The organism is Mycolicibacter sp. MU0083, from assembly GCF_963378075.1.
Lineage (GTDB): Bacteria > Actinomycetota > Actinomycetes > Mycobacteriales > Mycobacteriaceae > Mycobacterium > Mycobacterium kokjensenii.
The window spans coordinates 2858068-3086296 of sequence record NZ_OY726394.1 but is presented as its reverse complement, the minus strand read 5'-3'; the positions used below and the strand labels follow the sequence as shown (position 1 = coordinate 3086296).

The window sequence follows — 228229 nt, the reverse complement described above, 5'->3', positions numbered from 1 at the left end:
GGCCGGTGCCGGCCGTGCGGGTCACGGGCCGCGATCACCGCGCCGCTGTCCAGGTCGGCCACCAGCCACGCCTCCGCGGAGATGTCACCGGGCACCGGCGGGGTGCCGGGGGCCACCACGATTCCGCAGCCGGACAGTGCCTCGCCGCCGACCGGGGTCGCCGGCACCGGCAGCGGCAGCGGCGGATCACCGGCCTCGGGTACCTCGGAGGCGTCGACGGCGGGCGGAGTGCTGACCTTGTAGGGGCAGCCGACCGTTCCGGCATTGAGTTCGGGGACGGGATCTGCCGTCGCCAGCGGGGCGGCGGTGGCGAGAAAACCCACCGCCACCAGGGCTGAGACCGAGCGCACGAAAGACATCGTGTGTGCAGGGTAGGTCACCGACGGGCCGGGACGCGGGAGCCACGCTGTGGCTGGTGGGGTGGAAGTTACCGCCAGCGAGGGAGCCTATAGGCCCAGGATCAGCCCCAGTCCCCGTTCGATCTCTCGCATGGTTTCGGGTTGCAGCGTGCCGAGGCGTTCCAGCAGACGACTGCGTGCCACCGCACGTACGCCGCGACAGATGGCGACGCTGGTGGTGTCGACGCCCTCGCCCGGTGTCACGCGCGGCCGAAGCGGGGTGTGGGCCCGGGAACTCGAGACCGGCACCATGACCACGAGTTCGTCCTCGACACCGGTGAGGATGTCGTCGACGGAGATGACCACCGCCGGACGATGTTTGCCGGGCTCGCCGCTGCGGCCGGAGCCCAGGGCCACCAGCCAGAGGTCTCCGCGGCGTGGCGCCGGCTTGGGGACCGCTCGGTGCTCAGTCAAGGCCGTCGCCGACGGTGGATTCCCAGTCGTGGCTCTCGTCGTCGGCGGTGTTCTGGGCAGCTTCGGCGCGGGTGGCGTCGCGTTCGGCCTGGAAGGCGGCCGCCCGTTCGGCGTCGGCGGCCAGTTCCGACAGGAGAACGGCCATCGAGACACCCCGCTCGCGTGCCTGGGCGGCCAATCGGTCCCGGGTCCGCACCGGCACTCGGATGGTAGTAGTGGGTGTAGACATAATTTGTAGTCTAATCAAGCGCTAGCTATCGGGGCAGCTCGAAATACGCCAGACCCGGCCCGGAGATGCGGCCCATCCACAGCCGGCCCGCGGACTCGACCACACCGGTGGCCAGGCCGAACGCGGGATGTTCGGTACGGAACTGGGACAGCACCCGCCCGTCGTCGGCGTCGAAGCCCACCACCCACACCACCGATGTCGGTTCGGGCAGCCAGCGGTAGGGCAGCAGCCGCCACAACAGTCGCCGCAGCACCGGGGCCCGCGGGCTCAACCAGTCCACCAGCGCATTGCGATCGGAGACCATCGCCACCCAGATCCGGCCGTCGGGTCCGGTGGAGATGTTGTCCGGGTGTCCGGGCAACTCCTCGACCAGCGCCGTGATCGATCCCGCCCGCGGCCCGGTCAGCCAATACTTGGACAACCGGCGCCCGGTGCTCTCGGCGAACACCACCGCCGACTCGTCGGCGGTCAACGTCACGCCGTTGGCGAAGTGCAGACCGTCGGCCAGCACCTGCACGGTGCCGTCGGGGCTCAGCCGCAACAGCGACCCGCTGCCGAGCGCCTCGATCACCGACCCCTTGTAGTGCTCGTAGTGAAACCGGCTGGTGGATTCGGTGAAATAGACCGACCCGTCGGCGGCCTCGACGGCGTTGGAGCAGAACCGCAGCGGTTGTCCGGCCACGTCGCTCACCAGGGTCTGCAACTTCCCGGTGGCCGGGTCGTAGCGCAGCAGGCCACGGTGACTGTCGCAGATCAGCAGCGCGCCGTCGCCGGTGAAGGCCAATCCGAGTGGCCGGCCACCGGTGTCGGTCATCACCCGCGGGTTCGCGCCGTCGGGATCGACCCGGATGATCCGGCCGTCCTCGACGCCGGTCCAGATGGCGCCGTCCGCGGCGACGACGACGTCCTCGGGGGCGCGCCCGGGTACGTCGACGACGGTCAGCGCCGGAGTGGGGTCGGGATCGGGCAGCGGCCGGGACCCGGGAGGCTGCCAGCGGACCGGGGCGATGGGTGGCTTGGGCATGGCTGCCATTGTGTCCGACCGGCGGCACCCGATACAGGCTTAGGCTGGGGCGATGACGGCGGCGGTGGAGGACTTCGAGGCGTTGCGGCCGCATCTGCTGGCGGTGGCCTACCGGCTCACCGGGGTCTTCGCCGACGCCGAGGACATCGTGCAGGACGCCTGGATGCGCTTCGCCGCCGCCGAGCGTGATCAGATTCGCGACCCGCGGGCCTGGCTGACCACGGTGGTCAGCCGGCTCGGTCTGGACCGGCTGCGGTCGGCGGCGCGGCGCCGCGAGTCCTATGTCGGGGAGTGGCTGCCCGAGCCGGTGGTGACCGGGTTCGACGACGACCCGCTGGCCGCGGTGGTGGCCGGTGAGGACGCCCGGTACGCCGCGATGGTGGTGCTGGAGCGGCTGACTCCCGATCAGCGGGTGGCCTTCGTGCTGCACGACGGGTTCGCGGTGCCGTTCGGTGAAGTGGCCGCGGTGCTCGACACCACCGAGGCGGCCGCCCGCCAGTTGGCGTCGCGGGCCCGCAAGGCCGTCGCCGCCGATCCCGCACCCCACCCCGATCCGGGCCACGACGAGGCCGTCGGCGCCCTGATGGCGGCGATGGCGACCGGGGATCTGGCCGCGGTGGTGGCGCTGCTGCATCCCGACGTCACCTTCACCGGTGACTCGAACCGCCGGGCGCCGACCGCCGCGCGGGTCATCGTCGGCCCGCAGAAGGTGGCGCGGTTCCTGCTCGGCCTGGCGCGACGCTACGGCCCGGTGCTGGTGACCACCAACCGGCCGGCGTTGGTCAACGGCGACCTCGGCGCCTATACCCCCGGCGCACCCGAGGCCGACGGCTATCCCGCGCTGCTGCCGCGGGTCACCGCGATGAGCGTGCGCGACGGACTGGTGGTGGCGATCTGGGACATCGCCAACCCGGACAAGTTCACCGGCTCACCGCTGCGGTCCGGCTAAGCCCACGGCACCCGGCAGGCGTCGCCGGAGCTGAAGCCCTGCTCGGTGATGCCCAGCGCCGAGTACATCCGGGCCCGCATGTTCTCGATCCCGATCTGGTAGGTCAGTTCGACGACGCCGTCGTCACCGAAGCGGCGCCGCAGATCGGCGACCTGCTCGTCGGTGACGCGGTGCGGGTCGGTGGTGACCGCGTCGGCGTAGTCGATCGCGGCCCGCTCGTCGTCGGTGAAGCGCGGCGAGGTCGCATAGTCGTCGATCTCGGTGAGGCGCTCGACGTCCAGGCCCTCCAGTCGCGACAGCATGGCGCCGAAGTCCACGCACCAGGAGCAGCCGATGGTGCGCGCGGTCCAGAACACCGCCAGGTCGCGTACCCCGGCGGGCAGCGTGCGCGACGCCGACTGCACCAGGCCCTCGTGCACGGCGGTGGCCATCAGCAGGCGCGGATGGTGGGCGATCACGGTGAACGGTTCGGGGACCTCACCGAAGCGCCGCCTGGTGTAGCGGTACATGGTCCGCACCAGCGGGTTGGCCTCGGCGGGGGACAGCGGTTCGATACGTGTGGAAGTAGTCATACCCGTTAGACGAACCGGGCCGCCGACTCGTGACGGCTTTTTAGTTTTTGCGCGAGCGAGCGTGTCTGCTCGGCGACACGCCGCGCTGGCCGTACAACCGTGCACGCTCGCAGCACCGGAGCGGGCGCGCCTCAGATCAGGAACGGAACCAGCGCCTTGCGGTCGGTCGGGTAGTCGACGAACTTCTCCTGGTACCACTTGTGGGTGCCCAGGGCGCGGGGGATCAGGTTGCCGGCGGTGATCAGCAGGATGGCGACCCCGGGCAGCGCCCAGGTCAGGATCGCGAAGCCCGCCCACGCCGTCATCTCGCCCAGATAGGCGGGGCTGGTGACGAACCGGTAGCCGCCGCCGAACGGAATCTTGTACTCCGCGCCGCCCGGGTTGTTCTTGTCGCGCAGGTTGCGCACGATCGACTCGGAGTTCACGATCAGCGCGAACCCGCACAGGTAGACCGCCAGGCCGATCAGGAACCGCGGGTCGGTCAGCCACTCGGTGCCGTGGTAGAGGCCGAAGTAGTCGTGGCTGAACAGGGCGCCGTTGAGGAAGCCGTGCATGGAGGTGACGAGCATGCCCATCACCACCACCGAGATGTTGAACGTGCTGCGCTTGCCGGGCACCTGGCGGATGGCCAGCGGGAAGAACCAGCCGCGGTTGGCGTAGTGCAGCGCCCAGATCCCGGCCAGCACCAGCGATGTCGGCTCGAAACGGTGCGGCCCGCACAGGTAGGCCGCCAGGAACACCACCGTCGCCGGGATCTCCATCAGCCACCAGCCGAACTTCGGATTGAGGTTCAGGCCGAGCTTGGTCGTCGAGAACCGGCCGTAGGAGCTCTGCCCGAAGAACCCGCCGATGATCACGAATGCCGCGAAGGCGAATGCCGCGGTCAGGACGGTGTCGAAAACGGTGTCGCCGGTGTACCAGTGCATCCCAGAGTCCTATCACGACGCTGCCGAGCAGACACCGAAGCCCCCATCGCCTGGCGCGAATGTGGGCTTCGGTGACTGCTTGCGGGCACAACCGCGCAGAAGATCAGCGGGCGAACATCAGGGCCCGCTTCACCTCCTGGATCGCCTTGGTGATCTCGATGCCACGCGGGCAGGCATCGGTGCAGTTGAACGTGGTGCGGCAACGCCACACCCCGTCGACCTCGTTGAGGATGTCCAGACGCTCCGCGGCACCCTCGTCACGGCTGTCGAAGATGAACCGGTGGGCGTTGACGATCGCGGCCGGACCGAAGTAGGCGCCCTCGCTCCAGTACACCGGGCAGCTCGTGGTGCAGATGGCGCACAGGATGCACTTGGTGGTGTCGTCGTAGCGGTGCCGGTCGCTCTGGCTCTGGATGTATTCCTTGGTGGGATGGTTGCCGGAGGTGATCAGGTACGGCTTGATCGCCTTGTAGGCGTCCAGGAACGGTTCCATGTCGACGATGAGGTCTTTTTCCACCGGCAGGCCGCGCAGCGGCTCGATGGTCAGCGTGACCTCCTTGCCCGGCTTCTTGGGCAGCACGTCGCGCATCAGCAGCTTGCAGGCCAGCTTGTTGTTGCCGTTGACCCGCACACCGTCGGAACCGCACACACCGTGCGCGCAGGATCGGCGGAACGTCAGCGAGCCGTCCAGGTAGCTCTTGACGTAGATCAGCAGGTTCAGCAGCCGGTCGCTGGGCAGTGCCGGCACCCGGAAGCTCTGCCAGCCGCCGGTGGCCGCGTACTGGTCGGGGTTGTCCGGGTTGTACCGGGCGATCTTGAGGGTGACCATGTGCGCGCCCTCGGGGACCGGGGGCAGTGGCGGGTCACCGGCGGGGGCGTTGTCGACCAGCGCCGCCGGGGCCGTGCTCGACGGCCCAGGCGAGCAGCAACCGCCCTCGGACGAGCAGCAACCCGAGTCAGCTGAGGAGGACATCAGTACTTCCGTTCCTTCGGTTCGTAGCGGGTCTGCACCACCGGCTTGTAGTCCAGCCGGATCTCGGAGATCAGGTCGGTGCCCTGCTTGTAGGCCATGGTGTGGCGCATGTAGTTGGCGTCGTCCCGGTTGGGGTAGTCCTCGCGGGCGTGACCGCCACGGGATTCCTTGCGGTTGAGGGCACCGAGCACGGTGACCTCGGCCAGTTCCAGCAGGAAGCCGAGTTCGATCGCCTCGAGCAGGTCGGAGTTGAAACGCTTGCCCTTGTCGTGCACGGTGATGCGGGCGTAGCGCTCCTTGAGCGCGTGGATGTCGCTCAGCGCCTGCTTGAGGGTCTTCTCGGTGCGGAACACCGCGGCGTTGTTGTCCATCGACTGCTGCAGGGCGCCGCGGATGTCGGCGACGCGCTCGTTGCCGTGCTCGGACAGGATGTCCGACACCCAGTCGGTCACCATGCCGGCCGGGTTCTCCGGCATCTCGACGAACTCGTGCGAGTTGGCGTATTCGGCCGCGGCGATACCGGCCCGCCGGCCGAACACGTTGATGTCCAGCAGCGAGTTGGTGCCCAACCGGTTGGCGCCGTGCACCGACACGCAGGCGCACTCGCCGGCGGCGAACAGGCCCGGCACGGTGTTGGTGTTGTCGCGCAGCACCTGCCCGGTGTTGGTGGTCGGGATGCCGCCCATCGCGTAGTGGCAGGTCGGGTAGACGGGCACCAGTTCCTTGACCGGGTCCACGCCCAGGTAGGTGCGGGCGAACTCGGTGATGTCGGGCAGCTTCTCCTCGAGCACTTCCTCGCCGAGGTGCCGCACGTCGATGTAGACGTAGTCCTTGTTCGGTCCGGCGCCGCGGCCCTCGAGCACCTCGAGCACCATGGAACGGGCCACGATGTCACGTGGGGCCAGGTCGACGATCGTCGGGGCGTAGCGCTCCATGAACCGTTCGCCGTCGGCGTTGAGCAACCGGCCGCCCTCGCCGCGCACGGCTTCGGAGATCAGGATGCCCAGGCCGGCCAGGCCGGTCGGGTGGAACTGGTGGAATTCCATGTCCTCCAGCGGCAGGCCCTTGCGGAACACCACGCCCATGCCGTCACCGGTCAGGGTGTGGGCGTTGGAGGTCGTCTTGAACATCCGGCCCGACCCGCCGGTGGCGAACACGATCGCCTTGGCGTGGAAGACGTGGATGTCACCGGTGGACAGCTCGTAGGCCACCACGCCGGTGGCGACCGGACCGCTCGGGGTCTCGGTGAGCACCAGGTCCAGCACGTAGAACTCGTTGAAGAACTCCACGCCGTGCTTGACGCAGTTTTGGTACAGGGTCTGCAGGATCATGTGGCCGGTGCGGTCCGCGGCGTAGCAGGCGCGGCGCACCGGGGCCTTGCCGTGGTCGCGGGTGTGCCCGCCGAACCGGCGCTGGTCGATCCGGCCTTCCGGGGTCCGGGAGAACGGCATACCCATGTTCTCCAGGTCCAGCACCGCGTCGATGGCCTCCTTGGCCATGATCTCCACGGCGTCCTGGTCGGCCAGGTAGTCGCCGCCCTTGACGGTGTCGAAGGCGTGCCACTCCCAGTTGTCGTCTTCGACGTTGGCCAGTGCCGCGCACATGCCGCCCTGCGCCGCGCCGGTGTGGCTGCGGGTCGGGTAGAGCTTGGTCAGCACCGCGGTGCGAGCCCGCGGGGCCGCCTCGACGGCCGCGCGCATCCCGGCGCCGCCGGCACCGACGATCACCACGTCGTATCGATGTTCTTGAATCACCGCGATATCACCCGTTCGCTACCGAATTTGCCGTCAAATTGTCGCGTCGAAGCTCAGCAGCACGTAGCTGCCCAGCATCAGTGTGAAGATCACCGACACCACCAGCAGCGTCGTCAGCCAGAACCGGCTGCGGGCGGTGCGGGTGTAGTCGCCGATGATCGTGCGCAGGCCGTTGGCGCCGTGCAGTTCGGCCAGCCACAGCAGGCACAGATCCCAGATCTGCCAGTAGGGGTGGTGCCAGCGCTGCGCCACGTAGTTGAAGTCGATGCGGTACACGCCGTCTTCCATCATCAGCATGACGAACAGGTGCCCGAGCACCAGGAAGATCAGTACGGCGCCGGAGAACCGCATGAACATCCAGGTGTACTTCTCGAAGTTGGGCATCCCGTTGTGCCGCTGCGGGGCGCGGGGGTCGCCGAGGCCGGCGGGCCGGTCCCGGTCGGTGGCGATGATCGGGGCGATCGGGCCCCGGCTGCCTTGGACGTTAGGTGTGGTCATAGAAATCGCTCCGCCATGTGCATGCCGATCCGAACCAGCACCGGAACCATCACCACCAGCCAGATGGCGCCGACGGCCACCAGCATCTGGCGCTGGTAGCGGGTGCCCTGCCACCAGAAGTCGATCAGGATCAACCGGACGCCGTTGAGGCCGTGGAACAGCACGGCCGCCACCAGGCCCAGTTCCATCAGACCCACCAGCGGGGTCTTGTAGGTGCCGATCACCTGGTCGTAGGCCTGCGGGCTCACCCGCATCAGGGCCGTGTCGAGGACGTGCACGAACAGGAAGAAGAAAATGGCCGCCCCGGTGATCCGGTGCAGCGCGAACGCCCACATTCCCGGATCGCCCTTGTACAGACTCTGCCGCCGGTTTCGCGGCGCATTCGTCCGCGTTCCCGGCGTCGCCGAATCGGCGGATGTCGCCGTCATCAACGCCTCCAAATTTTCTGCAGCAGCCCGCTGCGCCCGGCTTTGCCGTGCGTGCGGTCTTCCCGCAACGCCGTCGCTATCAATAAACCTCGGCTTGGACTCTAAACCCATCCACAGGTCCGAAACGACCGCAGATATGTTACCGGCGGGTAGTCGAGGGCTGACGCTACGCTGATTTTCGGCCGCCGACGACGGATCGATGAGGAGATGCGATGCGTTCAGACCGACAGAACATTCGTTGAATGTCCTCAGAAATTGATTGGGATGAGTTGCGGCGCAACGCAATAGAGGCGGCCGCCAATGCCTACGCGCCGTATTCACGGCTGCGGGTCGGGGCCGCCGGTCTGACTGCCGACGGCCGGACCGTCACGGGCTGCAATGTGGAAAATGTCTCATATGGCCTGACCCTGTGTGCGGAGTGTGCGGTGGTCTGCGGCCTGTATTCCGGCGGCGGCGGACGGCTGGTGGCGCTGTCGTGTGGTAATGCCGCCGGGGAACTGCTGATGCCGTGCGGACGCTGCCGGCAGCTGCTGTTCGAACACGGCGGCGCCGAGCTGCTCATCGATCACCCGGCGGGCGCGCGGCGGTTGGCCGAATTGCTGCCCGACGCGTTCGGTCCCGAGGCGCTGCCGTGAGCGAGTCGTTCGACGCGCCGACGCTGATCATCGCCAAGCGCGACGGCCACCGGCTGCCCGACGCCGGCATCGACTGGCTGATCGAGGCCTACACCGCGGGCCGGGTCGCCGAGGAGCAGATGTCGGCCCTGCTGATGGCGATCTATCTGCGCGGCATGGACGCCGCCGAAACGGTGCGCTGGACGGCGGCGATGATCGACTCCGGGGAGCGCTTCGACTTCTCCGGGCTGCGCCGCGACGGCGCACCGCTGACGACCGTCGATAAACACTCCACCGGCGGCGTCGGCGACAAGATCACGTTGCCGCTGGTGGCCGTCGTCGCGGCCTGCGGTGCCGCGGTGCCCAGCGCCTCGGGGCGCGGCCTGGGCCATACCGGCGGCACGCTGGACAAGCTGGAATCGATCGCAGGGTTCGACGTGACGATCTCCGGTGCCCGGCTCGCCGAGCAGCTGAGCACGGTCGGTGCGGCGGTGTTCGCGGCCGGGCAGCTGGCGCCGGCCGACGCCAAGCTCTACGCGCTGCGCGACATCACCGGCACGGTCGACTCGCTGCCACTGATCGCCAGCTCGGTGATGAGCAAGAAACTCGCCGAGGGGACGCAAGGCCTGGTCCTCGACGTCAAGGTCGGTACCGGCGCGTTCATGAAGGACCTCGACGACGCCCGCGAACTGGCCGCCCGGATGATCGCGCTCGGCACCGCTCACGGGGTTCCGACCCGGGCGCTGCTCACCGACATGAGCACGCCGTTGGGCTGCACCGTCGGCAACGCGATCGAGGTCGCCGAATCGCTCGACGTGCTGGCCGGCGGCGGACCGGCCGACGTGGTGGACCTGACGGTGCGGCTGGCCGCCGAGATGCTGGCGTTGGCCGGCATCGACGGCATCGATCCCGCGCAGACCCTGCGCGACGGCACCGCGATGGACCGGTTCACCGCGATGGTCGCCGCCCAGGGCGGTGACCTGGGCGTGCCGTTGCCGATGGGCGCATGCACCGAGACCCTGACCGCGGATCGCGGCGGCATCATGGGCGACATCGACGCGATGGCGGTGGCCCAGGCGGCCTGGCGCCTCGGCGCTGGCCGAGCCAAGCCGGGGGAGCGGGTGCAGCACGGGGCCGGGGTGCGGATTCACCGCCGGCCGGGCGAGCCGGTGGCCGCCGGCCAGACCCTGTTCACCCTCTACACCGACACAGCGGAGCGGCTGGCGCCCGCGCTGGCCGAACTCGACGGCGGCTTCGGCGTCGCCGACACACCGCCGGTCCCGCGCCCCCTGATCATCGAGGCAAGCCCATGATGAAGCCATGAGCACACCGGTCAACCGGGAGACCATCCGTGCGGTCCCCAAAGCCCTGCTGCACGATCACCTCGACGGGGGGCTCCGCCCGGCCACCGTCGTCGACATCGCCGGACAGGTCGGCTACGACGGCCTGCCCGCCACCGATCCCGAGGAGCTGGCCACCTGGTTTCGGACCCGCTCGCACAGCGGCTCGCTGGAGCGCTATCTGGAACCGTTCAGCCACACCGTGGCGGTCATGCAGACCCCCGAGGCGCTGTATCGCGTCGCGGCCGAATGCGTGGCGGATCTGGCCGCCGACACCGTGGTCTACGCCGAGGTGCGGTTCGCGCCGGAACTGCACATCGAAGGCGGCCTGTCCTTCGACGAGGTCACCGACGCGGTGCTGGCCGGATTCGCCGCCGGGGAACGCGAGGCCGCCGCGGCCGGCCGGCCCATCGTGGTGCGCTGCCTGGTCACCGCGATGCGCCATGCCGCGCTGTCGCGGGAGATCGCCGAGTTGGCCATCCGGTTCCGTGACAAGGGAGTGGTCGGTTTCGACATCGCCGGCGCCGAAGCCGGCTACCCGCCCAGCCGGCACCTGGACGCATTCGAATACATGCGAGACCACAACGCCCGGTTCACCATCCACGCCGGCGAGGCGTTCGGGCTGCCGTCGATCCACGAGGCGATCGCGTTCTGCGGCGCCGACCGGCTCGGGCACGGGGTGCGGATCACCGACGACATCACCGTCGGCGACGACGGGACCGTGCGGTTGGGCCGGCTGGCCGCGATCCTGCGCGACAAGCGGGTGCCGCTGGAGCTGTGCCCGAGCTCGAACGTGCAGACCGGTGCCGTCGGCAGCATCGCCGAGCACCCGTTCGACCTGCTGGCCCGGGCCCGGCTGCGGGTGACGGTCAACACCGACAACCGGCTGATGAGCGACACCACCATGACCGATGAGATGGCGGTGCTGGCCGAGACGTTCGACTACGGCTGGGCCGATCTGCAGCGGTTCACCGTCAACGCGATGAAATCGGCGTTCATCCCGTTCGATCAGCGGGTGGAGATCATCGAAGAGGTGATCAAACCGCGTTATGCGGCGCTGATCGGCTGACAACCCGCCCCCGGAACGGCGAAAGCCGGGCGATCGCGGTTGCGATCGCCCGGCTTCCGGAGGGAGGTCAGTGCTCGGTGACGGTGGCCTCGGTGTCGCCGTCCTTCCAGGTGATGATGCCGTGCTCGAAGGTGCTCTGCTTGGCACCGTCGGCGTTGGTGGTCTCGTCGCTGGTCGGGTAGCCGAGCTTGCCCTGCGAGCCGCCCAGCTCGTTCCACTTGTCGCGGATCTTGCCCCACACCACGTACGAACGGGTGGTGTGGACGATGACACCGCCGTCGAACTGCTGGTAGGTGCCGCCGTCGGGGTTCTTCTGCTCAGCGGCGATCGGCTCGCCCAGGTCCTGCTTGGCGGTGGCGTCCAGCGAGTCCAGCTTGGCCAGGATGGCGCCGGAGACGGTGTACTCCTTGCCGTCCTCACCGGTCATCACCGTGGAGCTGGCGGCGCCTTCCTCGTCGGGGGCGGTGACCGCCGACGAGATCGCCGAGCTGGCCGAAGACGCAACCGAGCTGGCCTGCGAGGCAACCGAGCTGGCCGAGCTGAGGGCGTCGTTGGTCTTCTCCTTGGCTTCGCCGCTGCAACCCGTGCCGATAAGTGCGACCCCCAAAACTGCGGCGGATACTGCTGCGGCCCGCTGTGTTGCCTTGCGCATGTGTAGTCCTTTCGAATTGGAAGGGCCCCGCAAACAACACGGACCGGCCCGAGTGCTATCGCGCCAGATGTTATCCGGGATTTGGCGCACGCGGCAATGAAATCGGGCAAATAATGGCCGCAATTCCGGTGAATTTCCGCGGTACCGACCACGTCGGACGCGGTGCTGTTCCGCCGGTCTACATGGGCGGACGGACGGTGCGAGGGGTGGAAGACGCTATTCGCGCCGAAGCCGCGACTGCACGAACTGCTCGAGCTGTTCCCATTCCTTGACCACCGGAGCGTACGGGCGCTGCGGCTCGGAAACCGACTCCCGATCCAGCACGTAGCTGACCATCCGGCCCAGCGGGCGGTCCGGTTGCAGCGCATCGGCGACCACGCCGTCCTCGGCGTAGGTGCCCACGTCCTGCAGGAACTCCACGGCCAGTTCCAGCTGCTCACGGTCCACCGCGGTGGGCCCGTCGGTGAGGTCGTCGGTCATCCCGGACAGCACGTAGACGTTGTCGTCGGTGATGTCGATCGACAGCGAACCGTCGTTGGCGGCGGTCCGGATGTCGTCGTAGGTGCTCAGGTCGGACAGGTCGTGGTCGTGTTCGTCGGCCAGATAGCGGGCCAGCGCCCGTTCGGAACCGAACACGCTGATCCGGCCGTTGCGGCCCAGGAACACCGGGTTGTCGCCGAGGTAGCAGCGCAGGGTGAAGAACGTCCCGTTGTCGGTGATGATGCGGATCGGGTCGATGCCCACCTTGGCCCAGAAGTTGGCGTCACCGCCGAGAACGACCCGGTCGCCCGCGGCGCGCTCGCCGGCGGCGGCGACGGCGGTCTCGTCATCGCCCGCGGCGTCGGCGCCGTCGGTGTCCTCGGCGATGGGCTCCGGTTCGGCGGGTGCCGGTCCGGCGAGCTCGTCGGCGGCCCGCGACACCGCCGCGGCGTCGACCTCGGGGGTGGTGACGATCTCTTCGATCGCGGCCAGCGCGCTGCTCCAGCTACGGCCGATGATCTGCGCGATCGCCTCCCAGCGCTTGCGGCCGGCCCGGCCGGTGAAGTTGTCCACACCGCCGGTCAGCCAGCCCAGGTTGGGGTTGCCGTTGAAGAATTTCGTCACCGCCGGCAGGTCGCACACCGACCCGATCGCCGAGACGATCTCCAGCGCGCGGGCCAGCGCGTCGACGGACGTCGCGGTGGGCTTCTGCAGCAGCAGTTCCTCGACCGCGATCAGGTCGTAGCGGTCGTCGGGGGCCGGGTCGAGCCGGTGGGCGTTGGCCTCGACCAGCCGCGCCCAGCTGGGGTGATCGGCCAGGTCGTTGTCGGTGCTGCTCCGGACGAATGCGGCCAGTTCGGCGGCGGACTCGAAGGCGTAGAGGTCGTCGTCCTTGCCCAGGAACGCCTGCCACTCGTCACCGGAGTCACGCCAACTCGGTGCCCACAGGGTGTAGCGGTCGCCCGCGGTCAACTCGAGGCGGATCGGAACGAGGTCAGCTGCCATGGCGCACAGAATAACGGCGGTCGTCCGCGGCCCGGCTCAAGGGCGTCGATAGCCCGGCGGTTCGGCGCGTGCCCGGGGCGGCGAAGTCCGGCGAACGGCGTCGTGCGGTGCGCGAGGCACTCCAATTTGACAACGGTTGTTATCTGAAAGAAAGTCGACACTGAATTTCGCCTAATAGATTAATGTGACCCTGTCAGGCGGAGGCAAAAATTAGCCGGAGGAATTTCGGTACGGCCGAGGAGGTCTGCGATGGGGATCAAGCGAATGCATCCGTTGGGGGCGGGATTGTCGGCCGTGCTGATCGCTGCCGCGTCGCCGCTGATTCCCGCGGCCGCAGTACCGGCGGAGAAACTGCTCACCGCGGTCGGCCGCGATCTGGCGCTGCTGGGCAGCGAGAGCTGGATCATGACCGGCACCGGTACCGCCGACCCGACGATCGGTGACTACATGGACCTGGTGCGGGACTACTACCTGCAACCGGCCACCCCGTGGTTCCCCGGCCAGACGACCTACCCGGGCTATGAGCTCAACGGGCTGGTCACCCCGGAACAGTTCTGCCCGATCGTCTGCCAGCCGCTGCCGGTGCCGCAGGTGGACTTCGGCGAGTCGCTGGCGCAGGGGCTGGCCAACCTGCAGGCCGCGATCCTGCCGCAGCTGGAAGCAGGCGACGACGTCACGGTGTTCGGCTTCTCCCAGAGCTCGGTGATCGCCACCCTGGCCATGCACGACCTGCTCGCCGGGGATCCGAGCGGCGACAGTCTTGGTTTCGACCCGGACAACCTGCACTTCGTGCTGATCGGCGCGCCGAACAACCCGATCAGCGGCATCCTGACCCGACTGCACTTCCCGGACGGATTCGACGGGGACATGCAACGCATCCCGTTCCTGAACATCCCGATGGGCATCGAGTCGACTCCGACCGGCCCGTTCACCACCGACGTCTACGCCACCGAGTACGACGGCTGGGCGGTGTTCCCGCAGGACCCCACCAACCTGCTGGCCGTCATCAACGCCCTGATGGGGATCGGCGCGGTGCACAACTCCTACTTCCAGGACAACCTCGCCAACGTCATCGAGCTCGGCTCGATCGGCAACACCGACTACTACATGCTGCCCGAGCAGCTGCCCATCCTCGGACCCGTCTACGGCCTGGGCGACTTCGGCAAGGTCCTCGGCGACGCCCTGACCCCGCTGCTCAAGCTCTACATCGACTGGTCCTACGGCAACCCCGGAGCCCCCGACGCCGGCATCAGCGTCGACGGCGTCGACCCGATCGGGGCCGCCGGGGCCTGGGCGGTCACCGCGACCGGCCAACTGTCCCACGACACCGATGCCGCCGGATTCCTGCTCCGGATGGACCCCCTGCAGATGCTGGCCGGGCTGCAGTACGCCGCCGTGCACACCCTCGTCGACCCGATCAACGACCTGCTCGGCTTCGCCGGCCAGGACCCGTTGTCCCAGGATTTCGTCGACGCGCTGCTGACCGGCTATCACTTCACGCTCGACATCGACCAGATGCTGCTCACCGGGTGGCACGACCTGGCGACCGAGTGGGACCTGCTCGACGTGCTCGGGCCCGACGCCGTCTTCAACGGCGCGCCGCTGCTGTCCGCGCAGCCGCTGCTGGACCTGATCGGGGTCGGCTTCAGCCTCGCCGGCTACCTCGACTCCTGACCGATGCGCCGCACGCACCCCCTGGGTGCCCTCCTGCTCGCGGTATCGGTGCTGACGGTCGGGCCCGGCACGGCAGCCGCCGACGACGGCTGGATCATGGGGCCGACCAGCATCCCCGACCCCAGCGTCGGTGACTACCTCGACGACGTGACGGTCCGGTACCTGCCGTCCGCCGTGCCGTGGTTCCCCGGTCAGCCGATGTTTCCCGACCATCATTTCCAGGGTTTGGTCACCCCCGAGCAGTTCTGCCCGCTGGTCTGCCTGCCCCCGCCCAATCCCTATCTGACGTTCGCCGAGTCGGTGGCCCGCGGCGTGGAGATCCTGCACGCCGCGCTGGCCCCGCAACTGAGCGACGGTTCGAGCGTCACGGTGTTCGGCTACTCGCAGAGCGCCACCATCTCCACCCAGGAGATGATCGACCTGCTGGCCGCCGGGCCGGGCTCCGGTTACGACCTCGACGCCCTGCACTTCGTGCTGGTCGGCAACCCCAGCAACCCGCTCGGCGGCGTTCTGACCCGCTTCCCGGCCTATCCGCTGTGGGGCGACCAGCCGGTGCACCTGCCGTTCCTGGGCATCCCGTTGAGCATCGGGCCGACCCCGACCAGCGGGTTCGACACCGACATCTACACCGGCGCCTACGACGGCCTGGCCAACTTTCCGCAGGACCCCGCCAACCTGCTCGCCATGGTCAACGCCCTGATCGGGACCGCGACGGTGCATTTCTCCTACGCCGACTTCGACAACCTGGCCGACACCGTCGACCTGGGCCGCATCGGTGACACCGACTTCTACCTGATTCCCCAGCCGCTGCCGCTGCTGTGGCCGCTGTACCAACTCGGCGACGTCGGCAAGGTCATCGCCGACGCCCTGGCGCCGATGCTGACCCTGATCGTCGACTGGGGCTACGGCAACCCGGGCAACCCGTTCGTCGGGATCAACGGCACCGATGCCGTGGGGCCGTGGGCGGTCACCGCGAGCGGGGAATTGGCCGACGGTTCCGATGTGGCCGGATTCGTGCTGCGGATGGATCCCCTGCAGATGTTCGCCGGCCTGCAGTACGCCGCCGTGCACACCGTCGTCGACCCGGTCAACGACCTACTGGGGTTCGCCGGATGGGATCCGTTGCCGACCGATCTGGTCGACGTGCTGCTGACCGGTTACCGGCTCACCAACGCGGTGGACGCCTATCTGCTGGACGCCTGGCAGCAGGTGGCCGAGTCACTGGACGTCGCCGCGTGGCTGGGACCCGACGCGGTGTTCAACGGCGAACCGCTGATCTCGCTGGCGCCGGTGCTGGAGACCGGCGCGGTGTTCTTCGAGATCCTCAACGCACTGGGTGCATGACTAGGGTTCCGGGCATGAACGTGCGCATCGTCGACCATCCGCTGGCCGCGGCACGGTTGACCACGCTGCGCGACCGGTGCAGCGACAACGCGGTGTTCCGGGCGGCCCTGCGCGATCTGACCTGGATGCTGGTCTACGAGGCCACCCGCGAAGCACCCCGCGAAGCCGTACCGGTGCGCACCCCGCTGACCGACACCGTCGGCGCGCGACTGGCGGCACCGCCGCTGCTGGTGCCGGTGCTGCGCGCCGGACTGGGCATGGTCGAGGCCGCACACAGCCTGATCCCCGAAGCGCAGGTCGGCTTCGTCGGCGTGGCACGCGACGAGACCTCTCACCAGCCGGTCCCGTATCTGGCGTCGCTGCCGGCCGATCTGAGCGGCCGGCCGGTGCTGGTGCTCGATCCGATGCTGGCCACCGGTGGCTCGCTGGTGCACACCCTGGGACTGCTTATCGACCGCGGCGCCGCCGACATCACCGTGCTGTGTGTGGTGGCCGCACCGGAAGGTGTTGCGGCACTGACGAAGGCCGCGCCGGAAGTCCGGTTGATCACCGCCGCCGTCGACGACGGCCTGGACGCGGACGCCTATATCGTGCCGGGCCTCGGCGACGCCGGGGACCGCCAATTCGGGCCGCGCTGAGCTACCAGGCGCGGACCGCATCGGCCAGCGCCGCACAGACCGCGACGGCCTGCGCGCGGTCCGCGGCGAGGTCGCCCTCGGGTGGCCGGGCGACCTCGAGATAGCACTTGAGTTTCGGTTCGGTTCCCGACGGCCGCACCACCACCCGTACCGTCGTGCCGTCGCGCTCGCCGGTGAATTCGCAGGCATCGGTGGCCGGTCCGTCCCGGTGCAGCAGGTCGGTGACGGTGACCGCGAATCCGGCCAGCGCACTCGGCGGGTCGCTGCGAAGCCGCGCCATCACCGCGGCCGCCTCGGCGGGGTCGGCGACCCGCCGGGTCACCGCATCGGTGACGTGGACACCGTGCCGGCGGGCCAGATCGTCCAGCGCGGCGGGCACCGAACCGCCTTTCGCCCGCAACGCCGCCACCAGATCACAGGCCAGCACCGCCGCGCTGATGCCGTCCTTGTCGCGCACCGCATCCGGGTTCACGCAGTAGCCGATCGCCTCCTCGTAGGCGTAGACCAGCGTGGCTCCGGGGCTCCCGTCGTCGGCACGCGCCAACCACTTGAATCCGGTCAACGTCTCCACATGGCGTGCCCCGTAACGCCGCGCGATGCGCGCCAGCATCCGCGACGACACCACACTGCTGGCCACCACCGCGCCGGACGCCCGACCGGCCGGCAGCTGCGACAACAGATAATCGCCCAGCAGCCAACCTGTTTCGTTGCCGGTGAGCATCCGCCACCCCGCGGTGCCGCGGACGCCGACGGCGCACCGGTCGGCATCGGGGTCCAAGGCGATCGCCACGTCGGCGTCGACCTCGGCGGCCAACGCCAACAACGCATCGGTGGCGCCGGGCTCCTCCGGATTGGGGAAGGCCACCGTGGGGAAGTCCGGGTCCGGATCGAATTGACCGGCCACGGTGTGGATGTCGGTGAACCCCGCCGAACGCAGTGCCTCGAGCGCAGTCTTGCCACCGACCCCGTGCAGCGGGGTCAGCGCCACCGTGACCCGGCCGCGATTCCGCCGCACCGCGGCCGCCTGCGCCACGTAACGGGCCACCAGTTCGGTGCCGGCCGGGGCGACCGGGCGCCGGGCGATCGCGTCGGCCGGGGGAGCCTCGGCCATCGCCGCCTCGATCTCGGTGTCGGTCGGCGACACGATCTGTATCCCGCCGTCGAAGTACACCTTGTAACCGTTGTCGGCCGCCGGGTTGTGTGAGGCGGTGATCTGGATGCCGGCGGCGGCACCGAGATGGCGCACTGCGAACGCCAGCACCGGCGTCGGCAGCGGTTCGGGAAGCGCCACCACCGAAAAGCCTGCGGCGCAGAGCACTTCCGCGGTGGCCTTGGCGAATTCCGCCGAACCGTGCCGCGCGTCGCGACCGACCACCACCGTGGAGCCCGGGCGCCGGTGTGCCGACAGCACCCGGGCCACCGCCCAGCTGGCCCGCAGTACCACCGCCAGATTCATCGCGTCGGGCCCGCCCCGCACCGGCCCGCGCAGCCCGGCGGTGCCGAACCGCAGCGGTGCGGCGAAACGGGCGGCCAACTCGGCGGGGCTGCACGCACGGAGTTCTGCGGCGGTCACCGGGTCCGGGTCGTGGGCGATCCACTGCTCGGGGTTCACAGCGTCGATTGTGGCAAGCGGTGTGTCCGGAAGCGCGCACCACGCGCTACCATTCTGGCGTTTCTGCCGGGTCTGACGATGGAGTGCCGGTGAGTCGCTCGACAATCGTGCCGGTTGCCGTCGTGGCGGCCATCGCGGCCGTGGTGCACGGAGTGTTCGCGCTGCGGTACGGCTGGCATCCCGACGAGTTCTACTACGTGGTCTGCGGTCAGCACCCGGCGTGGGGATACTTCGACCATCCGCCGCTGGTGCCACTGCTGGCGCGGGTCGCCGCCCTCGGTGGTCTGGCCGGCCTCCGGGTACTGGCGATCGCGATACACCTGGGCTGCATCGTGCTGGCGGCGGTGCTGGCCGCGGAGTTCGGCGGCCGGCGGGTCGCCCAGACGATCAGTGCCGCCGCGGTCGCGGCCAGCCCGCTGTTCATGGGTGCGGCCATGTTCTTCGGGACGACCGTCGTCGACCAGCTGATCTGGATCGCGGTGCTGGTGTTGGTGGCGCGGGCGCTGCGGAAGGCGACCGTGGTGGCGTGGCTGCCGGCCGGCGTGGTCGCCGGCATCGGCCTGGAGGCCAAACAGACCGTGGTGCTGCTGCTCGTCGGCATCGCGGTGGGCCTGGTGGTGTTTCGGCGCGACGCGTTGCGCGGCGCAGGCCCGTGGCTGGCCGGGCTGGTGGCGGTCGCCATGGCCGTGCCGAACCTGATCTGGAACGCCCAGCACGACTGGCCGAACATGACCTTCGCGCACGCGATGTCGGTGCGGATGGGCGGACCCTGGGGGTCGTTGACCCAGCTGCCGTTGCTGTTGCTGTTGTACGCCGGGCCGCTGCTGGTGCTGCTGTGGGCGATCGGGGCCGGCTGGCTGGCGTCGGACGAACGCCGCGAACACCGCTGGATCCTGGTGGTTCCGGTGGTGGTGCTGGTGCTGTGCGTGGCCACCGGCGGGCGTTGCTACTACGCGGGTCCGGTGCTGGCCGCGCTCTTCGCCGCCGGTGCGGTCCGTATCGAAGGCGGGGACCCCGACCGGCGGCCGTGGGGGTGGGCGACCGCGCTGGTGGCGTCGTTCCTGGGTGCGGTCGTGTTCTGCCTACCGGTGCTGCCCCCGGCGACCGCCACCGCACTGCGCAAGGTCAACCCCGTCCCGATGGAGACCTACGGCTGGCAGCAGTTCGTCGATCAGGTGGCCGACGCGGCGTCGACGCTGCCCGACGGGGCGCCGATCTTCACCAGCAACTACGGCGAAGCCTCGGCACTGCGGATTCTCGGGCCGGCCGCCGGGATCGACCGCCCGGTGGTCAGCGGCGACAGCAACTACGCCCAGTGGGGGCCACCGGACGACGACGCCGACACCGTGTTGTGCGTCGGGCGATTCCCGGTCCGGCTGTTCAACCAATACTGGAAACAGGTCGACTACGTGGCATCGATCAGGTTCCCCAGCGGTGTACGGACCGGGGAGAGCGGCGCCAGGATCTATCGGTGCACCGAACCGCGGGGCAGTTGGGCGGCGATGTGGCCGCGGATGCGGCACAGCTCGGGCGTCGGCTACTGAGCGGGGACGGGTAGCCGCGCGATCACCTCGGCCAGCAGGGCGCCCATCCGGCCCGCGGACTCCCGGCCGGCGGCCAGCACCTCGGCGTGACTGAGCGGCTCTCCGGTGATCCCGGCGGCCAGATTGGTCACCAGGGACACGCCCAGCACCTGGGCTCCGGCCGCCCGCGCCGCGATCGCCTCGTGCACCGTCGACATGCCCACCAGGTCGGCGCCGAGCGTGCGCAGCATCCTGATCTCGGCGGGGGTCTCGTACTGCGGTCCGGGCATGCCCGCGTAGACGCCCTCGGCCAGGCTCGGGTCCACCTGCAGGGCCAGGGCGCGCAGCGACGGGGTGTAGGCGTCGACCATGTCGACGAAGTGCGCGCCCTGCAGCGGGGAGCGCCCGGTCATGTTCAGATGATCGCTGATCAGCACCGGCTGGCCTACCTCGTAGCCGGCCCGCAGTCCACCGGCGGCGTTGGTCAACACCACGGTGGTGGCCCCGGCGGCCACCGCCATGCGGACCGGCCGCACCACGTCGTCGAGCGGATGACCCTCGTAGGCGTGGATCCGCCCGACCAGCACCAGCACCCGGTGCGCACCGATCTGCATCGACACCAGTTCGCCGGTGTGGCCCGCCGCGGTCGGCGTACTGAAGCCGGGCAGGTCCGCCATCGGCATGGTGGCCGTTGCCGTGCCGAGGGCGGCCACCGCCGGCGCCCAACCCGAACCCAGCACGATCGCCACGTCGTGGTTGCCGACGCCGGTGCGCCGGGCCACCGCCGCCGCGGCCTGTGTTGCCAGCGGTACCGTCACAGGCACTGAGTTTAATCGTGCGCCGCAATGGGATACTGCGTGAATGTCTGCAGCGTCCGTGTCCACCGCCGTCGAGGCGTGGCTGGCCGGCCACGCCGACGAATTGGTGGCCTGGCGACGCCATCTGCACCGGCACCCGGAGCTGAGCCGACAAGAGTTCGCCACCACCCAGTTCGTCGCCGAACGCCTCGCCGGTGCCGGCCTCAACCCCAAGGTGCTGCCCACCGGAACCGGGCTGACCTGTGATTTCGGGCCGGAGGACGGTCCCCGTATCGCGCTGCGCGCCGATATCGACGCGTTGCCGATGACCGAGCAGACCGGCGCCCCGTACGCCTCGCTGGTGCCGGGTGTGACGCACGCCTGCGGTCACGACGCGCACACCTCGATCCTGCTGGGCGCCGCGCTGGCGCTGGCGTCCGCCCCGGAATTGCCGGTGGGGGTCCGGTTGGTGTTCCAGGCCGCCGAGGAGCTGATGCCCGGCGGTGCGATCGACGCCATCTCGGCGGGGGTGCTCAGCGGGGTCAGCCGGATCTTCGCGCTGCACTGCGACCCGCGGCTGGAGGTCGGCCGGGTGGCCACCATCGCCGGGCCGATCACGTCGGCGGCCGACACCATCGAGATCACCGTCTCCGGCCCGGGCGGCCACACCTCCCGGCCGCATCTGACCGCGGATCTGGTCTACGGGTTGGGCACATTGATCACCGGGCTGCCCGCGGTGCTGTCCCGGCGCATCGACCCGCGCAACAGCACGGTGATGGTCTGGGGGGCGGTCAATTCCGGTGCCGCCGCCAACGCCATCCCGCAGGCCGGCCGGCTGGCCGGCACGGTGCGCACCGCCAACCGGGACACCTGGCTGGCGATGCAGGGCATCGTCGAGGACGCCGTCGCATCCCTGTTGGCGCCGTTGAACATTCAGCACACGCTGTACTACCACCGCGGTGTCCCGCCGGTGGTCAACGAAGAGGTGTCGACGCAACTGTTGACGCATGCGATCGAGGCCATCGGGCCCGACGTGCTCGCGGCGACCCAGCAATCCGGTGGGGGAGAAGACTTCTCCTGGTATCTGGAGCAGGTGCCCGGTGCGATGGCCCGGCTCGGGGTGTGGTCGGGCGACGGCCCGCAATTGGATCTGCACCAGCCGACGTTCGATCTCGACGAGCGGGCCCTGGCGGTGGGTGTGCAGGTGATGGCCGGCCTAGTAGAGCAGGCCGGCCTGCTCTAGGCCCCTCTCCCTCTCACCCCGCTGCCCACTCCGTGACCGTGCGTGTCTGTACGCCAACACGCCGTAAATTCCGTACAACTGTGCACCCTCACGCCGGCAGGACTGTGCACAATTCGGGCTTTGTCCACAGTTCGCGGCGGTCCGCGCCGCCGGTGTACACCGCCGCAGCGGCCGGACGCCGACGATCGCCGGCATGGATTCTCGATTGCGTGACCTACTCGACCGGCAGGGCGGAGTGGCGACGTCCGGCCAAGTGCTGACCGTCATCACTCGCCGCGGCCTGGAAGCAGAGCTGAAACATGGCCCACTGCAGAAGATTTGGTATGGAATCTACGGTCACGGCAAAGCGAGTGATGAACTGCTGCTGCGCGGACTGGACCTGGCCACCGGAACCGACGTCGCCATCTGCCTGGGAACCGCCGCGGCCGCCTACGGGTTCGACACCGAGGAACCCGCGGATCTGCACGTTCTCAACCCGCCCGATCAACAACTGCGATCGGCGGACGGATTGGTGGTGCACCGCCGCGAGGGCGCACCGATAAGCGAGGTCGCCGGCCGGCCGGCCACCGCCCCGGAATGGACCGCGATCGAGGTGGCCCGCGCGCTGCGTCGACCACGGGCGCTGGCAACGCTGGACGCCGCACTGCGCAGTGGCACCTGTTCGCGCGCCGGTTTGCAGCGCGCCGCCCTCCGGCAGGCGGGCCGCCGCGGCATCGTGGCCGTCCGCGATCTGCTGCCGCTGGCCGACCCACTGGCGGATTCTGCGATGGAAAGCGAATCGCGGCTGATGATGATCGACGCCGGGCTGCCGCGCCCGGTCCTGCAGTACAGGTTGCGGGATCGCGCCAACCGGCTATGGCGCCTGGACTTCGCCTGGCCGGAGTTGCGGGTCGCCGTCGAATACGACGGCCTCGACTGGCACGAGGGCCCGACCGCGTTCGTCTACGAACGGCAGCGGCGCGCGGCATTGGAGGAGATGGGCTGGGTGGTGATCCCGATCATCGTCGACGACGTTCGCCGCCGGCCGAACCAGACCATCCGCCGCATCGAGACGCACCTGGCGCGTGCCGCGGCCTGACCGGTCAAATCACCGGCCCGTGAGCGTGCGCAGTTGTACGGATTTTGCGGCGTGTCGCGGTGCAGACGCGCACGCTCGCGGCAAAAACGGGCTAACTCCCGGGGCCGATATTGCGCGCCGGGCGGGTCTGCAGATCGCGCACGTATTCCTCTGGGGCGCCGGCGATCTGGGCCGCTTCGGCCACCACACCGAGGTACCGGGCCGAGGGCAGCCCACGCTCCCAGGCGTCCACCACGTACAGCCACGCCAGCACCGGCGCCGGCTCACGATCGACCGGGTCCGAGCTGATCCCGTCCACCCGGTCCACCCGCAGCCGGATCTTCTTGTGGACGCCGAACTCCGAGCCCTCCCAGCTGTCCATGTTCTTCTCGTCCTCGGGGGTGACGTCGTAGAGCACGACGAACACCTTCGAGTCCGGGTCTTCGACCACGGTTGCCAGGGCGCCCTCCCAGCCGATGTCCTCGCCGGCGAACGTCAGCCGCCATCCGTGCAGCCAGCCGGTGCCGGTCATCGGGGAATGCGGCGCCCGTTGCAGCATCTGTTCGGGATGCATGTTTGACCCGTAGGCGGCGTAGAGCGGCACGGCAGAAATCTTAAACGCCGCGACCCGGATAGGTTAGTCGCTGTGACTTCTCCCTCGACACGGATCGTGATCGTCGGCGGCGGGCCGGCCGGTTACGAGGCGGCACTGGTCGCGGCGGCCAAAGGACCCGATGCGGTATCGGTCACGGTGGTCGACGCCGACGGCATCGGCGGGGCCTGCGTGCTGTGGGACTGCGTCCCGTCCAAAACCTTCATCGCCTCGTCCGGGGTGCGTACCGAACTGCGGCGCGCGCCTCACCTGGGTTTCGACATCGACGTCACCGACGCCGAGATCGAGCTGGATCGGATCCACGAACGGGTGAAGTCGCTGGCCGTCGCGCAGTCCGACGACGTCCGGACCCAGCTGCTCAACTCCGGTGTGGAGGTCATCGCCGGCCGCGGCGAGCTGATCGACCCCGAACCCGGCCGAATACACCATCGGATCCGGGTCACCGCGCACGGGCACGATGCGCAACGCGTCCTCGACGCCGACGTGGTCCTGATCGCCACCGGCGCCAGCCCCCGCACCCTGCCCGGCGCCGAACCCGACGGCGAACGGATCCTGACCTGGCGGCAGCTCTACGACCTGCACACCCTGCCCGACCACCTGGTGGTGGTGGGTTCCGGGGTCACCGGCGCGGAGTTCGTCAACGCCTATACCGAACTCGGCGTCAAGGTGACGGTGGTGGCCAGCCGCGACCGGGTGCTGCCGCACGAGGACCCCGACGCCGCCCGGGTGCTGGAGAGCGTGTTCGCCGAACGCGGCGTCACCCTGGTCAAGAACGCCCGCGCCGCCTCGGTGACCCGCGAGGGTGACGGCGTGCTGGTGACGATGGCCGACGGCCGCACCGTGACCGGTAGCCATGCGCTGATGACCGTCGGCTCGGTGCCCAACACCTCCGGGCTGGGCCTGGAGCGGGTCGGGATCGCCCTCGGGCCGGGCGGTTACGTGCCGGTGGACCGGGTCTCGCGGACGCCGGTACCGGGTATCTATGCCGCCGGTGACTGCACCGGGCTGTTGCCGCTGGCCTCGGTCGCGGCGATGCAGGGCCGGATCGCGATGTATCACGCGCTGGGGGAGGCCGTGGCCCCGATCCGGTTGCGCACGGTCGCCGCGGCGGTGTTCACCCATCCCGAGATCGCCGCGGTCGGGGTGCCGCAGTCGCAGATCGACGACGGCACGGTGCCCGCCCGCACCGTGATGCTGCCGCTGCAGACCAACGCCCGCGCCAAGATGAGCCGGATGCGCTACGGGTTCCTCAAGCTGTTCTGCCGGCCGGCGACCGGAACCGTGATCGGTGGCGTGGTGGTGTCTCCGATCGCCTCGGAGCTGATCCTGCCGATCGCGCTGGCGGTGCAGAACCGGATCACCGTGACCGACCTGGCGCAGACGCTGGCGGTGTATCCGTCGTTGTCGGGGTCGTTGACCGAGGCCGCGCGGCGGCTGATGACGCACGACGACCTGGACTGATTCGACGCTAAGGCGAGCGTCACAGTCGAGGCGATCGGGCGGCCACGTAGCCTGACACACGTGAGCACGCTGGGACCTGACCAACGAGCAGAGGCCTGGGAACGTCTGGGCGACGAGCAGTTCGACGTAGTGGTGATCGGCGGTGGGGTGGTGGGCGCCGGAAGCGCGCTCGACGCCGCCACCCGCGGCCTCAAGGTGGCCCTGGTCGAGGCGCGAGACTTCGCCGCCGGGACGTCGAGCCGAAGCTCGAAGATGTTCCACGGTGGACTGCGCTATCTCGAGCAGTTGGAGTTCGGCCTGGTGCGCGAGGCGCTGCACGAACGCGAACTGTCGCTGACGACGCTGGCGCCGCACCTGGTCAAGCCGCTGCCGTTTCTGTACCCGCTGACCCGGCGGTGGTGGGAGCGGCCGTATGTGGCCAGCGGAATTTTCCTCTACGACCAGTTGGGTGGGGCGAAATCGGTTCCCGCGCAACGGCATCTGACTCGCGCCGGTGCGCTGCGGCTGAGCCCCGGGCTCAAGCGCAGTGCGCTGATCGGCGGCATCCGCTACTTCGACACCGTCGTCGACGACGCCCGGCACACCCTGACCGTGGTGCGCACCGCGGCGCACTACGGCGCGGTGGTCCGAAGCTCGACGCAGGTGGTCGCGCTGCTGCGCGAAGGCGACCGGGTGACCGGGGTGCGGGTCCGCGATTCCGAGGACGGCCGGACCACCGAGGTCCGCGGTCATGTCGTGGTCAACGCCACCGGGGTGTGGACCGACGAGATCCAGGCGCTGTCGCGTCAGCGCGGCCGGTTCCACGTGCGGGCCTCCAAGGGCGTGCACATCGTGGTGCCGCGGGACCGGATCGTCAGCGAGGCGGCGATCATCCTGCGGACCGAGAAGTCGGTGCTGTTCGTCATCCCGTGGGGCACGCACTGGATCATCGGCACCACCGACACCGACTGGAATCTGGACCTGGCGCATCCGGCGGCCACCAAGGCCGATATCGACTACATCCTGACCCACGTCAACACCGCGTTGGCCACTCCGCTGACCCACGCCGACATCGAGGGCGTCTACGCGGGCCTGCGCCCGCTGCTGGCCGGGGAGAACGACGACACCTCCAAGCTTTCGCGGGAGCACGCCGTGGCCGTCCCGTCGCCGGGGCTGGTGGCCATCGCCGGCGGCAAGTACACGACCTACCGGGTGATGGGCGCCGATGCCATCGACGCGGCCGCCGAGTACGTCCCGACGCGGGTGGCGCCCTCGATCACCGAGAAGGTGCCGCTGGTGGGTGCGGACGGTTACTTTGCCCTGGTCAACCAGGCCGAGCACGTCGGGGCCGAGCAGGGGCTGCATCCCTACCGGGTGCGGCATCTGTTGGACCGCTACGGTTCGCTGATCCACGATGTGCTGGCGCTGGCCGACGGGCAACCCGACCTGTTGGATCCGATCGCCGAGGCACCCACCTACCTGAAGGTGGAGGTCGCCTATGCGGCCCTCGCCGAGGGGGCGCTGCATCTCGAGGACGTTCTGGCCCGGCGGACCCGGATCGCCATCGAATACGCGCACCGCGGTGTCAACTGTGCGCAGGAGGTCGCCGAGGTGATGGCCGCGGCGCTCGGCTGGGACGACGCCGCCGTTGCGGCGGAGGTGGCCAACTACGCCGCGCGGGTGGAGGCGGAGATCCTCTCGCAGGAACAGCCCGACGACGAGTCGGCGGACGCGCTGCGGGCGAGTGCGCCCGAAGCCCGGGCCGAGATTCTGGAGCCGATTCCGCTTACCTGAACCGAGATTCATTACCGCGGGTATGTTCGGGGAAATGTTTCCGTACATTTAGGCTGATATCAGCATTTACATGAGATTGACACATATTTCCAACAAGGTTACTTTCTGCCCATGAGCTGGATCACAAGGGGGATCCGGGTGTGGGGAAGGTGTGATTCATGTCGGGTGGGATCGGGGGGCGCTCGCGCGCGCATTTGACGAAGGGTGGCGTGCTGGCCGCGGCGACGGTCGTCGCCGGAGTCGGGGTGCTCGGCGTCGCGGCTCCGGGGCCGCAACTGCCCGTCGCATCGGCTGCGGTGGTGCAGGGCGACGGGGGCGGTGTGGCGCTGGCGGCCTACCCGACGTTTACCGAGAGCCTGCAGAGTCTGCTCGACGTGATGCAGCTGGGCACCGTCAACGACGTGCTTGCCCTGCTAGGGGCGGTGCCGGGTGATCCCGACACGGTTTTCAGTGTCGGGTCGACTGTCGGCCAACTGCTGCAGGCCCTGAATCCCGACGGGATGACTCTCGGGCAGATCTTCGGCATGTTCGGGATTCCGTTGGGTGACCCGCTGTACAGCACCAATGGTGAGTCGCTGCTGGGCAGCAGCACCTTCAGCATCGGCGGCCAGGTCGTGGACAACCCGTTCGTGTTCAACGCCCCGCCGTCGTTTTACACGACGGTCTGGCACGATGACGGTCCCGACAACCTGTACTCCAGCATCAACGGGACGCCACTGGGCAACGTCGACCTCGGTCAGCTGGTGGACCTGCTGTTGGGCGGAGCCGGCCAGGGCGACGAACACTCGCTTGCCGACCTGGTCGACCAGTTGGGCTTCGACCTCAACCAGGCACTCCCGTCCTTCGGTGGCCTGACCGACCTGTTCGGCTGGCTGTCGGGTCTTAACACGTACGGGGACGCGCTGGGAGAGCTCGCGAACATGCTCAGCAACTACAACGTTGTGGAAAACGACTGCAATCTCCTCGGTATTTGCGGTAACACCTTCACCCCCCAGGCGCTGACTATCAACAGTTCGTTGAACGATTGGCTCAGTGGGCTGCTGCAGGTGGCGACAACCGACGTCACCAAGATGGTCCACTCGATGACGGGGGGGATCTTTCCCAGCGAGGTCGTAAACCCCACGGTCGTTGCGAACTCCGGCACCACGCTCGGCGAGTACCTGCAGACGGTGCCGTGGGGTACCACCGCCAACACGTTCCTGGGTGGACAGAGCCTGGCGGACCTGCTGGGCATAGATGACCCGAACATGACCTGGAGCGCTTACCTGAGCAGCATGCTCTTCGGCGGAATCTTCTTCCATCCCGGGACGGAAAGCCTGGGCTCGGAGACGCTCGGTGACATGCTGCTGGGCTTCCTGCCGGGCGGCGGCAGCGGATTCGACCTCGAAGGCGGTGACGCAGATGTCACCGACTTGCTGGTGGCGCTCGGATTCTTGATGCCCTGACCCGCGAATTTCTCATCGCACCCCGGCCTGTTATTCGGGCCGGGGTGTTTTACATTCGGCATACCAAATGTGCGATAAGCGCACATTGTGCTGTTCTATAGGCGTTTCCGAAGTGAAAATCGGTACCCGACGCCGGGTGCCGAAAAATAGTTGAAGTATTTTACGAGTGGCATTTCATACGATTTGCCTGTTAATTCTGCAAGTTAGTGAAACCTATAATGCTCAGGATCTGATCAGGTAGTCAATGGGGCCGAGATGTCGGGAAAGGGTTGAGTTTCATGATGCGGATGGGGCGGGTTGGGTGAAGCTCGTCGGCAAAAAGGCTTCTAGCAGCACTGATGTGGGATCGAATGTCGGCCTGTCGACTTCCTGTATGCGCATCAAATATTTTCTAAAAAAAGGATCATCGAAATGATTGACACATGGCTGAGCGTATCTTAAGTTAACCACGATGCTTTATCGCGTCGTCGTAATGTTCGATCCCAGAAGGGGGACTGGTTCATGTCTAGTTTGTCCATTGTTGCCGCGCCAACGGGGCCGCGCGGATTTGTCGCCAAGGCCGGTGCATTGGCGGCCGGCACCGCTTTCGCCGGTGCAACGCTATTCGGTGGCGCAATCGTCACGCCGGGTATTGCGCCCAGCTACAGTGCCTCGGTGCAGCACGACTACGTGCTGACTGCCGACGGTGAAAGTGCGTTCCCGACCTTCACCGAGAGCCTGCAGAGCCTGTTCAACGTGCTCGGCTTCGGCACCATGGGTGACGTCCTGGGCGTATTCGGAGAGGGCATCGGCACCGGCTCAAGCCTGGCCGACCTGCTGACGCTGCTCAACCCGGACAACGTCTCGCTGGACAAACTGACGATCGGGCTGCTCTCCGCCGACTTCGGCAGCCTGCTCGACGAGGTTCAACTGCCCGGTGGACCGGACGGAGCACTCATCTCGCTCGGTGACATCCCGATCGACAATCTGATCGGTCAGTTCATCGGCGGCGCCGGTGCCGGCACCGAACTGGGCACCCTGCTGGGCTACTTCGGGCTCGAAGACTATGCCGGCCTGCTCAACCTGAGCTTCCTCGGTATCCCGCTGACCGCGGACACCTCGCTGGCCGACTTGCTCAACGAGATGCTGGGGATCGGACCGAACACCTCGATCAACGACCTGCTCGAGGCCAGTGACATGCAGGACGCCACCATCGCCAGCCTGCTCGGCATCACCCCGGAGCAGCTCGCCGGCGGTTGGGACGACTACATCAGCTCGATGGTCGTCGGCGGCTCGCTCAGCGACCCGGACGGCACCGGCACCCTCGGCGAAGAGACGCTGGGCGCGCTGCTGACCGGCCTGTTGCCGGTCGGCTCCACCGACACGGTAGGCGACGGCACCCTGCTGACCGACTTCCTGGGCGACCTGGGGATCTGGGAGATGCTCGGTATCAGCTGAGCGGGGTAACGACCCCGCTTCCATAAACCACATCGGCCACAACCCCCGACGGTTGTGGCCGATGTGTGTTCGGTGCATCTGGGAGCCGTGGCCCGGCATGCACCGGTGACCTGGCGGTATGCCGGGCTTCCCCGGTACCGTAGGCGCTATGCCCGCTCAGACGTTCCGCACTGAACTGCGGGCAGCGCCGTTGCCGGCCGACAAGGACCTCCGGCCGCGGGGCACCAACGGTTACACCACCTCATGGGGCAACAACGCGCACGGGAAACTCGCCGGCTGCCCGCCGGCGCGCCGCTGAACCGCTGCGTCGTTCATCTTCGGGGCCAAAGATCGCTGCCCCGGCTCACTCGAATCAAAGGTTCTCCCTTGACTTCTGGCCGCACGCCGCTTTTCGGCCGTGAAACACCGACTGAATCGCGCCGGCTCACCGATGTGCTCCGCAACGAGACCGTCGGTGGTGCGCTGCTGCTCGTCGCAGCGGCCGTCGCGATCGGATGGGCCAATTCGCCCTGGGCGGAAGGCTACTACCGACTCGGGTCGGCCACCGTGGGTCCGCAAAGCTGGCACCTGAACCTGTCGCTGGCACAGTGGTCGGCCGACGGCTTGCTGGCCATCTTCTTTTTCGTGGTCGGCCTCGAACTCAAACACGAGGTACGCGCCGGCGACCTCCGCGATCCGCGTCGGGCGGCACTGCCGGTCGTCGCCGCGGTCGGTGGAATGGTCATGCCCGCCGTGATATTCGTCGCAGTCAACGCCCACACCGGCGGTGGGGCACTGCGCGGCTGGGCCATCCCCACCGCCACCGACATCGCGTTCGCCCTCGCCGTCTTGGCGGTGATCGCCTCGCATCTGCCGTCGGCGTTGCGCACCTTCCTGCTGACCCTGGCGGTGGTCGACGATCTCTTGGCGGTCACCGTGATCGCGGTGTTCTACTCCGACGATCTCGACATCGCCATGCTCGCGCTGGCCGTTGTCCCGCTGGTGCTGTTCGCGGTGGCGAGTCGCCGTCTCGGCAACGTCGCGGTCCTGCTGCCGCTGGCGGCCGCGACCTGGTATCTGGTCCACCAATCCGGTGTGCACGCCACCATCGCCGGTGTCCTGCTCGGCCTCGTCGTCCCCGTCCACGTCGCCGGCAAACCGGTGACGACGCCGCGGCGACTGGACGCCCAGACCGTCGAGCGCCGCATTCATCCGTTGTCCGCCGGCGTGGCCGTCCCGGTGTTCGCGTTCTTCGCCGCCGGGATGACCATCGGGGGCCTCGACGGCCTGTTCGCCACACTCCGTGACCCGGTCGCGATCGGTATCGGGCTGGGGTTGGTAGCCGGCAAAGCCATCGGCATCACCGGCGCAGCGGCCTTGACCGCGGCCGTGACCCGCGCCGAACTCGATGCATCGCTGAAGTGGATCGACGTGGTGGCCGTGGCCCTGCTCGGCGGGATCGGATTCACCGTCGCCCTGCTGATCGGGCATCTGGCGTACGCCGATCTCGCCCGCCAGGAACACGTCAAGTTGGGTGTGCTGGCCGGTACGTTGACCTCCGCGCTGCTGGCATCGGTGCTGCTGAAGGCCCGCGACCGCAGCTATGCCCGCAGCGCCGCCGGACCACCGGCATGACGCGCCGCCGCCCGGCCCCGTTGCCGGTGCGCGACGGCCTGGGGCCGGCCCGACTGCGCCTGCACGGCGGCCCGGTGGCCGCGGAGCTGCGTGCCCGCTTCGGTGAGGCAGTCGCCGCGAAGGTGGCGGCCGGCGAGGTGGTGACCGCCGATGGGTCCGCAGTCGACGACGCCACGGTGCTGCCGGCCGGAACCCACGTCTTCCTGTACCGGGAGCTGCCCGACGAGGTGCCGGTGCCCTTCGACATCCCGGTGCTGCACCGCGATGCGGACCTGGTCGTGGTGGACAAACCGCACTTCCTGGCGACCATGCCGCGCGGCCGGCACGTGGCACAGACCGCGCTGGTGCGGCTGCGGCGAGAACTGGACCTGCCCGAACTCAGCCCGGCGCACCGACTCGACCGCCTCACCGCGGGCGTCCTGCTGTTCACCACCCGCCGCGAGCTCCGCGGGCGCTACCAGACCCTGTTCGCGCGCGGCGCCGTGCGCAAGCACTACCTGGCACGGTCTTCGGCCGAACCCGACGGGACGTTTCCGCGACGGATACGCAACAGGATCGTCAAGGAGCGCGGCTGCCTGCAGGCTCGGGAAGTGCCCGGCGAGCCCAACGCCGAGACGTTGATCGAGGCGCTCGGCGGTGGGCTCTACCGGCTCACACCGAGCACCGGACGCACCCACCAGCTGCGGGTGCACCTGGCCTCGATCGGTCTGCCCATCGACGGCGACCCGCTCTACCCCCGGGTCGTCGACGTCGCCGCGGACGACTTCTCCCGGCCGCTGCAACTGTTGGCGCAGCGCCTGGAGTTCGACGACCCGATCACCGGGCAGCCACGGTGTTTCGTCAGCGATCGTGCGCTCGACCATCCACCGGGACCGCTGCCCCGGTTTGGGTAGCGGCTGGGCCGGGTACAGGACTGCACGACCACAGCAGAGGGGAGTCTGAACCCGATGAACACGCACAGCAGGATGACGATCGCGGTGCTGGGCAGTGCCATGGCGCTGGTGGCGGCCGGATGCAGCAGCACCGCCGACGAGGAAGCGCCGACCACAACGACCACGACCAATACGACGACGACCATGACCACCACCGACGTTGCTCCTGAACCGGTGCCCGGTGGACCCGCACCCGAGAACCCGGGTGAGCCGGGGGGCCCGACCGGCGGCGGCGGTCCCGGCGGCGGCGAAGGCTCGATTCCCGGCGGCCCGACCGGCGGCGGCGGCCCGGGCGGTGGCGGGGGCGAGATCCCCGGTGGCCCGACCGGTGGCGGCGGTCCGGGCGGTGGCGGCGGGTCGATTCCCGGTGGTCCGACCGGCGGCGGTGGCCCCGGTGGGGGCGGCGGGTCGATTCCCGGTGGTCCGACCGGCTGGGGTGGTCCGGGCGGTGGCGGCGGCTGCCTGCCGGGCGTGGGCTGCGGCGGATGGCCGTGATCGGTCGGTGACCGCGACGGCACCGCGGCGTCAACCCGGGATCAGCGCTGACAGACCGGACACCAGAACCGGATTCGCTCCGCGTTGCGGTCCGAGACGACCGGGCTGCCGCAGCGACGGCAGGGTGATCCCGCACGGCCGTACACCCACAGCCGTCGACCGGGACGGGTGTCGCCGGTGGTGCAGCGGTTCCAACGCAGGCGATTCGCCCACAGCATCTCGCGTGCCCGTGCCACCAGTCGTTCTGGATCGGGCAGATCACCCACCGGAGTCTGCGGCAATCTCCCCACCACGAAACACAGTTCGTTGCAGTAGACGTTGCCGATACCGGCCACTACGGACTGGTCCAGCAGAGCAGCGGCCAGCGGACGGCCCGGATCGGTGAGCAGGTTGGCCGCCGCGACACCCGGGTCCCAATCATCGCCCAGCAGGTCCGGACCCAGGTGCGCGACCACCGCCGCGTCGTCACCGCGTTTGAGCACCTCCAGCGTGCCCAAGTCGCTCCCGGTCGCACGAACGGGTCCGGCCTCCAAGATGATCCGCGTCCGGTGATCGACGGGACGACGGCCGATCCGCCAGCTGCCCTCCATCTTCAGATGCGAGTGGATGCTGGCCGATCCGACCCGGATGAACAGATGCTTGCCGCGGCTGATCACCTCGTCGACCCGCCGGCCGGACAGATCGACCTCGGCGTAACGCGGAACCCGGATGTCGCAGCGGGTCAGGGTCTTTCCCATCAAGGCATCCGACAGCACGGCCGCGGTATGAAAGACGGTGTCGCCCTCGGGCATCAGCGCATCCGCAATCCGCGTGGCGTGCGCGAGAACCCGGCGTCGGACAGGGCCGCCACCGTCGGCGAGTCACCGGACTGCAGCACCGCCACCCCGTCGATCCGTTCGATCAAGAACCCGTCGATTCGCCGGTCGGAGATCAGCCCGGTCAACGCAGCGGCCGCGGCATGCTGCGCCGCGGCGGAATCGGTGAAGCTCAGCAGTGACCGCCCGCCGCGCTCGACGAACCACACCAGTTCGCCGTCGACCAGCACCACCAACGCGCCGGCCTTGCGTCCCGGTCGCGCCTGACCGGGATGTGCCGGCCAGTTCAGCGCCGCCCCATACGGATTCGCCGGGTCGGCGGCGGCCAGTGCCACCGCGCGATAGTCGGGGCTGCTGGGATCCACCCCGTCGAGATAACCCCGAAGCCGGTCCACCGTAGCGGACATCGCGAACTGTGCCGCGCCGAGCGACTCGATGAAATAGCCGCGCTGGCAACGCCCGGCATGCTCGAACGCCGACAACACCTTGTACACACCGGCGAAGGCCCCGGGCACCGACTCGGCCGCGACGGCGCCGCGGGTCAGCACCCCGTGACGGTGCAGCAACAACTCGGCGGTGTGGTGCGCCCGCAGGGTGGCATCCGGCTCCGGTGCGGGCAACGCCGACCAACGCCCGGCCACCGTGGGGTCCGCGGCCCGGGCGGTGGCCTGTGCGACATGAAAACGACTCAGCCGAGGGGGGCGGGTGCTGCGGTGCGCGGGCCGGGAACGCCGCGTCCCCGCCAACACCGCGCGCACCGGTGCGAACGTGTCACCGGTAACCCAGCCCGCCCAGATCAACTCCCACAGTGCGGCTTTGAGCTCCGCTTCGCCCACATCGCCGCCCAGCTGGCGGAAGAAATACGCGCCCCCACCGGCCAGGGCGTCCAGGATCGCCCGGTGGGCGGGGCCGAACTCGACCGTGGCCCCCGGCGCCAACGTCAGCGTCGCCGAATCGGCCAGGTGAAAGCTGATCCATCCGTCGGCGGCCGGGGCGCTGCCGGCGGGCGCCCCCGCCCCCGACCACAACACCTCCCCGGAGGCCAGCAACTCATCGAGCATGGCCGGCGCGTAGTCGGCGACTCGCTGCCCGAAGATCAACGGCTCGACCGCCGACGCCGGCAACGGCACGCCCGCGAGCTGTGCGATCACCTCGGCCAGTCCGTCGACGCCGGATGCCGCAGCCACACCGGGCGAACCGACCTGCTGCCAGGCCGGCAGGAATCGTCCGTAGGCGGCCGTCGACACCGGCTCGATCGCGGAGCGCAGCGCGGCCAGCGACCGGCGACGCAGGATGCGCAGCACCTCGGTGTCGCACCACTGTTCGCCGGGAGAGTCCGGGAAATCGGTGAACTCACCTCGCACCACCCGCCCGTCGGCCGCCAGCCGGCCCAGCGTGTCCGCGGCCACCCGCACGCCCAGACCGAACCGGTCGGCGGCCTGACCGGTGGTGAACGGCCCCCGCGCTCGGGCGAACCGCCCCAACAGCTCACCGAGCGGATCGGTGACCGGCTCGGTGAAGCCCGCGGGAATGCCGGGCGGGACCGCCACCCCGAGCCCGTCGCGCAGCCGCCCGATGTCCTCGATCGCCACCCACCAGTGCCGTCCGGCGAATGCCACCGACAGCACCCGCCGGGCGGCCCGCAGGTGTTCCAGCCATCCGCCGACGGCGTCCTCCGACGCGTCGGCGCGGGCGGTGATCTCCTCGGCGGTCAGCGGCCCGAGCAACCGCAGCAGATCCGCGACCCCTTCGGCGTCGCGGGCGGCCCGCTCGGCGGTCAGGTGTTGCAGTTGCGCGGTGACCGTGGCGATCACCTCGACATCGAGCAGCTCGCGCAGTTCGACCCGGCCCAACAGTTGCGCCAGCAGGGTGGGATCCAGCGACAGCGCCGCGGCGCGGCGCTCGGCCAGCGGGGTGTCGCCCTCGTAGATGAACGCCCCCACATAACCGAACAGCAACGACGCCGCGAACGGTGACGGCGTGGCCGTCTCGACTTCGACCAGCCGTACCCGGCGCTGCGCGATGCGGGCCATCAACGCCGTCAGGGCGGGCACGTCGTAGACGTCCTGCAGGCATTCGCGCACCGTTTCCAGCACGATCGGGAAGGCCGGGTACTTCCGTGCCACGTCGAGCAACTGGGCGGCCCGCTGGCGTTGCTGCCACAGCGGTGTGCGCCGGCCGGGATGCCGGCGCGGCAACAGCAGGGCCCGCGCCGCGCACTCCCGGAACCGGGAGGCGAACAGGGCCGACCCGCCGACTTCGTCGGTGACCACCGCGGCGATCTCGTCGGCGTCGAACACGAACAATTCCCCGAAAGCCGGCGGCGCCCCCAGCGCCCCGGCGGCGTCGGACTCCAGGTCGCTATCGGGCAGCCGGACCACGATCCCGTCGTCGGATGCCGTCGGCTTCTCGTCGATGCCGTAACGCTCGCGTAGCCGCCGGCCCACCGCCAGCGCCAGTGGCCCGTTGACCCGCAGCCCATAGGGGGAATGCAGTACCACCCGCCAGTCGCCGAGTTCGTCGCGGAACCGCTCGACCACCAGTGTGGTGTCGGTGGGGACAGCCCCGGTCGCGGTGCGCTGATCGTCGAGCAGCCGGTGCAGGTTCTCCACCGCGTAGTCGTCGAAACCCAATCCGGTGCAGCGCTTCTCGAACGATTCGCGGTCCAGTGCGGCCAGTTCTCCGGTGAACGCGCCCAGCGCAGCGCCGAGTTCGGCGGGACGCCCGACCCCGTCGCCGTGCCAGAACGGGAGGCGCCCGGGCTGCCCGGGAGCCGGTACCACCAGCACCCGGTCATGGGTGATCTCGGTGATGCGCCAACTGCTGGCGCCCAGCGAGATTACGTCACCGGGCCGTGATTCGTAGACCATCTCCTCGTCGAGTTCGCCGACCCGAGAGGGCTTCTCGACGCCCGCCAGATACACCGTGAACAGCCCGCGGTCGGGGATGGCCCCACCGGAGGTGATCGCCAGTCGCTGTGCCCCCGGGCGTCCGGTCAGGGTGCCACGGTCTCGGTCGTAGACCAGCCGGGGGCGTAGCTCGGCGAACTCGGTCGACGGATATTTTCCCGACAGCAGATCCAGGGTCGCCTCGAACACCTCCCGCGACAAGGTGGCGAACGGGGCACTGCGGCGCACGGTGTCGAACCACTCCTCGGCGTCCAGCGGTGCCAGCGCGGCAGCGGCCACCGTCTGCTGGGCCAGGATGTCCAGTGGGTTGGCCGGCACCGTCAGGGATTCGATCTGGCCGGCCAGCATCTGCTGGACCGCGACGGCGCACCCGATCAGGTCCGTGCGGTGTTTGGGTATCAAGACCCCCGCCGATACCTCGCCGACCTGATGGCCGGCCCGGCCGATGCGCTGGAGCCCACTGGCCACCGACGGCGGTGCTTCGATCTGGATGACCAGATCGACGGCGCCCATGTCGATGCCGAGCTCCAGGCTCGACGTCGCGACCACCGCCCGAAGCCGCCCGCTTTTGAGGTCCTCCTCGACGTCGGCGCGGGTCTGCAGCGACACCGACCCGTGGTGTGCACGGGCCAGCGGTACCGCGGGATCCGCGGTGTCGGTGCCGCGTTCGGCGTGGATCTCGTTGAGCCGCGCGGTCAGGCGTTCGGCGAGCCGCCGCGAATTGGCGAACACGATCGACGACCGGTGCGCCTCGATGAGATCGACGACGCGTTCCTCGACCTCCGGCCACACTGAGCCCTCGGCGGGGCTGGCCATGTCGGGAACCGGCACCTGCACCGTCAGTTCGAAGGTCTTGGCCGCCGGGGGAGCCACCACGGTGGTCGGGGACTGCCCGGATAGGAACCGCGCGACCTCTTCGGCGGGACGCACGGTGGCACTGAGTCCGATGCGCTGGGCGGGCCGGGACAGCATCGCGTCGAGGCGCTCCAACGACAACGCCAGGTGAGCGCCGCGCTTGGTGGCGGCCACCGCGTGCACCTCGTCGACGATCACCGTGCGGATGCCGGTCAACGTTTCGGCGGCCGCCGAGGTCAGCATGAGAAACAGCGACTCCGGGGTGGTGATCAGAATGTCGGGAGGTCTGGCGACCAGTTCGCGTCGCCGTGCCGGGGAGGTGTCACCCGACCGCACACCGACGGTGATGTCGGGGGCCGGCAGGCCGCGATGGGCGGCCAGCCGCGACATCCCGGCCAACGGCGTCCGCAGGTTGCGTTCGACGTCGACGGCCAGCGCCTTCAGCGGCGAGATGTAGAGCACTCGGGTTCCGCTGCCGGGGTCGGCGGCCAGGCGGTCGAGCGCCCACAGGAAGGCCGCCAGCGTCTTGCCGGAACCGGTGGGCGCGACGACCAGGGTGTTGTGCCCGTCGGCGATCGCCGCCCAGGCCTGCGCCTGGGCCGGGGTGGGGGCGGTGAACGTTCCGGTGAACCAGTCCCGGGCCAGCGCCGAGAAGCGCGCCAGCGAATCCGGGGACGCTTGCTGGTTCGGGCTCACCTAGCCATCGTGCCAATTTCCGGGCGCCGGTGTGCGCCGAGGCGACGGGCCGGGACGGTTTGGCGCGGTCGAGGCCGGGTATCCCCGAACAGCACGTGCGCTCGGAGGCCGTTGCCCGGTGACGAGCGCAGGACGGAGAGGTCGATATGTCGGATGTGGTGAGGCGGTGCGCAGTAGGGGTGTGCGCCGCATTGGTGTTGGTCGCCGGACAGGCGGCGGCGTCGGCGGACCCTGCTGTCGACACGAACTGCAGTTATGACCAGGTCGTAGCGGCCATGCGGGCACAATCGCCGGGTGTCGCGGCGCAATTCGACGCCACTCCCGCCGCACAGGCGTGGTTGCAGAATTACATCGCGGCGCCGCCGGCGCAGCGTCGACAGATGATCGACCAGGTGCAGGGGACCCCCGATGCCGGGCCCTACACCGCGTTGTTCGGTCCGCTGGCAAGCATCTGCGGGGACTACTGACCGCACTTCGGGCCGCTCAGACGGTGTCGATGTCGGGATCGGTCTCAGTTGGCCAGAGCCCACTGTGCGTCCGGTGCGGCCGGAGTCATGTAGCCCACGCCGCGAACGGTGTCGACGATCGATTCGTGGTCGGGGCCGAGCTTGGCGCGCAACCGCTGCACGTGGACGTCGACTTTGCGACGGCTGCCCGTTCCACCCCAGATATCGCGCAACAACCGGGTTCGGGTGAATGCTTGTCCCGGGTGCCGCACCAGGTGATTGAGGAGCCTGAACTCGGTGAGCGTCAGATCCAGATCCCGGCCGGACAGTGATGCGGTGTAGCTGTCGGTCTGGATGACCAGATCACCGAACTGCACGGCATGGTGGGTGAACTGGTTTCGCCGCCGTAGCGCCATCCGCAGCCGCGCGTTCGCCTCCGCCGGGCCTGCGGTCGCGATCAGCACGTCGTCGACGTGCCAATCGAGTCCTACCGCCGCGAAGTCGTCGGCGGTCACCACCGCCAGTAGAGCCGCGGCGGGTGCCCAGGCACCGACTCGGCGGCAGCTCTCGCGAGCGGCCGACCGATCCGTGGTGCCGTCGACCAGAACACATTGTGGACCTTGACAATCGGTGGACGACGCAATGGACAGGGGGCCGCGGGTCAGGGAGTTGCCGAAGGCGACCAGCGACGACATCGACCCGGCGAACCCGTCACGGTCGGTCAGTAGCAGGATCTTCATCTCCGGTCTCCAACTCCTGGATTCGTTACGCGTCAGGGATTTTGGTACCCAAAGTGGCGCGGGGGTAACCCTGTCCGCAGTGACGAGAGGCCCGACCCGCCGGGGCGGATCGGGCCTGCTCCCGCCAGGCTATTGGTGGGATTGCTCGCGCGCTTCGGCCGCCTTCGCTCCGGCCCGAGCCGCGTCGGCTTCGGCCTGGTGCTTGGCGGCATCTCGCTGGGCTTCGCCTTTGTCTTGCTGTGCCCGGCCTTCGCGAACCATTTCGTCGTTTCCGGTCACGGCTCCGAGCACTTCCTTCGCCTTGCCCTTGACGCCCTCCACGGCGCCCCGCACGCCGTCTTCGGTGGCGCTGTTGTCGTCAGACATCGAGTCCTCCCTTCGTGACGGTGGCCGGCCCGCGCGGTCTGCGAGCCGCCACGACCACCAGGCTTCCCGGAGGCGCATACGTTCAAACGTGAATCACCGTGGCAGGGTGTCGATCTGCGCGCTCCGTCGGCGGCATGAGGCATCCCCGAGATCGCCTGTTACATCCCTGTGAACATCCTGCGGAACAGGCGGATAATCGGAACTATCGGCATACGATAGTTTCCGGTCGCGGACAGGCTTCGTGTCATATCGCTGGACTGTCCGGAACGGCTCAGACGATCGCTGTTCACAAGGAGGACAGGCAATGGGAGACACCTTTCACGACCCCGTCGATCACGTGCGGACCACCCGACCGCACGCGGGCCGCGCGATGATCGACGTTCTGGGATGGCCGGGTTACTCCCTGCTTGTGGTGGGGATGGTGGCGGGCATCGCCTGCCTCGCCGCGTTCGGCACCGGCAACCAGCGCCAGGGTATGGAGGTCGCAGCCGTTGCGGTGGTCGCCACGATCTTGGGTGCGGTGTGGCTGCGGTTCGAGCATCTACGGATCTGCCGGGTCAACAACGAGTGGCACCTGGCGCATCGCGAGGCGCAGCGGAACTCTTCCATGAGTTGAGCCAGGGGCGGAGCGGCCCGGCCGTGTTGCGGTCGGGCCGCTTTGTGTCTACCGGAGCGAACTCGAGGGTTGAGATGCTCGACGACCGGGTACAGAAATTGTCATGACTGGTCTTCGTGCGGGCGCTGGCGTTCGGGTGGTCGGCGTGCGATGGTGACGGCGTCGGTTGACGGCGGAATGTGCGAAGGTGACCAGGCGAGGGTGGTGGGCAGTCGATTGACAGGCAGCAGTAGTCTCGGTCCGATTTCGCCGGGAGGCTTCATGACCGACATTCACAGTGACCGAGCTCAGCAGGCCTGTAGCGAACGGGCCGTCGAGTTACGGGTCGCCCCCAGATTGGAAAGTCTGGCGGTGGTGCGGATGTTGGTCGGCGCGATCGCCACCTACGAGGACCTCGATGTCGACACGGTTGCCGATCTGCGGTTGGCGATCGACGAACTCTGTACCCAGCTGATCCGCAGCGCCGCGCCCGGCGCGATGCTCACCGTCGTCGTCGATCCGCGCGATGACGACGTGTCGGTCCGGGCGTCGGCGCCCGGGTCCGGGGCCGAGGTGCTGACTCCGGGCAGTTTCAGTTGGCATGTGCTCACCGCGCTGGTCGATGACGTACAGACGTTCCACCAGGGCAACGACTCCGATGGCGCGGTTCCGGTGTTCGGGGCCACCCTGATCAGTCGGCGGGCGGACGCCTAGAGGTGGCTTCGCGTACCGCCGGCGGCTCGCGGTCCGGATCCGAGTACGCCGATGTCGGCGACTTGTTTCGTGAACTCGCCCAATACGAGCCCGGCAGCGCGGCGTTCCGTGACCGCAAAGACCGGATCGTGGAACGGTGCCTGCCGCTGGCCGACCACATCGCGCGCCGGTTCGAGGGCCGCGGCGAGTCGCGGGACGATCTGGTCCAGGTAGCGCGGGTGGGCCTGGTGAATGCGGTCACCCGGTTCGACGTCGAGACCGGCTCGGACTTCGTCTCGTTCGCGGTCCCGACCATCATGGGCGAGGTCCGCCGCCACTTCCGCGATAACAGTTGGTCGGTCAAGGTGCCCCGCCGGCTCAAGGAGCTGCACCTCCGCTTGGGAGTGGCCACCGCGGAACTGTCGCAACGGCTGGGGCGGGCCCCCAGTGCGTCGGAGCTGGCGGCGGAACTGGAGTTGAGTCGCGACGAGGTGGTCGAAGGATTGGTGGCGGGCAGCTCCTATAACACCCTGTCGATCGACGGAGGTGGCAACTCCGCCGAGGACGACGCTCGGTCGATCGCCGATACCCTCGGCGATGTCGATGCCCGGATGGACCGCATCGAGGACCGAGAGGCGTTGCGGCCCCTGCTGGAGGCCCTCCCAGAGCGGGAACGCACCGTGCTGGTGTTGCGGTTCTTCGAATCGATGACCCAGACCCAGATCGCCGAACGGGTCGGCATCTCACAGATGCACGTATCGCGACTGTTGGCGAAGTCACTGGCGAAGCTACGCGACCAGCTGCAGTAGACCGGAATCTTGAGGCGCGGACCGGCGAAACACGTTTGCATCGGGATGTCGGCGGGTAGCCGGGCGGTGATCTCACGACACGACGGAGGCGACCCGGATGCGGGCAGTCACATGGCAGGGCAAGCGCACGGTTCGGGTCGATACCGTCCCGGACCCGGTGATCGAAAAGCCGACCGACGCGGTCATCGAAGTGACGACCACCAACATCTGCGGCTCTGATCTGCATCTCTACGAGGTGCTCGGCGCGTTCATGGACCCCGGCGACATCTTGGGCCATGAGCCGATCGGCGTCGTGGTCGAGGTCGGTCGAGAACTGAGCAACCTCAGACCCGGCGATCGGGTGGTGATTCCGTTCCAGATCGCCTGCGGGCACTGCAGCCTGTGTCGCCAAGGCCTGCCGACCCAGTGCGACACCACCCGGGTGCGCGCGCAGGACACCGGCGCTGCACTGTTCGGCTATTCCAAGCTCTACGGTCAGGTTCCGGGCGCGCAGGCACAGTATCTGCGTGTGCCCCAGGCTCACTACACCCACATCAAAGTGCCGGAGGGGCCGCCTGATTCGCGGTTCGTGTATCTGTCCGATGTGCTGCCGACCGCAATGCAGGCGGTTGACTACGCTGCAATTCCAGACGGTGGGTCGGTGACCGTGCTGGGGCTCGGGCCGATCGGTGACATGGCGGCCCGGATCGCCGCCCATCAGGGTGCCCGCGTGATCGGCGTCGATCTGGTGCCAGAGCGGCTGGGCCGGTTGGCCAGGCGGGGGATCGAGACCATCGACTCAAGTGAGGAATCCGATTTCGGTGAGGTGATTCGCGATCGAACCGACGGCCGCGGAACGGATGCGGTGATCGACGCAGTCGGCATGGAGGCACATGGTTCCGGCGGGGCCTGGGCGGTACAGCAAGTCAGCTCGCTACTTCCGGACGCCGTGGCCGGACCCTTGATCAGCAACGCCGGAATCGACCGGCTCGCCGCGTTGTACGCCGCGATCGATATCGTGCGTCGCGGGGGCACGGTGTCGATTATCGGTGTCTACGGCGGCAAACTGGACCCGCTGCCGATGTTCACCCTGTTCGACAAGCAGATCACGCTGCGGATGGGGCAGGCCAACGTCAAGCCACGCGTCGATCGGCTGATGCCGCTGCTGACCGATGACGACCCGCTGGGGGTCGATACGTTCGCTACCCACGAGCTGCCGTTGGAACAGGCGCCGGAGGCCTACCAGATGTTTCAGCAGAAACGTGATGGCGCGGTGAAGATCTCGCTCAAGCCATAGTCCCATCGGTGCCGGGCCGGGTCAGTAGGTGCGCGGCCTCGAATAGCAGTGCGTGCGCGAAGGCCTGTGGCAGGTTGCCGCGCAGTTGCCGCTGACCTACGTCGTATTCCTCGGTGAGCAACCCGGGCGGGCCGCATGCGGTGCGACCGCGTTCGAACCATTGCAGCGCCCGAAGCGCTTCGCCCTGCTGGTGGTCTGCGAGTGCCAACACGAAGCTGCACAACAGGAATGCGCCCTCGGCGACGCCGAGGCCGCGCTGGTCGACCCGGTAGCGGTAGACGAAGCCGTCTTGGGTCAGATCACGACGCACCGCGGTCAGCGTGGTACGGGTGCGGGCGTCGTCGGCCGGGACGGCTCCGCGAAGTCCGGGCAGCAGCAGCGCCGCATCGACTCCCGGGTCGTCGGGTGCACGTTGCCACCGCCCGTCGCGGTGTAGGCAGTCCGAACCGGTGTCGCTGACCAGCTTGTCGGCCAGATGCTGCCAGCGTGCACCCTGGGCCGGCGGGGCCACACCGGCGATTCGGCGCAGTCCCGCCGCACACATCAGCCGGGAATGTGCCCAGCGTCGGTTGTCGAGTTCCCAGATGCCGGCGTCCGGTTTGGTGCAACGCTTTTCGATCGCATCCACCAGGGTGTGCACCGCACCCCAATGCGTGCTGTCCAACCGATCCCATTGACCGGCAGCGGCCAGTAGCAGTAGTGCCTCACCGAAGGTGTCCAACTGGAACTGTTCACCGACCCAGTTGCCCGCCTTGGCCCGGGCGCCGGGATAGCCGGGCAGCGGCAGATCGCGCTCCGAGGGTGGTCGGGTGGCATCGACGCAGTATGCCGGCCGCAGATCGGGGCCGTCGGTGAGCACCCGCTCGGTGACGAACCGGACGGCGTCATCGAGCAGCGGATGGGGTCCGGCGGCGGCGACCGCCTGCCCCGCATAGCACTGGTCGCGAATCCAGCAGTAGCGGTAGTCGTAGTTGCGGCCCGCTTTGGCCCGCTCCGGTAGTGACATCGTCGCTGCCGCGACCATCCCGCCACCGGAGCTGGTCAGGCCGCGTAGTACCGCGTAGGACAGTTGTGCATCGGTATCGGCCAAGGTGCCGGTGAACTCCGGCACCGCGTGCCGCCAGGCGCTTTCGGTGCCGGACCAGGCTCGTGCCGCGTCGGTGGGCCGGCCAGGCAGATCGCGGTCGGACAACTCCAGCACCAGATCGTGGTCACGTCCCGGGACGACGTCGATCACCGTGCACAACGAACCGTCGACGGCGCGACGGGCATCGGCGGCGCCGGTCCACCGGAATCGGTGCGGCCCCGATCGGCCGGTCCAACTCCCGCCTTCGCAGGACAATCCCGACATGGCGGTCTCGCCGAAGTCGGCGCGGACGTCGAGCACGACGCGCATCCGCATGGGCCGGTCGATCGCCCGGATACGGCGCAGCACCACCGCGGTGTGGGTGTCGCCGGGGAAGGCCAGCCCTTCTCGGCACTCGACGATCCCGTCGGTGGTGACCCAGCGGGAGCGCCAGATCAGCGATCGCTCCTCGTATCGGCCGCCCCACACGTAGCGCAGTTCCGGGGTGACGGCATAGACCCCCGCGCCGCCTAGCAGCGAACTGAAGACTGCCGGACTGTCCCAGCGTGGTAGGCACATCCAGCAGAAGTCGCCGTGCGGTCCGACCACGACCCCGCGTTCACCGTCGGCGATCAGCGCATACTGGCGCAGCACCTGCGGACCGAATCGCTCCAGCAGTGCTGGTCCCTCGTCCATGCCGGGGTGCATACCCCGTGCCGGGGGCGGGTAGTCACCGATTCATGAACCTGCCCGGCGAGGCGTCCGTGCCCGTGGACTCGGTGGACGTCGCCACCTACTCGTTTCCCACCGACGCGCCGGAATCCGATGGCACCGCAAGCTGGGATTCCACCACGATGGTGTTGGTGAGCGCGGGCGCAGCGGGACAGGTGGGCACCGGCTACACCTACGCCGGTACGGCGGCCGCCACGGTGGTACGTGACGAACTGTCGCCGCTGGTCGTCGGTGGCGACGCCTTGGCGCCGCCGGCCCGCTGGGCCGACATGGTTTGTGCGGTACGCAATCTGGGCCGGCCCGGAGTAGTCGCCGAGGCGATCGCCGCCGTCGACGTCGCGCTGTGGGACCTGCGGGCACGCCTGCTGGACGAGCCGCTGGTCATCGCGTTGGGAGCGGTGCACGACGTCGTCCCGATCTATGGCAGCGGGGGCTTCACCTCCTATGACGACGAAGCGTTGTGTGGCCAGCTCGCCGGATGGGTCGAAGAGGGCATCGGCCGCGTCAAGATGAAAGTCGGTCGCGATCCCGCCGTCGACGGCGCCCGGGTGGCGGCGGCACGCTGCGCCATCGGCGCCGACGCCGAGTTGTTCGTCGACGCCAACGGCGCTTACCGGCGCAAGCAGGCACTGGGCTGGGCGCAGCGGTTCACCCACCAGGGGGTGACCTGGTTCGAAGAACCGGTCAGCTCCGACGATCTCGAGGGCTTGCGTCTGTTACGGGACCGCAGCCCGGCCGGGATGGAAGTCGCTGCCGGCGAGTACGGCTACGACGTGCCCTATTTCCAGCGGATGCTCGACGCCGGCGCCGTCGACTGTCCGCAGGCCGACGTCACCCGGTGCCTGGGTATCACCGGAGTGCTCAAGGTGGGTGCGCTCTGCGATGCCCGCGGCCTGGATCTGTCGTTGCATTGCGCGCCGCAGATCAGTGCGCACGTCGGTGCCGCGCTGTGGCATCTTCGCCACCTGGAGTACTTCCACGATCATGTCCGGATCGAGCGGATGGCTTTCGATGGTGTTCTGTTGCCGCAGCCCGGTGGTGTGTTGCGTCCCGACCGCAGCGCGACCGGCCACGGCCTGACGGTCAAATCGGCTGATCTGGAATGCTTTCGGGTGGCGTAAGGCGCTCAACGACGAAGTCCGCCGCTTGCGCTGTCATACCGTTGGCCGCGTACGCCCCGTGCGCGGCACCGTCGGCGCCGGCGGAGCAGACCGGGTCGCCGAGAGCACACAGGTCGATGGTCTTGGCGGCGTAGCTCGACCCGATCTCCGCCGGCGGCGCCCCGATGGAGTCCAAGAACGCTGCCGACGGTCGGCCCAGCAATGCCACGGCGGCGACGTGTCCGGCGACTTCAGGCGCCAGGGGCGCTCCGAACCGGGTGGCGGTCGTCGGCTCGGTGACATAGCCGATGAGGGCAGCACCGCGTGAGTATCCGGCGAGGACAAGCCGGGTGCCCGCGCAGTCGGCGGCCATGTCGCGGATGTGGGTGGCGGCGTCGGCGACCCCTGCGGCCGAGGGGCCGAACTCGGGTACCGCGGGAAAGTCGACCGGATAAACGGCCACGGTACGGCCCCAGGTGCGCCACCGGAGGGCATCGATGAACTGCTGACCCATCCAGCCGACGCCGGGCGGTTCTCCGGTGCCCCGGGCGAAGACCACCTCGACGTCGGGGCATCCGATGGCGACGGCGTCGCCGGCGGCCGGCGAGCACAGCAGAATGCAGCCACCCAAGACTACGGCGGTGAGAATCCGAGTAATCACAGCACTTCGTCCGATACCCATTGCGATCCGGGGACAAACCGTGGTTTAGCTCGGCCGAAAACGGCAAGCCTACGTCGGTACCGTCACCGACGGTACGCAAGCTGAAGGGGAGAAACCAATGATCACAACTTCTTTGGCCAGGCTTGCCGCCGGCAGTGGCATGGCACTGGCCTTGGCGGCTGGTGCCGGGCCGGCGAACGCCGTTCCGGACCAGCCCGGCCCGACTCCTCCGCCGAGCCAACCGGGCCAACCGGGCAAACCAAGCCAATGGTCGCAGAATCCAGCGGTGAACACGACGTGCAGCTATGCCCAGGTGGTGGCGGCTATGAGCGCGCAATCACCGGAGACCGCAGCACAATTCAATGCGACACCCATGGCGCAGTCATTCCTGCAGAACTTCCTCGCCTCGCCACCGCCGCAGCGCGAGCAGCTGCTCGAGCAGGCTCAGGGTGTACCGGAGGCGGCTCAGTTCGTCACCCTGGTCGGGCCCATCGCCAAGACCTGCGACAAGTACTGAGCGGTGACCACCCCCTGCCCGCACCGTTTGCTCACTTCCGGCGGCCCCAGCGGAGATGGCAGAGCCCCGGCGGTCCAGGGTGTTGCGTCACAGCGTGGGGGAACTGTTGAACTGCCCGTTCTGTCCGGACATGTGGGTGGCCACTTGGCCTACGCGAAAACCCAACAGATGACCCAGCAACGATGATCGGAGACGCCCCGATGCCGAAGCAATCGACGGCCACGGCCCTGGCCGGTCGCCTGACCGAAGCCCTGGAGCACTCGGACATCCTGGATCGGCCGGCCCAGATTCTCGCCGCGCGGGTGCGCCGGCTGACCGGGCAGGGCAAGTTCAAAGACCTCATCAGCGGAACCAGCCTGGGACACCCGGCTCACCCGCCGCTGACCGATCTCGTCATCGGCGCGTTCGTCTCGGCGTCGCTGTTGGATCTGCTCGCGCCGAGGGCCGGCGCGGATATGGCAAACCGCCTGACAGCGGTCGGCATCGCCGCGTACGCACCGACCGCAATCACCGGGATCAGTGACTGGGCGGACACCGAACTGTCCGATGAACCATCCCGACGGGTCGGGCTGGTGCACGCCGCCGCCAATTCGAGTGCCCTGTTGATGTACGGCGCATCGTTGATGAACCGCCGTCGGGGCCGGCGGCTGCGCGCGGTGCTGTTGAGCCTCGGTGGCACCGCCACCCTGGGTCTCGGGGGCTACCTCGGTGGTCACTTGGCGTACACCCGGGGTGTCGGTGTCAACCAGAACGCGTTCGATCCCGGGCCGGATGGCTGGACTTCGGTGCTCGACAGCACCGAACTGACGGACGGCCGATTGCACGCAGTCGATGCCGACGGCACTCCGGTGCTGCTGGTTCGCTACGCCGGCCGGGTGTGGGCCATCCACGACCGGTGTGGACATCGCGGCTGCCCGTTGAGCAACGGGGAGCTCGACGGCACTGTGGTGACCTGTGCGTGCCACGGCTCGCGCTTCGACATGTGCGACGGCACGCTGCTGCGCGGGCCGGCCACCGGGAACCAGCCGGCGATGCGCTGCCGCGAGGTCGACGGCCGCATCGAAGTGCGCAGGCTAGATCTGCGATGACCGGTGTCGCCTTCGACCTGCCGCGGAGGGCGGGCTGCGCTACATCGCGTCGTTTGTTCGGCCAGGCGCCCGGGTATGCGGATCGGTATCGGGGAGCACCACCACAGCACGGAAAGGAGAAGTCGTGTCTGGATCGCTGGAAGGACGACGAGTCGCATTCCTGGTGGCGCCGGAGGGCGTCGAACAAGTCGAGCTGACCGAACCCTGGCGTGCAGTTACCGAAGCCGGCGCACGTCCGGCGCTGGTCTCGACGGCGGCCGGCCCGGTCCAAGCCTTCAACCACCTGGACCGCGGCGACCGATTCGATGTGGATCGGCAAGTGGGCGACACCTCGGCGGACGACTTCGACGCGCTGGTCCTGCCCGGCGGAGTAGCCAACCCGGACCAGCTGCGCACCGAGGAACGCGCGGTGTCGTTCGCCCGGGAGTTCTTCGACGCGGGTAAGCCCGTCGCCGTCATCTGCCATGGCCCGTGGACACTGGTGGAAGCCGGAGTCGTTACCGGCAGGCGGATCACGTCGTGGCCGAGCCTGCGCACCGACATCGTGAACGCGGGCGGCGATTGGGTCGATGAGGAGTTGGTGCGCTGCGATTGCCGACCTTCGGTCTTGCTGTCGAGCCGCAAACCCGATGACCTGCCGGCCTTCTGCGATGCGCTGGTGGAGGAGCTCGCCGCGCACCGGGCGACGTTGTGATGGCAGAGCCGATGCCGGTTGCGATGGAGACCGACAACCGTCGTGCGCGACTCTGGGTCAATTGGGCTGCCGCTCTGTTGACCGCGGCGGGGGCGGCGTTGGTCATGGTGTTTGCGATGGGCGCGGTGATGAGCACCGCGGCTTGCAGCACCGCCGAGTGCCCCGACCTCGGGCCCAGCGGAACGGCGTTCGGAGTGCTGTACTACGGCGCACCGGCGATCTCCGCGTTGACCATCCTGGCCTCGTTCTTCACGGCGGGCCGGCGGCGCGGACTCTTGGTTCCGGTGGCCGGTTGGTTGCTGTTGTCGCTCGACCTGTTGGCGCTGTACCTCGCTTTTCAGCGTTGAACACCCGGCGTGCCGGGGCGCTACGACAACAGCACTTGCGGGGCAAGTTCTTTGAGCATGGTTTCGGTCCAGTTCAGCTGCCGCAGCGTTGCGGGGTGGCAGTGCTCCACCAACTCCAGCAACTCACTGTCTCGGGCGGCACGTGCGCCCTGCGCCAGCACCACCCAGTCGACGGAGACCGCGGCGGCGTGCAGATACAGGCTGCGCAGGTCGGCCAGTAGCAGCATTCCCGGTTCGGACCGCCGACCGAGCGCCACACTGATCCCTTCCGGGAACGACGACCGGTACCGCCCGATCCGTTTGAGCGACGGCGCCCGGCGCAAGCCGTGGCTTCGCCCCGCCTGCGCGAGACGACGAACGTGATCGTCAGACCAATCCGCGAGATCTGTGCACAGGTGGAAGACCTCGTGATCGGCCTTATGCCGCCTCGCTACCCGGCGGAACCGGCCGGCTAGCGAGGCCTCGGAGCGCCGCAGTTCACGCAGTGGCAGATCGAGTCTCATCGTCCGGACCGGTCCTGATCTGCGCTTCGGCAGATGCGCACCACCGCCGTCTTGAACATGGGTTGTTTGGAGACCGGATCCCAATCGGTGATCGTGAGTTCATTGGCCGCCCGGTGGTGGCCCGTATCGTCGGTGTCCCAGTAGCCGTAGTGAAACGGCAGAAACGCGACGCCGTCGCGGATTCCACCCACTCGCGCCCGGGCCTCAACACTGCCACGGGCCGAGCGGATCTCGGTGAGGTCGCCATCGCCGATCCCGCGACGCTCGGCATCGCCGACCGACAGCTCCACCCACACCTGCGGTGCCGCTGCGTTGAGTTCGGGGGCGCGCGCGGTTTTGGTGCGGGTGTGGAACTGATAGACGGTGCGGCCGGTCGTCAGCCATAACTGCTCGTCGTCGGTGGGTCGCTCATGCGGCGCGGAATAGCCGGCGGCGCGCAACATCGCTTTGCCGTCGGGGTTGGCGGCACCGTATTCGGCGGCCTCGACCGCGGCGCCGGTGCGAAGATCCTTGCCGTAGCTTTCGCAGTAGGAAGGGGCACTGAAGAACTCGCCGTCACCGTACAGCCGTTCGGTGCCGTCGGGGCTCTCGGCGTTGCACGGCCATTGAATCCCGCTGCCACCGCGCAGCTTTGCATAGCTCAGCCCGGTGTAATCGCAGGGGCGTCCGGCGCTGCAGCGCTGCCAAGCCGCGAACGCCGACTCGGAATCCTTCCAGGAGATCAACGGCAGGCCGTCGCGATCACGAAAGTCCATCCGCTCGGCATAGTCACAGAAGATCTCCAGATCCGAGCGGGCCTGGCCGGGAGGTTCGACGGCCTTCTCGGACAGGTGAACCGTACGGTCGGCATTGGTGAAGGTTCCGGTCTTCTCGCCCCACGCGGCGGCGGGCAGCACGACGTCGGCGAGCTGAGCGGTCTCGGTCGCGAAGATGTCCTGCACCACGACAAACAGCCGGTGTTGCCCCAGGATGTCGCGGATGCGACGCAACTCCGGAAGCGACACCGCAGGATTGGTGGCACTGATCCAGAGCATCCGCAGACTGCCCTGCTCGGCGAAACGCAGCATCTGCATGACGTGCGTGGGCTCGGAGTAGTGCGGAATCCGGGCGGAATCGACGTTCCACAGCTGGGCCAATTCGGTTACGTGCTCGTCGTTGCGCCAGTTGCGAAACGCCGGCAGGCCGCCGTTGGCGCCGCACTCCCGGGTGTTCTGCGCGGTGGGCTGTCCGTTCATCTGCAGAACACCGGCACCGGGGCGACCCAGCATGCCGCGAATGAGGTTGAGGTTGTTGACCTGAGTCGCCGCCGCAGTCGCCTGGTGGGATTGATAGAAGCCCTGCAGCACCGTCGACAGCAGACGCTGGGCCTGCCCGAGAATCTCGGCGGCGCGCCGAAGATCCCGAGCCGGGACGTCACAGATCTGTGCCACGTGTTCCGGCGGATAATCTGCAACGCAGGCCGCCAACTCGTCGAATCCGACGGTGTAGGCGTCGATGTAGTCGTGGTCCACCCAGTCGTTCGCGATCACCTCGTGCAGCAGGCCGTTCATCAATGCCAGATTGGTACCGGGAACCGGTGCCAGATGCACCGTCGCCGCTTTGGCGACCTCGGTTTCGCGAGGGTCGACGCAGAGGATCTGCGGTGCGTCGGCCCCGGCCAGGCGGTCCAGCATGCGTGACCACAACACGGTCTGGGTCTCTGCGACGTTGTGTCCGTAGAGCGCGATCACGTCCGCGTGATCGACGTCGGTGTAGGAACCGGGCTGGCCGTCGCAACCGAAGGATTCCTTGAGCGCCCACTCGGCGGTGGCGGTGCACAGTCGCGTGTTGCCGTCCATGTGATTGGTGCCCAGTCCGCCGTGACCGATCACGGACAGCGTGTAGTACTCCTCCAACAGCAGTTGGCCGCTGGTGTAGAAGCCGATCGCACTCGGACCGAAATCACGAAGCAGCGCCTGGGTTCTCGACACGATCCGATTCATCGCGGTGTCCCAGTCGGATTCGACCAGCCCGTCGTGGTCGCGTACCAGCGGTACCGTCAGCCGATCGGGTGAGTTGTTCGCCTGCCAGCCGAACAGATCCTTGGGGTCCACCCGCCCTTGGTTGACCCGGTCGATGCGGCGGCCGCGCACACCGACGATCCGGCCGTCATGGCTGGCGATGTCGATGCCGTCGCCGTTGGAGTGCAGCACCGCCGCGGATTGCGTCCACTGCACTTCTTCGGGGTGCATGCCGTCGGTGAGTTCGGCATCCACCCGGTCGGGCCAGCGCTGCCCGGCGGCGTAGGGAGTGCGCGCACCCCAGGGCTGCGCGATGCGATCTGTCATGACACCGGGTTACCCGCTGCGCCACCTGGGTATGCCGTGCCGTTATGGATCAGAGCCGAGCGCCGGTGCTGGAAGCCTTGGCCGATTACCGTCGCGAAGACCGGTACGGTTTCAGCCCGCCGGGGCACCGCCGGGGACGTGGCGCAGACGAGTCGGTACTCGAGGTGCTGGGCGCCGATCTGTTCGGCGCCGATGTCCTGGCGCGCGGTGGCTTGGACGACTGGGTCGCACGCGGAGGGTTTCTGACCGACGCCGAGCAGTTGATGGCCGACGCGGTGGGGGCTTCGACGACATTCTTCTCCACCTGCGGCAGTTCGCTCTCCGTTCGAGCGGCGATGATGGCGGTCGCCGGAGGGGCCGGCGGCGGGCTGCTGCTGCCGCGCGACGCCCACAAGTCTGTGGTGGGTGGGCTCATCTTCTCCGGGATTCGGCCGCGTTGGATCGTCCCGCGCTGGGACGCTGAACGGCACCTGTGCCATCCGCCGTCACCGGAGCGGGTCGCCAGAGCCTGGGAGGAGAATCCCGACGCCGCGGGTGCGCTGGTGGTCAGTCCGTCGCCGTACGGCACCTGTGCGGACCTGGCCGCCATCGCCGACATCTGTCATCAGCGCGGCAAACCGCTGATCGTGGACGAGGCCTGGGGTGCGCACCTGCCCTTCCACGAGGATCTACCGACCTGGGCGATGGACGCCGGCGCAGACGTCTGCGTGGTCAGCGTGCACAAGATGGGAGCGGGATTCGAGCAGGGCTCGGTCTACCACATCCAGGGCGACCTCATCGACCGGGAGCGACTGACGGCGTGCGCCGATCTGTTGATGACCACCAGTCCCAGCGTGCCGATCTATGCAGCACTGGATGGCTGGCGCCGCCAGATGGTGCAGCACGGGCATGAACTGTTGGGGGCCGCGTGCGCGTTGGCGCGCGACGTGCGCGGACGCATCGATGAGATCGCGGGAGTCGAAGTGCTCGAGCAGGCGCTGCTCGGTGCGGAGGCCTCCCACGACCTGGACCGACTGCAGGTCCTGGTCGATGTGTCGGCCACCGGGACGTCGGGCTATCAGACCCGGGACTGGCTACGCGAACAGCGGGGCCTGGACGTGGGGTTGGCAGATCACCGGCGAATCCTGATCACTCTGTCCTTCGCCGACGATCACCGCACCGCCGGCCGACTTCTGGATGGGCTCTGCGAATGGCGCGACGCCGCAACCTCTTTCGAACGACCGCCTGAGATCCGTCTGCCTTCGCCGCAGGAGTTGCAGCTGGAATCGGTGCAGTTGCCTCGGGATGCCTTCTTCGGCCCTACCGAGATGGTCGCGGCGTCGCGTGCCGGCGGACGTATCGCCGCCGAGCAGATCACGCCGTATCCACCGGGCGTGCCGGCGGTGGTGCCCGGCGAGCGCCTCAACGCGGCTGTCATCGACTACCTGCGGTCCGGACTGGCCGCTGGGATGGCGTTGCCCGATGCCGCGGACTCGTCACTCGAACACATCCGGGTGGTGGCGTGAAGCCCCCGGGAGGTTTTGCCCCCGGCCCATCCGGGTAGCCCAGAACCATGGCACAGACGACATTGCACAACCGGGCGGACGTGGTCGACTTTCTCACCGAACAACACCAGCGCAGCAAAGCGCTGTTCGATGAGACGCTGTTGGCCGCCGGTACCGAGCGTGAGGAGTCGTTCGTCCGGCTGCGCCGCCTGCTGGCCGTGCACGAGACCGCCGAAGAGGCGATCGTGCATCCGCGGGCCGCGCACGAACTCGACAACGGCCGTACGGTGATCGACGCGCGGCTGATCGAGGAAAAGCACGCCAAGACGGCCTTGGGCGAGTTGGAGAACGTCGACGTCGATTCGGAATTCTTCACCGAGCGACTTCGGGAGCTTCGCGATGATGTTGCGGAGCACGCCGACCGCGAAGAACACGACGAATTCGCGTATCTACAAGCCGAACTCGGTGATTCCGAACTGCAGCTACTGGAAAGGGCGGTCAGACTGGCCGAGGCTATCGCACCGACTCGGCCGCACGCCGGGATTGAGGGCGCACTGGCGAACGCCTTCGTCGGTCCGTTCGCCTCGATGGTGGACCGGGCTCACGACGCCATCTTGGGCTACGACTCATGATCGGACTCGGGTTGCTGGTGTTGATCTTGGGTCTGGTGTTGGACATCTATGTGCTGTGGGCGATCGGAATCGTCCTGCTGGTCGTCGGCGCCGTGCTCTGGTTGTTGGGGGCGGTAGGCCGGCCGGTCGGCGGCCGACGCCACTGGTATTGATCGCGGTGCTCCAACGTCCGATGTCCCCCGCACGGGACTTGGGGAAACTCCGCCGCACTCAATATGGCTGGCCGGTCGGCCCGAGGCCCGTGGGGTAGCGCGCTGGCCGGCCGCAGACATCGCCGCCGCAGATGGCGGCGCGATCAGATCCGGGTCGCCGACCCTGAGCAGGTCCGGCGATCCATTGGTGGCACCGCCATCGGCAACTTCATGGAGTGGTACGACTTCGGCGTCTACGGATACCTGGCCACCACTATCGCGCGGGTGTTCTACCCGGGCTCCGGAGCCGGCAGCCTGATCGGAGCCTTCGCCACCATGGCCGCCGCGTTCGCGGTGCGCCCGGTCGGGGGATTGATCTTCGGCACCCTCGGCGACCGGATCGGCCGTAAGCGCGTACTGGTCACCACGCTGCTGCTGATGACGGTCGGCACCACCGCCACCGGGCTGCTTCCCGGCTACCGTGCCATCGGCATCGCGGCGCCGATTCTGCTGGTAGCGACTCGCATGGTGCAGGGTTTCTCCGCGGGCGGCGAGTATGTCGGGGCGATGGTCTACGTGGGCGAACAGGCGCCGGACAACAAACGAGTCATGTTGGCCGGATTTCTGCCCCTGAGCTCACAGGCCGGCTATGTGGCCGCGGGTGCGCTGGTCACCGTAATGCAGGCCCGGCTGAGCGAGGAGGCGATGCTCAGTTGGGGATGGCGGGTTCCGTTGTTGCTCAGTGCGCCACTGGGGCTGACCGCGCTCTACTTGCGGCTGCGTATGAAGGAGTCACCTGTCTATGAACAGGCGGGCGGTGCTCGGGGTGCCGCCGAAGACTCCGCCGCCACGCAGCTGCGGCGTACCGCCAGGCAGTGGAGGCCCCTACTGCTCTGTGTCGCATTGGTTTTGGCCTACAACGTCACCGACTACCTGCTCACCGGGTTTCTGCCCGCCTATCTGCAGACAGCCACGCAGATTCCGCACACCGTCGGCCTGCTGGTGATCGTGGCGACGCTGGTGGTATTGATGGCTGCGGTGGTACCCCTTGCCCGGCTTTCCGACCGCATTGGTGTCAAGCCGGTTTTGTACGCGGGATGCGCCATGTTGCTGGTGGTTTCGGTACCGGCGTTGAGCCTGGCCCACACCGCCCAAGGCTATCCGGTGGTCTTCGCGGGGGTGCTGCTGATCGGCCTGATGTTGCTGTGCTTCGACGCCACCTTGCCGGCAACGCTGCCCGCACTGTTCCCCACGCCGGTGCGCTACGGCGCGTTGGCGATCGGCTTCAACGTGTCGGTGTCTGCGTTCGGTGGGACTACGCCGCTCATCGCCGAGGCACTGGTCTCGAGTACCGGCAACCCGGTGGCGCCGGCATACCTGCTGATGGCAGCCGGCGCCATCGGCGCCATAGCGGTCGTATTCACCCCTGAAGTCGCCGGTAGGAGACTGCCGGGATCAGGGCCGGCGGTGGAGAGCGAAGCGCGGGCACGCGAACTCTCCGACGGATAGTGGAGCTAAAGGACCTGCTGGGCCGGCCGTAACCCCTGCACTGCTCCCAGGGCAACCGCCACCGACGGTGCCGTCGGCACGGTATTGGCGGGGTCGCAGATTCGCAAGAGCCGAGCGACCGCGACGCCCGACACCGTGGTGCAGTAGATCATGGCCTGGGCGCATCGCTCGGTGATGGTCTTCAACGCTGAAAAGCCCGCGGTTCCCATGAATTCCAGTTCATTGAGGTCAAGGACCAGCCATTCGCAGTAGTCCGCGCAGCGTTGCACGTAGTCGGTGAGCTGCTCGGCGTTGGACGCGTCGAGTTCACCCGCGACGCTGATCACGGCACCGGAGCGCCCCCAGCGCGTGACGGAGCGAGCGGTGCGGCTTGCCCAGGTATCGGACGGGGGGAGACTGTCTATTCGGGTCGTCGGCGATATCGCCCCGACGGCTTTCAAAGCTGGCATTGGATGACTCCATCAGTCGAAACTCGTACTGTGGGATCGCGTCGATGCGAGTTACACCTTCACGGATGAGATGCAGGGAGTGGGCCTCCCTGGCTAGCGTGGGTGACGCGTCTTCCGGGTGGCTGTGAACTCAACCTTTCTACGAACCTACGCCGATCCACGTGGCTCTGCAACGATTCGGTAACGGCGCCTTCACGGCGGCGGCTGAATCGTTCGTGCCGCAGCGCGTTTGACGGATGCTTTCCACGGTTGCAGCCCCGTGGCTTGAGGGAGCGGCCGACTACGGTGTTTCCGCCGTCCGACTGGCGGCGATAGCAGCGAAACGGTTGCCCCGTGCGGCGGATGGTAGGACGATGTACCCATCACCCGTAGGTGCAGGGGCGGAGCGAAGGCATGACGTTGGCGGGCCGCGACGACATGATGCGCGATGTAGCGGATCTGGTGCGCACCCTGAATCGGCGGTCGCATACGGATTCCGACGGTGCACTCGATGAGATGGTCGCTAACCTGCTGGCGCATATGACCTGTGCGCAACACGCCGGCGTAACGCTCGCCACCTCGGAGGGCGATGTTCAAACGTTATCTGCCACAGACTCATACCCGGTCGTGCTGGACGATATCCAGCGGCGCCACCGAGAAGGGCCGTGTCTGGCCGCGGCGTGGAAGCATCACGTCGTACGGTTGGACGACGTTGACTCCGAGGACCGCTGGCCATCCTATTGCCGGGAGGTCTCCGCTACGACACCGATCCGATCCATACTGGCGTTCGAGATATTCACCGGCGAGGGGACTACCGGCGCCCTGAACTTCTACGCTCACACCGCCGGGGCATTCGACGACGACGCGGTGGAGCTGGGTTTGACGCTGGCCACCCACGCCGCGCTTGCGTGGCACATGGTTCGTCGCGACGAGCAGTTCCGAAGCGCGTTGGCCTCTCGCGACGTGATCGGTCAGGCCAAAGGGATGCTCATGGAGAGGTTCGACATCGACGCACTGCAAGCCTTCGAACTGCTCAAGCACTTGTCCCAATCCTCGAATGTTCCGCTGGCAGAGGTCGCCCAGGAACTGGTGAGCAGTGGTCGCCGCGGCAAGTGATCCAGTACCGACGATCCGACTCCGGACGTGGCCCTAAGACACGGTCAAAAGTGTGTGGTCCAGATCGGACAACACGTCGCTGGGCAATCTGCCGGTGAAAGCAGCCAGGAAACGGGCCGCCAGATCGCGCACCTTGATGTTGGTCTCCTGCGAACGCCACACCAGGATGTCGAACGCCCGCTCGGCTGAGATCCCGTACGCGACCATCAGTACGCCCTTGGCCTGTTCGATCACCGCACGCGACTGCGCGACCTCGGAGACTCCGGCACTGATGTCGGCTTGCAGCACATCACTGACGTCGACGTAGAAACCTGCGGTGCCGAGCGCGCAGCCCTCGTCGTCGAGCATGCGGTCGCCGACCACGATCACCCAGTGGACTTGACCGGAGGTGTCGACGATCCGGTGTCGGCTGCTGAACGGTTCGCCCTCGACCACTCGCTTCAGGACCTCTGCCACCTGGGCACGGTCTTCGGGGTGTTTGTGCTGGAGCAGCAGTTCGGTACTCGGCACGACCGCATCCGGTTCATAGCCATGCATCCGGGCTACCGTGTCGGACCATTCCCAACGTCGATCGGCGAGCCAGTACCGGAACCGTCCGACGCGTTGCGGCTCACCCAAGACGGCCAGATCTGCGTCGGGGTGATCATCGGCATTGCCGCCCACGGGCATCGGAGAGGGGATGTCGACACCAGTCAACGCGCACCCGCTTTCTCGTACTTGACCGACAGTATGAGGTGACTCCAGAGCCGGCGGACGATGCCGCGGTCTGGAATCGCAGGAGGGTTGCACGGACGGTCCCGACCGGCGCTGTCTGCTGAACGCCCGAGCTTGCGTAACTATCCACAATTCCGGCGCACCACGCAACCAGATCGGTTTTTATGTCGCTGTTCCTGGGTACGCGATCGACACCGCGGTGTCGGTTCCAGCAAAGTGGACCGATCCACGGGTTCCTGAACTCGACGAGAGGGGTACGACGTGAAGTTCTCCAAGACTGCCGCCAAGACGGCCGTAGGTGCAGCGGGTATCGCCGCGTTCGGCGTTCTCTCCGCGGCCGCCGCTCACGCGGATCCGGCGATTCGGCCGTTCGGCGCCACCGAGCAACTCGACGACGGGGCGATGGCCACGTCCTACACCGTGAGCAACCTGGGCCCGGCAAACATCGTCATTCCCGGCTACCAGCCTCAGGGCACGCTGTACCAAGCTGACGTGACGGCGCGCGCCGACCGGGGCACCGTGACGCCCCTGGTCGCCGACTTCAACGCCAGGGCCGCGGACAGCAAGACATATCGGGTGATCAATACGGTGCCCACTCCCGGCGGCATCAATCCGGAACCGATCGTTCAGGGTCAGCAGGCCAGCGGCAAGGTGTACTTCGATGTCACCGGCGCACCCCCCGACGGGGTGGTCTACAACGACGGAGTTCAGGACGTGCTGATCTGGTCCAGCAAAGCCTGACTGTGAACCGAGTGTGGCCCGGTCCTCGGACCGGGCCACACCCGTGTCCCGCCCATGGCCGACGCCGGCACGCGGCTGGGCGCGACCGGCGGTTCGAGGCTTACCCGCGTGTGTCGACGGCGTCGGAGTGGCCGGCACCGCTATTGCCGGAGGTGGCACACCGCCGGTGGATCCCGCCGTTTGAGCAAACCGGTGGCGGGTAACCGTGTCCGTGTCGAAGGGAGCAACTAATGCCGAAAACCGCGGACTTCATCCTCGATAGGCTCCGTCAGTGGGGGGTGCACCGGATTTTCGGCTATCCCGGTGACGGGATTCTGTCGATGATCGGCGCCTTGGACCGAGCCGGGGGAGACCCCGAGCTCATCCAGCCGCGCCACGAAGAGATGGCGGCGTTCATGGCCACCGGCCACGCGAAGTTCACCGGCGAACTGGGCTGCTGCCTCGCCACTTCGGGCGGAGGCGCGATCCACCTGCTCAACGGGCTCTATGACGCCAAACTCGACCATCAGCCGGTGGTCGCGATCGTCGGTCAGCAGAAGCGGATGTCGCTGGGAGCGGCCTTCCAGCAGGAGATCGATCCGAACTCGCTGTACAAGGACGTCTCGTCGGACTTCGTCCAGACCTGCATGGCACCGGCTCAGGCCCGCCATCTGGTGGACCGGGCCTGCAAGGTGGCGCTGACGAACCGAACGGTGGCCACCATCATCCTTCCCGAGGACGTCGCCGAGGAGGAAGCGGTCACCTCGCCACCGCGGCAACACGGCGCGGTCTTCAGCAGTGTCGGATGGACCAAACCGCGGATGGTTCCACCGCTGACCGAACTGCGCAAAGCCGCCGAGATCCTCAACGAGGGCGAGAAGGTCGCGATCCTGGTCGGCGCGGGAGCCGCCGACGCCGCCGACGAAGTGGTCGAGGCCGCCGACCTGCTCGGCGCGGGGGTGGCCAAGACGTCGCTGGGGCGCGCGGCGCTACCGGACGAATTGCCCTATGTGACCGGACCCATCGGCCTGCTGGGTTCGACGGCCAGCGAAGCGATGATGTCGGGCGCCGACACCCTGTTCATGATCGGCACCAGCTTTCCCTACGCAGAGTGGCTGCCCGAGGAAGGGCAGGCCCGAGGAGTGGAGATCAACCATGACGGCCGGATGATCGGGGTGCGGTACCCGGTGCAGGCCAACCTGATCGGCGACTCCAAGGACACACTTGCCGAACTGATTCCGCTGCTCAGCCGAAAGAAAGACCGGTCTTGGCGGCGAAAGATCGAGAGCGAAGTCGAAACCTGGTGGCGGGTGCTCGACGACCGGGCACACGACAAGGCCAGCCCGCTCAACCCCGAACTGGTGGTGCACGAACTCTCCAAACGTCTGCCCGACGACGCCGTCGTCACCACCGATGCGGGATCGGTCGCCAACTGGTGGGCGCGGCACCTGCGGCTGCGACGCGGTATGGCGGCCTCCCTGGCCGGGAACCTCGCGACCATGGGACCGGGGACCCCGTATGCGATCAGCGCCAAACTCGCCCGACCCGATCGGCCGGTGATCGCCGTCGTCGGTGATGGGGTCTTCCAGATGAACGGCATGGCCGAGATGATCACGGTCAAGCGTTATCACGACCGGTTGTCCGACGGACCGTTGATCTTCTGCGTCTTCAACAACCAGGACCTCAATCAGGTGACCTGGGAGCAGCGGGCGATGGGCGGTGAGCCCAAATTCGAAGATTCGCAGATGATCCCGGACGTGCCCTACGCCGAATTCGCCCGACTACTCGGGCTGACCGGGATTCGGTGCGACAGTCCGGACACGATCGGTCAAGCCTGGGATGAGGCGCTGGCAGCACCCGGGCCGGTGGTGCTCGAAGTGGTCGTCGATCCGGGTGTTCCTCCGGTCCCGCCGCACATCGAGACGATGATCGCCAAGAACACGGCCAAGGCGATGCTCAAAGACCCGGACCGGGTCGCTGTGGTCACCAAGGGCGCCAAGCAGAAGATGCACGAGTTCACCGAATCGGCCAGACAATCGGTGCGCGGTATCCGTAGCAAGAACGGCGGGTAGACGCCGATGACCGTAGGTGTGCCCTACCCGTTGCGCCGTCGGCCGCCGTATCTGGACGGTGTCTATGCCCCCCAAGAAGATTCGGATCTGCTTATCGAGGCAATGGACGAGTCCGGCCTGGTGCCCGGGGCCAGGGTGCTGGACCTGTGCACCGGGAGCGGTGTGGCGGCGATCGCGGCGGCCGAGTTGGGCGCGGACAGTGTCACCGCGTTCGATATCTGCCCGCGTGCGGTGCACTGCGCTCGGCAGAATGCGCGGGCAGCCGGCGTGGACGTGACGGTCAGGCAGGGCCCCTGGAGCGGTGCGCTGCGTTACGCCCCGTTCGACCTCGTCGTAGCCAATCCGCCCTATGTGCCCTCGCCGCCCGACGTCGGCCCGGTTGCCGCGGCAGACGGTCCGGAGCAGTCGTGGAACGGGGGCATCGACGGACGGATCGTGCTCGACCCCCTTTGCCGAGCGGCACCGGCATTGCTGCGCAGCGGTGGTGCGCTGCTGCTCGTGCAATCCGCTCTCGCCGACGTCGTACGCTCCGTGCAGACGTTGCGTGGATCGGGTTTGTCGGTCGAGATCGCCGCCAGCCGGCACATCCCGTTCGGGCCGGTCCTCACCGCGCACGCCGCTTGGCTGGAACAGACCGGCCGGGTGGCGGCCGGTTGCCGGGTGGAACAGCTGGTGGTCATCCGGGCGGACAAGCCGTGACCGAGCAGCGACCACGGGTGGTGCAGCCGGTCCGCAACGGCCCGGTCCTGGTCGCCGGGCCGGTGCGGATCGAAACCCCCGACGGTGTCGTGGAATCGGATCGTTTCATGGTGGCGATCTGTGCGTGCGGCCGCAGCCGCAACTACCCGCTGTGCGATACCAGCCATCGGCGACGGGACGCGCCGCATCGCCGTGCCGACGCGGATCCCGGGGGAGATACATAGCGCGGGGCGAGCGCCTCGACGGGCGTCGCCACGGCGTTGAGCGTCATGACCCCTTCTGTTTCGGGGTTCGTGCTCTGCCCGAGGCCGAGCGCTTTGCGCGTTCGGCGACGAGCAGGGCATAGTCCGATTTCAGCCGACTGTTGTCGGACCGCAGCCGGGTGTTGTCGGATTCCAGCCTGTTGTTGTCAGACACCAGTCGGGCGTTGCGGGCTTCGAGGTCGAGGATCTCCCCGATGCCGGCCACGTTGATGCCGATATTCACCAGTTCCGTGATCCGCCGCAGTCGGGCGATGTCGTCATCGCTGTAGCGGCGCGTACCGCCCGCGGTACGCGCCGGGGTCAGCAGACCGCGGCTCTCGTAGAGGCGCAAGGTCTGCGGACCGATACCGGACAACTCGGCGGCCACCGAGATGCCGTACACCCCAAGCCCTGCACGGGCACTCATCTCTTCCATCACAGCATTGCTTCCGTTGGTCGTCGGACATCCACTCCGTCTCTCTTGCACGAAACTACCATCGGTGCTATATAAAAATCTATGACAGCGGACATAGATGATCTGCTGCATACCTAGGAGGTGGAGATGATGTTGATGCGTACCGACCCGTTCCGTGATCTCGACCGCTGGACACAACAGGTGTTCGGCACCGCGGCGCGGCCGGCGGTGATGCCGATGGACGCCTGGCGCGACGGCGACCAGTTCATCGTCGAGTTCGACCTGCCCGGGGTGGCCGAAGAATCGCTGAACCTCGATGTCGAACGCAATGTGCTGACCGTCCACGCCGAACGCCCGGGACTGGATCACAACCGCGAGATGGTGTCGGCCGAACGGCCGCGGGGCGTCTTCAGTCGCCAGCTTTTCCTCGGCGACAACCTTGACGCCGAACAGATCCAGGCCAGCTACCAAGACGGCGTGTTGCGACTGTCCATCCCGGTCGCCGAGAAGGCGAAACCGCGCCGCATCAAGGTGGCCAGCGGACACGGCGAACGCGCCATCAACGCCTGATTGCAAGGGGCCGGGCGTCGGCCTGCTGCGCGGTGAGGGAGGCGAGCAGATGATCGCCGACCCGATCCTCGGGCACCGCACCGCGGCGCCCACCGAAACGCCCGTCGCCCGGCCCCGCACCTCACGGCCCGGCACCACCGGCCCAGACCCCTCAGCGGTGACTGTGGAAGGGAGGTGATGTTCTACGGACGCCAGTCGACGGTGACTCGCGGGTCGCACCCCTCGCTTCGGACACGTGAGTGTGTCGGAGCGGAGCGGAACCTGCGCGCGCACCGCGCGATGTCACCGTGAAGGTACGACGGGTACCGCTGCCGCCAACTGTTCTCCCCGGCAGCGGTACCCGTCGGCCCGTCAGGAATCGGGCGTCGCCGCCTTCGGAGCTACAGATGCGATGGCGCCTAGTACCAATAGCGTCGGCCTGCGAATGGACGACCGAGCGCACCCAGAATCCACAGTGCCGCTCCGACAACCAGCAGGATGATTCCGACCGTCCACAATATGTTGATTTTGAAGATGAGCGCCAGAACAAGCAGGATCACGCCGAGGGCAATCATCACTAATCCCTTCTCTCACACAATCAATACGGCCGCACCCGACGACGACGGCTGCGGTAAACGGCAATCGGATATGACCGGGTTGATCCCGAAGTAATTCAGCGGGCCGGCCAAGGTCGTGACCGCGATGGTCCCGGCATTCGCGCAACTGGTGCGACCATCCTGGAAATAGCCGCGCTGTGATGCGGCGAAAACTCCGATCAGCAACCACAGCAGCACAATGGTGCCGACAAAGCCACCGATTCGCATCTGTCCTCCATTCGCCGGTATCCGGATCAGTTCCCATTTCAGTCGTTGCCGAAACCTGTTGCGGCACCGGCGGCACTGATGTTTGGCGCCGCCGGCAGTCGGGTACTGCCGGGAATCGGTGGAACATCGGTGAACGGAGCGCGTGATGATGTTGCTGGGAACTCTTGAGTCGAACGAACAGCCAGGTAGTCACGCGGAGTGGATCGGCGAAGCAGAGGACATCATCGACCGGATTTTGCGCAACGTCGCTCATGGTCGGTTCGAGAGGTCGTTATCGGCGCTGACCGCATGCGCCGCGGCGGTGACGACCGCCGAGATATATCTCGAGCACTACAAGGCCGGTTTCGGCAGTAAATGGATGTGGAGTCCGGTGCTCGTCACGCCGCCGGTGGTGGTCGCCGGAATCGGTGGCGTGTTCTCCCGCCGGTGGGCAAAGCGCTGGCTGCCGCTGGCCGCCGCGGTGTATGCGACCAACGGCCTGCTGGGTGAGTACCTGCACGCTCGCGGGGTGGCGCGCAAGCCGGGCGGCTGGCGAATGGCCTCCTACAACGTTCCGATGGGGCCACCGATCGCGGCGCCCGGCCTGATGGCCATGGTCGGCGGGATGGGCCTGCTGGCGGCGGTGCTGCGCCGCGAACGGTGAGGGACCGGCGCGCCATGGCCGACACGTCCCGTCCCGACCACCTGCCCAACCTACGGGCCGATCGTCAACCTCCGCACCCGTCCTGGCTGCCCCGGCAACGACGCGGAATCACACCGCAGATGATCGGGCGCTATCCGGAATTCGACGTGCTGGCGACGCAGGACAGCTGGGACGACGCCACCCGGAAGGTCGTATTGGCCCGGCTGGAGCCGCCGGGACCGTTGCGGTTCTTCACCGGAGCCGAGGAACCGACCTTGCGCGCGTTCTGTGACATCGTGCTTGCGCAGGACGAAGAGCCGCGGGTTCCGGTGGCCGCGTTCGTCGACGCCAAACTGGCCGACGGCCAACTCGACGGATACCAGTACGCCGACATGCCGGACGATCGGGACACCTGGCGCCAGGTGTTGCGGGGCCTTGACGAGGCCGCCGGGCAGCGTTGCGGAAAGGCATCGTTCGCAGCTGCCGCGATCCCCACTCAGCTGGCGCTGGTCGACCAGTTCTCCCGGGGGCGGCTGCAGGGCGGCACCTGGTCGGAGCTGAACGTGCGCCGCGCATGGTCGGTGTGCATGCGGATGACCCTGACGGCGTTCTATTCGCATCCCTGGGCCTGGAACGAAATCGGGTTCGGAGGTCCGGCCTACCCGCGTGGCTACATGCGGCTGGGCGGACCGAGCGGGCCGGCGGCGGTGCGCGAGCCCTTTGAAAGCCGCGGTGCCATCGACACGGATCCGGTGGAACTGATGCACGACGAGGATTCGTAGTGGGAGATTTCTGGCGCGGCCTACTCAAGGGATCGCTGGGACCGCCCGACAACGATTCGCGATTCCTGCTGGACGTGCGGTCACGTCAGTTGCCCGGTGAGCAGACGATGCGGCGGTATGGGACCGGCGACGTTGTGGACTTGGTGATCGTCGGTGCCGGCGCCGGGGGATCGGTGCTGGCGCAGCGCCTGGCGCGAGCGGGTTGGCGGGTAGTGATCATCGAAGCGGGTCCGTTCTGGCATCCCGACAGCGACTGGGTCTCCGACGAGGCGGGCGCGCACCCGCTGTACTGGACGCAGAAGCGCATCATCGGCGGAGACGATCCGATCGAATTGGGCAAGAACAACTCCGGTCGCGGTGTCGGTGGCTCGATGGTCCATTACGCCGGGTACTGTCCCCGATTCCACCCCAGCGACCTGCGTACGCGCAGCCTCGACGGTGTCGGGCAAGACTGGCCGATCGACTACGAGGACCTCCGCCGCCACTATGAGGTGCTCGAGGCCGAATTGCCGGTTGCAGGCCAGAACTGGCCATGGGGCCTTCCGCACCGCTACCCGTCCTCGCCGCACCCGATCTCGGCGGCCGCATCGAAGTTGTGGCAGGGCGCTCGGAATCTGGGGATCGAGATGCGGGTAGGCCCGGTGGGAATCGTCAACGGCACCTTTGGAAACCGGCCGCACTGCATCTACCGCGGCTATTGTCTACAGGGCTGCAAAGTCAATGCCAAGGCCAGCCCCTATGTCACCCACCTGCCCGATGCACTGGAACACGGCGTGGAGATCCGGGCGGACTGCATGGCCACCCGTATCGAGATCGACGCCGCCGGGTCGGCGCGCGGCGTCGCCTACCACGACAGCAGCGGCACCGAGCACCTGCAGCGTGCCACCGTGGTCGCGGTCGCCGGTTACTCGATAGAAACGCCGCGGCTACTGCTCAATTCGACCAGCAGGCGGTTCCCGCACGGCGTGGGAAACGACACCGACCAGGTGGGTCGTTACGTCATGGTCCAAGGGGCCGCCCAGACCGCCGGTCGATGGCCGGAGGAACTGCGGATGTACAAGGCACCACCGCCGCAGGTGACCAGCGAGCAGTACTACGAAACCGACCCCACCCGTGGCTTCGCCCGCGGGTTCTCCATCCAGACGGTCTCGCCGCTGCCGATCGGCTGGGCCGAGCACGTCCTCGCCGACGGGCACTGGGGCAGGGCGATGCGCGAATACATGCGTGACTACAACCACTGGAGCACAATCGGCGTGCTCAACGAACTGCTGCCGCTGCCGGCCAATCGGGTCACGTTGGCAGACGAGACCGACTCATACGGCATCCCGGTCGCCCGATTGGACTACACCCGCTGTGACAACGACAAGGCGAACATGGCGTACTCGACCCGGGTGATCACCGACATCCTGCACGCGGCCGGCGCGCAGGATGTTCTGACCATCCAGCGCTACGCCCACCTGATCGGCGGCGCCCGGATGGGCACCACACCGGAGAACTCCGTCGTGGACGCCGACCATCGAGTGTGGGGGGTACCCAACCTGTACATCTCCGACGGCTCGGTCTGTCCGACTCAGGGTGCGGCCAATCCGGCACTCACCATCATGGCGCTGGCCTCCCGGCTCGCCGAGCGGATGGCAAGGAAGCGACTCGTACAGAAGGGAATTCAGTCATGACAAAAACAGTCGTTGTCACCGGGGCCAGTGCCGGAGTCGGCCGAGCCGTCGCACAGCTCTACGGCGGACGCGGCGCAAAGGTGGCGCTGCTCGCTCGCGGCGAAGCGGGGCTGCGCGGCGCGGCCCGCGATGTCGAAGAGGCTGGGGGCACTGCACTGGCCATTCCCACCGATGTCGCCGACTACGACGCCGTCGCCGCTGCGGCTGACCGTGTCGAAGCCGAGCTCGGCCCGATCGACACCTGGGTCAATGTCGCCTTTGCCTCGGTGTTCGCGCCGTTCACCGAGATCAGACCTGCGGAGTTCAAGCGGGTCACCGAGGTCTGCTACCTCGGCTTCGTCTACGGCACCATGGTGAGCTTGGCAAGGATGAAGCCCCGCGGCCACGGGACCGTGGTGCAGGTCGGCTCGGCGTTGGGAGAGCGATCGATCCCGCTGCAATCGGCGTATTGCGGCGCGAAACACGCCATCAACGGTTTCACCGAAGCGGTCCGCTGCGAGCTGCTCCACGACAACTCCGAGGTGAACATCACGATCGTTCAGCTGCCGGCGGTCAGTACGCCGCAGTTCTCCTGGGTGTTGTCGCGGCTGCCCCGCCACCCGCGGCCGGTGCCACCGATCTACCAGCCGCAGTTGGTCGCCCGCGCCGTGCTGCGTGCCGCCGACCATCCTCGGCACAAACAGTACTGGGTGGGGGACAGCACGGTCGCGACGCTGCTCGCCCAGCGACTCGCCGCGCCGTTGCTGGACCGCTACCTGGCGCGTACCGGCTACGACTCGCAGCAGACCGGCGAACCTGTGGGTGCCGACCGACCGCACAACCTTTGGCGGCCCCTCGATCAGCAGACCGGCAGCGACCGCGGTGCGAGCGGTGCATTCGAGGACTCCACGCACGCACACAGCCCGCAGATCTGGGCGGCCCGGCATTCCGGAGCGGTCCTAGGGACAGCCGGCGCCCTCGGACTGGCCGGTGCCGCCGCGCTGGTCGCGCGACTCCGCAGCTGACTACGACATGCGGTATCGAGCGCCTCTCCAGCGTCTACCCCTGGGCAGGGGTTTGAGCACAGGGCGCCACGGCTAACCGTCCCCACTATGGATTCAACCGCGGCAGGTCCCGGGATCGTCGTCGGGATCGACGGAACCCCGGGCTCAAGGAGCGCGGTGCGGTGGGGGGCCCGCGAGGCGGAGCGACGTGCGTTGCCGCTCACGCTGGTACACGCGGCGTCAACCCAGTTGAACGCTCTGGTGGCCCGCTGGGTGGTGTTCGGCCAACACGAGTTACCGCACGTGCGCGTGCAGCGGATCGTCGATGACGCCATCGGTGTGGTCACGCAAGGCGCGCGAAGCGGGCCGCCCGTACCGGTGAACACCAAAGTGACGTTCACCGACCCCGTTCAGACGCTGGCTGACCTGTCCCGGCAGGCGGAGTTGGTAGTCGTGGGCTCCAGTGTCGGGAAACGGTTGCGCCACGCGGTGTTCGGTACTGTCGGCTCGGCATTGGCGGCACGCTGCCAGTGCTCGTTGGCGGTAATCCCCGCTGACAAACGGCGCACACCACACGGCCCGACATCGGTCGACCCGACGGGCTGGTGACGCTTGCGGACGCCCTGGGACACGCGTGAGTGATTGCCGACGGGATTGTCGATCCGCCGCAATGGGTAACCCACCGGAAAAGGCAGTCACGGATCGGAGGTCTCATGCCCAAGACGACGAAGAGCGGCACCGTCAAGCGCGGGGAGTTGCCCAGCACCTTGCAGCGTTCCGGCGCGAAGGCCCAACGCACCTTCGCCAAGGCGCACGACGCCGCCGTGCAGGAGTACGGCAGTGAGCAGCGCGCGCACCGGGTGGCATACGCGGCGCTCAAGCACAGTTTTGAGAAGGTCGGAGACCACTGGGAACCGAAGAAGAAGCGCGGCCCCTCCGACCAGCGGGCCGAGGCCGGGGGAATCGACAACAACCGGCCGTCCGCCGAGGGCGTCGATGCCAACGCCAGCAAGAAGCATCTGCTGGACGTGGCCCGTCGTCTCGACATTCATGGGCGCTCGACGATGCGGAAAGCCGAACTGATCAACGCCATCAAGAAGCACAACCGCCGCGTCCGTGGCCGTTGAAACCGATGTCACCCAAGCCGTTGCTCGTCGGCCAATGCCGCGATCGGCGTCGCAGCCAGGTTGGCCAATAGATCTTCGGCATCGTCGAAAACAGCGGTCGCCCCGGCTGTTTCCAATTCTTCCCGAGGTACCCCGCCGCTGAGCACGCAGACACAGTCGACGCCGGCGCGCACCGCTGCCCGGGCGTCCCAGACCGCGTCGCCGACGAAGACCGCACGACGGGCCGACGCCCCGACGCGGTCCAGCGCAATACCGATGATGTCCGGATTCGGCTTGGCGACCTCGACGTCGGCCGACGATGTGACCGCGGTGACCAGATCGTCGCAGTCGAGCACGTCGCGCAGCACCGCCAACTCCGCGTCGGGCGCGGACGTCGCCAACACCACCGGGAGTCCCAGGGCACTCACCCGCTCCAACAACCGGCGGGCTCCCGGCAGCGGCGACAGCAGCGCAGCGGAGCGCAGGTAGTAGCGCGAATGCAACTCCTTGAGGCGCCGACGGACGTCGTCGGGTGCGTCGTCGGAGAGCAGGCGCACCAACTCGGACCCGTCCATCCCGATGGCTCGATGGATGCGCCACGAGTCGACCGGGATATCCAGTTCGGCGAAGGCACAACGCCAGGAGTGCACGTGTACGTAGTTGGAGTCGACCAGCGTGCCGTCGACGTCGAACAACACCGCTGCTTGGGAGCTCACGATTCCCCTTCCTCGACTGCGACTGTCGCGGTCGTTTGCCGATGTCCCGACCGGGATACCCGTATGAACGAGTTCCCAATTCACAAGGAGAGGACAACCGGTGGCTACCGACGACCGTGATGCCAAGCAGCGACAACTCGACGAGCACCGGTTCGACCGGCAGTCGGGCTATCTGACGACCCAGCAGGGGATCCGTGTCGACCACACCGACGATGCGCTGACGGTAGGTGAGCGTGGCCCGACACTGTTGGAGGACTTCCACGCCCGCGAGAAGCTCACGCACTTCGACCATGAGCGAATCCCCGAGCGGGTTGTGCATGCGCGCGGTGCGGGTGCCTACGGGTATTTCGAGCCGTACGACGACTGGCTTGCGGAGTACACCGCCGCACGCTTTCTGACTACGCCGGGCACCAAGACTCCGGTCTTCGTGAGGTTCTCCACGGTTGCGGGCTCACGCGGGTCTGCGGACACGGTGCGCGACGTCCGCGGATTCGCTACGAAGTTCTACACCGACCAGGGCAACTACGACCTGGTCGGCAACAACTTCCCGGTGTTCTTCATTCAGGACGGGATCAAGTTCCCCGACTTCGTGCATGCGGTGAAACCCGAGCCGGACAACGAGATTCCGCAGGCGCAATCCGCCCACGACACACTGTGGGACTTTGTGGCGCTGCAACCGGAGACACTGCACGCCATCATGTGGCTGATGTCGGACCGCGCATTGCCCCGCAGCTATCGGATGATGTCCGGATTCGGAGTGCACACCTTCCGTTTCGTCAACGCCGCCGGCGACGGCACCTTCGTGAAGTTCCACTGGAAGCCGAAGCTCGGCGTGCATTCGCTGATCTGGGACGAATGCCAGAAGGTGGCAGGCAAAGACCCCGACTTCAATCGCCGCGATCTGTGGGACGCCATCGAGTCCGGTCACTTCCCGGAATGGGAACTCGGGGTCCAGCTGGTGCCCGAGTCCGACGAGACGGAATTCGATTTCGATCTCCTCGATGCGACGAAACTCATTCCCGAAGAACGGGTTCCGATTCGCCCGGTGGGTTCGATGGTGCTGAACCGAAACCCGGAGAACTTCTTCGCCGAAACCGAACAGGTGGCGTTCTGTACCGCCAATGTGGTGCCGGGAATCGACTTCACCAATGATCCGCTGCTGCAGCTCCGCAACTTCTCCTACCTGGACACCCAGCTGATCCGACTCGGTGGCCCGAACTTCGCCCAGCTGCCGATCAATCGGCCGGTGGCTCCGGTGCGCACCAATCAGCACGACGGCTATGGACAGCAGGCGATTCCGGTCGGCAAGACCAGCTACCACAAGAATTCCCTGGGCGGCGGATGCCCGGCCGTGGCGGATTCGGAGGTGTTCCGGCACTACACCCAACAGGTGGACGGCGGGAAGATCCGCAAGCGTGCGGCCGGCTTCGAGAACCATTACAGCCAGGCGCGGATGTTCTACCAGAGCATGACCGAAGTCGAAGCCAAGCATATCGTCGCTGCCTATGCTTTTGAACTGGGGAAATGTGAAACCGTCGAGATCCGGCAGCGGGTGGTCGAGCAACTCAACCTGATCGATCACGGCCTGGCACGCGATGTTGCCGAGCAACTGGGGCTCATCGCGCCCGACGAGCAGCCCCTCGATGAGACGGGGGTGTCCCCGGCGCTCTCGCAGCTGAACCAGATCGACACGAGTCCGGGGATCGAGACCCGCAAGATCGCGGTGTTGGCCGCCGACGGCGTCGACGTGGTGGGTGTCGAGCGGTTCGTTGCTGCGATGCGCGACCGCGGTGCCGTCGCCGAAGTGCTGGCGCCGATCGCCGGCGGTGAACTCGTCGGCGGCTCCGGCGGGACGCTCGGCGTCGATCGGGCCGTGACGACCGTGGCATCGGTGCTCTACGACGCGGTGATCGTGCCGTGCGGTCCGGACGCCGTCCACACGCTGACCGGCGACGGCTATGCGATGCACTTCGTCACCGAGGCCTACAAACACCTCAAGGTGATCGGGGCCTTCGGGGCGGGGCTGGGACTGCTGCCCGAGGCCGGGATCCCCGACCGACTCGCCGACGACGGTACGGTCACCGTCTCAACCGGGGTGGTGACGACGTCGGCGGCTGCCGAAGACTTGAACGAGGACTTCTTCGACGCCTTCGCCGCCGAACTGGCCGGGCACCGCGTCTGGGCACGCAATGCCGACACGGTGCCCGCCTGAGGCCACCTTCGGAATCGTCAGGGCACGAGGCGCAGCGGTCGCCCGGACCGCTGCACCTCGGCCAATGCGGACGAGAGCGATGCCGCCAGCGGCAGCTGAGCATGCGGATCGCAGATCCGCAACAGGGTTCGCACCGCCGGACTCGGGACCACCATCAGGTCGGTCCGCGTCCGTGCACACTGGGCGCTGATCGATTTGAGCGCTGAAAAGCCCTCGGTCCCAATGAAGGTCAGTTCGGACAAGTCCAGAACCAACCATTCGCCGCTGCCGGCGGAGTGCTTTGCGCAGTCGGCGAATCGGCCGGCGTTGGCGGCGTCGATCTCGCCGTGGGCGGACAACACAGCGCCCGATCGGCCCCAATGCGCCATGAAGGTGGCGGTGTGACTGCGCCACACCTGGGTGGCTTCGCTGGCGGGGGCGGTGAAGGCGATCTCGGTAATCTTGCTGCTAGTCATGTTCGGCTCCATCAGGCGACGAATCGTGCTGTTGGATGACGTCAGCGAAATCTCCCGGTCAACACTGACTCGGTGACGTTCCGCTGCGGCTGTGAGCTCAACCGGAGAATCCAGACGTTACCGAACCGGATCTTGATTGGCAAAGGAAACGTCGACAATTTCTGTAAAACCCAGCGAAACCTTAAGTGTCACAGCGTCAGTAATGTCGATTGGCCCGCTGACCAGGTGGTTGTCAGGAGATTCGCGAGACGGCTCTCCACAGCATCGAATGCGCGCATCCCGAACATCACGTCGCGCTCCAAATCGGGATAACAGTCGACCAGATCAGCCACCACGTCTCGGCGCACCACCTGCTCGTGCACCGCATCGGCCTCGACGTGCTCGGCGTAGAACGCCACGCACGGCTCGGGGGCGGCCAGTCGCCGCAGGGCGGCGACCACGCGGGCCGACCCGGGCGGGGAGGTGATCTCGGTAGCGGCGAAATGGCCGATCGCCGCCGCCCGCCAGCGGCGATGCAAGCCGAACAGGGACATCAGGTTGACCACGGCCAATGCCTCGGCGGGGACCGCGTCGAGATAGGCCAGATAGCGGGGATCCAGCCCAGCGGCAGCCAGCAGATCGGCGAAGAGCCGCTGGTGTAGCCGCTGCCCGCGCCCGGCGCCGTACTCGTCGAACTCGATCGCCACGAACGATGCTTTGGCCTGCCCGGTCAGCCGCGGGATGACCCAGGCATGCGGGTCGCCTTCCTTGAGGTGATACAGCGAGCGGTGCACGAAGTATTCCTGGACCTGTTCCCAGCTGCCGCGGTCACGTAGATACCAGGTGATCCCGTTTCCGTGTGCGGGCTCCGTTGCTGCAGAATCCATTTCGTCGTACACCGTGGCGTCCGGCGGTATCGGTCCCACGTCAGCACGGACACCGTCGAGGAAGGCGTGCTCCAGCTGCGCCCGCAACTCCAACAATGTGGCGTCCCATTCCCAGTCCGGATCCACACCGGAGAATCCGCGGTAGTGCAACTCGTAACAGAGGTACAGGGTCAGCTGCAGGTCGCGGCCGTAGGGCTCGGCGGGAACCGGCCCCAGCGCGCCGCTCGATCCCGCCGGACCCTGCAGTACCTCGATGACTCGTTCCGACAGGGCGCCGCAGGCAAGCGGTAGCCGAGGTTCGATCGTGGTAACGGGCACACTCACGGATACCCTGCGGCGGCACCCGGTCAAACGGCCATCTCGTTTCGCGAACCGGCGGTTGGGTACTCCGGCCACATGACGCGCATCGGCTACACCCTGATGACCGAGCAGAACGGGCCCGCGGAGTTGGTGGAGTACGCCGTGGCGGCCGAAGAACACGGCTTCGACTTCGCGGTGTGCAGTGATCACTTCTCCCCGTGGCTGGCCTCGCAAGGGCACGCTCCCAACGCCTGGGCCCTGCTGGGGGCGGTGGCCCATGCGACCGAGCGGCTGGGTTTGTACAGCTTCGTGACCTGCCCGAGCATGCGTTACCACCCAGCGGTGGTGGCCCAGCAGGCGGCCACCGTGCAGATCCTCGCCGAGGGGCGGTTCACCCTGGGACTGGGAAGCGGTGAGAACCTCAACGAACACATCGTCACCGGCGCGGGCTGGCCGAACGTGCGACACCGGCAAGGCATGCTCGCCGAGGCGATCAAGATCATTCGCGAGCTGTTGACGGGCGAGACGGTCGATCACGAAGGCGACTACTTCCAGGTCGCGCAGGCGCGACTGTGGGATCTTCCGGAGGTCCCGGTGGCGCTTGCCGTCGCCATGTCCGGCCCCAACGGCGTGGAGCGCTTCGCCGCCGCCGCCGATCACCTGATCGCCGTGCAACCCGATGCCGACCTGGTCGCGCATTGGCATGCGGCCCGGACCGCGGCCGGCCTGCCCGGCGATGGCAGAGTCATCGGTCAACTACCGGTGTGCTGGGACCCCGACCGGGAGACGGCCGTGGCACGCGCCCACCGGCAGTTCCGCTGGTTCGGCGGTGGCTGGGCGGTGAACTCCGAACTACCCACCCCCGCGGCGTTCGCAGCCGCCACCCGTTACGTGCGGCCGAGCGACGTCGCCGAGGGTATTCCGTGCGGACCGGACCCGGAGCCCATCCTGGCCGCGGTGAACCGCTACCGCGACGCCGGGTTCACCGATATCGCGCTGATCCAGGTCGGCGGTGAGACCCAGGACGCCTTCCTCGCAGAAGCCGCGGAACCGCTGCTGAGCGCGCTGCGCGCCGACGGGTAAGGGTTTGGCCATCCGCGGCCGCGGGTACGCGCACCCCATGAGTGACAGTGACGAGGGGATCGACCGGCGTCGTACGACTCGACCGCGAGCCGGGCTGGTGTTCAAAGACCGCCGCGAGTTCCCGGGCCTGCTCATGCTCATGATGGCCGCGCTGGCCCTGGTGGGCTTCCTCAGCGCCGTCGTGCAGCACAACGCCGCATGGACCCTGGGGTGGGGGATCGCGGTGCTAATCCTGGCGATCGGCGGGGTGGCCTGGGTCTTCGTCGGGCGACGCCGGACCACCGACCACGCCGGTGCGCATCGGAGCCAGACCTAACGCGGCGGCGGCGAACCGGGACACCGCCTGGGCCCCGGTCTCGGCCGCGTCGCGGTGGCCGGCGCGATGGCGGGTGCCGACCCGGCCGTCGCGGGGATCCAACGTGACCTCGGCCAGCAATTCACCGGTGGTCGGCTCACAGACCGCCCAGCGGTAGCAGGTGTCCTCCGCCCACCCCGACTCGGCCGCGGCGACGTAGCCCGGGTCGGTCTCGCCGAGATCGGCCAGAGTCACCCGGTCGTCCATACGATCGTCGGCCCGTGGTATCCGCAGATACCACGGGCCGGCGTTGATCTCGACAGGCTGAATGTCGGCTACTTGATCTCGCAGAGCACGGTGCCCTGCGTGATGGCCGAGCCGGCCTCGGCCGACAGGCCGGTGATGACACCGTCCTTGTGGGCGGTGACCGGGTTCTCCATCTTCATGGCCTCCAGGACGACGACCAGGTCACCCGCGGCGACCTCCTGGCCCTCCTCGACGGCCACCTTGACCACGGTGCCCTGCATGGGCGCGGTGACCGCGTCACCGGACGCCGCCGCGCCGCCGTGGGCGCCACGCTTGCGGGCCTTGGGCTTCTTGCGGATGGCACCTGCGGCGCCGCCGCCACCGGCGCCGCCGATCGCCAGGTCGCCCGGCAGCGACACCTCGAGACGGCGTCCACCGACCTCGACGACCACCTTCTGCCGCGGCGCGGCGTCCTCTTCATCGAGCGGCTCGCCACCGGTGAACGGCTCGATGGTGTTGTCGAACTCGGTCTCGATCCAGCGGGTGTGGACGGTGAAGCCGTTCTCGTCGCCGATGAAGGCGGGGTCGGACACCACGGCCCGGTGGAACGGGATGACCGTGGCCAGTCCCTCGACGGTGAACTCGTCGAGGGCCCGGCGGGCACGCTCGAGCGCCTCGGTGCGGTTGGCGCCGGTGACGATCAGCTTGGCCAGCATCGAGTCGAACTGGCCGCCGATCACCGAACCGGTCTCCACACCGGAGTCCATCCGGACGCCCGGGCCGGTCGGCGGGTCGAAGCGGGTGACCGGGCCGGGGGCGGGCAGGAAGCCGCGGCCGGCGTCCTCACCGTTGATGCGGAACTCGAAGGAGTGCCCGCGGGGCGTCGGGTCCTCGGTGATGTCGAGGGCCTCGCCGTTGGCGATCCGGAACTGCTGACGGACCAGGTCGATGCCCGAGGTCTCCTCGGTGACCGGGTGTTCCACCTGCAGACGGGTGTTGACCTCCAGGAAGCTGATCAGGCCGTCCTGGCCGACCAGGTACTCCACGGTGCCGGCGCCGTAGTAACCGGCCTCCTTGCAGATCCGCTTGGCGGACTCGTGGATCTCGGTGCGCTGCGCGTCGGTGAGGAAGGGCGCCGGGGCCTCTTCGACCAGCTTCTGGAAGCGGCGCTGCAGCGAGCAGTCGCGGGTGCCCGCGACGACGACGTTGCCGTGCTGGTCGGCGATGACCTGGGCCTCGACGTGGCGGGGCTTGTCCAGGTAGCGCTCCACGAAGCACTCGCCGCGACCGAAGGCCGCGATCGCCTCACGGGTGGCCGACTCGAACAGCTCGGGGATCTCCTCGATGGTGCGCGCCACCTTCATGCCGCGACCGCCACCGCCGAAGGCGGCCTTGATCGCGACCGGGACACCGTGCTCCTTGGCGAACGCCACCACCTCGTCGGCGTCCTTGACCGGGTCCGGGGTACCGGGCACCAGGGGAGCGTCGGCGCGGGCGGCGATGTGCCGTGCGGTGACCTTGTCGCCGAGGTCGCGGATCGACTGCGGGCTCGGCCCGATCCAGATCAGTCCGGCGTCGATCACCGCCTGGGCGAAGTCGGCGTTCTCGGAGAGGAAGCCGTAGCCGGGGTGGATGGCGTTGGCGCCGGACTGGGCCGCGGCGTCGAGGATCTTCTCGAACACCAGGTAGGACTCGGCCGAGGTCTGGCCGCCCAGCGCGAATGCCTCGTCGGCGAGCCGCACGTGCGGAGCGTCGGCGTCGGGTTCGGCGTACACGGCCACGCTGGCCAATCCGGCGTCGCGCGCGGCGCGGATCACCCGGACTGCGATCTCCCCGCGGTTGGCGACGAGCACCTTGGAGATCTTCGAGCTGGCATGGTTCGCCACTTGCCCTCCTGATGGCATATCTAAGAAATGTCTTTAAGAACCTAGCTGCACAGCAGTGTAAAGCGCCACCGCCGAACCTGTTCCAGGTGCCCCTTACGCGGCGCGTAAATGCCGCTTGATCCGGGTCAACATGGCCGACATCCCGCGTAGCCGCAGTGGGCTGATCAGCTCGGCCAGGCCCAGTCGCGACGCGAAATCCTCCGGCACCGCCAAGATGACCTCGGCGGGTTGGCCGTCCAGGCCGACGGCCCAGATCGAGGCGAAACCGCGCGTCGTGGGTGCCTCCGGCGGGGCGCTGAAATACAACCGCACTTGCTGCGGGTCGGCGGCATCGACGTGCAGGAACAGCGGCGACTGGCACTCCGGCACCGGTTCCATGGCCGACTCGGTCAGCTCGTCGGGCAGTTCGGGCAGTTCGTCGGCGAACTCCAGCAACAGCCTGAGCTTGTCCTGGCCCTCGACCTCGGCGAAGTCGGCGACCACCTGCGCCAGCCCCTCCGGCAGGCTCATCAGCCGGCCGGGGTCGCGGGGAGTTGGCCCGGTTCCGAACCCGCGACGATGGGCACCCGCACGGTGTTGCCCCACTCTGTCCAGGAGCCGTCGTAGTTGCGGACGCCGTCCATGCCGAGCAGGTGGGTCAGGACGAACCAGGTGTGGCTGGATCGTTCCCCGATGCGGCAGTAGGCGATCGGTGCGTCGTCGGGCTTGAGGAAGCCGTAGAGCTGTTCCAGTTCCTCGCGCTTGCGGAACCGGCCGGCGTCGTCGGCGGCCTTGCTCCAGGGCACCGATACCGCGGTGGGGATGTGGCCGCCGCGCAGCACACCCTCTTCCGGGTACTCCGGCATGTGGGTGCGCTCGCCGGTGTACTCCTGGGGAGACCGGACGTCGATCAGCGGTACTCGGCCGATGCTGGCCAGCACGTCGTCCTTGTAGGCCCGGATGGGGGCGTCGTGGCGTTCGACGACCGGGTAGCCGCTCGTGGTCTTCGACGGCACCTCCAGGGTCGTCTCACGGCCCGAGGACACCCACAGGTCACGCCCGCCGTCGAGCAGTCGCACGTCGGGGTGGCCGAACAGGGTGAACACCCACAGCGCGTAGGCCGCCCACCAGTTGGACTTGTCGCCGTAGATCACCACGGTGTCGTCGCGGGAGATGCCCTTGCGGTTCATCAGGTCCGCGAACTGCTCACCGCTGATGTAGTCGCGGACCGGGGCGTCGTTGAGGTCGGTGACCCAGTCGATCTTCACCGCGGTCGGGATATGGCCGATGTCGTAGAGCAGAACGTCCTCATCGGATTCGACGACGACGAGACCGGCGGCCCCCAGATTGCCCGCGAGCCAGTCGGCCGTGACCAACCGTTCGGGGTGGGCATAGGACTGCAGGGCGGGGCTGGAATCGGCTGGCACTGGCACGATGCCGAGCGTACCGGGAGATACCGACTGTGCCACTCCCCGTCGTGGATCCCGGTGTCGGCGGGCGGTGCGGGCCCGGCGTCAGTGCACGGGGTTGGCCGCCCACAGGGCCGCGACGGACAGCCCGGCCGAACGCAGCAGCCGGCGCAGCAGCGGCAGGCTGATCCCGATGACACTGGACGGATCGCCGTCCACCCCGTCGACGAACCAGCCGCCCAAACCGTCGAGGGTGAACCCGCCGGCCACCCGCAGGGGCTCGCCGCTGGCCAGGTAGGCCTCCAGGTCGTCCTCGGTGGGATCGCCGAAACGTACTGTGGTGACCACGTTTTCGGTGACCTGGTGAGTGATCTGGTTATCGCGCAACCGGATCAGGCTGTGGCCGGTGTGTAGCCGACCGGAATCACCGGCCATCGCGCGCCAGCGGGCGCGGGCCTCGTCGACGCTGGCCGGCTTGCCCTGCAGTTCCCCGCCGATATAGAGCATCGAATCGCAGCCGATCACAATGCAATCGGCGGCCACCGGCGATGGCAGCACGGTCGCCACCTGTTGCGCTTTGGCGGCGGCCAGCGCGCCGGTCACCTCGTCGGGGCCCGCCGTGGCGGGCAGGCCGGCCATCAGCGCGTCCTCGTCGACGCCGGAGACCACCACCAACGGGTCGAGTCCGGCGCCGCGCAGCACGGCCAACCGGCCCGAGGACGCCGAGCCGAGAACCAGTCTCGTCACCGGCGCCTCACCGGCGCATGTGGGTGCGCTCCAGCAGGGTGATCCGCTGCCAGCTGAACAACGGAATCCGCAGTTTGTCGACCGGATGGCCCCACATGTTGCGGTCCCCGGAGCCGGTCTCGGCCGCGCCGCCGCCCGCGGTGCCCAGCACCGCGACCAGCGCCGCGATCTCGGCGTCGGTGGGGTTGCCGCGCAGCACCTTGATGTGCGGCTCGGCGATGGTCGGAGTCGTCTCGGCCGTGGTTGCCTCGTTCTCGTCGCTCACAGGGGGATGTTCCCGTGCTTCTTGGGCAGCGGCTGGACGATCTTGCGTTCCAGCAGTCGCAGCGATGTCGCGATGTAGCCGCGGGTGTGCGACGGCGGGATCACCGCGTCGACGTAGCCCCGCTCGGCGGCCACGTACGGGTTCACCAGGGTGTCCTCGTACTCCTGCTGCAGCTGCAGGCGCAGCGCGTCGACGTCGTCGCCGTTCTTCGCGGCCTCGTTGAGCTGGGAACGGTAGACGAACCCGACCGCGCCGGAGGCGCCCATCACCGCGATCTGGGCGGTCGGCCACGCCACGTTGACGTCGGCGCCCATCTCCTTGGAGCCCATCACGCAGTACGCGCCGCCGTAGGCCTTACGGGTGATCACGGTGATCTTGGCGACGGTGGCCTCACCGTAGGCGTAGAGCAGCTTGGCGCCGCGCCGGATGATGCCGTTGTACTCCTGCTCGGTGCCGGGCAGGAAGCCGGGCACGTCGACCAGCAGCACGATCGGGATGTTGAAGCAGTCGCAGGTCCGGATGAACCGGGCGGCCTTCTCCGAGGCGTTGATGTCCAGGCAACCGGCGAACTGGGTCGGCTGGTTGGCCACGATCCCGACGGTGCGGCCCTCGATCCGGCCGAAGCCGACGATGATGTTCTGGGCGTAGCCGGCCTGCACTTCCAGGAACTCGTCGTCGTCGAGGATCCGGGTGATGACCTCGTGCATGTCGTAGGGCTGGTTCGGCGAGTCCGGGATCAGCGTGTCGAGTTCGAGGTCCTCGGGCGTGAGATTGTCCTCGATGGAACCCTCGGGCGCGGCCACCGGGAAGTGCGGCGGGTCGGCGTAGTTGTTGGGGGGCAGGTAACTCAGCAGGTCGCGGACGTAGTCCAGCGCGTCCTGCTCACCGGAGGCGACGTAGTGCGCGGTGCCGGACTTGCCCATGTGGGTATGCGCCCCGCCCAGTTCCTCCTGGGTGACCTCCTCGCCGGTGACGGTCTTGATCACGTCCGGGCCGGTGATGAACATCTGGGAGGTCTGGTCGACCATCACGATGAAGTCGGTAAGCGCGGGGGAGTAGACGTGCCCGCCGGCGGCGGCACCCATGATCAGCGAGATCTGCGGGATCACCCCGGAGGCCAGGATGTTGTTGTGGAAGATCTTGCTGTACAGGCCCAGCGAGACCACGCCCTCCTGGATGCGGGCACCGGCGCCGTCGTTGATCCCGATCAGCGGCCGGCCGGTCTTCATGGCCAGTTCCTGAACCTTGACGATCTTCTCGCCGTAGACCTCGCCGAGGCTGCCGCCGAACACGGTGGCGTCCTGGCTGAAGATGCAGACCTCGCGGCCGTCGATGGTGCCGTAGCCGGTCACCACACCGTCGCCCAGCGGACGCTTGTCGGCCAGGCCGAAGTTGGTGCTGCGGTGCTTGGCCAGTGCGTCGAGTTCGACGAACGAACCCTCGTCGAGCAGCGCGTAGACCCGTTCCCGAGCGGTCAGCTTGCCCTTGGCATGCACCTTCTCCACGGCGGCCTCGCCGACCGGGTGCAGGGTTTCCTCGGCCCGACGCTTCAGGTCGGCGAGCTTGCCCGCGGTGGTGTGGATGTCGACGACATGGTCGGCTTGCGCCTCTACGGCTGACTCACCGGGGTGCTCAGTAACACTGGTCATAAGAAACGATCTTAATCGCGGGCCGTTCGATCGCCCGACCGGACCCGGCTACCGGAAACCTACTCGCCGGTAGGGCGCCGCTACCTGCGCGCCGCCGGCTCCAACCGGATCACCACGGCCTTCGACACCGGCGTGTTCGACCTGGCCGCGGTGTGGTCCAGCGGTACCAGCGGATTGGTCTCCGGGTAGTAGGCCGCCGCGTTGCCGACCGGGGTGGAATACGCCACCACCAGGAAATCCTTGGCGTACCGCTCCTGCAGTTCGCCGTCCTCGCCGCGCCACTCCGACACCAGGTCGACGCGGTCGCCGTCGCGCAGGCCCAGCGCCTCGATGTCGGTGGGGTTGACGAACACCACCCGACGGCCGCCCTTGATGCCGCGGTAGCGGTCGTCGAGTCCGTAGATCGTGGTGTTGTACTGGTCGTGGCTGCGCAGCGTCTGCAGCACCAGGCGACCGGGTGGCGTCGGTACCCATTCCAGCGGATTGACGGCGAAGTTGGCCCGGCCGGTGTGGGTGGGGAACTCACGGGAATCCCGCGGCGGGTGGGGAAGTAGGAAGCCGTCGGGCCGGCGGACCCGGACGTTGTAATCGGCGCAGCCGGGAACCACGTCGGCGATCGCATCCCGAATGCTGTCGTAGTCGTCGGAGAACCGTTCCCACGGCACCGGGTGATCGGGACCGAGCGTGCGGCGCGCCACGTCGCAGACGATCTGCACTTCGCTGCGCACCATATCGCTCGGCGGCTGCAGGCGGCCCCGAGACAGATGCACCATGGACATCGAATCCTCAACCGACACAACCTCTTTGCGGCCATTTCGAATGTCGCGATCGGTGCGCCCCAAGGCCGGAAGAATCAGTGCGGTGGTGCCGTGGACGACATGGCTGCGGTTCAGTTTGGTCGACACCTGCACCGTCAGCGCACAACGGCGCAACGCGGCCTCGGTGACCTCGGTGTCCGGTGTCGCCGAGGCGAAGTTGCCGCCCATCGCCATGAACATCCGGACCCGGCCGTCACGCATCGCCCGGATCGCGGCGACCGTGTCATACCCGTGTTCCCGCGGGGTCTCGATGCCGAACCGGCGATCCAGTGCCGACAGGAAGGACTCGGGCATCTTCTCGTAGATCCCCATCGTGCGGTCGCCCTGCACGTTGGAGTGCCCCCGCACCGGGCACACGCCCGCACCCGGTTTGCCGATCATGCCGCGCAGCAGCAGCACATTGGTGGCCTCGCCGATGGTGGCGACCGCATGACTGTGCTGGGTCAGGCCCATGGCCCAACACAGCACCGTGCGCTGCGAGGTCCGCAACAACTCCGCGACACGCACCAATTGGGCGTGCTCGATCCCGGTCGCGGCCGACACGACGTCGAAATCGACTGCGCGCGTTCGCCGCTGGTACTCGTCGAACCCGGCGCAGTGCGCCTCGATGAAGGCACGGTCCACCACGGTGCCCGGATCGCGGTCCTCGGCCTCCAACAGCAACCGGCCCAGCCCGGCGAACAACGCCATGTCGCCGCCCAAGCGGATCTGCACGAACTCGTCGGCGATCGACACACCGCGGCCCACCACACCGTGCAGCTTCTGCGGATCCTTGAAACGGATCAACCCGGCTTCGGGGAGCGGGTTGATCGCCACCACCCGTGCCCCGTTGGCCTTGGCCTTCTCCAACACCGACAGCATGCGCGGGTGGTTGGTGCCCGGATTCTGGCCGGCGATCAGGATCAGATCCGCGTGCTCGATGTCCTCGACGGTCACCGAGCCCTTGCCGATCCCGATCGATTCGGTCAGTGCGGTACCCGACGACTCGTGGCACATGTTGCTGCAGTCGGGCAGGTTGTTGGTGCCGAAGCTGCGCACCATCAACTGATAGGCGAACGCGGCCTCGTTACTGGTGCGCCCGGAGGTGTAGAACACCGCCTCGTCGGGACTGCCCAGCGACCGGAGTTCATCGGCGATCAGCCGATAGGCGTCGTCCCAGTCGATCGGGCGGTAGTGGTCGTCGCCGGGCCGCAGCACCATCGGGTGGGTCAGCCGGCCCTGCTGTGACAACCAGTACTCCGGTTTGCCCGACAGTTCGGTGACCGAGTGCCGGGCGAAGAACTCGGGGCCGATGACGCGACTGGTCGCCTCCTCGGCGACGGCTTTCGCGCCGTTCTCGCAGAACTCCGCGATTTTGCGGCCGCCCTGCTCCTCGGGCCAGGCACAGCCGGGGCAGTCGAAGCCGTGCCGCTGGTTCAGCCGGGCCCACGCGGCACCGGTCCGCAGCAGGCCCATCTGGGCCAGGCTGCGTTGCAGCGATACCCACACCGCGCGGACGCCCGCCGCTTCGGCTTTGGGCGGCACGACGGTCACGTCGTGCTCGTCGTAGTCGCAGGCGACGTCTTTACCGGTAGCGCGGAATCGGGCCATGATGATGCCAACCTAGATCGTGTGGTGGCTCTTCGGAAGCCCGTACCGCCCGTAAGCTGGCGATCATGGACACCCCCGCGCTCGACGTGGCCGGGCTTCGCGCCCGACTGATCGGTCCGCACGGCTGGCGCGCAGTAGATGTGGTCGCCGAAACCGGATCCACCAACGCCGATCTGTTGGCGCGCGCCGCAGCCGGCGAGGACATCGACGGGGCGGTGCTGTTGGCCGAGCACCAGACGGCGGGGCGCGGCCGGCACGGGCGGCGCTGGGAGGCCCCGGCGCGCAGCCAGCTTTCGCTGTCGGTGGGAATCGCGGCCGATGACGTACCGACCTCGGGATGGGGCTGGCTGACCCTGGCCACCGGCGTCGCCGTGGCGGACGCGATCGCCGAGGTGTCGGGTCTGCGGGTCGGCCTGAAATGGCCCAACGACGTCATCGTCGACGATGGGAAGCTGGCGGGCATCCTGGCCGAGGTCGCCGCCCCCAAACAGCAGATCGTGGTCGGACTCGGCCTGAACGTGACCATGACCGCCGAACAGGCCCCGGATCCGGCGGCGGTGTCACTGGCGATGCTCGGCGCCGCGGTGCTCGACCGAAACGTCTGGGCGGAGACGGTGCTTCGGAACCTGGCGCAGCGGGTCTCGGCCTGGCGTGCCGCGGGCGGGGCCGACGCCGCACTGGTGGCCGACTACCGGCGACACAGTTGCACCCTGGGTGTGCAGGTGCGGGCCGAGATCCCCGGTGACCGGCGGGTGGAGGGCCATGCGGAGTCCATCGACGAGATGGGCCGGCTGGTCATCGCCACCGGTGACGGGCCGGTCACCGTCTCGGCCGGCGACGTGACCCGGCTGCGGCCCACCGGGTAGGACGTCCCGTGGCATACCCGGAGAGCGTGCTCGCCGACGACGAACAGGTGGTGGTGCATCGGCACCCGCACGTCAAGCGATTGATCGTCCCGGTGCTGGTGCTGTTCTCCGCGACCGCGTGCGCGGCCTTCGCCTGCGGGATCGTCAATCCCCGGGCCTGGGATCCCACCGCCAAGAACGTGGTCTTCGGGGTGGTCTGGGCGATCTGGGCCGTGGTGGTGGGGTGGCTGACGCTCTGGCCGTTCCTGGGGTGGTTGACGACGCACTTCGTGGTCACCGACCGGCGGGTGATGTTCCGGCACGGTCTGCTGACCCGCAGCGGCCTCGACATCGCGCTGAGCCGGATCAACAGCGTCGAGTTCGTGCACGGGTTCATCGACCGGATGCTGCGGACCGGCACGCTGATCATCGAATCGGCGTCACAGGAACCGTTGGAGTTCTACGACGTCCCGCGCGTGGAACAGGTCCACACGCTGCTGTATCACGAAGTCTTCGACAACCCGTCGGTCGGCGGCTGACGCCGGGGCGGACGCCGGAACAGCGTCACCACCCCGCTGTCCGGGTGGTTTTCCCGGGAATCCTCCAGCGCCTCGGCCAGTGCACCCGTCTCGATCGTCGCGTCGAGTGCGGCGTCGGTGCTGCGCGCGAACTCGTCGGGAAAGACCCAGCGCCGAAACGCCCAGAACCGGAACGCCATCTGCAGCAGGTTGCCGATGATGTAGGCCGAGACGAAGTCGGAGATGTTCTCCAGGGTCAACGACACCATCGGTGCCCGCAACTGCAGGACATAGCTGGAGAACCACAACGGGGCCATGGACAACACCACCCCGACGCCGCTGACGCCGAAGAACAGCAGTGCTTCGTGGTGTCGTTCCCGGCCGCCGCGGTCCTTGAAGCTCCACTCCCGGTTGAGGATGTAGGACGCGATCACCGCGACGATCCCGGAGATGACCTTGGCGGTGACGGGCTTGGGCGCCAGGATCGTCAGCTTGAGCGTGTAGAACAGCGCCGAGTCGATCACGAAGGTGGTTGCGCCGACGATGGCGAACTTGATCAACTCGTGATGGCGCTCGGCCAGCGGACGGATCACCCGCGGCAGGCGGGCGATGGTGGCGTCGGTAAAAGACACAAGTTGCCAGTGTACGGACTCGGCCGGATCTGTGCCTAATGACTGGATAACGGTTACCGCGGGCCGCATGACACCATATGGCGCGTGCCGAAACCCCCAACCACGACACCGCCCGCAGGTGGACGTAGCCCGTCTCCCGCAAGCGGGCGGTACCCCCTGGTCGCCATGGTGGGCGGCGGTCAGCTGGCGAGGATGACCCATCAGGCCGCGATCGCGCTGGGTCAGCGACTGCGGGTCTTGGCCACCGCGGCCGATGAGCCGGCGGCCCAGGTCACCCCGGACGTGGTGATCGGTTCGCACACCGATCTCGATGACCTGCGCGCCGCCGCCGCCGGGGCCACCGTGCTCACCTTCGACCACGAACACGTTCCCGGCGACCTGCTCGACCAGCTGGTCGCCGAGGGCGTCAACGTCGCCCCGCCGCCCGCGGCACTGCAGCACGCCCAGGACAAGCTGGTGATGCGCCGCAAACTGGCCGAACTGGGCGCCCCGATTCCACGATTCGCGGCCATCGAGACCGAGCAGGACCTCGACGGGTTCGCGGCGCTCACCGGCGGCCCGATGGTGGTCAAGGCCGCCCGCGGCGGATACGACGGGCGCGGCGTCTCCCTCGTCGACGACATCGACCAGGCCCGCGCCGCGGTCGCGGAGTACCTGGCCGCCGGGGCTCCGGTTCTCGCCGAAGAACGCGTCGCGATGCGCCGGGAACTCTCGGCGCTGGTCGCCCGCTCGCCGTTCGGGCAGGGCGCGGCGTGGCCGGTGGTCGAGACCGTGCAGCAGGACGGGATCTGCGTGACGGTGATCGCGCCCGCCCCCGATCTCTCGGCCGAGTCGGCCGCCGCCGCACAGCAACTGGCGCTGCGATTGGCCGACGAGCTCGGCGTGGTCGGAGTGCTCGCGGTCGAGCTGTTCGAGACCACCGACGGCCGGTTGCTGGTCAACGAGCTGGCGATGCGCCCGCACAATTCCGGGCACTGGACCATGGACGGCGCGGCGACCAGCCAGTTCGAACAGCACCTGCGAGCCGTACTGGACTATCCGCTGGGGGCCACCACACCGGTGGCGCCGGTGACCGTGATGGCCAACGTGCTCGGGGCCCCGGAGACGCCGGCGATGACCATGGACGAACGGCTGCACCACCTGTTCGCCCGCTATCCCGACGCCCGGGTCCACCTGTACGGCAAGGGCGAACGACCGGGCCGCAAGATCGGCCACATCAATCTGCTCGGGGTGGGCGCGCAGGATTCTGCGACTCTGCGCGAGCGGGCCGAAAGCGCGGCACACTGGTTGTCGCACGCGGAATGGAGTGATGGATGGGACCCGCATGAGTGAGCACAAGCCCGGTCCCCGGGTCGGCGTCATCATGGGCAGTGACAGTGACTGGTCGGTGATGGAAGAGGCCGCCCTGGCCCTGGCCGAGTTCGATGTCCGTTTCGAGGTCGGCGTGGTCTCGGCGCACCGCACCCCGCAGCGGATGTTCGACTACGCGCGCGACGCCGCCGGCCGCGGTATCGAGGTCATCATCGCCGGCGCGGGTGGTGCCGCGCACCTGCCCGGGATGGTGGCATCGGCCACACCGCTGCCGGTGATCGGGGTACCGGTCCCGCTGGCCCGACTGGACGGGTTGGATTCGTTGCTGTCGATCGTGCAGATGCCCGCCGGGGTGCCGGTGGCCACGGTTTCCATCGGCGGCGCAAGAAATGCGGGTTTGCTGGCGGTGCGTATTCTGGGTTCGGCGGATGCGGCGTTGCGGGCTCGAATGGTGGCCTTTCAAGACCAGATGGCCGACAGCGTGCTTGCGAAGGACGCGGCGCTTCAAGGTAAAGTTACCGGCGAGTAGCTTAGGAGGCTGTCATGGCTGGGTGGGCCGGAGATCCGTCGTTTGACCTGTTCAAGCTCCCCGAGGAGCACGACGAACTGCGCGCAGCGATCCGCGCTCTGGCCGAGAAGGAGATCGCCCCGCACGCCAAGGACGTCGACGAGCGGGCCCGCTTCCCCGAAGAAGCCCTGACCGCACTGAACGCGTCGGGTTTCAACGCCGTCCACGTCCCCGAGGCCTACGGCGGACAGGGTGCGGACTCGGTGGCGGCCTGCATCGTGATCGAAGAGGTCGCCCGGGTCTGCGCGTCGTCCTCGCTGATCCCCGCGGTGAACAAGCTGGGCACCATGGGCCTGATCCTGTCCGGTTCCGAGGAACTCAAGCACCAGGTGCTGCCCGGGCTGGCCGCCGGCGAGGTGATGGCGTCCTACGCGTTGAGCGAGCGCGAAGCGGGCAGTGACGCCGCGGCCATGCGCACCCGCGCCAAGGCCGACGGCGACGACTGGATCCTCAACGGGTCCAAGTGCTGGATCACCAACGGCGGCAAGTCCACCTGGTACACCGTGATGGCGGTGACCGATCCCGACCGCGGCGCCAACGGCATCTCCGCCTTCATGATCCACATCGACGACGAGGGCTTCACCATCGGGCCCAAGGAGCACAAGCTCGGCATCAAGGGCTCGCCCACCACCGAGCTGTACTTCGAGAACTGCCGCATCCCCGGCGACCGGATCATCGGCGAACCGGGGACCGGCTTCAAGACCGCGCTGCGCACCCTGGACCACACCCGTCCCACCATCGGCGCCCAGGCGGTCGGTATCGCGCAGGGCGCACTCGACGCGGCGATCGAATACACCAAGGACCGCAAGCAGTTCGGCAAGAACATCGCCACCTTCCAGGGCGTGCAGTTCATGATCGCCGACATGGCGATGAAGCTCGAGGCCGCCCGGCTGATGGTGTACTCGGCCGCCGCGCGTGCCGAGCGCGGCGAGACCGGTCTGGGCTTCATCTCCGCGGCGAGCAAGTGCTTCGCCTCCGATGTGGCCATGGAAGTCACCACCGACGCGGTGCAACTGTTCGGCGGCGCGGGCTACACCACCGACTTCCCGGTGGAGCGGATGATGCGCGACGCGAAGATCACCCAGATCTACGAGGGCACCAACCAGATTCAGCGTGTCGTGATGAGCCGGCATCTGCTGGGCTAGCGTGGCCCGATGACATCCCGGTTGGACACCGTCCGTAGCGCACGGCAGGCGTTCGTCGACACCGTCGACGGGCTCACCGATGAGGAGTTCGACGACGGCACCACGTTGTGCGCGGGCTGGTCACCGCGCGACGTGTTGGCGCATCTGATCGGCACCTCGCGGATCGGCCCTTACCTGCGTGCGCCGTGGCGCCTGCATCGGATCAACGCCGAGATCGTGGCGGCCGGACGACGCCGGCCGCGGGCGGAACTCATCGCGGAGGGCCGACGTTGGGCGCAGGTGCCCGACCGGAGACTGGCCGGCCTGTTGTTGGGCGACGTGGCCATGCACCACCAGGACGTGTTGCGCGGGCTGGGCCGAACCCGCGAGATCCCGCCGGCCGAAGCGGCCGCGATCCTCGCCGAAGGCGTCAACCTGACCGTGCAGAAGCTGCAACCCACGTTGTTGCGCTATCGCGTGGTGCCCACCGACGGGATCTCCCGGCCGCGTGGCCGCGGCAAGGTCGTGCGCGGCACGACCGAAGCGCTGGGCCTGTGGCTCGGCGGCAGAAACGTATCCGACGTCCAGATCAGCGGGGATCGGCAGCTGTGAAATCGGCGGCCGGCACCGTCCGTCCCACCTAGGAGAGGCTTCATGCCAGGACTTCTGCCCGAGGTCGACCCCGACGGCTTGCTCGAATACTCCGTCGTCTACACCGACCGCGCGCTCAACCACATGTCGGTGCGCTTCCAGGACGTCATGAACGACGTCTCGCAGATGCTGCGCGAGGTGTACGGCGCCGACGCGGCGATCGTGCTGCCCGGCAACGGCACATGCGGGATGGAGGCGGTCGCACGCCAATTCGCCAACGACGCCGAAGCGCTGGTCGTCCGCAACGGCTTCTTCAGCTACCGGTGGAGTCAGATCCTGGAGGCCGGTCGCATCACCGACCGCGTCACCGTGCTCAAGGCGCGTCGCACCGGTGAAGGCGATCAGGCGCCGTGGATCCCCGCGCCCGTCGAGGAGGTCGAGCAGGCGATCGCGCGGATTCGGCCGGCGGTGGTGTTCGTACCGCATGTGGAGACCGCCAGCGGAATCCTGCTGCCCGACGACTATCTGGCCCGCATCGGCGCGGCGACGGCCGCCGTGGGTGGGTTGTTCGTGCTGGACTGCATCGCCTCCGGCGTGGTGTGGATCGACATGGCCGCCCTCGGGGTGGACGTGTTGGTCACCGCGCCGCAGAAGGACTGGAGTTCGGAGCCGGGCTGCGCCATGGTCTGTCTCTCCGATCGGGCGGTGCAGGCGATGGAGGCCACCACCAGCAGCAGCTTCGCGCTGGACCTGAAGAAGTGGCGCGACATCATGGTGGCCTACGAGGGCGGCGGTCACGCCTATCACGCCACCATGCCGACCGGGGTGATCGGTCGACTCCGCGACGCCATGGCGGAGACCCGCCGGCGTGGCTTCGCCGAGGTGCGCGAGCAGCAGTTCGCCCTCGGGCGCAAGGTGCGTGCGCTGTTGGCCGAGCGCGGCTTTCCCAGTGTGGCCGCACCGAGATTCGAAGCACCCGGCGTGGTGGTCAGCTACACCACCGACCCCGACATCCGCACCGGTGCGAAGTTCAAGGCGCACGGGTTGCAGACGGCGGCCGGCGTGCCACTGCAGTGCGACGAACCGGCGTCTTTCAGCACCTTCCGGGTGGGGCTCTTCGGGCTGGACAAACTCGCCGACGTCGAGGGAACGGTGGCGCGACTGCGGGCCGCGATCGACCAGATCGGCTGAGCCGATGGGCGAAAGCGAATCCGGCGCGTCGAGTATCTATCTGGCCGCAGCAGAAGGCGGCAGCGGCAAAACCGTGGTGGCGCTGGGCTTGCTGCACATGCTGGCCGCGTCCTCGGCACGGGTCGGCGTGTTCCGCCCGGTGGTGCGCTCCCTCGACGAGCCCGACGAGCAACTCGAACTGCTGCTCGCGCACGCCACCGCGACGATCGACGATCATGCCGCCTGCCGCGGAGTGACCTATCAGCAGGTCTACACCGACCGGGAAGCCGCGCTGGGCGAGATCGTCGCGCGCTTCCACGAGATGGCCCGGCGGTGCGACACGGTCCTGGTGGTCGGCAGCGACTACACCGACGTCGTCAACCCCAGCGAACTGGGTTTCAACGCCCGGATCGCGGTGAACCTGGGTGCGCCGCTGATACTGGCGATCAACGGTCACAATCGCGACGTGCAGGCGATCGCCGATATCACCACGCGCTGTCTGGCCGAAGTCGCCGCGGCACACGCCCATCCGGCCGCGGTGATCGCCAACCGCTGCGACCCGGACCGGTTGGCCGAGATCATCGCGGGCATCTCGGCGAGCCCGGCCGCCGCCGGCATCCCGGCGTTCGCGGTTCCCGAGGCGGCGCTGCTGTCGGCCCCGACCATGGCCGAACTCTGCGCGGCGCTCGACGGCACCGTCTACAGCGGCGACCCGGAGTTGCTGCGCCGGGAGGCGCTCGGCGTGATGGTCGGCGGGATGACCGCGGAGAACATCCTCGACCGGTTGACCGAGGGCCAGGTGGTGATCGTGCCGGCGGACCGCTCCGACGTGCTGCTGGCACTGGTGAACGCCCATGAGGCGCAGGGATTTCCGTCGCTGGCCGGGATCATCCTCAACGGCGGTCTGCTACCGCACCCGGCGATCGACAAGCTGGTCAAGGGGCTACGCCCGACGCTGCCGCTGATCGCCACCTCGCATCGCACCTACGACACCGCGGAGATGGTGTCGAACACCGGATCACGGATCACCGTCGGTGCGCTGCGCAAGATCGACACCGCGCTCGAGTTGATGGCCAACCACGTCGACGGCGCCGAGTTGGCCGAGCGGATACGGGTGCCCGCGTCGAGCGTCATCACGCCGCAGATGTTCGAATACCGGCTGCTGGAGCGGGCCCGGTCCAACCGTCGCCACATCGTCCTACCCGAGGCGGGTGACGATCGGATCCTGTTGGCGGCCGGTCGATTACTGTCTCGCGGAATCGTGGACCTGACGTTGTTGGGGCGGGAGAACGCGGTACGCCGGCGGGGCGCGGAACTGGGCGTGGACCTCGATGCCGCACGGGTGATCGATCCCGAGTCCAGCGAACTGCGAGATCGGTTCGGTGCCGAATACACCCGGCTGCGCGCCCACAAGGGCATGACGGAGGAGCGCGCCCGCGAGATCATGCGCGACATCTCCTATTTCGGAACCATGATGGTGCAGCTGGGCATCGCCGACGGCATGGTCTCGGGTGCCGCGCACACCACGGCGCACACCATTCGGCCGGCGTTCGAGATCATCCGCACCGCGCCCGGGGTGTCCACGGTGTCCAGTGTGTTCCTGATGTGCCTGTCCGACCGGGTACTGGCCTACGGGGACTGCGCGGTGGTGCCCGACCCGACCGTCGAGCAGCTCGCCGACATCGCGATCTCGTCGGCGGCCACCGCCGCGGCGTTCGGCATCGAGCCGCGGGTGGCGCTGCTGTCCTACTCCACCGGTGAATCCGGGTCCGGGGCGGGCGTCGACAAGGTTCGTGCCGCAACGCAATTGGTGCACGAACGCCGACCGGATCTGCTCGCCGACGGGCCGATCCAGTACGACGCCGCGGTCGACGAGGGGGTGGCCGCGGCGAAGCGGCCGGACTCTGCAGTCGCCGGGCGGGCCACGGTGCTGGTGTTCCCGGACCTCAACACCGGCAACAACACCTACAAGGCGGTGCAGCGCACCGCGGGAGCGATCGCGATCGGTCCGGTACTGCAGGGGCTGGCCAAGCCCGTCAACGACCTATCGCGGGGTGCGCTGGTCGACGACATCGTCTACACGGTGGCCATCACCGCGATCCAGGCGCAGGAGGTGCCGCGATGACCGCCGCGTCGTCCGGGCTGGTGCTGGTGCTCAACTCCGGCTCGTCGTCGATCAAGTTCCAACTGGTCGACCCGGCAGCCGGGACGGCGGTGCTGTCCGGCCTGGTGGAGCAGATCGGCGAGCCCGGCGGCCCGGTGACCGACCACGGCGCCGGCTTGCGCCTGATCCACCGACAACTCGAGGATTCCGGGATCGATTTGGCCGCGGTGGCCGCGGTGGGGCACCGGGTGGTGCACGGCGGCGAACTGTTCCACGCGCCGACGCTGATCACCGACGAGGTGGTGCGGGAGATCGCCTGGCTGGCGGAGTTGGCACCCCTGCACAACCCGGCCAACGTGATCGGGATAGAGGTAGCCCGCAAGGACTTTCCGGATGTTCCGCACGTGGCGGTCTTCGATACGGGGTTCTTCCACTCGCTGCCGCCGGCGGCCGCCGGGTATGCCATCGACCGCGACGTCGCGACCCGCTACGGCATCCGGCGCTATGGATTTCACGGCACGTCCCACGAATACGTGGCCGGTGAGGTGGCGACCCTGCTCGGACGGGAACCGGGCGGGCTGAACGTCATCGTCCTGCACCTGGGCAACGGGGCTTCGGCGTCGGCGATCCGCGGCGGGGTCGCGGTCGAGACGTCGATGGGCCTGACCCCGCTGGAAGGCCTGGTCATGGGCACCCGTAGCGGTGACATCGATCCCGGCGTGCTGTTCCACCTCAACCGTGCCGCCGGACTCGACATCGACCAACTCGACGAACTGCTCAACCGGTCCTCCGGACTCAAGGGGCTGTGCGGGGTCAACGACTTCCGAGAGTTGCTCGAGCAACGCGATGCCGGGGGCGCGGCCGGGGAGGCCGCCGGCCTGGCCTACGACATCTACGTTCACCGACTCCGCAAATACGTCGGTGCCTACCTGGCGGTGCTGGGCCGCGTCGATGCCATCGCATTCACCGCCGGGGTGGGCGAGAACGCGCCCAGTGTCCGGGAAGACGCACTGGCCGGTCTGGACGGCCTCGGGATCGTGGTAGACCGTGCGCGCAACCGATCCGGAAAAGGCGCCCGCGTCATCTCGCCCGACGATTCACCGACCACCGTGCTGGTGGTGCCCACCAATGAGGAACTGGCCATCGCCCGCGCCGCCTGGCAGTTCGTGTGACCACCGAACCCACCGATTCGGAACCGGCAGTGCCGGGTGGGGCCGGGAACGGTGGCGGTATGGTTTTGTCCTGTGAAATTCGGCCGAGCGACGTGGACGGCGACGCTGCTCGCGGTTGGCGCACTGACGGTTTCGGCCTGCGCAGACAGCGTCGGAGACGCGGTGTCGGCGGAGAACCCCGCGGTGGAGGTGGACTGCGCCGGTAAGCAGCAGTTGCGGGCCGCCGGATCGTCCGCCCAGGCGAAGGCCATCGACCAGTTCGGGTACGCCTACGCCCGGGCCTGCCCGGGCCAGGCGCTGGACTACACCGCCAACGGCTCGGCCGCCGGAGTGGACGACTTCCTGACCGGTGAGATCGACCTGGCCGGATCGGACACCGCGCTCGACCCCACCCGGTCGCAACCGGAACGCGCGGCGGAGCGCTGCGATGCGCCGGCGTGGGACCTGCCGGTGGTGTTCAACCCGATCGCGCTGACCTACCACCTCAGCGGGGTGAACAGTCTGACCCTGGACGGCCCGACGCTGGCAAAGATCTTCAACGGCACCATCGGCAGCTGGGACAACCCCGCGATCAAGGCGCTCAACTCCGGGGTCGCGCTGCCCGCACTGCCGATTCATGTGGTGTATCGGGGCGACCGGGCGTCGAGCAGCGCCGGTTTCCAGAAATATCTCGAGGTCGCGTCCGACGGCGCGTGGTACGCCGGCGGCGGCGACATCTTCAACGGTGGCGTCGGCGAGGCCGCGACCGGCAACAACGCCGCCGCGGCGGCATTGCAGGCCACCGACGGGTCCATCACCTACAGCGAGTGGTCGTTCGCGGTCGGCAAACGTCTGCCGATGGCGCAGATCATCGCCTCGGCGGGAGCCGCGCCGGTGGCGATCTCCGCGGAATCGGTCGGCAAAACCATCGACGGCGCGAAATTCCTGTCGGAGGGCGGTCCGAGCAACGACCTGGTGCTGGACATGACCTCGATCCATCGGCCGGCGGTACCCGGCGCCTACCCGATCGTGTCGCCGACCTATCAGATCGTCTGCTCGCGATATCCCGACGCCGCGACCGGTGATGCGGTCAAGGCGTTCCTGCAGGCCGCGGTCGGTCCCGGTCAGGGCGGGCTGGACCAGTACGGCTTCATTCCGCTGCCGGAGTCGTTCAAGTCCAGGCTCCTGACAGCGGTGAACGCCATCTCGTGAGCGTTTGCGGCGTCCGTGCCGGTTAGTCTGGTAGCCAATCTTTCGCCGCGGTGCGCGGCATCGTGTGGTCGAGGGGAGCGTCGTCGGTGAACAATCCCGAGCCGGGTTCGCGGGCCGGGTCGCGATTCGGCCCCTACCAGTTGGGCGAACTGCTGGGGCATGGCGTGGTGGGGGAGGTCTACCGGGCCGAGGACACCCGTAACGACGAGACGGTGGCGCTGAAGCTGATCTCCGAGTCGTTCTCGGCCGACGAAGCGTTCCGCAGTCGGCTGGAGGATGAAGCCGAGGCCGCCGGGCAGTTGAACGAACCGCACGTGACGCCGATCCGGGCCTACGGCGAGATCGACGACGTGCTCTACCTGGAGACCGGCCTGGTCGACGGCACGGATCTGGCGACGGTGCTGGCCGAGCAGGGGCCGCTGAGCGCACCGCGTGCGGTGGCCATCGTGCGGCAGGTGGCCGCCGCCCTGGACGCGGCCCACAATGCCTATGTCGTGCACCGTGACGTCAAACCCGACAACATCCTGGTCACCGAGGACGATCTGGCGCACCTGATGGACTTCGGTGTGGCCGCGGCCATCGCCGGCCCCGGCGCGCCGGCGAAGCCGTCGCTGGGAACCCTCGGTTACATGGCGCCCGAGCGCCTGACCGGTGAACAGGTCACCCATCTCTCCGACATCTACTCGCTGGCGTGTGTGCTGGCCGAGGCTCTGAGCGGGGTTCCGCCGTTCTCCGCCGACACCGTCGAGGCGGCGATCGAGGAGCGGCGTACCGCGGCGCCGCCGCAGCCCAGCAAACTGCGCCCGGGGCGGGTGCCCGCCGCCGTCGACGCGGTGCTGGCGCGGGGCCTCGCCGGCAAACCGGAGGACCGCTACAGCAGTGCCGGTGAATTGGCGGCCGCCGCCTACCAGGCGCTGACCGAAGCCGAACGGCATCAGGTCTCCCGGATTCTGCGTCGCGGCGAGCCGGCACTGCACCTGCCCGGCGGATTGGAGCCCGAGCCGGCACCCCGCCTCGAGGGGCGCGGCGGCGCGGCGCGGGCCGCCGCCGGCCTGATCGGCGGGGCGCCGTCGGACACCGGTTTCGGCGCCCTGGCGGGTATCGGCCCGGGCGGGCCGCTGCCCGCACCGTTGCCGATGTCGCCGCTGCTGCGCACCGATCTGGGCACCCCGGACGTGGTCATGCCCACTCCGGGACGACGCTGGCGGTTGCCCGGCAAACCGGTGTTGGTCGCCGCGGCCGTGGTTGCGGCGGTGGCCGTCGTCGGCGGTGTCGGACAGCTGGTGTCGCGGCCCTCGTCGGCCACACCGGTGGCCTCGCCGCCGCAGGCGGTGCTGCCCTTCACCGACCTCGACTATCGACTGTCGCCGGGTGGGGTGGCGTTGGACGACGACGGCAACGTCTACGTCACCAGCGACGGCATGCACGGCCGGGTGGTGAAACTGGCCGCCGGGTCGGACCGCTCCACGGTGCTGCCGTTCAGCGACCAGTACCAACCCCGGGGACTGGTCGTCGACGACGTCGGCAACGTGTATTTCTCCGACGTCGACAACCGGGTGGTCAAACTCGGGGCCGACGCCGACACCCACGTGGTGCTCCCGTTCGCGGGGCTGGAGGATCCGGACGGGATCGCCGTGGACTCCGCCGGCAACATCTATGTCGCCGATCGCGGCAACGATGTGGTGTTGCGGATGGAAGCCGTCACCAACACCCAGACCACGCTGCCGTTCGTCGGGCTCAACAAGCCGGCCGGGGTGGCGGTGGATTCCGCCGGCAACGTCTACGTCACCGACTCCGGCAACAATCGCGTCGTCAAACTGTTGGCCGCATCCAACGAACAGGTCGTGCTGTCCTTCTCCGGGATCGTCTCGCCGCGCGGCATCGCAGTGGATGAAGCCGGCGACGTCTACGTCACCGAACAGAACCGCAACAAGGTGGTGAAACTGGCCGCCGATGCCGCGATCCCGGAAGTCCTTCCCTTCACCGGACTCAACGCGCCCCTGGACGTCGCCGTCGACAAGCGCGGCAACATCTACGTCGCCGACCGGGGCAACGACCGGGTGGTCAAGGTGGACGCCGCCGACTAGCGACCGGCGCGGCAGCGACGCGGGCGGCGGTTGCCGGTCGAAACGGCAGGTAGCATTTTTCCTGTGGACAGTCGCGTCGCCGGCCCCGAGGCGGGCATCATCGATCCGGTGACAGACGTCCGTACCCCGGATGCCGTCGGTCACCGGCACGACCATGAGCACGCCGGCCACACCCACCACACCCCGACCGTCCGGGACGACGGATGGCACCGTGCCGCGGTGTGGGCCCGCCGGCTCGCCTGGGCGAGTCTGCTGCTGGTCGGGGTGGAAGGCGTGGTGGGGCTGTGGCAGGGACTGACCGCCGGCTCGATCGCGCTGACCGGCTGGGCCCTGGGGGCCATTCCCGAAGGACTGGCCGGGGCCGTGGTGATCTGGCGGTTCACCGGCGCCCGCACCCTGTCGGAGACGGCCGAACGGCGCGCCCAGATGTGGGTGGCGATCTCGTTCTGGATCAACGCCCCCTACATCGCGGCGGAGTCGGTGCGGCACTTCTTCGGCGAGCACCAGGTCGAGAGCAGCGCCATCGGGATCGCTGTCACCGCCACCGCGGTACTGGTGATGCCGATCCTGGGCCGAAGCCAACGTCGGCTCGGTAGGCGGTTGGGGTCGGCGGCGACCGTCGGTGAGGGCGTGCAGAACTACCTGTGCGCGATGCAGGCCGGCGCCGTGCTGGTCGGGCTGATCCTCAGCATGCAGTGGACCGGTGGCTGGTGGCTGGACCCGCTGATCGGTCTGGGAGTGGCCGCGGTGTCGGTGTGGCAGGGTTTCCGGTCCTGGCGCGGCGAGGGCTGCGGCTGCTGAGACCCGGATTTCGGCAGGGCGGTTGCCATCCTTGAGGTGAAGTCCCGACTGCCCTGGAGCTGGTGGTGGTGCTCGACAGGAACAGTCGGGACCAGGACAGATTACGACACCGCGGGTCTGGAAGCCAACGGATCGGCGGCCAGCCGGTAACGGATCAACCGCGAACTGTTGGCGACGACCGCCACCGACGATGCGTTGTGCAGGATCGCCGCCAGCACCGGGGAGAGCGCGCCGCCGGCACCGATCAATAGACCCGCGGCGTTGACCGCGATCGACATGCCGTAGTTCTGACGGATCACCTCGACCGCACGACCGCCCAGATCCCGGACGTCGAGCAACCGGCGCAGGTCGTCGTTGGCCAGTGCCACGTCGGCGGTCTCCACGGCCACGTCGGTGCCGGCCAGGCCCATCGCGATGCCCATGTCGGCAGCGGCCAGGGCCGGTGCATCGTTGACCCCGTCGCCGACCATGCCGACCACGTACCCGTCGTCCTGTAGCGCACGGACCGTCTGCAACTTGTCCTCCGGCAGTACCTCGGCACGCCACTCTTCGATGCCGAGTTCGCTCGCCACCGCGGCCGCGGTCTCGGGGTGATCGCCGGTCAGCATGACGATGCGACGGATTCCCTTGGCGCGCAATGCGTCCAGCACGTCACGTGCCTCAGGGCGTACCTCGTCGCGCAGGCTGATCAACCCCACCAGGGTGCCGTCGACCGCCAGCAGCAGGGGAGTCTCCGCCTGGGCCCGCAGCTTGGTGACCCAGTCGGCGGCCTTCTTCGAGATGCGGACCTTCTCCGAGCGCAGCAGGTTCGGGCTACCCAGCAGCAGCGTGCGGCCGTCGGCCCGGGTGCGGATACCCAAGCCCACCAGAACCTCGCACTCCTCGTGCGGCGGAATGCTGATGTGACGTTCCTCGGTGGAACGGATCACCGCCTCGGCCAGTGGGTGGCGGGAATGCAACTCCGAGCTCGCGGCGTAGGCGAGCACCTGCTCGGGCTGCCAATCCTTGTGAATGGCAACGATATTGGTCACCACGGGGCGGCCGACGGTCAGTGTCCCGGTCTTGTCGAACACGATGGCGTCCACCCGGCCCGCCTGTTCCAGATGGGAGCCGCCCTTGATCAGGATGCCGCGCCGTGCGCCGTTGCCGATCGCCGCACTGATCGCGGTCGGGGTGGCCAGTCCCACCGCGCAGGGGCAGGCGATCAGCAGCATGGTCATCGCGCGACGGACGTCGCGGGTGAGCACGAGGGTGATCGCCGACAGGATGAACGAGGCCGGGACGAAACGCCGGGAGAAGTTCTCGCCGACGGTCTGGATGGGAGCGCGGTCGTGTTGCGCTTCCTCGACGCGGCTGATGATCCGGCCGATCACGGTCTGGTCGCCGACCGCGGTGGCCCGGACCACCACCCGGCCGCGGATCACCACCGAACCGGCATGGACACGCGCTCCGGTCGCCGCGCTGACCGGCAGGGTCTCGCCGGTGATCGCGGACTGGTCGATGACGGCCTCGCCGTCGATGATCTCGCCGTCGACCGGCAGGGCCACATGGTCGTGGACCACCACCTCGTCGCCGATCTGCAGCGTGTCGATCGGCACCTGCACTTCGGCGTAATCCGGGCTTTCCGGGGGGCCTTGCCGCACCCGCACCCAGGCGGTGTCCTGGTTGCCGCGCAGCAGATCCGAGATCGCGCGCCGGGTGCGGCGCAGCGTCAGATCCTGCAGGTACTCGCCGATGTTGAGCAGCCACAACACCGTCAACGCGACCACGTTCTCGCGCAGCACCAGGCTTGCCACGGTCGCGGCGGTCACCAGTGCGTCGGTGCCGGCCTTGCCGGACCGGATCGAACGCAGTGCGCCGCGCAGGAAGGGGTAGCCCATGAACACCGTGGCGCCGGTCGCCACGAGCTGGCCGCTCGCTCCCAACAGCGGGGGCCGGGCGAACGCGTAGCGGCGTATCCCCAGGAGTGCGAGCGCGGCACCGCCGATGGCCATGCGCAGCACGTCGGTGTTGCGGACGTCGGCCGAGCGCGGGGTGCGGGCCGGGATCAGTTCGGCCGCCACGGTGGCCGCGGATGCGATCGCCGCGAGGATCTCCGCGGTGTCGGTTCTTTTGGGGGAGTACCAGACCACGACCGCGCCGGTGCGCGGGTAGGCGTGCACGGTGCGCACCCCGTTGACCCGGCCGGCGGCCTCTTCGGCGGCGACCGCGCGCCGCGAGTCACGTCGCACCCAGTCGACCTGTACCCGCATCCGGCCGGCCGCATCGGAGACGACGGTCGGTTCGTCATCGGCCGCGTTCATGGCCGTCAGTGGTCGTGGTCGTGTGCGACGGCCGCCGCCGGCGGGGTGGCTTCCTCGCCGATGCGGTCCCGTGCCTCGGCGACCACGTCGGCGACTTTCAGCCGCGCCGATTCGGCGACCTCCTCGGCCCGCCGGGTGCCGCGCAGGCTCCACTCGGTGGCGGTGACGGCCGCCTCGTGCAGCGGCGCCTTCGCCAACGCCCGGCGCGCCAGTTCGTAGGCGCTGACACCGACCAGGCCGGTGAACACCGTCGACGCCGCTTTTGCCAGCAATCCCTGTACCGCCATGTGTTGTCTCCTCTCGCCCGGGGCTGCTCCGTGCGAGCAAGGCTATCATCATATAGGCATTTATGCATGTATCCCCTTGCGATTTCGGCGCGGTTGTATCCGCTCAGCGGGGCGAATCGCGCCGAAATCGCGTCAGTCGAAGTTGCGGGTGACCCTTTCGGTCTCCCGTCGGCGCGCTTGCAGGCCGGGATCGGGGTGGGCGACCTGCACCAGCGAGGCGCCGATCGCGAACACCGCGAGCATGTTGTCGATCAACTCCGCGGGGGTCCGCCAGGTGTTGGCCGACCACACCCGGTCCGAGGGCGACACTCCCAGCTCCGCCGCGCGTTTCCGGCAGGAAGTCAGCACGTCGTCGGCGGACGATCCGGCCAGGGCCGCACCGGGACGTCGTTCGGCGACTATCTGGTCGCCGTGCACGCGCACCGCGGTCGCGTAGTCGGTGACGCCGACAGGAAGGTCCGGAGCGGCCCGCCCGAACGGGTCCAGGGACAACACCGCCACCTCGCCCCCGGTGGCAGCCACCGCCGCATCGGCCTCGTCGAGCCGGTCGGCGGTGCACAATGCGATGTCGGCGTCGGAATCCGCGGTGTCGAGCAGCACCTCGGCGCCGATCCACCACACCCCGAACAGCACCGCCGCGGTCTGCCAGTGCGCCGGCAGCAGCACCGCGACGCGGCTCCCCGCGCCGGCGCCGAGCTCATCGCGCAGCAGGTTGCCGGTCTTGGCCGCCCAGTTGGCCAGGGTGACCGCCGACAGCTCGATGCGTTCGGAGGTGGCGTCGTCGTAATAGGTGATACGTGGCCCCACCGGGTCGGCCTGCAGGATCGGGTCGAGGATCGCCGAGCTGAGGTTGGTCACTGCGTCGACGCTAGTTGACGCACTGGGGGTCGTTGGAACCCGCGGTCAGAATCGGTGTGGCGACCGGGATCTGGGCCGGCTCGTCATCGTCGGTGCCGGAGATGCCGGCCACCTGCGTGTGGCTTCCGGCGCTCAGGCCCGAGCCGGGCCCGGTGTAGTCGTTGGCGAGCACGACGCGTACCGCGCCGGTGGGCACCGACTCGTCGGAGACCACCGGCAACCCGCCCAGATCCCGGGCCACCGCCTGCGCGCCGGGGTCGTCGGCCGAGGCGGCCTGGACCTGGCTGGCGGCCACGTGCTCGGATTCGTAGTTGCCGACGGCGCCGGTGCCGAATCCCTTCGCGTCGAGCACCCCCGAGACCGCGGCGGCCAGACCGTTGATGTCGGTGTCGTTGAACACGCTGGCGGTGGTGTTCTCGGGGCTGTAGGCCAGTTGTTCGGTCTTGCCCTCGTCCTGGTCGTGCAGCAGGCCGGCCACCCAGTCGGCCACCTGGGTGGGGTCGACACGCACCACGCTGTGCATGCCGTCGTCGCTCCAGCCGGCCTCTTCGAGGACCGGGATGGTCGCGAACGCCACCTTGCCCGCGGCCAGGTCCTGGGATTTGGTGACGAAGTCGATGACATCCCAGCCGGCCGACAGCACCACGGAGCGCTGCACCGCCGACTGCAGTCGCGACAGCGTGCCCGGGCTGGACAGGGTCTTGCCGGAGATGACCTGGTGGGCCAGTGACGCCATCACCACCTGCTGGCGCCGGACCCGATCCAGGTCGCCGTGCGGGAGCCCATGGCGCTGCCGCACGAAGCTCAGCGCCTGGGCGCCGCCGAGGCGCTGCCAGCCGGCCGGGAAGTCCGCCCCGGAGAGTTCCTCGTAGACCGGCTCGTTGAGGCAGACGTCGACGCCGCCGAGCGCGTCGGTGATCAGCGCGAACCCCAGCAGGCCGATCTCGGCGTAGTGGTCGACGGTGACGCCGGTCAGGTCGGCCACCGTCTGGATCAGCGCTTCACGGCCCGCTTCGGTGCCGCGGGCCTGCGCCTGGATCGGGTCCATGCCCGCTTCGACGAGGGCGTCGGCGGTCTCCAGTCGGGTGGCGCCGTACACGCCGTTGATCTTGGTCTTGTCCAGGCCGGGCGCCGCGACGTAGGAGTCGCGCGGAATCGAGATCGCCGTCGCCGACTTCCCGTTGTTGGGTATCCGGACCAGGATGATGGTGTCGGTGTTGGTGGCTTCGTCGTCGCCGACCCGCAGCGCGGCCAACTCCTCCGGGGTCAGCGGGTTGCCGTGGGCATCGGTGCGGCTATCCATCCCGACCAGCAGGATGTCGACCGCGCCGTCGGATCCGCCGTTGCCCAACGCCAGCGACGAGACGTGGAAGATGCCGTCCTCGAACGACCGGACCTGGCTCCAGGCCACCCCGGTGCCCAGGACGATGGCGACGGCTGCCGCCGCGGCGATCAAGCGAACCACACGTTGCGCAGGCATCACTTCAGATTACTTGCGTAACTGCTGTATCGGCGGTAGCCGAATTCGGCGTGCCAGGTTCGGCGCTGGGGCCGCCGCATAGGCTCGCCCCCATGACCACTCTGCAGCGCATCGTGATCACCGGCGCCGGCGGCCAAGTCGGCACCTTCCTGACCGCCCGTGCCGCGCAGGCCGGCCTCGACACGCTGGCCCTCACCTCGGCGGACTGTGACATCGCCGACCCCGCCGCCGTCGACGGCCTTGCATTGCGGCCGGGCGACGTACTGATCAACTGTGCCGCCTACACCGCCGTCGACGCCGCCGAGACCGACCGGGAGCGCGCCCACGCGGTCAACGCGGCCGGCCCGGGCCACCTGGCGGCCGCCTGCGCGCGGGCCGGGGCGCGACTGATCCACATCTCCACCGACTACGTCTTCGACGGTGACTTCGGCGGCGAGCCACCGCGCCCGTACGAGCCGGGTGACGCCACCCGGCCGCTGTCGGTCTACGGCAGCACCAAACTGGCCGGGGAGCAGGCCGTGCTGACGGGATCGGCGGACGCGCTGGTGGTGCGGACCTCCTGGGTGTACACCGGTGCCGCCGGTGGCTCCGATTTCGTCGCGGTGATGCGGGACCGGGCCGCCGCGGGCGCCGACGTCGCGGTGGTCGACGACCAGGTCGGTTCACCGACCTACACCGGTGACCTCGTCGATGCGTTGTTGGCCCTGGCCGCCGCACCACCCAGCGCCCGGGTGCTGCACGCCGCCAACGACGGCGCGGTCAGTCGCTTCGACCAAGCCCGCGCGGTGTTCGCCGCGGTCGGCGCCGATCCGGAGCGGGTCCGCCCGGTCAGCAGTGCGCAGAACCCGCGACCGGCGGCCCGGCCGGCCTACTCCGCGCTGTCGGGTGTCGAGTCGGCGAAGGCGGGCCTGACACCGCTGCGGCGGTGGAGCGATGCGTTGTCCGCCGCGGTCGCCAGATAACCTCTACGCCGTGAGTGAGGGCCTACCCGTGGTGACGGTGACGTATTCGCCGGGGTGGCATCTGGATCGCTTCCTGGCGTCGTTGTCGCTGGCCACCGAGCGCCCGGTGCGGGTGGTGATGGCCGACAACGGCTCCACCGACGGGGCACCGGAAGCCGCCGTGCAGCGTTATCCCGACGTGGAACTGCTGCGCACCGGATCCAATCTGGGCTACGGCGGCGCGGTCAACGCCGCGGTGGCACGGCTCGACGCCGACGGCGCCCAGCGCGAGGAATTCCTGATCGTGGCCAACCCCGACGTCCAGTGGGGACCGGGCAGCATCGACGAACTGCTGGCCGCGGCCGACCGGTGGCCGCAGGCCGCGACGCTGGGCCCGCTGATCCGCGAACCCGACGGCTCGGTGTATCCCTCGGCGCGTCACCTGCCGAGCCTGGTGCGCGGGGGCATGCACGCCGTCGTCGGACCGCTGTGGCCGAACAATCCCTGGAGCCGGGCCTACCGGCAGGAGCGCCTGGAACCCAGCGAGCGCGCGGTCGGGTGGCTGTCGGGGGCGTGCCTGCTGGTGCGCCGCGCGGCATTCGACGCGATCGGCGGCTTCGACGACCGGTACTTCCTCTATATGGAAGACGTGGACCTGGGGGACCGGCTGGCCAAGGCCGGCTGGCTCAACGTTTATGTGCCCTCGGCGGAGGTGCTGCACCAGAAGGGGCACGCCACCGGCAAGGACCCGGCCCGTAACCTGGCCGCGCATCACCGCAGCACCTATACCTATCTGGCCGACCGGCACACCGGCTGGTGGCGGGCGCCGTTGCGCTGGAGCATGCGCGGCGCGCTGGCGGTGCGTTCGCACCTGGCGGTACGCCATGCCCGCCGCAAACTGACGAAGGGACAACCGTGACATTGAGCAAGGTCGACGCGGTCGTCCTCGTCGGCGGCAAGGGGACGCGACTGCGGCCGCTGACCCTGTCCGCGCCCAAACCGATGCTGCCGACGGCGGGGCTGCCGTTCGTCACCCACCTGCTGTCGCGGATCGCGGCCGCCGGCATCGAACACGTCGTGCTCAGCACCTCCTACAAGCCGGCGGTGTTCTCCGAGGAGTTCGGTGACGGCTCGGATCTGGGCCTGCAGATCGAGTACGTGACCGAAGAGGAGCCGCTGGGTACCGGCGGCGGAATCGCCAACGTCGCCTCGCAGCTGCGCCACGACACCGCGATGGTGTTCAACGGCGACGTGCTCTCGGGGGCCGACCTGATCGACCTGCACGACTACCACCGCGAACAGGGCGCCGAAGCGACCCTGCACCTGGTGCGGGTGGGCGACCCGCGGGCGTTCGGCTGTGTTCCCACCCGGGACGGCCGCGTCACCGCGTTCCTGGAGAAGACCGAGGACCCGCCGACCGATCAGATCAACGCCGGCTGCTACGTACTGTCCCGCGAGGTCATCGACCGGATCCCGCGCGGACGGCCGGTCTCGGTGGAACGCGAGGTGTTCCCGGGGCTGCTGTCCGACGGCGTCAAGGTCTGCGGCTACGTCGACACCAGCTACTGGCGTGACATGGGCACACCCGAGGACTTCGTCCGGGGCTCGGCGGATCTGGTCCGCGGTATCGCGCCGTCCCCGGCGTTGGTCGGTGAGCGTGGCGAGTCACTGGTGCACGACGGCGCCTCGGTGGCGCCCGGAGCGGTCCTGATCGGCGGAACCGTGGTCGGCCGGGGCGCCGAGATCGGCCCGGGTGCCCGACTCGACGGCGCGGTGATCTTCGACGGCGTCAAGGTCGAGGCGGGCAGCGTGATCGAGCGGTCGATCATCGGATTCGGTGCCCGCATCGGCCCGCGTGCGCTGATCCGCGACGGGGTGATCGGCGACGGCGCCGACATCGGGGCGCGCTGCGAACTGTTGCGCGGTGCCCGGGTCTGGCCCGGGGTGTCGATTCCGGACTGCGGGATCCGCTACTCCAGCGACGTCTGAGCCGATTCCCCGTTCACTCTGCGCTCAGGGCGCACCCTTCTCGCACTTTCCCGCCATAGCCGCAGTGTCAACGCAGGGAAGGGGGCTATCGCGTGCGGGCGAGGGCCTGCCCCACCAGATGAACCAGGGCGTCGTCGGCGTCCGGGGGAAGCGCGTGCACCGGCCACCAGCGCAGGGCTAGCGATTCGTCGCTGACGCGGATCTGCGCGTCGGCCGGCGCGTGCGCCACGAACTGTAGATCCAGATGTCTGGTCGGCACGCCCAACGAACAGGTCACCGGGTGCACGTGCACGGCCGCCAGTTGCGGGGCGAGCCGCAGCCCGGCGATCCCGGACTCTTCGGTGGCCTCGCGCAGCGCTGCGGCGGTGACGTCGACGTCGGTGTCCTCACAATGCCCACCGAGCTGCAGCCAGCGGCCGACCCGCGGGTGCAGGGTCAGCAGGGCGTGTGAGCCGGTGTGGTCGAGCACCAGGGTGGAGGCGGTGATGTGCCCGGGCTCGCATTCGCGCCGACAGGCGTCGCTGCGGGCGGCCAGGAACGCCAGTACCGCGTGCCGCAACGAGTCCTGTGCGGAATCCGGTGCCGCCCAGCCCGTCAGGGCCGCCACGGCGGAATCGTGCAGGCTCACCGGTGCACCAGAAGTTCGTCGACCGGCGCCGGCGAACGCGGCTCCAGTGGCTCGGTCGGATAGCCGATCGCGATGGCGCCCAAGGGCTCCCAGTCGTCGGGAAGATCCAGTTCGGCGCGCACCAGATCCGGGGTGAAGATGGTGGAGCCGATCCAGCAGCTGCCCACCCCGCGCGCCGCCAATGCGACCAGCAGTCCCTGGACGGCCGCGCCGGCCGCAACGGTGAACATGGTGCGCTCGGCGGCCGTACGCGCGGCATCGGGGTAGTGGTGGGCCCCGTCGGGAACCATGATCGGAATCATGACTTCCGGTGCGTCGTAGAGGATTCGGCCGCGCGAGACCCGGGCGTCGATAGCCTCGGGTGACCGGCCGTCGGCGGTCAGGTCGGCCCGCCACTTGGCGGCCATGGCATCCAGCAGCCGAATGCGGACGTCGGGCCGCTGCAGCCAGACGAATCGAACGGGCCGGGTGTGGTGCGGTGCCGGGGCGGTCAGCGCATCGGCCACCGCGTCGGTCACCAGCTGTGCCGGCACCGGCTCGTCGGTGAAGGTACGCACCGAACGGCGCAGCAGTTGGGCCTGGATCCGGCCCGCCTCCATCGCCTCGGCGGTGCCCAGCCAGAACAGGTCGTCGGTGCCCGAGCGCACCAGTGCGGCGGCGGTGGAACCGTCGTCGGGACTGGCGATTCCGCGCACCACGGCCACCGGTACGTCGGTGAGCTTGCCCTTGACCAGGTCGGCGGCCGCGGCCAGTTCGTCGGCGACGGCCACCTCGGTGACCACCAATTCGTTGCCGTGCCGGTCGACGGATCCGGCATAGCCGTTGAGCACGGTCAGGCCCGACGCCCCGATCGCGACGTCGATCTGGCCGTTGCGCCAGGCGCGTCCCATCGTGTCGGTGATGAGCACCGCCACCTCGACGCCGAGCCGTGCGGTGAGTCCGGCGCGCAGTGCGGCGGCGCTGCGATCGGGATCGACCGGGAGCAGGGCGAGTTCGTCGGAGCCCACGTTGGAACCGTCGACACCGGCGGCGGCCTGCACCAGTCCGATGCGGTTCTCGGTGATCCAGGTGCGGCCCTTGCGGGCCAGGACCCGGACCGCTTCGGCTTCGACCAGTTGGCGGCGCAACGCATCTCGGGCTTCGGCGTCGCCGGGAGCCGGCACGATGCGGCCCTCACACTTGGACACCACCTTGCTGGTGACCACCACGATGTCGCCGTCGGCCAACCACGGTGCGGCCGACGCCAGCGCGGCCGCCAGGTCGTCGCCGGGCCGGAACTCGCCGAGCCCGGTGACCGGCAGGATCTCGACTTTGGCGGCGCTGCCGTGCTCGGTCATCGCACGCCCGCGAGATCCAGTCCGGTGCGCACCATCTCGGCCGTCGCGGCCGGATCGGTCATCAGCAACGGTGCGGAGCGGACCGTCAGGCCGTCGATGCCCTCGGTGGGATCGCCCTCGTGCACCAGCCAGTAGTCCAGGATGCCGGTCTGACTGCGTGCGCCGTAGTGCTCGCCCACCGCCCGTGCGGTGGAGTCCAGTCCGATCACGCTCAGGCAGATATCTGCCATGCCCCGCAACGGCTTCCCGGCGACGATCGGGGAGTAGCCGACGATCGGCGCGGATGTCGAGCGCAGCGCCGCCCGGACCCCCGGCACGGCCAGGATCGCACCGACGCTGACCACGGGATTGGACGGGGCGACCAGCACGACGTCGGCATCGGTGATCGCCGCCACCACATCGGGTGTCGCGGTGGCCTTCTCCGCACCGACGAAGCCGAATCCGTGGGTGGGTACCTGGGCGCGGTGGCGCACCCACCACTCCTGGAAGTGAATCGCCCGCCGGGTCTCGTCGTCGGGATCGGTGATCACGACGTGGGTTTCACAGCTGTCGTCGGTGACCGGCAGCAGCCGTGCGCCCGGTCGCCATCGCTCGCACAGTGCCGCGGTCACGTCGGTCAGTGAATAGCCGGCTCGCAGCGACTGGGTGCGGACCAGATGGGTGGCCAGGTCGCGGTCGCCGAGGCCGAACCAGTCCGGCTGCATGCCGTAGTGGGCCAACTCCTCCATGGCGTGCCAGGTTTCGTCGCGGTGGCCCCAGCCGCGCTCCGGGTCCACGCCGCCGCCCAGGGTGTACATGCAGGTGTCCAGATCGGGACAGATGCGCACACCGTGCATCCAGGCGTCGTCGCCGACGTTGACGACGGCGGTCAGCTCGTGCGGGCCGGCCTCGTCGCCGTCCGAGGCGGCGGCGAACTGGCCCAACCCCAGCAACTTCTGGACGCCGAGCAGGAATCGGGCGCCGCCGACCCCGCCGACGAGAACCGTGACCTTCACAGCGCACGACAGTACCTTTGGCGGTCTCGGGGGCGGTGTGGCGGACCGCCGTCACGCGAGCCTGAGAGTCCGGCTGTGACACGCCGATCGGCCGATGTGGGGTAGATGACAAGGACTCGCCGGTATCAGACACGTCGGAAATGAGTCACGAGATGGTAAGGAATTCGGCCGTTCGGCTTGACCGGGCACGTCGGGTGCGTGTCTAATCACATCAGTGTCATTTCCCGGTTGGCAGCCGATTTCGGTGTCGCAGACCGAGATTCGATCACATGTTCGAATTGGAACGGCTGGCAGTGGCGGCAAGCGGGCCGAATATCAGTATCGCGCTACGAGGTGAGGAGGCCGAGCATGTCCTATGAGCACCTTTGGGGCGTGATGGGAGGAACGTCGCACGCCGGTGTGGAGATGACCCCGTCGGAGACGGTCGAGCCGATGCCCAACCGGCCGCATCTGAGCCTGGTGCCGCAACCCGAGGACTACGACGAGTTCGATCCGTTCGATCCCGAGTCGGCCACCAACGAGCAGTGGCAGGATCGCGCGCTGTGCTCGCAGACCGACCCCGAGGCGTTCTTCCCGGAGAAGGGCGGCTCCACCCGGGAGGCCAAGAAGATCTGCCAGCGGTGCGCGGTGCGCAGCGAGTGCCTGGAATACGCCTTGGCGCACGACGAACGCTTCGGTATCTGGGGCGGGCTGTCCGAGCGCGAGCGCCGGCGCCTCAAGCGCGGCATCATCTGAGTTCGCTGTCGGCGCGGACCCGTCGCGGTCAGCGCCTTTCAGTCATCGAGTGTCGGGTCGATCACGGTGGGGTCGACGTCCAGATACGTGGCGACCTGAGCCACCAGAATTTCGTGCAGTAGATCCCCGAGTTCGGTGCTGTCGTTAGCGCGCTGCTCGATCGGCTTGCGGAACAGCAGAATTCGCGCCCGAGTCGGGTTGCCCCGAACGTCGACGCCGGCGGGAATCAGCCGGGCCAGGGGGATGGGACCGTCCGCGACGACTTCCGGCGGCCACTGCACGCTGTCCGGATCCTTCGCCGCGATCCGGGGAATCTCATCGACGGCGACGTCGAGTGCCGCCAGACGACTCTTCCAGCGTTGCTCGAGGGGTTCGTAGGCTTCCAGCACCGCCATGTCGAAGCGTTCCGCGCGGCTGCGCCAACCCGGGACGGTCGGCGGCAGCAGCGGCCCGCGGGCTTCGCGGCCGCGCCTTCGACGACGCGTGGCGATCACGCAGCGATGGTAACGGTTGCGCATAGGGTGCGTCTCCATTGCGCGTGTCCGGCGCCACGGCGGTGCGCGGCCACGATAGCCTCGACCGCGTGAACGTTCCCCGCCGCTGCTGTCGGCCAGGGTGTCCGCACTATGCGGTGGCGACGCTGACGTTCGTCTACTCGGACTCCACCGCTGTGGTCGGCCCCCTGGCCACTGCCGCCGAGCCGCATTCCTGGGACCTGTGCTTCAGTCACGCGGGCCGGATCACCGCCCCGCGGGGCTGGGAGATGGTCCGCCACCCGGGGCCCTGGGTGTCCCCCGAAGAAGACGACCTCGTTGCTCTCGCCGAAGCGGTGCGCGAGGGCGAATCGGGCCGGGCCGCCCCGGCGAGCGGGTGGTACCCGCAGGCCGGTGCGGGCGATTCGCAGCACCGGGGAGGATCCGGTGCCGGACCCGGTGGCGGCCTGCTGGCGCCGCCCGTTTCGTCCACCAAGACCACCGGTCGCCGGCGCGGCCACCTGCGCGTGTTGCCGGACCCGTCGGACTGATCGCCCGTTCCGGGCTAGGCTTGAGCGGCAAGAGTCCACTTCGTCAGGAGCCCTGTCCATGTCTCGGCCCGCTGCGGCTGTCCACCGTGTGATCAAGGCGTACGACGTACGTGGCCTGGTCGGTTCGGAGATCGATGAATCCCTTGTCGCCGAGGTCGGGTACTCGTTTGCCCAGCTAATGGCCGAGGAGGGTGCCCGGCAGGTCGTCATCGGCCACGACATGCGCGATAGTTCGCCGGCGCTGTCGGCGGCCTTCGCCGGCGGGGTGACCGCGCGCGGCCTGGACGTGATCCGGATCGGGCTGGCCTCCACCGACCAGCTCTATTACGCCTCGGGATCGCTGGACTGCCCCGGTGCGATGTTCACCGCCAGCCACAATCCGGCCGCCTACAACGGCATCAAGCTCTGCCGGGCGGGTGCCAAGCCGGTGGGCGCCGACACCGGCCTGGGGCGCATCAGCGACGAGCTGATCGCCGGAGTCGACCCGGCCCCCGGCCGGCACGGCTCGCCGGGCAGCGGCACCGACCGCGACGTACTGGCCGGCTACGCGGCGTTCCTGCACTCCCTGGTCGACATCTCCGGCTCACGGCCGCTGCGCGTCGCCGTCGACGCCGGCAACGGTATGGCCGGCCACACCGCACCCGCGGTGTTCGGGTCGGTCGACGCCGTCACGCTGTTGCCGCTCTATTTCGAACTGGACGGCAACTTCCCCAACCACGAGGCCAACCCGCTGGACCCGGCGAATCTCACCGACCTGCAGGCGTTCGTACGGGACAGTGGCGCCGACATCGGGCTGGCCTTCGACGGTGACGCCGACCGCTGTTTCGTCGTCGACGAGCGCGGAGAGCCGGTCTCCCCGTCGGCGGTGACGGGACTGGTCGCCGCCCGCGAACTGGCGCGCGAACCGGGCGCCACGGTGATCCACAACCTGATCACGTCGCGGGCGGTGCCCGAACTGGTCGCCGAGCGCGGCGGTACGCCGCTGCGGTCGCGGGTCGGGCATTCCTACATCAAGGCGCTGATGGCGCAGACCGGTGCCATCTTCGGCGGCGAGCACTCGGCGCACTACTACTTCCGGGACTTCTGGGGCGCCGACTCGGGCATGCTGGCCGCCCTGCACGTACTGGCCGCCCTCGGCGAACAACAGCGACCGCTGTCGGAACTGACCGCCGACTACCAGCGTTACGCGGCGTCGGGCGAGATCAATTTCACCGTCGCCGATGCCCAGGCCTGCGTGGACGCCGTCGTGGGCTCGTTCGGCGAGCGGGTCTCCGTCGACGACCTGGACGGGGTGACCGTCGACCTGGGCGCGGGGAGTTGGTTCAACCTGCGCAGCTCCAACACCGAACCGCTGCTGCGGCTCAACGTGGAAGCACCCGGCTCCACGGCCGTGGACGCGGTGGTGGCCAGGGTCGCCGAACAGATCGAAGCCGTCGCCGAGAAGCCCCGGCCGTGACCGCCTTCTCCGGGTCCTTCTCCACCGTCGACCTCGATGACCCCGAGGCGCTGCTGGCCGCCGACCACGACGGCGCCCTGTGGGCGGCTTCGATGGCCGGCGCGCAGGTGCGCGCCACCGGGGCGACGGTCGATGAAGGTGCCCTGGACATCGTGCGCAGCGACGCCGGCGACTATCCGCCGCGGACGGTGATCTGGTTGTCCACCCGCGGCGCGGCGGTGACGGCGGGAACCCTGCTGGCCGCGGCACGCGGTGCCTCGGCGCGGACGCCGCTGGTGGCGGCGGCCGAAGTGCCGTCCTGGATCGGGTCGCTGGATGTGCTCATCGTCGCCGGCGACGACCCGGGAGACCCGGCGCTGGTCGCCGGGGCCGCCGCCGGGGTGCGGCGCGGTGCGCGGGTCGTGGTGGTCGCACCGTTCGAGGGCCCGCTACGCGATGCCACCGCCGGCCGTGTCGCGGTGCTGGAGCCGCGGATCCCGGTTGCGGCGGAATACGGCCTGCAGCGCTATCTCGCGGCCGGCCTGGCCGTCCTGGACGCGCTGGGTCTGAGCGGCGGTGACCCGACGGATCTGGGCGCGCTCGCCGACGAACTCGACGCCGAGGCACTGCGTAACAGTGCGGCCCGGGAACTCTTCACCAACCCGGCGAAACTGCTGGCGGACCGGATCGTCGGCCGGGACGTCGCGCTGGTCGGTGACTGTGCGGCGACGCTGGAGCTGGCCCGGCACGGTGCGGCGGCGATGCTGCGGATCGGGCGGAGCACCGTGGCGGCGGCCGGACTGGCCGACGCGGTGAGCGCGTTGCGGGCGCGGTCCGCCGCGGGTCGCGATGTCGCCGATATCTTTCACGACGAACAGATCGACGGTCCGGCCGCCGGGCGGCTGCGGGTGCTGGCGTTGACGCTGGCCGCCGACCGTACCGTGGTGGCGGCGCGGACCGCGGGCCTGCCCGACGTCGATCTGGTCGGGGTCGAGGACATCCCGGTAGCGTCGGGAGGTCCTGCTGAGGCAACGGCCCCGGGGGCGGTCGCCACCGGCCCCGGCGGGGTGGAGCAGCAGCTTGCGGTGTTGTCGGTGCGGTTGGAGATGGCCGCCGCCTATGTGGGATTTTTGCGGGGTTGACGGGAACAGTGGAACTACTACGCGGAGCGATACGGACCTACGCTTGGGGCTCGCGGACCGCCATCGCCGAGTTCACCGGTCGACCGGTTCCGGCGATGCACCCGGAGGCCGAACTGTGGCTCGGCGCGCACCCCGGAGATCCGGCATGGCTGGAGACGGACAGCGGTGAGGTGTCGCTGCTCGACGAGTTGAACAAGGATCCGGAGGGCCAGCTGGGCGCGGTGGCCCAGGGCCGCTTCGGGGACCGGTTGCCGTTTCTGGTCAAGGTGCTCGCCGCCGACGAGCCGCTGTCGCTGCAGGCCCACCCCAGTGCCGTACAGGCGGTCGAGGGGTACGAGCGCGAAGAGCGACTCGGTGTTCCGGTGTCCTCGCCGATCCGCAACTACCGCGACACCAGCCACAAACCCGAGCTGCTGGTGGCGTTGCAGCCGTTCGAGGCGTTGGCCGGATTCCGGCCCGTGGCCCGCACCGTCGAACTGCTGCGGGCGCTGGCGGTATCCGACCTGGATCCGTTCATCGAGTTGCTCGGGGGCGAGGCCGGCAACGACCGGCCCGGCTTGGATCCGGCCGATGCCCAATCCGACGCCGACGGCCTGCGGGCACTGTTCACCACCTGGATCACTGCGCCGCAGCCGGATCTGGACGTGCTGGTGCCCGCGGTCCTCGAAGGCGCCATCCACTACCTGAGCTCCGATGCCGGGGAGTTCTCCGCGGAGGCCAAGACGGTGCTCGAACTCGGCGAGCGCTATCCCGGCGACGCCGGGGTGCTGGCGTCGCTGCTGCTCAACCGGGTCAGTCTGGCGCCGGGTGAAGCGATCTTCCTGCAGGCCGGCAACCTGCACACCTACCTGCACGGTGTGGGGTTGGAGGTTATGGCCAACTCCGACAACGTGCTTCGTGGCGGTCTGACGCCCAAACACGTCGACGTGCCCGAGTTGTTGCGGGTCCTGGACTTCGCCCCCACCACCGAGCAGGCGCTGCGGTCGGCGACCTACACCGATGGACCGGAAGTCGTCTACCGCACCGCGGCCGACGAATTCGCGGTGTCGCGGCTGAGCCTCGACGGGAGCCTCCTCGGCCACGAGGTGGATGCGCCGGTGCGTCACGACGGCCCGCAGATTCTGCTCTGTGCCGAAGGCGCGGTCACGGTGTACGCCAAGTCGAAGACGTTGACGCTGCACCGCGGACAATCCGCCTGGGTGCCCTACGACGACGGGCCGATCCGGTTGTCTGCCCAACAACCGTCCGCGCTGTTCCGGGCGACGATAGGCCTCTGACGTGTCGTCGTCGGGGAGCACCAAGGCGATCATCGCGGCGCTGGCGGCCAACGGCGGTATCGCGGTGGCGAAGTTCACCGGTTACCTGATCACCGGCAGTGCGGCCATGCTCGCCGAGGCGGTGCACTCGGTGGTCGACACCTCCAACCAGGCCCTGCTGCTGTTCGGGCAACACGCCGCCGCCAAGGCGCCGGATGCGCTGCACCCCTTCGGGCACGGACGCAGCCGCTACTTCTGGTCGTTCGTGGTGGCCCTGGTGTTGTTCACGATGGGCTCGATGTTCGCGCTGTACGAGGGCTACGAAAAGATCCGTCACCCGGTCGAGTTGACTTCGCCGGAGGTGGCGATCGTCATCTTGGTGGTGGCGATCGCCTTGGAATCCTTCAGTTTTCGTACCGCATTGAAAGAGTCACGCCCGCTGAAGGGGCCCGGAAGCTGGTGGCGGTTCGTTCGCACCTCCCGCAATCCCGAACTGCCCGTGGTGCTGTTGGAAGACGCCGCGGCGCTGATCGGGCTGATGTTGGCGCTGACCGGTGTGGGCTTGACCGTACTCACCGGCAACCCGGTGTGGGACAGCGTGGGCACGATCGCGATCGGCCTCCTGCTCGGGGCGGTCGCCGTATTCCTGATGATCGAGATGCACAGCCTGCTGATCGGCGAGGGGGCCACGGTGGCCGAGGACCGGGAGATCCGCGGCGCCCTGGAACGCACCGAGCACGTCACCCGGTTGATTCACATCCGCACCCAGTACCTCGGGCCGGAGGAGATGCTGGTGGGAGCCAAGATCGCGCTCGCTCCCGAACTCGACCTGCCCGGTGTCGCGGCCACGATCGACGCCGCCGAGGCCAACATCCGCGCGGCCGTGCCCACGGCGCGGGTCATCTATCTCGAGCCGGACCTGGATCGGACGCCTGTGCCAGACTCGGTGGAGCAGAAAGGTTGATCGCTTTGTCCAAACTGTCCTACCGACAGCTCACCGCCGCATGCCAGGCCGGCGGCGGTAGCACGCTGAGCGTGTCCACCGAACTGGCCCCCGCCGGGGGAGCCCATTCGGCGATCAGCCCGGCCCATCGTTCCGGGCGCGGCGCATCGGGTGCCGCGCCGGCCATGCGACTGATCGACGGGGAGCCGACCGCGACGGTCCTCGTCGACGACAACCACAGCCAGGTCCAACGCGTCGAAGCCGCGATCCTCCAGGACATCCGCGACCAGCACCCGTTGTTGAGCCGCGTGCCGCGCATCGAGGTCAGCTACGACGGCGGCCATGTGATTTACACCGATCTCGAACTGCCGCAACGTATTTTCGACGGTCACTTTCTCACCGGGTCCATCGACGGCAAGCCGGCGATCGCGCACCCGGCCTACCGGGCGGCCCGCGAGAGCACGCCCGATAACGCCCGCGCGCTGCTGGAACTGAGTCCGGGCAGCCTGGTGTTCGGCGCCATCGATGCCGCACTCGGCTCCGGGCAGAGCCGCTTTCGCGGCGTGCTGTCCGGCGAGATCATCGGAGTGGTCGTCGACGGGGCGTCGCCGGACTCGCGTACCACAGCCGAGGCCGGAGTCTGCTGCAGCCGGATCATCCGGACCCAGGTACTCAGCTTCGCCGCGTTGCGGCAACTGCGCTTCGACTGCGGCCCGGCCGGTGACGAGGCGTGCCGAGTCCTGTTGGCCGCCTACGCTTTGGCCGGTCTGGCCCGAGCCAACGCCGAACTGAGCATCCGCGCCAACTGCGACCTGGTCGAGACCGGACCCACCACGCTCAAGCTGGATGCCCGCGACGGGGAATTCATCGAGTCGGCCGCGTTGTCGATCGGCGAGGCCGACGACCTGTTGGAACGCGCACTGGTCGAGGCCTATCGGGAAGCCGACATCACCTGGCGCGGCCAGGTGCTGCGCGTGACCGGCAACGCCGGAGCCTATGCCGCCGCGCAGAACGGCGATGCCCGACCGGAGTCCCCGGTCGTGCGCCCGCCGCGGCGGTTCCGGTTGCCGCACTTCATCGAGAGTCGGTTGAGCACCCCGAACTGAGCGCGGTCGCGGCTCCCGGTCAGGGCAGCGACGCCCAGAACCGGGTGAGCGCCTCGGCGCCGCGAACGGGGTCGTCCGTCATCCACCAGTGGCCGAGCCCGTCGAGCACCTCGGTGCGGGCACCGGCCTGCTGCGCTGCGCGACGACGGATCTCATCGGACCCGACGTAGGGATCCCCGGTGGCCAGCAGTGAAAGGCCCGGGCGGGTGCGTGCCCGCTCCAACCCGCCACCGGCCGCCGCCATCGCCCCGGGCCCCTCCACCGAGCGGTACAGCAGCAGCGTCGCCCGGCCCATCTCCGGCCCCTGGGCGCGTGCCAGCGACGCGGCGATGTCGGCCGGCAACGTGGCCGACCACAGCGCGGTCCGGTCTTCCACCGTCCCGCCGAGCATGTTCTCGACCAGTCGTTCACCCTTGCCGGGGGTCCGCCAGATCTGCGCGGTCTCGGGCCAGACGTAGTCCGGGTCGAATACCCCGATGATGTCGCTGGCCCAGCTGCGCACCAGTTCGGGGCGATGCATCATCGCATTCACCACATGCACCCCGCCCCAGTCGTGGCCGACCAGATCGATCGGGTCGTGCGGGTCCTGCAGGCCCTCGAGCTCGGTCTCGAGCCAATCACGGTATGCGGTGTAGCTCGCCGAGAAGTCTTGCGGCAGTGGGGCTCCGAATCCCGGAGGCGAAAGCCGCACGACATCGTCGCGGCCCAGGGCATCGACCAGTGGATCCCAGATCGCATCCGATTCGGGGTTACCGTGCACCAGAACTACCGACATGAGCAGATCATCGCACGGCGGTGCGATCGCACGGCCCCGACGATCAGCCGGGCAGCTCGATCGCGGCGAAGTTCACCGTCGCGGTGGCGGCCAGCTGATCGTCTTCGCCGCGGTAGATGTCGACCTGGGTGACCACCGATCGACGGCCGGTACGCAGGATGGATGCCACCGCCCGGGCGGGGCCGACCTTGATCGGCCGCAGGTAGCGGATGAACAGATCGGTGGTGGCGATGCCGTTGCCGAAGGGCGTGCTGCGTGCCGCGAGCTGTCCGGCCGCCACGTCGGCCATGGTGGCGATCAGCCCGCCCTGCAGCCCGCCGGAGGTGTTGACCACCCGCTCGTCGACGGGCATCTCCAACGTCAAGGTGCCCTCGGCCGACGGCACCTCCCGCAGGCCGAGCTGGTCGAACAACTCCCGGATCGATTGCGGTGCGGTCATGCCGTCGGCCCCTCGGCGGCGTCCCAGGTCTGCGACATGGTGCGCAGAATCTCCTCGGCCCGGCCCAAGCCGGCCAGGTGACTCTCGCCGGGGATCGGATAGAGCCGGGCGTCGGGAAGCAGTGCCACCGCGTGCTTGCCGTGCGAGAACGGGACGATGTGGTCGGCGTCGCCGTGCCACCAGTGCACCGGCACGGTGACATCGCTGAGCCGGAAGCCCCAGGGCCGAGCGAACAGCACCGCATCGGCGATGGGGGCGGCCAGTTGCTTACGGGAGCCGTTGAGCAGGTCGTCGAGGAACATCGCCTTGAACTCCGGGCGGCCCAGCATCTCGCGGTCGCCGTCGGGGGAGAGGCGGGCGTAGATCTCCAGTGCGGGTGAGGCCACCGGTCGGATCACCCGGATCAGCCCGGCGGCCAGCGCGCTGATCGGTCGCCCGGCTCGATCCAGCACCGGTTCGGCGAGCCGCGCCAGCTTCATCAGGCTGCTGTCGATCGCCTCGGGCCCCACCGCCGGGGCGACACCGCCCAGCACCCCGGCGGCCACCACCCGGTCGGGCATCGCCGCGGCACAGGCCAGCGTGTAGGGGCCGCCGCCGGACAGCCCGATGACCGCCATCTTGTCGATGCCGAGGGTGTTGGCCACGGTCCGCAGGTCCCCGGCGAACTCGGACACCGACTCGTATTGGAACGGCGTCGAGGAACCGATACCGGGCCGGTCCACCCCGATCAGCCGGATGTCGGCCTCGGCGGCATAAACGCGCGCTTCGACGGGAATCTGGCGACGTGCGCCGGGGGTGCCGTGCAACCAGAACATCGCCCGGCCCTGTGGTGCGCCGAATTCGGCGAATCCGAGCTGACGGTCCTCGCCGACGGCGATGTTGCCCTCCATCTGGGGGCGAGCGATGTCATAAGCCATGTTCGGAGTCTGGCATGCGTTCGCGGATCTGGTCATCCCCCGGTGCCGGGTATTTCGACCGGCGTCGACATCTCGGTGGGCCGGGTGCGACCGCGCAGTACCGCCGATCCGTGCCGAACCCAGTGGCCGCGTTCGTCGCCGGCGCATTCGAGCGCCGATGCCGAGCACAGCACGCGGGCGGAGACGGATTTGGCACGGTCGGCGAGCCGGGCGGCCTCGTTGACCGCGTCGCCGACCACCGTGTATTCGTAGCGGTTCTCGCTGCCGATGTTGCCGGCGAACACCGGACCCGCCGACACCCCGATCCCGAAATCCACCAGCGGCAGCCGGCGGAGCCGGGTGATCAGGGTGCGGGCCGCGATCAACGCCGCCGCCGCGGCATCCGCGTCGGGCACCGGTGCGCCGAAGACCGCCAGCGCCGCATCGCCCTGAAACTTGTTGATCGAACCGCGCTGGGCGTCGACGGTGTCGACCACGATGCGGAAGAAGTCGTTGAGGACCGCGGCGACCTCGTCGGGCGGGTGGGTGGCCGCCAGTTCGGTCGATCCCACCAGATCGATGAACAAAATCGCCGCTTCTTGCACGGACCCCGACAGGGCGAGATCCTGTTCGACCGCCAGGCGCGCGACGTCGGAGCCGACGTGCCGGCCGAACAGGTCCTGCAGTCGGTCACGTTCGGCCAGACCGGCGACCATGCGGTTGAAGCCGGTCTGCAACCGGCCGATCTCGGACTGCTCGTAGACGTCGACCGAGGTGTTCATCTGGCCACGCTCGACCCGCGCCATCGCACTGACGACCTCACCGACCGGATCCGAGATGGACCTGGCCACCAGGATCATGGCCCGGACCCCGAGCAGCACCGCCACCACGCACAGCACCAGCACCGGGACCTCCACCGAGGAGTTCGGGTCGATGATCCAGCCCATCTGTCGGCAGACGATCAGCGCGACGATGGCCGCCGACGGCATCGCGCAGGTGATGAACCACATGGTCACCAGCCGGGCCAGCACCCCGGGGGCGGTCGCACGGACGTCGCTGTCCTGCCAGACGGCGGCCACGATGGGCCGGAAGGTGCGTTGGGTGAACAGCATGCTGGTGCTCACCGATGCGGTACCGCCGAAGACGATGACCGCGCTGAGCAACGCGATCAGCCCGAGATTGTGCGAGTGGATCGCGGCCACGCCGATGGCCCCGCCGATCAGCCAGGTCCCGAGCACGATCAGCGACTGCCGGCGCAGGATGTTGATCGCGGCGCGGCGTTGCCGGGGATCGGGTTCGGCTCCGGCGGTGTACCAGCGCACCGACGGGGCGATGCTGACCGTTCCCGCGGTGACGACGGCCAGGGTGCCCAGCGTGACCAGAACCGCGACCAGGACCAGGTTCGGGCCACGCAACAGGGTCCCGTCGGCGACCGGTGTCTCGCCGTTGAGCGAGAGCACCACCGCGACGGCTTCGGCGCTGGTGAGCAGGTGGGCGAATGCGAGTCCGGTCGCGTAGTCGCGGACCCGGACGGTTCTGCGCGGTCGTGCGTCCACGCCAGATCCTGCAGTCGTCATCGCGGTCGTGCCCATCCCTGAGTGCGTTGTGCTCCCAAGTTATACGGACCTGCGGGCCACGGCGGGGCAAGCGCTAACCTGACGACGGTGAAACGCATTCCTGCCGCCGAGGCCTCCCGGGCGCTGCTGCGCGACTCGGTGCTCGACGCGATGCGGGAACTGCTGACCGGCCGCGACTGGTCGGCGATCACGCTGGCCGCGGTGGCCGAGGCCGCCGGGGTCAGCCGGCAGACCATCTACAACGAATTCGGTTCGCGGCAGGGCCTGGCGCAGGGGTATGCGATCCGGCTGGCCGACCGCCTGGTCGACGCCGTCGACTGCGCGATGTCCCACAACGTCGGCGACATCCACGCCGCGTTCTTGGACGGCTTCCGGTCCTTCTTCTCCGATTCGGCCGCCGACCCGCTGGTGATCTCCCTGCTGACCGGGGCCGCCAAGCCCGACCTGCTGCAGATCATCACCACCGACAGCGGGCCGATCATCGCCCGCAGTTCGCAACGGCTGACGTCGTCGTTCATGCACAGCTGGGTCAAGGTCAGCCAGGACGATGCGGGCATCCTGGCCCGGGCGGTGGTCCGGTTGGCGATGAGCTACGTCTCCATGCCGCCGGAGGCCGATCACGACGTGGCCGCCGACCTGGCTCGATTGTTCACCCCGGCAGCCGAGGCCTACGGGGTCGTGGACGTCGATTGACCCGCCCGAGCGTTCTCGGACCTGCGCCGGTAGCTTGTACCGGAGCCTAAATTCACCCAACCTAACGGGGGCGTACTGATGAGTTTGACCGCGGACAGCCGCAACGGGATCGACTACAAGGTCGCAGACCTGTCGCTGGCCGAGTTCGGCCGCAAGGAGATCCGGCTGGCCGAGCACGAGATGCCGGGCCTGATGGCGCTGCGTAGGGAATACGACGGCGTCAACCCGCTCAAGGGTGCCCGGATCACCGGTTCGCTGCACATGACCATCCAGACCGCGGTGCTCATCGAGACCCTGGTCGACCTCGGCGCCGAGGTCCGCTGGGCGTCGTGCAACATCTTCTCCACCCAGGACCACGCCGCCGCCGCGGTCGTCGTCGGGCCGCACGGCACCGTCGAGGAGCCCAAGGGCACCCCGGTCTTCGCCTGGAAGGGCGAGACGCTGGAGGAGTACTGGTGGTGCGCCGAGGAAGCCCTGACCTGGCCGGGCGAGCCGGCGAACATGATTCTCGACGACGGCGGCGACGCCACCATGATGGTGCTGCGCGGCGCCCAGTACGAGAAGGCCGGCGTGGTGCCGCCCGCCGAAGAGGGCGACTCGCACGAGTGGAAGGTCTTCCTGGCCCGGCTGCGTGAGCGCTACGAGACCGACAAGACCAAGTGGACCAAGATCGCCGAGTCGGTCCAGGGTGTCACCGAGGAGACCACCACCGGCGTGCTGCGCCTGTACCAGCTGGCCGCCGCCGGTGAACTGGTGTTCCCGGCGATCAATGTCAACGACTCGGTCACCAAGTCCAAGTTCGACAACAAGTACGGCTGCCGGCACTCGCTGATCGACGGCATCAACCGTGGCACCGACGCGCTCATCGGCGGCAAGAAGGCGCTGGTCTGCGGCTTCGGCGACGTCGGCAAGGGCAGTGCGGACTCCCTCAAGGGCCAGGGTGCCCGGGTGACCGTCACCGAGATCGACCCGATCAACGCCCTGCAGGCGCTGATGGAGGGCTACGACGTGCAGACCGTCGAGCAGGCCATCGGTGAGGCCGACATCGTCGTCACCACCACCGGCAACAAGGACATCATCACCCTCGAGCACATGAAGGCGATGAAGAACCAGGCCATCCTGGGCAACATCGGCCACTTCGACAACGAGATCGACATGGCCGCGCTGGAGAGCTCCGGCGCCACCCGGATGAACGTCAAGCCGCAGGTCGACGTCTGGACCTTCCCCGACACCGGGAAGTCGATCATCGTGCTGTCCGAGGGCCGGCTGCTCAACCTGGGCAACGCCACCGGGCACCCGTCGTTCGTGATGAGCAACAGCTTCTCCAACCAGGTGATCGCGCAGATCGAGCTGTGGACCAAGGGCGACGAGTACGACAACGAGGTCTACCGACTGCCCAAGCACCTGGACGAGAAGGTGGCCCGCATCCACGTCGAGGCGCTCGGCGGCACGCTGACCAAGCTGACCAAGGACCAGGCCGAGTACATCGGCGTCGACGTCGAGGGCCCGTACAAGCCGGACCACTACCGGTACTGATTTCCTTCGCGAACAGTCACAAAAGCCCCCATTCCGGCCTGGAGATGGGGGCTTTTGTGTTCGCTCGGATAGGCTTCCCGCCGTGCTGATCGCGATCGAAGGCGTTGACGGCGCCGGCAAGAACACCCTGGCCCAGGGGTTGCGCACGGCCCTCGAGGCGGCCGGGAAGTCGGTGGCCACGTGCGCGTTCCCGCGCTACGGCGTCTCGGTGACCGCGGATGTGGCCGCCGAAGCACTGCACGGCCGGCACGGTGACCTGGCGGATTCGGTGTACGCGATGGCGATGCTGTTCGCCCTGGACCGCGCCGGCGCCAAGGACGAGATCCTGGCGCTGTGCGCCGGAAACGACGTGGTGATCCTGGACCGCTACGTGGCCTCCAGCGCCGCCTACAGTGCGGCCCGACTGCACCAGGAGGCCGCCGGGGAGGTGGTGGACTGGGTCCGGCGGCTGGAGTTCGACCGGCTGGGGCTGCCCGCCCCGGATCGGCAGATCCTGCTCGACGTCCCGGCCGAACTCGCCGCGCACCGCGCGCGGCGCCGCGAGGACCACGACGCCACCCGCACGCGCGACTCCTACGAGCGCGATGACGGACTACAGCGCCGCACCGGCGCGGTGTATCGGGAGCTGGCGCGAACCGGCTTCGGCGGACGCTGGCAGATCGTGGGCCCGGAGGTCGCCGCGGACGGGCTGGCGGCCGGGTTGGTCGCGGAAATGCGCGGGTAACTCCGCGAAACGCGGGTGTGGTAGCCGGGTTTTATCTCGATCGGGTGACACCATGTACGCCATGAGGCAAAGGATTCTCGTCGTCGACGACGACGCTTCGCTGGCCGAGATGCTCACCATCGTGCTGCGCGGCGAGGGTTTCGACACCGCGGTCGTCGGGGACGGTACCCAGGCGCTCACCGCCGTGCACGAACTGCGGCCCGACCTGGTACTGCTGGACCTGATGCTGCCCGGCATGAACGGCATCGACGTGTGCCGGGTATTGCGCAAGGACTCCGGCGTGCCGATCGTGATGCTGACCGCCAAGACCGACACCGTCGACGTGGTGCTCGGCCTGGAATCGGGCGCAGACGACTACATCATGAAGCCGTTCAAGCCCAAGGAGTTGGTGGCCCGGGTCCGTGCCCGGTTGCGTCGCAACGACGACGAACCGGCCGAGATGCTCTCGATCGCCGACATCGACATCGACGTGCCGGCGCACAAGGTGAGCCGGGCCGGCGAACAGATCTCGCTGACACCGCTGGAATTCGACCTGCTGGTGGCGCTGGCCCGCAAACCCCGCCAGGTGTTTACTCGTGAGGTGCTCCTCGAACAGGTCTGGGGATACCGGCATCCCGCCGACACCCGGCTGGTGAACGTGCACGTCCAGCGCCTGCGGGCCAAGGTGGAACAAGACCCGGAGAACCCGACTGTGGTGCTGACCGTCCGAGGAGTGGGTTACAAGGCCGGACCTCCGTGATCCCCGCCGGGGAACTGCGCACGTGATCTTCAGTTCCAGGCGGCGTCCCCGGCGTTCGGGCCCGTTGCTGCTCGGGGTGAACACGTTGCGCCGGGCGGTGCAGATCGCGTGGCGCCGCTCTCTGCAGCTGCGTGTCGTGGTGTTGACGTTGGGCATGTCGGCGGCGGTCATTCTGGGACTCGGCTTCGTGCTGACCAGCCAGATCACCGATCGGGTGCTCGACGTCAAAGTCCGCGCGGCGACCGAGCAGATCGAGCGCGCGCGGGTGACCGTCGGTGACATCGTCGGCGGGGAAGAGGCCAGGTCGCTGACGTCGAGCCTGCAATTGGCGCGCAACACGTTGATGTCCAAGACCGACCCGGCCGCCGGAAGCGGAACCGCGGGCGTGTTCGACACCGTGCTGGTGGTGCCCGGTGAGGGGCCGCGTGCGGCGACCACCGCCGGACCGGTGGACCAGGTGCCGGCCGCGCTGCGGGAATTCGTCAAGGCCGGCCAGGTCAGCTACCAGTACGCGCCGGTGCACGTCGAAGGTTTCGCCGGGCCGGCGTTGGTGATCGGCACGCCCACGACGTCGCGGATCACCACCCTGGAGCTCTACCTGATCTATCCGCTGGGTACCGAACGCAACACCATCAGCATGGTCCGCGGCACCATCGTCACCGGCGGCCTGGTGCTGTTGGTTCTGCTGGCGGGCATCTCCCTGCTGGTGTCGCGACAGGTCGTGCTGCCGGTGCGATCCGCCTCGCGGATCGCGGAGCGATTCGCCGAGGGCCACCTGTCCGAACGGATGCCGGTACGCGGCGAAGACGACATGGCCCGATTGGCGGTGTCGTTCAACGACATGGCCGAGAGCCTGTCGCGGGAGATCACCCAACTCGAGGAGTTCGGCAACCTGCAGCGGCGGTTCACCTCCGACGTCAGCCATGAGTTGCGCACCCCGCTGACCACGGTGCGGATGGCCGCCGACCTGATCCACGACCACAGCGACGAGCTGGAGCCGTCGCTGCGGCGATCCACCGAACTGCTGGTCAGTGAACTGGACCGGTTCGAGTCGCTGCTCAACGACCTGCTGGAGATATCGCGTCACGACGCCGGTGTGGCCGAATTGTCGGTGGAATCGGTGGACCTGCGTGCCACCGTCAACAGTGCGTTGGAGAACGTCGGGCACCTGGCCGCCGACGCCGGCGTCGAACTTCGGGTCGACGTGCCGACCGAAGGGGTGATCGCGGAGGTCGATCCGCGCCGGGTGGAACGGATTCTGCGTAACCTGATCGCCAATGCCATCGACCATGCGGAGCACCGGCCCGTGGTGATCCGGATGGCCGCCGATGAGGACACGGTCGCCGTCACCGTGCGTGACCACGGGGTGGGGCTGCGTCCGGGAGAGGAGAAGCTGGTGTTCAGCCGGTTCTGGCGAGCCGATCCGTCGCGGGTGCGACGCTCGGGCGGGACCGGGCTGGGACTGGCGATCAGCGTCGAGGACGCCCGGCTGCACCAGGGCCGGCTGGAGGCATGGGGAGAGCCGGGCCGCGGCGCCTGCTTCCGGCTGACCCTGCCGCTGGTGCGCGGGCACAAGGTCACCACCAGCCCCCTGCCGATGAAGCCGGTCAGCGCCGCCGAGCGCCGCGAGCGCCGTCAGCGGGCGCGCGAACATGCGGAGAGGATCGGCTGATGCGTCGCATGCGGACGGCGACGCTGCTGTCGGTCGTACTGGGAATGGTCGTCGCGCTGGCGGGCTGCGCCGGGGTCCCCAGTACGTCGGCGCCGCAGGCGATCGGCACCGTGGAGGCGCCGCCGCCGTCGGTGCTGCCCAAACCCACCCCGGGCATGGACCCCGACGTCCTGTTGCGCGAATTCCTCAAGGCCACCGCCGATCCGGCCAACCGGCACCGGGCCGCCCGGCAGTTCCTCACCCAGGAGGCATCGGATTCCTGGGACGACGCCGGCAGCGCGCTGCTGATCGACAACGTGGTGTTCGTCGAGACCCGCAGTGCCGGCCGGGTCGCGGTCACCATGCGTGCCGACATGCTGGGCTCGCTGTCGGACATGGGGGTGTTCGAGACCGCCGAGGGCGCACTGCCGGCCCCCGAACCGATCGAACTGCTCAAGACTCCCGACGGCTGGCGGATCGATCGGCTGCCCAACGGGGTGTTCCTGGACTGGCAGCAGTTCCAGGCCACCTACAAACGCAACACCTTGTACTTCGTCGACCCGACCGGCAAGACCGTCGTGCCCGATCCCCGTTACGTCGCGGTCTCCGACCCGGATCAGTTGGCGACCGAACTGGTCTCCAAGCTGATCGCCGGGCCGCGACCGGAGATGTCCGGGGTGCGCAACCTGCTGGCGCCACCGCTGCGACTGCGCGGCCCGGTGACCCGTGCCGACGGCGGCAAGAGCGGGGTGGGCAGCGGCTACGGCGGAGCGAAGATCGACCTGGACAGTCTGTCCGCCACCGACCCGAACACTCGGCAACTGCTTGCCGCGCAACTGATCTGGACGCTGGACCGGGCTGACATCAAGGGGCCCTACGTTATCAACGCCGACGGTGCGGCGCTCGACGACCGGTTCCCCGAGGGGTGGACGACTTCCGATGTCGCCACCACCGACCCGGGCGCCTCCGACGGCGCCGGGGCCGGGATACACGCACTGGTGGGCGGTTCACTGCTCGTCCTGGACGGCCAGCAGGCCAACCGGGTGCCGGGGGCGTTCGGCCGGGAACCCGATCAACAGTCCTGCGCGCTCTCGCGCAACGGGCGTCAGGTCGCCTCGGTGGTGGTGCATCCCGGGGATCCCGAGGCCACGCTGTGGATCGGTGACCTCGGCGGCGAGGCCGTGCAGGCGGCCGAGGGGCACACCCTGTCGAGGCCGAGTTGGTCGCTGGACGAGGCGGTGTGGGTGGTGGTCGACGGCAACAACGTGCTGCGGGCCATCCAGGAGGTGGCCACCGGCCGCCCGGCCCGGTTCCCGGTGGACTCCGGGGCGGTCTCCGCCCGGTTCCCCGGGCCCATCAGCGAACTCCAACTGTCCCGGGACGGCACGCGGGCGGCGATGGTGATCGACGGTCAGGTGATCCTGGCCGGCGTCGAGCAGATGCCCGGCGGCCAGTTCGTGCTGCACTACCCCCGTCGACTCGGTTTCGGGCTGGGATCATCGGCGGTATCGCTGAGTTGGCGCACCGCCGACGACATCGTGGTCAGCCGGTCCGATCCGAAACATCCGGTGTCCTACGTCAACATCGACGGGGTCAACTCCGATGCACCCAGCGGCAACCTGGAGTCGCCGGTGTCCACGATCGTCGCCGACCCGTCCACGGTCTATGTGGCCGATCCGCGTGGCGTGCTGGCGTTGTCGTCGTCGGCCGCCGAGGACGAGCGGGGCTGGGTGCCGGTGGCACCGTTCATGGCCGCCGGTGCGCTGCCGGTCCTGCCCGGCTGAGCGGCGATCCGACTCCTCCCCGGCCCGCGTCGGCGCCGGGGTTTGGCCGGTCGTCCCGGTCGAGCAGGGCCAGAAGTCCCTGCTCGAGGCCCCGGTCGCAGGTCTTCCTGCCCTGTTCGCGCCCGAGTGGGCAGAGGATCGTGAAGTACGTGGGGCCCAGGGTATGGGGGCGTTCGGTTCCGGGGCCGCGCGGGAAGAAAGGGGCCGGATCGTGGCTGATAGACCTGTGTACCGCCCGGAGGCGACGGTGTCGCCGGAGACGATCCGCACCGCGCTGCAGCTGGCGAGCCGAGCGCCGTCGGTGCACAACTCCCAACCGTGGCGCTGGCGGGTGGATCTGACCCGGCCGGAACCGCGACTGGACCTCTACGTCGAACCCGATCTGCAGCTGAGCCACGTCGATCCCGATGGTCGGGGAATGATCTTGAGTTGTGGTGCGGCACTGCATCACTGCGTGGTGGCCTTCGCTGCGCTGGGTCACCGGGTCAGAGTCCATCGGCTACCCGATCCCGACCGGCCCGAGCACCTGGCGTCGATCGAGCTGTGCGCATCGGATGCGGCGCAGGACTGTGTACAGGCCGACGTCACCCTGGCGGCGGCGATACCCCGCCGGCGCACCGACCGCCGCTACTTCAGCGGCTGGCCGGTAGCCGCCGCCGACATCGCCCTGATGGGTGCCCGAGCCGCTCGGGCGGGAGTGATGCTGCGCCGGGTCGACGCACTGGATCGGTTGAACGCGGTGGTCGCCCGGGCGGTGTTCGAGCATCGCACCGACTACGGGTACATCGCCGAGTTGACGACCTGGAGCGGGCGGTACGGGTCGGTGGCCGGTGTGCCGGCGCGCAGTGTGCCCGCCTCGGATGCCGGTGCGCCGATCCCCGGGCGGCTCTTCGCGGACCCGGAACTGCCCCAACCTCCCGGCGCCACCCCGGGGCAGGACCGTGCGGTGATGCTGGCGTTGGGCACCGAGGACGACGATCGCCTGGCGCAACTGCGCGCCGGAGAGGCCACCAGCGTGGTGTTGCTGACCGCCACCGCGCTGGGGCTGGCCAGCTGCCCGGTCACCGAACCGTTGGAGATCGCCGAAACCCGCGCCGAGGTGCGCCGCGACGTCTTCGGAACCGGCGGCTATCCGCAGATGCTGCTGCGGGTGGGTTGGGCGCCGATCAACGCCGACCCGCTGCCGGCGACGCCCCGACGCGGTCTGAACGACACCGTGGAATGGGTGGGCGGTGAACCGTCGGGTGCGGAAACCGGGGAGGTGCGGGCTCTGGCGGTCTACGCCTGACGCGCGTCGCTAGGTGACCAGCGGCGCCGACCAGCGCAGCGCGGTGCCACCGCCGGGCGCCGGCTCGACGCTGAACTCTCCGCCGGCATCTTCGGCACGCCGCTGCAGGTTCGCCAGGCCGCGGCGGGTGACCCTCTCCGGCATGCCGCGGCCGTTGTCGGTCACCGCGATGCTCAGGTCGTCCTCGACCTTGATCTGCACGGTCAACGCGGTGGCACCGGAATGCCGTACCGCATTGCTGACGGCCTCCGAGACGACCGCCTCGGCATGGTCGGCCAGGCCCGGCTCGACCACCGACAGCGGCCCGACGAATTGAACCGTGGTGTGCAGACCCGAACCGGAGAACTGCGTCACCGCGTTGTCGAGTCGTTGCCGCAACGGCGTCGCCGCCGACGAGACGCCGTGCAGGTCGAAGATCGTGGTACGGATCTCGCCGATGATGGCCTGCAGGTCGTCGACGGCGTCGGACAGCCGATCCTGCACATCGGGGTCTGCGGTCCGGGGCAGGGTGCTCTGCAACGACAATCCGACGGCGAAAAGTCGTTGGATCACATGGTCGTGCAGGTCGCGGGCGATCCGATCCCGGTCGGTGATGACGTCGAGTTCGCGCATCCGGCGCTGCGTGGTGGCCAACTGCCAGGCCAGCGCGGCCTGATCGGCGAATGCCGCCATCATGTCGAGCTGTTCGAGACTGAAGGCCTTCGTGCTGCCGTGCCGCACCACCACGACCACCCCGGCCACCGCGTCGGCTGCGCGCAGCGGCAGCACCAGCGCCGGACCGGTCTCGTCGACCCCGGGCAGCTTCAAGCGGTCGACGCGCCGCGGCTGCCGTTTCGTGAAGGCCTCGCCGAGGGTGCTGCCGATGACCGGGAAGGTCTCCCCGGACAGGGAAGCCATTGCCGTCCCGATGGTTTCGACCACCAACAGCTCGCCGATCTCACCGTCGGCGGTGTCGACGTCGAGGGGGATCGCGACCAGTGCCGACCTGGCGCCGGTGAGCTTGCTGGCTTCCTCGGCGATCCGCCGGAACGCGGTGGTGGGGTCGGTTCCCGACAGCAGTTCGGTGGCGATGTCGCGGGTCGATTCGATCCAGGACTGGCGTGCCTTGGCCTGGGCGTAGAGCCTGGCGTTGGCGATCGCGATCCCGGCGGCGGCGCCCAGCGCCTGTACCAGCACCTCGTCGTCCTCGGTGAACGGCTGGCCGTTGGCCTTCTCGGTGAGATACAGGTTGCCGACGACCTCGTCGCGCACCCCGACCGGCACACCCAGAAACGTCCGCATCGGTGGATGGTGCGGCGGAAATCCGACCGAAAAGGGGTGGGTGGACAGGTCGTCGAGTCGCAGCGGGTGCGGGTCGTCGATCAGCAAGCCGACGATGCCGATCCCCTCGGGCAGTTGTCCGATCCGATTGTAGGTTTCGAAGTCGATGCCCTCGTAGACGAAGTGCAGCATGCGGCGGTCGCGGTCGTGCACTTCCAGCGCACCGTATTTGGCGTCGACCAGATTGGTGGCGGTCTGCACGATGGTCTGCAGGGTCTCGTCGAGTTCGAGGCCCGAGGTGACGGCCAGCATCGCCGCGAGCAGTCCATCGAGCCGGTCGCGTCCTTCGACGATCTGTTCGACACGATCCTGCACACCGGCCAGCAGGTCGCGAAGCTGCAGGTGGGAAAGCTTGTCGCGCAGTGGTTTCAGGCCGTCCTGTGGTGGCTCGTCAGGCATTCCGGCTGCGTTCGAGTTTGGTGGCGAACACCGCGGCCTGCGTGCGCCGCTCCATCCCGAGCTTGGCCAGCAACCGCGACACGTAGTTCTTGACGGTCTTCTCCGCAAGGAACATCCGGTCGGCGATCTGCTTGTTGGTCAGGCCCTCGGCGAGCAGGTTCAGCAGCGTGCGCTCCTGTTCGGACAGGCCGGACAGTGGATCGGGTTTGGCGGCGGCACCCCGCAGCTTGGCCATCAGCGCGGCCGCGGCCCGGTTGTCCAGCAACGACCTTCCGGCCCCGACGTCCTTGACGGCGCGGGCCAACTCCATGCCCTTGATGTCTTTGACGATGTAGCCGCTGGCACCCGCCAGGATGGCGTCGAGCATGGCTTCGTCGGAGGTGAACGAGGTCAGGATCAAACACCGCAACTCCGGCATCCGCGACAGCAGGTCGCGGCACAACTCGATCCCGTTGCCGTCGGGCAGTCGGACATCGAGTACCGCCACATCCGGGCACAGGGCCGGAATCCGGGCCAGGGCCTCGGCCACCGAACCCGCCTCACCGACCACATCCAGGTCGGGGTCGGCGCCGAGCAGGTCGATCAGGCCGCGGCGCACCACCTCGTGGTCGTCGACCAGAAAGACTGTGACCACATCGCGTCCTTTCACCCAAGCCGTCGGGGCACCCTGGCTGGCATTGACCACGGTAGCGGTGCGGCCCGCGCATGCACAGGGCATTAAGCCCCGATCCGTCCAGCGGCTGCCGATCGCCGGTGAACTAGGCTTCAGGCGCCCCGGTCGACACAAGGAGATCCCAGTGGACAAAGCCGCCCTCAACGCGTTGTTCGATCTGACCGGACGCACCGCGATAGTGACCGGTGGCACCCGCGGCATCGGATTGTCGGTAGCGCACGGACTGGCCGCGGCCGGCGCCAACGTGGTGGTGGCCAGCCGCAAGGCCGACGCGTGCGAGCGGGCCGCCGAACAACTGCGCCAGGCCGGCGCCCAGGCGATCGGTGTGCCCACCCACCTCGGCGATGTCGAGGGGATCCGGCGCCTCGTCGACGCCACCGTCGAGCGATTCGGCGGAGTGGACATCGTCGTCAACAACGCCGCCAACGCGCTCGCGCTGCCGCTGGACGAGATCACCTCCGAGGCGTTGGACAAGTCGTTCGGGGTGAATCTGCAGGGGCCGGTGTTCCTGGTCCAGGCCGCGCTGCCACACCTTCGGAAGAGTGCGCACGCCGCGGTCGTGAACGTGTCGTCGGCCGGCGCCTTCAGCTTCTCACCGGCCACCGCGATGTACTCGGCCGCCAAGGCCGCGCTGGTCTCCTTCACCCGGTCGATGGCCGCGGAACTGGCCCCGGCGGGAATCCGGGTCAATGCGATCGCCCCGGGTCCGGTCGACACCGACATGGTGCGCAACAATCCGCCGGAATTCATCGCCGAGTTGCAGTCCGCCACCTTGCTGCAGCGTCTGGCCGAGCCCGACGAAATGGTCGGCCCGGTGCTGCTACTGGTGTCGGACGCCGGCAGCTACATCACCGGCCAGACCATTCATCCCGACGGGGGGATGGTCGCGCGGTAGGGCCCGGCGCCTATTGGCGCTTGGCGGCGCGCAGCGACTCGGCGGCGCCACCCAGAAACGGGGTGATGATGTCGACCGGCAGCGGGAACACCACGGTGGAGTTCTGGTCGGCACCGAGTTCCAAAAGGGTCTGCAGGTAGCGCAGTTGCAGCGATGCGGGGTTCTGCGACAGCCGTTCGGCGGCTTGGCTGAGCTCCTCGGAGGCCTGCAACTCGCCGCGGGCGTTGATCACCTTCGCCCGTCGCTCACGTTCGGCTTCGGCTTCGCGGGCCATCGCCCGCTGCATCGACTCGGGGATCTCCACATCCTTGATCTCGACCACCCGCACCTGTACACCCCACGGTTCGGTCTGCTTGTCGATGATCGTGCGCAGGTCGGCGTTGAGGTCGTCGCGGTGCGCCAGCAGGGTGTCCAGATCCGCCCGGCCCAGCAGTGACCGCAGCGTGGTCTGGGCGATCTGCGAGGTCGCCACGGCGTAGTTCTCCACCGCCATGATCGCTTTCAGTGGATCGGTGACCTGAAACATCACCACCGCGTTCACCCGGGCCGGGACGTTATCCCGGGTGATCACCTCCTGCGGCGGAATGGTCAGCGTCACCACCCGCTGGTCGACCCGGATCAGCTTGTCCACCAACGGGATCAGGACCTTCAGGCCCGGCTGGTAAAGCGGACGCACATGGCCCATCCGGAAAACCACGCCGCGCTCGTACTCGCGCACCACGTTCAGTGCGAAGTACGCCAGTACCGCCAGCGCCACGAGGGCCAGCGCCAGCACGGTCATCAGTGCTTCGCTCACTTCAGCTGCTGCCTCCGGGTCGACGAATCATCGGAAAAGCTGCCCCACCGGGTGGAGTAGCGGTCAATCGCGGCCTCCACGGTCAGTTCCCGGTCCTCGGCGACGGACCGATGCGGTCGGTCGTCGGGGGCGTTGCTGGGGGTGTTCCACAGGTGCCGCAGCAGGGGAATGCTACCCGCCGCGACGACGGCCATCGTCGCAGCCAACACCAACACGTCGGCGGCCGTGTGGTTCACGAACAACGTCGCCACCGGCAGCACGATCCCGAAACCCGCTACCGCGCAGGCGATGCCGCGATGAAACCGGCCGGTCTCCGAATGCGGCCACGGATCGACCGCGCGACTGATCTCCCGTCCGTGGCCGGAGGTGGTGCAGGTGTCCTTGACCGGGCAGGAGTTGCAGATCGACGGTGTGGCCCGATAGCGCATCACCCTGTTCTCCGGGTCGAACGAGGTGGGCCACAACCACTGGTCCTCCGGGCATTTCCACGCGTCGTGGTCCTCGTGGTAGACGAACTTGCCGGTGCGCCACTGGGCGGCACGCTCGGAGGTCCGCTGGGCCATCCGGTCGAAGCCCCAGGCGAAGGTCAACAGCAGCAGCGAGTAACCGGCAACCAGCCACACCCATGTCGCCGGCCCGCTCATCGTCAGCCCTTGCCCACGGCCGCGGAATCCGCGGCGACCTCGACGTAGAGCGCGTTCTCCGGCAATTCGTCGACGGTCTCGCCGGAGCGGAAATTGCGCAGTGCGGTCAGGGCGATCCAGAGGAACGGCAGGACACCGCCGACGATCACGATCGCGTCGCCGGGCAGGCGCAGCCACTCCAGCAGCGCGTTGCCGGGCTGGGTGATGTAGCCCAGCGAGCGCGCCTCGAAGTAGCCGGCGTTGACCGAGTGGAACAGCTGCAGCACACCCAGCGGCAGCAGGGTCACGAAGACCATCCACGCCAAGCCGATGTTCATCGACCAGAAGGAGATCCGGGCCAGCTTGTTCGGCCACTTGTCCGCCGGGATCACGTACCGGAAGGCGAACATCGCCAGGGCGACCGCGAGCATGCCGTAGACCCCGAACATGGCGGCGTGCGCGTGGTTGGCGGTCAGCGCGGTGCCGATCTCGTAGTAGGACACCACCGGCAGGTTGATCAGGAAGCCGAAGATACCCGCGCCCATGAAGTTCCAGAATCCGACCGCGACCAGGAACATCACCGCCCAGCGTGCCGGGAAGTTGTTCTCATCACCGGTTTCCTGGCGGGCGCCGAGCTGCAGGAAGGCCCAGGCCTCCACGGTCAGGAAGGTCAGCGGGATGACCTCGGCGGCGGAGAAGAACGCGCCCAGCGCCATGTGCTCCACCGGGGTACCGGAGAAGTACAGGTGGTGCATGGTGCCGATCACGCCACCGGCGGAGTACAAGATGATGTCGAGGAAGATGACCAGCAGAGCCACCCGCTCCCGGACCACACCGAGCTGGACGAAGATGTAGGCCACCATCGCGGTGGTGAACAGCTCCAGGAAGTCCTCCACCCACAGGTGCACCATCCAGAACCGCCAGAAGTCGGCGACCGAGAAGTGCGTCTCACTGCCGGCCAGCAGGCTGACCGCGTAGAAGGTCGGGATGGCCAGGCCGGTGAAGAAGAACAGCCAGGGCAGATTCATCTTCGACGTCGTCGTCAGCTTCGCGCGCATGCCGCGCCAGATGATGACGATCCACAGGAACAATCCGACGATCAGCAGTACCTGGAACAGCCGCGGCAGGTCGAGGAACTCCCACTGCTGCGAGAACGCGGTACCGGGCTTGATCACCCCGAAGATCGACAGCGCCTCGAAGGTCAGCGAACCGAAGACCACCACCGCCAGCGCGCCGAGCAGGCCGTAGACCAGCACCGACTGTTTGGCGGGTTCGCGGCGGGTGATGAAGGGCACCAAGAAGATTCCACCGGCCAAGAACGCCGCGGCGGTCCAGAACAGCGACAACTGCAGATGCCAGGTGCGGGCCAGGTTGTAGGGGAGGATCTTCGCCAGGTCGATCCCGTAGAACGCCGAGAGATCCGCGCGATAGTGCTCGACGGCGCCGCCGAGCAGCACCTGCGCCAAGAACAGCACCGCGACGACGGCGAAGATCCAGATCGCGGCGCGCTGCGAGCGGGTCAGCGGCACCTCGCCGGGCTGACGGAATTGCAGCTTGGTCATCTCGGTGCCGTGCCAGCCGATGTTCTGGCTCCAGCGTCCATAGACGGTGAACATGACGCCGATGCCGCCCAGCAGCATGATCAGCGACAGCACCGACCACACCACGACCGATCCGGTCGGCCCGTTGTCGACGCGGGGCTCCGACGGCCAGTTGTTGGTGTAGCTGTAGTTGTGGCCGGGCCGGTCGGCCGCGGCAGCCCACGCGGTCCAGGCGAAGAACGCGGTCAGGTCGCGGATCTCGCCCGGCTCGGTGATCATGTGCGGCAGCAGGCCGTACTTGGTCGACTCCTCACCGAAGTAGTCGGCGTAGTACTTCTCGATGTTGTTGAACGCCACGACCTGCTTGTCGGTGAACACCAAGGTCTTGGTGTCCGCGTTGTAGCGGTTGGTCCGGAACTCGCTGACCACCTCGTCGTGGGGGTTGGCCACGCCCTGGGCCTTGAACTGCTCGGTGACGTCTTCGGTGGCCAGTCGCAGGTATTCGGCGGTGTAGTCCGGGCCGAGGTAGGCGCCGTGGCCGAGCACCGAGCCGTATTGCATGAGGCCGCGGGCCTGATACAGCTGTTGGCCGGCGGTGATGTCGGCGCCGCTGAACAGTTCCTGGCCGGTCTCACTGACCACCTTGTCGGGCATCGGCATCGACGCCGTGTAGGTGCGGTAGGCGAGGATGCCCATCACCAGGAATCCGAAGATCATGACCAGGGCCACGCCCTGCGCCCAGCCCTTGCCGACCAGCGCCTGTGCGCGGCCCGTGTCGCCACCTGAGGCGCTCACCTGAGTTACATCGGTGCTCATGAACGGACGCTAACAGCATCGCGACACGATTTTCGTGAAACTGTTAGGGGGGTCACGGTTTTAGAGTCAGACGTTAGCGTCACTGCGGACCAATTGCCCCTTGACTCAAAATACGACATCACGTAGTAGAAAGCCCCCGGTGGGCCGGAAAGGACGCTCGAGCATGCCCCGACTCCGCGAGATCCCACGCGCCGAAGTGACCGATGAGCGAATCCTGTACTTCTACGACCGGCTGTTCGGGGCCGACGTGGACCCGGCGGCACCGGCGGCCCCCGGCGTCACCCGCACCATCCACGGCACGCCGGGGGACTGGTGGACGGTGTTCGCCCAGGCTCCCCGGGTGTTCTCCCACGCCGTTCAGGGGTTCGCGCTGTACCGCAACGCCTCGCTGGATCCGCTGCTGCGCGAACTCGGACAGGCCCGGGCCGGCTATGCGCGCGGCAGTCAGTTCGTCTTCTCCCAGCACTGCAAACAGATGCGTTCGCTGGGCATGGCCGAGCGCAAGATCGCGGCGCTGCCGTCCTGGCAGGTCGCCGATGTCTTCTCCGGGATCGAGCGCGCCGTGCTCGCCTACACCGACGCCCTGGTCTACGACGGCGGCCGAGTGCCCGACGAGGTGTTCGAGGTGCTCAAGGCACACCTGTCCGACCGCGAGATCATGGAGCTGACCTACATCACCTGCATGTATGACATGCATGCCACGATCTGCCGGGCGCTTCGCCTGGAATTCGACGACCGCCCCGAACCCATCGCAGAGGTCCAGACGCCCGACGGCGGCGCTGCCACCGACCTGTCGGCGGACCTCGCGGGCGAATAGCGCCGGTCGGTCCCCGGCGGCATGATCGGACGATGCTCGACGCGGTGCTGCCCCTGCAGTGCGGGGGCTGCGGTGCCCCCGGCACCCGATGGTGCGCCGTGTGCGCGGCCCAGCTGGCCGTCGGGCCGGACGGGCCGAGGTTGGTCAGCCCGCGGCTGGATCCGCAGGTTCCGGTGTTCGCGCTGGGGCGTTACGCCGGAGCGCGACGCCAGGCGATCGTCGCGGTCAAGGAGCGGGGGCGCAGCGACCTGATCGTTCCACTGGCGGCGACCGTAGGCACCGCGCTGCAGCGACTGGTGTGCTGGCGGATGCTGGAACTCCCGCTGACCCTGGTGCCGGCCCCGACACGTCGCAGCGCCGCGCGCCGCCGCGGTGGTGATCCGATCACGCGGATGGCCGCCGCCGTGGCCGCCCGCCATCGCGGGATGGCGGTGGCGCCGGTACTGCGCATGCGGGCGTTCGCGCGTGACTCGGTCGGGCTGGGCAGCGGTGCCCGGGAACGCAACGTCGCCGGGCGCGTCGTGCTGCGCCGGCGCGGATTGAGCGATCCGGTCATGGCCGCGGGCGACGTCGTGCTCATCGACGACGTCGTCACCACCGGTGCCACGCTCTCGGAGTCGGTCCGGGTGCTGCGTCGTGCCGGTTTGCCGGTAACCGGAGCGGTTGTGATCGCATCGGTATGAGACGGCCGTCAAATGGGTGTGCCAAATCGGTGGCACGTCCACCGCGGCATGGCTACGGTCGTCATCAAGGGCGGGGGGCCTTGCAGTTACGTGGTCGAGACGACAGGAAAGAGTGTCGAGCATGGCAAATCAATTTGTGGAAACCAGCGCAGCGTCGGCGGAGCTGGACGACAACGCCGACGGGCCGAACGCCGAGATCGTGGTCAAAGGCCGCCATGTCGAGATTCCGGACCATTTCCGGGTTTACGTTTCGCAGAAGCTGGCACGGCTGGAGCGATTGGATCGCTCGATACGCCTGTTCGACGTCGAACTCAAGCATGCGAACAATCGCCGTCAGCGAAAGTCCTGCCAACAGATCGACATCACCGCGCACGGACGCGGACCGGTGGTCCGAGGTGAGGCCCGTGCCGACAGTTTCTATGCCGCGTTCGAGGCTGCGCTCGACCGCCTGGAGGGCCGGCTGCGCCGGGACAAGGGCCGCCGCAGCGTCTCCTACGGCGACAAGACCCCGCTGTCGGTGGCCGAGGCCACCGGCATGGTCGACGCCGATATCCTGGCTGCCGCGTTCAACCGGGACGGCACGGCCGAGCCGGACCACCGTGAAGCGGCCGGCGACCACGAGGCGCACGACCACGGGCCGGGCCAGATCGTCCGCACCAAGGAGCACAGCGCCACGCCGATGTCCGTCGACGACGCGCTCTATGAGATGGAGCTCGTCGGCCACGACTTCTTCTTGTTCCAGGACAAGGAGACCGACCAGCCGTCGGTGGTCTATCGCCGGCACGCCTATGACTACGGGCTGATCCGTTTGGTCTGACGTCGCTTGGACTGAAACGGCGGGTACGACGCCCCAGGCACTGCTCGGCCGCCGCATTGCCGCCCATGGCGACGGTGTCACCTACCATGGGTGACGCTCGTAATGCCGAAGACTGAGTAGGGGACATAGCCGTGCTGTCCAAGTTGCTGCGTTTTGGTGAAGGCCGCATGGTCAAACGGCTCAGGAAAGTCGCCGACTACATCGACACCCTCGCCGAGGGCGTGGAGGCGCTCACCGACGAGGAGTTGCGGGCCAAGACCGACGAGTTCCGGTCGCGCCACCAAGCCGGCGAATCCCTCGACGACCTGCTGCCCGAAGCGTTCGCGGTGGCCCGCGAAGCGGCCTGGCGGGTGCTGAGCCAGCGGCCCTTCCATGTGCAGTTGATGGGTGGTGCGGCGCTGCACTACGGCAACGTCGCCGAGATGAAGACCGGTGAGGGCAAGACCCTGACCTGTGTGTTGCCGGCCTATCTCAATGCGATCTCCGGCAAGGGCGTGCACGTCGTCACCGTCAACGACTACCTGGCCAAGCGCGACAGCGAGTGGATGGGGCGCGTGCACCGGTTCCTCGGCCTGGAGGTCGGGGTGATCCTGTCGCATCTGACTCCCGACGAGCGTCGCGTCGCCTACAACGCCGACGTCACCTACGGCACCAACAACGAGTTCGGCTTCGACTACCTGCGCGACAACATGGCGCATTCGCTCGACCAGTTGGTGCAGCGACCGCACAACTTCGCCATCGTCGACGAGGTCGACTCGATCCTGATCGACGAGGCCCGCACCCCGCTGATCATCTCCGGGCCGGCCGACGGCAGCTCCCACTGGTACACCGAGTTCGCCCGGATCGTGCCGCTGATGGAGAAGGACGTCCACTACGAGGTGGACCTGCGTAAGCGCACCATCGGTGTGCACGAGGTCGGGGTGGAGTTCGTCGAGGACCAGCTCGGCATCGAGAACCTCTACGAGGCCGCCAACTCCCCGCTGGTCAGTTACCTCAACAACGCGTTGAAGGCCAAGGAGCTGTTCAACCGCGACAAGGACTACATCGTCCGCAACGGCGAGGTATTCATCGTCGACGAGTTCACCGGCCGCGTGCTGGTCGGGCGGCGTTACAACGAAGGTATGCACCAGGCCATCGAGGCCAAGGAACGGGTGGAGATCAAGGCCGAGAACCAGACGCTGGCCACCATCACCCTGCAGAACTACTTCCGGCTCTACGAGAAGCTCGCCGGTATGACCGGTACCGCCGAGACCGAGGCGGCCGAGCTGCACGAGATCTACAAGCTCGGTGTGGTGCCCATCCCGACCAACCGGCCGATGGCCCGCATCGACCAGATCGACCTCATCTACAAGACCGAAGAGGCCAAGTTCCTCGCCGTCGTCGACGACGTCGCCGAACGCTACGAAAAGGGCCAACCGGTGCTGATCGGTACCACCAGCGTGGAGCGCTCGGAGTACCTGTCCAAGCAGCTCACCAAGCGTCGGGTCCCGCACAACGTGCTCAACGCCAAGCAGCACGAGCGTGAGGCCCACATCATCGCCGAAGCGGGCCGGCGCGGCGCGGTCACGGTCGCGACCAACATGGCCGGCCGCGGTACCGACATCGTGCTCGGCGGCAACGTCGACTTCCTGGCCGACCAGCGGCTGCGCAGCCAGGGACTGGACCCGGTGGAGACCCCCGAGGAGTACGAGGCCGCCTGGGACGCCACGCTGAGCGAGATCAAGGCATCCGCCGCCGCCGAGGCCGAAGAAGTGATGGAGGCCGGCGGCCTCTACGTGCTGGGTACCGAGCGGCACGAGTCGCGGCGTATCGACAACCAGCTTCGTGGCCGGTCCGGCCGCCAGGGTGACCCGGGCGAATCCCGGTTCTACCTGTCGCTGGGCGACGAGCTGATGCGGCGGTTCAACGGTGCGGCGCTGGAGTCGCTGCTGACCCGGCTGAATCTGCCCGAGGACGTGCCGATCGAGGCCAAGATGGTCACCCGGGCGATCAAGAGCGCCCAGACGCAGGTCGAGCAGCAGAACTTCGAGATCCGCAAGAACGTCCTCAAATACGACGAGGTGATGAACCAGCAGCGCAAGGTGATCTACGCCGAGCGCCGGCGGATCCTCGACGGCGAGAACCTCGCCGAGCAGGCGCACGACATGCTCGTCGACGTGATCACCGCCTACGTCGACGGCGCCACCGGCGAGGGCTACGCCGAGGACTGGGACCTCGAGCAGCTGTGGACGGCGCTCAAGACCCTGTATCCGGTGGGAATCGACTACCACGAACTGCTGCACGCCGACGATATCGGCGAGGCCGACGACCTGACCCGCGAGGAACTGCTGGAGGCGCTGCTCGCCGACGCCGAGAAGGCCTATGCGGCACGCGAGGCCAAGGTCGACGAGACCGCCGGCGCCGGGGCCATGCGGGAGTTGGAGCGCGGTGTGCTGCTGAGCGTGCTCGACCGCAAGTGGCGTGAGCACCTCTACGAGATGGACTATCTCAAGGAGGGCATCGGCCTGCGGGCGATGGCTCAGCGCGACCCGTTGGTGGAATACCAGCGCGAGGGCTTCGACATGTTCCGCGGGATGCTCGACGGACTCAAGGAGGAGTCGGTCGGATTCCTGTTCAACGTCGCCGTCGAATCCGTTCCGAAGCAGACGGTGGCACCGATGGACGCCCCCGAGGGGTTGGCGGAATTCGGATTGCGCGCCAAGGGAATCGACGGAGCCAATGGTGCCAACGGTGCCGACGGCGCCGCGGGCCTGACCTACTCCGGGCCCGACGAGGACGGCTCCGCCCAGGTGCGGCGCAACCGCGACCTGCAGGCCGCCGCCCCGGGGACCCGCCGGGAGCGCCGTGAAGCGGCTCGCCGGGAAGGCCGTGGCTCCCGGCTGCCCAAGACCCCGCGTAAGGGCTGAGATCCGCGGCGTCGATCGCGCATATCAGCCGATGTGCAGGGCGACGATCTGCCAGGCGAGACCGTTGCCGGTTCCGGTGACCGATTCGATCCGGCAGGCCAGTGCGTGGGTGCGCCGACCGCGTCGGTAGGTGCCGAAAACCTCCATCGCACGGGTTGTTTCGGCCGAATCGACCGACTGCACCCGCACTCGCTGCAGGATGGCCGGTTCGACCCGGCCGGGTGGTGCCGCCGGACGTGCCGCCAGCACCGAGTCGGCGAGACCGGCGGCGAGCAGTGGGTACAGATGCGCTGCCGGCCGACGCTGATCCACGACTTCCAGAACCCGTCGCAGTGCCGCGTCGCAGAACCGTGCCGCTGCATGCACCGAGGCGGGTGTCGCATCGCGGGGAGGCGGGCCGGGCCGGACTCCCGGTGGATGCCCGCGGCGCGGCCGGGCGGAGCGTGACGATGCCGGTGCGTGCGCGGTGCGCCGCGCGACGGTCGCCCGCGCGGGCGGTTCGTAGTCGATCACCGGTGCGACGGCCGGACTCCGGGGCGGGGCGGGGACGGTGGACACGGCAATTCTCCAGGGTCGATCCGACAGGCGATCCCGCTGGAGAGTGGCAGGGTGTGTTCGCGATCATCGCACAATCCGGCCGGGTGGGTATTCGGGTGCGACGCTGCCGAACGGCGGGCTACCGTGAGCGGCAGTGTTTTTCTCCGATTCGAGGCCGGCGTAGCGGTTTTGGCCGGGGCTCTGTCAGCAGGAAGGAGAGACCGCGATGGTGAGCAGGCTGTCGGCGTCGGAGGCCTCGTTCTATCAGTTGGAGAACTCCACCACACCGATGTATGTGCAGTCCCTGTTCATACTGCGCAATCCCCGCGGCGGCCTGAGCTACGAGAAACTGCTGGAAACCATCGAACGACGGCTGCCGCAGATCCCGCGCTACCGGCAGACGATCCGCGAAGTCACGATGAACCTGGCCCGCCCGGTCTGGGTCGACGACCGCGAGTTCGACATCACCTATCACGTGCGTCATCTCGCGGTGCCCTCGCCGGGCAGTGACCGGCAGTTGCACGAACTGATCGCGCGTCTCGGCCAACAACCGCTGGACCGGTCGCGACCGCTGTGGGCCGCCTACCTGATCGAGGGGCTGGCCGACAACCGGGTCGCCCTCTACATCAAGTCGCATCAGGCTCTGGTCAACGGCATGGCTGCACCGGCCATGGGACACGTCCTGGTGGACCGCAGCCAGCGCCCCCCGCCGTTCGACGAGGACATCTGGGTGCCGCGGGATGAACCCGGTGCCGTCGAGCTGGTCTTCGGCGCGCTGGGGGACTGGCTGGCGGCCCCGCGGACCCAGTTGCGGGCGGTGGGGTCGACGGTCGGCAGTCCGCTGGCCTGGGCCGGCCGCAAAGCCGTCGGCACGGCCCGTGCGGTGATCCGCGGCACGGCGCCGCGCAGCCCGCTCAACACCCATGTGTCGCAGAACCGACTCTTCACGGTGGCGCAGGGCTCGCTGGAGGACTACCGCACGGTGCGGGCCCGCTACGACTGTGCCATCAACGACGTCGTGCTGGCGGTGATCACCGGTGCCCTGCGGAACTGGTTGCTCTCGCGCGGCGAACCGGTCGGATCCACCCGTACGGTGCGGGCCCTGGCGCCGTTGTCGGTGTACTCCGACCACGAAGTCGATTCGGCGGGGCAGCCCATCGGCGCGGTGACACCGTTCTTGGTGGATCTTCCGGTCGGAGAACCCAATCCGGTGGTCCGGCTCTCGCAGATCGCCTACGCCACCGAATCGCATCCCACCCCGACCGGGTTGGTGGACGCCCGGACCATCCTGACGATGGCGGGCTTCGCCCCGCCGACGTTGCATGCCATGGGCGTACGGGTCGCGACCGCCTACGCCGGGTTCTCCGGGCGGGTGTTCAACCTGCTGATCACCAATGCGCCGGGCGCCCAGCGGCAACTGTATGTCTGCGGTGCGAAGCTGCTCGCGACCTACAGTGTGCCCCCGTTGCTGCCCAACAAGGCGTTGACGATCGGGGTGACGTCCTACAACGGCACGCTCTATTACGGCGTCAATGCCGACCGCAAGGCGATGAGTGACGTAGGAATGGTTTCGGCACTGCTGGATGAGGCCTTGGCCGAACTACTGGAGGCGGCACAGTGAGCGACAACGAATTCAAGGCCGCGGCAAAGCGGCTCGCCGAGGACGTGTACGAGAAGGAATTGCTCCGGCTGCAAAGCGAATTCGTCAAGCTGCAGGAATGGGTCCGTGAGACCGGGACCCGCGTGGTGGTGATCTTCGAAGGACGCGACGCCGCGGGCAAGGGCGGGGTCATCAAGCGCATCACCGAATATCTGAGTCCGCGCAGCGTGCGGGTCGTGGCGTTGCCGGCGCCCACCGAACGCGAACGCGGGGAGTGGTACTTCCAGCGTTACGTCGCGCACCTGCCCAGCCGCGGTGAGATCACCCTGTTCGACCGGTCCTGGTACAACCGGGCCGGGGTGGAGAAGGTGATGGGGTTCTGCACCCCCGAAGAGCATGCCCAGTTCCTCAAGCAGGCGCCGGTATTCGAACAGTTGCTGATCGACGACGGAATCCTGCTGCGCAAGTATTGGTTCTCGGTCTCCCAGGACGAGCAACTGCGGCGGTTCCGCAAACGGCGCAACGACCCGCTGCGGCAGTGGAAGCTGTCCCCGATGGACATCGAGGCACTGCGCCGGTGGGACGACTACTCACAGGCCCGCGACGAGATGATGGCCCACACCGACACCGCCTCCAGCCCGTGGTACCTGGTCGAGTCGGAGGTCAAGACCCACGCACGGCTGAACATGATGGCGCACCTGCTGGAGTCGATTCCCTATCGCGACGTGGAGCGCAAGAAGGTGGATCTGCCGAAGAAACCCATCGTCACCGGTTTCTACGAACGTCCGGACCGCTCACTGTTCCGGTACGTCGACGACTACGCCGCCACCCTGCTGGACGACGAGTGAATCCCTACATGTGAGAGCCACCGTCGATCCGGACCTCGGTGCCGGTGATGAAGTACGCGTCGTCACTGCCCAGCATGGCGACCACACCGGCCACCGCATCCGGGTTGGCGAAGATCGCGCCCCCGTCCAGCGGCAGCATCGGAGCGACCTTGCCGAACAGGGTGAAGTCCACGTCCTCGGGGAGCCCGGGGCCGATGCTCTGCCGCGAGGCGCCCGAGCCATCGGTCATCCCCGAAGAGATGGAGCCGGGCTGAACCGAATTGAATCGGATGCCCGCGCGGGCGAACTCCATCGCCCAGGCGTGGGTCATCGACAGCACCCCGCCTTTGGAGGCCGCATAGGCCGACATGTACGGGTGGGCGAAGTGCGCCGAGGTCGAGCTGAAGTTCACCACCGCGGGGTTTTTGCCCTCGCGCAGTGCCGCGATGGCCTCTCGCGTGACGAGGAAGGTGCCGACCAGGTTGATGCGCAGCACCTGCTCGAAGTCGGCGAGGGTGGTCTCGGCCAGGTGCGCGGACCGCAGGATTCCGGCGGCGTTGACCAGGGTGTCCAGCCCACCCAGCACGTCGACGGCCCGGGCCACGCCCGCGCGGACCGAGTCTTCGTCGCCGATGTCGACGACGACCGTCGACAGGCGGTCGGCCAGCTCACCGGCCTTGGTGACCGTGTCGCCCAGGCCGTCCGCGCTGATGTCGGCGGCAACCACCCGGCCACCCTCCTCGAGGATCCGCAGCACGCAGGCCTGGCCGATACCCGACCCGCCGCCGGTGATCAGTACGCGGCGATCGGCGTAGCGGGACAGACCGGGCGCGGGCTGGCTGGGCAATGACACGGGAGACTCCTGTCGCTGGGGGTGAAACCGTTACGCGTCTGGACAGCAGGCTACGTCCTCGCCCGTTCCGCCGCGGCGCCCGGCTTCGCCGCGCTTGCGATCGCGGCTGGCTTGACGGCCGCGACCCGCGGCGCCCGGCTTCGCCGCGCTTGCGATCGCGGCTAAGGTCTGGCGAATGCGGGTCTACATCCCGGCGACGCTGTCGATGCTCGCCCAACTGGTCGCCGACGGTTCGCTGCAGCCGGTGAGCGGGACGGCCTTTGCGGTCACGCCCGCGCTGCGGGAGTCCTACGCGCACGGCGACGACGACGAACTGGCCGAGGTCGCCCTCGGCGAAGCCGCCCTGGCCTCGCTGCGGCTGCTCGGCGGTGCGGAACCCGACCCGTCCGGACCGGGCGCACCCACCCGCCGTGCGGTGTTGGTCGCCGAGGTGGCCGACGCCGTCGCGCGCCCCGACCTGGATACCGCGGTGGTCCGGCTGGCCGGGCCGGTTGCGTTCACCGATGTGATCGCGGCGTATGTCGACAACGCGGCGGCCGAGCCGGCCGTCCTCGCGGCGCTCGCGGTGATCGATGCCGCCGACCTCGGCGACGAGGACGCCGAGTTGACCGTCGGCGATGCGCAGGATCACGACCTGGCCTGGTATGCGACGCAGGAGCTGCCATTCCTGCTCGACCTGCTCTGATGCCGCCCGGGCGAAGTTACGTTACCGTAGGTTAGTGGCTAAGAAGCATGCGGCGATCGTCGCGCACATCGGTGATACCCGGCGGCCGACCGTCGTCGGAGCCGACCGGAACCGGGCCTGGAACGTGTTGCGCCGCATCGCGACACAGATCACCACGCCGCTGCTGCCCGATGACTACCTGCAACTGGCCAACCCGCTGTGGTCGGCGCGCGAGCTGCGCGGCCGGGTATTGGAGGTGCGCCGCGAGACTGCGGACTCGGCGACGCTGACCATCAAACCGGGCTGGGGGTTCCAGTTCGACTACCGTGCCGGCCAGTACATCGGGATCGGTCTGCTGGTCGACGGGAGATGGTGCTGGCGGTCGTACTCGCTGACGTCGCCGCCGGTCAGCGCCGACCGCACCATCGCGATCACGGTGAAGGCGATGCCCGAAGGCTTCCTGTCCAGCCACCTGGTGGACGGTGTCGCGCCCGGAACCGTGGTCCGGCTGGCCGCCCCCCGGGGCGACTTCGTGTTGCCCGACCCCGCCCCGGCCGCGGTGTTGTTCCTGACGGCCGGGTCCGGGATCACGCCGGTGATGGCGATGCTTCGCACCCTGGCCCGCCGCGGCGCCCTCGCCGACGTCGTCCATCTGCATTCCGCGCCCACTTCCGCCGAGACGCTGTTCGCCGAGGAACTGGCCGCGCTGGCGAGTGCGCACCCGGGCTACCGGCTGCAACTGCGCACCACCCGCGACCAGGGCCGGTTGCCGCTCGACGGGCCCGACGCGCTCGACGAACTGGTGCCCGACTGGCGTGACCGGCAGACCTGGGCGTGTGGACCGGCGGCGATGCTGGGTGACGCCGAGCGGGTATGGGCGGCAGCGGGAATCGCCGATCACCTGCACATCGAGCGTTTCACCGTGGCGCGGGCGGCGTCGGCCGACGGCGGTGGCACGGTCACCTTCGCCGCGAGCGGTAAGAGCGTGACCGCGGATGCCGCGACGACCCTGCTGGAAGCGGGGGAGGGTGCCGGCGTGCTGATGCCGTTCGGCTGCCGGATGGGGATCTGTCAGTCCTGTGTGGTGACCTTGACCGCGGGTCAGGCGCGCGATCTGCGTACCGGCGCCGATCACGAGCCGGGCGCCCGGATTCAGACCTGCGTCAGCACCGCTGCCGGCGATTGCGAACTCGACGTCTGACCATTACCCGCTGGTAACCTACGGGATCGTAGGTTACGATAACGTAGGTCTAATTGTTCGCGTTTTCTCGGGGAGGCGGTCTGATGGCGGTAACCGACGTCGAGGTGTTCGCGCACCTCAGTGACGCCGATGTGGAGAATCTCGCCGCCGAATTCGACGCCATCCGCCGCGACGTCGAGGCGAGTCGCGGCGAGCGCGACGCACGCTACATCCACCGCACCATCGCCGCTCAGCGCGCACTCGAGGTGACCGGCCGGGTGCTGCTCGCCGCGGGCAATCGGCGGTGGGCGCGCTGGGCCGGTACGGCGACCCTGGGCGTGGCCAAGATCGTGGAGAACATGGAGATCGGCCACAACGTCATGCACGGCCAGTGGGACTGGATGAACGACCCCGAGATCCACTCGACCGGCTGGGAGTGGGACATGGCCGGGTTCTCCAAGCACTGGCGGTTCACCCACAACTTCGCGCACCACAAGTACACCAACATCCTCGGGATGGACGACGACGTGGGCTACGGCCTGCTGCGGGTGACCCGGGACGTGCCCTGGCGGCGTTTCAACCTGTTCAACGTGTTCTACAACGTCATGCTGGCGATCGGCTTCGAGTGGGGAGTCGCGTTGCAGCACCTGGAGATCGGCAAGATCTTCAAGGGGCGCGACGACCGTCGGGCCTCCCTGGTGCGACTGCGGGAGTTCGCCGGCAAGGCCGGGCGGCAGGTCTTCAAGGATTACGTCGCATTTCCCGCCCTGACCGCACTATCGCCCGGGGCGACGTTCGCCACGACCGTGAAGGCCAACGCGATCGCCAACGTGATCCGCAACGTGTGGTCCAACGCGATCATCTTCTGCGGTCACTTCCCGGACGGCGCAGAGAAGTTCACCAAGACCGACATGGTCGGCGAGTCGCGGGGACAGTGGTACCTGCGGCAACTGCTGGGCAGCGCGAACATCGACGCCGGCCAGCCGATGCGGTTCTTCAGCGGCAGTCTGTCGCATCAGATCGAGCATCACCTGTTCCCCGATCTGCCGAGCAACCGCTACCCCGAGGTCGCGGTGCGGGTGCGTGAGGTGTGCGAGCGCTACGACCTGCCCTACACGTCGGGCCCGTTCCTGGTGCAGTACGCCAAGACCTGGCGCACCATCGCCAAACTGTCGCTGCCGGATCGATTCCTGCGCGACACCGCCGATGACGCCCCGGAGACCCGCAGCGAGAAGATGTTCGCCGAGATGGCACCGGAGTTCTTCCGCGTCGACCCGGCCACCGGTCGCCGGCGCGGGCTCAAGACCGCCATCTCGGCGGTGCGGGGTCTGCGTCGCGACAAGCGGACCGCCGTGGCCGCCTAGGGGTTTCGGGCCTCTCGCAACACCGTGAGCAGTTGCCGGGCCGCCCCGGCGCGACGGAGGGCCGCACCGGTCAAGGTGTCCAGCGCACATTCGGGATCGGCGGGTGGGCCCAGGTGGCCGCATCCGCGCGGGCAGGCGGTGATGGTCTCGGCAAGATCGGAGAACGCCAGCAGGACGTCGTCGGGCGCGATATGGGCCAGGCCGAACGAGCGGATCCCCGGAGTGTCGATCACCCAGCCGGATCCGGTCAATCGCAGTGCCACCGACTGGGTCGAGGTGTGCCGACCCCGGCCGATATCGGTGACTCTGCCGACGGCTCGATCGGCCTGCGGGACAAGGCGATTCACCAACGTCGATTTGCCCACCCCGGAATGCCCCAACAGCACCGTCACCTGCGACCGCAGCAGCGGCGCGACCGCGTCGAGCGGATCGTCCCGACCGGCGGTGACCACGGTCAGATCCAGGTCGGCGAACTGTTCTGCGAACGGCCGCGGATCGGCCAGATCTGTCTTGGTCAGGCACAGAATGGGCGCCAGCCCGCCCGCGTAGGCGGCGATCAGCGCCCGCTCCACCAATCCGGTCCGCGGCGGGGGATCGGCCAGCGCCACCACGATCAGCAGTTGATCGGCGTTGGCGACCACCACGCGCTCGGTCGGATCGGTGTCGTCGGCGGTGCGTCGCAGCACCGTGCGCCGCGGGCTGCGCCGCACGATGCGGGCCAGGGTGTCGGGTCGGCCGGACAGGTCGCCCACGACATCGACACGGTCGCCGACGACTATCGGGGTGCGTCCCAACTCGCGGGCACGCATCGCGGTGACCTGCAGGTCCGCCTCGCCGTCCAGGACGCAACCCCAGCGGCCACGGTCGACGCTGACCACCATGGCCGACCGCGCATCGGCGTGGCCGGGCCGAATCTTGGTGCGCGGCCGTGATCCACGGCCGGACCGGACTTTGACGTCGGATTCGTCGTAGTCGCCCGTGTTGATTCGGCGGTCCAACTTCGCCTCTCCTCCGTCGAGCCTGGTCAACCGCCGGCTTTCAAGCGCCCGGCCCCGCATCGGAGAGCATCTCGGCCCACATCCGCGGGAACGCCGGCAGGGTCTTGGCGGTGGTCTCGATGTCCTGCACCTCGACGCCGGGCACGCGCAGCCCGATGATCGCGCCGGCGGTGGCCATCCGGTGATCGGCGTAGGACTGCCAGGTTCCACCGTGCAGCGGGGACGCGGTGATCACCAGGCCGTCCGGAGTTTCGACGCTGTTACCGCCGAGCCGGTTGATCTCGGCGGTCAACGCCGCCAGCCGGTCGGTTTCGTGCCCGCGCAGATGCGCGATGCCGCTCAACCGCGACACCGAACCCGGTGCCGCCAGTGCCGCCAGTGCCGCCACCGTCGGGGTCAGCTCGCCGACCGCGCGCAGGTCGACGTCGAAACCCCCGTAGCCGGCGGGCCCCTGCACCTGCAGTTGCCCGTCGGTATGGCTGACCCGGGCGCCGGTGGCGGCGATGACGGAGACGATGTCGTCGCTGGGCTGCACACTGGTGTCGGGCCAGCCGGAGATGTGCACCCGGCCGCCGGTGACCACCGCGGCCGCCAGGAACGGGGTGGCGTTGGACAGATCCGGTTCGATCTCCCAGTTCCGGGCCGCCACCGCCCCCGGTTCGACCCGCCAGCGGTTTGCTGTGCTGTCGTCGACGTCGATACCCGCTTGGCGCAGCATCGCGACGGTCATCGCGATGTGCGGGGCGGACGGCAGGGACGTTCCGGTGTGCGTCACGGTCAGTCCGTCGTCGAAGGCTGCCGCCGACAGCAGCAGCCCGGAGACGAACTGCGACGACGCCGAGGCGTCGATCGCGACCGTCCCACCGGCCACCGTCCCGCGGCCGTGGATCCCGAACGGCAGCGATGCACCGTCGACCGGGATGCCCAGGCTGCGCATGGCGTCCAGCAGTGGCGCGATCGGACGGGCCCGGGCCTGCTCGTCGCCGTCGAAGGTGACCGTCGAGGTGCCCAGGGCGGCCAGCGGCGGCACGAAGCGCAGCACCGTACCGGCCAGGCCGCAGTTCAGCCGGATATCGGGTTCCGGATCGATTCGGCCGCTGACGGTCACGTGGTGTGCGACCGCCTCGACCCGCAGGCCAAGAGCACGTAGCGCGTCGAGCATCAGATCGGTGTCGCGACTGCGCAGCGCCCCGGAGAGGGTGGAGACTTCGCCGCTGCGTGCCGCGGCCAGCGCGGCCAGCACCAGCGCCCGGTTGGTCTGGGACTTCGATCCGGGTACGGTCACGGTCGCGTCGACGGGTGTGGTGGGGGTCGGTGCCGGCCAAGTCGTCACGGTTTCATCCTGCCAGCGCTCGGCCCGGGAGTGGGTATCCGGTGCGCGGCGTGGTTCTTTGCCGGCCGGAAGCCTGGCGTCACCCAACTGTTCACCCGCGATCACTACGCTCGTTCCCATGGCTCTGGCAGCGGGCTCAATTTTTGCTGAGTACACCATCTTGAAACTGTTGGGTGCTGGGGCAATGGGCAAGGTATATCTGGCGCAACATCCCCGGTTGCCTCGGCAGGAGGCGCTGAAGATCATGCGCCGTTCGTTGAGTTCGGACGACGACTACGAGGAGCGTTTTCGGCGCGAAGCCGAAGCCGCCGCCGTGCTGGTGCACCCGAACATCGTGCGAGTGCACGACCGAGGCGACTACCGCGGACGCCTCTGGATCGCGATGGACTACATCGAGGGCGAGACGCTCGGTGAGCTGATCACCCGCAAGTATCCCGCCGGGATGCCGGCACACCTCGCCATCCCGATCGTCGCGGGCATCGCCGACGCGCTGGACTACGCCCATCGGCAAGGGGTGATACACCGCGACGTCAAGCCGAGCAACATCTTGGTGACCGAGGAGGAGAACGGCGAACTGCACCCGGTGCTGGCCGACTTCGGCATCGCCCGGCAGCTCAGCGGGCCGACCGGTCTGACCGCCAGCAACCTGGCGATCGGGACCATCGCCTACGCCGCACCCGAACAGCTGATGGGTTCCGACGGCCTGGAGTACGCCGATCAGTACGCGCTGGCCGCCACCACCTTCCAGATATTGACCGGAACACCGCCGTACCAGCACGAGAACCCGGTGACGGTCATCAGTCAGCACCTGAACACCCCGCCGCCGTTGCTCAGCGAGCGGCGCCCGGAACTGCAGCAGTTCGACGACGTGCTCGCCGCGGCATTGGCCAAGGACCCCAACGAGAGATTTCGGGATTGCACGGATTTCGTCATCGCACTGGCCGAGCAACTCGACGATCCGGACGCCGAAGGCGAACCAGAATCCGCCCGAACCGTCGTTCGCGGTATTCCGCGTGCCGTGCCCACGCCGCCGCCGAGCCGGCGCTCGAAACTGGCGCGTCCTGCCGTGCTGGTGCCGTTGGGACTCGCGGTCGTGGGGTCGGTGGCGGCCGTCGTCCCGCGTCTGGTGGCCGACCAGCCGGTCAGTACTCCGGCCGCAGGTTCCAGTAGCGCACCGGCGATCACCACGGCCCCCAAAGCCGTTCAGGACGACGTGGCGTCGGAGTTCGAGGGAACCTACCGGGTGGACGCCAACCGGGCCGGGGAGAAGTACAACGGCGTGCCCAACCCATCACTGCCCAACATCAGTACCTGGTGGGCCATCCAATCCTCCTGTGACGGCGATGCCTGCACGGCGTCGGCGACGATGCTGGACACCAAAGATCACCGGCGGGCGGTGAAAACCCCGTCCGGCGGCAATCATCTGGCGCTCGACTTCATCGACGGCAACTGGCGGTCCCAGCCGGAGACGGTGCAGACCCCCTGCCTGAGCGTCGAAGGGCGCCAGGACACCCAGACCACCGTTCAGGTGTTGACGCTGGAGCCGACCATCTCAGGGGTGCTGCACGGCGCGATGGTCGCCACCGTCGAAAGCAACGAGTGTGGCCAGCGCGGGGCCCAGATCTGGGTTCCGGTGGTGGCCAGCCGGTTCGGTGACGTGCCTGCGGGAATCAGCGCGCCCCCCGAACCCGAGGATCACACCGATGCCGCAAAGCCGGCAAAGCCGGCCTGATCGATCCCGGTAGTTCAAGCGAATCGGCGCCGCGAGCCTGATGAGTCAGGCCTGCGGCGCCGGTAGCTTTTTGCCGGTTCCTTTGGTGTCCGGGCCTATCCGGCGCTGGGCGGCCGATTCATCACCCGGTGGCGGTAGCCGTAGCGGGGAACGAACCGGAAACCGGTCGGCCCGCTGTTGGCGTTGGCGTTGGCGGCGGCGGGAAGAGCCGCCAGTCCGGACATACCTGCCATGCTGCCCCGCGACATTCCAGCGCTCTCGGCGGCAGCGGCCATCCGGCTGGAGGCCAGGGTCGCGGGCTGGGCGCCCGGGCTGGGAGTCGTCGGCCAACTCTGCGGCACCGACAACGCGCCGACCTGCATGCCCCGGCCCAGTGCCGCCGACGGGGTCGCGGGATTGAAACCCGGCGTGCGGGCGGCGGCGGTACCAGCCTTGGCCGGAATCTCGGCCGCCTTCGCCTCGGCTTCGGCAGCCTTCGCGAGAAGGTCGCGGACCCCGGTGTAGCCCTTGGGTGCGTGGTCCCAACTCTCCAGCTCCGCACCGGCGGCAGCACCGATCGACGCCGGACTGTAGCCCGAGTTGACCAGCCTGTTGAGCGCCGTCCACTCGCTGAGCAGATAGGTGATGCCCGGTGGAATCGGAGTGGTCGCTGCCGGTGCGGTCGGAGCCGTCGCGCCCGCGCCCGCCCCGGCGCCGGATCCCGCTTCGGCGAGCGGCTGGGCCACATTGGTTGCGGTGGCGTTGGCCACCGACTGGCCGACCGCGGCGGCCTGCTCGGCGGTCCCACCCGGGTTGGTGGTCTGCGGGGGTGCGGTGAACTCCGTCAGCTGGGTGGCCGCCGCGGAACCGACCGAGTAGGTGTACATGGCGACCGCATCCTGTGCCCACATCGCCGCGTAGTGGGCTTCGGTGGCCGCGATGGCCGGGGTGTTCTGGCCGAAGAAGTTGGTGGCCACCAACGTCATCAGCTGGGCCCGGTTGGCGAACACCATCTGCGGAGGCACCGTCATCGCGAACGCCGCTTCGAAGGCGGCCGCTGCGGCCTTGGCCTGCATGGCCGACTGCTCGGCCTGGGCAGCGGTCGTCTTGAACCACGTGGTGAACGGCAGTGCCGCAGCGGCCATGGCGGTCGCCGACGGCCCACTCCAGGGGCCGCTGGTCAGGTCGGCGATGTTCATCTCCACCGCGGCTGCCGTCAGGCTCAATTCCTGGGCCAAGACGTCCCAGGCGGCCGCCGCCGCCAGCAATGGGCCGGCCCCGGCCCCGGTGTACATCCGCGTGGAATTGACTTCCGGCGGAAGCGCCCCGTAGTCGATCATGGTCGTCTCGGTGCTATCCGCCGAAGGGACGACGCGGCATGACCGTCAACGCGGTCCCGTAGCGCGGGCCACCGAACCCGCGGAAACCGGCACCGGCAGCACCGGCGGCCGGAATACCCGCCACCCCGGGCGCCATGCCCGCCGGCGGTGCGATCGGGGCCCCACCGAGAATCCCGCCGCCCGCAGCGGGCACCGCCGCCGCAGCGGCCGGACCGACCGGCACCCAGGAGCCACCGGAGACCGGACCCAGCGCCGAGGCGGCCGCCAACGGCGGTGCCCAGGCCGCCGGAACGGACAGGCCGCCGACCGAGCCCGCGGCACCGCTGGCCGCCGCGGCACCCGCTGCTGCGGCGCCGGCGGCGCCCTTGGCCGCGCCTTCGGCCGCCTTGGCGGCATCCTTGGCCGCCGCGGTCATGAGGTTCTGCACACCGGTGATACCGCTCATACCGCGCCACACCGCACACAGGTTGTTCGCGTGCAGGTTCGTACTGGAGATGGCCTGGCTGAGGGTGTTGTTGCCCAGGTTGTAGTTCGGGTCGTCCAGGATGTCCTGCGCCGGACTGCTGCCCGGGGTCGCCTCGGCGGACCGCAGCAGCCCCTGCAAGGTGCTCGACGCCCGTGTCGCCTGCGTCGCGGTGGAGGTACCCGCTGCGTTCGCGGCCGCATTGCCGTTGGCGGCTTCGCCGCCCGGGTTCGTCGGGTTCGGCGGCGGGGTGAACTCGCTGAGCTGGGTCGCGGTGCTGGACTGCGCCTGGTAGCCGTACATGGTGAGGGTGTCCTGCGCCCACATCTCGCTGTGCTCGGCCTCTGTCGCCGCGATCGACGGGGTGTTCTGCCCGAGGATGTTGGTGGCGACCAGCTGGTTCAGCTGCTGGCGGTTCGCGACGACGGCCACCGGCGGCACGATCTGGGCGTGCGCCATCTCGTAGGCGCTCGCGGCGGCACGGCCCTGCGCGGCGGCCTGCTCGGCCTGCGCGGCGGTGAGCTCCATCCAGTTGATGTAGGGGGCGGCCGCCGTAGCCATGGTCGCCGATGCCGGCCCCAGCCACTCCTCGGAGGTCAGCAGGGTGATGACGGCCCGGTACTCGGCGGCAACAGCTTTCAGCTCGGCGGCCAGTGTGCTCCACGCCGAGGCGGCTACCACCATGGGCTGCGAGCCGGGCCCGGAGTAGATCAGGGTGGAGGTCACCTCGGGCGGCAACGACATGTAGTCCATTGGGGTGCCCTAACCGGCCGCCGCGGCGTTGGCCGCCTCGGTCGCCGCGTACGCGTTGGCCCCGCTGCTCAGCGCGTTGACGAACATCTCGTGGACGGCGATCGCCTGGGCGCTCACGGTCTGGTAGGCCTGTGCGTGGGCCGCGAACTGTGCGGCGGTCAGCGCGGAGACCTCGTCAGCGGCGGCCGGCACGACGCCCGTGGTGGGGCTCATGGCCGCGGCGCTGTGCGCGGCCATCGACGAGCCGATGGCCCGCAGGTTGGCGACGGCAGCCAGCAACGCCTCGGGCTGCGTTGTGACGAACGACATGAAGGCTCCTTGGAGAAGTCTTTTGTTATCCCGCGAACGCTGTACTGCCGATCGCGTGCGCAAGTGGTTGCACAGTCACGACGCTAAGCGATCCCACCCCCGGGAAACAGCCACGAAGGGGCCTTTTTTGAGACTGTCAGCAGTTGTTCATTGACCGTTAGAAACAGGACCGGAAATATTCACCGACCAGCCCTCCGGCGTTGGTTTTGCTTCACTTGTTGTTCACCTTCGTCGCCGCCGCTTCGGCCAGTAGCGCCAGGGTGTTCTCCCGTCCCGGGGACCGGGTCGGAGCGGTTCCGCGCCGGGCCGAGGCGACCGGGTTGAGCATCAACTCATCCACTCCCAGGCGGTCGGCCAGTCGCTGCAACGCGGCGAGCGCCTCGGTCGGGGTACCCACCACGGCGCGTTCGAATTCGCCCTGCGCGACGTGCTGCTGCTGCGGGGTGAGGATCACCTGCTGGGCGTCTTCGACCAGATCGAGCCGGCCGGCCGGCTGGCCGGTCGCCGCGCGCGCCTGCAACTGCAGGTAGGGGAGGGTCAAAGCCGTTGCCTCTTCGGGCGTTTCGGCGACGACGGTGTTGACCGTCAGGAAGGCCGCGGGTGCGGCGCAGAACTCGCTCGGGACGAATTGTGACCGGTAGCACTCCAGCGCTTCCTCGGTCTGTTCGCCGAACAGGTGATGGCCGAACACGTACGGCAGTCCCTGCGCTGCGGCGACGCGGGCCGACTGCATCGAGGATCCCAGTACAAACACCCGGGGCCGTGTCACCGCGTGCGGCGTCGATTTGAGGACGTAGCTGCTCTCGCCCAGTTGCAGCGCCACTCCCGCGGTACCCAGCAGTGCGATCACATCGGCGAGGTTGTCTGCGAATTCGTCGATTTCGCGATCGCCACGGCCGGTCGCTGCGCGCAGCACCGTCGTGGCCACCGGGTCGGCGCCCGCCGCCCGTCCGATCCCCAGATCGATGCGGCCCGGATGGGCGGCTTCCAGCAACGCGAACTGCTCGGCCACGGCCAGCGGCGCGTGGTTGGGCAACATCACCCCGCCCGAGCCCACCCGCAGTCGCGAGGTGACCGCGGCGATCATCGCGGTCAGCACCGCCGGGCTGGTTGCGGCGACCGACGGGACGTTGTGGTGCTCGGCGACCCAGTACCGGTGGTAGTCGAGACGATCGACCGCCTTGGCGAGGTGCATCGTGGCCGCCAGCGCGTCCGGGGTGGACTGGTCGGTGCGAACCGGTGTCAGGTCGAGGACGGAGAGGCGCACAGCGGCGATCTTGCCACCACCGGGCGCGACGTCGCCGGTCGTACACCGGGCGTTCGGACTTCGTTCACCGTGATCACCCACAGTGGTGGGCGATGAACAGCCATGCCGATTCCGGTGGTGCGCCGCCCGAGGCCCCTCCCGAGCCCTGGGAGATCGGCCGTCCGCAACCGGTGGTCCAGGAGTTGGTGGCTCACGGCGCGTTGCGCGGGGAGGTGCTGGATCCCGGGACGGGTTCAGGGCATCATGCGATTTACTATGCAACGCAAGGATATTCGGTTACCGGGCTGGATCGTTCCCCGGTGGCGATCGCGACGGCTCGACGCAACGCCGCCGAAGCCGGTGTGACGGTCGACTTCCAGGTCGCCGACGCCGTCGAGCTCCTCGGATTCGACGGCCGATTCGACACGGTCGTGGACAGCGCGTTCTACCACCTGTTCCAGGACGACGAGGAGATCCAGTTGCGCTATGCGCGCAACCTGCACCGGGCGACCAAGCCGCAGGCACGGTTGTTCATGTTCGAGGCCGGACGCCACAACGTCAACGGCTGGCAACTCGACGGTATGGCGCCCGAGCGTTTCGGACCGCTGCTGGAGTCGGCGGGTTGGCGAATCGACCACATCGGCACCACCACCTACCAGGGCACCTTCGACCCCGATGACTTCACCGAGATGATCAAGGTGATGGAGGCGATGGGGCGTGCGGACCTGCTGGCCGGGGTACGCGCACTGGCTGAGCGCTTCGCCTACCTGCAACCGCTGCTGGAAGACAATCTGGTGCACATGCCGTTCTGGACCGTCACCGCCACCCGGATCGATTAGCTGTCACCATGGTGGAATGTGCGGCCGTTTCGCGGTAACCACCGACCCGGCGTTGTTGGCCACCCGGATCGACGCGGTCAACGAGGTGCCGCAGGCCGCGGACACCGGACCGAACTACAACGTGGCGCCCACCGACGCGGTCCTGACGGTGGTGGGCCGGCGCCCCGATTTCGGCGACGAATCGACCCGGCTGCTGACGCTGATGCGCTGGGGGTTCATTCCGCCGTGGGCGACGGCCGGCTCCGACGGCGCTCCGTTGGCCGGCGGCCCATTGCTGATCAACGCACGTGCGGAGAAGCTCACCACGACGCCGGCCTATCGCGGCTCCGCCGAACGGCGGCGCTGCCTGGTTCCGATGGACGGCTACTACGAGTGGCGTGCGGGACCCGAAACCGCGCCCAGGGCCCGCAAGACGCCGTTCTACATCCACGGTGACGGGACGACGCTGTTCGCGGCCGGGGTGTGGTCGTCCTGGCGTCGCGATCGGCGGTCCGCCGCGGTGTGCAGCGTCGCGATCATCACCACCGCGGCGGTCGGCGAACTCGCCGAGATCCACCACCGGATGCCCCTGCTGCTCCCCGAAAACCGTTGGGAATCCTGGCTGGATCCCGGAGCTGGGATCGATACCGCGGTGCTGTCCGAGGCGCCGGATGTCACCGGGATAGCGGTGCGTGAGGTGTCGACGTTGGTCAACAGCGTGCGCAACAACTCGCCGGAGCTGATCGCGGCGGCGGCGCCCCGACCCGAGCAGGGCTACCTGCTTTAACGGCCGATCAGCCCGTGCCGCTCGGTGGCGTACTCGTCGTCGGTGAGGACCCCGGCGCGGCGTAGTTCGGCCAACTCCCGCAGCTCGAGATCGGCGCCCATCAGTAGATCGAAGGGCGACGCGACCGGTAGCCCGGCGTCCTCGTCGGGCCGGGGCGTGCGCGGCGGCTTGGCGGTTCCGGCGGTGGGGCCGCACCGTCCCGCACCCGCGGTCGCCCGCCCGGCCAACCCCGCGGCGGCCATCCCCACCGCCGGAAGCACCGTCTCCCCGGCGGCGACGGACGAAGCGGCGGCGGTACCGGCCACGGTTCCGGCCGACACCAACGACATCCCCACCTGGCCGACGGCCGCGGGCGCAGCCACCGCCGAGGCCCAGCTCAGCGGCACCGAGAGGCCGCTGAGGGACGTCGCCGAGGCAAAGCTCGCACTCACCGGCAACGCACCCGCCATCGCCGCCCGCAGCAGGCTCTGGCCCACCTCGGCGGCCCCCATCGCGTCGATGAGGAACGTTCCGAGCGCGTCGATACCGAAGGTGCCGATCGAATCCACCACCAGTTCGATGCCGGCGATCTCGAGCTCCATCGCCGGTGTACTGAGCAGCATGGCGTCGGCGGCGAACGCTTCGGTGAGAGCCGTTGAGGACTCCAGTGCCTGGGTGATGGCGGTGAGGACGCCGTCGCCGTTGCCCTCGGCGGAGGTGGCGACCGCGTGCCCGACCGCACTCGACTGAGCGGCCGCGGCGGCGGGATCGGTGGTGCGCGGCGGCGGGCTGAAGGGGCTGAGCTTGCCGGCAGCGGCGGCACCGGCGGCGTAGCCGTACATCGCGGTGGCGTCTTGGGCCCACATCTCGTAGTAGTGGGCCTCGGTCGCGGCGATCGCCGGCGTGTTCTGCCCCAGGAAGTTGGTTGCCACCAGGGCGGCCAGCAGGCTGCGGTTGGAGGCGATCACCGGCGGTGGCACCGTCATGGCGAATGCCGATTCGTAGGCGGCGGTGACGGCACGTGCCGCGATCGCGGTCTCCTCGGCCTGCATGGCGGCGGTGCGCATCCATTGCGCATAAGGTGCTGCGGCCGCGGCCATCGCCTGTGCACTGGGCCCCGCCCACCCGGAACCGAGTTCGGTGAGCACCGACTCGTAGGCGAGGCCGGCGGTGTGCAGTTCGGCGCCGAGCGCGTCCCACGAGGACGCGGCGGCCAGCAGCGGGCCGGCCCCGGCGCCGGAATACATCCGGCCGGAGTTGACCTCCGGAGGCAGGAAAGCGAAATCCATAGCGTTACCGGCCGAGGAGGCGCCGCTTCTCCTGGGTGAACTCTTCTTCGGTGAGGATCCCGGCGTCGCGGAGGTCGGCCAGTTCGCGCAGTTCGCCGGAGACCCGGGTGATCGGGCCGCTCAGCGGCCGTACCGGCGGCTGAGCGGGCTCCTCGGGGTGGTCGCGCTGCTTGACGATCGCTCGGGGGGCCGCTTTCTTCGGGGTGGTCTTCGCGCCGGCGGCCGAGTTACGGCGCCCGATTCCGGCGGTGGCCCGACCGGCCAGACCGGCGGCTCCCATCGCGGCCAGCGGCAACGCGCCGACGCCGGCCGCAGAGGCCGGCAGGGCGCTGTCGGTCGCGGTCGGCAACGCACCGCCCACCTGGTGTATCACCGTCGTCGCGGGTGCCGCGGTGGCCCAGGCCTGCGGTACCGACAAGCCGCTCAGGGCGGCGGCCTCGCCCATCTCGGCGGTGACCGGGGTGACCGCATGGGCCAGTGCCATCTCCGGCAGCAACTCGGCCTCTATCTCCCCGACGCCGATCAGGTCGATGCCGAAGGTGCCGGCCGCATCGATGCCGAAGGTGCCCGCCGAGTCGATGACGAAGGTGCCGAACAAGCTGGATGCCAAGGCCGCGTAGGACGCCGCCAGACCGGGTTCCAGCGCCGCGGCGGACCCGATCGAATTGGTCAGGGCCGCATTCGATCCCGCGGCAGCCGATCCGGGTGCGGTGAGGCTCTGCAGGGCCTGGGTGATGCCTGTGGCTGCGTTGTTGGCCTGATTGCCCGCTGCGGTAGCGGTGGCCTGGCTCACCGCCCCGGCCTGATTGGTGCTGCCCGCGGCGTTGGTGGTGGGCGGGGGAGGAGTGAACGGGACGAATCTGCTGGCGGCCGCCGAGCTGGTCGCATAGCCGTACATGGCGGTGGAGTCCTGCGCCCACATCTCGTAGTACTGAGCGTTGGTGGCCGCGATCACCGCGGCGTTCTGGCCCAGATAATTGCTGGCCAGCAGCGATGCCAGCTGACTGCGGTTGGCGGTGACGGCCGCGGGCGGAACGGTCATCGAGAACGCGGTGTCGTAGGCGGCGGCGGCCGTCCTGGCGGCCGAGGCTGCCTGTTCGGCCTGGGCGGCGGTGGCATGCATCCACTGGGCGTACGGGGCCGCGGCAGCAGCCATCGCCGCCGCGCTGGGACCGACCCAATCGGCGGATAGTTCATCGATGATGGCGTCGTAGGCCAGGCCGGCGCTGTTGAGCTCGGCCGCAAGGGCGCTCCATGCGGCGGCAGCGGCCAACAAAGGTTGTGCTCCGGCCCCCGAATACATCCGACCGGAGTTCACCTCCGGCGGTAGTATTGCGAAATCCATTGTCAGGCAGTCTGATTGGTGGTGCGCGTCATCGTTGCTCCTGAATTCCCCCGGTTTGCCTCGGTCGACGGGCCGCTGAACGCACCGTTGTCCGCACGCGGTCAAGGTGACCGTAGACCGCCAACTTGAAGTGAACCTGAAGAACGCGACCGGGCGGGAAAACACCCGGGCCGGGCTCTCCCCATGGCGGCCGGGCGGTGTTATCAATGGAGCATGGCCGATTCGCGGTCCGCCGAACGTCGCGGCGGTAGCCCCTTCAGTGTGGGCACCCCGCGAGTCCTGGTGGTGGAGGACTCCGAGACGATCCGCGAGATGGTCAGCGAGGCACTGGCCGATGCCGGCTATCTGACCGATACCCGGCCCGACGGCGAGGCGCTGGAGGAGGTCCTGGACGGATTCCGGCCGGATCTGGTGGTGCTCGACGTCATGCTGCCCGGACGTGACGGGTTTGCATTGATGGATGTGGTGCTGCGTTGGGGCGAAGTCGGTGTGGTGCTGCTCACCGCCCGCGACGGCCTGCCGGACCGGTTGCGTGGCCTCGACGGGGGTGCCGACGACTACGTGGTGAAGCCGTTTGAGCTGGCCGAGTTGGTGTCTCGTGTCGGTGCGGTGCTGAGACGGCGGGGCCGACTGCCCGCGGCGGTACAGTTCGGCGACCTGATGGTCGACGTCGACGCCGGTGTGGCCGCCAGGTCCGGGACTCCGTTGAATCTGACCGCCACCGAACTGCGGGTGCTGGTCTACCTCGTCGAGCAGCGTGGCCGAATCGTCAGCAGCGCTCAGATTCTCAACGCGGTCTGGGGTTATGAGGCCTATGACCCCAATCTGGTTCAGGTCCACATCAGCGGCCTGCGGCAGAAATTGGAAGCGCACGGGCCACGGATCCTGCATACGGTTCGCGGGATCGGCTACCGGCTGGAACTGTCGGGCTCGTGACGGCCACCCCTTCGCTGCGGCGCCGACTGACGGTGATGGTGCTGGCGCTACTCGCCGTACTGATGGTCGGCATGGGACTGGTGATCAACACAACCTTGACCGCGGTCTCCGAACACACCCTGCACGAGCGACTGGCGGCCGCCACGAATAGGGCGGATTCTCTGGTGGCGCTGGGTATCTCAGCCGAGCAGGTCGCCGAGCAACTCAACGGCGGAATCATCTCGGCCCTGGTGGTGACCGCTGACGGGGAGAGCTACGGTGACCCGACCATCGAGCCGGATACCACCACCGGATCGAAGATCGCCGCCCCGCCGCTGGAGCCCGACGAGACCGCGACGGTCCTGGTGCATCCCCTGGCGGGAGGTGGCCGGGTCATTCTCGTCGCCGACACCACGGAGGCCGACGAGACCCTGAGTAGGCTGCGGCGCTTGATGATCGAGGCGGGCCTGGGGACGCTGCTCCTGGCTTCGAGCCTGATGGCCGGGGTCGGCCGGGTCCTGCTCGCGCCATTGGACCGACTCACCGATCTCGCCCGGCACATCACCACCGGCGACCGGGGCCGTCGCCTGCGTCCCGACCGGCCGAAGACCGAACTCGGCCGCGCGGCAGAGGCATTCGACGACATGCTCGACGAATTGGAAGACTCCGAGAAACGAGCGCAGCACGCCGCGGAGGGCGCGCGGCGCGCCGAGGCCGCGGTCCGTCGATTCCTGGCCGATGCAGCGCATGAACTGCGCACCCCGATCGCCGGAATGCAGGCCGCTGCGGAACAGATCGCCGGAAACGTCAGCCAACATGTGGGCCAGTCACTCGACCGGGACGACGTCGATCCGGAAGCGCTTCGCCAGCACCGCCGTGCCACCCTCTTGTTGACCGAGGCCCGTCGGGCCACGCGACTGGTCACCGACATGCTCGACTTGAGCTACATCGACGCCGGTCTGCCGTTGGAGCTCAAGGACGTCGATGTGATCGGGATCATCGACACGCAGCTGGATCGGGCGGCATTGCTTGCCCCGCAACTGCGTATCGGCCGCACCGGCGCGCAATCGGTACCGGTCCGGGTGGATCCCACCCGGTTGGCGCAGATACTGTCCAATCTGCTCGACAACGCTCGCCGATACACCCCGCCCGGCGGGCAGATCAACGTCGACGTCCAGCGTGGCAACGGCACCGTCGAGGTGGTCGTGACGGATACCGGCATCGGCATCCGCGGTGAGGACACCGAGCGGATCTTCGATCGACTGGTGCGCCTCGACAGTGCCCGGGGCCGTGACCACGGCGGTGCCGGACTCGGGCTGCCCATCGCTCGAGCGCTGGCCGACGCACACGGCGGAACGTTGACGTGCCTGGCCAATGACGGGGGAGCCACCTTCCGGTTGGTCCTCCCGATCGATCCCGGTGGGGCCGAGATCAGCCCTGGACGTAGCCCGGAGGATTGACCGAGTCGACCCACAGGTCCACCCCCAGGTCACTGCCGGGCACGCAGTCATAGACCGACAGATCGGTGACACCGGAGTCGACCAGCACGTCCTCGCAGAGCAGGGTGTTACCGGTGTATTCGGTAGCGGGCTTGGTCACGATGGCGTAGGCGGCGTCGGCGTACACCTCGGGAGTGCGGGAGCGGGCCATCGCCTCGTCGCCGCCCAGCAGGTTCTGCACCGCCGCAGTCGCGATCATCGTGCGCGGCCACAACGTGTTGGAGGCGATGCCGTGCGTGCGCAGCTCTTCGGCCATCCCCAGCGCACACAACGTCATCCCGAACTTGGCCATCATGTACGCGGTCGGCTTGAGCCACTGGGATTCCAACCGGATCGGCGGCGACAGCGTCAGGATGTGCGGGTTCGCCCGGCCGATCATGTGCGGGATGCAGGTCTGCGATACGGCGTAGGTGCCACGTACCTCGATGCCGTTCATCAGGTCGAAGCGCTTGAGCGGCACCTCGAGAATGGAACCGAGGTTGATCGCCGAGGCGTTGTTGACGCAGATGTCGATGCCGCCGAAGCGTTCGACGGCGGCCGCCACCGCTCCCGCCACCGAGTCGCCGTCGCGGATGTCGCCGACGATCGGCAGTGCTTGGCCGCCGGCTTCCTCGATTTCGGCCGCCGCGGTGTAGATCGTGCCGTCGAGTTTGGGGTGCGGTTCGGCGGTCTTGGCGATCAGCGCGACGTTGGCGCCGTCGCGCGCGGCCCGCTTGGCGATGGCCAAGCCGATTCCGCGGCTGGCACCCGAGATGAACATGGTCTTACCGGCGAGCGGGGCGGAGTTCGACATGCGCACCACCCTATGCCGCCGACGGTGTCGGCAGAAGACCGCGGCGCGACGCTAAAAGGGCGGTGGGTCGTCGAGGGCGGCGCGGTGCTTAGCGGTGTGGGCTAGTTGGGCTTCGGCGGCGTGGATGTCGAGGCGGGTTTGGTTGTGGTGGCGTTCGAGCTGTATTCGGTAGGCGCGGTCTTGGGCGCGGGTCTGGCGGCGGGTGGGCATCCGTGCGCCGCGGTCACCGACCGGTATCCAGGGCGGTAGGTCCAAGGTGGTGGTGGGTGCGGCCAGGTGTGGGAAGTACAGGGTGCCGGCGGGTGTGGTGGTGTAGGTCTGTCCGGTGGGGGCGGTCCAGATGACGGTGCCGTCGGGTTCTTGGCGATCGCGCCACCCGTTGGGCCCGGTCCAGAAGGTTTTCAACAAATGATGGCGACGGCACAGCAGTTTGAGGTTGCAGGCGTGGGTGGGCCCGGCCGGCCAGGGCACGGTGTGGTCGATATCGGCGTATTCGGCCGGCCGCCCGCACCCGGGGAATCGGCAGGTCAGATCCCGGCAGCGGATGAAATCGGCTAACGCCGCCGAGGGCCGGTACCCCGATTCCGGCGGCGCATCGCCGGGATGACGCACCGTGCGCAGTCGAGCGCTTTGGGCTACCTGCCGCACGGTGTCGGCGGCCAGGCCCCCGAAGCCGGGCACATAGCCGGGCTTGTCCCCGGCCCCGGTGAGGGTGGCCTGCTCGGCGAGCACGTGGATCATCACCGCCCCGACCGGGGCATCGCCGGCCGCCGCTGGGCACTGCGGCGACCCGCATTCACAGACCATGGTGGCCGCCCCGGCGGTCAACGCGGCCAGCGCATCGGCGCGGCGTTGCTCTTTGGTGCGCGGGTCGGCGTCGCAGACGGTGCCGGCCAGCTCACCCAGGCGTTGGTCGAAGGCCAGGGCGTCGGGGGTGCGGACATCGCCGAAGATCTCGGCCAGCCCGGAATGCATCGGTGAGATCCCGATATGGCGGGTCGCCTCGGTGGCGCGGGCTTCGCGGACCGCGACCGGTTCGAGGACCTGGATCCAGTAGTCGACGGCTTCGACGATGCGGGCCCGCGACCACTTCCCCCACCGCGGGGCGTTGCGTTCCAGCCAGCGATCCAGCCGGGGGATGGCGTCGAGATCGAGCATCAACTCACTGCGATGCACCACCGCGGCCACGATCTGGAAATCCACCACCCCGGCGGCGAACAACGCCTCAAAACGCGGCAACCGCTCGCGAAGCGCCAACCCGATCCGCAACTGCCCGGCCGCCCGACCCCGACTGATGCCCTGCGCGGCGAAGATCTCCGCGGCGACCTCCTCCCAGCCGTCGATCGCCCAGATCTCCCGACCCGCCACCGGCTGCTGCCGCAACCGCCGGTGATACAACTCCGCACCCGCGGCGAACACCCGCGCCAACCACGCCGACTGCAACCGCACCCCGTCGGCCATCGCATCGACCAACCCGGCATCATCCAAACCCCGGATGACCCCCAAATCAGGCAGATCGATATCGAACACATGTTCGATGGTACTCGGATTGGGCCGACCGTGCCAGGAGAGACTTCCGCAGTTCAGCGGGCTTGAATGTCCGCGGTCGTCGCACCGGTGAGCCGGATGAGATCAGTCGGAGCCACCGCCACGTCGCACCCGCGCTGCCCGGCGCTGCACAGCACCTTCTCGAAGTCCAGGGCTGAGGAGTCCACCACGGTGGGCAGTGCACGGCGCTGCCCGAACGGCGAGATCCCGCCAACCACGTAACCGGTCGACCGCTGGGCCACCGCGGGGTCGGCCATCGTCGCCCTGGCCACTCCGAGCGCTGCGGTCGCAGCCTTCAGTGCCAGTTTTGCCGGCACCGGCAACACGGCCACGGCAAGGCCGCCCGGGACGGCCAGGATCAACGTCTTGTAGATCTGCTCGGGCGCTACGCCGGCGGCCGTTGTGAGTTGCTCGACGGCTTCGGTGCCGAATGACACCTGGCGAGGGTCGTGGCGGTAGCGAAGTACCTCGTGGGGGACCTGCGCGGCGGACAGGGCCGCGAGGGCCGGGGTGGCTGCGCGACTCACCGCGCCAGGATAACGGCCGGAAATAGCTCCGCCGGTGGCGCTGTTGAGTAGGGCAGTCATTAGGATCGGGAAGGAGTCCGGGTGTCAACGGCGATGGATCTGCTGGAACGCGAGCCAACTGCTCTGTTGGTCATCGGCACCACGACAGAAGGGACCGTGGCGATCGAGATGGCTGACGTCGAAGGTGAGACCGAGGCGACCGGGTCCGGGGCCGAAGTCAAAACCCCCGTGCGCTCCGATGAGACCGACGAACAGCTGACCGCCCGATTCGAGCGCGACGCGATCCCGTTGCTCGACCAACTCTACGGCGGCGCCCTGCGGATGACGCGCAATCCCGCCGACGCCGAGGATCTGCTGCAGGAAACCATGGTCAAGGCCTACGCCGGGTTCCGGTCGTTCCGTGAGGGCACCAACCTCAAGGCCTGGCTGTACCGCATTCTGACCAACTCGTACATCAACAGCTATCGGAAGAAGCAGCGCAGTCCGGCGGAGTATCCGACCGAGGAGATCACCGACTGGCAGCTGGCGGCCAGCGCCGAGCACACCTCGACCGGCCTGCGCTCGGCCGAGGTGGAAGCGCTGGAGTCGCTGCCCGATACCGAGATCAAAGAGGCGTTGCAGCAGCTTCCCGAAGATTTCCGGATGGCGGTGTACTACGCCGACGTCGAAGGATTCCCCTACAAGGAGATCGCCGAGATCATGGATACGCCGATCGGCACGGTGATGTCGCGCCTGCATCGCGGGCGACGTCAGTTGCGTGGTCTGCTGGCCGATGTTGCCCGCGACCGCGGGTTCATCCGCGACGGCCAGAAGTCTGAGGAGGTGCCGTCGTGACCGAGCATCCACGCAATCACAGCAGTTCGCCGGGCGAGGCCGATGCCGACTGTGCCCAGGTGATCGCCGAGGTATGGACGTTGCTCGACGGTGAATGCACCGCCGAGACCAAGGCCAAGCTGCGTCAGCACCTGGAGGAGTGCCCGGGTTGTCTGCGGCACTACGGCGTCGAGGAGCGGATCAAGACGCTGATCGCCCGCAAATGCAGCGGTGACAAGGCCCCGCGGGGGCTCTATGAGCGGGTGCGATTGGAGATCAGCCGCACCACCATCGTCCGGACGTTTCCCGCAGGGGAGTAGGTCGGTCGACATATGAAAAAACCGCCCGGGCTCGATTGAGCCGGGCGGTCTTTTCGGTAAGCCTTTTGCCTCGCGGACGTACCTGTCGTCGTCGAGTCGAAGACCGGTTTTCTACCTGGAGGCGAGGCTTATACGGACTTCGAGCCGCAGTTGGGTCGTTTGCCGTGGTTGGCTTTGCTGTGCTTGCGGTCGCGCTTCTTGCGGCCTCGCTTGGCCATGGTGGGTCCTCCTAGCAGATATTCCGACAGGCCAGTCTCTCACATGACCGGGCGCGGCCGTAATCGTGCAGTCGACCGGCCCCGGCCGGCGCCACGTCTCAGTGCACCGAGAAGGACCGCGCTCCGGCCAGGGTCTGCGGCACGATTGCGGGCGCGGCCGGTGCCGCCGGTGCCGGCGGGGCCTCCAGTGCCGGGCCGCCCGACATCGGCGCGCCGGGCGGGGTCAGGGCGCTGACGTCGTTCGGCATGATCGAGCCCACGCCGGGTACCACGCGGTTCAGCATGCCGTTGAGGGCCTGCAGGAAGGAGTTCGCGGCATTCACGCCCGCCGTCGGCCCGCCGGCCGCCGCTCCGGGCAGGCCGGGGACGCCGACCCCGGGCACACCGATGCCGGGAGCGCTGAGACCGGCCGCCCCGACACCGGGAATGTCGGTCATGGTGGGCGTGCTGAGTTGGGCGGGCATCGGCATCGGTTCGTCGACCAGGGTCGGAGCCGCTTTGGCGGAGGCGATCCCGAATCCGAGTGTGGCCAGTGTCATCGCGCCGGCACACACCAGCGGTAGCCGGAATCGGGGTTGGGCAAATCGGTTCACAGACAACGCGCTACTCCTCAAGTTCACTGTCGACTTGTGCCGCGTCACGGCGAATACGTCACGCGTTCGAAACACTCGAGTAACGGTGCTATGCAATTGTCACAGGAGAAACACGACACGGTCACGGATCGAACTCTCTCCATCTCCTTAATTATCTTGGAGTTCGCTTACCAGAGCGCCCTGTCCGGTCCGGCGCCCCGGTTGTGGTTCGATAGGTCCAGGTTTTTTCGATATTGACTGGTTGATGAACGAGGTGAAGATGGCCGAGGACGTTCGCGCGGAGATCGTAGCCAGCGTGCTCGAAGTCGTGGTCCACGAGGGCGAATCGATCGATGAAGGCGACACCGTGGTCCTGCTGGAGTCGATGAAGATGGAGATCCCGGTGCTGGCCGAGACCGCCGGAACCGTCAGCAAGGTAGCCGTCCAGGTCGGCGACGTGATTCAGGCCGGCGACCTGATCGCCGTGATCAGCTGAGCGCACCCACCGTGAACGGCGCCGGGTAGCCGATGTCCACCCTCGGTGACCTGCTCGCCGAACACACCGTCTTGCCCGGCAGCGCGGTCGATCATCTGCACGCCGTAGTCGGGGAGTGGCAACTGCTGGCGGACCTGTCGTTCGCCGACTATCTGATGTGGGTGCGTCGCCACCAGGATCCCGACGGCTCGCTGGTGTGCGTGGCGCAATGTCGGCCCAATACCGCACCGACGGTGCTCCTCAGCGACGCCGTCGGCACCGTCGTCGCACCGGATTGGATGCCGCTGGCCGTCGCCGCGTTCGAGTCGGGGGTGGTCGAGCGGCGCGGCCCGGAAAACTCTGCGGGGCAACGCAATATGGAAGCCGTTCCGGTCCGGTACGGCAACCGGGTGGTGGCGGTGTTGACCCACCAGACGGCATTGACCGGTGAGCGGGAATCCAGCCGCCTGGAGACGGCCTATCTCGACTGCGCGGCCGATCTGGTGCACATGCTCTCCGAGGGAACCTTTCCCGACGTCGGCGACATCGCGGTGTCGCGATCGAGCCCCCGAGTCGGTGACGGCTTCATCCGGCTGGGCGTGGACGGCACCGTCCGTTACGCCAGCCCGAACGCGGTCTCGGCCTACCACCGGATGGGCTTGGCGGCCGAGTTGGCCGGACATGATCTGGTGGCCGTCACCAGGCCGCTGATCTCCGATCCGTTCGAAGCGCACGAGTTGGCCGACCACATCGCCGATTCGCTTTCGGGTGGATCGAGCATGCGATTCGAGGTCGATGCCGCCGGCGCGGTGGTCCTGCTGCGAACACTGCCGCTGATCGTGCACGGCCGGCCGGCCGGGGCGGCGGTGCTCGTCCGTGACGTCACCGAGGTGAAACGCCGCGATCGCGCCCTGCTGTCCAAGGATGCGACCATCCGCGAGATCCATCACCGGGTGAAGAACAACCTGCAGACGGTGGCGGCACTGCTGCGATTACAGGCCCGCCGCACGGCCAGCGTGGAGGGACGCGAGGCGTTGCTGGAATCGGTACGTCGGGTGTCGTCGATCGCACTGGTCCACGACGCCCTGTCGATGTCGGTCGACGAGGTGGTGAACCTCGACAAGGTGATCGACCGCATCCTGCCGATGATGAACGACGTCGCCAGCGTCGACATCCCCATCCGGGTCGCCCGGATCGGATCGCTCGGAGCACTGGACGCCGACCGGGCCACCGCCCTGATCATGGTGATCACCGAACTGGTGCAGAACGCCATCGAGCACGCCTTCGAGGCGGAGGACGGCGGGCGGGCGGTGACGATTCGGGCGGAACGTTCGGCGCGCTGGCTCGACGTGGTGGTCCACGACGACGGGCACGGGCTCCCCGAAGGTTTCCGGCTGGAGACGTCCGACCGGCTCGGTCTGCAGATCGTCAACGCCTTGGTGTCGGCGGAACTCAACGGATCGCTGACCGCCCGCGACGCGCCGGGCGGGGGCACGGAGATGGTCCTGCGGGTCCCGGTCGGCGGACGGCGGGTACGCCAGACGCCGTGAGGAACCTACCCACCCCCCGACGCAAAACGACGCGGCCCCGACAAGATCGGGGCCGCGTCGTCGTCCGACTGTTGGGTCAGACCCCGCTGCGCGCCCGGGTGCGGGCGTTGCGGCGCTTGAGCGCACGCCGCTCGTCCTCGCTCATGCCACCCCACACGCCGGCGTCCTGGCCGGTCTCCAGTGCCCAGGTCAGGCACTCGGTGACCACCGGGCAGCGGGTGCAGACCTGCTTAGCGGAAGCAATCTGCGCGATCGCCGGACCGCTGTTTCCCACCGGGAAGAACAGCTCCGGGTCTTCGTCGCGACAGACCGCCTTGTGGCGCCAATCCATAGGTCTCCAACTCCTTACTTTGGGCGCAGCGGGGTGCGCTAGTGCTTTTCGGCTGTTTATAAGCGGCGCAAGAAATGGTTACGGCTTGCATCCGATCGCTTGATCGTTTCACAGCTTGGACAGATGTCAAGAGTGCGCTCTATCACGTGGCCCACGTCACGTCTTCGCGGGGCTGCTCTGCGGCCGCCTGCGACGATGTATTACAGTGGGCTCAGTTATGCGCTCATCAACGGATTGACGCGCTATCTCCGCAGGTCAGCGGGATTTATCGCCGGAGGCGCTACCACGCTCAGCGCATCGGGAACCGCGCGGAAAGTCATCTCGCTACGCAGCCCAAGGTATTCGCCGTCGATCTGCGTCGCAATCGGATTATCACCGGCATCGACGCGCAGCAGGGCCACATCGTCGTCCCGAATGAGTTGTTTGGCTTGGAGTTTGGGTTGTTTCGACAGCATCTGGCGCACCAGCCGCAGCGTCGGGAACACCTTCATGCTGGTGGTCGCGAAGATGCCCATGCCGGACTCGAAGGTCGTATCGGGGTTGGTCCACACGCACCGTTCATCGGCATAGGTCCATGGCGCGCAATTGGAGACGAACACGAGATGCACACCGGTGACGGGTTCGCCGTCGCCCAGGCGCAGCGTCAGCGTGGGCGCTTTGCGTGTGGTGGCCAGCACCGCCGGCACCGCGGCACGGATGTACCGCAACGCGGTGACGGCATGACCCTTCTCACGTTCGGCTTCGACCGCGGCCACCACCTCGCCGTCGACCCCCATGCCGGCGTTGAGCACCGACCAGCGCTCGCCGCAGTCGATCAGGCCGATCCGGCGCCAAGTGGGCCGGCCGTGCGGAGGATTGATCAACTCGATGAGCTGATTGGTCGCGGTGATCGGATCGGCGGCGATCCCCAACGAACGCGCAAAGACGTTGGCCGACCCGCCCGGAACCACGGCCACCGCCGGCAGATGCGCGGGCGGCGGTGAACCGGGAGCCCCGAGCAGGCCGTTGACGACCCCGTGCACCGTGCCGTCGCCGCCGTGCGCGATCACCAGGTCGACCCCGTCCCGGCATGCGGCCTGACTGATCTCGATGGCGTGGCCGCGGTAGTCGGTGTGCACCACGGTCAGATCGAGCCGGCTCTTGAGTGCGTGGGCCAGCAGGTCCCGGCCCGCGGCGGTGGTGGATGTGGCATTGGGGTTCACAATCAGCACGGCGCGCACGGATTAGCAGTCTATGGGCATCGAAGGGATCCGGGAGGGTGGTTACGCTGGCGGCGTGAAAGCCGTCGTCGAACCACCGCGAGCCGTGTACGGAGCGGGCCTGATCGTTGCCGTGCAAGGTGCGGTGGCATGGGTTGTGGCGGCGATATTGGTGCTGCGGGCGCTCGCCGGCGCCGATCAGCACTCCGCCAACGGCTACGCCACCGCCGGGTGGTTCGCGCTGCTCGGTGCGGCCGTCTCGGCGGCCGGTTGGGCGCTCTTGCGGGGCCGGCGGTTCGGCCGCGGAATCGCGGTGTTCGCCAACCTGATCCTGCTGCCGGTGGCCTGGTATCTGGGGGTGGGGTCGCACCGCTGGGGGTACGGCGTGGTGGTCGGCGCGGCGGCGCTGGTGGTGCTGCTGGCGCTGTTCAGCCCGGCGGCGCTGCGCTGGGCGGCGCAATCCCCAGCGCCGCCAGAATCGTGCTGAACTTCGTCACCGTTTCGGCCAGTTCATCGTCGGGATCGGATTCGGCGACGATTCCGCCGCCGGCATGGGCCAGCGCGAACCGCCGGTCGGCGGAGAGTTGCGCGCAGCGCACCGACACCACCCAGCGTCCGTTCCCGTCGGCGTCACACCAGCCGACCGTGCCGGCGTAGAAACCGCGATCGTCCTCCAGTTCGTCGATCAGCTCGACCGCGGCGGCCGTCGGAACGCCCCCGACCGCGGCGGTCGGGTGCAGCAACTGAGCCAGATCCAGTGCGGTGGTTGCCGAATCGCGTAGCCGGCCGGTGATCGGCGTGCTCAGATGCCAGACCGCCGCGGTACTGCTCAGCCGTGGTGACGGCGCGACGTCGAGTTCGTCGCAGAGCGGCTCGAGTGCGGCGCGCAACTGATCGACGACCAGTTGGTGCTCGTGGCGGTTCTTGCCGGACTCCGCCAGCGCCGCGCCGTTGGCGGAGTCGATCTGCGGGTCGGTTGAACGCGGCGCCGAACCGGCGAAGGGGCGGCAGGTGACCCGGTCGCCGTCACGGGCGACCAGCAGTTCCGGGCTGGCTCCGACGAGCGCGGCCCCGCGGTAGGGATCCCCGGCCGCGCTCAGGTCCACCAGGTAGCCGTAACCGCTCGGGTCGGCGGCGACCAGTCGGCGCAGCACGGTCCCGGCATCCAGCGGATCGTCGGCCTCAAGTCGTAGCGCCCGGGCCAGCACCACCTTGTGCAGCGCGCTGTTCGGTGCGGTCAGTTCCCGCAGCGCCCGCCGGATCCGGGCCCGGTGCTCGTCGGGAGGCGGCTGTTGCGTGCCGATCCGGACCGCGGGCATCGGAGCCTCGGGCCGGGGCGGCAGGGCGGCGCCGCGACGCAACCCGCGTGGGACGAACAATGCTGCCGGAGCATCCGGACGGAAAGGTAACGCGCCCACCACGATCGGTGCTTCGCCGGACGACAGCGCGGCGCGGGCGTCGGCGATGTCGGCGAAACCGGTCGCCATCGCCTCCGCCGACAGCGTGCCCGAGGGCCCGGACAACGCGAATGCGGGTGTGCTCACAGCCGTCCGGCCTTCGATCCGGTCAACCCGAGCGCGCGGAGCTGACGCCCCCCGTGCTCGAACCCGCAGACGGCCACCGATGCCACCGGCATCCCGAACCCCGCCCCCGCGGTCACCGGCAGTTCCAACCAGCGGGCGATCAGCGCCCGGCAGAAGTGGCCGTGCCCGACGAACACCACATCACGGCTGGTGAGCTCACGCAATGCCCTGGCGACCATCCGGTCGGCGCGGGCACCGACCTGGGTGACCGTCTCGCCTCCCGCGCCACCGTGGGTCCAGATCAGCCAGCCGGGTTCGGTCCGGCGGATCTGTGCGGTGGTGAGCCCCTCGTAGCCGCCGTAGTCCCATTCGGCGAGGTCGTCGCAGATCTCATCGACGTGCAGACCGGCGAGTTCGGCGGTGGCCCGGGCGCGACGACGGGGGCTGCAGACCACCAGCGGGTGCTCCGGTGCCAGCCCGGCCAACACCGGGCGGGCGGCGGCCGCCTGATCGCGGCCGGCTTCGGTCAACTCCACATCGGTGCGCCCGGTGTGCCGACCGCTCACAGACCACTCGGTTTCCCCGTGGCGCAGCAGCAACAGTCGGTGCTCCTCGATGCCCACGCCGACCGATTCTGCCCGACGGGGGACATCGGCCCCTGATTGGTGCTCTTGCGCGCTGACCCGTGCCAGTATGTCGGTGTGACGGGGATGCGGATCTTGGCGGTAGCCAACCAGAAAGGCGGCGTGGCCAAGACGACGACGGTGGCGTCGCTGGGCGCGGCGATGGCTGAGCAGGGGCGACGGGTGCTGCTGGTCGATCTCGATCCGCAGGGGTGCCTGACCTTCTCGCTGGGGCACGATCCCGACACGCTGCCGGTGTCGGTTCACGAGGTACTGCTCGGCGAAGTGGAACCCGATGCCGCACTGGTGCCGACCGGTGAGGGGATGACCCTGCTTCCCGCCAACATCGACCTGGCCGGCGCCGAGGCGATGCTGCTGATGCGAGCCGGCCGGGAATACGTCCTGCAACGGGCGCTGGCCAAGCTCGAGGACGACTTCGACGTGGTGGTCATCGACTGCCCGCCGTCACTGGGGGTGCTCACGCTCAACGGGCTGACCGCCGCCGGTGAGGTGATCGTGCCGCTGCAGTGCGAGACGCTGGCGCACCGCGGAGTCGGCCAGTTTCTGCGCACCGTCGGCGATGTCCAGCAGATCACCAATCCGAAGCTGCGACTGCTGGGGGCCCTGCCGACCCTCTACGACTCGCGCACCACCCACAGCCGCGACGTCCTGCTCGACATCGCCGACCGCTACGACCTGCCGGTGCTGGCCCCGCCGATCCCTCGGACGGTGCGCTTCGCCGAAGCCAGCGCATCCGGGTCGTCGGTGATCGCGGCGCGCAAGAACAAGGGCGCGCAGGCGTACCGGGAGTTGGCCGAGGGCCTGCTCGAGTACTGGAAGACCGGCAAGGAGCTGCCGACCTTCACCCCCGAGGTCTGAGCCGGTCGGCCGTCAGCCCAGCGGTGATCGCGAGCGCGGCGGAGCCGGGCGATGCGGGTCGCCGCTCGTCAGCCCAGTGGTGATCGCGAGCGCGGCGGAGCCGGGCGATGCGGGTCGCCGCTCGTCAGCCCAGCGCCACCACGGTGTCGCCGCGCTGTTCCAGCACGGTCGGACCCGACACCGCCGGGAACACCGTCGTCACTCCCGGCGGCCGACTGACCGGGATGACCCGTTCGGCGGCGCCGGTGTCCTGGTCGTAGACACCGACCCCGCCGGTCACCGGGATCAGCAGATGATCGGCCATCCGCACCGCCGGTCCCAGCGGAACCACCGAACCGGACGACGCAATGGTGTAGCGGTGGGACAGCGTGCCGGAGTCGAACACCATCACCGTGTCACCGGTCCACCAACAGACCAACCCGGTCGGCCGCGACACCGGCAGGGCCGCGCTGTCCGGGCTCGCCGCGGCCGGCAACAGCGTCTTGGCGATCGTGGTGCCGGTCTGGTCGACCACCTCGACCCGGGGTTGCGGGGTCGGCAGATAGACCGCGGTGTTGGGGCCGGAGTCGGATTCGGTCACCGCGAGCACCCGGGCGTCGGAGTCGACGGCCACGCCGGGCTCGGCGACGTGCTGGGTCTCGGGTTCGTCTTCTTCTTTGCCGGCGCGCAGCAGGGTCAGCTGCAGGTCGTTCTTGTCCGGGCATGCCTCGAGCACCGAGACCGCGGTGGAGGCCGCGGCCGCCGAGACCAGCCTGCAGCCCTGGCCGAGGCCGCGCGCCGAGGGTTTCACCCGGGCATCGATCTCACCGTAGGACAGCACCCGGACCATGTCCGAACGCCACAACTCCAGACGACTGCTGCCGACGGACAACACCGCACTTCCCTCGGAGGTGAGTCGCACACTGCGGTCGGCGTAGCCGGTCCGGGCCGGACCGCGCAGGCCGGTGCCGGCGACCACGGTGCTGACCTGCCCGCAGCCGCGCGAATCCGGATACACGCCCACGGCATAGCGGTAGATCCACGACACCGCACACAGGTCGACGCCGCGGACGTAACTCCAGCGTTCCTCCCCGGTGTCGGGATTGCGACCGCTCATCCGCGGGCCGTCACCGGTGACCACCGTGCCCGAGATCAACACCGGCGCCCAGGTGGCCGGGCTGGGGGCCGTCCACAGCTGCGACAGCGACTTCGGGACCATCGCGGCCGACGGGGGATTTCGGGATTCGCCGTCGGATGCCGGTGTGCTGATCGTGGCGCGGGCATCACTGGTCCACCAGATGACCACGCCCGCGGCGGCGACGACGACCGCGATCAGTGCTGCGGCAATCAGATCGCCGGGGGTGCGGCGCTCGGGTCGCACCATCTCAGCGGCCCGGCTCAGCTGCCGTTCGCGGCAGCGGCGGCGGCCTTGTTCGGCCGACGGCGGCGACGGCGACGCGGTGCGCCGGTCCCGCCGGCCTCGGATGTCGGCGCCGTCGAGGCCTCCGACGTCTCGGGGGCCGGGGTTCCGGTGCCGGCGGAGTCCGCCCGGCCGCCCCGGGTGCGGCGCCGGGACCGGTTCGGGTTGCGCGGTGACCGCTCCCGATCGGCAGAGGTCTCGCGGGTCTCGTCGTCGGTCCGCTTGGCCAGCCGGCGCGGCTTGCCGATGGAGCCGCCGGCGTCGGTGGGGATGTCCAACTCGGTGTAGAGGTGCGGCGAACTGGAGTAGGTCTCCGCGGGATCCGGGCAGCTCAGGTCGAGGGCCTTGTCGATCATCGTCCAGCGGGCCAGTTCGTCCCAGTCGACGAGGGTGACCGCGACACCGGTGCGGCCGGCGCGGCCGGTGCGGCCGATGCGGTGCACGTAGGTCTTCTCGTCGTCGGGGCACTGGTAGTTGATGACGTGGGTGACGTCGTCGATGTCGATGCCGCGGGCGGCGACGTCGGTGGCCACCAGCACGTCGATGTCACCGGCCCGGAACGACTTGAGGGCCTTCTCGCGGGCCACCTGCCCCAGATCGCCGTGCACCGCGCCCACCTTGAACCCGCGCTCGTCGAGGTCGTCGGCGACCTTCTGGGCGGTCCGCTTGGTACGGGTGAAGATCATCGTGGCGCCGCGGCCGCGGGCCTGCAGCACCCGGGCGACCAGCTCGGCCTTGTCCAGCGCGTGCGCCCGGTAGACGAACTGCTCGGTGGCGTCGTGAACGGCCGAGGAGTGCGGTGCCTCCGCGCGGATGTGGGTGGGCTGGTTCATGAAGCTGCGGGCCAGCGTGATGATCGGGCCGGGCATGGTCGCCGAGAACAGCATCGACTGGCGGTCGTCGGGGATGCGGGCCAGGATGCGCTCGATGTCGGGCAAGAAGCCCAGGTCCAGCATCTCGTCGGCCTCGTCGAGCACCAGCACCGACAGTCCGCCGAGCTGCAGGTGACCCTGCTGGGCCAGGTCCAGCAGCCGGCCCGGGGTGCCCACCACCACGTCGGCGCCGGCCTGCAGCGCCTCGATCTGTGGCTCGTACGGGCGGCCACCGTAGATGGCCTGCACCGACAGGGGGCGGTCACCGGCGGTCAGGTACTTGGCGGCGTCGGCGAGGTCGCCGGAGACCTGGATGCACAGCTCCCGGGTGGGTACGACCACCAGGGCCCGGGGCGCCCCGGTCAGCGGACGGTCCGGGCTGGTGGTGACCCGCTGCAGCAGCGGGACGCCGAAACCGTAGGTCTTGCCCATGCCGGTACGGGCCTGGCCGATCAGGTCGTCGCCGGCCAGGGCCAGCGGAAGCGTCAGTTCCTGGATCGCGAACGCGTGCTCGATGCCGCATTCGGCCAGGGCGCGGACGATTTCGTCGCGAACACCCAGGCTGGCGAAGCTCGGAGGGGTACTGGGAACGGTGGTGGAGATCAGTGGGGTCATGCGCTGGCGGGTGCCTTTCGAAGTCGGCGCGGTATGTCGATCGATCGCGGTGCGGGTCGGGGCGCACACACTGCGACGGTCGATGCTTAGCCGATCATCGAAGGCGCCCATTTTCGAAGGCACCGTCGGGGGTCCAGCACTCGCCGAGTGGGCGGGCCGACCACGTGTACGCACATTGCGCGGCAGCGCCGAACAGGCGCTGCCTATGACTCATACTACCTGGTCGGGCCGGGCATCGGTCTACTGCCGCGGAACGCCTACAGTGTGGTGATGAATTCGGTTCCCTCGGCCGACGCCGAAGCGCAGCCGGCTGTGCCGCGACTGCCCGCCGATCATCCCGGTATCGACGAACTGTTCGCGGTGCTCGCCTACGGCGAGGTGGCGGCCTTCTACCGGCTCACCGATGAAGCCCGGATGGCGCCCGATCTGCGCGGCCGGATCTCGATGGCGGCGATGGCCGCCGCGGAGATGGGCCACTTCGAACTGCTGCGGGAAGCCCTCGAGCGCCGCGGCGTCGATGCGGTGGCGGCGATGTCGAAATACGTTACCGCGCTTGATAATTACCATCGCTTGACGATGCCCAGCACCTGGCTGGAGGCGTTGGTGAAGACCTACATCGGCGATGCGATGGCGGCCGACTTCTACCTGCAGATCGCCCACGGACTGCCCGATGAGATCGCCGATGTGGTGCGTGCGGTGCTCGCCGAGACCAAGCACTCGCAGTTCGTCGTCGACGAGGTGCGCGGTGCGGTCACGGCCAGCGCCAAACAGCGCAGCCGGCTCGCGTTGTGGTCGCGCCGACTGCTCGGCGAGGCGATCACGCAGGCCCAGTACGTGCTGGCCGATCACGACGAACTCGTGGACCTGGTGATGTCGGGTGCGGACGGGCTGGCACAGCTGACCGGGTTCTTTGACCGACTGCAGCAGACCCATGACGCGCGGATGCGCGAGCTGGGCCTGGCGTAGCCCTTAGCCGACGCGTCCGGTATCGCCGAGGGCGAACGGCCGGTGCGCACCGAGTCGGTGTTCGTCTACTAGCCTGCTTAGCAACGCCCAACGCAATCGAAAGGGGTCGGCGTGGAGGTCAAGATCGGGGTCACCGACAGCGCGCGCGAACTGGTCATCAACAGTGCGCAGACGCCCGATGAAGTGGAGAAGTTGGTCGGTGCCGCGTTGGGCGAGGCCGCCGGACTGCTCTCCCTCACCGACGAGAAGGGCCGCCGCTTCCTGGTGCAGGCCGCCAAGATCACCTACGTGGAGATCGGGGTCGCCGACAGCCGCCGGGTGGGCTTCGGGATCGGCGCGGACAGCGCGACCGCGTAGCTACCGGGTAAGCGGGACGTGCGACAGGCCGCCCCAGGCGAACGCCACCGTTCCGTCGACGGCGTCGTCCTTGGAGATCGGGCGGTCACTGTCGAGCCAGTACCGGGCGCAGTCGACGCTGATCGCGACCAACCCCACCGCGACCATCCGGGCGCGGTGCGGGTCCAGCCCCGAATCGTGGCTGACCAGGTCGAAGATCGCATCGATGCAGGATTCGGTCGCGACCCGCACCTGTACGGCCACCTGTGGCTCGGCGACGTTGTCGTTTTCGAAGATGAGCCGGTAGCCCTGGCTGTCGTGCTCGATGAAGTCGAAGAACGCCTGGACCGCCGAACGCAGCCGCTGCCGGTTGTCGGTGGTGGTCCGCAGTGCCTTGCGGACACCGGAGACCAGGTTCTCCACGTGCCGGGCCAGCACGGCCAGGTACAACTCCAGCTTGGACGCGAAGTGCTGGTAGAGGATCGGTTTGCTGACGCCGGCCCGATCGGCGATCTCATCCATGCCCGCCGCGTGGTAGCCGCGGTCGACGAACACATCGCTGGCGGCGATCAACAACTGGCCGCGACGCTCGTCGCGGGGTAGCCGGCTGCCCCGGCGGCCGGTGGTCGGCGACGCCTTGGCGCCACTCGAACGGCGGCCGGCGGGCTTGGCTCCGTCCCGCTCGGCAGTGTCGATCGGTTTGCTCATCAACTCCTCAATCCGATTCGGCCGGACGCCGGGATCCAGGAAACCGACGGCCGGTGCGTGAGAGCGAGACTACGCTTCACGTCGTCGCGTTCCACCAGCGACATCCGCCAATCGGGTGTCTGAGGGCAATTCGATTCGTTCCCGGGGGCCGCCCCTGGCGTGCCGTAGAGTCCCAGCTCGCAGACCTTGTGCCATCCTGAGACGGTGACCTACGACCCGGGGCGAAGTGGCGGCGGTCGAGCCCCGGTACTGCGGGATCGCTTCCGCGAACCTCTGCGTGCCCAGCGTGACCCGCTGGCGGGCGGTGCCGGGCGGGTGCGGTCGGACCGCGAGATCCACCGGCAGTGGCGCAAGCAGACCTGGCTGGGCAGATTCGTCTCGACCTACGGCTGGCGCGCCTACGCGCTTCCGGTGCTCATGGCGCTCACCGTCATCGTGGTCTATCAGGCCGTGACCGGTACCGGTGTGCGCACCGACGCCGCCGACGAACCGGTGCAGGGTCCGCCGACGATCGGATCCGCCGGCACCTCGATCATCGGCGCGCCGCCGCGCGGTCTGACCGAGTTCGACGTCAACCTGCCGACCGGCGTGTTGCCGAACGGCGGTCCGTTCACCGAGTCCGCCGCGATGACCTGGCACGTCATCCCCGGTACGGAACCGGAGTTCGGCCAGGGCACCGAGAAGGTGTTCGCCTACACCATCGAGGTGGAAGACGGCATCGACACCACCGCGTTCGGTGGCGACGAGGCGTTCGCCAGGATGGTCGACCAAACCCTGCGCAACCCCAAGGGGTGGACGCACACGCCGCAGATCGGATTCGTCCGCGTCGACGACAGCAGTACGATCGCCCCCGATTTCCGGATCTCGCTGACCTCGCCGATGACGGTTCGGGAGGGCTGCGGCTACGAGATTCCGCTGGAGGCGTCCTGCTACAACCCGTCCTACGGGGCGAAGTCCGAACCGCGGGTGTTCATCAACGAGGCCCGCTGGGTTCGCGGCGCGGTGCCCTTCCAGGGCGACATCGGTTCCTACCGGCAATACCTGATCAACCACGAAGTCGGTCACGCGATCGGCTACCAGCACCATGAACCGTGCGACAGGCAGGACGGCCTGGCGCCGGTGATGATGCAGCAGACCTTCGGTACGTCCAACGACGACGCGGCCAAGTTCGACCCCGAGTGGGTCAAACCCGACGGGAAGACCTGCCGGTTCAACCCGTGGCCGGCCCCCATCGCCTGAGCCGATCGCGTGACTTTGCGGGAAGATGGTCTGGTGTCGACAGCACTGCCGCCGCTGGTGGAACCGGCCGGTGAACTGACCAGGGAAGAGGTGGCCCGCTACAGCCGCCACCTGATCATTCCCGACGTCGGTGTACAGGGTCAGAAGCGGCTGAAGAACGCCCGGGTGCTGGTGATCGGAGCCGGCGGTCTGGGTGCGCCGACACTGTTGTATCTGGCCGCCGCCGGAGTCGGCACGATCGGGATCGTCGACTTCGACGTCGTCGAAGAATCGAATCTGCAGCGGCAGGTCATCCACGGGGTGGCCGATGTCGGCCGCACCAAGGCCGAAAGCGCCCGGGACTCGATCGCCGAGATCAACCCGTTGGTGCGGGTGCACCTGCATCAGGTGCGCCTGCAGGCGTCCAACGCGGTCGAGCTGTTCAGCCGCTACGACCTGATCCTGGACGGAACCGACAACTTCGCCACCCGGTATCTGGTCAACGATGCGGCGGCGCTCGCCCACAGGCCGTACGTGTGGGGGTCGATCTTTCGTTTCCAGGGGCAGGTGTCGGTGTTCTGGGAGGACGCACCGGACGGCCGGGCCGTGAACTACCGCGACCTCTACCCCGAGCCACCGCCGCCGGGCACCGTCCCGTCCTGCGCGGAGGGCGGCGTGCTGGGTGTGCTGTGCGCCTCGATCGGATCGGTGATGGGCACCGAGGCGATCAAACTCATCACCGGCATCGGGGAGTCGCTGCTGGGCCGGCTGTTGATCTACGACGCGTTGGCGATGAGTTATCGCAGCATCGCCATCCGCAAGGATCCGGCGGCCCCGCCGATCACCGGTCTGATCGACTACGACGCGTTCTGCGGTGTCGTCGCCGACGAGGTGGCCGAAGCGACCGCCGGGTCGACGATCACTCCGGCGGAACTGCGGGAACTGTTGGACTCCGGGCAGCGGGTGGCGCTGATCGATGTGCGTGAGCCGGGGGAGTGGGAGATCAACCGGATCGAGGGCGCACAACTGATTTCGCAGTCGTCGATCAACACCGGCGCAGGGTTGGCGAAGGTGCCGTTGGACCGACGGGCGGTGCTCTACTGCAAGACCGGCATCCGCTCCGCGGAGGCCCTGGCCACCCTGAAAAAGGCCGGATTCGCCGACGCCGTGCATCTTCAGGGCGGAATTGTGGCGTGGGCCAAGGAAATGCAGCCCGACATGGTCATGTACTAACGGCCCAGACGGGGGCACTCCCGTTACTCTGACGGGGTGACCGTCGATCCGCCTCCCGAACATGTGTTGGCGACGTTCGGTATTCGCAACATAGAACCGACACCGCTCGGAGCCGGCTGGGAGGACGGCTGGAAGTGCGGTGAAGTGGTGCTGTCGATGGTCGCCGACCATGCCAGGGCCGCGTGGTCGGCGAAGATCCGCGAGACGTTGTTCGCCGACGGCATCCGGCTGGCCCGCCCGGTGCGGTCCACCGACGGACGTTACGTCGCGTCGGGCTGGCGCGCCGATACCTTCGTCGCCGGCAACCCCGAACCCCGGCACGACGAGGTGGTGTCGGCCGCCGTCCGACTGCATGAGGCCACCGCCAAATTGGAGCGGCCCCGATTCCTCACCCAGGCACCGGTGGCCCCGTGGGCCGACGTCGACGTGTTCATCGCCGCGGACCGGGCGGCCTGGGAGGAGCGGCCGTTCGCCTCGCTGCAGGCCGGCGCCCGGCTGGCCCCCGGTTCGGTGGACGGGCAGCGGTCGATCGACCTGATCAACCAGCTGGCCAGCCTGCGCAAGCCGACCAAGAGTTCCAGCCAGTTGGTGCACGGCGACCTCTACGGCACGGTGCTGTTCTCCGGCGCCGCGGCACCGGGGATCACCGACATCACGCCCTATTGGCGGCCGGCCTCCTGGGCCGCCGGGGTGGTGGTCGTCGATGCACTGTCCTGGGGCGACGCCGATGACGGGCTCATCGAACGCTGGGAGACATTGCCCGAATGGCCGCAGATGCTGTTGCGCGCATTGATGTTCCGTCTTGCGGTACACGCGCTGCATCCGCGCTCCACCTCTGAGGCGTTCCCCGGTCTGGCCCGCACCGCGGCACTCGTGCGGCTGATGCTGTAGGAGCCGGCCCGCTCAAAACCGGTGGCGCGCACTGCGCAGATCGATCTTGCCGTCGACGGCCGGTACCCCTTCGGCGCGAAGCCGTGCCAGCTGCTCGGTGCGCAGTTGGGTCGACGGCCGTCCGGAGGCGGGAACCACCCGGTGCCACGGCAGGTCGGCGCCGTCCACCCGCAGAATCCAGCCGACGATGCGCGGGCTGGACAGCTCTGCCGCGTCGGCGACATCGCCGTAGGTGGCGACCCGGCCGGCGGGGATGGCGAGGATCAACGCGCGCACCCGCTCCACCTGATCGTCGGTGACCGCCGCCATCCGGTCCGCTCCTAGCGCCGGTCCAGCTGCGCGCGGATCACGGCGGCGGCCTCGGCCGGGCGGGCCTGATCCACCATGTGGTCGCAGTCCAGATCCACCAGCGCGAAGTTCTCGCCCAGCCGGGCCCGCAGGGCGTCGATCAGGGCGGCCTGCACATACGCCGGGGACGTGCGCGTCGCCCGCACCACGGTGGTCGGCGTCGAGCGGGGAAGCACCACGGGGCGAGCCAGCTCGCTCCAGTAGGACATCACCGCGGGCACGCTGATCCGCCAGCCGAAACGTCCGCTCGGCAAGACGATCAGATGCTCGTCGAGCTCCGCGTCGAGCACGGCCGGATCCACGTCCGACCACGCGCCGTGCTCCTTCTCGGCGCGCGCCTCGGCCGGATCGGGATAGTCGGGGGAGGCCAGCATCGCCGCGGCGATCGTCGCCATCCACTCGCCGTCCAACCCGATCGCCGGATCGAGCAGCACCAAAGATTCGACCAGGTCGGGCCGGGCGGCGGCCAGATGCAGCGCGATGGCGCCGCCGAACGAATGCGCGACCACCGGAACCGGGCCGTCGGCGGCGCTGTCCAACAGCACCGCCAGTGCCGCGACGTTGGCGTCGATGGTCCACGGCGCCGCCCACGACGAATGACCGTGGCCGATCAGGTCCGGCGCGGCCACGGCGACGTCGGGCAGCTGCCCGGCCACATAGCGCCAGCGGCCCCCGTGGCCGGTCAGTCCGTGTACCGCCAGCAATCCGACCGGACCGTCGGGCCCGAAGCGGTGCACGTGCAGAAGATCGCTCACGTCGCTGATGCTGCCAGCAGGCCGGTTGCGGCCACGGGGCGACCCGCTGCGGCGGGCGGCCGTCGCCGGCGATGTCAGACCCCGATGGTGTGATGACGGGGTGAGTGAGTGCTGGGGTCCCGAGGTGCACGCCGCGCTGGATCCGGCGCAGCGCGGTGTCCTGCGGATCCTCGGCGGGCCCGGCACCGGCAAGACCGCCCTGCTGCGCGATGCGGCCGTCGCGCACGTCGCCGCCGGCACCGACCCGGCCGCCGTGCTGCTGCTGACCGGATCGGGCCGGCTGCCCGCGGCGGCCCGCGGTGCGCTCACCGCCACCGTGCTGGCCGCCGCCGGCGCGGACACCGGGCGAGCGGTCCGGGACCCGCTGGTGCGCACCGTGCACGGTTACGCCTTCGCGGTGCTGCAGCGGGCCGCCCGACGGGCCGAGGCCGCGCCGCCCCGGTTGGTCACCGGGGCCGAACAGGACAGCGTCATCCGCGATCTGCTCGCCGGGGAGGGGGCCGATGCCTGGCCGAAGGCGCTGCATGCGGCGCTGGCCACCGACGGCTTCGCCACCGAACTGCGGGACCTGATGGCCCGCTGCGCCGAGCGTGGCGTGGACCCGGCCGAACTGATCGGGCTGGGCAAGCGGTGCCGTCGCCCGGAATGGTCGGCCGCGGGCCGGTTCGCCCAGCAGTACGAACAGGTGATGCTGTTGCGTGCGGCGGTCGGTACCGCGGCCCCGCAGGCAACCACCCCCGCCCTGGGCGCCGCGGAACTGGTCGGGGCGGCGCTGGAAGCCCTGGCCGTCGACACCGATCTGCTGCTCGAGGAACGCAAGCGGATCCGAGTGTTGTTGGTCGACGACGCCCAGCAACTCGATCCGCAGGCGGCCCGGCTGGTGCGGGTGCTGGCCGCCGGAGTACCGCGAACGCTGATCGCCGGCGACCCGGATCAGGCCGTGTTCGGTTTCCGCGGCGCCGAACCCACCGTGCTGCTCGCCGACCGGCCGGACGGGGACACCACCCCGGCCATCGTGCTGACCGCGTCGCACCGGTGCGCCCCGGCGGTGGCCCGGGCGGTGGACGCGGTGGCCGCACGACTGCCCGGTACCCGTGCCACCCGCCGCCTGGAGGGCACCGGGGACGAGGCCGGGTCGGTGCTGGTGTGCACCGCCGCCACCGGCCACGCCGAGGCGACGCTGATCGCGGATACGCTGCGCCGCGCCCACCTGGTCGACGGCGTGCCGTGGTCGCAGATGGCGGTGATCGTCCGGTCGGTGCCGCGGGCAGCGGCGCGGCTGCCCCGAACCCTGACGGCGGCCGGCGTCCCGGTCGCGCTGCCGGCGGCCGGCGGGTTGCCGGCCGAACAGCCTGCGGTGGCCGCACTGCTGACGGTGCTGGAATGCACCGCGGACACCGTGGACGGGCCGCGGGCGCTGACCCTGCTCAGCGGTCCGATCGGACGGGTGGATCCGATCTCGCTGCGGCAGTTGCAACGGACGTTGCGCCGCGCGGCGCCGCACGCGGATGCGGCGGCCGATCCGGGGGAACGGCTCGCCGCGGTGCTGCGCGGCACCGGCGAGGACCTCCCGGCCGCGCACCAGCGCGCGCTGCGTCGGGTGCGGGGGGTGCTGCAGGCCGCGGCCCGCAGCCATGCCGGCGGCCACGATCCGCACCACACGCTCTGGCAGGCCTGGAATCGGTCCGGCCTACAACAACGTTGGCTGGCCGCCGCCGAGCGCGGCGGTACCGCGGGAGCGCAGGCCGGCCGCGACCTGGACGCGGTGACCGCGCTGTTCGACCTCGCCGAGCAGTACGTGAACCACACCGCCGGCGCGACCCTGACCGGGCTCGTGGAGTACGTCACCGCGATGCAGCTGGCCGCACCCCGCTCCGATGCCGCAGCCGATTCCGACGCCGTCGAGGTACTCAGTGCCCATGCGGCGATCGGCCGCGAATGGGATCTGGTGGTGATCGCCGGCATGCAGGACGGGTTGTGGCCCAACACCGTTCCGCGTGGCGGCGTGCTGGGCACCCAACGACTGCTGGACACGCTGCAGGGTTTCGGCGAAGACGTGTCGGCGCGGGCTCCGTTGCTCGCCGACGAGCGACGGCTGCTGGTGTCGGCCATCGGCCGGGCGCGGCGTCGGCTGGTGGTCACCGCGGTCGACGGAGACGGGGACGGCGGCACCGACGAGCAGATCCCCTCGGAGTTCTTCACCGAACTCGCGGCCTGCGACACCGGCGATCGATCCTCGGCGACGCCGCCCGTAGTGGCCCCTCCGGTGCTGTCCCCGGCGGGTCTGGTGGGCCGGCTACGCGCCGTGGTCTGTGCCCCGGAGGGGGCGGTCAGCGACATCGAACGTGGCGACGCGGCAACACAGTTGGCGCGGCTGGCCCGCGCCGGGGTGCCCGGAGCCGACCCGCAGAGCTGGTACGGCGTGATACCGCTGAGCACCGCGGAGCCGGTGCTGGACGTCGTGGCCGGAGAGCCCGTCACGCTGTCGCCCTCGGCGCTGCAGAAGCTGCTGGACTGCCCGCTGCGGTGGATGGCCGAACGCCACGGCGGAAGCGATCCGCACGGTCTGAGTTCGACGATCGGGTCGGTGATCCATGCCCTGGTGGCCGAATCGGCGGGCAACCCAGCAGAACTGCTGGCCGAGCTGGACCGGGCCTGGCAGCGGTTGCCGTTCACCGCGGAGTGGCACGCGGCCAACGAACTTCAGCGGCATCGCGTCATGATCGAAGCGTTCCTGTCGTGGCGGACGGCGACCCGTGACCAGCTCACCGAGGTCGGCACGGAGATCGCGTTCGAGGGCGTGCTCGACGTCGGCGCCGGTGCCGGGGTACGGCTGAGCGGCCAGATCGACCGGGTCGAACGTGACGCCGCCGACCGGCTGGTGGTCATCGACGTCAAAACCGGCAAGACCCAGGCCACCAGGGTCGAGGCGCAGCAGCACGCCCAACTGGCCGTCTACCAGTTGGCGGTGCAGGCCGGGTTGCTCGGCGCCGACGAACAGCCCGGCGGGGCCCGGTTGGTCTACCCCGCCAAACCCGGCAAAACCGGGGCCACCGAACGCGAACAGGATCCGCTCACCCCCGAAACCGGGCGACTGTGGCGGGAACGGATCGCGCAGGCGGCCGCCGACACGGTGGGCCCGGAATTCACCGCTCGGGTCAACGACGGCTGCTCGACGTGCCCGGTCCGGCCGATCTGCCCCGCCTACGACGAGGGGAGGGACGCATGACCGCCCGCTACAGTCCGGCCGATCTGGCCGATGCGCTCGGACTGCACCAGCCGACCGACGAGCAGGCGGCCGTCATCGCCGCCCCGCTGCAGCCCCTGGTGGTGATCGCCGGGGCGGGTGCGGGCAAGACCGAGACGATGGCCGCCCGGGTGGTGTGGCTGGTCGCCAACGGCTACGCCGAACCCGGTCAGGTGTTGGGTCTGACGTTCACCCGCAAAGCCGCGGGTCAACTGCTGCGCCGGGTCCGGTCCCGCCTGGCCCGGCTCGCCGGGACGGGATTGCCGGTCACCGATCCGGGGCAGCCCGCGTTCGGTGCCGGGGAGGCCGCCGAGCAGTCGCCCACGGTGAGCACCTATCACGCCTTCGCCGGGGCGCTGCTGCGCGAATACGGGCTGCTGGAGGGCATCGAACCCGACACCCGGCTGCTGACCGAGACCGCACGGTGGCAGTTGGCGTTCGAGGTGGTCAACGACTACCCGGGGCCGTTGCGCACCGAGCGGGATCCGGCCGCGATCGCCTCGATGCTGTTGCGGCTGTCGGGGCAGCTGGCCGAACACCTGGTGGACGTCGACGAACTGCGCTACACGCACCTGGAGTTGGAGCGACTGGTCCATCACCTGCCGCCGGGGCCCCGCCAGCGCGCCGAACCCAACCAGACGCTGCGCAAGATGCTCGACGCGCAGACGGCGCGCGCGGAACTGGTGCCGCTGATCGAGGCGCTGCATCAGCGGATGCGGGCCGAACGTGTGATGGACTTCGGCGCGCAGATGTCGACCGCCGCCCGGTTGGCGCAGTCGAATCCGACGGTCGGGGCTCGCTTGCGCGGCACCTACCGGGTGGTGCTGCTCGACGAATACCAGGACACCGGACATGCGCAGCGCGTCCTGCTGTCGTCGCTGTTCGGCGGCGGCGCCGACGACGGCCTGGCGTTGACCGCGGTGGGCGACCCGATCCAGTCCATCTACGGCTGGCGCGGTGCATCGGCGACGAATCTGCCCCGGTTCGCCACCGACTTCTCGCTGTCGGACGGCAGCCCAGCCCCCACCCTGGAACTGCGGACCAGTTGGCGCAATCCGCCGGAGGTACTGCACGTGGCCAACGAGGTCTCCGCGGTGGCGCGGCAGCGGTCGGTGGCCGTGGAATCGTTGCGGGCGCGTCCGGGCGCACCCGCGGGCACGGTCCGGGTGGCGCTGCTGCCCGATCTGGCGGGTGAGAACGATTGGGTCGCCGACGCGCTGCAGGACCACTATCGGAAGGCCGAAGCCGACGGTACGGCCCCACCGACGGCGGCAGTGCTGATCCGGCGCAACTCCGACGCGGCACCGCTGGCCCAGGCGCTGCGGGCTCGCGGACTCCCGGTGGAGGTGGTGGGCCTGGGCGGGCTGCTGGCGGTCCCCGAAGTCGCCGCCCTGGTGGCGATGCTGCGGCTCATTCAGGAGCCGACCGCCGGAGCGGCGGCGATGCAGGTGTTGACCGGGCCGCGCTGGCGGCTCGGTGCCGCGGATCTGGCCGTACTGTGGCGGCGCGCCGGCGAGCTGACCGGGCGGGCAGCCAGGCCGGTCTCGGCGGTGGAGATCGCCGCCGCCGCCGGACCCGATTCCGACACCGCGTGCCTGGCCGATGCGCTCGCGGATCCCGGTCCGGCGGAACGCTATTCGGCCACCGGATACCGGCGGATCGTCGCGCTGGCCGACGAGCTGACGCTGCTGCGCGGCCACCTGTGGCATCCGCTGCCGGACCTGGTCGCCGAAGTACGCCGTGTCCTGGGGCTGGACTGTGAGGTGCGTGCCGAACAGCCGCTGGGGGCCGCGGCCTCCGGCACCGAGCAACTCGATGCCTTCGCCGACGTGGTGGCCGGCTATGCCGACGGCGCCGGCGGCGGCCAGAACGCCCTGGCGGGTCTGCTGGCCTACCTCGACGTGGCCGCCAAGGAGGAGAAGGGGCTGGAGTCCGCCGCGCCGGTGGTCGCCACCGACCGGATTCAGATCCTCACGGTGCACTCCGCCAAGGGCCTGGAATGGCAGGTGGTCGCGGTACCGCACCTGGTGTCGGGGGTGTTCCCCTCGACGACGGCGAAGGGCAGCTGGCTGTCGGATGCCGGCGAACTGCCGCCGTTGCTGCGCGGCGACCGCGCCCAACTCGACGATCACGGGGTCCCGGTATTGGACACCGACACCGTCACCCACCGAAAGCAGTTGGAAGACGTCATCGACGAACACAAGCGCCGACTGGCGCAGCGGCGCGTCGACGAAGAACGCCGACTGCTCTATGTCGCGGTCACCCGCGCCGAGGACACCCTGCTGGTCTCCGGCTACCACTGGGGGCCCGGCACCAGTAAACCGAGGGGCCCGTCGGAGTTCCTCACCGAGATCAAAGCGGTGCTCGACGGGGCCGCCGAGGCGGGAACACCCTGCGGGGTGATCGAGCACTGGGCGCCGGAACCGGTCGCCGGAGCGCAGAACCCGTTGACCGACACCGTCGTCGAGGGGACATGGCCGGTCGATCCGCTGGGCGGCCGGCGCGGCGACGTGGAACGCGGTGCCGCGCTGGTCGCCGCGGCACTGCGCGACGGTGCGCCCGCGGACGAGTCGGCGGAGGCCGGCTCCTGGGCGGCCGACGTCGACGCGCTGCTGGCCGAACAGGCCGCCGTCGTCGAACCCCCGGTCCGGCGGCTGCCCGGCCTGCTCTCGGTCAGCAACCTGGTGGAGCTGAGCCGAGACCCCGACGGTGCCGCGCAGCGACTGACCCGCCGCCTCCCGGGCCGCCCGGACCCGCATGCGTTGCTGGGCACCGCGTTTCACGACTGGGTGCAGCGGTTCTACGGGGCGGAGCGGTTGTTCGAACTCGACGACCTGCCCGGTGCCGCCGATGCCGACGTCGCCCGGGCGGATGCCCGCGAACTGGCGGACCTGCAGGCGGCGTTCCTGAATTCGCCGTGGTCGGCCCGTACTCCCACCGACGTCGAGGTGCCGTTCGAGATGACCGTCGGGCAGACCGTGGTCCGGGGGCGCATCGACGCGGTGTTCGCCGACCGGGACGGTGGCGTGACGGTGGTGGACTGGAAGACCGGGGCCGCACCCAAAGGCGCCGAGGAACGCCGACACGCCACCATCCAGTTGGGCGTCTACCGGCTGGCCTGGTCCGCGCTGACCGGATGCCCGCCGGCACAGGTGCGTGCCGCCTTCCACTACGTGCGTTCCGGGACCACCGTGATCGCCGACGAGCTTCCCGATCTGCCCGAGCTGGCCGCACTGCTGAGCCGGTGACAACGGGAGTGGCTACAGTGGGTCCGTGCGTCAGGCCGACCGATGACCGCTCGCCGTGGCGGGAGCTAGCTGGCGGCGGTTGCGTCGTCTCGATGAGACGCTGACCGCCCAACCCAGTCACGCGCTCGTGGGTGTGCTCCGCATCCCGCACGGCCAGTCCGGCCCGGGCCGCACCGTCTATCGGCGCACGCTCATCGCGCTCGGTGCGCTGCTGGTCTCCACGGTGCTGGTCTACCTGGACCGCGACGGTTACCAGGATGTGCGCTACGAGGATGTGCAGGACGGGCGCCTGACGTTCCTGGACTGCCTCTATTACTCGGCGGTGACCCTGTCCACCACCGGATACGGCGACATCACGCCGGTCACCGAGTTCGCGCGCCTGATCAACGTCGCGATCATCACCCCACTGCGGATCGCCTTCCTGATCCTGCTGGTCGGAACGACCGTGGAAGCGTTCACCGAGACGTCCCAGCAGGCATTCCGCATTCAGCGTTGGAGGAGAAGAGTGCGCGATCACACCATCGTCATCGGCTACGGAACCAAGGGCAAGACCGCGATCGCGGCGATGCTCGGCGACGACGAGACCACTCCGAGCGACATCGTCGTGGTGGACAACGACCGGTCGGTGCTCGACCGCGCCAAGAGTGCCGGACTGGTCACGGTGGACGGCGATGCGACCCGCTCGGACGTCCTGCGACTGGCCAGCGCCCAGCGGGCCGCGGCGATCGTGGTAGCCACCGGCTCCGATGCCACCGCCGCGCTGGTCACCCTGACCGCCCGGGAGATCGCCCCGCAGGCCACCATCGTCGCCGCCATCCGGGAAGCCGAGAACCAGCATCTGCTGGAACAGTCCGGCGCCAACTCGGTGGTGGTGTCCTCCGAGACCGCCGGGCGGCTGCTGGGCATCGCCACCACCACCCCCAACGTCGTCGACATCATCGAGGATCTGCTCACCCCGGACGCCGGGTACGCCATCACCGAGAGGGAGGTGGAGCAGGCGGAGGTCGGCGGATCGGCCAAGCACCTCAACGAGATCGTGCTCGCGGTGGTGAGGGACGGCCGGCTACTGCGGCTGGACACGCCGGAGGTGGACGTGATCGAAGCGGGCGACCGCCTGCTCTACGTCAAGACGGTGAGCGCCTAGTGAATTTCCAGCTACGCCGGGTACCGCTGCTGTCACGCGTCGGGGCCGACCGTTCGGATCAGTTGCGCACCGACACCGATGCCGCCGTCGCCGGCTGGCCGACCGCCGCACTGCTGCGGGTCGACCCCCGCAACCAGGTATTGGTGGCCGACGGCCGCGTCGTGCTGCAGGACGCCCGCGAACTCGGCGAGACCCCGCCGGTGGATGCGGTCTTTCTGGGCCGGATCGAGAACGGCAGGCATGTCTGGGCGGTGCGCGGTGCACTGCAGGCGCCGGACGGAGCCGACGTCTCGGTGCTGGACATCCGCGCGACCGGTGATGTTTTCGACGACGTCAGCGCGCAACTGGTGTCCTCGGCGATCGCGCTGCTCAACTGGCACGACAACGCCCGGTTCTCGGCCGTCGACGGAACCCCGACCAAGCCGGTCCGCGGTGGTTGGGCGCGGGCCAATCCGCTCACCGGCGTCGAGGAGTTCCCACGTATCGACCCCGCCGTGATCTGCCTGGTGCACGACGGCGCCGACCGGGTGGTGCTGGCCCGGCAGCACAACTGGCCGGTCCGGATGTTCTCGCTGCTGGCCGGCTTCGTCGAGGCCGGCGAATCGTTCGAGGCCTGCGTGGTCCGCGAGGTCCACGAAGAGGTCGGGCTGTCGGTGCGCGACGTGACCTATCTGGGCAGCCAACCGTGGCCGTTCCCGCGGTCGTTGATGGTCGGCTTCCATGCCGTCGCCGACCCGGGGCAGACGTTCGCATTCAGCGACGGCGAGATCACCGAGGCCAACTGGTTCACCCGTGACGAGGTCCGGGCCGCGCTGTCGGCCGGCGCCTGGAACAACGGCGACCCGGATGCGAAACTGCTGCTGCCCGGATCGATCTCGATCGCCCGGACCATCATCGAGTCCTGGGCCGAGTGCGACTGAGCCGGCGGTCTACCCGCCGAGGCGCTCCAGCTTCGCCTTCACCTCACGCCCGGTCGGGTTCGTCAGCGTGGAACCATCGGCGAACCGCAGCGTCGGCACCGTGCGGTTACCGCCGTTGGCCGAGCTGACGAACTCCGCCGCCGTGGGGTCCTGCTCGATATCGATCTCCGTGTAGTCGATCCCGAGATTCTTCAACGCCGCCTTGAGCTGCCGGCAGTAGCCACACCATTGGGTCGTGTACATGACGAGCTGGTCCATAACTGCCCAAACCTAATCGGTGGCGCGATGATTCCCGAATCGGCGTCCGGGGCCGTCGGGGGCGCCTGCCAAGATGGACGCCATGGATGCGCTCATCGCCGGACTCGACGAGGAGCAGCGTGCCGCCGTGCTGGCACCGCGCGGGCCGGTGTGCGTGCTGGCCGGCGCCGGTACCGGCAAGACCCGCACCATCACCCACCGGATCGCCCAACTGGTGGCCGGCGGCCATGTGGCACCCGGACAGGTGCTGGCGGTGACGTTCACCCAGCGCGCCGCCGGGGAGATGCGGTCGCGGTTGCGGGCGCTGGGTTCGGCGGCCGGATCGGGTGCGGCCGCCGGGGTCGGCGGGGTACAGGCGTTGACCTTCCACGCCGCCGCCCGCCGCCAGTTGCGCTACTTCTGGCCGCGGGTGGTCGGCGACACCTCCTGGGAACTGTTGGACCGCAAATTCGGGGTGGTCGCACGCGCGGCCGGGCACGCCGGCCTGCGCCTGAGCAACGACGACGTCCGCGACGTGGCCGGCGAGATCGAATGGGCCAAGGCATCCCTGATCGGACCGGAGCAATACCCGGCGGCGGTGGCCGAAGCCGGCCGGGACATCCCGCTGGACGCGACCAAACTGGCCGACGTCTACGCCGGCTATGAGGCGCTCAAGGCCCGCGGTGAGGTCGCGATGCTCGACTTCGACGACCTGCTGCTGCACACCGCCGCCGCGATCGAGAACGACGCCGCGGTGGCCACCGAATTCCGGGACCGCTACCGCTGCTTCGTCGTCGACGAATACCAGGACGTCACGCCGCTGCAGCAGCGGGTGCTGTCGGCCTGGCTGGGGGAGCGCGACGACCTGACCGTGGTCGGCGACGCCAACCAGACCATCTACTCGTTCACCGGGGCCTCGCCGCGCTACCTGCTGGATTTCACCCGGCGCTTCCCCGACGCCACCCTGGTGCGGCTGGAACGCGACTACCGGTCCACACCGGAAGTGGTGTCACTGGCCAACCGGGTGATCGCCGCCGCGCGCGGGCGGGTGGCCGGCAGCAAACTGAAGCTGATCGGCCAGCGCGATTCCGGGCCGACACCGACGTTTCGGGAGCATCCCGACGAGGTCGCCGAGGCCGCCGCGGTGGCCAAGTCCATCGCCGGTCTCATCCGCGACGGTGTGGCACCGGCCGAGATCGCCGTGCTGTACCGGATCAACGCGCAGTCGGAGGTCTACGAGGAGGCGTTGACCGAGGCCGGCATCGCCTACCAGGTGCGCGGGGGCGAGGGGTTCTTCACCCGCCAGGAGATCCGCCAGTCGCTGGTCGCCCTGCAGCGTGCCGCCGAGCGCGGCGCCGACGGGCCGCTTCCCGCCGTGGTGCGCGGCGTCCTCGAGCCGCTGGGACTGACCGCCGAACCCCCGGCCGGCGCCAAAGCCCGGGAGCGGTGGGAGGCGCTCGGTGCGCTGGCCGAACTCGTCGACGACGAGGTGGCGCAACGCCCGGACCTCGATCTTCCCGCGTTGCTGACCGAGCTGCGGATGCGCGCGGACTCCCGGCACCCGCCGACCGTGCAGGGCGTCACACTGGCCTCACTGCACGCCGCCAAGGGGCTGGAATGGGACGCGGTGTTCCTGGTCGGCCTGGCCGACGGCACCCTGCCGATCTCGCACGCCCTGGCACACGGCCCGGACAGTGAGGCCGTCGAGGAGGAACGCCGACTGCTCTACGTCGGCGTCACCCGGGCCCGGATCCACCTGACGCTGAGCTGGGCGCTGGCCCGGGCCCCGGGCGGACGGGCGGGCCGCAGGCCGTCCCGCTTCCTCAGCGGTATCGCCCCGCAGGCCGCAGAAGGCGCCGGTCGGGGTTCGAGCTCCCGGCGCAAGGCCCGCGGCGCCCCCAAGTTCTGCCGGATCTGCAACAAGGCGCTGGACACCCCCGCGGCCATCATGCTCAGCCGCTGCGAGACCTGCGCCGCCGATGTCGACACCGAACTGCTGGTCGCCCTCAAGGACTGGCGGCTGCGTACCGCCACCGAGCTGAAGGTGCCCGCCTACATCGTGTTCTCCGACAACACGCTCACCGCGATCGCCGAGATGCTGCCCGACGACGAGGCGGCACTGGTCGCGATCCCGGGCATCGGTGCGCGCAAACTCGAACAGTTCGGTTCCGACGTGCTCGAACTCGTCCGCAACCGGGGCTGAGTACCCGGCCCGAAAATTCGGTTGTGCGGCTCCCGGGCCGGCGGTTAACCTTGGCGACCATGACCACCCCGGGTGCCTTCCTCGTACGTGCGGCCGCTGCCGCACGTGCCGCCGGCGCGCATGCCGCCGCGGCCGCAGAGTCCGTGCATCGGGGTTTCGTCTGACACTTTTGAGAACTCAGCCACCCGATGGCCACGGACCCGCGAAGGGGCCGTGGCCATTTTTTTGCATTCTTCCCAGAACAGGTGACCGACGATGACCGACCAACCCGAATTCCCGTGCAACAGCGACCCCGATCTATGGTTCGCCGACGACCCCGCCGACCTGGAACGCGCCAAGACCCAGTGCGGTCAGTGCCCGATCCGTCGCCAGTGCCTGGCGGCGGCCCTGCAGCGTGCCGAGCCGTGCGGGGTGTGGGGCGGTGAGATCCTCGACCGGGGTGTCGTGATCGGCCGCAAACGGCCTCGCGGCCGCCCGCGCAAGGAGCCGGTGGCAGCCTGAGCGCTAGGCGGAGACGTCCTCGGGTGCGTTGAAGCCCGGCACCAGTTCCTCGGAGAGCCGCTTGATCGGCACGTGGGCATCGAGCTGACACATGATCGCCGTGGTCGACCCCAGCACCCGCATCGGCATCGCGAGTTTGGGCGGCAGGTCCAATTGGCGGGCGGTCTTGAGCTGCTCGACGGGCCGTTCCAGCTGCTTGCCGGCCATCCGCATCAGCCATTTGCGGGTGTAGTGGAACACCTCGACTTCCACCGGTTCGACGTACTGGCGCAGCATCTCATCGATCTCGCGCACCGAGACGTCCTTGCCGTCCTGGATGAACCCGCCCTTGCGCATGGTCTCGATGACCTTGTCGTAGTCCTTGTCGCGCGCGTAGCGCACCGAGGCGCCCAACTCGGGGGGGAACCCGCCGGGCATCGGCGCCACGGCACCGAAGTCGATGATGCCCATCCGGCCATCGGGCAGCAGCATGAAGTTGCCCGGGTGGGCGTCACCGTGGATCAACTCCAGCCGGCGGGCGGCGTCCCAGGTGAACTCGGCCAGCCGGGTGCCCATCAGATCGCGTTGCTCGACGGTGCCGTTGCGGATGATCTCGCCCATCCCGACGCCGTCGATCCACTCCTGGATCACCGTCTTGGGAGCACTGGCCACCACGTTGGGGATGTGGAAATGCGGGTGGCCGGCGTACGCCTTGGCGAAGATCCGCTGGTTGTCGGCCTCGAGCCGGTAATCCAGCTCCATCTCCGTGCGCTCGATCAATTCGTCGATGACGCCCTTGACGTCCACGCCGGGGGCCAACTGCTTGAACACACCGGTCAGTCGCCGGATGGTCTTCAGGTCGGCGCGTAGCGCCTCGTCGGCACCGGGGTACTGGATCTTGACCGCTACCGGACGTCCGTCGGCCCACACCGCCTTGTGCACCTGGCCGATGCTGGCCGAGGCGACGGGGGTGTCGTCGAAGTCGCTGAACCGTTCGCGCCACTTGGTGCCCAGCTGGGCGTCGAGCACCCGGTGCACCTTGTCCGCGGGCAGCGGCGGGGCGTCCTTCTGCAGCTTGGTCAGTGCCTCGCGGTAGGGCTCGCCGAACTCCTCGGGGATGGCCGCCTCCATCACCGACAGCGCCTGGCCCACCTTCATGGCCCCGCCCTTGAGCTCACCGAGGACGGTGAACAGCTGGTTCGCCGCCTTCTCCATGAGTTCGGCGGTGACTTCGTCCTTGGACTTGCCGGTCAGTCGCTTCCCGAACCCGAGTGCTGCCCGGCCGGCGAAACCGACCGGCAGGCTGGCCAGCTTCGCATTGCGCGCCGCGCTACCGCGTTTGATCTCTGACACGTGTCCATCATCCACGACGTTGCTGTGGTACCGGTCACCGCGTTGAAAATTCTTGGTGACGGACGCCACCTCAGCAATCGCACAACGGGTGCCGAGTCCAGCGCCGGGTCACGATCGACCCGGCGGTCAGGTCCAACTCCAGGGTGGCGTTCAGCGTCGGCGGCGCGGCCACCGGCCCGCCGGCCGCGGTGCCGCGCACCGCGTCGATCACCGAATCGACCTGCTTGAGCGCCAGGGCCACGGTGGCCAGCACCGTCGGTCGGTCGGCGTGGGCGACGGTGTGCCGAAGTTGGGCGGCCACCGCCGGCCACGCCGAATCCCGATCCCGGCGATGCAGATCCGCGCAGGCCAGGCAACTGGTGGCTCCGGGCAGCACCAGCGGGCCGACCACCCCGATCCCGTCGCGCACCCGCACCGGCAGGTGCGGTACGCGCTCGGTGTGCAGTTCCCGCACCAGCCGCGGGTCGGTCACCAGATAGTCCGACAGCACCACCAGATCGGTGCCGGCGCCGCTGATCGCCGCATGCGAGTGGCTGGTGTGCCGGACGACGGCGCTCGAACACCGCAGCGACTCCACCAGCAGGTCCGACAGTGGCCCGCGGCCGTGCACGCGCAGCGCCACCGGATGCCGGGCGCGGCGGTCACCGGCGCCGTGTACCGCGACACCGGCCCGAACCAGGCTGGACATCAGATCGTCCAACTCGGTGGGGTCCACCGGGCCGTGCTGGCCGGCTTCCCGGCACAGTGCGGCCGCGGTGGTCGGGATCTGCATGCAGCGCAGGACGGTGGCCAGCGCGGCCGTCGTCAGGCCGCGGGGCGGTTGGACCAGCACGGCCCGACGCGGATCCCAGCCGACCTGGACCGTGCCGTCCGGGCGCAGCAGCACCGGCAACCTGGGATCGAGGGTGATGCAGGCGGGGGCCACCCCCCGACCCTGGCACGGACGGCGCCGCCGGGTCTTCGGCTATCCACAGCGGTCGCCGGGCCCGCGCCCGTGGCGACGGCCCGTCAGTCCTCGGTGTTGTCGGCCTCGCGCTGGAACTCGGCGATCGCCTCGTCGATGGCCGAGTCGATGTCGTTGGAGCCCCCGATGATCCGGTCGATGAACCCGGCCGGGTCGTCGAGGTCGTCGGAGGAGGGCAACAGGTCGGGGTGCTGCCAGACCTTGTCGCGGGCGTCGGACCCGACCGCGGTGGTCAGCCGTTCCCACAGCACGGCGGCCTCACGCAGTTTGCGGGGCCGCAACTCCAGGCCGACCAGGGTGGCGAAGGTCTGTTCGGCCGGGCCACCGGTGGCGCGACGGCGACGCAGCATCTCCGACAGTGCGGTGGTGCCGGGAATCCGGTCACCGAGCGCCGCATTGACCACGGTCTGCACCCAGCCCTCGATCAGGGCGAGCAGGGTCTCCAGCCGTTCCAGCGCGGCTAACTGCTCGGGGGTCGACTTCGGCTCGAAAACTCCCTGGTTGAGTAGTTCGTTCATGGCGGCGGGATCGGTCATGGCCGCCGGATCCATGTTCTGCGCCAGTTCCTCGATACCGCGGATGTCGATCTTCATCCCCCGCGCGTAGGCCTCCACCGCACTGAGCAACTGGTTCGACAGCCACGGCACGTGGGAGAACAACCGGTGGTGGGCGGCTTCGCGGGCCGCCAAGAACGTGACGACCTCGCTGCGCGGATGGTCCAGCCCGCTCGACAGTTCCTCGATCGCGCCCGGCAGCAGCGCCGCGGTGCCGCCCGGCCCCAACGGCAGTCCGATGTCGGTCGAGGTCAGCACCTCGCCGGAGAGCCGGCTCAAGGCCTGACCCAGCTGGGAGCCGAACGCCAGCCCACCCATCTGCGACATCACCGACAGCAGCGGTCCGGCCATGGTCTTGGCTTCTTCGGGAAGCGCCGAGACCCACACCGAGGAGACCTGTTGGGCCATCGGGTCGCACAGTCGCTGCCAGGTGGACATGGTGTTTTCCACCCACTCCACCGGCGTCCACGCCACTCCCGCGGTGGTCCCGGCCGGAAACGGGGTCGCACCGTCGAGCCAGGTCTCGGCCAGGCGTACCGCGTCGCCGATGGCCGCGGCGGTCGACGCCGTGACCGGCGGGACCGAGCCGATCGATCTGATCGCCACCTGACGCGCCAGGTCGTAATTCACCGGGCCGGCCGGACGGCCGTCGGCACCGACCCGCCCGGCTCCACTGAACATCTGCCCGAGTTGGGTGAAGACCTGCCCCAGATCGGCCATGTTGAAACCAGCGCCCATCCCGAACGGGTCGCTGGGTCCGGAGCCTCGCTCGCGGTCGGGGTCGTCCCCGGAAGAGAAACCGAAGGGCAGATCAGCCATAGCTACAACCGTACCCACCGGCATCGATCGGCGGAGCGACACGCGCCGGGACCGCGATCGGGGTAGGGGCCGTTTACCATACCCGGGGTGAACAGGCGGATTCTCACGCTGTTGGCGGCGGTGCTGCCGGTAGCCGTTTTCGGCGCACTGCTGACGGCGGTGACCGTCCCCTTCGTGTCCTTCGGCCCCGGCCCCACGTTCGACACCCTCGGCGCCATCGACGGCAAGCAGGTGGTCGAGATCGAGGGCACCGCCACGCACGCCACCACCGGCCACCTCAACATGACCACCGTGTCGCAGCGCGACGGGCTGACCCTGGGGGAGGCGTTGACGCTGTGGCTGTCCGGGCGCGAGCAGTTGATGCCCCGTGACCTGGTCTATCCGCCCGGAAAGTCCCGCGAGGAGATCAACGACGACAACGACGCCGAGTTCCGGGCTTCCGAGCAGAGCGCCGAATACGCCGCACTGGGATATCTGCGCTACCGGAACGCGGTCACGCTCGCCGAGGTGCAGGATCCGGGACCGTCGGCCGGCGGGCTGCGACGTGGTGACGCCGTGGACGCCGTCAACGGCGAACCCGTCTACACGGTGCAGCAGTTCACCGCCAAGCTGGCCGACACCAAGCCGGGCCAGACCGTGGCGATCGACTACCGGCGCAAGAACGCACCGGCAGGAACCGCGCGGATTACGCTGGGAGAGAACAAGGACCGCGCCAACGGATTCTTGGGTGTCTCGGTGATCGACGCACCGTGGGCGCCGTTCACCGTCGACTTCAATCTCGCCAACATCGGCGGGCCGTCCGCCGGGTTGATGTTCTCGCTGGCCGTCATCGACAAGCTGACCGACGGCACCCTGGCCGGACAGAATTTCATCGCCGGTACCGGGGTCATCAATTCCAACGGGCAGGTCGACCCGATCGGCGGAATCACCCACAAGATGACGGCGGCCCGCGACGCCGGCGCGACGGTGTTTCTGGTCCCCTCCGACAACTGTTACGAAGCCCGATCCGACGACAAGGGCCTGACCCTGGTCAAGGTCGACAACCTCGCCCAGGCGGTGGATTCGTTGCGCACCATCACCGACGGAGGTCAGCCGCCCTCTTGCTGACTCCGCGGTTGGCTACAGTGGGGCCGTCGGGGACAACTGAGCTAGGGAGCGTGACAACGTGGGTATGCGGCCCACCGCGAGGATGCCGAAACTGACCGCCCGTAGTCGGGTCATGGTCGGCAGCGCGTTCGTCGTTATCGTTCTACTGCTGGTGGGACCGCGGCTGATCGACGGTTATGTCGATTGGCTGTGGTTCGGGGAGTTGGGATACCGCTCGGTATTCGTCACCACCCTGGTCACCCGGCTCATCGCGTTCACGGTGGTGGCGCTGCTGGTCGGCGGGTTCGTCTTCGCCGCCATGGCGCTGGCCTTCCGGGCCCGGCCGGTCTTCGTACCCAGCAACGGTGTCAACGATCCGGTCGCCCGGTATCGCACGACGGTGCTCTCGCGCCTGCGGTTGGTCGGGTTCGGGGTGCCGGCGGGCATCGGTGTGCTGGCCGGCATCGTGGCGCAGAGCTACTGGGTGCGCATCCAGTTGTTCCTGCGCGGCGACGACTTCGGGATCACCGATCCGCAGTTCGGCAAAGACCTGGGTTTCTACGCCTTCGACCTGCCGTTCTACCGGCTGGTGGTGGGTCTGCTGCTGGCGACGTTGTGCCTGGCCACGGTCGCGAACCTGGCGACGCACTACATCTTCGGCGGCATCCGGCTGTCCGGACGTGCCGGTGCCCTGAGTCGCCCGGCGCGCATCCAGGTGGTCAGCCTGATCGGCACCCTGGTGCTGCTCAAGGCGGGTGCCTACTGGCTGGACCGTTACGAGCTGCTCAGCCACACCCGTACCGGCAAGCCCTTCACCGGCGCCGGCTACACCGACATCAACGCGGTACTGCCGGCCAAGATGATCCTGCTGGCGATCGCACTGATCTGCGCGGTCGCGGTGTTCTCGGCGATTGTGCTGCGCGACTTGCAGATCCCGGCGATCGGACTGGTGCTGCTGTTGCTGTCCTCGGTCGTCGTCGGTGCCGGCTGGCCGCTGATCGTGGAACAGTTCAGCGTCAAGCCCAACGCGGCGCAGAAGGAGAGCGAATACATCTCCCGCTCGATCACCGCGACCAGGCAGGCCTACGGCCTGACCGAGGACGTGGTCACCTACCGCGACTACCGTGGCGATGCCAAGGCGACGGCAGCGCAGGTGCGCGCCGACGCGGCCACCACCTCCAACATCCGGTTGCTGGACCCCACCATCGTCAGCCCCGCGTTCACCCAGTTCCAGCAGGGCAAGAACTTCTACAACTTCCCCGACCAGCTGTCGATCGACCGCTACCGGGACAAGAACGGCCAACTGCGCGACTATGTGGTCGCCGCCCGCGAGCTCAACCCGGACCGGTTGATCGACAACCAGCGTGACTGGATCAACCGGCACACCGTCTACACCCACGGCAACGGCTTCATCGCCTCGCCGGCCAACACCGTGCGCGGCATCGCCGACGATCCCAAACAAAACGGTGGCTATCCGGAGTTCCTGGCCAACGTGGTCGGCGCCAACGGCACCGTCGTCTCCAACGGCCCGGCCCGCCTGGACCAGCCGCGCATCTACTACGGCCCGGTGATCGCCGACACGCTGGCCGACTACGCCATCGTCGGACGCAACGGCGCCGACCGGGAATACGACTACGAGACCAACACCGAGACGAAGAACTACACCTACACCGGCGCCGGTGGTGTCGGCATCGGAAACTGGTTGAACCGCAGCGTGTTCGCCGCGAAGTTCGCCGAACGCAACTTCTTGTTCTCCTCGGTGATCGGACCGGACAGCAAGATCTTGTTCAATCGCGATCCGGCCCGCCGGGTGCAGGCGGTGGCGCCGTGGCTGACCACCGACTCCATGGTGTATCCGGCCATCGTCAACAAGCGGATGGTCTGGATCATCGACGGCTACACCACCTTGGACAACTACCCGTACTCGCAGATGACGTCGCTGTCGTCGGCGACGGCGGACTCCAAGGAGGTCGAGTTCAACCGGCTGCTACCGGACCGGCGGGTGTCCTACATCCGCAACTCGGTGAAGGCCACCGTCGACGCCTACGACGGAACGGTGAGCCTCTACGCGCAGGATGAGCAGGACCCGGTCCTGAAGGCCTGGATGAAGGTGTTCCCCGGCACGGTCAAAGCCAAGTCGGAGATCTCGCCCGAACTCGCCGAACACCTGCGCTACCCCGAAGACCTGTTCAAGGTCCAGCGCATGTTGCTGGCCAAGTACCACGTCAACGACCCAGTGACGTTCTTCTCCACCTCGGACTTCTGGGACGTGCCGCTGGACCCGAACCCGACCGCCAGCAGCTTCCAGCCGCCGTACTACATCGTCGCGAAAAACCTTGCCAAGGGCGACAACTCGGCATCGTTCCAGCTGACCAGCGCGATGAACCGGTTCAAGCGCGACTACCTGGCCGCCTACATCAGTGCCAGCTCCGATCCGGACACCTACGGCAAGATCACCGTCTTGACCATTCCCGGTCAGGTCAACGGGCCCAAGCTCGCCAACAACGCGATCACCACCGACACCGACGTCAGCCAGGACCTCGGTGTGATCGGCCGCGACAACCAGAACCGCATCCGGTGGGGCAATCTGCTCACCCTGCCGATCGCAGACGGCGGATTGCTCTACGTCGAACCGGTGTACGCCTCACCGGGTTCCGGTGACGCCTCGTCGTCCTACCCGCGACTGATCCGGGTGGCGATGATGTACAACGACAAGATCGGCTACGGCAAGACGGTCTCGGCCGCGATCGACGGACTGTTCGGGCCCGGTGCCAGTGCGGCGGCCACCGATATCGCACCCGCCGAGGGCAGTGCGGCGTCGCCGGGCAACCCGCCGGCGGCCACCCCGCCGGTGGCGGCGGTACCGACGCCACCGGCCGCCGAATCCGGACTGTCCCCGGCCAAGGCCGCGGCGTTGCGCGAGATCGAATCGGCGATCACCGCGGTACGGGAGTCCCAACATCGCGGTGACTTCGCGGACTACGGTGCGGCGCTGCAACGCCTCGACGACGCCATGGCGAAGTTCGACGACGCCAAATAGCGCGCGGCGCAGCGGGTTCGGCTCAGTTGCCGAACAGTATCGCGTGCATCAGCGCGCGGACGCACGCCTGCTCGTAGGCCATGACCGAGTCCGGTTCGGACTCGGGACGGTCGTAGTGCACCAGCCGGCCGATGTCGACCACCAGTCCCATCGCGGCATGCACCAGGAACCGGGCTGCGGTCGCGGTCAGTTCCGGCCGCACCGACAGCAGCAGGCCGACCCAGGAATCGATGGTGGACCGTTGCACATTGCGCAGCATCGCCCGATCGGTGGCCGAGAGGTTGACCTGTTCGCTGTAGTAGATCGCCGCCAGTTCCGGGGTGGCGAACGAGGTCGCGACGTAGATGTCGACCAGCCGGGTCAGTGCCTCGCCCGGTTCGGACTGTTTGGTGTTGACCACCGACAACTCCGCGGAGAGCCGGTCGGAGGACCGCCGCAACGCGGTGCTGAGGATGTCGGACTTGCCCGGAAAGAAACGGTAGATACCCGAAACCCGCATGCCGGCGAGTTTGGCGATCTGGGCCACGCTGGTCTCGGCGTAGCCGTGCCGATGGAACAGCGTCATCGACGCGTGCAGCACCGCCTCGTAGATCCCGGCGTCGGAGGTGAAGATGCGGCTCCCGGGCGTCCCCGGCGTGTAGTCGTCCGGGGTGGGCAGGCTAGTGTTCAGCACCGCCCACGACGCCTCGGTCAGCAGATCGGTGATGTCGTCGGGGGCGGCACGCACCCGGTGGTCGGTGATACCGCCGGCCACACTGAGCAACGCCACGGCCAGCATCTGCTGATGCAGAACCGGTGCGGCGGGACGTAATTCAGCGATCGGCTGCTGGAGTCGTTGATTGACCAGCCGGATCTGCTCGACCAGCTCGACGGCGTCGGCGTCGCGGAGGTAACGGGCCTGCCAGCGGTAGAGGCCGCCGGATTCTCGGTTGCGTAGCGCCACGTCGATCAAGGATCGGATCAGCTGATCCAGCACCGCTGCCGGGTCGTCGCCGCAGCCCGCGAGTGCCTCGCCCGCCGGATCGGTCGCATCGACCAACTGGCGTCCCAGCTCCAACACCGCGACCCGGAACAGGTCGTACTTGCTGGCGTAGTGCCGGTACAGCGCCGGCGCCGAGATGCCGACCTCGGTGGCGATGTTCTCCACACTGACCGCGTGATATCCCAGGGTGCTGAAGGATTCGGCAGCGGCCCGGGCGATCTGGTCCTTGCGGTCTTTGGGGCGCCGGCGCACCGCCGGTGCGGTCTCAGCCACGAGCCGTGCCGAATGATGGCGACCGGTGGTGGGCCGCCTTGCGCAGCGCGGTACGGGCCCGGGCGTTCCAATGATGTCGGGGAGTCAGCGTGGACAGCTGCGTCATCAGGACGAACTGTCGCAACGACCAGCGGTCGGTGACGCCGACGGTGGTCCCGGTCAGCTCCAGCGCACGCGGGTGCTGCATCGCCCGGATGGCCGGCTGGGGAACGGCGCGCATCCACCAATCGGTGGGGGCGAAGATCTGCTCGCGGAACGGTTCGAAGTGCGGACCGGCCATCAGATGTGAGCCGCAGTAGTCCTCGAAGTATTCGCCGAACTCCGGCCAACTCGCCGGCATGGGCCGGGTGGAGATGCCGTACCGGCGATACCAGGCGCAGCATTCGGCGTAGAGCTGTTCCCGGTCGTCGGCGTCGAGTGGACGGATGAACGTCTCGACCATGTAGAACAGCGACTCGACGTAGGCGGCGTGCTGGAAGTGGAAGGTGTCCGGGTTCAGTGCATGGTATTTGCGCCCGGTGTCGTCGACACCTTTGACGTGCTCATGGGAGAACCGCATCTGCGGGGACATGTCGTCGTCGGCGAACGCGTAGTTGACCGCTTGGGTGAAGGTGCGCTTCTTGTGCAGCCAGATGCGTTTGCGCATCAGTGCGTGATCGGTGATCCCGGCCGCGATTCCCGGATCCAACAGCAGCAGACACACCGCCCGGGGCAGTACGAACAGGTATCGCCGGTCGGCCAGGAAGTGCCACAGCATGCTGTCGGGCCCGAGGCCGTCGTCGTGGTTTCTCGCCATCAGATCAACGACTTGTTTCTGCGGATGCGATGACGGACATCGGCCATCAGCACACTGTAGTTGGCGGTCCGGATGAACCGTGGAATGAAGCGGTTGACGAACGACACGAACAAGAAGAGGTTCTCGAACTGGCGCTGCTCGGTCGGCGACCATTCGACGCGGAGCAGTTCCCGGAAGACCGGCGGCAGAAAGCCGATGGTCAGGAACCGCAACAGCGGCCCGAACAGCACCCGGTAGATCGGGTTGATCATCTTCAGGCCGACCAGACGCAGCAGATAGTCGCGTACCGCGTCGTCCATCTCCAGCGTCTGGCAGGTGGCGTTCCAGTAGTCGTCGAAATCGGCCCGGGTGGCCGGCCACTGATCGGCGGTCACCTGCAAGGTGGTGCCCAACGGGCTGGCCTGGTGGTAGAACTTCTCGGCCTGCTCCGCGGTCAGCTTGCCGCGCAGCAACTGGTAGGTGTCCTCGTAGAACACGAACAGGCAGGACGCCACCCACAGCTGCAGATCACGGTCGAAGGCGTTGTATTTGACCGGACTGTCAGCGGTGGAGCGGACCTGGCGGTGCGCCACGTTGACCGCGTCCCGGTAGGCGGCGCGTTCTGCGTCGGTGCCCAGTATCGCCACCGCCATGTACTGGGCGGTGGTGCGCAGCCTTTTCCACGGATGCTCCATCAGCGCACCGGATTCCACCCGGCTCTCCACCACCCCGTGGCCGACGCCGGGCATGCTCATCTGCATGATCACGTTGGCGGCCGACGCGGCGGCCGTCCAGAAGTCCAGTCCCTCGGTGATGTCGACGTCGTCATCGTCATCCCAGCGCGGGGTGTAGGTGTCGACGTGAATCCGGGTCTCGGCGGTGGTGAGCACGCGATGGCGGGTCCGGTCCGGACTGTCCTGGTCGTGGCAGGTCGACATATCGGCGATCCTTTCGATTGAACGGTGTGTGACGGTTAAGGCCCGGCCAGATAGTGCGGCAGTTGGGCGAGCCCCCAGAGGATTCCGGCCGCCCCCACCAACGCGCCGAAGAACAGCACCACCAGCACACCGATCCGCAGCACCCGGCCGTCGGGCGAGGCGAGGTAGCGCAGCATGCTGACCACCAGATCGATGATCCGTACCAGAAGCATCATCGGTGGGTCCTCCTATCGGTAGGCGACGTCGTCCTTCGGATCGTTCTGCGCGGTGTCATGTTCCACCGTATTCCGGTCGTAATGCGTCGGACAGGGCTGTCAACGGCACCCTGACGACCACCGCTCCGCCGTCCATCGACCAGACGAACCGGTCGGCGGGCTGCGGGTTCTCGCGCAGCATCGGAACATCGGGCAGATACAGCACCAGTTCGTCGGCGGTGAGTGCGAACGCCCGGTAGTCGCCGGTGTATCCGCTGCCGTGCGGGCCGGGCGAGAACTCCGCCACGGTGAACGGGTAGGTGTTCGGTGCGTGCGGCGGTGCGGCCGCATCCAGGGCCGCGGGCAGCACCGGGGCCGCCGCGGCCGGGATGACGGCCATCGGATCGACCCCCGACTTGAACAGGTCGCCCAGACCCAGCCGGCGGCCGGTGCGCATGTCGAAGACGAAGGTTCGATAGGCGTTGTTGGCTTGCATGCCAAACGGTTCCAGGCACTCGTGCACGACCAGGGACTGCACCGTCGCCGGGCCGGGGAAGCTGTCGTAGTAGGCGATCGCACTGCTGTCGCGTATCGCCTCGGCGCCGGATGCACGCCAACCGTCCATCAGGCGGTGGTAGAAGTTGCGCAGCACCGGCCCGGTCGCGGCGTCGTCCAGCAGCGCCTCGGGGAGGTCGAAGGCGATGTATCGCTCCGCTTTCCGCCCGGACACGACCAGCGTCGTGCAGCGGTTCCCATCCCAGCCCGCCTGCAACTCGTCGCAGAAGCCCGGTGCGGAACCGGCGGCGGGTGCGGCGCCGGGGGTCAGGGTCGCGGCGGCCAGCAGTGCCACCGCGGCGCCGAGCATCTTCGGTGTCCTCATCGCTGCTGCTGTCCCGCCACCACGTCGCTGACCAGCCACCGGCCGGCGTCTTTATGCAGGGTGATCGCCATGGCCGTGACGTCCGGGGCCGCCTCGGCCGCCCGCCCGCCGGGCGCCTGTTTGACCGCCGCGCTGGCGAAGGTCTGCTCGACGAACAGCAGCACGGTGGCGGACGCGGCGTCGGCGGATTTCACCGCCGAGTCCACGACGGTGCCGCGGGTGGTCACCTGGTTGGCGATCAGCATCGCGCGCAGGTCGGCGCTCTGCCGCGCGTAGCGGTCGTGGAAGGAGCCGGTGGAGCGGTCCAGCAGGTCGGTGATCTGGCGGTCGACGGTTGCGGGGCTGGCTGTGGTCAGCAGCTCCGCGTATTGCGTTGCCGCAACAGATGCTTCGCGGGAGGAGGCCTCGGATCGATGGTGCCGGTACAGCAGCCAACTCTGGTAGCCGCTGCCGGTGAGTACGGCCGCGGCGCACAGCAGTGCGGCCGCTCGGGCGATGCGTGGACGTCGCATGGTCATTCCGATGTCGTCTCGTCGCTCAGAGCAGGTCGACCTGGCCGGCCAGCCACCGGTTGTCGACGAGTTCCATGGTCATCTGGATCCGGTTGCGGTCGATGCGTGGTTCGGAACGCACCGCGTTGGTGATGGCCTGGTCGACGAAGAGCAGTACCTCGACGCGGGTGGTGGTGGCGGATTTGACCGCCGCATCGATCACGATCCCTTTGCCGGAGGCCTTGTTGTCGATCAGGATCTGCCGTAACTGTTTGGCGCCGGCACTGTAGGCCTCCTTGAACGCGCCGGTCGCACCGTCGAGCGCGCGGGCGTAGTTGGCGTCGATATCGGCGGTGTCCAGGGTGGTCAAGGTGATGGCGTAGTCCTTGGCCGCGGCCAGGGCGGCCTGCCCGGCGGCGGTGCGCGCATCGATCTGGTGTAGCCGCCAGCCCGCATAACCCGAGTAGGCCACCGCCGCGATCAACAGGGCGGCCAGCAGCGCCGTCGCAGCGCGCCGCCGCGGTGACGGCACCGGTGGTGTCGCGGGTGCGCTGTCGGTGGCCTCGGCGGCCGCGCTGTCGGTGTCGCTCTCGGCGTCGGCCGGCGGCGCGTCGGTGTCGGGTTGGTCGTCGAGTTGCTCGAAGACGTCGGGTGCGCTGGCTTTACCCATGTGGCTCGGCTTTCCTTCTCAATTGGGGATCCAGGCGGGCAGCACCGGGCCGCCGTCGGGAGTGGGCAGGGTGTAGGGCGGATAGACCGGCGGCGGCTCCAGGGTGGCCAGCGGGTCATGGCCCGGCGGCGGCCCGGCGGTGTCGTCACCGGGTGGGCGCGGAGCATTGCGGGCGCCGCGGACCAGCAGCGACGGATCGTCGTCGGGGCAGTAGGTGTAGCGGTAGGGGGCCGGGAAGTCGACCGCCGACGGCGGCTTGCGGGGCAGGTCGTAGTCGCAGCGGTGCCGCGGGTAGATGTCGGCGATCACCCAGATGCCGCCGTCGTGCACGGTGCCGGCCAGCCGGTCCACCAGGGAACCGTGATCCGGTCGCCACAGATTCTGCAGGGCCGGGACACGCTGGTAGAAGATCTGCGACAGGGTGGTCAGGTTGCCCAGCAGGGCGTAGACGTTCTCGCGGTTGTCGCCGATGAAGCTGTCCACCTGGCCCAGTTCGGTGCCGCCGAGGTCCACCAGGGTGCGGAATCCGCCGTCCATGGTGTTGACCCCGTCGAGGATCTTCTTCAGGTCTTGGCTGGTGCCGCCCAGCCCCGGGGAGACATCACCGAAGGTGGTGAATGTGACCCGGGTGTTGCGCAGCATGCTGACCGTCTCCGGCAGTACGCCGTCGAGCGTGGCGGCCAACAGCACGGTGCCGTCCAGCAGCGCCGACAGCTTCTTGCCGCCGTCCGGGCCGACCCGGAGCTCGTCGAAGACCGCGGTCAGTTTCTCGGCGTCGACCTGGCCCAGGGCGCCGCGGCTGTCGTCGATGATCTGGGGCAGCGACACCGGCACGGAGGTCTGCTCCTGGCCGATCAGCGATCCGTTGGTCAGGTAGGGCCCGTTGTCGTGGTCGGGGCGGAAGTCGAGGTACTGCTCGCCGGCCACCGACAGCCCGGACACCCGGACCCGGGCGTCACGCGGGATGGGGCGGTCGGCGCGCAGCGAGACGACGGCTTCGGCTCCCTCGGCGGTCAGGTGCACGTCGGTGACCCTGCCGATCGGGATACCGCGCAGCGTGACGTCCTGGTTGACCAGCAGGCCACCGGACTGCGGGAGCAGCACCCGCACCGAGATGGTCTTCTGCGTCGGGTTGATCCCCACGCCGAAGATCGTCACGTAGGCGGCGGCCAACAGCGTGGTCAGCGCCAATCCGATGCCGGACAACAGGATCCGCCGCCGGTAGCCGACGTGCACCAGCCAGACGCCCAGCCGGGCGAACAGGTCGAGGAGGTCGAGGAACGGTCTCATCGCTGCGGTCCGTAGATGTGGGAGAGCAGCATGTTCCACTCGTAGCGCAGGTCGGAGATCATCAGATGCCAGTCGGTGCCGTCGGTCCAGTGGAAGCCCGGATCGCCCGGGTAGTTCTTGTCCGGCCAGGGCACCAGGGTGATCTTGTCGATCTCACCCTTGGTGTGCGCCGCGGTGCCGTTGAACGTCTTCATCAAGATGCCCAGGAACCGGTTGAACGACATCAGCGACAGCTCCGGGTCGACGGCGATGTCGTTGAACACGCCCGCCATCTTGTTGAGATCGGCGGTCAGGCTGCGGGTGTCGGTGCCCTGCAGGGACGGGAACCGCGACAACTGCCGGGTGATCCGCGCACCGGTATCGACCAGGTCGATCAGATCGGAGGTGTTGTCGGAGATGACGTTGAGCGCCGGGGCCAGATGGGTCAGGGAGTCGTCGAAGGTGTGCTGCCGCGCGGACATGGTCGCGGCCAACTCCGAGGATCGGCGCAGCGTCAGGTCCAACTGGTGCGAGCGGGCGCTCATCCGGGACAGCAGGGTGGCGGTCTGGTCCAGCAGCAGCCCGAGTTTCTCGCCGCGCCCGCCGACCGCTTTGCCCGCCCCGTTGAGCATGGACACCAGGTGGCGCACGGTGCCGCCGTTGACCAGCATCGCCATCGAGCTGATCAGTTCCTCGATGGTCGGCGCATTGGCGGTGGCCTCCAGCGGCAGTACCGCGCCGGTGCGCAACAGCGGGGCGTCGTCGGGCCGGTTCTTGTCCGGCCAGATCTGCACGAAGATGTCGCCGAGCGGGGTGGCCGAGCGCAGTTCGGCGCTGCTGCCGGCATACAGCGGCACCGTGGACTTGATCCGCATGGTGACGTAGGCGTTGAAGTCCTGCGCCCAAATCGATTCCACTTCGCCGATCTGCGCCCCGTATAGGCGCACCTTGGCCTTCTCCGGAAGGTTCAGCGCGTCGGAGAAGACCGCGGTGATGGTGTAGTACGGCCCGCCGCCGCCGGGGGCCGGTAGCGCGACGCTCTCCAGATCGAGCCCGCATCCCACCGTCAGCAGCGCGGTGGCGATCGCCAGCACGGCGCGTACGGCGCGCCTGCAGCGCGACGGCCGCATCACGGCTGATCTCCGATGCCGTCCTGCATCAGGTCGAGCATCTTGCCCAGCCCGAAGTCGGGTCCGTAGTCCTGCGCGGTTCCGGTCGCGCAGGCGAGCTGCTTGAGGCCCATCAGGTTGCAGATCTCCTTGCCGAACTGGCTGTTGAGCAGCGTCTTGGTCAGCAGCAGGTGGGACCGCAGACTGCCGGCGTTCTCATCGATGACGTCGTAGAAGTTGTCGACGAACAAGGGCCCCACGTCGAGGATTTCGCGCAGGTCGCGTTCGTTGTCGGTCAGCGTGGTGGCCACCGTGCGGACACCGGCGAAGGCGTCGCGGAGCCGATCCTGATTGCCCTCGAGCAGCCGCGAGGTCTCGGCCAGCAGCCGGTTGATTTTCGCGCCGGTCTTACCGGCGCCCAGATTCTCGGCGGCCAGGATCTCACTGAGCTGGTGCACATACGAGCCGAATTCGCGGAGCGCGCCGTCGTTTCGGGAAGCGGCTTCGCTGAGCTCGGCGACGCTTGCGATGATCGTCTGAATCGTCTTCTTGCTGTGCTCGCCTTTGTCCGCCCCGACCTGCAGGGCCTCCGACAGCCGGCCCAGTGTCGCTTTGATGTCGGGTCCGTTGCCGACGGTGATCTGCGATCCGAGCGTGACGAATTCCCCCAGCGGGCCCTGGTTGTTGTCGTCGCCGCGTAATGCGCTGCCCAGCTTGTGCATCATCGTCAGTGTGCGTTCGAACTCCACCGGTGTGCGGGTGCGGTCCAGGCCCAACACGTCGCCGCTGCGCAGTTTGGGCCCGCCGGTGTAGGCCGGGGTGAGCTCGACGTGCCGGTCGGTGAGCACGGAGTTGGACACGGTGACCGCTTCGACGTCGGCGGGTACGTCGATGTCGGCGTCGATGGACAGTTTCACCTCGACGTAGCCGCCCCTGGGGGTGATCCCGGTGACCTTGCCGACATCCATGCCGAGCACCGACACCCCGTTGCCGACGTAGAGCCCGACGGCGTCTTGGAACTGGGCGGTCACCTGGGTCTTGTGCAGGGACACCCGCGGCAGGTCGGGCATCAGTTGCGGTACCACCGCGGCGCCGGTCACCGCCAGGACCAGCGCGGCGGCACCGGCGAGCGCGTACAGCTTCACGGAGCGCCTCATTCGCAGTCCTTGAAGTACTCGACGAGGTTGAACTGGCGGGCCCGTCCGCTCAGTGCGCACATCCAGGAGTCCACGAAGATCCCGGCCGGCAGGAAGACGTCGGCGGCGTTGCCGCTGCCGGTGGCGTTGGTGAAGTTGCGCAGCGCTACCGGGGTGGACTGCAGGAAGCTGCGCAGCAAGGCATCGTGGTCGGCGGTCATCCTCATGAACTCGTGGAAGTCCCGGATCATCTGGTTGACCGCCGCCTCGTCGCCCAGGATTGTGTGCGCGCGGTCCACCAGCAGTGTGGCGCTGGCGAACAGTTGCTGCACGGCGGCACGTCGGGTGGCGATCTCCCGCAACACATCCCGGCCCTGCATGACCAGTGCGCCGAGGTTGGCCCGCTGATCGCGCAGCATGGTGGTCAGCGTCTCGGTGTTGGTGAGCAGGGTGCCGAGTTGTTCGCGCCGGTCGGCGATGATGTCGGCCATCGCCTGCAGGTTGGCCAGTGCCTGCGGCAGTTCTTCGGCGACGCCGCCGAGGTTGGCGTTGAGCATGTTCAGCGAGTCGACGAACCGGTTGGCGTCCACCGGGCCCAGGGTGCGGGTCGCTCCGGCGAGGGTGCGCTGCAGATCGTAGGGAACCTCGGTGTGCGCCAGGGTGATCATCCGGTTCTCCAGCCGGCCGCCGCCCGCCGGGGACAACTCCAGGTAGCGCGATCCCAAGATGGTGGTCAACTTGATGGCGGCGCGGGTGTCGGCGCCCAGTGGGATGCCGCGCTCGACGTTGAAGCCGACCAGCACCTTGTCCCCGGCGAGCTTGACGCGTTCGACGGTGCCGACCTTGACTCCGGCGATGGTCACCACCGCACCGGAGCGGATCTGCGCGGCTTGGGCGAATTCGCCGAAGTAGCGGGTCTTTCCGATTCCCAGACCTGAGTAGACCACGGTTGCCAGCAGCACCGCGGACACGACGGCGATGGAGATCACGCCCATCCAGGGCCTGCTGAAGGATTCGATGGGGCGCCGGAGGGTGGCGGGCAGCAGGTTCATCGGCAGGCCGCCGAATGCTGATGCGCGAGACCCTCGCTGTTGGTGGCGGCGCCGACGAACGCCCGGAACCAGTGGAACAGGCCCTGCCACAGGCCGAAGTCCAGTTCGCACGCGTAGACGTCGGTGTAGGTGCCGCTCTGGGTGATTCGCGCCAGGCCCTGCAGGACGTAGGGCAGGTTCGCGGCCATGTAGGCGAACCGTTCCCGGCCGTCGTTGACGCCGTAGTTGAGCAGACCGGGCTGGCGCCCGACGAACTCTTCGAGGTCCGGGGCGATGTTGTCGACGATGGTGGACAGCCGCGCCATGGTGGCGTTGATCGAACCGACCGAGTCGATCAACGGTTCGCGGTGATTGGCCAGCGTGACCATGGTGTCACGGGACTGACGGATCATGTTCTCGATGTTGGCGCTCTGTTCGGCCAAGTCGATCATCAGCCGGTCCAGGTTGGTGATGAGCGCGCTGAGCACTTCGTCGGGGCCGGCGAACGTCTCGGCCATCTGCGAGGCCTGGGTGATCAGCGTCAGCATCGACGCTTTATTGCCTTGCAACGCCAGGACTGTCGCGTTGCTGATGTTGTCGACCTGCTCGGGGTCGAGTTCGGCGAACAGCGGCTCGAAGCCGTTGAGCATGTAGGAGACGTCCAGCGACGGGTTGGTGCGTTCCATCGGTATCTGGCCGCGGTCGGGCAGGATCTCGTGGTTGTCACCGGATCCCTGGGCCAGCCCGAGGTAGCGCTGCCCGATGATGCTCTGGTAGGTCACCGAGGCGATCGTGTCGCGGTAGAGCTTCTGGCTGCGCTGCACCCGGAACTGGACTTTGGCCGCCGTGCCCTCCAGTTTGACCCGGTCGACGCGGCCCACCCGCACTCCGGCCACCCGCACGTCGTCGCCGGGTGCCATGCCGGAGGCGTCGCTGAAGATCGCCGAGTAGGAGTAGGTGGGGCCGGCGATGTCGCGGCGCAGGGTGTTGTAGACCATCCAGGTGACGGTCAGGGCGAAGGTGGTGAACAGGGCCACGCCGATCACCGATGCACGGCGACTTCTCATCGGCCACCTTCTTTCACGCTCTGGGACAGTTGCACCGTGGCGCCGCGCAGCAACGGGGCCAGCAGCAGCATCGTGGGGGTATCGGAGGTTCCGGCGATCAGGTTGATCTGCTGCTTCTCCTGGGGGCTGCCGACCACGCCGACGTTGCCGCCGATGATCGCGCCCTGGGGAGCGACGGCCGGGTCCCCGGCCGGCGGTGGTCCCGGTGGCGGCGGGATCGGGGGTCCCTGTGGGTCGCCGGGCATGGAGTGCCGGGGCGGGGTGATGTTCGGCCGGTTCTCGGTCATGCCCGGGGTGGGGGAGACACCCTGGGACTCCAACGCGGGGAACAGATCCGGTGCGGTGGGCACCTCGGGGGCGGTGCTGCAGCTCGGCCCGGCGAGCTCGCCGTAGCGCGGGCAGTCGGCTCGCACGTAGGTGCGGCTGGGGGTCAGTGCGATCGCGGCCTTGACCTTGAGAAGCTTCTCCTCGGGATCCCAGATGACGTCGTAGACCCGATCGGCCAGGGTCTGCAGCTTGGTCGAGACCCCGTGGAACTCGTCGGCGTGATCGGCGATCACCCCGAGGGCGGGAGTGAACCCGGTGGTGATGGTGATCATCCGCTCCGCCTGATTCTCCAGCGCGGCGGCCACCGTGGTCGCGGTGTCGGTTCCTCCGGTGAGCAGGCTGGACAGCTGCGGACCCTTATCGGCGATGGTGGTCATCGGCTGAATCGAGCGGTCCAATGCGTCGAACAGTTCGGGGGAGACCCGCTGCAGGCCTTCGGCGGCCGCACTCAATGCCGACAGCGTGGTCGAATCGGTGTCGTCGGCGGCGACGACGGAGTTCAGTTGCGCCAGAATCTCGTTGAGGTTGTGGCCGGTGTCGGTCAGCTCCTGGCCGCGGCCGTGGGTGGCGGTGCCCAGGGCGGCGATCACTCCGACGGTGGTGTCGTCGGGTTTGCGGCCCAGCGGGCTGATCAACTGCCGCAGCTTGTTCAGCACGTTCTGGAACAGCACGGTGGGCAGCGACTCGTCTTCGAAGACCACCGACCCCGAGCGCAGGTGGTCGTCGGCGGCGCCGTTGTCCACCAATTGGATCGCCGAGACCGCGAACAGGTTCGCCGGTACCACCCGCGCGGTGACGGTATTGGGGATCTTGGCGGCGTGTTCGGGTTTGAGCACGACGTGGACCTCGTTGGGCAGGCCGTGGGTGGAGGGGGTGATGTCGTCGACGGAACCGACCAGCAGTTCGTGGTACTTCACGTCGGAGCGCGGCGGCAGGCCGTCGCCGATGTTGGACAGTCGCACGTCGATGCGGACCAGATCATCGAGTTTCCCCTGGGATTTGGCGACCATCAGCGTTGCGGTGGCCACCGCGACGACGACGAACACCACGCCCAGCACGAACACCCGCAGGTTGGAGGGCCCCCGCGGGTCGGTGTCGAAGGAGTTCGGCATCGGATCAGCCCCCGAACCTGGCGCCGGACTCGACGCCCCACAGCGCCATGGTCATGAACATGTTCACCACCACCACCGCGGTGACACTGGTGCGCATCGCGCGTCCGGCCGCCACCCCGACACCGGCTGGGCCGCCGGAGGCGACGAATCCGTAGTAGCTCTGGATGGTCGAGGACACGAACACGAAGACGGTCGCCTTGAACGTCGCGTACAGCACGTCGCGGCCGTTGACGAACAGTGAGAAGTAGTGCAGGTAGGAGCCGTTGGACTGCCCGGAGATCAAGATGACCGAGAACTGGCAGGACAGGTAGGCGACGCCGAGTGCCACCAGAAACAGTGGGACGACGGCGATCACCGAGGCGACCGCGCGGGTGGTGACCAGGAACGGGATGGGGTTGATCGCCATCGCCTCGAGCGAGTCGATCTCCTCGTTGATGCGCATCGCGCCGAGTTGGGCGGTGAAGCGGCAGCCCGCCTGGGCGATGAACGCCATTCCGACCATGATCGGCGCGAGTTCGCGGGTGGTGGCGAACGAGGAGATCAGGCCGGTAGCCGGGCCCAGACCGAGCAGGTCCAGCACGTTGTAGCCCTCCACGGCGACCAGCGCCCCGGCGATCGCCCCGAGTGCCAGCGCGACGGCGATGGTGCCGCCGCCCACCACGATCGAGCCGTTACCCCAGGCGATGTCGGAGAGCAGTCGCAGCATCTCGCGCCGGTAGTGGCGCAGCATGGTCGGTATCGAGGCCAGGGTGCGCCCGAAGAAGTGCACCAGGTGGCCGGCGCGGGCCACGGCCAGAAAGACGGCGTTGACCGCACCGGTGATCAGCCGGAGCCCGGGAATCTCAAAAGTGCTGGGAATGACCATGGCTACAGCGCCTGCCGGGGGAACAGGATCACATACAGCTGGCTCATCAACACGTTGACGAACATCAGCAGCAGGATGGACTCGACCACCGCGGCGTTCACCGAGTTGGCGACCCCGGCCGGTCCGCCGTGACTGGCCAGGCCCTTCTGGCAGCTCACGATCGCGACGATCATCCCGAAGACCACGGATTTGGCGAACGCCAACCACATGTCGCCGACATCGGAGAACGACGAGAAGGTCGCGATGAACGAGCCCGCGGTGCCGTTCTGCAGGAACACGTTGAAGATGTAGCCGGCCACGTAGCCGACGAAGAACGTGATCCCGGTGAGCAGTACGCCGACGGTCATCAGCGCGGCCAGGCGGGGGACCACCAGGCGGCGGATCGGCGAGACCCCCATGACCTCCATGGCCTGGATCTCTTCGCGCATGGTTCGCGATCCCAGGTCGGCGCAGACCGCGGAGCCGACGGCGACCGCCAGCAGCATCGCCGCCACCAGGGGAGCGGCCTGCCGGATGATCACCAGGCCGGTGGCCGCGCCGGCCAGCGATGAGGCGCCGACCTGCCCGGCCAGCACGCTGAACTGGATCGACAGCGTCACACCGACGGGGATGGTGACGAAAACCGTTGGCAGGAAAGCCGCACCGGCGACGAACGCGGTCTGGTCGATGAACTCGCCGACCATGAACCGGCCGCGGAACAGGTCGACGAACAGGTACTGGATGGCCCGCACCCCGAGCACCACCTGGCTGCCGCCGGTGCCCAGGGACTGGATCGGGTGGTTTCTCAGGTACTGCACCAGCCAGTCGACCACCGCCCGCAGGCCCGGACGGGTCACCAGTTGTTCGTCTGCGCGCTGAATCAGCCGACGCGCGGTATCCGATGCGGCCATCGGGTCACTGCATGCAGACGTTGGAGACCAGCAGGACCGGCCACGACACGATCGAGCCGAGGAAGGACACCACCAGGTCCAGGCCGGCCATGTCGTGCAGGTGCGCGGTGTGCGTCAACGACCAGATCAACCCGATGATCAGGTAGGGCGTACCGACGATCAGGCCCAGCCCGATCAGCTCTCCGACGCTCATCCGGTAGCTCAGTACACGGCCAATGCCGTCGACGATTCCAGGCATCCGCAGGCTCTCCCGACTCTGTGGACCCGCCGCGGGGCGGGGATGTGATGCAGGACTCAATTGGAGTTGTGTCAGCAGCATGACACGGCGCGTTCGGGCTCGCAAGCAAAAAGTTAATTTTGGATTCCCAGATTTTTTGGGATGTGCGGCCCGTGGGGTGTGCGGCCGAAGCGGGACGGAAGGCCCGGGACGGTGGCCGCGATAGCGGGTAAAGCGCTACAGGCTGGTGCTATAACGGTGTTCTTCGGCGCGTGCGTCCGGCGGCGGTCCGCGTCGGCGGGGCTGCGGGAGGGTGGCCGCGAACGGGATTTTGTTAATTTTGATTACCCGCCCGAGCGCATCTTCCGGGCGCTGGTGGCGGCACGCGGTCGGTGCCGGCAACAGGCGATTTGGCGCCTTGGCCCCCGTTGGGTAACCTCGTATCTACCGACGCGGGGTGGAGCAGCTCGGTAGCTCGCTGGGCTCATAACCCAGAGGTCGCAGGTTCGAATCCTGTCCCCGCTACTAAAGGAACGGCCCCCGGACTTCGGTCCGGGGGCCGTTTTCGATTCGGTCAGACGGGCGACTACTCCGTCAGCTTCTCCCGCATCCCATCTTTCAGCACATCGGCCAGGGCATCCCAGTCCACCAGCACCGGGTAGTAGTCCCCGAGCACGTGGGCGACCGACAGGTAGATCACCAGGCCGTCGGCGGTGGGCAGCCAGTCGGTCAACTGATCGGTGACCGGTTGCGGTGTCCGCTGACCGGCCAGCAGGTCATGGCCGGCGATCGCGTCCCCGATGCCTGCGACCACCGCCCGCAGTCCCGCGGCCGGGTCGGTGAACAGATCGGTCAACGCGATCGGCGCGGCGGTGACGGCGTCGATGACCAACGTGGAGACCGTGTTATAGGGATGCGCCGCACGGTCGACGTAGATGTTGAGCAGCAGCACCCCGGCGACCGCGCCGGTGCCGACGTGGGAGACCTGGCTGCGGCCGCTCTCGCCCAGGATTCCGGGTGCGACCGTCACCGGGGCGTCGTAGGCGGCGGGCTGCAGGTGCTGATCGAGGGCGGCACGCATCGCGGCGTTGAACGTCTCGCGCACCGCGGCGTCGCCGTCGCGCAGCTGCGGCAGTTCCGCGCTGTAGGTGACGGATCCGTCGGTGCCGTCGACGGTTTCGACGAACCCGATCGGTGCCGCCGACGGCGCGGCGGTCGTGGCCGTCGGCTCCGGCCCGTCGGCGTCACAGGCCGTCCCCAGTGCCGCGACGGCTGCGGCCAATACCGCCGACGCCAGCACGCGTGCCGCCGAATTCCTACTCACCGCACGAACCTCCTCAGATCATCAGCGGCGCGACCAACGTCATCGCACCGAGCACCGCGAATCCGATGATGAACGCCACCACGGTAAACCCCATCACCTGACGCACATGCAGCTTTGCGATCGCCAGCAGCGGCAGCAGCCAGAACGGCTGGATCATGTTCGCCACGCCTTCGCCGACGGCCACCGCCATCGAGATCAGCCCGAGATAGGCCGGCGACTGCTGACCGATCGCCAATGCCGAATCCACCGCGATCGGGCCCTGCACCGCCCAGTGCCCACCGCCCGAGGGCACGAACAGGCTGATGATCACCGAACCGACGAACGTCAGGAACGGCAGCGTGTACTGCGTCGCCCCGCTCACCAGCATCTGGGCCAACACCGTCTGCAGCGGCCGGGAGCCTTCGGCACCCTGATAGGCCAGCAGGCCCACCAGCCCGCCGTAGAGCGGGTACTGCAGCAGCAGCGGGCCGGAGACCTTCGCTGCACCGGTGAATGCGCGGATGAACCGAATCGGGGTGCGGTGCAACAGCGCGCTGGTGACGGTGAACAGCATGATCATCGAGGCGATGTTCAACGCGAACCCGCTCATCACGAAATAGGCGATGCCCGCGGCGAACACCAGCACGTTGAGAATCCACTGGTTCTCCAGCCATTCGGCGAACGTCGCGGCGCGCTGCGCGTCGGCAGGCGCGTCGGCGGCGTCGTCGTCGAACACCGCGGGATCCGGCGCCAGCCCCTCCGGCGGGGCCATCCGCCACACCGTGATCCCCAGCACGGCCAGCACCGCGATCACCGACAGCCAGCTGTAGGGCTGGAAGATGGTCTGCCGCAACGGCACCGTGAACCCGGCGACCTTGTGGATCACGTTGATCGGACTACCCGGATCGGTGTTGGCCAGCGCGATCGACGACGAGAGCCCTTGCGTCCAGACGATGAAACCCATGAACGCCGCGGCGATCAGATAGCCGAAATGCGAATCCGGGAAGCGCTTGGCGACCTGGCGGGCGACCAGCGCGCCGGCCACCAGGCCCAGGCCCCAGTTCAGCAGCGACAGCACCGCACTGACCGCAAAGCACAGCAGTGCACCCTGCACCTGGTTGCGCGGCACGGCCGCGACGCGCACGATGGCCCGTTTGAGCACCGGCGCCTCGGCCAGCGTGTAGCCGGTCACCAGGATCAGCACCATCTGGAACGCGAAGGTGAAGATGTTCTGCGAACCCCACACCCCGCCGTACCAGGCGGTCAGCATGCCCTCGGCCGATGCGCCCCGCACCGATACCGCGACCAGGCCGGCGACGATCACGGTCAGGATCACCGCGAACAGATACGGGTCGGGCATCAGCCGTTCGACATAGCGGACGCTGAGCGTGGTCAGCGACTGCAGGGCGCCGCGACGCGTTGTCTGCTGCTCGGTCACCGGGCTAACCCCTCGTCGTCAGAACCGCTCATCTCGTCCGGAGTGTCACCCTAGATGCCGTGGCCGATCACTCCGGGCAGGTACCGGGGTGCCGTGTGAATGGTTACGCCGTCGGGCTCAGGTGGTCAGTTCCACGGCATCGTCCCCGAATGCCGCGACAATCGTCAGTTGGCCGCCCAGTGCCGCCACGTAAGACTGCAGGGTGCCCAGTTCGGTCCGTGACAGATCACCTCGTTCCAGCTTGGATACCCGTGCCTGTGACACGCCCATCAGGGCGGCGACGTCAGCCTGGCGTGCATGTCCGAGTGCTTTGCGGATGTCGGCGAGGCGCTGTGCTTGAACCGCGTCGCGCATCTCCTTCTGTGTCGCCGCGGCACGTTCGGGATCGAGTCGGCCTTGCGCGATGGCATCGGCGCGAACATCGCGCCAGCTTCGTGCCATCCTATTCACCTCCTGCTAACCAGTTCTCGTATCGTCGTTCGGCGATCGGAATATTCTTGTCGTACCAGTGTTTCCAGTTGCCGCTCTTATCTCCACCCAGCAGGAGGATGGCCTGTCTACCGGGGTCGAAGACGAACAAGATACGTACGGTGGTCCCGGCGGGTCGGAGATCCTTCATATTGTGAAACTTCGATCCGGCGATTTCTTCCACGGCGGGCCGCCCGAGGGTTGGTCCTGCTTGGGCGAGCAGATCAATCGCACCGGCAACAGCCGCGGTGGTATTCGTGTCCAGTGCCAGATACCAGGATTCGACCTCCTTGAGAAGGAGAACCTCCCAATGCATGAGTATAACTCCTAGGTTATATGCAGGCTACCCGTCATCTGCACACTTCATGCTGTCGCAACGGTCCGACAACCGCCGATCGCCAAGGCCTCGGCACCGCTCCCGTGACGGCCGATTCCCGGGGCGGTGCGGGGCACCTGTTGGGGTTCAGCGCATCGTGGCGTGCAGCGCGTCGGTCATCGCCTCGATCGCGGCCTCGCGGTCCAGCGGCCAGCCGTCGACCAGCCACAGATGCATGAAGGAATCCACCATGGTGTACATCATCGCGATCGCCAGCCGCAGTTGGTCTTCGGACGCGCCGGGCATGGCATCGGCCTCGACCCACTCGGCGACATTGGCCTCCATGGTGGCCCGGTGTGCGGCGGCGAACTCCGGATCGGCCGCCCGCGCCTGATGCAGCGCAGTGTAGAGCTGCGGTGCGGAGGTGTAGAAGTCGACCACCTTCTCGAAGAACGCCCGGATCGACGGTCGCCCCGCCTTGCCGCCGCGCGGGGCATCCTGCTGGGACCAGACGGTCATCCGGGTATTGCGCAACTCGCGCAGCACCGCGGCCTTGGAGTCGAAATGCAGATAGAACGTCGCCCGCCCGATCCCGGCCCGGCGCACGATGTCATCGATGGTCACCGCGACGTAGCCGCGTTCGGCGAACGCCTCTAAGGCGGCGGCCATGATGTGCTCGCGGGTCATGATCCGATGCCGGTCGCGCATGGTCAATCGCGGTGCGGCATCGGTCATCTCGGTCATTTCAGGATCACGCCCTCCAGTTCGCCACTGGCCCGCCACCTGGCCAGCATGTCGAAGAACTCGACGGGCTTGCCGCCGAAGTTCGTCGAGAGCATGCCGTGCGGATTCTCCTTGTCGCCCTCGGAACTGAGGTAGCTGGGCGTGCATTCGGCGTAGAAGGCCTTGGGCTTCTCCGAGGCCGCGTCCATCGCGGCCAGCCACCCGTCCTCGGCGGCCTTGGTGGCCTCGATGGTGCGCGCGCCGCGGCGCACGAAGGTATCGACCAGATAGGCGAAATGCCGCGCCCGCTCCTCGGCGGTGTGGGTGTAGTTGGGGGAGACCCCCGACTGGGTGTAGCCGAGGAAGAAGCAATTCGGGAAGCCGTGCGTCTGCAGACCGTGCAGGGTCCGCATGCCCTTGGCCCACTTGTCGCTCAGCCGCACCCCGTCACGCCCGACGATCTCGAAGCCCAGCCGGCGGGTGAACTCGGTACCCACTTCGAAACCGGTCGCGAACACCAGGGCGTCGAGTTCGTATTCGACGTCGTCGACCACGACCGCGGTCTCGGTGAACCGCTGCACCCCGCGCCCGTCGGTGTCCACCAGCGTGACGTTGTCCCGGTTGAAGGTGTCCAGGTACTGGTCGTGATAACCGGGGCGTTTGCAGTTCAGCCGGTACCACGGCTTGAGCGCTTCGGCGGTCCGGCGGTCGCGCACAGTCTCGTCGATTCGGGCCCGCAGGCGCTCCATCGCGTCGTAGTCGGCGCGGAACAGGAAATCGGCGATCTCCTGCGGCGTCATCTCGCGGCCCAGACGCTGGGTCTCCCGGAAAATCGCGGGCTCACTGAGCGCGAGTGCCTTCTGCGTCCAGCCGTCGTCGGTGAGATCGAGGTCCATCTCCACCCCGCAGGTGACGCGGGTGAAGTTCTCCATCCGCTCACGCTGCCAACCCGGCTTCAGGGAGGCCGCCCACTGCGGGTCGGTGGGCCGGTTGCCGCGCTCGGAGACGGTGCTCGGGGTGCGCTGGAAGACGTAGAGCTGCTGCGCCCACTCGCCGAGGTGCGGAATGCACTGCAGGCCCGTCGATCCGGTGCCGATGACGCCGACGCGTTTGTCGCGCAGTTCGGTCAGGCCCCCGGATTCATCGCCCCCGGTGTAGCCGAAATCCCACCGGCTGGTGTGGAAGGTGTGGCCGCGGAACTCGTTGATACCGGGGATGCCCGGCAGCTTGGGACGGGTCAGCGACCCGGGGGAGACGGCCACCAGCGTGGCGGTGAACGCATCGCCGCGATCGGTGCTGATCAGCCAGTGCTCGGCCGCGGAGTCCCAGCGCAGGTCGGTGACCGTGGTGCCCAGCAAGGCGTTGTCGTAGAGGCGGTAATGCTTGGCGACGTTCTGCAGGTGTTCGCGGATCTCCGGGCCGTGCGCGTAGCGCTCGGTGGGCACGTAATCCAGCTCTTCGAGCAGCGGCAGGTAGATGTAGGACTCGACGTCGCACTGCACCCCGGGGTAACGGTTCCAGTACCAGGTCCCACCGAAGTCGCCGGCGGTGTCGATCATCCGGATGTCGTCGATACCGGCTTCCTGCAGACGTGCAGCGGCGATCAGGCTGCCCAGGCCGGCACCGATGATCGCCACCCGGACGTGGTCGTGCACCGGTTCGCGTTCGATGCGCTCACTCCACGGATCGTCGGCGTAGTGCGAGAAATCGGCGGTGACCTCGATGAATTGGTTCACCGCGTCGGGGCGTATGCGCTTGTCGCGCTCGAGCGCGTACTTCGCCCGCACCCACTCGGGGTCGAACTCCGCCGGCTTGGGACCCAGATCGGTGACTGGCATCGGGGGCGTACTCCTCGCAATAACTCACTGGACGGTATGTCTAGTGAACAGACTAGGCGATATTTTGCCAGATGAAATGTCTGATCGGGGCGTCCTCGCCGACGTCGTCGCCGGGCGCTATGCCCGATCCAGCGGCGCCGATGTGCTACTACTGCCTTGCGACTCCGAAGAAAGGCGCCCTGATGGCCGGTCTGTATCACGCCGCGATCGTCTTCCTGATCGTGTTGACGATCGTCACCTTCGCCGGCAGCTTCTGGTTCACCAATCCCTATGGCCGCTTCGCCAACCCGGACGAGCGCTTCACGCTGCCCGGAAAGATCAGCTGGCTGATGTTCGAATGCCCGCAGTGGTGGGCCTTCACCGTGACCTTCTGGCTGGTGGCGCACCGACACGGGGCGCCGGCGGTGGTGCTGTACATCCTGTGGCAGTGCCACTACCTGTACCGGGGGCTGATCTATCCGCTCAGCCGCAAAGGCGACGGCAAACGTTTCCCGATCTCCGGTATCGCCTTCGGCTTCGTCTTCAACGCCGTCAACGGGTTCGCCAACGGTTACGCGGTCGCGCTGGCATCACATCTGCAAGACGAGCACTGGTTCGTCGACCCGCGCTTCATCCTGGGGCTCGCGGTCGCGGTGGCGGGCTGGGTGATCAATTTCCAGGCCGACCGAATCCTGATCGGCCTGCGCGCCGACGGCAGCAGCGGCTACCGCATCCCCTACGGCGGGGCGTTTCGCTGGGTGTCGTCGGGCAACTATTTCGGTGAGCTCATCTTGTGGACGGGCTGGGCGATCATGGCCTGGACGCTGCCCGGCCTGATCTTCGTGTTCTTCTCCATCGCCAATCTCGGACCGCGGGCGGTGGCGACCCACAAGTGGTACCGCCAGCAGTTCCCGGACTACCCGCCCGAGCGCAAAGCGATCATCCCGGGGATTCTCTAACCGAGGTAGAGGCGGACCGCGGAAATCGTCCCCGGACGGGTGGCGCCCCCGGAGAACTCGAACAACGCCACCCCGCGTCGGCCGTTCAGATGCGCCGTCGCCGTCACGGTGGGTCCGGCGGCCAGCAGCTTCTCCACTTCCAGATGCTGTGCCGCGGAGACGAACTCGGCAATCGATGTCTCCGAGACGCCGTCCAGGCTAAGCGTGGCACCCGGAGCCAGCAGTGCCGAGACACCGGCGGAATCGCCATCCGCCAGGGCGCCGACGAAGTCGGCCACGCGCCGCTTTCCGCGCTTGTGCACCCCGGAAAGGCCGCGCAGGAAGCCGGCGCCGCCGGCGAATCCCTGATGGCGAACCAGTTGCGGCCCCAGGATCAACGACGCCAGCAGGCCGCGGCCGCCGGCGGTCAGCAGCTGCATGATCATGTACGGCAGCTCCCAGTGCGCGAACAGCCGCTGGATCTTCGGCGGGCCGTCCGCTCCCGCGGCCACCAGGTCGTAGCGCAGGTGCATCGGGATTTCCATGGTGACGCCGGTCGACATCGTGGTGTAGACCGTCAGGTCGCGGAACACCGACATGCCCGCGACCACATCGTGTTGGACGTCGAACTTGATGGTGTTGGGCGCGATGAAGGTGTCGAAGAACCGCTCGATGGCGCCGGTGCCCACATGCGGCGTCGAGCCGACGGGGTCGTTCACCTGACCGTCGGCGGCGAAGATCCCGACCCAGGCCGCCTTGTCGTGGACGGCGACGGCTTTCGGTGACTGCTCGACGGCGGCGAGGAGCGCGGCCGCATCATACGGTGACGCGTGTTCAGGCATCTGGATTCCTCAATCCCGCATCCGCAGCACGACCTTGCCGGCCGCGGTGCGATTCTCCAGCGCCGCCAGCGCCTCGGCGGCCTGATCCAGTGCGAAGACATCCGGCTGGGGTGCGGCCACCTTGCCGGAGGCCAACAGCTCCTCGAGCACCTCCCACTGGCGTTCCAGCTCACCCGGATGCGACATCACCCAGGCGCCCCAACCGACCCCGACCACGTCGATGTTGTTGAGCAGCAGGCGGTTCACCTTCACCGTCGGGATGTCCCCGCCGGTGAAACCCACCACCAGCAGTCGCCCGCCGGGTGCCAACGAGCGCAACGAGTCGGTGACCCGGTCACCGCCGACCGGATCGAGCACCAGATCCACACCGCGGCCGCCGGTCAACTCCGCCACCGCGCCGCGGAACCCGTCGGCCAGCACCACGTCGGTGGCGCCGGCCGCCCGGGCGACCTCGGCCTTGGCCTCGCTGGAGACCACCGCGATCACCTTCGCCGCCCCCAGCGCGCCGGCCAACCGCAGGGTCGAGGTCCCGATCCCACCGGCGGCGCCGTGCACCAGCACCGTGCCGCCCTCGCTCAAGTGGCCGCGAGTGGTCAGCGCGAACAGCACGGTCAGGTCGTTGAACAGCAGTCCCGCGCCGGCCTCGAACGACACCGTGTCGGGCAGCTTGAACACCTGGCCCGGCGGCACCGCGATCACCTGCGCCATGCCGCCGTTGAGCATCGTCAGGACCGCCACCCGGTCACCGGCACGCACATGCGCGCCGTCGGGGGCGCTGCGCACCACACCGGCGGCCTCCCCGCCCGGCACGAACGGCGGTTCCGGCTTGTGCTGGTAGAGCCCGCGGGACTGCAGCACGTCGGGGAACGCGACACCTGCGGCGTGGACGTCGATGACGACCAGGCCGTCGCCGGCCGGTTCGTCGATATCGACCACCCGGGCGGCCGTCGGTCCGTCGAGTTGGGAGATCTGTACCGCGCGCATGGGCGAATCCTCCGTCAGTAGTGCTTTCTCAGAAACCTAGTCCACCCCGGCGTATGCTCGCGATGCGGCAGCGTTGCCGCATTTTTCGATGAGGTGGCGATGAGCGCTCTGAGTTCACCGGTGGCGTTACCGCCGGCCCGCAACATGGCGGTCCGGGCGGCGGACGGGACCAAGCTGCACACCCAGGTCTTCGGGCCGGCCGACGGTTACCCGATCGTGCTGGCGCACGGCATCACCTGCGCCATCCGCGTCTGGGCGCACCAGATCGCGGACCTGAGCACCGACCACCGGGTGATCGTCTACGACCACCGCGGCCACGGCCGCAGCGGCGTGCCGAAACGGGGCGGGTACAGCCTGACCCACCTGGCCGCCGACCTCGACGCGGTGCTGGAAGCCACCCTGGCGCCGGGGGAGCGCGCCGTCATCGCCGGACACTCCATGGGCGGCATCGCCATCGGTGCCTGGTCGGACCGCTACCGACACCGGGTACGACAGCGCGCCGATGCGGTCGCGATGATCAACACCACCAGCGGCAATCTGCTGGCCGAGGTCGAACTGTTCCAGGTGCCGCCGCCGCTGCGGCGGGCCCGGGTACAGGCGGCTCGTCGCGGGCTGCTGGCGTTCGGCAGTGTGCCGATCGTCGGTCCGGCGAACCTGGCGGTCCGGCAGTTCGTGCACATGCTGGCCGTCGGCGGCGAAGCCGACCCGTCGGTCACCGCGTTGGTCTGCGACCTGTTCGCCAAGACCCCGGCATCCAGCCGCGGGCACTGGGTGCGTGCGCTCATCGACGCGCTCGGACCGGCGTCCTACATCGACCTGAGCGGACTGGATGTGCCCACCCTGGTGATCGGCAGCACCCGCGACCGGTTGCTGCCGTTGAAGGCCTCGCAGCGAATCGCCGATATGGCACCGAATCTCACCCGCTTCATCGAGCTCAGCGGGGGACACTGCTCCATCCTCGAACATCCCGCCGCGGTGAACCGGGAGCTTCGCGACCTGGTGCAGCAGTCCGCGGGGTCGGCAGGCGGCCTGGCCGTCGGCTCCGAGCTCGGTTCGTAGGGGCGCGTGGAATCGCCGTGAAGGTATGGACCGCCCTCAGTGGGCTGACCGGTGTCGTCGATCAGGCCCGCGCCCTGCGTGATGCGGGCGTCAACGGGGTCTTCACCTTCGAAGGCCCGCACGACGTGTTCGCACCGTTGACGCTGGCCGCCGGAGTGGGCGGCCTCGATCTGATGACCAATGTGGCGATCGCGTTCCCGCGCAATCCGATCCACCTCGCGCACCAGGCCAACGACCACCAGTTGCTCAGCGGCGGTCGTTTCATCCTGGGACTGGGAACCCAGATCCGCACCCAGATCGAGAAACGATTCGGTGCCGACTTCGATCATCCGGTGGACCGGATGGTCGAGTTGGTCGCGGCGTTGCGCGCGATCTTCGAGTCCTGGAACACCGGTGCCCGCTTGGATTTTCGCGGCGACTACTACCGGCACACCCTGATGACTCCGACGTTCAGTCCGGGGCCGAACCCGTACGGCCCGCCACCGATCTATGTCGGCGCGCTGGGGCCGCGGCTGACCCGGGCGGCCGCCGAGCACGCCGACGGGCTGTTGGTGATGCCGTTCTCCAGCAAGCGGTTCCTGCACCAGAACACCATGGCGTCGGTGCGGGCCGGGCTGGCGAAAGCCGGCCGCGACGCGGCGGACTTCACCGTGCTGCCCGAGATCATCGTGGCCACCGGGGCCACCGATGCCGAACGGGAGGCCGCCGAAGCCGCCACCCGGATGCTGCTCGGCTTCTACGCCTCGACGCCGGCCTATGCACCGGTGCTGGCCGCGCACGGCTGGCAGGACCTGCAGCCCGAACTCAACGCGCTGTCCAAGCAGGGCCAGTGGGCGAAGATGGGTGCGCGGATCACCGACGAGATCCTGCACACCATCGCCGCGTGCGGCACACCGGCGCAGGTCGCCGCCCACATCCGCGACCGCGTCGAGGGCATCTCCGACACCGTCTGCGTCTACCAGGCGGCGCCGCTCGCACCGACGGTGGTCGGTGCGATCGTCGGTGAGCTCGCCGGCTAGGGCGCCATCGTGACCCAGTCGGGGAAACCCGACGGGTCGTGCCGGCCCAACACCCCGTGCTCGTAGAGCCCCCAGCCCTCCACGGGTGCGGCGTCGCCCTCCCGGCACACCGCCCGACCGACGTTGTCGATCATCCCGAAACTGGTGCGGCCCACGACGGCCGGATCGGTCATGTCGTAGGTCAGCCGCTCGGTGAACTTCTCGCCCTTCCACTCACCGTGCGTCCAGTCGACGTCGCCGCCGTAGCCGCCGCCGACGTGAATGGGCACCGGCAGTTTGGATTCCACCTCGAAAACCACCGGGGTCCCGTCCGGCCTGGTCGCCTCGATGGTGGCGCCGGTGGCGACCCGGGTGCCGGGACGGTACCGGGTCGATACCCGCGGCCACCCCAACTGTTCGACACGGCCGTCACGCCAGATCCGGGTGCAGTCGTTGAGGGAGCGGAACCCGTCGGGTTCCTCCTGGATGATCATCACCACCGCGAACTCGTCGAACGCCATCGGCACATACAGCCACCACATGCCGTCGAACGGCGGATCGGCGGGCCGGCCCGCCGGTTCGCGCTCACCGACCGGACGGATCCCCCAGGACCGGTCCCGCGAGCCGATCCAGACCTCGGGGTCGACGGCGATCTCCTCGCCGTCGATCACGATCTGCCCGCTCCAGGAACCCAACTGGGCGAAGCGCTGCGCGTCCAGGTTCACCCGGGTGCCCATCCGCAGCACGTGCCGCTGCTCCTGCACCACATCGAACAACCCCTGCCACCGCAGATCCAGGGCGATGCCGTCGGTCTCCTCCAGCACGATGCGCAGCGAACGCAGCGGATCGGTTACCTCCACGCGGTAGCCGCCGACGTGCTGGTTGAGCCGGTCTTGGTCGATGG

At 68.5% G+C, this 228229-nt stretch carries 223 protein-coding genes and 1 tRNA gene (2 of these 224 running past the window's edge); 114 read left to right on the top strand and 110 right to left on the bottom strand.

What is annotated here, in order from left to right:
• From RCP38_RS14475 to RCP38_RS14460, 4 genes are all read right to left on the bottom strand, one after another.
• Positions 1–359, bottom strand: the 5' end (the start) of a protein-coding gene (locus RCP38_RS14475; RefSeq protein WP_308473629.1) for a D-alanyl-D-alanine carboxypeptidase family protein. The gene continues 865 nt to the left of window position 1, outside the view; only the first 359 of its 1224 coding nucleotides appear in the window; the start codon lies at positions 357–359; its stop codon lies beyond the left edge, outside the window.
• Positions 360–446: 87 nt separating this feature from the next.
• Positions 447–812, bottom strand: a complete 366-nt coding sequence (locus RCP38_RS14470) for a type II toxin-antitoxin system PemK/MazF family toxin (protein WP_308473627.1) — start codon at positions 810–812, stop codon at positions 447–449.
• The gene (locus RCP38_RS14465) at positions 805–1041 is read right to left on the bottom strand and encodes an antitoxin (protein WP_308473626.1); all 237 of its coding nucleotides are present in this window, start codon (positions 1039–1041) and stop codon (positions 805–807) included. The genes RCP38_RS14470 and RCP38_RS14465 overlap by 8 nt, the downstream gene beginning before the upstream one ends.
• A gap of 25 nt (positions 1042–1066) precedes the next feature.
• Positions 1067–2074, bottom strand: coding sequence for an SMP-30/gluconolactonase/LRE family protein (locus RCP38_RS14460; RefSeq protein ID WP_308473625.1), 1008 nt, complete (start codon positions 2072–2074; stop codon positions 1067–1069).
• 43 nt (positions 2075–2117) lie between these two features.
• Between RCP38_RS14460 and RCP38_RS14455 the strand changes: the two genes are divergently transcribed.
• The gene (locus RCP38_RS14455) at positions 2118–3014 is read left to right on the top strand and encodes a sigma-70 family RNA polymerase sigma factor (protein WP_308473624.1); all 897 of its coding nucleotides are present in this window, start codon (positions 2118–2120) and stop codon (positions 3012–3014) included.
• On the opposite strand, the gene RCP38_RS14450 is transcribed toward RCP38_RS14455, so the two are convergent.
• The 6 genes from RCP38_RS14450 to sdhC all read right to left on the bottom strand — a co-directional run bounded on the left by RCP38_RS14450 (position 3011) and on the right by sdhC (position 8168).
• Positions 3011–3586: a carboxymuconolactone decarboxylase family protein gene (locus tag RCP38_RS14450; protein ID WP_308473623.1), complete on the bottom strand. Its 576-nt coding sequence runs from the start codon at positions 3584–3586 to the stop codon at positions 3011–3013. The genes RCP38_RS14455 and RCP38_RS14450 overlap by 4 nt on opposite strands.
• A gap of 131 nt (positions 3587–3717) precedes the next feature.
• Positions 3718–4512: a phosphatidylethanolamine N-methyltransferase family domain-containing protein gene (locus RCP38_RS14445; protein ID WP_308473622.1), complete on the bottom strand. Its 795-nt coding sequence runs from the start codon at positions 4510–4512 to the stop codon at positions 3718–3720.
• 103 nt (positions 4513–4615) lie between these two features.
• The gene (locus tag RCP38_RS14440; RefSeq protein WP_308473621.1) at positions 4616–5485 is read right to left on the bottom strand and encodes a succinate dehydrogenase iron-sulfur subunit; all 870 of its coding nucleotides are present in this window, start codon (positions 5483–5485) and stop codon (positions 4616–4618) included.
• Positions 5485–7239 (bottom strand): succinate dehydrogenase flavoprotein subunit, encoded by a 1755-nt coding sequence (gene sdhA / locus RCP38_RS14435; protein ID WP_308473620.1) that lies wholly within the window; start codon positions 7237–7239, stop codon positions 5485–5487. The genes RCP38_RS14440 and sdhA overlap by 1 nt, the downstream gene beginning before the upstream one ends.
• Positions 7240–7272: 33 nt before the next feature.
• A complete protein-coding gene (locus tag RCP38_RS14430) occupies positions 7273–7737 on the bottom strand; it encodes a succinate dehydrogenase hydrophobic membrane anchor subunit (protein ID WP_308473619.1) in 465 nt (154 codons plus the stop codon).
• On the bottom strand, positions 7734–8168 hold the full coding sequence (sdhC, locus tag RCP38_RS14425) for a succinate dehydrogenase, cytochrome b556 subunit (RefSeq protein WP_373692523.1): 435 nt from the start codon (positions 8166–8168) through the stop codon (positions 7734–7736). The genes RCP38_RS14430 and sdhC overlap by 4 nt, the downstream gene beginning before the upstream one ends.
• Positions 8169–8407: 239 nt before the next feature.
• On the opposite strand from sdhC, the gene RCP38_RS14420 reads away from it, so the two are divergent.
• The 3 genes from RCP38_RS14420 to RCP38_RS14410 are packed head-to-tail and all read left to right on the top strand — an operon-like array spanning position 8408 to position 11188.
• Entirely contained in the window at positions 8408–8800 is a 393-nt protein-coding gene (locus RCP38_RS14420; protein WP_308473616.1) for a cytidine deaminase, read from the top strand.
• Positions 8797–10092, top strand: a complete 1296-nt coding sequence (locus RCP38_RS14415; RefSeq protein ID WP_308473615.1) for a thymidine phosphorylase — start codon at positions 8797–8799, stop codon at positions 10090–10092. The genes RCP38_RS14420 and RCP38_RS14415 overlap by 4 nt, the downstream gene beginning before the upstream one ends.
• 7 nt (positions 10093–10099) lie before the next feature.
• Positions 10100–11188 (top strand): adenosine deaminase, encoded by a 1089-nt coding sequence (locus tag RCP38_RS14410; RefSeq protein WP_308473614.1) that lies wholly within the window; start codon positions 10100–10102, stop codon positions 11186–11188.
• 67 nt (positions 11189–11255) lie between these two features.
• Here the strand turns inward: RCP38_RS14410 and RCP38_RS14405 are convergent, their stop codons facing one another.
• Together RCP38_RS14405 and satS are read right to left on the bottom strand one after the other, a co-directional pair.
• On the bottom strand, positions 11256–11840 hold the full coding sequence (locus tag RCP38_RS14405; protein ID WP_308473613.1) for an LGFP repeat-containing protein: 585 nt from the start codon (positions 11838–11840) through the stop codon (positions 11256–11258).
• A 216-nt stretch (positions 11841–12056) separates the two neighbouring features.
• Positions 12057–13325 carry a protein export chaperone SatS gene (gene satS, locus RCP38_RS14400; RefSeq protein ID WP_308473612.1) on the bottom strand — a complete coding sequence of 423 codons (1269 nt, stop codon included), beginning with the start codon at positions 13323–13325 and terminating at the stop codon, positions 12057–12059.
• Positions 13326–13574: 249 nt separating this feature from the next.
• Here satS and RCP38_RS14395 point away from each other — a divergent pair, with 249 nt between their 5' ends.
• From RCP38_RS14395 to upp, 3 genes are read left to right on the top strand one after another with little or no spacing between them, the layout of a single operon-like run.
• Positions 13575–14999, top strand: a complete 1425-nt coding sequence (locus RCP38_RS14395; protein ID WP_308473611.1) for a PE-PPE domain-containing protein — start codon at positions 13575–13577, stop codon at positions 14997–14999.
• A 3-nt stretch (positions 15000–15002) separates the two neighbouring features.
• Complete coding sequence (locus RCP38_RS14390) at positions 15003–16343, top strand: PE-PPE domain-containing protein (RefSeq protein WP_308473610.1); 1341 nt, start codon at positions 15003–15005, stop codon at positions 16341–16343.
• Positions 16344–16357: 14 nt separating this feature from the next.
• Entirely contained in the window at positions 16358–16981 is a 624-nt protein-coding gene (upp, locus tag RCP38_RS14385) for a uracil phosphoribosyltransferase (RefSeq protein WP_308473609.1), read from the top strand.
• Between the two features lies 1 nt (position 16982).
• On the opposite strand, the gene RCP38_RS14380 is transcribed toward upp, so the two are convergent.
• Positions 16983–18593: a phospho-sugar mutase gene (locus tag RCP38_RS14380; RefSeq protein ID WP_308473608.1), complete on the bottom strand. Its 1611-nt coding sequence runs from the start codon at positions 18591–18593 to the stop codon at positions 16983–16985.
• 89 nt (positions 18594–18682) lie between these two features.
• On the opposite strand from RCP38_RS14380, the gene RCP38_RS14375 reads away from it, so the two are divergent.
• Positions 18683–20137 carry an ArnT family glycosyltransferase gene (locus RCP38_RS14375; RefSeq protein ID WP_308473607.1) on the top strand — a complete coding sequence of 485 codons (1455 nt, stop codon included), beginning with the start codon at positions 18683–18685 and terminating at the stop codon, positions 20135–20137.
• On the opposite strand, the gene RCP38_RS14370 is transcribed toward RCP38_RS14375, so the two are convergent.
• A complete protein-coding gene (locus RCP38_RS14370; protein WP_308473606.1) occupies positions 20131–20940 on the bottom strand; it encodes a purine-nucleoside phosphorylase in 810 nt (269 codons plus the stop codon). The two genes, RCP38_RS14375 and RCP38_RS14370, sit on opposite strands and share 7 nt — an antisense overlap.
• A 37-nt stretch (positions 20941–20977) precedes the next feature.
• Here RCP38_RS14370 and RCP38_RS14365 point away from each other — a divergent pair, with 37 nt between their 5' ends.
• On the top strand, positions 20978–22156 hold the full coding sequence (locus tag RCP38_RS14365) for a M20 family metallopeptidase (protein WP_308473605.1): 1179 nt from the start codon (positions 20978–20980) through the stop codon (positions 22154–22156).
• A 193-nt stretch (positions 22157–22349) separates the two neighbouring features.
• Positions 22350–23234 carry an endonuclease domain-containing protein gene (locus tag RCP38_RS14360; RefSeq protein ID WP_308473604.1) on the top strand — a complete coding sequence of 295 codons (885 nt, stop codon included), beginning with the start codon at positions 22350–22352 and terminating at the stop codon, positions 23232–23234.
• A 91-nt stretch (positions 23235–23325) separates the two neighbouring features.
• On the opposite strand, the gene RCP38_RS14355 is transcribed toward RCP38_RS14360, so the two are convergent.
• The gene (locus tag RCP38_RS14355; RefSeq protein WP_308473603.1) at positions 23326–23817 is read right to left on the bottom strand and encodes a gamma-glutamylcyclotransferase family protein; all 492 of its coding nucleotides are present in this window, start codon (positions 23815–23817) and stop codon (positions 23326–23328) included.
• Positions 23818–23859: 42 nt separating this feature from the next.
• Here RCP38_RS14355 and RCP38_RS14350 point away from each other — a divergent pair, with 42 nt between their 5' ends.
• The 8 genes from RCP38_RS14350 to RCP38_RS14315 all read left to right on the top strand — a co-directional run bounded on the left by RCP38_RS14350 (position 23860) and on the right by RCP38_RS14315 (position 32983).
• Positions 23860–25287, top strand: a complete 1428-nt coding sequence (locus RCP38_RS14350; RefSeq protein ID WP_308473602.1) for an NAD(P)H-quinone dehydrogenase — start codon at positions 23860–23862, stop codon at positions 25285–25287.
• 60 nt (positions 25288–25347) lie between these two features.
• Positions 25348–27060 carry a glycerol-3-phosphate dehydrogenase/oxidase gene (locus tag RCP38_RS14345; RefSeq protein WP_308473601.1) on the top strand — a complete coding sequence of 571 codons (1713 nt, stop codon included), beginning with the start codon at positions 25348–25350 and terminating at the stop codon, positions 27058–27060.
• Positions 27061–27218: 158 nt separating this feature from the next.
• The gene (locus RCP38_RS14340; protein ID WP_308473600.1) at positions 27219–28505 is read left to right on the top strand and encodes a hypothetical protein; all 1287 of its coding nucleotides are present in this window, start codon (positions 27219–27221) and stop codon (positions 28503–28505) included.
• 654 nt (positions 28506–29159) lie between these two features.
• Positions 29160–29942 carry a hypothetical protein gene (locus tag RCP38_RS14335; RefSeq protein WP_308473599.1) on the top strand — a complete coding sequence of 261 codons (783 nt, stop codon included), beginning with the start codon at positions 29160–29162 and terminating at the stop codon, positions 29940–29942.
• Between the two features lie 148 nt (positions 29943–30090).
• Entirely contained in the window at positions 30091–30240 is a 150-nt protein-coding gene (locus RCP38_RS14330; protein ID WP_308473598.1) for a hypothetical protein, read from the top strand.
• Between the two features lie 68 nt (positions 30241–30308).
• Complete coding sequence (gene nhaA, locus RCP38_RS14325; protein WP_308473597.1) at positions 30309–31556, top strand: Na+/H+ antiporter NhaA; 1248 nt, start codon at positions 30309–30311, stop codon at positions 31554–31556.
• Positions 31553–32449 carry a pseudouridine synthase gene (locus tag RCP38_RS14320; RefSeq protein ID WP_308473596.1) on the top strand — a complete coding sequence of 299 codons (897 nt, stop codon included), beginning with the start codon at positions 31553–31555 and terminating at the stop codon, positions 32447–32449. Before nhaA ends, RCP38_RS14320 begins: the two co-directional genes overlap by 4 nt.
• 54 nt (positions 32450–32503) lie before the next feature.
• On the top strand, positions 32504–32983 hold the full coding sequence (locus tag RCP38_RS14315; RefSeq protein ID WP_308473595.1) for a hypothetical protein: 480 nt from the start codon (positions 32504–32506) through the stop codon (positions 32981–32983).
• A 41-nt stretch (positions 32984–33024) separates the two neighbouring features.
• Here the strand turns inward: RCP38_RS14315 and nei2 are convergent, their stop codons facing one another.
• Positions 33025–33774, bottom strand: coding sequence for an endonuclease VIII Nei2 (gene nei2 / locus RCP38_RS14310; RefSeq protein WP_308473594.1), 750 nt, complete (start codon positions 33772–33774; stop codon positions 33025–33027).
• A complete protein-coding gene (locus RCP38_RS14305) occupies positions 33774–38258 on the bottom strand; it encodes an ATP-dependent helicase (RefSeq protein WP_308473593.1) in 4485 nt (1494 codons plus the stop codon). The genes nei2 and RCP38_RS14305 overlap by 1 nt, the downstream gene beginning before the upstream one ends.
• A 146-nt stretch (positions 38259–38404) precedes the next feature.
• On the opposite strand from RCP38_RS14305, the gene RCP38_RS14300 reads away from it, so the two are divergent.
• A complete protein-coding gene (locus RCP38_RS14300; protein WP_308473592.1) occupies positions 38405–38725 on the top strand; it encodes a hemophore-related protein in 321 nt (106 codons plus the stop codon).
• A gap of 44 nt (positions 38726–38769) precedes the next feature.
• Here RCP38_RS14300 and RCP38_RS14295 read toward each other — a convergent pair whose 3' ends face one another.
• Together RCP38_RS14295 and mbp1 are read right to left on the bottom strand one after the other, a co-directional pair.
• Positions 38770–39444: a winged helix-turn-helix domain-containing protein gene (locus RCP38_RS14295; RefSeq protein WP_308473591.1), complete on the bottom strand. Its 675-nt coding sequence runs from the start codon at positions 39442–39444 to the stop codon at positions 38770–38772.
• 129 nt (positions 39445–39573) lie between these two features.
• The gene (gene mbp1 / locus RCP38_RS14290) at positions 39574–39810 is read right to left on the bottom strand and encodes a microaggregate-binding protein 1 (protein WP_308473590.1); all 237 of its coding nucleotides are present in this window, start codon (positions 39808–39810) and stop codon (positions 39574–39576) included.
• A gap of 304 nt (positions 39811–40114) precedes the next feature.
• Between mbp1 and usfY the strand changes: the two genes are divergently transcribed.
• The 4 genes from usfY (at position 40115) to RCP38_RS14270 (ending at position 43183) form a co-directional block, all read left to right on the top strand.
• A complete protein-coding gene (usfY, locus tag RCP38_RS14285) occupies positions 40115–40426 on the top strand; it encodes a protein UsfY (protein WP_308473589.1) in 312 nt (103 codons plus the stop codon).
• 261 nt (positions 40427–40687) lie between these two features.
• A complete protein-coding gene (locus tag RCP38_RS14280; RefSeq protein WP_308473588.1) occupies positions 40688–41119 on the top strand; it encodes an anti-sigma factor in 432 nt (143 codons plus the stop codon).
• A 2-nt stretch (positions 41120–41121) separates the two neighbouring features.
• Positions 41122–41907, top strand: coding sequence for an RNA polymerase sigma factor SigF (locus RCP38_RS14275; protein WP_308473587.1), 786 nt, complete (start codon positions 41122–41124; stop codon positions 41905–41907).
• A 97-nt stretch (positions 41908–42004) separates the two neighbouring features.
• Positions 42005–43183, top strand: coding sequence for an alcohol dehydrogenase catalytic domain-containing protein (locus RCP38_RS14270; RefSeq protein WP_308473586.1), 1179 nt, complete (start codon positions 42005–42007; stop codon positions 43181–43183).
• Here RCP38_RS14270 and RCP38_RS14265 read toward each other — a convergent pair.
• Positions 43173–44945, bottom strand: a complete 1773-nt coding sequence (locus RCP38_RS14265; protein ID WP_308473585.1) for a glycoside hydrolase family 15 protein — start codon at positions 44943–44945, stop codon at positions 43173–43175. The genes RCP38_RS14270 and RCP38_RS14265 overlap by 11 nt on opposite strands.
• A 44-nt stretch (positions 44946–44989) precedes the next feature.
• Here RCP38_RS14265 and RCP38_RS14260 point away from each other — a divergent pair, with 44 nt between their 5' ends.
• Positions 44990–46102 (top strand): enolase C-terminal domain-like protein, encoded by a 1113-nt coding sequence (locus tag RCP38_RS14260; protein WP_308473584.1) that lies wholly within the window; start codon positions 44990–44992, stop codon positions 46100–46102.
• On the opposite strand, the gene RCP38_RS14255 is transcribed toward RCP38_RS14260, so the two are convergent.
• The gene (locus RCP38_RS14255) at positions 46065–46763 is read right to left on the bottom strand and encodes a cutinase family protein (protein ID WP_308473583.1); all 699 of its coding nucleotides are present in this window, start codon (positions 46761–46763) and stop codon (positions 46065–46067) included. The genes RCP38_RS14260 and RCP38_RS14255 overlap by 38 nt on opposite strands.
• Before the next feature lie 100 nt (positions 46764–46863).
• Here RCP38_RS14255 and RCP38_RS19975 point away from each other — a divergent pair, with 100 nt between their 5' ends.
• From RCP38_RS19975 to RCP38_RS14230, 5 genes are all read left to right on the top strand, one after another.
• On the top strand, positions 46864–47259 hold the full coding sequence (locus RCP38_RS19975) for a hemophore-related protein (protein WP_373692522.1): 396 nt from the start codon (positions 46864–46866) through the stop codon (positions 47257–47259).
• A gap of 55 nt (positions 47260–47314) precedes the next feature.
• The gene (locus RCP38_RS14245; protein ID WP_308473581.1) at positions 47315–47431 is read left to right on the top strand and encodes a DUF1360 domain-containing protein; all 117 of its coding nucleotides are present in this window, start codon (positions 47315–47317) and stop codon (positions 47429–47431) included.
• 28 nt (positions 47432–47459) lie between these two features.
• On the top strand, positions 47460–48347 hold the full coding sequence (locus RCP38_RS14240) for a Rieske (2Fe-2S) protein (protein WP_308473580.1): 888 nt from the start codon (positions 47460–47462) through the stop codon (positions 48345–48347).
• A gap of 124 nt (positions 48348–48471) precedes the next feature.
• Positions 48472–49041 (top strand): type 1 glutamine amidotransferase domain-containing protein, encoded by a 570-nt coding sequence (locus tag RCP38_RS14235; protein ID WP_308473579.1) that lies wholly within the window; start codon positions 48472–48474, stop codon positions 49039–49041.
• Positions 49041–49388 (top strand): hypothetical protein, encoded by a 348-nt coding sequence (locus RCP38_RS14230; RefSeq protein WP_308473578.1) that lies wholly within the window; start codon positions 49041–49043, stop codon positions 49386–49388. Before RCP38_RS14235 ends, RCP38_RS14230 begins: the two co-directional genes overlap by 1 nt.
• A gap of 20 nt (positions 49389–49408) precedes the next feature.
• Here RCP38_RS14230 and RCP38_RS14225 read toward each other — a convergent pair whose 3' ends face one another.
• Both RCP38_RS14225 and RCP38_RS14220 read right to left on the bottom strand, forming a co-directional pair.
• The gene (locus tag RCP38_RS14225; RefSeq protein WP_308473577.1) at positions 49409–49645 is read right to left on the bottom strand and encodes a hypothetical protein; all 237 of its coding nucleotides are present in this window, start codon (positions 49643–49645) and stop codon (positions 49409–49411) included.
• A gap of 242 nt (positions 49646–49887) precedes the next feature.
• Entirely contained in the window at positions 49888–52218 is a 2331-nt protein-coding gene (locus RCP38_RS14220) for a molybdopterin oxidoreductase family protein (RefSeq protein ID WP_308473576.1), read from the bottom strand.
• Between the two features lie 44 nt (positions 52219–52262).
• On the opposite strand from RCP38_RS14220, the gene RCP38_RS14215 reads away from it, so the two are divergent.
• The 4 genes from RCP38_RS14215 to RCP38_RS14200 all read left to right on the top strand — a co-directional run bounded on the left by RCP38_RS14215 (position 52263) and on the right by RCP38_RS14200 (position 55974).
• Positions 52263–53723 carry an aminotransferase class I/II-fold pyridoxal phosphate-dependent enzyme gene (locus tag RCP38_RS14215; protein WP_308473575.1) on the top strand — a complete coding sequence of 487 codons (1461 nt, stop codon included), beginning with the start codon at positions 52263–52265 and terminating at the stop codon, positions 53721–53723.
• 47 nt (positions 53724–53770) lie between these two features.
• A complete protein-coding gene (locus RCP38_RS14210) occupies positions 53771–54334 on the top strand; it encodes a hemerythrin domain-containing protein (protein WP_308473574.1) in 564 nt (187 codons plus the stop codon).
• Positions 54331–54486: a DUF6131 family protein gene (locus RCP38_RS14205; protein ID WP_308473573.1), complete on the top strand. Its 156-nt coding sequence runs from the start codon at positions 54331–54333 to the stop codon at positions 54484–54486. Before RCP38_RS14210 ends, RCP38_RS14205 begins: the two co-directional genes overlap by 4 nt.
• Before the next feature lie 63 nt (positions 54487–54549).
• Entirely contained in the window at positions 54550–55974 is a 1425-nt protein-coding gene (locus tag RCP38_RS14200; protein ID WP_373692365.1) for an MFS transporter, read from the top strand.
• A gap of 5 nt (positions 55975–55979) precedes the next feature.
• On the opposite strand, the gene RCP38_RS14195 is transcribed toward RCP38_RS14200, so the two are convergent.
• Positions 55980–56300 carry an STAS domain-containing protein gene (locus RCP38_RS14195; protein WP_308473572.1) on the bottom strand — a complete coding sequence of 107 codons (321 nt, stop codon included), beginning with the start codon at positions 56298–56300 and terminating at the stop codon, positions 55980–55982.
• A gap of 516 nt (positions 56301–56816) precedes the next feature.
• Here RCP38_RS14195 and RCP38_RS14190 point away from each other — a divergent pair.
• Entirely contained in the window at positions 56817–57518 is a 702-nt protein-coding gene (locus RCP38_RS14190; protein ID WP_308473571.1) for a GAF and ANTAR domain-containing protein, read from the top strand.
• 33 nt (positions 57519–57551) lie between these two features.
• Here RCP38_RS14190 and RCP38_RS14185 read toward each other — a convergent pair whose 3' ends face one another.
• Entirely contained in the window at positions 57552–58187 is a 636-nt protein-coding gene (locus tag RCP38_RS14185; protein WP_308473570.1) for a PAS and ANTAR domain-containing protein, read from the bottom strand.
• A 306-nt stretch (positions 58188–58493) separates the two neighbouring features.
• On the opposite strand from RCP38_RS14185, the gene RCP38_RS14180 reads away from it, so the two are divergent.
• The 4 genes from RCP38_RS14180 (at position 58494) to RCP38_RS14165 (ending at position 61947) form a co-directional block, all read left to right on the top strand.
• A complete protein-coding gene (locus RCP38_RS14180; protein WP_308473569.1) occupies positions 58494–58973 on the top strand; it encodes an MPT63 family protein in 480 nt (159 codons plus the stop codon).
• Between the two features lie 230 nt (positions 58974–59203).
• Positions 59204–61024: a thiamine pyrophosphate-requiring protein gene (locus tag RCP38_RS14175; protein ID WP_308473568.1), complete on the top strand. Its 1821-nt coding sequence runs from the start codon at positions 59204–59206 to the stop codon at positions 61022–61024.
• A gap of 6 nt (positions 61025–61030) precedes the next feature.
• Positions 61031–61723, top strand: coding sequence for a HemK2/MTQ2 family protein methyltransferase (locus RCP38_RS14170; protein ID WP_308473567.1), 693 nt, complete (start codon positions 61031–61033; stop codon positions 61721–61723).
• Positions 61720–61947, top strand: a complete 228-nt coding sequence (locus RCP38_RS14165) for a CDGSH iron-sulfur domain-containing protein (RefSeq protein WP_308473566.1) — start codon at positions 61720–61722, stop codon at positions 61945–61947. Before RCP38_RS14170 ends, RCP38_RS14165 begins: the two co-directional genes overlap by 4 nt.
• 43 nt (positions 61948–61990) lie before the next feature.
• Here the strand turns inward: RCP38_RS14165 and RCP38_RS14160 are convergent, their stop codons facing one another.
• Positions 61991–62392 (bottom strand): MerR family transcriptional regulator, encoded by a 402-nt coding sequence (locus RCP38_RS14160; protein ID WP_308473565.1) that lies wholly within the window; start codon positions 62390–62392, stop codon positions 61991–61993.
• A 135-nt stretch (positions 62393–62527) separates the two neighbouring features.
• On the opposite strand from RCP38_RS14160, the gene RCP38_RS14155 reads away from it, so the two are divergent.
• Entirely contained in the window at positions 62528–62950 is a 423-nt protein-coding gene (locus RCP38_RS14155) for an Hsp20/alpha crystallin family protein (RefSeq protein WP_308473564.1), read from the top strand.
• Positions 62951–63348: 398 nt separating this feature from the next.
• Here the strand turns inward: RCP38_RS14155 and RCP38_RS14150 are convergent, their stop codons facing one another.
• Together RCP38_RS14150 and RCP38_RS14145 are read right to left on the bottom strand one after the other, a co-directional pair.
• Positions 63349–63504, bottom strand: a complete 156-nt coding sequence (locus RCP38_RS14150) for a DUF6131 family protein (protein ID WP_308473563.1) — start codon at positions 63502–63504, stop codon at positions 63349–63351.
• Between the two features lie 15 nt (positions 63505–63519).
• Positions 63520–63753 carry a hypothetical protein gene (locus tag RCP38_RS14145; RefSeq protein WP_308473562.1) on the bottom strand — a complete coding sequence of 78 codons (234 nt, stop codon included), beginning with the start codon at positions 63751–63753 and terminating at the stop codon, positions 63520–63522.
• 148 nt (positions 63754–63901) lie between these two features.
• On the opposite strand from RCP38_RS14145, the gene RCP38_RS14140 reads away from it, so the two are divergent.
• From RCP38_RS14140 to RCP38_RS14115, 6 genes are all read left to right on the top strand, one after another.
• A complete protein-coding gene (locus RCP38_RS14140; protein WP_373692521.1) occupies positions 63902–64396 on the top strand; it encodes a hypothetical protein in 495 nt (164 codons plus the stop codon).
• Positions 64397–64410: 14 nt separating this feature from the next.
• Positions 64411–65157, top strand: a complete 747-nt coding sequence (locus RCP38_RS14135; RefSeq protein WP_308473560.1) for a gluconate 2-dehydrogenase subunit 3 family protein — start codon at positions 64411–64413, stop codon at positions 65155–65157.
• Entirely contained in the window at positions 65157–66830 is a 1674-nt protein-coding gene (locus RCP38_RS14130) for a GMC family oxidoreductase (protein ID WP_308473559.1), read from the top strand. The genes RCP38_RS14135 and RCP38_RS14130 overlap by 1 nt, the downstream gene beginning before the upstream one ends.
• Positions 66827–67834, top strand: a complete 1008-nt coding sequence (locus tag RCP38_RS14125) for an SDR family oxidoreductase (protein WP_308473558.1) — start codon at positions 66827–66829, stop codon at positions 67832–67834. The genes RCP38_RS14130 and RCP38_RS14125 overlap by 4 nt, the downstream gene beginning before the upstream one ends.
• An 87-nt stretch (positions 67835–67921) precedes the next feature.
• Positions 67922–68422: a universal stress protein gene (locus RCP38_RS14120; protein ID WP_308473557.1), complete on the top strand. Its 501-nt coding sequence runs from the start codon at positions 67922–67924 to the stop codon at positions 68420–68422.
• A gap of 104 nt (positions 68423–68526) precedes the next feature.
• Positions 68527–68940, top strand: coding sequence for a ChaB family protein (locus tag RCP38_RS14115; protein ID WP_308473556.1), 414 nt, complete (start codon positions 68527–68529; stop codon positions 68938–68940).
• 8 nt (positions 68941–68948) lie between these two features.
• On the opposite strand, the gene RCP38_RS14110 is transcribed toward RCP38_RS14115, so the two are convergent.
• On the bottom strand, positions 68949–69635 hold the full coding sequence (locus RCP38_RS14110) for an HAD family hydrolase (RefSeq protein ID WP_308473555.1): 687 nt from the start codon (positions 69633–69635) through the stop codon (positions 68949–68951).
• Positions 69636–69735: 100 nt separating this feature from the next.
• On the opposite strand from RCP38_RS14110, the gene RCP38_RS14105 reads away from it, so the two are divergent.
• Positions 69736–71847, top strand: coding sequence for a catalase (locus RCP38_RS14105; RefSeq protein ID WP_308473554.1), 2112 nt, complete (start codon positions 69736–69738; stop codon positions 71845–71847).
• A gap of 17 nt (positions 71848–71864) precedes the next feature.
• Here the strand turns inward: RCP38_RS14105 and RCP38_RS14100 are convergent, their stop codons facing one another.
• Together RCP38_RS14100 and RCP38_RS14095 are read right to left on the bottom strand one after the other, a co-directional pair.
• Positions 71865–72302 (bottom strand): STAS domain-containing protein, encoded by a 438-nt coding sequence (locus RCP38_RS14100; RefSeq protein WP_308473553.1) that lies wholly within the window; start codon positions 72300–72302, stop codon positions 71865–71867.
• A 188-nt stretch (positions 72303–72490) separates the two neighbouring features.
• A complete protein-coding gene (locus tag RCP38_RS14095) occupies positions 72491–73492 on the bottom strand; it encodes an iron-containing redox enzyme family protein (protein WP_308473552.1) in 1002 nt (333 codons plus the stop codon).
• Positions 73493–73564: 72 nt separating this feature from the next.
• Here RCP38_RS14095 and RCP38_RS14090 point away from each other — a divergent pair, with 72 nt between their 5' ends.
• Positions 73565–74551, top strand: a complete 987-nt coding sequence (locus tag RCP38_RS14090; RefSeq protein WP_308473551.1) for a TIGR03557 family F420-dependent LLM class oxidoreductase — start codon at positions 73565–73567, stop codon at positions 74549–74551.
• A gap of 226 nt (positions 74552–74777) precedes the next feature.
• On the opposite strand, the gene RCP38_RS14085 is transcribed toward RCP38_RS14090, so the two are convergent.
• From RCP38_RS14085 to RCP38_RS14050, 8 genes are all read right to left on the bottom strand, one after another.
• Positions 74778–75176 carry a hypothetical protein gene (locus tag RCP38_RS14085; protein ID WP_308477307.1) on the bottom strand — a complete coding sequence of 133 codons (399 nt, stop codon included), beginning with the start codon at positions 75174–75176 and terminating at the stop codon, positions 74778–74780.
• A gap of 5 nt (positions 75177–75181) precedes the next feature.
• Complete coding sequence (locus tag RCP38_RS14080; RefSeq protein ID WP_308473550.1) at positions 75182–76978, bottom strand: acetyl-CoA carboxylase biotin carboxylase subunit; 1797 nt, start codon at positions 76976–76978, stop codon at positions 75182–75184.
• Between the two features lie 93 nt (positions 76979–77071).
• Complete coding sequence (locus tag RCP38_RS14075; protein ID WP_308473549.1) at positions 77072–77488, bottom strand: SufE family protein; 417 nt, start codon at positions 77486–77488, stop codon at positions 77072–77074.
• Positions 77488–78390 carry a sulfurtransferase gene (locus RCP38_RS14070; protein ID WP_308473548.1) on the bottom strand — a complete coding sequence of 301 codons (903 nt, stop codon included), beginning with the start codon at positions 78388–78390 and terminating at the stop codon, positions 77488–77490. Before RCP38_RS14070 ends, RCP38_RS14075 begins: the two co-directional genes overlap by 1 nt.
• Positions 78391–78471: 81 nt before the next feature.
• Entirely contained in the window at positions 78472–79113 is a 642-nt protein-coding gene (locus RCP38_RS14065; protein ID WP_308473547.1) for a Maf family protein, read from the bottom strand.
• A gap of 7 nt (positions 79114–79120) precedes the next feature.
• Positions 79121–79378 carry an acyl-CoA carboxylase subunit epsilon gene (locus RCP38_RS14060; RefSeq protein WP_308473546.1) on the bottom strand — a complete coding sequence of 86 codons (258 nt, stop codon included), beginning with the start codon at positions 79376–79378 and terminating at the stop codon, positions 79121–79123.
• Positions 79375–81027, bottom strand: coding sequence for an acyl-CoA carboxylase subunit beta (locus RCP38_RS14055; protein WP_308473545.1), 1653 nt, complete (start codon positions 81025–81027; stop codon positions 79375–79377). Before RCP38_RS14055 ends, RCP38_RS14060 begins: the two co-directional genes overlap by 4 nt.
• Positions 81028–81107: 80 nt before the next feature.
• A complete protein-coding gene (locus tag RCP38_RS14050; RefSeq protein ID WP_308473544.1) occupies positions 81108–83435 on the bottom strand; it encodes an FdhF/YdeP family oxidoreductase in 2328 nt (775 codons plus the stop codon).
• Positions 83436–83500: 65 nt separating this feature from the next.
• On the opposite strand from RCP38_RS14050, the gene RCP38_RS14045 reads away from it, so the two are divergent.
• Positions 83501–84301: a biotin--[acetyl-CoA-carboxylase] ligase gene (locus RCP38_RS14045; RefSeq protein WP_308473543.1), complete on the top strand. Its 801-nt coding sequence runs from the start codon at positions 83501–83503 to the stop codon at positions 84299–84301.
• Between the two features lie 8 nt (positions 84302–84309).
• Positions 84310–84819, top strand: a complete 510-nt coding sequence (locus RCP38_RS14040; protein WP_308473542.1) for a PH domain-containing protein — start codon at positions 84310–84312, stop codon at positions 84817–84819.
• Here RCP38_RS14040 and RCP38_RS14035 read toward each other — a convergent pair.
• Entirely contained in the window at positions 84783–85430 is a 648-nt protein-coding gene (locus tag RCP38_RS14035) for a GtrA family protein (protein WP_308473541.1), read from the bottom strand. The genes RCP38_RS14040 and RCP38_RS14035 overlap by 37 nt on opposite strands.
• Before the next feature lie 156 nt (positions 85431–85586).
• Between RCP38_RS14035 and RCP38_RS14030 the strand changes: the two genes are divergently transcribed.
• From RCP38_RS14030 to RCP38_RS13985, 10 genes are all read left to right on the top strand, one after another.
• On the top strand, positions 85587–86762 hold the full coding sequence (locus tag RCP38_RS14030) for a 5-(carboxyamino)imidazole ribonucleotide synthase (RefSeq protein ID WP_308477305.1): 1176 nt from the start codon (positions 85587–85589) through the stop codon (positions 86760–86762).
• Complete coding sequence (purE, locus tag RCP38_RS14025; protein WP_308473540.1) at positions 86755–87270, top strand: 5-(carboxyamino)imidazole ribonucleotide mutase; 516 nt, start codon at positions 86755–86757, stop codon at positions 87268–87270. Before RCP38_RS14030 ends, purE begins: the two co-directional genes overlap by 8 nt.
• 14 nt (positions 87271–87284) lie before the next feature.
• The gene (locus tag RCP38_RS14020; RefSeq protein ID WP_308473539.1) at positions 87285–88454 is read left to right on the top strand and encodes an acyl-CoA dehydrogenase; all 1170 of its coding nucleotides are present in this window, start codon (positions 87285–87287) and stop codon (positions 88452–88454) included.
• A 9-nt stretch (positions 88455–88463) separates the two neighbouring features.
• A complete protein-coding gene (locus RCP38_RS14015) occupies positions 88464–89045 on the top strand; it encodes a maleylpyruvate isomerase family mycothiol-dependent enzyme (RefSeq protein WP_308473538.1) in 582 nt (193 codons plus the stop codon).
• 42 nt (positions 89046–89087) lie between these two features.
• A complete protein-coding gene (locus RCP38_RS14010) occupies positions 89088–90215 on the top strand; it encodes an aminotransferase class V-fold PLP-dependent enzyme (protein ID WP_308473537.1) in 1128 nt (375 codons plus the stop codon).
• Positions 90216–90219: 4 nt separating this feature from the next.
• Entirely contained in the window at positions 90220–92319 is a 2100-nt protein-coding gene (gene pta, locus RCP38_RS14005; RefSeq protein ID WP_308473536.1) for a phosphate acetyltransferase, read from the top strand.
• Complete coding sequence (locus RCP38_RS14000; protein WP_308473535.1) at positions 92316–93470, top strand: acetate kinase; 1155 nt, start codon at positions 92316–92318, stop codon at positions 93468–93470. Before pta ends, RCP38_RS14000 begins: the two co-directional genes overlap by 4 nt.
• Positions 93471–93542: 72 nt before the next feature.
• Positions 93543–94661: a phosphate ABC transporter substrate-binding protein PstS gene (gene pstS / locus RCP38_RS13995; protein WP_308473534.1), complete on the top strand. Its 1119-nt coding sequence runs from the start codon at positions 93543–93545 to the stop codon at positions 94659–94661.
• Positions 94662–94747: 86 nt separating this feature from the next.
• The gene (locus RCP38_RS13990) at positions 94748–96748 is read left to right on the top strand and encodes a serine/threonine-protein kinase PknD (RefSeq protein WP_308473533.1); all 2001 of its coding nucleotides are present in this window, start codon (positions 94748–94750) and stop codon (positions 96746–96748) included.
• 219 nt (positions 96749–96967) lie between these two features.
• The gene (locus RCP38_RS13985) at positions 96968–97549 is read left to right on the top strand and encodes a cation efflux transmembrane domain-containing protein (RefSeq protein ID WP_308477303.1); all 582 of its coding nucleotides are present in this window, start codon (positions 96968–96970) and stop codon (positions 97547–97549) included.
• Between the two features lie 101 nt (positions 97550–97650).
• Here RCP38_RS13985 and ctpC read toward each other — a convergent pair whose 3' ends face one another.
• The 4 genes from ctpC to RCP38_RS13965 all read right to left on the bottom strand — a co-directional run bounded on the left by ctpC (position 97651) and on the right by RCP38_RS13965 (position 102480).
• Positions 97651–99852: a manganese-exporting P-type ATPase CtpC gene (gene ctpC / locus RCP38_RS13980; RefSeq protein WP_308473532.1), complete on the bottom strand. Its 2202-nt coding sequence runs from the start codon at positions 99850–99852 to the stop codon at positions 97651–97653.
• Between the two features lie 5 nt (positions 99853–99857).
• Positions 99858–100139, bottom strand: coding sequence for a DUF1490 family protein (locus RCP38_RS13975; protein ID WP_308473531.1), 282 nt, complete (start codon positions 100137–100139; stop codon positions 99858–99860).
• 132 nt (positions 100140–100271) lie between these two features.
• A complete protein-coding gene (locus RCP38_RS13970) occupies positions 100272–100997 on the bottom strand; it encodes a TIGR03089 family protein (protein ID WP_308473530.1) in 726 nt (241 codons plus the stop codon).
• A gap of 10 nt (positions 100998–101007) precedes the next feature.
• Positions 101008–102480, bottom strand: coding sequence for an LCP family protein (locus tag RCP38_RS13965; protein WP_373692364.1), 1473 nt, complete (start codon positions 102478–102480; stop codon positions 101008–101010).
• A gap of 89 nt (positions 102481–102569) precedes the next feature.
• Between RCP38_RS13965 and rfbD the strand changes: the two genes are divergently transcribed.
• From rfbD to manB, 3 genes are read left to right on the top strand one after another with little or no spacing between them, the layout of a single operon-like run.
• Complete coding sequence (gene rfbD, locus RCP38_RS13960; protein WP_308473528.1) at positions 102570–103439, top strand: dTDP-4-dehydrorhamnose reductase; 870 nt, start codon at positions 102570–102572, stop codon at positions 103437–103439.
• 10 nt (positions 103440–103449) lie between these two features.
• Positions 103450–104337, top strand: a complete 888-nt coding sequence (locus RCP38_RS13955; RefSeq protein ID WP_308473527.1) for a glycosyltransferase family 2 protein — start codon at positions 103450–103452, stop codon at positions 104335–104337.
• Positions 104334–105407, top strand: coding sequence for a mannose-1-phosphate guanylyltransferase (manB, locus tag RCP38_RS13950; protein ID WP_308473526.1), 1074 nt, complete (start codon positions 104334–104336; stop codon positions 105405–105407). Before RCP38_RS13955 ends, manB begins: the two co-directional genes overlap by 4 nt.
• 85 nt (positions 105408–105492) lie before the next feature.
• Here the strand turns inward: manB and RCP38_RS13945 are convergent, their stop codons facing one another.
• From RCP38_RS13945 to cofD, 3 genes are read right to left on the bottom strand one after another with little or no spacing between them, the layout of a single operon-like run.
• Positions 105493–106035: an NUDIX hydrolase gene (locus RCP38_RS13945; RefSeq protein ID WP_308473525.1), complete on the bottom strand. Its 543-nt coding sequence runs from the start codon at positions 106033–106035 to the stop codon at positions 105493–105495.
• Positions 106032–107372: a coenzyme F420-0:L-glutamate ligase gene (locus RCP38_RS13940; RefSeq protein WP_308473524.1), complete on the bottom strand. Its 1341-nt coding sequence runs from the start codon at positions 107370–107372 to the stop codon at positions 106032–106034. Before RCP38_RS13940 ends, RCP38_RS13945 begins: the two co-directional genes overlap by 4 nt.
• The gene (gene cofD, locus RCP38_RS13935) at positions 107369–108367 is read right to left on the bottom strand and encodes a 2-phospho-L-lactate transferase (RefSeq protein ID WP_308473523.1); all 999 of its coding nucleotides are present in this window, start codon (positions 108365–108367) and stop codon (positions 107369–107371) included. Before cofD ends, RCP38_RS13940 begins: the two co-directional genes overlap by 4 nt.
• Before the next feature lie 348 nt (positions 108368–108715).
• Here cofD and RCP38_RS13930 point away from each other — a divergent pair, with 348 nt between their 5' ends.
• Positions 108716–109102, top strand: a complete 387-nt coding sequence (locus tag RCP38_RS13930) for a WhiB family transcriptional regulator (protein WP_308473522.1) — start codon at positions 108716–108718, stop codon at positions 109100–109102.
• 38 nt (positions 109103–109140) lie between these two features.
• On the opposite strand, the gene RCP38_RS13925 is transcribed toward RCP38_RS13930, so the two are convergent.
• On the bottom strand, positions 109141–109620 hold the full coding sequence (locus RCP38_RS13925; RefSeq protein ID WP_308473521.1) for a metallopeptidase family protein: 480 nt from the start codon (positions 109618–109620) through the stop codon (positions 109141–109143).
• Positions 109621–109685: 65 nt separating this feature from the next.
• On the opposite strand from RCP38_RS13925, the gene RCP38_RS13920 reads away from it, so the two are divergent.
• Genes RCP38_RS13920 through RCP38_RS13895 form a run of 6 tightly spaced genes read left to right on the top strand, consistent with a single transcriptional unit; the run spans position 109686 to position 116008 of the window.
• Positions 109686–110126, top strand: a complete 441-nt coding sequence (locus RCP38_RS13920) for a DUF3499 domain-containing protein (protein ID WP_308473520.1) — start codon at positions 109686–109688, stop codon at positions 110124–110126.
• A gap of 58 nt (positions 110127–110184) precedes the next feature.
• A complete protein-coding gene (locus tag RCP38_RS13915; RefSeq protein WP_308473519.1) occupies positions 110185–111582 on the top strand; it encodes a phosphomannomutase/phosphoglucomutase in 1398 nt (465 codons plus the stop codon).
• Entirely contained in the window at positions 111579–112703 is a 1125-nt protein-coding gene (locus RCP38_RS13910; RefSeq protein ID WP_308473518.1) for a TobH protein, read from the top strand. The genes RCP38_RS13915 and RCP38_RS13910 overlap by 4 nt, the downstream gene beginning before the upstream one ends.
• Positions 112704–112711: 8 nt before the next feature.
• Positions 112712–113980: a mannose-6-phosphate isomerase, class I gene (manA, locus tag RCP38_RS13905; protein ID WP_308477301.1), complete on the top strand. Its 1269-nt coding sequence runs from the start codon at positions 112712–112714 to the stop codon at positions 113978–113980.
• A gap of 1 nt (position 113981) precedes the next feature.
• Positions 113982–114923, top strand: coding sequence for a cation diffusion facilitator family transporter (locus RCP38_RS13900; RefSeq protein WP_308473517.1), 942 nt, complete (start codon positions 113982–113984; stop codon positions 114921–114923).
• A gap of 5 nt (positions 114924–114928) precedes the next feature.
• Positions 114929–116008, top strand: a complete 1080-nt coding sequence (locus RCP38_RS13895) for a type I-U CRISPR-associated protein Cas7 (protein WP_308473516.1) — start codon at positions 114929–114931, stop codon at positions 116006–116008.
• Between the two features lie 19 nt (positions 116009–116027).
• Here RCP38_RS13895 and RCP38_RS13890 read toward each other — a convergent pair whose 3' ends face one another.
• The 4 genes from RCP38_RS13890 to RCP38_RS13875 are packed head-to-tail and all read right to left on the bottom strand — an operon-like array spanning position 116028 to position 119674.
• Positions 116028–116783 carry an alpha/beta fold hydrolase gene (locus RCP38_RS13890; RefSeq protein WP_308473515.1) on the bottom strand — a complete coding sequence of 252 codons (756 nt, stop codon included), beginning with the start codon at positions 116781–116783 and terminating at the stop codon, positions 116028–116030.
• A 43-nt stretch (positions 116784–116826) separates the two neighbouring features.
• On the bottom strand, positions 116827–117222 hold the full coding sequence (locus RCP38_RS13885) for a PaaI family thioesterase (protein WP_308473514.1): 396 nt from the start codon (positions 117220–117222) through the stop codon (positions 116827–116829).
• Positions 117219–118139 (bottom strand): alpha/beta fold hydrolase, encoded by a 921-nt coding sequence (locus RCP38_RS13880; RefSeq protein WP_308473513.1) that lies wholly within the window; start codon positions 118137–118139, stop codon positions 117219–117221. Before RCP38_RS13880 ends, RCP38_RS13885 begins: the two co-directional genes overlap by 4 nt.
• Positions 118140–118171: 32 nt before the next feature.
• Positions 118172–119674, bottom strand: a complete 1503-nt coding sequence (locus tag RCP38_RS13875; RefSeq protein ID WP_416223206.1) for an adenylate/guanylate cyclase domain-containing protein — start codon at positions 119672–119674, stop codon at positions 118172–118174.
• A 108-nt stretch (positions 119675–119782) separates the two neighbouring features.
• Between RCP38_RS13875 and alkX the strand changes: the two genes are divergently transcribed.
• From alkX to RCP38_RS13840, 7 genes are all read left to right on the top strand, one after another.
• Positions 119783–120388 (top strand): TetR family transcriptional regulator AlkX, encoded by a 606-nt coding sequence (gene alkX, locus RCP38_RS13870; RefSeq protein WP_308473512.1) that lies wholly within the window; start codon positions 119783–119785, stop codon positions 120386–120388.
• 75 nt (positions 120389–120463) lie between these two features.
• Positions 120464–121924 carry an adenosylhomocysteinase gene (gene ahcY, locus RCP38_RS13865; RefSeq protein ID WP_308477297.1) on the top strand — a complete coding sequence of 487 codons (1461 nt, stop codon included), beginning with the start codon at positions 120464–120466 and terminating at the stop codon, positions 121922–121924.
• Between the two features lie 82 nt (positions 121925–122006).
• A complete protein-coding gene (locus RCP38_RS13860) occupies positions 122007–122648 on the top strand; it encodes a dTMP kinase (RefSeq protein ID WP_308473511.1) in 642 nt (213 codons plus the stop codon).
• Positions 122649–122700: 52 nt separating this feature from the next.
• Complete coding sequence (mtrA, locus tag RCP38_RS13855; protein WP_019737852.1) at positions 122701–123387, top strand: two-component system response regulator MtrA; 687 nt, start codon at positions 122701–122703, stop codon at positions 123385–123387.
• A 22-nt stretch (positions 123388–123409) separates the two neighbouring features.
• The gene (mtrB, locus tag RCP38_RS13850; protein WP_308473510.1) at positions 123410–125059 is read left to right on the top strand and encodes an MtrAB system histidine kinase MtrB; all 1650 of its coding nucleotides are present in this window, start codon (positions 123410–123412) and stop codon (positions 125057–125059) included.
• A gap of 8 nt (positions 125060–125067) precedes the next feature.
• Entirely contained in the window at positions 125068–126822 is a 1755-nt protein-coding gene (lpqB, locus tag RCP38_RS13845; protein WP_373692519.1) for an MtrAB system accessory lipoprotein LpqB, read from the top strand.
• Between the two features lie 211 nt (positions 126823–127033).
• Positions 127034–128110 carry an Acg family FMN-binding oxidoreductase gene (locus RCP38_RS13840; protein WP_308473508.1) on the top strand — a complete coding sequence of 359 codons (1077 nt, stop codon included), beginning with the start codon at positions 127034–127036 and terminating at the stop codon, positions 128108–128110.
• 9 nt (positions 128111–128119) lie between these two features.
• On the opposite strand, the gene RCP38_RS13835 is transcribed toward RCP38_RS13840, so the two are convergent.
• Positions 128120–129829, bottom strand: a complete 1710-nt coding sequence (locus RCP38_RS13835) for a GAF domain-containing sensor histidine kinase (protein WP_308473507.1) — start codon at positions 129827–129829, stop codon at positions 128120–128122.
• Entirely contained in the window at positions 129822–130463 is a 642-nt protein-coding gene (dosR, locus tag RCP38_RS13830; protein ID WP_308473506.1) for a hypoxia response regulator transcription factor DosR/DevR, read from the bottom strand. Before dosR ends, RCP38_RS13835 begins: the two co-directional genes overlap by 8 nt.
• A gap of 163 nt (positions 130464–130626) precedes the next feature.
• Between dosR and RCP38_RS13825 the strand changes: the two genes are divergently transcribed.
• The gene (locus RCP38_RS13825; RefSeq protein ID WP_308473505.1) at positions 130627–131397 is read left to right on the top strand and encodes an SDR family NAD(P)-dependent oxidoreductase; all 771 of its coding nucleotides are present in this window, start codon (positions 130627–130629) and stop codon (positions 131395–131397) included.
• A 10-nt stretch (positions 131398–131407) separates the two neighbouring features.
• Here RCP38_RS13825 and RCP38_RS13820 read toward each other — a convergent pair whose 3' ends face one another.
• The 3 genes from RCP38_RS13820 to RCP38_RS13810 are packed head-to-tail and all read right to left on the bottom strand — an operon-like array spanning position 131408 to position 135173.
• Positions 131408–132178, bottom strand: coding sequence for a slipin family protein (locus RCP38_RS13820; protein ID WP_308477296.1), 771 nt, complete (start codon positions 132176–132178; stop codon positions 131408–131410).
• A gap of 11 nt (positions 132179–132189) precedes the next feature.
• The gene (locus tag RCP38_RS13815) at positions 132190–132837 is read right to left on the bottom strand and encodes a hypothetical protein (RefSeq protein WP_308473504.1); all 648 of its coding nucleotides are present in this window, start codon (positions 132835–132837) and stop codon (positions 132190–132192) included.
• Positions 132838–132839: 2 nt separating this feature from the next.
• Positions 132840–135173 (bottom strand): nitric-oxide reductase large subunit, encoded by a 2334-nt coding sequence (locus tag RCP38_RS13810; protein WP_308473503.1) that lies wholly within the window; start codon positions 135171–135173, stop codon positions 132840–132842.
• Between the two features lie 163 nt (positions 135174–135336).
• Between RCP38_RS13810 and RCP38_RS13805 the strand changes: the two genes are divergently transcribed.
• The 4 genes from RCP38_RS13805 (at position 135337) to secA (ending at position 140396) form a co-directional block, all read left to right on the top strand.
• Positions 135337–135990: a carboxymuconolactone decarboxylase family protein gene (locus RCP38_RS13805; RefSeq protein ID WP_308473502.1), complete on the top strand. Its 654-nt coding sequence runs from the start codon at positions 135337–135339 to the stop codon at positions 135988–135990.
• Positions 135991–136022: 32 nt separating this feature from the next.
• Positions 136023–136673, top strand: a complete 651-nt coding sequence (locus tag RCP38_RS13800; protein WP_308473501.1) for a ComF family protein — start codon at positions 136023–136025, stop codon at positions 136671–136673.
• Between the two features lie 121 nt (positions 136674–136794).
• Complete coding sequence (gene hpf / locus RCP38_RS13795; protein ID WP_308473500.1) at positions 136795–137490, top strand: ribosome hibernation-promoting factor, HPF/YfiA family; 696 nt, start codon at positions 136795–136797, stop codon at positions 137488–137490.
• Between the two features lie 131 nt (positions 137491–137621).
• Positions 137622–140396 (top strand): preprotein translocase subunit SecA, encoded by a 2775-nt coding sequence (gene secA, locus RCP38_RS13790; RefSeq protein WP_308473499.1) that lies wholly within the window; start codon positions 137622–137624, stop codon positions 140394–140396.
• Positions 140397–140420: 24 nt separating this feature from the next.
• Here secA and RCP38_RS13785 read toward each other — a convergent pair whose 3' ends face one another.
• Positions 140421–140954, bottom strand: a complete 534-nt coding sequence (locus tag RCP38_RS13785) for an Rv3235 family protein (RefSeq protein ID WP_308473498.1) — start codon at positions 140952–140954, stop codon at positions 140421–140423.
• 205 nt (positions 140955–141159) lie between these two features.
• On the opposite strand from RCP38_RS13785, the gene RCP38_RS13780 reads away from it, so the two are divergent.
• Both RCP38_RS13780 and ppk2 read left to right on the top strand, forming a co-directional pair.
• Complete coding sequence (locus tag RCP38_RS13780) at positions 141160–142554, top strand: WS/DGAT/MGAT family O-acyltransferase (protein WP_308473497.1); 1395 nt, start codon at positions 141160–141162, stop codon at positions 142552–142554.
• A complete protein-coding gene (ppk2, locus tag RCP38_RS13775) occupies positions 142551–143381 on the top strand; it encodes a polyphosphate kinase 2 (protein WP_308473496.1) in 831 nt (276 codons plus the stop codon). The genes RCP38_RS13780 and ppk2 overlap by 4 nt, the downstream gene beginning before the upstream one ends.
• A gap of 4 nt (positions 143382–143385) precedes the next feature.
• On the opposite strand, the gene RCP38_RS13770 is transcribed toward ppk2, so the two are convergent.
• Complete coding sequence (locus RCP38_RS13770; protein WP_373692518.1) at positions 143386–144183, bottom strand: SDR family NAD(P)-dependent oxidoreductase; 798 nt, start codon at positions 144181–144183, stop codon at positions 143386–143388.
• 205 nt (positions 144184–144388) lie between these two features.
• Here RCP38_RS13770 and RCP38_RS13765 point away from each other — a divergent pair, with 205 nt between their 5' ends.
• The 3 genes from RCP38_RS13765 to RCP38_RS13755 all read left to right on the top strand — a co-directional run bounded on the left by RCP38_RS13765 (position 144389) and on the right by RCP38_RS13755 (position 147421).
• Positions 144389–144898 (top strand): DUF6912 family protein, encoded by a 510-nt coding sequence (locus tag RCP38_RS13765; protein WP_308473495.1) that lies wholly within the window; start codon positions 144389–144391, stop codon positions 144896–144898.
• 34 nt (positions 144899–144932) lie between these two features.
• Positions 144933–146078, top strand: coding sequence for a ferredoxin reductase (locus RCP38_RS13760; protein ID WP_308473494.1), 1146 nt, complete (start codon positions 144933–144935; stop codon positions 146076–146078).
• Positions 146079–146161: 83 nt separating this feature from the next.
• Positions 146162–147421, top strand: a complete 1260-nt coding sequence (locus RCP38_RS13755) for a fatty acid desaturase family protein (protein WP_308473493.1) — start codon at positions 146162–146164, stop codon at positions 147419–147421.
• On the opposite strand, the gene rsgA is transcribed toward RCP38_RS13755, so the two are convergent.
• Positions 147418–148407: a ribosome small subunit-dependent GTPase A gene (rsgA, locus tag RCP38_RS13750; protein WP_308477292.1), complete on the bottom strand. Its 990-nt coding sequence runs from the start codon at positions 148405–148407 to the stop codon at positions 147418–147420. The genes RCP38_RS13755 and rsgA overlap by 4 nt on opposite strands.
• A gap of 52 nt (positions 148408–148459) precedes the next feature.
• On the bottom strand, positions 148460–149752 hold the full coding sequence (gene aroA, locus RCP38_RS13745; protein WP_308473492.1) for a 3-phosphoshikimate 1-carboxyvinyltransferase: 1293 nt from the start codon (positions 149750–149752) through the stop codon (positions 148460–148462).
• A gap of 118 nt (positions 149753–149870) precedes the next feature.
• Here aroA and RCP38_RS13740 point away from each other — a divergent pair, with 118 nt between their 5' ends.
• Complete coding sequence (locus RCP38_RS13740) at positions 149871–151484, top strand: serine/threonine-protein kinase (protein ID WP_308473491.1); 1614 nt, start codon at positions 149871–149873, stop codon at positions 151482–151484.
• Between the two features lie 95 nt (positions 151485–151579).
• On the opposite strand, the gene RCP38_RS13735 is transcribed toward RCP38_RS13740, so the two are convergent.
• The 4 genes from RCP38_RS13735 to RCP38_RS13720 all read right to left on the bottom strand — a co-directional run bounded on the left by RCP38_RS13735 (position 151580) and on the right by RCP38_RS13720 (position 155595).
• On the bottom strand, positions 151580–152803 hold the full coding sequence (locus RCP38_RS13735; RefSeq protein ID WP_308473490.1) for a PPE family protein: 1224 nt from the start codon (positions 152801–152803) through the stop codon (positions 151580–151582).
• Between the two features lie 13 nt (positions 152804–152816).
• Positions 152817–154019 carry a PPE family protein gene (locus RCP38_RS13730; protein WP_308473489.1) on the bottom strand — a complete coding sequence of 401 codons (1203 nt, stop codon included), beginning with the start codon at positions 154017–154019 and terminating at the stop codon, positions 152817–152819.
• 9 nt (positions 154020–154028) lie between these two features.
• Positions 154029–154328, bottom strand: coding sequence for a PE family protein (locus tag RCP38_RS13725; protein WP_308473488.1), 300 nt, complete (start codon positions 154326–154328; stop codon positions 154029–154031).
• A gap of 211 nt (positions 154329–154539) precedes the next feature.
• Positions 154540–155595, bottom strand: a complete 1056-nt coding sequence (locus RCP38_RS13720; RefSeq protein WP_308473487.1) for an LLM class flavin-dependent oxidoreductase — start codon at positions 155593–155595, stop codon at positions 154540–154542.
• Positions 155596–155687: 92 nt separating this feature from the next.
• Here RCP38_RS13720 and RCP38_RS13715 point away from each other — a divergent pair, with 92 nt between their 5' ends.
• Positions 155688–156413 (top strand): class I SAM-dependent methyltransferase, encoded by a 726-nt coding sequence (locus RCP38_RS13715; RefSeq protein ID WP_308473486.1) that lies wholly within the window; start codon positions 155688–155690, stop codon positions 156411–156413.
• 16 nt (positions 156414–156429) lie between these two features.
• Positions 156430–157179, top strand: coding sequence for an SOS response-associated peptidase (locus RCP38_RS13710; protein WP_308473485.1), 750 nt, complete (start codon positions 156430–156432; stop codon positions 157177–157179).
• Here RCP38_RS13710 and RCP38_RS13705 read toward each other — a convergent pair.
• Positions 157176–158447: a PPE family protein gene (locus RCP38_RS13705; RefSeq protein WP_308473484.1), complete on the bottom strand. Its 1272-nt coding sequence runs from the start codon at positions 158445–158447 to the stop codon at positions 157176–157178. The two genes, RCP38_RS13710 and RCP38_RS13705, sit on opposite strands and share 4 nt — an antisense overlap.
• 4 nt (positions 158448–158451) lie before the next feature.
• Positions 158452–159792, bottom strand: coding sequence for a PPE family protein, SVP subgroup (locus tag RCP38_RS13700; protein ID WP_308473483.1), 1341 nt, complete (start codon positions 159790–159792; stop codon positions 158452–158454).
• A gap of 213 nt (positions 159793–160005) precedes the next feature.
• On the opposite strand from RCP38_RS13700, the gene RCP38_RS13695 reads away from it, so the two are divergent.
• Both RCP38_RS13695 and RCP38_RS13690 read left to right on the top strand, forming a co-directional pair.
• On the top strand, positions 160006–160728 hold the full coding sequence (locus RCP38_RS13695; protein ID WP_308473482.1) for a response regulator transcription factor: 723 nt from the start codon (positions 160006–160008) through the stop codon (positions 160726–160728).
• Positions 160725–162167 carry an ATP-binding protein gene (locus tag RCP38_RS13690; protein WP_308473481.1) on the top strand — a complete coding sequence of 481 codons (1443 nt, stop codon included), beginning with the start codon at positions 160725–160727 and terminating at the stop codon, positions 162165–162167. Before RCP38_RS13695 ends, RCP38_RS13690 begins: the two co-directional genes overlap by 4 nt.
• Here the strand turns inward: RCP38_RS13690 and RCP38_RS13685 are convergent.
• Genes RCP38_RS13685 through RCP38_RS13675 form a run of 3 tightly spaced genes read right to left on the bottom strand, consistent with a single transcriptional unit; the run spans position 162139 to position 165074 of the window.
• Positions 162139–162999, bottom strand: coding sequence for an SDR family oxidoreductase (locus RCP38_RS13685; protein WP_308473480.1), 861 nt, complete (start codon positions 162997–162999; stop codon positions 162139–162141). The two genes, RCP38_RS13690 and RCP38_RS13685, sit on opposite strands and share 29 nt — an antisense overlap.
• 51 nt (positions 163000–163050) lie before the next feature.
• Positions 163051–164529 (bottom strand): HNH endonuclease signature motif containing protein, encoded by a 1479-nt coding sequence (locus RCP38_RS13680; RefSeq protein ID WP_308473479.1) that lies wholly within the window; start codon positions 164527–164529, stop codon positions 163051–163053.
• Between the two features lie 53 nt (positions 164530–164582).
• Positions 164583–165074 (bottom strand): aminoacyl-tRNA deacylase, encoded by a 492-nt coding sequence (locus RCP38_RS13675; protein ID WP_308473478.1) that lies wholly within the window; start codon positions 165072–165074, stop codon positions 164583–164585.
• A 93-nt stretch (positions 165075–165167) separates the two neighbouring features.
• Here RCP38_RS13675 and RCP38_RS13670 point away from each other — a divergent pair, with 93 nt between their 5' ends.
• Both RCP38_RS13670 and rsrA read left to right on the top strand, forming a co-directional pair.
• The gene (locus RCP38_RS13670; RefSeq protein ID WP_373692517.1) at positions 165168–165908 is read left to right on the top strand and encodes a sigma-70 family RNA polymerase sigma factor; all 741 of its coding nucleotides are present in this window, start codon (positions 165168–165170) and stop codon (positions 165906–165908) included.
• On the top strand, positions 165905–166207 hold the full coding sequence (rsrA, locus tag RCP38_RS13665; protein ID WP_308473477.1) for a mycothiol system anti-sigma-R factor: 303 nt from the start codon (positions 165905–165907) through the stop codon (positions 166205–166207). The genes RCP38_RS13670 and rsrA overlap by 4 nt, the downstream gene beginning before the upstream one ends.
• Before the next feature lie 128 nt (positions 166208–166335).
• Here the strand turns inward: rsrA and RCP38_RS19970 are convergent, their stop codons facing one another.
• Entirely contained in the window at positions 166336–166425 is a 90-nt protein-coding gene (locus RCP38_RS19970) for a 50S ribosomal protein bL37 (protein ID WP_109519535.1), read from the bottom strand.
• 98 nt (positions 166426–166523) lie between these two features.
• Positions 166524–167024, bottom strand: coding sequence for a hypothetical protein (locus RCP38_RS13660; protein ID WP_308473476.1), 501 nt, complete (start codon positions 167022–167024; stop codon positions 166524–166526).
• A gap of 253 nt (positions 167025–167277) precedes the next feature.
• On the opposite strand from RCP38_RS13660, the gene RCP38_RS13655 reads away from it, so the two are divergent.
• Both RCP38_RS13655 and RCP38_RS13650 read left to right on the top strand, forming a co-directional pair.
• Complete coding sequence (locus tag RCP38_RS13655) at positions 167278–167493, top strand: biotin/lipoyl-binding carrier protein (protein ID WP_308477288.1); 216 nt, start codon at positions 167278–167280, stop codon at positions 167491–167493.
• A 32-nt stretch (positions 167494–167525) separates the two neighbouring features.
• Positions 167526–169022, top strand: a complete 1497-nt coding sequence (locus RCP38_RS13650; protein ID WP_308473475.1) for a sensor histidine kinase — start codon at positions 167526–167528, stop codon at positions 169020–169022.
• Between the two features lie 76 nt (positions 169023–169098).
• On the opposite strand, the gene RCP38_RS13645 is transcribed toward RCP38_RS13650, so the two are convergent.
• Positions 169099–169353 carry a WhiB family transcriptional regulator gene (locus RCP38_RS13645; protein WP_308473474.1) on the bottom strand — a complete coding sequence of 85 codons (255 nt, stop codon included), beginning with the start codon at positions 169351–169353 and terminating at the stop codon, positions 169099–169101.
• Positions 169354–169595: 242 nt separating this feature from the next.
• Entirely contained in the window at positions 169596–170573 is a 978-nt protein-coding gene (locus RCP38_RS13640; protein WP_308473473.1) for a diacylglycerol/lipid kinase family protein, read from the bottom strand.
• Positions 170574–170628: 55 nt separating this feature from the next.
• On the opposite strand from RCP38_RS13640, the gene RCP38_RS13635 reads away from it, so the two are divergent.
• Entirely contained in the window at positions 170629–171039 is a 411-nt protein-coding gene (locus RCP38_RS13635) for a hypothetical protein (RefSeq protein WP_308473472.1), read from the top strand.
• Here RCP38_RS13635 and RCP38_RS13630 read toward each other — a convergent pair.
• Positions 170981–172039: an isochorismate synthase gene (locus tag RCP38_RS13630; RefSeq protein WP_308477286.1), complete on the bottom strand. Its 1059-nt coding sequence runs from the start codon at positions 172037–172039 to the stop codon at positions 170981–170983. The two genes, RCP38_RS13635 and RCP38_RS13630, sit on opposite strands and share 59 nt — an antisense overlap.
• Before the next feature lie 53 nt (positions 172040–172092).
• Positions 172093–172698 carry an acid phosphatase gene (locus RCP38_RS13625; protein ID WP_308473471.1) on the bottom strand — a complete coding sequence of 202 codons (606 nt, stop codon included), beginning with the start codon at positions 172696–172698 and terminating at the stop codon, positions 172093–172095.
• 87 nt (positions 172699–172785) lie between these two features.
• Between RCP38_RS13625 and RCP38_RS13620 the strand changes: the two genes are divergently transcribed.
• Entirely contained in the window at positions 172786–173577 is a 792-nt protein-coding gene (locus tag RCP38_RS13620) for a ParA family protein (protein WP_373692516.1), read from the top strand.
• A 124-nt stretch (positions 173578–173701) separates the two neighbouring features.
• Here the strand turns inward: RCP38_RS13620 and RCP38_RS13615 are convergent, their stop codons facing one another.
• Entirely contained in the window at positions 173702–174940 is a 1239-nt protein-coding gene (locus RCP38_RS13615) for an Rv3212 family protein (protein WP_308473469.1), read from the bottom strand.
• Positions 174941–174954: 14 nt separating this feature from the next.
• A complete protein-coding gene (locus RCP38_RS13610; protein WP_308473468.1) occupies positions 174955–176463 on the bottom strand; it encodes a DEAD/DEAH box helicase in 1509 nt (502 codons plus the stop codon).
• A gap of 270 nt (positions 176464–176733) precedes the next feature.
• On the opposite strand from RCP38_RS13610, the gene RCP38_RS13605 reads away from it, so the two are divergent.
• Complete coding sequence (locus RCP38_RS13605; RefSeq protein ID WP_308473467.1) at positions 176734–177429, top strand: ferritin-like fold-containing protein; 696 nt, start codon at positions 176734–176736, stop codon at positions 177427–177429.
• 111 nt (positions 177430–177540) lie between these two features.
• Complete coding sequence (locus tag RCP38_RS13600) at positions 177541–177786, top strand: DUF3107 domain-containing protein (RefSeq protein ID WP_308473466.1); 246 nt, start codon at positions 177541–177543, stop codon at positions 177784–177786.
• Here RCP38_RS13600 and RCP38_RS13595 read toward each other — a convergent pair whose 3' ends face one another.
• Positions 177787–178485, bottom strand: a complete 699-nt coding sequence (locus tag RCP38_RS13595) for a TetR/AcrR family transcriptional regulator (RefSeq protein WP_373692514.1) — start codon at positions 178483–178485, stop codon at positions 177787–177789.
• 192 nt (positions 178486–178677) lie between these two features.
• Here RCP38_RS13595 and RCP38_RS13590 point away from each other — a divergent pair, with 192 nt between their 5' ends.
• The 3 genes from RCP38_RS13590 to RCP38_RS13580 are packed head-to-tail and all read left to right on the top strand — an operon-like array spanning position 178678 to position 181815.
• Positions 178678–179712, top strand: coding sequence for a DUF3152 domain-containing protein (locus tag RCP38_RS13590; RefSeq protein ID WP_308473464.1), 1035 nt, complete (start codon positions 178678–178680; stop codon positions 179710–179712).
• A 33-nt stretch (positions 179713–179745) separates the two neighbouring features.
• The gene (gene moeZ / locus RCP38_RS13585) at positions 179746–180924 is read left to right on the top strand and encodes an adenylyltransferase/sulfurtransferase MoeZ (protein WP_308473463.1); all 1179 of its coding nucleotides are present in this window, start codon (positions 179746–179748) and stop codon (positions 180922–180924) included.
• A 36-nt stretch (positions 180925–180960) separates the two neighbouring features.
• A complete protein-coding gene (locus tag RCP38_RS13580; RefSeq protein ID WP_308473462.1) occupies positions 180961–181815 on the top strand; it encodes a TIGR02569 family protein in 855 nt (284 codons plus the stop codon).
• A 12-nt stretch (positions 181816–181827) separates the two neighbouring features.
• Here the strand turns inward: RCP38_RS13580 and RCP38_RS13575 are convergent, their stop codons facing one another.
• A complete protein-coding gene (locus RCP38_RS13575) occupies positions 181828–182124 on the bottom strand; it encodes an MGMT family protein (protein ID WP_308473461.1) in 297 nt (98 codons plus the stop codon).
• An 11-nt stretch (positions 182125–182135) separates the two neighbouring features.
• A complete protein-coding gene (locus tag RCP38_RS13570; RefSeq protein WP_308473460.1) occupies positions 182136–182918 on the bottom strand; it encodes an alpha/beta hydrolase in 783 nt (260 codons plus the stop codon).
• Between the two features lie 100 nt (positions 182919–183018).
• Here RCP38_RS13570 and RCP38_RS13565 point away from each other — a divergent pair, with 100 nt between their 5' ends.
• From RCP38_RS13565 to nudC, 4 genes are read left to right on the top strand one after another with little or no spacing between them, the layout of a single operon-like run.
• On the top strand, positions 183019–186147 hold the full coding sequence (locus RCP38_RS13565) for an ATP-dependent helicase (RefSeq protein WP_308473459.1): 3129 nt from the start codon (positions 183019–183021) through the stop codon (positions 186145–186147).
• A complete protein-coding gene (locus RCP38_RS13560) occupies positions 186144–189413 on the top strand; it encodes an ATP-dependent helicase (RefSeq protein WP_308473458.1) in 3270 nt (1089 codons plus the stop codon). Before RCP38_RS13565 ends, RCP38_RS13560 begins: the two co-directional genes overlap by 4 nt.
• A 55-nt stretch (positions 189414–189468) precedes the next feature.
• The gene (locus tag RCP38_RS13555) at positions 189469–190557 is read left to right on the top strand and encodes a potassium channel family protein (protein WP_308473457.1); all 1089 of its coding nucleotides are present in this window, start codon (positions 189469–189471) and stop codon (positions 190555–190557) included.
• Positions 190557–191477, top strand: a complete 921-nt coding sequence (nudC, locus tag RCP38_RS13550; protein ID WP_308473456.1) for an NAD(+) diphosphatase — start codon at positions 190557–190559, stop codon at positions 191475–191477. Before RCP38_RS13555 ends, nudC begins: the two co-directional genes overlap by 1 nt.
• Positions 191478–191486: 9 nt before the next feature.
• Here the strand turns inward: nudC and RCP38_RS13545 are convergent, their stop codons facing one another.
• Entirely contained in the window at positions 191487–191735 is a 249-nt protein-coding gene (locus RCP38_RS13545; RefSeq protein WP_308473455.1) for a mycoredoxin, read from the bottom strand.
• A gap of 73 nt (positions 191736–191808) precedes the next feature.
• Between RCP38_RS13545 and RCP38_RS13540 the strand changes: the two genes are divergently transcribed.
• A complete protein-coding gene (locus RCP38_RS13540) occupies positions 191809–193917 on the top strand; it encodes an ATP-dependent DNA helicase UvrD2 (protein WP_308473454.1) in 2109 nt (702 codons plus the stop codon).
• Between the two features lie 255 nt (positions 193918–194172).
• Entirely contained in the window at positions 194173–194418 is a 246-nt protein-coding gene (locus RCP38_RS13535; RefSeq protein WP_308473453.1) for a WhiB family transcriptional regulator, read from the top strand.
• A 3-nt stretch (positions 194419–194421) separates the two neighbouring features.
• Here RCP38_RS13535 and RCP38_RS13530 read toward each other — a convergent pair whose 3' ends face one another.
• From RCP38_RS13530 to RCP38_RS13520, 3 genes are all read right to left on the bottom strand, one after another.
• The gene (locus RCP38_RS13530) at positions 194422–195765 is read right to left on the bottom strand and encodes a macrolide-binding ATPase MABP-1 (RefSeq protein WP_308473452.1); all 1344 of its coding nucleotides are present in this window, start codon (positions 195763–195765) and stop codon (positions 194422–194424) included.
• A 55-nt stretch (positions 195766–195820) separates the two neighbouring features.
• Positions 195821–196675 carry a TOMM precursor leader peptide-binding protein gene (locus RCP38_RS13525; RefSeq protein ID WP_308473451.1) on the bottom strand — a complete coding sequence of 285 codons (855 nt, stop codon included), beginning with the start codon at positions 196673–196675 and terminating at the stop codon, positions 195821–195823.
• Between the two features lie 83 nt (positions 196676–196758).
• Positions 196759–198087: a zinc-dependent metalloprotease gene (locus RCP38_RS13520; protein ID WP_308473450.1), complete on the bottom strand. Its 1329-nt coding sequence runs from the start codon at positions 198085–198087 to the stop codon at positions 196759–196761.
• A gap of 87 nt (positions 198088–198174) precedes the next feature.
• Here RCP38_RS13520 and RCP38_RS13515 point away from each other — a divergent pair, with 87 nt between their 5' ends.
• Both RCP38_RS13515 and RCP38_RS13510 read left to right on the top strand, forming a co-directional pair.
• A complete protein-coding gene (locus tag RCP38_RS13515; RefSeq protein ID WP_308473449.1) occupies positions 198175–199194 on the top strand; it encodes a YlbL family protein in 1020 nt (339 codons plus the stop codon).
• A 58-nt stretch (positions 199195–199252) separates the two neighbouring features.
• Positions 199253–202213 carry a UPF0182 family protein gene (locus tag RCP38_RS13510; protein WP_308473448.1) on the top strand — a complete coding sequence of 987 codons (2961 nt, stop codon included), beginning with the start codon at positions 199253–199255 and terminating at the stop codon, positions 202211–202213.
• A 22-nt stretch (positions 202214–202235) separates the two neighbouring features.
• On the opposite strand, the gene RCP38_RS13505 is transcribed toward RCP38_RS13510, so the two are convergent.
• The 16 genes from RCP38_RS13505 to RCP38_RS13430 are packed head-to-tail and all read right to left on the bottom strand — an operon-like array spanning position 202236 to position 216460.
• Positions 202236–203468 carry a TetR/AcrR family transcriptional regulator gene (locus RCP38_RS13505; RefSeq protein ID WP_308473447.1) on the bottom strand — a complete coding sequence of 411 codons (1233 nt, stop codon included), beginning with the start codon at positions 203466–203468 and terminating at the stop codon, positions 202236–202238.
• The gene (locus RCP38_RS13500) at positions 203461–204264 is read right to left on the bottom strand and encodes an oxygenase MpaB family protein (protein ID WP_308473446.1); all 804 of its coding nucleotides are present in this window, start codon (positions 204262–204264) and stop codon (positions 203461–203463) included. The genes RCP38_RS13505 and RCP38_RS13500 overlap by 8 nt, the downstream gene beginning before the upstream one ends.
• Positions 204264–205181 (bottom strand): oxygenase MpaB family protein, encoded by a 918-nt coding sequence (locus tag RCP38_RS13495; protein ID WP_308473445.1) that lies wholly within the window; start codon positions 205179–205181, stop codon positions 204264–204266. The genes RCP38_RS13500 and RCP38_RS13495 overlap by 1 nt, the downstream gene beginning before the upstream one ends.
• Before the next feature lie 35 nt (positions 205182–205216).
• Positions 205217–205396 carry a hypothetical protein gene (locus RCP38_RS13490; RefSeq protein ID WP_308473444.1) on the bottom strand — a complete coding sequence of 60 codons (180 nt, stop codon included), beginning with the start codon at positions 205394–205396 and terminating at the stop codon, positions 205217–205219.
• Positions 205397–205451: 55 nt separating this feature from the next.
• On the bottom strand, positions 205452–206255 hold the full coding sequence (locus RCP38_RS13485) for a hypothetical protein (RefSeq protein WP_308473443.1): 804 nt from the start codon (positions 206253–206255) through the stop codon (positions 205452–205454).
• Positions 206252–206767: a hypothetical protein gene (locus tag RCP38_RS13480; RefSeq protein ID WP_308473442.1), complete on the bottom strand. Its 516-nt coding sequence runs from the start codon at positions 206765–206767 to the stop codon at positions 206252–206254. The genes RCP38_RS13485 and RCP38_RS13480 overlap by 4 nt, the downstream gene beginning before the upstream one ends.
• A 25-nt stretch (positions 206768–206792) precedes the next feature.
• Entirely contained in the window at positions 206793–207416 is a 624-nt protein-coding gene (locus RCP38_RS13475) for an Mce protein (protein ID WP_308473441.1), read from the bottom strand.
• Between the two features lie 18 nt (positions 207417–207434).
• Positions 207435–208706: an MlaD family protein gene (locus RCP38_RS13470; protein WP_308473440.1), complete on the bottom strand. Its 1272-nt coding sequence runs from the start codon at positions 208704–208706 to the stop codon at positions 207435–207437.
• Positions 208703–209815 carry an MlaD family protein gene (locus RCP38_RS13465; protein ID WP_308477284.1) on the bottom strand — a complete coding sequence of 371 codons (1113 nt, stop codon included), beginning with the start codon at positions 209813–209815 and terminating at the stop codon, positions 208703–208705. Before RCP38_RS13465 ends, RCP38_RS13470 begins: the two co-directional genes overlap by 4 nt.
• Positions 209815–210951 carry an MCE family protein gene (locus tag RCP38_RS13460; RefSeq protein ID WP_308473439.1) on the bottom strand — a complete coding sequence of 379 codons (1137 nt, stop codon included), beginning with the start codon at positions 210949–210951 and terminating at the stop codon, positions 209815–209817. The genes RCP38_RS13465 and RCP38_RS13460 overlap by 1 nt, the downstream gene beginning before the upstream one ends.
• Entirely contained in the window at positions 210948–211982 is a 1035-nt protein-coding gene (locus tag RCP38_RS13455) for an MCE family protein (RefSeq protein WP_308473438.1), read from the bottom strand. Before RCP38_RS13455 ends, RCP38_RS13460 begins: the two co-directional genes overlap by 4 nt.
• Positions 211979–213028 carry an MlaD family protein gene (locus tag RCP38_RS13450; RefSeq protein WP_308473437.1) on the bottom strand — a complete coding sequence of 350 codons (1050 nt, stop codon included), beginning with the start codon at positions 213026–213028 and terminating at the stop codon, positions 211979–211981. The genes RCP38_RS13455 and RCP38_RS13450 overlap by 4 nt, the downstream gene beginning before the upstream one ends.
• Complete coding sequence (locus RCP38_RS13445) at positions 213025–214467, bottom strand: MlaD family protein (protein WP_308473436.1); 1443 nt, start codon at positions 214465–214467, stop codon at positions 213025–213027. Before RCP38_RS13445 ends, RCP38_RS13450 begins: the two co-directional genes overlap by 4 nt.
• A gap of 4 nt (positions 214468–214471) precedes the next feature.
• Complete coding sequence (locus tag RCP38_RS13440) at positions 214472–215332, bottom strand: ABC transporter permease (RefSeq protein WP_373692361.1); 861 nt, start codon at positions 215330–215332, stop codon at positions 214472–214474.
• 2 nt (positions 215333–215334) lie between these two features.
• Positions 215335–216222: an MlaE family ABC transporter permease gene (locus RCP38_RS13435; protein WP_308473435.1), complete on the bottom strand. Its 888-nt coding sequence runs from the start codon at positions 216220–216222 to the stop codon at positions 215335–215337.
• 4 nt (positions 216223–216226) lie between these two features.
• On the bottom strand, positions 216227–216460 hold the full coding sequence (locus tag RCP38_RS13430; protein WP_373692360.1) for a hypothetical protein: 234 nt from the start codon (positions 216458–216460) through the stop codon (positions 216227–216229).
• Between the two features lie 430 nt (positions 216461–216890).
• Between RCP38_RS13430 and RCP38_RS13425 the strand changes: the two genes are divergently transcribed.
• Positions 216891–216964, top strand: a tRNA-Met gene (locus RCP38_RS13425).
• Between the two features lie 61 nt (positions 216965–217025).
• Here the strand turns inward: RCP38_RS13425 and RCP38_RS13420 are convergent.
• The 6 genes from RCP38_RS13420 to RCP38_RS13395 form a co-directional block, all read right to left on the bottom strand.
• On the bottom strand, positions 217026–217763 hold the full coding sequence (locus tag RCP38_RS13420; RefSeq protein WP_308473434.1) for a hypothetical protein: 738 nt from the start codon (positions 217761–217763) through the stop codon (positions 217026–217028).
• Positions 217764–217776: 13 nt separating this feature from the next.
• The gene (locus RCP38_RS13415) at positions 217777–219180 is read right to left on the bottom strand and encodes a TIGR00366 family protein (protein WP_308473433.1); all 1404 of its coding nucleotides are present in this window, start codon (positions 219178–219180) and stop codon (positions 217777–217779) included.
• 117 nt (positions 219181–219297) lie between these two features.
• Positions 219298–219621 carry an XRE family transcriptional regulator gene (locus RCP38_RS13410; RefSeq protein WP_308473432.1) on the bottom strand — a complete coding sequence of 108 codons (324 nt, stop codon included), beginning with the start codon at positions 219619–219621 and terminating at the stop codon, positions 219298–219300.
• A 1-nt stretch (position 219622) separates the two neighbouring features.
• A complete protein-coding gene (locus tag RCP38_RS13405; RefSeq protein WP_308473431.1) occupies positions 219623–219964 on the bottom strand; it encodes a type II toxin-antitoxin system RelE/ParE family toxin in 342 nt (113 codons plus the stop codon).
• 147 nt (positions 219965–220111) lie between these two features.
• On the bottom strand, positions 220112–220708 hold the full coding sequence (locus RCP38_RS13400; RefSeq protein WP_308473430.1) for a TetR/AcrR family transcriptional regulator: 597 nt from the start codon (positions 220706–220708) through the stop codon (positions 220112–220114).
• Positions 220705–222525, bottom strand: coding sequence for a flavin-containing monooxygenase (locus tag RCP38_RS13395; protein WP_308473429.1), 1821 nt, complete (start codon positions 222523–222525; stop codon positions 220705–220707). Before RCP38_RS13395 ends, RCP38_RS13400 begins: the two co-directional genes overlap by 4 nt.
• 179 nt (positions 222526–222704) lie before the next feature.
• On the opposite strand from RCP38_RS13395, the gene RCP38_RS13390 reads away from it, so the two are divergent.
• Entirely contained in the window at positions 222705–223463 is a 759-nt protein-coding gene (locus RCP38_RS13390; protein WP_308477278.1) for a DUF1295 domain-containing protein, read from the top strand.
• On the opposite strand, the gene RCP38_RS13385 is transcribed toward RCP38_RS13390, so the two are convergent.
• Both RCP38_RS13385 and RCP38_RS13380 read right to left on the bottom strand, forming a co-directional pair.
• Entirely contained in the window at positions 223460–224284 is an 825-nt protein-coding gene (locus RCP38_RS13385) for a nuclear transport factor 2 family protein (RefSeq protein WP_308473428.1), read from the bottom strand. The genes RCP38_RS13390 and RCP38_RS13385 overlap by 4 nt on opposite strands.
• 9 nt (positions 224285–224293) lie before the next feature.
• Positions 224294–225268: an NADPH:quinone oxidoreductase family protein gene (locus RCP38_RS13380; protein ID WP_308473427.1), complete on the bottom strand. Its 975-nt coding sequence runs from the start codon at positions 225266–225268 to the stop codon at positions 224294–224296.
• Positions 225269–225367: 99 nt separating this feature from the next.
• Between RCP38_RS13380 and RCP38_RS13375 the strand changes: the two genes are divergently transcribed.
• Together RCP38_RS13375 and RCP38_RS13370 are read left to right on the top strand one after the other, a co-directional pair.
• Complete coding sequence (locus RCP38_RS13375; protein ID WP_308473426.1) at positions 225368–226327, top strand: alpha/beta fold hydrolase; 960 nt, start codon at positions 225368–225370, stop codon at positions 226325–226327.
• Positions 226328–226344: 17 nt separating this feature from the next.
• Positions 226345–227346: a TIGR03617 family F420-dependent LLM class oxidoreductase gene (locus tag RCP38_RS13370; protein WP_308473425.1), complete on the top strand. Its 1002-nt coding sequence runs from the start codon at positions 226345–226347 to the stop codon at positions 227344–227346.
• Here RCP38_RS13370 and RCP38_RS13365 read toward each other — a convergent pair.
• A protein-coding gene (locus RCP38_RS13365; protein WP_308473424.1) for an Rv3169 family protein crosses the window boundary here: on the bottom strand, positions 227343–228229 show its 3' portion. The gene runs 229 nt beyond the window's last position; only the last 887 of its 1116 coding nucleotides appear in the window; its start codon lies off the right edge, out of view; its stop codon occupies positions 227343–227345. The genes RCP38_RS13370 and RCP38_RS13365 overlap by 4 nt on opposite strands.

What these genes read in the sequence shown, in the direction of transcription:
- nei2 (WP_308473594.1), bottom strand. Translation starts at nt 33,774, where the DNA reads ATGCCCGAGGGCGACACCGTCTTTCATACCGCGGCCGTGCTGTCGGAT.
- RCP38_RS13615 (WP_308473469.1), bottom strand. Translation starts at nt 174,940, where the DNA reads ATGGTGCGACCCGAGCGCCGCACCCCCGGCGATCTGATTGCCGCAGCA.
- mbp1 (WP_308473590.1), bottom strand. Translation starts at nt 39,810, where the DNA reads ATGTCTGACGACAACAGCGCCACCGAAGACGGCGTGCGGGGCGCCGTG.
- RCP38_RS13705 (WP_308473484.1), bottom strand. Translation starts at nt 158,447, where the DNA reads ATGGATTTCGCTTTCCTGCCTCCGGAGGTCAACTCCGGCCGGATGTAT.
- RCP38_RS13540 (WP_308473454.1), top strand. Translation starts at nt 191,809, where the DNA reads ATGGACGCCATGGATGCGCTCATCGCCGGACTCGACGAGGAGCAGCGT.
- RCP38_RS14175 (WP_308473568.1), top strand. Translation starts at nt 59,204, where the DNA reads ATGCCGAAAACCGCGGACTTCATCCTCGATAGGCTCCGTCAGTGGGGG.
- ctpC (WP_308473532.1), bottom strand. Translation starts at nt 99,852, where the DNA reads ATGAACGCGGCCGATGACGAACCGACCGTCGTCTCCGATGCGGCCGGC.
- RCP38_RS13725 (WP_308473488.1), bottom strand. Translation starts at nt 154,328, where the DNA reads ATGTCGTTCGTCACAACGCAGCCCGAGGCGTTGCTGGCTGCCGTCGCC.
- RCP38_RS14300 (WP_308473592.1), top strand. Translation starts at nt 38,405, where the DNA reads ATGTCGGATGTGGTGAGGCGGTGCGCAGTAGGGGTGTGCGCCGCATTG.
- hpf (WP_308473500.1), top strand. Translation starts at nt 136,795, where the DNA reads ATGGCAAATCAATTTGTGGAAACCAGCGCAGCGTCGGCGGAGCTGGAC.
- RCP38_RS14190 (WP_308473571.1), top strand. Translation starts at nt 56,817, where the DNA reads ATGACGTTGGCGGGCCGCGACGACATGATGCGCGATGTAGCGGATCTG.
- RCP38_RS13630 (WP_308477286.1), bottom strand. Translation starts at nt 172,039, where the DNA reads ATGGCGACCGGTTTCGCCGACATCGCCGACGCCCGCGCCGCGCTGTCG.
- RCP38_RS13655 (WP_308477288.1), top strand. Translation starts at nt 167,278, where the DNA reads ATGGCCGAGGACGTTCGCGCGGAGATCGTAGCCAGCGTGCTCGAAGTC.
- RCP38_RS13495 (WP_308473445.1), bottom strand. Translation starts at nt 205,181, where the DNA reads ATGTCGACCTGCCACGACCAGGACAGTCCGGACCGGACCCGCCATCGC.
- RCP38_RS14150 (WP_308473563.1), bottom strand. Translation starts at nt 63,504, where the DNA reads ATGATTGCCCTCGGCGTGATCCTGCTTGTTCTGGCGCTCATCTTCAAA.
- RCP38_RS13700 (WP_308473483.1), bottom strand. Translation starts at nt 159,792, where the DNA reads ATGGATTTCGCAATACTACCGCCGGAGGTGAACTCCGGTCGGATGTAT.
- RCP38_RS13410 (WP_308473432.1), bottom strand. Translation starts at nt 219,621, where the DNA reads ATGGCACGAAGCTGGCGCGATGTTCGCGCCGATGCCATCGCGCAAGGC.
- RCP38_RS13385 (WP_308473428.1), bottom strand. Translation starts at nt 224,284, where the DNA reads ATGCCTGAACACGCGTCACCGTATGATGCGGCCGCGCTCCTCGCCGCC.
- RCP38_RS14240 (WP_308473580.1), top strand. Translation starts at nt 47,460, where the DNA reads ATGCCGAAGCAATCGACGGCCACGGCCCTGGCCGGTCGCCTGACCGAA.
- RCP38_RS14405 (WP_308473613.1), bottom strand. Translation starts at nt 11,840, where the DNA reads ATGCGCAAGGCAACACAGCGGGCCGCAGCAGTATCCGCCGCAGTTTTG.
- RCP38_RS19970 (WP_109519535.1), bottom strand. Translation starts at nt 166,425, where the DNA reads ATGGCCAAGCGAGGCCGCAAGAAGCGCGACCGCAAGCACAGCAAAGCC.
- RCP38_RS14125 (WP_308473558.1), top strand. Translation starts at nt 66,827, where the DNA reads ATGACAAAAACAGTCGTTGTCACCGGGGCCAGTGCCGGAGTCGGCCGA.
- lpqB (WP_373692519.1), top strand. Translation starts at nt 125,068, where the DNA reads ATGCGGACGGCGACGCTGCTGTCGGTCGTACTGGGAATGGTCGTCGCG.
- RCP38_RS13575 (WP_308473461.1), bottom strand. Translation starts at nt 182,124, where the DNA reads ATGGCGGCGGTCACCGACGATCAGGTGGAGCGGGTGCGCGCGTTGATC.
- RCP38_RS13445 (WP_308473436.1), bottom strand. Translation starts at nt 214,467, where the DNA reads ATGCCGAACTCCTTCGACACCGACCCGCGGGGGCCCTCCAACCTGCGG.
- RCP38_RS14410 (WP_308473614.1), top strand. Translation starts at nt 10,100, where the DNA reads ATGAGCACACCGGTCAACCGGGAGACCATCCGTGCGGTCCCCAAAGCC.
- RCP38_RS13520 (WP_308473450.1), bottom strand. Translation starts at nt 198,087, where the DNA reads ATGGCTGATCTGCCCTTCGGTTTCTCTTCCGGGGACGACCCCGACCGC.
- RCP38_RS14440 (WP_308473621.1), bottom strand. Translation starts at nt 5,485, where the DNA reads ATGTCCTCCTCAGCTGACTCGGGTTGCTGCTCGTCCGAGGGCGGTTGC.
- RCP38_RS13930 (WP_308473522.1), top strand. Translation starts at nt 108,716, where the DNA reads ATGTCCTATGAGCACCTTTGGGGCGTGATGGGAGGAACGTCGCACGCC.
- RCP38_RS13650 (WP_308473475.1), top strand. Translation starts at nt 167,526, where the DNA reads ATGTCCACCCTCGGTGACCTGCTCGCCGAACACACCGTCTTGCCCGGC.
- RCP38_RS14230 (WP_308473578.1), top strand. Translation starts at nt 49,041, where the DNA reads ATGGCAGAGCCGATGCCGGTTGCGATGGAGACCGACAACCGTCGTGCG.
- RCP38_RS13670 (WP_373692517.1), top strand. Translation starts at nt 165,168, where the DNA reads ATGGATCTGCTGGAACGCGAGCCAACTGCTCTGTTGGTCATCGGCACC.
- RCP38_RS13710 (WP_308473485.1), top strand. Translation starts at nt 156,430, where the DNA reads ATGTGCGGCCGTTTCGCGGTAACCACCGACCCGGCGTTGTTGGCCACC.
- RCP38_RS13475 (WP_308473441.1), bottom strand. Translation starts at nt 207,416, where the DNA reads ATGGGTAAAGCCAGCGCACCCGACGTCTTCGAGCAACTCGACGACCAA.
- RCP38_RS14420 (WP_308473616.1), top strand. Translation starts at nt 8,408, where the DNA reads ATGTCCTCAGAAATTGATTGGGATGAGTTGCGGCGCAACGCAATAGAG.
- RCP38_RS14055 (WP_308473545.1), bottom strand. Translation starts at nt 81,027, where the DNA reads ATGACCAGTGTTACTGAGCACCCCGGTGAGTCAGCCGTAGAGGCGCAA.
- mtrA (WP_019737852.1), top strand. Translation starts at nt 122,701, where the DNA reads ATGTACGCCATGAGGCAAAGGATTCTCGTCGTCGACGACGACGCTTCG.
- RCP38_RS13480 (WP_308473442.1), bottom strand. Translation starts at nt 206,767, where the DNA reads ATGCGACGTCCACGCATCGCCCGAGCGGCCGCACTGCTGTGCGCCGCG.
- RCP38_RS14185 (WP_308473570.1), bottom strand. Translation starts at nt 58,187, where the DNA reads ATGCCCGTGGGCGGCAATGCCGATGATCACCCCGACGCAGATCTGGCC.
- RCP38_RS13820 (WP_308477296.1), bottom strand. Translation starts at nt 132,178, where the DNA reads ATGACCGTGCTGGCGCTGGCCCTCGTGGCGCTGGCGGTACTGGCGTAC.
- RCP38_RS14075 (WP_308473549.1), bottom strand. Translation starts at nt 77,488, where the DNA reads ATGAGCCTGCCGGAGGGGCTGGCGCAGGTGGTCGCCGACTTCGCCGAG.
- RCP38_RS13925 (WP_308473521.1), bottom strand. Translation starts at nt 109,620, where the DNA reads ATGCGCAACCGTTACCATCGCTGCGTGATCGCCACGCGTCGTCGAAGG.
- RCP38_RS14465 (WP_308473626.1), bottom strand. Translation starts at nt 1,041, where the DNA reads ATGTCTACACCCACTACTACCATCCGAGTGCCGGTGCGGACCCGGGAC.
- RCP38_RS14265 (WP_308473585.1), bottom strand. Translation starts at nt 44,945, where the DNA reads ATGGACGAGGGACCAGCACTGCTGGAGCGATTCGGTCCGCAGGTGCTG.
- RCP38_RS13400 (WP_308473430.1), bottom strand. Translation starts at nt 220,708, where the DNA reads ATGACCGAGATGACCGATGCCGCACCGCGATTGACCATGCGCGACCGG.
- RCP38_RS14115 (WP_308473556.1), top strand. Translation starts at nt 68,527, where the DNA reads ATGCCCAAGACGACGAAGAGCGGCACCGTCAAGCGCGGGGAGTTGCCC.
- RCP38_RS13455 (WP_308473438.1), bottom strand. Translation starts at nt 211,982, where the DNA reads ATGAACCTGCTGCCCGCCACCCTCCGGCGCCCCATCGAATCCTTCAGC.
- RCP38_RS14210 (WP_308473574.1), top strand. Translation starts at nt 53,771, where the DNA reads ATGGCACAGACGACATTGCACAACCGGGCGGACGTGGTCGACTTTCTC.
- RCP38_RS14450 (WP_308473623.1), bottom strand. Translation starts at nt 3,586, where the DNA reads ATGACTACTTCCACACGTATCGAACCGCTGTCCCCCGCCGAGGCCAAC.
- RCP38_RS13560 (WP_308473458.1), top strand. Translation starts at nt 186,144, where the DNA reads ATGACCGCCCGCTACAGTCCGGCCGATCTGGCCGATGCGCTCGGACTG.
- RCP38_RS14390 (WP_308473610.1), top strand. Translation starts at nt 15,003, where the DNA reads ATGCGCCGCACGCACCCCCTGGGTGCCCTCCTGCTCGCGGTATCGGTG.
- RCP38_RS14245 (WP_308473581.1), top strand. Translation starts at nt 47,315, where the DNA reads ATGGCAGAGCCCCGGCGGTCCAGGGTGTTGCGTCACAGCGTGGGGGAA.
- RCP38_RS13885 (WP_308473514.1), bottom strand. Translation starts at nt 117,222, where the DNA reads ATGACCGCACCGCAATCGATCCGGGAGTTGTTCGACCAGCTCGGCCTG.
- RCP38_RS13500 (WP_308473446.1), bottom strand. Translation starts at nt 204,264, where the DNA reads ATGGCGAGAAACCACGACGACGGCCTCGGGCCCGACAGCATGCTGTGG.
- RCP38_RS13460 (WP_308473439.1), bottom strand. Translation starts at nt 210,951, where the DNA reads ATGAGGCGCTCCGTGAAGCTGTACGCGCTCGCCGGTGCCGCCGCGCTG.
- RCP38_RS14170 (WP_308473567.1), top strand. Translation starts at nt 61,031, where the DNA reads ATGACCGTAGGTGTGCCCTACCCGTTGCGCCGTCGGCCGCCGTATCTG.
- RCP38_RS13395 (WP_308473429.1), bottom strand. Translation starts at nt 222,525, where the DNA reads ATGCCAGTCACCGATCTGGGTCCCAAGCCGGCGGAGTTCGACCCCGAG.
- RCP38_RS14320 (WP_308473596.1), top strand. Translation starts at nt 31,553, where the DNA reads ATGACGCGCCGCCGCCCGGCCCCGTTGCCGGTGCGCGACGGCCTGGGG.
- RCP38_RS13975 (WP_308473531.1), bottom strand. Translation starts at nt 100,139, where the DNA reads ATGGCGGTACAGGGATTGCTGGCAAAAGCGGCGTCGACGGTGTTCACC.
- RCP38_RS14270 (WP_308473586.1), top strand. Translation starts at nt 42,005, where the DNA reads ATGCGGGCAGTCACATGGCAGGGCAAGCGCACGGTTCGGGTCGATACC.
- RCP38_RS14135 (WP_308473560.1), top strand. Translation starts at nt 64,411, where the DNA reads ATGGCCGACACGTCCCGTCCCGACCACCTGCCCAACCTACGGGCCGAT.
- RCP38_RS13755 (WP_308473493.1), top strand. Translation starts at nt 146,162, where the DNA reads ATGGCGGTAACCGACGTCGAGGTGTTCGCGCACCTCAGTGACGCCGAT.
- RCP38_RS13610 (WP_308473468.1), bottom strand. Translation starts at nt 176,463, where the DNA reads ATGACCCCACTGATCTCCACCACCGTTCCCAGTACCCCTCCGAGCTTC.
- RCP38_RS13815 (WP_308473504.1), bottom strand. Translation starts at nt 132,837, where the DNA reads ATGAGCGGGCCGGCGACATGGGTGTGGCTGGTTGCCGGTTACTCGCTG.
- RCP38_RS13735 (WP_308473490.1), bottom strand. Translation starts at nt 152,803, where the DNA reads ATGATCGACTACGGGGCGCTTCCGCCGGAAGTCAATTCCACGCGGATG.
- RCP38_RS13810 (WP_308473503.1), bottom strand. Translation starts at nt 135,173, where the DNA reads ATGAGCACCGATGTAACTCAGGTGAGCGCCTCAGGTGGCGACACGGGC.
- RCP38_RS13730 (WP_308473489.1), bottom strand. Translation starts at nt 154,019, where the DNA reads ATGGACTACATGTCGTTGCCGCCCGAGGTGACCTCCACCCTGATCTAC.
- RCP38_RS14280 (WP_308473588.1), top strand. Translation starts at nt 40,688, where the DNA reads ATGACCGACATTCACAGTGACCGAGCTCAGCAGGCCTGTAGCGAACGG.
- RCP38_RS13470 (WP_308473440.1), bottom strand. Translation starts at nt 208,706, where the DNA reads ATGAGACCGTTCCTCGACCTCCTCGACCTGTTCGCCCGGCTGGGCGTC.
- RCP38_RS14160 (WP_308473565.1), bottom strand. Translation starts at nt 62,392, where the DNA reads ATGAGTGCCCGTGCAGGGCTTGGGGTGTACGGCATCTCGGTGGCCGCC.
- RCP38_RS14205 (WP_308473573.1), top strand. Translation starts at nt 54,331, where the DNA reads ATGATCGGACTCGGGTTGCTGGTGTTGATCTTGGGTCTGGTGTTGGAC.
- RCP38_RS14220 (WP_308473576.1), bottom strand. Translation starts at nt 52,218, where the DNA reads ATGACAGATCGCATCGCGCAGCCCTGGGGTGCGCGCACTCCCTACGCC.
- RCP38_RS13435 (WP_308473435.1), bottom strand. Translation starts at nt 216,222, where the DNA reads ATGGCCGCATCGGATACCGCGCGTCGGCTGATTCAGCGCGCAGACGAA.
- RCP38_RS14155 (WP_308473564.1), top strand. Translation starts at nt 62,528, where the DNA reads ATGATGTTGATGCGTACCGACCCGTTCCGTGATCTCGACCGCTGGACA.
- RCP38_RS14215 (WP_308473575.1), top strand. Translation starts at nt 52,263, where the DNA reads ATGGATCAGAGCCGAGCGCCGGTGCTGGAAGCCTTGGCCGATTACCGT.
- RCP38_RS14395 (WP_308473611.1), top strand. Translation starts at nt 13,575, where the DNA reads ATGGGGATCAAGCGAATGCATCCGTTGGGGGCGGGATTGTCGGCCGTG.
- RCP38_RS13465 (WP_308477284.1), bottom strand. Translation starts at nt 209,815, where the DNA reads ATGCGGCCGTCGCGCTGCAGGCGCGCCGTACGCGCCGTGCTGGCGATC.
- pta (WP_308473536.1), top strand. Translation starts at nt 90,220, where the DNA reads ATGGGCGAAAGCGAATCCGGCGCGTCGAGTATCTATCTGGCCGCAGCA.
- RCP38_RS13490 (WP_308473444.1), bottom strand. Translation starts at nt 205,396, where the DNA reads ATGATGCTTCTGGTACGGATCATCGATCTGGTGGTCAGCATGCTGCGC.
- RCP38_RS14365 (WP_308473605.1), top strand. Translation starts at nt 20,978, where the DNA reads ATGTCTGCAGCGTCCGTGTCCACCGCCGTCGAGGCGTGGCTGGCCGGC.
- RCP38_RS13645 (WP_308473474.1), bottom strand. Translation starts at nt 169,353, where the DNA reads ATGGATTGGCGCCACAAGGCGGTCTGTCGCGACGAAGACCCGGAGCTG.
- RCP38_RS13535 (WP_308473453.1), top strand. Translation starts at nt 194,173, where the DNA reads ATGACCGACCAACCCGAATTCCCGTGCAACAGCGACCCCGATCTATGG.
- RCP38_RS14340 (WP_308473600.1), top strand. Translation starts at nt 27,219, where the DNA reads ATGTCGGGTGGGATCGGGGGGCGCTCGCGCGCGCATTTGACGAAGGGT.
- upp (WP_308473609.1), top strand. Translation starts at nt 16,358, where the DNA reads ATGAACGTGCGCATCGTCGACCATCCGCTGGCCGCGGCACGGTTGACC.
- RCP38_RS13605 (WP_308473467.1), top strand. Translation starts at nt 176,734, where the DNA reads ATGAATTCGGTTCCCTCGGCCGACGCCGAAGCGCAGCCGGCTGTGCCG.
- RCP38_RS13380 (WP_308473427.1), bottom strand. Translation starts at nt 225,268, where the DNA reads ATGCGCGCGGTACAGATCTCCCAACTCGACGGACCGACGGCCGCCCGG.
- RCP38_RS14045 (WP_308473543.1), top strand. Translation starts at nt 83,501, where the DNA reads ATGGACACCCCCGCGCTCGACGTGGCCGGGCTTCGCGCCCGACTGATC.
- RCP38_RS14090 (WP_308473551.1), top strand. Translation starts at nt 73,565, where the DNA reads ATGACGCGCATCGGCTACACCCTGATGACCGAGCAGAACGGGCCCGCG.
- RCP38_RS13835 (WP_308473507.1), bottom strand. Translation starts at nt 129,829, where the DNA reads ATGCCTGACGAGCCACCACAGGACGGCCTGAAACCACTGCGCGACAAG.
- RCP38_RS14010 (WP_308473537.1), top strand. Translation starts at nt 89,088, where the DNA reads ATGCCAGGACTTCTGCCCGAGGTCGACCCCGACGGCTTGCTCGAATAC.
- RCP38_RS14255 (WP_308473583.1), bottom strand. Translation starts at nt 46,763, where the DNA reads ATGGGTATCGGACGAAGTGCTGTGATTACTCGGATTCTCACCGCCGTA.
- RCP38_RS14330 (WP_308473598.1), top strand. Translation starts at nt 30,091, where the DNA reads ATGCCCGCTCAGACGTTCCGCACTGAACTGCGGGCAGCGCCGTTGCCG.
- RCP38_RS13890 (WP_308473515.1), bottom strand. Translation starts at nt 116,783, where the DNA reads ATGTCGGTAGTTCTGGTGCACGGTAACCCCGAATCGGATGCGATCTGG.
- RCP38_RS14315 (WP_308473595.1), top strand. Translation starts at nt 32,504, where the DNA reads ATGAACACGCACAGCAGGATGACGATCGCGGTGCTGGGCAGTGCCATG.
- purE (WP_308473540.1), top strand. Translation starts at nt 86,755, where the DNA reads ATGAGTGAGCACAAGCCCGGTCCCCGGGTCGGCGTCATCATGGGCAGT.
- RCP38_RS14140 (WP_373692521.1), top strand. Translation starts at nt 63,902, where the DNA reads ATGTTGCTGGGAACTCTTGAGTCGAACGAACAGCCAGGTAGTCACGCG.
- RCP38_RS13430 (WP_373692360.1), bottom strand. Translation starts at nt 216,460, where the DNA reads ATGCCTGGAATCGTCGACGGCATTGGCCGTGTACTGAGCTACCGGATG.
- RCP38_RS13740 (WP_308473491.1), top strand. Translation starts at nt 149,871, where the DNA reads ATGGCTCTGGCAGCGGGCTCAATTTTTGCTGAGTACACCATCTTGAAA.
- RCP38_RS14000 (WP_308473535.1), top strand. Translation starts at nt 92,316, where the DNA reads ATGACCGCCGCGTCGTCCGGGCTGGTGCTGGTGCTCAACTCCGGCTCG.
- RCP38_RS13375 (WP_308473426.1), top strand. Translation starts at nt 225,368, where the DNA reads ATGAGCGCTCTGAGTTCACCGGTGGCGTTACCGCCGGCCCGCAACATG.
- RCP38_RS14260 (WP_308473584.1), top strand. Translation starts at nt 44,990, where the DNA reads ATGAACCTGCCCGGCGAGGCGTCCGTGCCCGTGGACTCGGTGGACGTC.
- RCP38_RS13440 (WP_373692361.1), bottom strand. Translation starts at nt 215,332, where the DNA reads ATGGTCATTCCCAGCACTTTTGAGATTCCCGGGCTCCGGCTGATCACC.
- RCP38_RS14020 (WP_308473539.1), top strand. Translation starts at nt 87,285, where the DNA reads ATGGCTGGGTGGGCCGGAGATCCGTCGTTTGACCTGTTCAAGCTCCCC.
- RCP38_RS14360 (WP_308473604.1), top strand. Translation starts at nt 22,350, where the DNA reads ATGGATTCTCGATTGCGTGACCTACTCGACCGGCAGGGCGGAGTGGCG.
- RCP38_RS14120 (WP_308473557.1), top strand. Translation starts at nt 67,922, where the DNA reads ATGGATTCAACCGCGGCAGGTCCCGGGATCGTCGTCGGGATCGACGGA.
- RCP38_RS13545 (WP_308473455.1), bottom strand. Translation starts at nt 191,735, where the DNA reads ATGGACCAGCTCGTCATGTACACGACCCAATGGTGTGGCTACTGCCGG.
- RCP38_RS14455 (WP_308473624.1), top strand. Translation starts at nt 2,118, where the DNA reads ATGACGGCGGCGGTGGAGGACTTCGAGGCGTTGCGGCCGCATCTGCTG.
- RCP38_RS14015 (WP_308473538.1), top strand. Translation starts at nt 88,464, where the DNA reads ATGACATCCCGGTTGGACACCGTCCGTAGCGCACGGCAGGCGTTCGTC.
- RCP38_RS13940 (WP_308473524.1), bottom strand. Translation starts at nt 107,372, where the DNA reads ATGACCGAGCACGGCAGCGCCGCCAAAGTCGAGATCCTGCCGGTCACC.
- RCP38_RS13780 (WP_308473497.1), top strand. Translation starts at nt 141,160, where the DNA reads ATGGTGAGCAGGCTGTCGGCGTCGGAGGCCTCGTTCTATCAGTTGGAG.
- usfY (WP_308473589.1), top strand. Translation starts at nt 40,115, where the DNA reads ATGGGAGACACCTTTCACGACCCCGTCGATCACGTGCGGACCACCCGA.
- RCP38_RS14430 (WP_308473619.1), bottom strand. Translation starts at nt 7,737, where the DNA reads ATGACCACACCTAACGTCCAAGGCAGCCGGGGCCCGATCGCCCCGATC.
- RCP38_RS14295 (WP_308473591.1), bottom strand. Translation starts at nt 39,444, where the DNA reads ATGAAGATCCTGCTACTGACCGACCGTGACGGGTTCGCCGGGTCGATG.
- RCP38_RS14200 (WP_373692365.1), top strand. Translation starts at nt 54,550, where the DNA reads ATGGCTGGCCGGTCGGCCCGAGGCCCGTGGGGTAGCGCGCTGGCCGGC.
- RCP38_RS13685 (WP_308473480.1), bottom strand. Translation starts at nt 162,999, where the DNA reads ATGTCGAACTCCGCCCCGCTCGCCGGTAAGACCATGTTCATCTCGGGT.
- RCP38_RS13715 (WP_308473486.1), top strand. Translation starts at nt 155,688, where the DNA reads ATGAACAGCCATGCCGATTCCGGTGGTGCGCCGCCCGAGGCCCCTCCC.
- RCP38_RS14145 (WP_308473562.1), bottom strand. Translation starts at nt 63,753, where the DNA reads ATGCGAATCGGTGGCTTTGTCGGCACCATTGTGCTGCTGTGGTTGCTG.
- RCP38_RS13915 (WP_308473519.1), top strand. Translation starts at nt 110,185, where the DNA reads ATGTCTCGGCCCGCTGCGGCTGTCCACCGTGTGATCAAGGCGTACGAC.
- RCP38_RS13405 (WP_308473431.1), bottom strand. Translation starts at nt 219,964, where the DNA reads ATGCATTGGGAGGTTCTCCTTCTCAAGGAGGTCGAATCCTGGTATCTG.
- RCP38_RS13765 (WP_308473495.1), top strand. Translation starts at nt 144,389, where the DNA reads ATGCGGGTCTACATCCCGGCGACGCTGTCGATGCTCGCCCAACTGGTC.
- RCP38_RS14100 (WP_308473553.1), bottom strand. Translation starts at nt 72,302, where the DNA reads ATGACTAGCAGCAAGATTACCGAGATCGCCTTCACCGCCCCCGCCAGC.
- RCP38_RS13800 (WP_308473501.1), top strand. Translation starts at nt 136,023, where the DNA reads ATGCTCGACGCGGTGCTGCCCCTGCAGTGCGGGGGCTGCGGTGCCCCC.
- rfbD (WP_308473528.1), top strand. Translation starts at nt 102,570, where the DNA reads ATGACCACTCTGCAGCGCATCGTGATCACCGGCGCCGGCGGCCAAGTC.
- RCP38_RS13880 (WP_308473513.1), bottom strand. Translation starts at nt 118,139, where the DNA reads ATGGCTTATGACATCGCTCGCCCCCAGATGGAGGGCAACATCGCCGTC.
- RCP38_RS14460 (WP_308473625.1), bottom strand. Translation starts at nt 2,074, where the DNA reads ATGGCAGCCATGCCCAAGCCACCCATCGCCCCGGTCCGCTGGCAGCCT.
- RCP38_RS13805 (WP_308473502.1), top strand. Translation starts at nt 135,337, where the DNA reads ATGCCCCGACTCCGCGAGATCCCACGCGCCGAAGTGACCGATGAGCGA.
- RCP38_RS13485 (WP_308473443.1), bottom strand. Translation starts at nt 206,255, where the DNA reads ATGAGGACACCGAAGATGCTCGGCGCCGCGGTGGCACTGCTGGCCGCC.
- satS (WP_308473612.1), bottom strand. Translation starts at nt 13,325, where the DNA reads ATGGCAGCTGACCTCGTTCCGATCCGCCTCGAGTTGACCGCGGGCGAC.
- RCP38_RS14445 (WP_308473622.1), bottom strand. Translation starts at nt 4,512, where the DNA reads ATGCACTGGTACACCGGCGACACCGTTTTCGACACCGTCCTGACCGCG.
- RCP38_RS13695 (WP_308473482.1), top strand. Translation starts at nt 160,006, where the DNA reads ATGGCCGATTCGCGGTCCGCCGAACGTCGCGGCGGTAGCCCCTTCAGT.
- RCP38_RS13620 (WP_373692516.1), top strand. Translation starts at nt 172,786, where the DNA reads ATGCGGATCTTGGCGGTAGCCAACCAGAAAGGCGGCGTGGCCAAGACG.
- RCP38_RS14050 (WP_308473544.1), bottom strand. Translation starts at nt 83,435, where the DNA reads ATGGCCCGATTCCGCGCTACCGGTAAAGACGTCGCCTGCGACTACGAC.
- RCP38_RS13450 (WP_308473437.1), bottom strand. Translation starts at nt 213,028, where the DNA reads ATGAGAAGTCGCCGTGCATCGGTGATCGGCGTGGCCCTGTTCACCACC.